The following is a 230,686-nucleotide window of genomic DNA, read 5'->3' as shown; positions in this document are numbered from 1 at the left end:
ACTCGCGCTCACCTTGAAGAATATGAATATCGACGGATGTTTGCCCGTCAACATAGGTGGTAAACATTTCTTTGGCACTCGTGGGAATCGTGGTGTTTCGACGAATCAACGCACTCATGACGCCGCCCATTGTTTCGATTCCTAACGACAAGGGCGTGACATCCAACAGAAGCATGTCTTTCTTGTTTCCGCTGAGAATATCGGCTTGGACCGCTGCCCCAAGGGCCACGACCTCATCAGGATTTAATTCACAATGAGGTTCTTTGCCGAATAATTCCTGCACGCGCCGACGGACTAAAGGCATCCTCGTGCTTCCACCAACTAAGACCACTTCATCGATTTGAGCCGTGTGAAGCCCCGCATCTTTCAAGGCAAGTCGACAAGGTTCTAACGTCTGTTCAATTAAATTATTGACTAACGACTCCAGCTCATCCCTGGTCCATTCTCGTTGATACATTCCTAGTTGATCAGGCAACTCCATGTTGACCATTGCCGTCTCATCAGTTGAAAGCTGCACTTTCAGTCGCTCGGCTTCTAGTCTGATCACTTGCATGAAATCTTCATGTTTGTGAGGATCGATGGAAAACTTTTCCTGTATTTCCTGTATGAACACATCTGATACCTGCCGATCAATATCATCTCCCCCCAAATGCGTATTGCCATTTGTCGCGAGTACTTCAAAAATTCCATCTTTGAGTTGCAAAATGGAAATATCAAATGTCCCTCCACCTAAGTCATAGACCGCAATGCATCCTTGGGTCTTTTTTTGGAGGCCATAGGCAAGCGCCGCAGCAGTTGGCTCGTTGATGATTCGCAAGACTTCCAGCCCAGCGATCAACCCAGCATCCTTCGTGGCTTGTCGTTGACTATCGTTAAAGTATGCGGGAACCGTAATGACCGCCTTCGTAATACTTTCCTTCAACTGCGTTTCAGCTCGACTTTTCAGCTCTTTTAAGATCATCGCGGAAACTTGTGGTGGCGAGTACGTTTTTTCACCAATCACAATTCGAATGACTCCGTTTTTTTCCTGTAAGGCGTACGGGAAATAGGTGAGTTCGTCGGTTACATCTTCCAAACTTTTTCCCATAAACCGTTTGACGGAGTAAATCGTACGGGATGGATCTTTCAGCAAATGTTCTTTCGCGGCCTCTCCCACAATCAGACCATTATCAGTCATCCCAACAATGGAAGGGACCTTGGCTTGTCCATGCTGCCCATGAATCACTTGAGGCTGACCATCAGTCATATATGCAACCAATGAATTGGTTGTGCCTAAATCTATACCAACTATACGAGACATAGTGTTCTTTCGTCGTCTTTCTTTATTCCGCTCGGTTCTGAAATGAAAATATTCCCGTCCGGGCTCAGGAACATAATCTGTGTTTCACAATAGCCACAAGCCAGTAACAACACGTTTCTCATAAAAGCATTATGATTCATGACCCTACCCTGCGGTTTCAATGAGATCGTTGACAATATTACGAACATACGTTTTATCTGAAAGAATTTCCTGCATACATTTTAATAGGGCATCTTTTTCTTCTCTCGCATCCGTCGAGTTCGGTGATCGGCGTTGAATCGCATCCCATTCACTGAACTTCTCTTTTAGGGAAGACTCCATTTGAGCTTGACGTTGCTCAAGGGCTTCACGATTTCCCTGCAACTTCTGACGTAACTCAGCCATCCGTGCCTGATCGGTATCAGGAGAAAGTGAACGATATTCATCCAAATCTTCCTGGAGTTCTAAAATTTCGTCAAACAAGTCGGCTGGAGGATTTGACCGGATTTCTTTCACCGATCCTGCCTCTAATCGAATTAAATATTCAGCACGTTGAATAGGGTCCTTTAATGTTCGATACGCCGTATTGAGCAGTGCTGAATTGCCAAGACTAATGACTTGCTCCTGATCATCCTTGTTCGAATAAAAGTCTGGATGAAATGTTCGGCTGAGGTCATAAAATGTTTCTTGGAGCTTTGCCTGGTCGATATCTAACAATCGAGGCAGTCTCATGCAAGTGAAGTAATCTAAATCTTTTGACAGTGGCTGGACTTTGACGCACTGGCCACAGAGATATTCACCTTTCACCTCTGATTGGCAATGCCAGCACATACTCCGTGCCATTGGCAATTCTCGAGATGATGTATGTGTACCGTGATGGTGTCCCATAGTTTCTACGCTTCTCGCACAACGGGCACGGCGAACTCTGCCATGCCCGTCAACGTCCAAGACAAAAACCGTTATTGACAATGTATCTGTACTAGGTCACGCGGAAAACGACTCCCCGCACCCACATGTTTTACTCGCATTGGGATTGATGAATTTAAAGGCACCACTCACCATATCTTTTTCATAATCGAGCGTCATGCCAGATAAATAAATTTCACTTTTGGCATCAATGATGACTTTTACGCCATCGACTTCAGAGACTGAATCGAACTCACCAATTTTTTCATCAAAATTGGTGGTGTAGCTGAGACCTGAACATCCACCGCCTTTAACCCCAAGGCGAAGCCCACCCTCTGTAATACCTTGGAGATCAAGCAGACGTTTCACCTCTTTTAAGGCAGCCTCTGTCAAATTCACGATTGGTTTTTCTGTGGTATCCGTTGTTTCCATTATCCACTCCTCTCTTTTACGCAAGTCCACACGTATCGTTATCTACGATGACGAGGCTGCGCTCTCAACCTTCGGGCTTTCCTCAGCCTTTTTCTTATAGTCAGTCAAAGCTGACTTAATGGCATCTTCTGCCAACACGGAACAGTGAATTTTGACTGGAGGCAAATTCAACTCTTGCACAATTTCCGTATTCTTAATTTTCCCTGCCTCTTCAACGGTTTTTCCCTTTAACCATTCCGTCGCTAAACTTGAACTCGCAATCGCGGAACCACACCCAAAGGTTTTAAACTTGGCATCCACAATTGTATCGTTCTCGACTTTAATTTGCAGTTTCATAACATCGCCACATTCAGGAGCTCCGACAATCCCAGTTCCCACACCATCCTCTTCTTTTTTGAAGCTTCCCATATTGCGAGGATTGTTGTAGTGGTCAATTACCTTTTCGCTATAGGCCATGATGTAAACCTCCTTATATTGACAAAAAACAGTGAAATCAATTTTATTAATGAGCAGCCCATTGCACGGTCTTCAGATCGACACCTTCTTTCGCCATTTCGTAAAGCGGTGACATCGCGCGCAAGTGGTTGACGGCTTTAACCATACGATCAATCGTATACTCCACTTCTTCTGCTGTATTAAACCGCCCAAGACCAAAACGGATGGATGAATGAGCGAGATCCGATCCAACGCCTAAGGCTCGTAAAACATATGACGGCTCAAGGGTCGCTGAAGTACAGGCCGATCCAGACGACAAAGCAATCTCTTTTACACCCATCAGCAAGGCCTCACCTTCGACGTAGGCAAAACTGAGGTTAAGGTTCCCTGGCAAACGCTCGGTACGATGCCCATTCAAATAGACTTCTTCAAGTTCCTTGGTAATACCTTCCTCCAAACGATCACGTAGCTTAATAAGCCGTTCGGCCTCGCTGGCCATTTCCTGTTCACAGAGTTCACAGGCTTTACCAAATCCAACGACAAGAGGAACAGGAAGTGTTCCGGACCGCATCCCTCGCTCATGCCCACCACCATGAATCATGGGTTCAAGACGAACTCGTGGCCCCTTGCGACGTACATAAAGTGCCCCAATGCCCTTGGGTCCATAAATTTTATGGCTGGAAAAAGCCAGTAAATCAACACCTAACTCTTGAACATCAACTGGAATTTTTCCAACGCCTTGCGTGGCATCGCAGTGAAAAATGATACCCTTTTCTTTAGCAATTTTCCCAATTTCCGCAATTGGATTAATTGTCCCAATCTCGTTATTCGCCAACATAATAGAGATGAGAATGGTTTTGTCAGTAATGGCATTTCGGACATCTTCAGGATTTACCATTCCGTCCTTACCAACATCCAGGTAGGTTACCTTCACACCTTTTTTCTCTAAAGCTTTTGCGGTATCGATGACGGCTCGATGTTCGGTGGAACTGGTGATGATATGATCACCTTTTTCACGATACATCTCCACCACACCCTTCAGAGATAAATTGTCAGACTCCGTCGCACCACTGGTGAATACGATTTCTTTTGGATCAGCATGAATTAACTGCGCAATTTGCTTTCGAGCTTTATCGACGCCTTCTTCACCCTCCCACCCAAAACTATGGTTTCGGCTCGCAGAATTCCCAAACTTCTCGGTAAAGTACGGAAGCATCACTTCCACGACTCTTGGGTCACATGGGGTCGTGGAATGATTATCTAAATATATCGGCAACTTCATAATTGCACTCCTTCTGCATTACGCGACTCAACAATAATTAATGGAGAACCCACCATCATGTCTTCGATGGACATACTATTCAATAACTGAGCAATACTTTCTTGAACACGTAAAAGCGGGGTACGAATATTACAACGATCCATTTGATCACATGATGAATCCTCTTTTTCGTGATAACAATCAGCAATACCAAGCGGACCTTCAATCGCCTCTAACACTTGCGCAATGGTAATGAATTTTGGTTCACGTGCTAAGATATACCCGCCCTTGGGTCCATTATGGCTTTCAATAATATCTTGCTTCGCTAATGTTTGAAGCACCTTAGCCAGAAGTTCAACAGGAATATGATATTCTTCTGCAACCTCCTTGGTATTGACGACACGCGCCTCTGTCAGGTCGGCAAATTGGATAGACGCCATGTAGTGTAAGGCCATCAACGCATAATCAGCTTTTTTGGAGAGTTTTAACATAATAAACTTTTGAAATAGCTACTAAACCCGACTATTGTACTCGTACTTATGCTAGCATTGACCTCCGCACCTAGTCAAGACTAAAATGGTCGGAGATTCAAATCGTCGGAGTTAAATGAGTCTATGTTCTAACTTCAAGGAAAGCTAAGCACTTAGACAATTTTTCCACAAATAGCCAAGCAAGTTATTAAAATTAACGAAACTATAAAGGAGAATTCATGGGAGGTAGTAATCCGTATATCGAAAAAATTGAGGCACAACCTGCAACAAAATCATTCACCATTACCTTTAAGGCACCTGACGATACGAGAGAAATCAAGGTTGATCCGGAGAAAATACCCTACGGTGATACTGGCTTGCCAGGTAGCGTCTTAGATATTGCCCTTAGCGCCGGCATTGACTTGGAACATGCCTGCGGAGGAGTCTGCGCCTGCTCCACCTGCCATGTGATCGTCAAAGAAGGACTCGATACCTGCCCAGAACCAACCGAGGACGAAGACGACCAGCTTGAGGAGGCACCAGGGCTGTCGCTTCAATCACGATTGGCCTGTCAATGTGTACCGAATGGGGAGAAAAATTTAGTGATCGAAATTCCCGAGTGGAATAAGAATCTCGTAAAAGAAGCACATTAACCCGTAGGCGAGACAAGTAGGTAAGGCAGACAAATGATAAAGAAAAGGCTAGCGAATATGTTCGCTAGCCTTTTATATGGCTCCCCGGGCAGGACTCGAACCTGCGACCATTCGGTTAACAGCCGAACGCTCTACCAGCTGAGCTACCGAGGAATACACTTAGGATCAATGTATGGACAAGAAAAACGATGAAACTATACCATACTCACTATAATGGTCAATACTGAATTATCCATTTCATTCACAACGCCTACCATAAACAAACCCTCAACTCACAGATCCATAAATAAGACTGTTCAATTTTACATATTACAGGCACCTTAAGGATGCAGACGAGACCTGGATAGTTTCACAAGCAATTAAAATTGGAAGTCTGCGGAATCTTCTTCACCCTCCTCAGCTTCAGAAGCCCCACCATCAGAAAGTGCCACAAAGTGCCGCGCCCAAGACAAGTAAATATTCGCACTATCTTTCATCGCATCAGCACCATTTATCAGCTTCGTGACCACTTCTGGATCACCGCCTGATGTCTCCATTTCTACCGCTCTGGATTGGAGCATACTGTGGAATTGCTGCATTTCAGCTCCAATTCCCGCCACCTTTTCTCGCAATTCATCACTCATGATCTTACCTTTCCTGTCGATTGAAAACTGCGACAGGTTATAGATGTTGATAGCCACCTATCATTCATCAAAACAAGACAGAAAACGTAAAAAAGCCTCGCGATACTCAAGATAAAATCGCGAGGCCTTCTTAAGACAACGTTTCGTTAGCCCTGATAAGCTTGGCCAAGTTCAGCAGCTTCACCCGCTTGGTCCATCAATTTCCCATCCGAACTCACAGCGACCATATCAATTGCTTGATGTTTTGCTGCATCGCACACAACTTTACACAGCTCACAGCCCTTACACCGATCGATAGCTACCTCGGCAACCATTTTTTCAGAATTTAAATCAAGGCAATTGGCTTCAGGACAATACATAATGCAAAGCCGACAGCCTTTTTTCGCTACACACTTCTCATCTGTCACTAGGGCAACATTATACATCTATCTCTTTCCTTCACTGAGAGAGGTTCTCGATATTATGCGGCAGCAGCGGGCTCTCCAACTATTAACTCCACATTATTTTTCTCCGCCCATTCCGCAGCCATTTCATACGACCTGGCAACCGTATCAAGATTTTTTTTCAACAACATTTCTTTTTTGGCAAACTTCTTCTTAATGGCCTCGTCTAAAGTCGCTGTACCACCGGATGCAACGAATTTCTTCCCAAATCGTTCTTGTAAGGCCAAGTCCAAACCATTCATGCTTACGCACTTGGTGATCCCAGCCACAGAACCAATCATGGTCATGTTCGTGGCTAACTCAGTGCCCGCGACGTCAAGAGCAATATTTGTCCCGGCAATATTAAACACCGACACATTCAAATCTTTGAGACGCTTCACATCTTCATCCGTTAAGAGTGGCATATCCGTATTGATAATTACCAACCCACCCTCTTTGATCCCTGAATAAAATGGCATCGTGTAACTCTTCCCCATAGTGATGACCTGAGGATGAAACACTTGAATAACGTCTGGGAACACAAGTTCGCCACGGTCAAAGATCTTTCTTATTCCAATTCGACAATAGCTCTCAGCAGGTGCCATGCGTTTTTCGGCCCCAAAAAATGGATTCGAAATAGCAAACTTTCCATCCTTCGATGCAGCCATGGCCATGACATGAGCCGCCGTCACGGCCCCTTGCCCTCCAAGCCCAGACATTCGTATATTGATTCGACGTAAAATCATGGGATATCTCCTCTCACATGTCCTATCAGCTTATACCGTTTGGCTAGCGAGTTGCCTTTTAGCCTCAGCTTTTCGCTCTTTTTCCTTAGCTGCCATCTCAGTCAACAATTCCTTCGCCGGTTCACTCACGTATTCTTTGTAAGCAAATCGTTCGGTTGGCTTTTCAGAGTCACGCATTTCCTGCAAGCCTTCCATACTATTCTTCCCAATTTCTAAAATACACGGCGTATACAACTGCAAGTAGGTTGGCCCAATCTCTCTAGCCACATGAATAGCATTTTTAATAACTTTTTCAACTAAATTTGGTTTACTCACCGTGCAATTCACAACATAGTGACATCCAGATTCTCTTGCAATTTCAGGAAGACGAACTTTTTCGAAGGTCTTTCCAACTGGAGCCATTTTCGCCACAAATCCCTTCTGCATCAGACCGCTCTCTTGCCCACCAGTATTGGCATACAATTCGTTGTCAAAACAAATAGTCGTAAACTTTTCCTGACGGAACCACGCCTGCAAAGTCATGTCCAATCCAATATCGACAGTTGCTCCGTCTCCGGCCAATACCACCACATCTTTGTGTTGATCCGGGAAACGAACGCTAAGCGCTCGCTTAAGCCCAGAGGCGATTGCATTTTGGTTCCCAAACAAGGAATGGATATTGTGAACAGCCACATGCGGAAAGACTAAGCTTGTACATCCCGTCGATCCAACCATGACGGTATCCTCAGGGTTTGGCAATGACGCAAGGATATACCGAAAAGCCATGGACTCTGGACAACCAGCACAAAGAGAATGCTCTTCAATAAGCTCCTTTGCATTACCAATGTCTTTCCATCCTCGTTGCTCATTCCCGTATGTGGCCCTTTGAACTAAGTCCTGATATTCAGGAGGCATAATTTCAAACAATTCTTCTGCAATCTTTATTCGTTCTTTGCTCATAAATAGCTCCTTTATTCGTTATCTGTTTGAGAGAAATGCCCTCATAAAATACTCACAAGGCTTCTCAGCCTCCTCGTCCGGCGAGCGAAGGTGCCTTCACACCCAATACCGTCTTGATCTCTGCAGCGATAATTTCTGGAGGCATGGTCATGCCGCCACAGACATGGGGACCAGCATGGACCCGTTCATTATTTTGAATTGTGGATTTCACTTCACGGGCAAGCCAACCAGTGACATTAAATTCAGGAACAATAATATGCTTCGCATGTTTTGTGGCTTCTTTAATTTCCTCTCCTGGCCATGGCCGCAAGGTCTTGACCTTCACCAGCCCAACTTTGATGCCTTCATCTTCTAAAATCGCAATAGCTTCTCGGCTTTGAGAAACTGCAGTCCCAGATGCAACCACAACAACATCCGCATCAGTATTCTCTGTATCAATCAATCCATTCATCCAACCGATTGTGTGCTTTCTAGACCGTTCAACAGCTGCCCACACTTCTTGCTGCCAACTTGCATGAGTTGCATAGCTAATATAGTTACTTTTCATCACAAACGGATCTCTCATCATGCGGACTGGTGGGCATTCCATATCCATGCATGGAACCGGTGACCGGTAGGGGTCATACGGTGGAAGACACATATCAACTGGGGTAAGATCGACCATATCTTTTGTATGGGTCACGAAAAATCCGTCACAGCATAAGGCCAACGGCAAATGAACGTCTGGCTCTTCTGAAACCATGTACCCCAACAGAATCCAGTCATAGAAATCTTGAGCAGTTTCTGCATGCCATACGAGCATTCCCGTTTGCATTAAGTAGGAAATTTCCAAAGTATCAGGTTGAATTGAAAGCGGCGAGTTAATACCTCGACAGGTCACAATCATCTGAATGGGAAGCCTAGCTCCTGCCCACATCGGAAAATTTTCCATGGCGCGCATAGTCCCTGGCCCCGCGGTGGTGGTAAACACGCGAGCTCCACCAAAAGCCGCACCTGCACATTGTGACATGACGGCAAATTCACTTTCCCCTCTGAAGTAATCGCCAATGTATCCTTCGGCAAAAAGTTCACCGCATAACGCAGCTGCTTCACTTTGTGGCGTAATAGGGTAGGCGACCATGATATCGCAAGAAGCTCGACGTACAGCCTCCTTGATGACTTCACTGCCAGTGAAAAATGAAGGCGTCCTTGGCGCCTCATGCATCATGTGCCTGGGATCGGTAAACGTTTGCCCTTTATTGTTTTTTTGACCGATGACTGATTGAGTCGCCATGAGTACGGCCTCCTTTATATGATTTAGTTCACATTAGGGGCGTAACCCGAAGTCATTTAAGACGAAAGTCACGCGACTAATTAGGGTAGATACTCGAAAAATATTTACGTTCAGATAGTCAATACGCCTCTTGCTACTTTGGTGGCTCGACCGTTCCCTTTAATTTTTTCACCCAATCCGCCAGTCTCAATATCTTATCAGCGGTCGTATCCCGAACAGAAAGCATGGCATCCTCATGCCCAGCCTGCGCACACATGGCGATCGTATAACAATCCGTTCCACCACGAATGATCTTTAGTGATAAATTCGCTTGGTGACAATGCACCCCGACAAAAATACACGCGTCAATCTTATTATGCCAAATGGTCAAGTTTGGATGATTAGGATTGATCTCAATCTCTGGGTTTATTTTAGGATATTTCGGTCTATAATCTGGCATGGGGATAAGCATTGGCGTTTGAGTGGAGGCCACAGAATCCTTCAAGGTCTCAAACAGATGCCGAATCGCTTTGGCTTTTTTCGCCGCTTTTTCATTCCATGCCCAGAGCACGAGCGGGCCAGGGAAAATGGTGGGAACCTTCGCAGAAAGAAATTGCGTAGCGGCTTCTTCCATCGCTTGTTCCTCTGGCACAATCGATCCATGAATATGTCCCTGCCCAGGATCCGGCAAACTATTCCCCATACTCGCAGCTGAAGGAGGAAGAAAGTGTTCAGGTCCCGGCATTACCTTATAACGTGTGGTCATTTTCTTTAAAATCTCCAATGAGTTATAAAATTAGCCTCTTGTTGTAATGACATCCATAGTATTCTTCACTCTATGGGAAACAGGGAATATTCGCAACCTCGAAAAAGGCCCAAGCGTTTATTTAATTAGACTAACGAGAAGCGCAAACATGAGTCTTTCGCCCTACCTAACAGAGAGGTAACGCTCAGTATAGGGACACATTTTACACCTTGTCAAATGCCAAGGATGGAGGATCTCATCAAAACTCAACAGTCGTTATAGGCACATTACGACCTACGGCCAACTCATCGATCATTCACATCGATGACCTGATAGGCCCACTCCGCCTCCCCTTGCACCTGAACGGAAGAAGAAAACGGAATGGAAATTTGAAAATCTCTGGCCTGCCCAGGAGGAACTTCCTTCGAAACACGCCCTTGCTCTTGAGCAATAACTTGGCAAACATCACGCTCGCAATCGTTCACGGTGACTTCAACGATCACTTGATGCAAGGGATTCACTGGAGATTGATTGAGAATCCGTCCACTCACCACATAGGATTTAGCATTTAACCCTGGCTTCGCCTGCATACGTTCAAGTACAACGTGCGAAAGCGGGAAATTCGAATGAGCAAGTTCTCGTTCACGGTTATCAAGCCAAATAATGAGAGCGACGACACTGATCACTCCCGCCAACGTTATCCAGAGCGCACGTCGAAATTGAGGGAGAAAAAACGCAGCCAAGAGCAAAACAAGAATAGCAATAAGGATAATGACACGAAGCATCTAAGTTTCCGTTATATTAATGTAGATTATGGCCATCCATTTCAGTGCCGACACCGTACAAGGCCTTTGGCTACGCACATTCATGGCACGACAACCCACCTCTCACCACGACAAGGAGCATAGTGAATGATCGATCTCTCGTCAGAATTAACAACAGCCTCTCGCCTTGCTCGGGAAGCGGGCACGCACATTATGAAAATCTACGAAAAAGACTTCTCGGTATCATACAAAGGACCGTCCGACCCCGTCACTGAAGCCGACCAACAAGCCAATACCATCATTGTTGATGGACTCAAGCAACACTTCCCACAAGATGTCATCGTGGCTGAAGAAAGTCCTGCACCAATCAATCTTTCAGCAACAGGCAGGGTTTGGTATGTAGACCCACTCGACGGCACCAAAGAATTCATCAATAAAAATGGAGAGTTTTCGGTTATGATCGGACTGGCCATTGATGGCCACGCCCAACTCGGGGTCGTCTATCAACCAGCTCAAGACATTCTCTATACCGGACTGACTGACCGGGAAGCTTCCATGGAAACGACTTCTGGACGGACACCACTCAAAGCCTCCACAAATCAACAACCAGAATCGCTCATCCTTATTGTCTCCCGCTCCCATCGAAACCCGAAGATCGATACCATCAAACACCACGTTGGCATAACCAAAGAGTTCCCGTGCGGGAGTGTCGGGTTGAAAATTGGGGCCATCGCGAAACACGATGCCGATGCCTACATTGAGCCCGGCCCATTTACCAGCTTATGGGATGCCTGCGCACCAGAAGCTATCATACGAGGCGCAGGCGGACGATTTACCAACATTTATGGTGAGGCAATCCTTTACGGGTATGATACCCTAAAAAATACGAAAGGTCTTGTGGCGACAAATGGAGCCTGTCACGACCACGTCATTCAATCAATCAGCCCAATCACCGAACAAATCCGCGGTTGACAGATTTTTCGTAAGGCTCTTAGAATTCGTTTTCTTTTTATGTATCACGTTGCTCAACCTTCATTCGAATTTATGAAAAACATGCGAGACGATATTGTCATCATCGGAGGTGGATTAGCCGGGTCGGAAGCCGCCTGGCAGGCCGCCAATCAGGGGGCCAAAGTGACCCTCTATGAAATGCGCCCGAAAGAAGAGACCGCAGCCCACAAAACGGACTATCTTGCAGAAATTGTATGCTCAAACTCTCTCGGGTCAAATGACGCATTAAGCGCCCCAGGTATCTTGAAAGCTGAGATGCGGCGGCTAAACTCCTTAATCATTCGCATAGCCGATGAAGTGCGAGTTCCAGCAGGATCAGCGCTAGCCGTCGATCGCGACCGATTTGCGTTAGGCGTGACTCAGGCCCTTGAAGCTCATCCCAACGTACGAATTCTAAGAGAAGAAATAAAAGAGATTCCTGATGATGCGGTGAGTATCGTGTCAACCGGACCACTGACCTCCAACAGCTTATCCAACTCGATGAGTGAACTGACGCATTCCAAGAACCTGTACTTCTTTGATGCTATCGCACCCATCATTGATACTGATTCCATCGACATGACCAAAGTCTTTCTCGCATCTCGATACGACAAAGGTACCGCCGATTACCTCAATTGCCCCATGGATCGTGAAACTTACGACCGTTTTTACGATGCCTTAACCGAAGCTGATCGAGTGCAATCCAAAGAATTTGAAAAAATCCCTTACTTTGAAGGCTGCCTCCCCGTTGAAGTCATGGCAGAACGTGGAAGACAAACGCTCCTGTTTGGTCCGCTGAAACCTGTCGGGCTTATTGACCCGCAAACGGGAAAACGACCGTACGCCGTACTCCAGCTTCGCCCAGAAAATATCCATGCCTCTTGCTATAATATGGTAGGCTTTCAAACAAAGCTCACGTATCCAGAGCAAAAAAAGGTCTTTCGAATGATCCCAGGCCTTGAAGAGGCGGAATTTCTTCGGTGTGGGAGCATCCATCGAAATACATTCATGAATTCTCCGGACCTCATAAAAGATACGCTTCAGCTCAAAACACAAGAGCACACATTCTTTGCTGGGCAACTCATCGGCGTCGAAGGGTACGTTGAAGCGGCTGCGAGCGGAGGCCTGGCGGGAATAAATGCAGCCAAAGCTTTGGCCGGTCAACCGATTATCTCTCCACCGGAGACGACCGCACATGGAGCCTTACTCAATTACATCACCACAAGCGATGCAAAATTCTTTCAACCCATTAACACCAACTTCGGGCTATTCCCACCTTTTCCTGCGCCGATTCGGGACAAGCAGGAAAAGCGAAAGAGGATTCAACAACGAGCTGAAGAAGAGTTCACCAAATGGATGACGCGATCAGGGCTTTCGTGACGTTTCTCGACGTTGAACAACACGCGTCACCTGAAACCATTCGCAGCTACCGTTCCGACTTGCGACAATTTGCAAGTTTCGTGAAAACCACGTCCGCTCATCCGGAGGCCACATCAGTTCCGGCATCAGTTGACAACCTAACGATTCGGAACTATCTACGGTGGCTAGATACAAAAAATGAAAAAAAGTCTACCTTGGCAAGAAAACTTGCGACACTCAAAAGCTTTTATCGTTTCTTAACGCATGAAGGATGGGCAGACATCAATCCTGCGGCACAGGTTCGAACGCCGCGACAAGGCCAACACTTACCCAAGGTTCTCACGAAAGATGAAGCCGCAACACTTATGGAAGCCCCCGAAGGGGCAAGCTTTATGGCCACAAGAGATCGGGCCATCCTTGAAACGCTCTATTCAACGGGAATACGAGTCAGCGAACTTGTCGGGTTAGATTGGGATGATGTGAATCTCCAATCTGGCATTGCCCGGGTTCAAGGGAAAGGGAAAAAGCGACGTATCGTCCCGGTCGGCGATGTGGCAATCCAAGCCCTACAAGACTATCGAGAGCAATGCAGACAAAAGGGAAAGAACGAGCAAGCTGGTGGAGAACAGAAAACTACGGCCCATGTGGACCACCAACTTTTTAAAAATGTTCGAGGAGGCCGTCTCACCAGTCGAAGCGTGGCACGCATCGTGAAGAAATTTTCACAACAGCTTCCTCATGGTGCCGTCGCCCCGCATACGCTGCGGCATTCGTTCGCCACTCATCTTCTTGATGAAGGAGCGGACTTGCGCGCCATACAAGAACTCCTCGGCCATAGCTCATTAGCCACCACACAAAAATATACTCACGTCGCAACCGATCGCCTCATGGAAGTTTATGATCGCGCTCACCCTCGGGCAGGCGGATAAACCTATTCATTAACTCCCGATACAGTCAGGGCTATGTATGATTATACGTTCAACCACGATTCTCTGTGTTCGAAAATCTAACGGCGTTGCGATGGGATGTGACGGTCAAGTCACAGTCGGAACGACGATTATGAAAAGCAATGCGAAGAAGTTACGAAAAATGCATAACAACGAAGTCCTGGCAGGATTTGCCGGAGCAACAGCTGACGCCTTCACCCTATTTGAGAAATTTGATGCGAAGCTGGAAGAATACCGAGGAAATCTCACACGCGCCGCCGTGGAATTAGCCAAAGACTGGAGAACCGATCGTGTTCTCCGACGATTGGAAGCCCTCCTCACGGTTGCGAACCGTGAGCATTCCTTTATAATTTCAGGCACCGGTGATGTAGTCGAACCGGAAGATGGGGTTATGGCCATTGGCTCCGGTGGCTCCTATGCACTTGCTGCCGCACGTGCACTGGTTGCCCATACGGCTCTCGAACCTAAACACATTGTCGAGCATGCCATGGGCATTGCCGCAGCAATTGATATCTATACGAACCACAATATTATTATTGAGGAGTTGACGATCTAATACTATGGACCACGAAACAACACAGCGCCCAAGCCAACTCGAGGGCCTCACACCAAGGCAGATCGTAGACGAACTTGATCGATACGTGATCGGACAACGTGACGCCAAGCGGATGGTTGCCATCGCGCTCAGAAATCGATGGCGTCGACAACAATTGAGCCCAGAGCTTCGCGAAGAAATTTACCCAAAAAACATTATCATGATTGGGCCAACTGGCGTTGGAAAAACCGAAATTTCACGTCGCCTGGCAAAGCTTGATGATGCACCGTTCATCAAAATTGAAGCGTCGAAATTTACGGAAGTCGGATACGTAGGGCGAGACGTCGAGTCACTCATCCGTGATTTAACGGAACTATCCGTGAACATGGTCAAAACTCGATACCTGGAACAAGTGGAAAAGAAGGCTGAAGATTTAGCCGAAGATCGAATTCTGGACCTCCTTCTTCCACCAACGTCATCACCCGCGCAACAACCCAAAGACTCGACTCAAGATCAAGCGGGCAAATATGATACAGCTGACGACACTCGTCAAAAACTCCGGAAACAATTACGAGAAGGCAAACTCGACAATCGACATGTCGAGCTTGAAGTAAAAGAACGAGGCTTGCCAGTCGGCATCATCTCCAATGTCGGAGGTATGGAAGACTTAGAAAATAATTTACGAGATATGTTGGGTGGACTCATGCCCGGGAAAAGTAAAAACCGCCGGATGAAAGTACCCGAAGCGCAAAAGGTCTTAGCGCAAGAAGAAGCTCAAAAACTCATTGATATGGACGAAGTCACGAAGGAAGCCATCGATAAGACGGAACAGTCCGGCATTGTGTTCTTAGATGAGATTGACAAAATTGCTGGGCGGGAAAAAGGAACAGGACCCGACATTTCACGGGAAGGCGTCCAGCGTGACCTACTCCCAATCGTGGAGGGCTCAACGGTCAACACCAAGTATGGGCCTGTCCGCACAGACCATATTCTCTTTGTTGCAGCCGGTGCGTTCCATGTGTCCAAACCAGCTGATCTCATTCCAGAACTTCAAGGACGATTTCCCATTCGAGTTGAATTAGAAGCCTTGACTCAAGAAGACTTAATACGCATTTTGACTGAACCGAAAAATGCACTCGTCAAACAATATCAAGCGCTATTGGAAACCGAAGGAGTTATCCTCGACTTTACGCATGACGGTATTCAAGAGATCGCGGCCACGGCCGTAGAGGTCAATGACCGAACTGAAAATATTGGTGCGCGAAGACTTTTCACGATCGTAGAACGGTTATTGGAAGAAGTCTCATTTGAAGCTCAAGAGCTCACCGATAAAAAGGTCGTCGTGGATGCTCCCTATGTCAAAAAACATCTTGGTGACATCGTGAAAGATCAAGACCTGAGTCGATTTATTCTCTAGAGTCCACGTATCGCCGAGATCACTCACACGACCCAAGCCTATTTACCCGTACATTCCCTACTCACATGGAAAAATTGATTAAAAAAGCTGACATTCTGATCGAAGCCCTTCCCTATATTCGAACCTTTGCCGGCAAAACCATTGTGATTAAATATGGAGGAAAGGCCATGACTGACGACAATCTCAAGGAGGGATTTGCTGAAGATGTCGTCCTGTTAAAGTATGTCGGCTTGAATCCAGTAGTCATTCATGGAGGTGGACCGCAAATCAATACGATGCTCGACAGGCTCGGCATTAAGCCAAAGTTCCTGAATGGGGTGAGGATCACAGACCAAGCCACCATGGACGTCGTCGAGATGGTACTCGGAGGAAAAATTAATAAAGAAATCGTGAGTATGCTCAATCAACATGGCGGAAAAGCCGTCGGCCTCACAGGAAAAGATGGACGCTTGTTTTTAACCAAACCGTTTAACGCCAAAGCCTTGGTCCACAGTCTTTCCGGCGGAACAGATACCCCTGAAGATCATGATTACGGATTAGTCGGCGAGGTCGACAAAGTCGATGACCACATTCTTGTCAAACTCCTAGAAGAAAATTTCATTCCGGTCATAGCCCCCATAGGTGTCGATAAAAAAGGCAAAACCCACAATATCAATGCCGATCTCGTGGCGGGAAGTGTCGCTGGCGCGCTGCATGCTGAAAAACTACTCGTACTCAGCGACGTGAAAGGGATTCGTGATGCCGACAACCATCACGTCCCGACGTTGTCACGAAAAGACACAGAACGTATGGTCAAAAAAAAGATCATCAGCGAAGGCATGTTACCGAAAGTCCATGCCTGCTTGGCCGCGCTGCACGGAGGAGTCCATAAGGCTCATATTATTGATGGACGAATTCCTCATGCCATCTTGCTGGAAATTTTTACGGACAAAGGGATTGGCACCGAAATCGTGGCATAAACGTCATGAAACTTGCCAAGAAATCCACTAAGCCCCAGACGGCCACTCCAGCACAATTGCAGCCGGATCACACATGCGCACTCCTTCTCATCCATCTGCAAAATGACTTTTTCCCTGGTGGTGCGTTGGCTGTCACACACAGTGATCAGATTCTCCCACCCATCAATCAATACATTGCGTACTTTCAACATCACGGGGCTACCATTATGGCTACACGCGATTGGCATCCTCCCAACCATTGTTCATTTCAAGAACAAGGCGGGCCAAATCCAGTTCATTGCATTCAAGGGTCACGAGGCGCGCAATTCCATGCAGACCTGCATCTCCCAACGGGAAGCCTCATTATTTCAGGAGCGACCAATCCTAAAAAAGAAGTCTATTCAGGGTTTGACGGAACGTCCCTCGCAGATTACCTCGAAGACCAAGGAGCCAAAACCATTTATGTCGTTGGCCTTGCGACGGAGTATTGGGTTAAACACACCGTATTGGATGGCATCAAACTTGGGTTACACGCCGTCGTGCTTGAGGATGGCATACGCGGAATGAACAGCAAGCCAGACGACTCCGAACAGGCACTTCAGGAAATGACTGCTGCAGGAGCTATTCGAGCAACAGCACCAAACCTAGGCATGGAACTTCCTCCGCAGTAAATCCCGTCCTTCAATTTCTTCACAACATCTCTCTCTTCTCACAAACTTTTAGAACTGTCACCTCATTGACTTCTTTGTCTATTTCACCACCTGCACCACCTGAATACTTCATATTCATCATACATCGGACAGCATAAAGTTACATCGATGTAACATGGCTGACCCTTTACTGTAATCCCCTCACTTTATGCTTCATACAAGCATGAAGGAGAATTAAGTATGTTTAGAGATTTTCAAAAAGTGCGTCGATGTATGCAATGGGTTTTCCTAATTACCCTGCTGGGAAGCCACCTTGGGTGTACAGGGATACATGCAAAAGACGACATGTCAGCCGTCTCCTCGTCCACCCTTGCTGAAAGCGAACAATTATTTCACACTGGAAAATTCAGTGAAGCAGAACACAGACTTTCAGAGGCTCTTGAAGCGAACCCAACGCAGCACATGCTTCTCAATGCTCGAGGGTTTGTGTATGCCAAGCAAAAACATTGGCAACATGCTATTAAAGACTTTACCCAAGCGATCAGACTCGCGCCTCAGCATCACCAATATAGAGAAAACCTTGGAATCGTGTATTTAGAAGCAGGATATCCAGATATGGCTCTCCAGCAGTTTTCACATATTCTTCAACATTCTCCAGATTCCGTGAACACATTGAATAAACGTGGATTAGCCTTTAATCGATTGGGACAATATCAGAGTGCTATCCGTGACTTCTCAAGAGCTCTCGCGCTCGATCATTCGCAAGCTGACATCTATCTCAACCGAGCCGTGGCCTATTTGCAAATTGGAGACACGGCGGAAGGCAGGAAAAACTTGGAACAAGCGATCAGCCGCAATCAGACACTCCCTCAAGCCTATGAAAGCCTAGGGCTCTTGGAGCTGTTGAATGGCGAGACAACGTTAGCGATCAAAGATTTCACAAAAGCTATTCGTCTTGGAGCCGACGGCGGATTGGTTCATTACAACCGAGGCATTGCGCTCACAATGGTAGGAGACCATGAGGAAGCCAAAGAAGAATATGAATTGGCGTGTGAAAGGAACATCTTTCAAGCGTGTAATACATCCGTCACACTCACTCATGCATATCATCGACTCTAACGTGACGTACACACCGCATAGCAAAAGTCCCTGCCAAGCCTAGAACTTCAGGCCTGAGCAGGGACTGCTCTTACACAAACACCGTCGTTAAATATCAGAACAATAGGTCTCTTCAGCAGGATAGGAATACTCAGTGTACGATTCCGTTTCAATGTCAGCATTCCCTGTTTTCCAAACATGGAGGCAGCGAGCCGCGATATACGGGAGCGACTGGGATGTTCCCCTGACTGCCGTCATAGCTTGAGAGCCTCCCTTTTCTCCAACCACAAGAAATTTATTCCCGTATAACTTTCCCTCAGCATCGAGTTGACCAGGATAGAAAAGAACAAATTGCCCAGGTGATTCCACTCCAGCACTCACGGGCCCCATATATTCAGCATCAGGATAGGGCAACCATTCTGCCGTCACCATGGTTCCTTCAGCTGTCGTCTCAACGCCAATAATTCGTCCAGCCAGTTTAATAGCTCGACCTTGAAAGGCATCAGGTTGTGCGGTTAACACGCCAAACTCCGATTCTGATTTCAGAGCCTGACTACCATTCATGGGAAATGGAGATGACGAGACACAGCCTGAGATGAATAGTAATAGGACAAGCACCAGGAGAATCGTTTTATTTTTCATAATGCACCTCCTCAATGTATCGTCAATCCGTCTTAATTGTGATTTTACTTAACTTACCCGTAACCCGCAATTAACATTGGTGTAACATGGTAAAATTTCACAATCGTCACAGTTTCCCCACATTCATATTTGAATAGACTTTTCTACTTTCGTAATGTCGGAAAATTTATATACGTCACAGTGGTAAGCGACCGTAGATGGGCTCATAGGCGTTCGCGAATCATGTACACGATATATTCAGCGAATGTTCGAACTTTTGAACTCAACGAGATCAATCAGACACACGCATGGATTCGCGAAGCCTGAGAAAAGAAGGGTGAATACTGCCAAACATCTAACATCGATATATTGGCGACCTTACGATGTCAGCTCCCTCAGATAAAAGTGTTGACATTGTGCGCACATAGTAGGATAATAAGTAAAAAGACAAGGGACCTTTATGAATAAACAATCCGTTAAACCGCACAGAAAAAGTCACCCGAAAAATATTAATCTTCGAGTAAAACCCCATACACGTTCGTTAATAGACCGCGCATGCGCCATCACTGATAAGACGGTGACGGAATTTGTTCTGGATGTAGTGTGTCGTGAAGCCGAAGATGTTCTCCTTGACCGCCGCCTGTTTAATCTTGGCAAAAAAGACTATCAGGCATTCATCAATGCATTAGATGCACCGACACAACCTAACCCTAAACTCAAAGAATTACTCAACCGGAAACCGATTTGGGAAAGCTAAGCGCAGACCAGCCCACCACACCGCGCCCGCCTGAAGCTCTTGACGCAAAACACATTCTTGATGACTTTGCTTGTGGGAATGATACTCTCAACAGCTGGCTGAAACGTCGTGCAATGAAAAATGAGGCTTCTGGTGCATCGCGAACATATGTTGTCTGCCATCAGAACCACGTCATCGCGTATTACACACTAGCCACCGGTGCGGTTCAATGTGCGGACTCTCCAGGCCGCATCCGACGCAACATGCCAGACCCGATTCCGGTCATGATTCTTGGCCGCCTGGGCGTTCATCTGAATTGGCAAAAGAAAGGCCTAGGTGGCGATCTTCTTGCCGACGCGGTGAAGCGCACGCTACAAGCCGCGAATATTGCCGGAATTCGAGCCATTGTCGTCCATGCTCTCTCTGAAGAAGCCAAACAGTTTTATGCACGGTTTGGTTTTCAATCTTCTTCCACAGATCTGATGGACCTAATGATTACTTTGAACGACGCTCAGGCGAATTTACTATAATCCTTATAAACAGAGCCGACGATAACAGATGCAAAGCATTTTGATGATAATAATGAATAATGAAATACCAACACCTCAATCATCTCTATTTGGAGTTAATCAATGTCCAATGGATCTATCCCTAAGTTTTCCAATGCTCCTATGTTCTTCCAGGTTGCCCAAGATTCTATAAGCTCAATTGAATTGGGACATGAAACTCAAGCCCTGATTCCTATTATCTTTTCAATAATGAGCCTGGAATGCTTTGTTAATGAAATCGAGATGCTTGACAGAGCATTTGATGACGCAGATAACCCAGGAATACCAGATTCGCTAGGGGAGTCAAATAGCAAAATCAAGAAACCTGAATTTGATCGGGATTACCTCGAAGAAAAACTATTGAATGTAAAAAGAAAATTGACAAATATTGAATTTGACAAAGGGAAGAAACCATTTCAGGACTTGAAACTTTTATGCGATCTTAGGAATGCCCTCGTTCACTTCAAGGGGGAAAAGTTTTTGGAACTGGATTCTAGCGGATATCCGAAATTTACTTTAGACTCTACTACTCATCAAAAAAAGGTTATTGATGGCCTAAGATCAAGAAAACTTCTAAAATTCAATGAACCGTCGACCCAACTACCCACCGATCGTCCGGTGGGATTGATTGAATTGGTTGGAACTCCAGAAGTCGCAAAATGGGCCTGCAACACTGTTGCAGAAATTGTACATAGCATCACAAACTTCACTGAGTATTCTAACCAAACCTTCTTAATTAAAGGGTATTCATGCCTTTATAAAAAAATCACTTAAGAATCTTCGAAGTCATGTCCCCCACAGGTCGGAAGATTGAATAAGATTACCCCGTACTCAAAAAGATACATATAAAAACCTATTCCTCACAACTGAGTCATTACAACATTCGCAATCTTAAGATTCAGAAATTCCACCTGGCGACTCATATTTAATTCGAAAACACAACCCGTGGACTCAACATTTTTTAATGGACTACAGTGAACTCATGAATGCATGTCTAATTCACGAGAACTACTCCCCTAAAACCCTGAGCCTCGTCTCTCAATTTTTGCAGGCTTAAAAGTCATCACAGACATGTTGGTCTTTACCCATTTCTTGAATTTTCTGATAGGGCATTTTCGGCATCATGCCGGCTGCCAGCTTACTGCATTCCTGCATTTTCTTCATTTCAGGCCGGCTCATCATTTCTTTGGCGAAGGTTAGCGCTTTAGCCTGAGCTTCGTCGCGCTTTCCAGCTCGGCAAAGGACATCAATTTCTGCTTTCATTTTTTGGCCGACCTGCTCCAACTCCTCAAATGCAGAGGGATCTAGACGTTCCATGCATGCCGCGGCCTTCTGCATTTGTTCCATGTTCATTTGCAAGTTCGGGGGCATCCCTTCCGGACTCTGCGCATACACAACCAGAGGAACGAAGATAAGCATATAAATCAATTTGCCCATAACCACATTTCCTTTCGGGTACAAGACCTCAATCATCCGTAACATATGCGAGACAACATGGCATGCTAGATCATTCCCGACAAGGCCTTTGTGAATCCATCCACAACCTCCCGACTCAGCGATTCAACGTGCCGGTTCATTTCTGAAACGAGAGAGCCGTAGTCTTCGGGAATGCCGATACTGGTAAATCGTGAAGTTTTAATCAGCAACGGTTCTTGACTATCTTTTTCTGAAAGTATCCAGCGAGCGCCGAGAGAGACACTTCCAGTCTTCGTAAAATCAAATTGCAGAACTTCAATACGAACACGATAGTCTAGCGACAGAGCATCATCCCATCGCACAACGGTGGTCCCACCATCAGACAAGAGTTGCGAAACGTTCGCGATCAACACTCTTGTCAAATTCTTCTCCAAGGGTTCGGCCCAACGATCAAACTCTAGCAGCTCAACCTCACTTTCACCTGCGTGGATAACCATTTGATCGCGATCCACATAAGAGGGAATTTCCACAGGCCCTACACCGATAATTATTCTTGCCGAATCCTGGTTTTTCTGAGAATCGACCTCTTGATTTGAGATCGATTGTAGTTGGTAATATCGCGTGGATGGCGTTGAACCACAGCCGCTGAATAGTGTCAGCGTGGTTAGAACGACGATGAATCGAACACCACTGGAGACGTACGGATTCATTGACCATCCTTTCCTCGGAGAAGCGCCTCTGGATGCTGCTCCAAATAATCCGCTAATACTCGAATTGATCGAGCTGCGGCCTTAAGTTCTTTCAGCGTACTCGCGAGTTGATACGGTAATGCAGAATCTTTCCCTGCGACGCGACGGATAGCCGACAAGGTTTCTTGTGTTTGCTTGAGACTCATGCGTGCGGACTCAGCTACTTCCTGGAAGCTTCCGGTTAACGGCTGAACCTGCGAATTGATATTGCCAACCAGGTCTTCCGTCTCGCGAATGGTATCGTCAAGCCCCGCCATCACCGGCATCAGTTCTCGATTCATCACATGCGTCAGGTCACGCAGGTCTTTCACCAAAATTCGACTCTCCGTAACCAGCCCTTTGACATCAGGAGAATTGAGGAGCTGGTCTAACCCTTGAATGGCGCGAAGTGCAGTTGCGGCTAGGGCCTGAATCGGAAGATCTTCAAGTTTGTGGGTCAATTGGCTGAGACTCGACGATATGGTAGGAAACTCCGGGTACGGATCATCCAAGCCAGTGTGTAATTTGACCGGACTGCTTGGAAAGAAATCAAGCTGAACCAAGAGTTTTCCTGTCACTAAACTTTGCATTTGCAATTGTGCGCGCAATCCACGCTCTTCAATCATTTTCCCAAGAAACGCCCGATCTTTTTCTTCGACAATTTGAGGCATGATTGTATCAGGTCCGATATTCACCACCTCGACGGCCCCCTCTTCTAGTGCCATAAAAACAGGGGTTCGAATGGACTCACCTTGCGCATCGATCACCACCTTAATATCTGCAATCGCCCCAATCCTCGTACCCCGAAATGCCACAGGAGCGCCGACGCTTAACCCTTTTAAATTGTCATCAAAATACAGAACATAGATGAGTTTATCTTTAAAGAATTTTCCACTACCAAAAACCACGACACCAATCACGACTAGTACCACGGCACCGATCACAAACGCTCCGATGAGTGTTGAGTTTGCTCGTTTACTCACAGTTCATCACCTGTCATGGCATGCGAAACGATAAAGTCGTGCATCTGGTATCGTATCTCATCTTTCGCTTCACGCTTCACGCTTCACGCCTTCCGTTTCTCCCCGCGTCAGAAACCTGTGAATTTGGGGATTGGGTGATTCCTCTAACAGCGTACGTGGTGGACCAACAGCCAACATGGTTTTTGTTTCGACATCGAGAAAAACCGAGTTCGTTCCAACAGCAAAAATACTCGGCAGTTCGTGTGTCACCATGACTACAGTCGCACCAAGACTATCACGAAGCTCAAGAATCAAGTCATCGAGATGCCGCGAGCTGATCGGATCGAGCCCTGCAGATGGTTCATCAAAAAACAGAATTTCCGGATCGAGCGCCATCGCTCGAGCTAAACCCGCTCGTTTCTGCATCCCGCCACTTATCTCATGAGGGTAATACGCTTCAAATCCTGCCAATCCTACCAATGCGAGTTTGAGTGCCACGATTTCTCGTATGTCATGCCGAGTCAAATGTGTATATTCAGTCAGGGGCAACCCAATATTTTCAGCTAATGTCATAGAACTCCAGAGTGCCCCGCTTTGAAATAAGACACCAAATCGCCGCATCATCTGTTCACGACGCATGGCATCTGCATTCCAAAAACTCTTTCCCCTATACAAAACATCACCCGTAGCTGGGGGCTTTAATCCTATGAGATGCCGTAAGAGCGTACTTTTTCCGCACCCGCTCGCACCCATGATAATAAAGATGTCGCCACGTTGAATCACAAAGTCTAGATCGCGTTGAATCACAAAGTCACCATATGCCATCGTCAGGTTTTGAATGGCGATATGAGATTTGGCTTCCAGCATTATTTCTGTTAAACCCAAGCAAGGCCAAATTCATGAAACGTCGTTCGTCTCAGAATGCGTCGCTCGTTGCTCGTGAAGAAAAGACCGAAAACTCTTCACACGAAATACGAGATACGAACGACGAGATACGTTTTTCCTCTACAGGCGACGAGTCTACAGATGGCGGACTTTTTCAACATCCTGCTAGACGCCAAGCACATCATAAAGAATTGTCAGAATTGAATCTGACACGACGATGAAGACAATGCTGGTGACAACAGCAGACGTGGCGGCAATCCCAACTGCAGCAGAACTATTTCCAGATTGCATACCTCGTAAACATCCAGCAATGGCCACAAGAATACCAAAAACAACACTTTTGACCAGACCTAAGAAGAAGTCCATCAAACTTAACGTCGCCTGCGTTTGGTTGAAATACTCAATGAAACCCAGGTCCAACATGGTCACTCCCACAACCATGCCACCGAGGATGCCAAGCACATCGGCATAGAGACAGAGTAACGGCATCATGAGCGAAAGAGCGAGCATGCGGGGGAGAACCAAGAATTCCATGGGCGAGAGCCCCAGCGTGGTCATGGCGTCAATTTCTTGATTCACCCGCATCGTTCCGAGTTGAGCGGCAAACGATGCGCCAGTCCGCCCACCCATAATAATACCCGTCATCATGGCTCCCATTTCTCTCGCCATCCCCAACCCGACCAAATTCGCCACGTAGATTTGCGCGCCAAATTGCTGCAATTGAACGGCACCCACAAAAGCCAGAATGAGTCCAACGAGAAAACTAATGAGTGAGACGATCGGAAGCGCCTGGGCTCCACATTCTTGAATGATCAGGAAAAAATCCGATCGACGAAAGTGAGCCTTCCCCGTAAGAAACGACAGAAAGGCTTGGGCCGCCTCTCCAATAAAGGCGACCATCGCCTTCCCCCCTTCGACAGTCGCCACGGCGTTCTTGCCAACACGAGCCAACCAGGCCTCATGAATGACCATTCGTCTCGCATCATCTCGCTCAGGAACTGACGTCGCAAGATTCAGAAGACGTTGAACGCCCTCTGGAAGATGTGTGCGATCAACCTCAATATGACGAGATGAACCGTAGGCAAGAATCCTGAGGACAAATGTCACGAGACTACTATCCCAATGCGTCACCTGCTGCGTATCGAAAGTCAATTTTTTAATATTTGGAGGCGAACTTATGGCTTTTTCTGTTTCTGAAAAGTTCAGCAATCCATCACGCAAACTCCATGCTCCGGTTAATGTAAGAAGCAAGGTATCCGAGGTTGGATAACTATACTGAATGTGGCTCTGAAGAGGACTGGACATGAGCAGGGTAGTATTTTAGATTCCGTTCATTCACTTGAATCTCAAATGTTTAAAAGTCTCGACACATTTTCTCTAGAGAAACCTTAATCTTGTGAATCCAGCACATCTATCTTATAGAACGATGAAACCTTAAACCAGTAAGAGGGGACACAATCACCAACTACGTTGTAACACTTGACCAGATTGTCAGACTGTTCTTTCCAGAACTTACAATGATTTATGCTGCACTGGGAAAAAACAATGTCAAGGTGAATCCATACTCGAATACTGTTATTCAAAAAATTAAAAATATTCAACGGTTATTCCGACTATAGAGTAAGGACGGAATAATGGGGTTATGAAGATTCAATCATCCACAATCCATTCAGACAAACATTCTATTTATGACTGCCACCTCTCTAGCTATATGCACAACCCAGGAAAGTCTTCCACATTCAGAATACTCTCCATCGTCTTTCTTGCTACCTCTGTGTTTCTTATGAACTCAAAGGGACTGTTGTGGGCACAGACTATTGATACCACGGGCCTTGGCATTCGTGGTGGCATGAATTTTCAGGAAGCTGGACTGCCGCCAGGCGAAAAAGAAGACTTTGAACAATTTGACGTATTTGGATTTATTAACGTACCGGTAGGGTGGGAAAGTCCGTCGGGTTGGAACACCCATTGGCGACTCAATGGTTCGGCAGGGATATTGCGCGGAGCTGGTGACTTAGGGTTTATTACAGAGCTCACCCCGGGCCTCGCGTTCACAAAAAATGCCTGGAACATGACATTAGATATTGGAGCCGGTGGAGCACTCATCAGTGATTGGGAATTTGGCCGTCAAGATATTGGAGGTCCGTTCCAATTCATTGCACATGGGGGAGTCAGTTTTCATCTTCCTGGAAACGTGGCAGTCGGATATCGATTTCACCACATGTCCGATGCCACAATCTACGGGCCAAGTCGAGGCGTCGATTTTCACATGATTGAATTCAGCTACCACTTCGGGCCTCGCTAGTCGAGGGCCATGCGCTCCACCGATGGAGAAACACACGTGAAGACATTGTCTGCTACAACAATACCCACGCTCGCCATTGGAGGAATAGCGTTCGCGTGCCTGTTTCTGTTGGGTCTCTCCAACACACCATCCGAAGAATTTGACTTTTCAAACAACAGCATACCCCTCGATCAGATATTCTCAGGCGGCCCTTCAAAAGACGGAATTCCGGCCATCCTCGATCCAGTGTTTATTCAAGCAACAAAAGCCACGTTTCTGAATGACCAAGACCGATTTCTCGGCTTGCTCGAAGGCAACAAGACAAAGGCCTATCCCATCAAGATTCTCAATTGGCACGAAATCGTCAATAATTTGCTATCAGGAAAACCTGTCGTGGTGACCTATTGCCCGTTGTGTGCGACTGGCATCGGATTTGACCCTGTGGTTGGCAAACGGCATTTGACATTTGGGGGGCTCTGGTCTTTTGTACCAGAGTGACATGGTGATGTATGACCACCAAACCGAAAGTCTCTAGTCTCAAATTTCCATGGAGGCCATCGCCGGCCCCATGACTGGGGCCAACGTCAACGCAGGAAAACTCTACTAATGAATTGTCCGCTTGACGGGGAAGCTTACAAGGGTTCGTAAAACAAAAAATCCAACAAAGCAAAGATCGTAGATGATGCCCTAAAACGGGTCGGCTTTAGGGTATAGGGTATTACACGTATTCTTGTGCAATTGTATGTTTACGATGTTATTCTTTTATTATGTCTTTGTAGGGGACATACCATAGCCGAAATAGGCAAAATCAAATTTGGTTAGGATTTAAGAAATGCTCGAAATTAACCCACAAAATCTTTCTGGTAATTGGAGTATAGGCGTTGCGCTTGACGCACACAGCTTAGGTAGTGTTCCTATCGGCGAATCTCAAGGCAGTCATATGCAATTTGATACGACGTACACCGAAGTAGGGAAACGGATAAAACAATTAAAGTACCATCAACAAAAATCAGGAGTGAGCGAATTAGTAGAAACAGCAGCTACCTTTATAAAAGAACAGAACTGGGATATTGATATTATTATTCCGGTTCCTCCGTCGAAGCAGAGGAGGGAACAGCCTGTAATGCTTTTGGTGAATGAAATTGGAGCGGCATTAAATATACCTGTATCGACGACAGCAATTAAAAAGGTTAAAGAGACATCAACATTAAAAAATATCCCTATCCACCAGCGATCCCAATATCTAGATGGGGCGTATGAGGTTTTGGTTGAGGAAGTCATCGAACAAAGAGTATAATTGTTTGATGACATCTACGACTCAGGTGCAACGCTGCGAACGATCTGTGATTGTCTAATCGAAGGGCAACCGGAAAAGGTTTTTGTTTTGACATTTACGAAGACTGGAAAGCGCCAATAATGGAAGTAGTATTTTTCGGTGGATCAAGAAAAACCCGTGTTTTGAACGAAGTTATTCGCGCTCAGATTGAAAATGTGATGGAAAAAGAGCTGTCTATTTTGATAGGCGATGCGAATGGTGCAGATAAAGCCATGCAAACCTATTTAGCCGACCGTGGCTATAGGAGTGTCACGATATTTTGTGCTGGCTCGGAATGTCGAAACAACATTGGTCAATGGGAAACGCGCAACATTCAGATGAATGGGAAGGAAAAGAATTTTGCGTTCTACGCTGCTAAAGATAAGGCTATGAGCGAGGAAGCTGATTATGGTTTGATGTTATGGGATGGCATAAGCAACGGGACGCTGAATAATGTATTGAATCTTGTCGAACGCGGGAAACAAGTTGCGTTGTACTTTTCACCAAAAAAAGAATTCCTCACCATCCAATCATTGGATGACATCAAGTCACTTCTTTCAAAATGCCTTCCAGAAAACATTCGTAGTTTTGATAATAAGATTGGTCTTTCGAAAAGGGTTGATGCTCCCCCAAGTCAGTTAAGCCTTATCTAACCTCTAAATAATCTCAAATAGAGTGTAACCAAATCAGCATAAATGATGGCATTTGTTTTTGATACGGCCATCGACACCCAAATACAAAGGCGTGCTTACTATACTTTTATGGCCGAGCAATTGCTCACCATGCGGCCATAACTTCGGCGCGGACTTCTTCGCCCACCAAGTCCATATAAATAGCCGTTGTTTCAAGGTTGGTATACCCCAACAATTTTTGCACAAGACGTGGGTTGCGTGTTTGTGTGGCCATCCGAACACCAAAACCATGTCGTAACCCTTTCAGCGTGGCGTGATCGCCGTGAATATCAGCCTCGGCCATAATCTCCCCAATATGCTTCGTCGCTTGTGTTCGCCCCCATGTCCATAACGGCATCGTCTTACTTTTGATTTTTTGGCTTTCCTGATTCCGTGAACCAGCTCTAACGCATCGAGCAAATTCAGAAGGCAGGGAACAGAACGAAATTTAACCTTCTCCCGCTGTTTCAATATCCTGAACATAATAGCCTTGACCGAAAGGGCAATGCGTTCTGGGAAGTTCTAAGGCTTCGGAAACTCTGCACCCTGTATAAGCCAATGTAAGAGCAAACGCGCGAACCTCGGCACGTTCCTGCTGGCTAGCCGTTAGAATAAATTGCTCTTGTTCCTTGGCCGTTAAATATTTACGTTTTCCGTGAGAAGTGAACAATTCGCTAGCCATCTGTTCACTTTTATACAAAAATTCTTCCAAAATAAGATGAATGTTTCCTTACCTAGATTACTAGAATATAGTAATGGAAAGGCAGGTATTCCCATGGCAAAAACAACAAGTTTCAATCTCGGCGAACACTTCGAGCAGTTTATCTCTACCCAAATCAATAGCGGCAGATTCGGCAACGCGAGTGAAGTGTTCCGCGCTTCATTGCGACTCATGGAACAAGAAGAACAAAAGCTCGAAGCCCTACGGCAATCCCTCATTGATGGTGAAAACAGTGGGAAAAGTACGTCGCTTGATATACAAAAAATTATCCGTAAAGCTAGGCGAGAAGCGGGTTTACATGTATGAAGTGGTCAATAGCCCTCTTGCAGAAGATGACTTAACGGACATTTGGCACTATAGCTTCAAAAAATTGGGCGAAGAGAAAGCCTTTGAATATTTACTCTAACTCGATGCGGGGAATGTGGAGGCTTGGCAACAACCCTCTTGGAGGAAAATCTCAGGACAAAGTGCGGAAGGGCTATCGTTCCATTCACATCAATCGCCACGTCATTTATTACCGGCTGATCGGGGAAACCATCGACATTGTACGTATGCTGCATGAACGCATGATTCCTGAAACGCATTTATAATTTTAGAAGGAAGGTAAATACTTTTCCCAATAAAGTGTTCACCAGCCTCACACTAAACAGTGCCTTTTTGAGTCTCTTTTGGCTTTTCATAGAGTAAAGGATGAATGTTGTAATTAAGCAATTCAAAATCTCCCCAAAATGCTAAACACAGTGAGCTGTGCAAATGTTTCTGCGCCCGTTCTCTCTGTTTCTCGACGGGCGGCATGTCAATATCGGTCACAAGGTACATGGTGGTTCCGCCATATGCTTGATGCCGTCTTAGAAGTGGCGTGCTCTAGTGCGGCTCCAACAGGAGAAGCTCGATCGTTCCTTACAAGATATGTAATATGGCATCTATGTTTTTTAATGAAGACAAGAAATGTGCACCTTAATTGAGGGTATTCAAAGCCATTCGTCTCTATCCTGTCGGCCTAAAATATTCATAATTTCGACCGTCTCACCAACTACACGATAATAAATGGTATCCACACCACACAAGCTTTTTCTGTATCCCTCACGGATATGATTAACGGCAGGATATAAATATGGCTGCTCTGCTAGTTGTTCAAAACGCTCAAAGAAAGCTAAATAATATTCATCAGCGGCAGCCTCGCCATGTTTACGACAACCCCATTGATAAATTCGATATAAATCTTCTTCTGCCTCCGGCGAAAGCCTATAATTCCCCATCAGCACGCAATCTGTCTTTAATCCCTGCAAGGATTTGATCTTTATCTTTATCGACCCATCCGGACTTTTGAACAGATTTTTCAGAGGCAATTAATCTGGCCCGAATATATTCAATTTCATCTTGCTCTTTGCGAGCTTTCCGGATCAGATCATTTACTGCCTCACTATTACTTTTATATTCGCCGTCTGTTCCGACTTTTTGTTTAAGCCATTTGTCGTTTGGCTCAGTAAAAGATATGCTTTGTCTCGACATAATATTGTCCTCCCATAGTAACCAGCATTGGTGCAATATTACACCGTAAGTACACCACTGGCAAGCAAAAGCCCTATGCCCTACCCAATCTTTTTTCGCTCAAATTTGCCTTCTAAGTGCTAAGAAAAAATTGGCTTCCGTAGGCAAAATATTTTTAAACGAACACAGACCTCCTACAGATCGAAAATAAACGTACTTCCTAGTAGCTTTTTACCTTAAAAGCTGACCTAGTAGATAAAGGCCGTTTCTGGGCGAAGTGACGCACAACGGAACGGAGGGTAGGGCCTAATCCAACAGAAGGACGAAAAGTTGCCTATGATTTTGTCTAACACATGGAAATCATTAACGAATTGGTGTTTTTACCTCACGTTTTTACACCTGCGTTAGGCGATGAGTTTCGGGGGCTTGATGCCGACCGAATCTTGCAGCCGTTCTTCTGAGAAAGCATATTCTCCAAGCAGATTAATATGTTGCCAACACACGACGGCCCCATGCCGAATGGCGTGGAGTAAGGTACGCAGCGCCACATAGCTCGGCGGAGCGATTTTGATATTGCTCAACACATCCACGACACGATAGAAGATTTGCTGGGGAGAGAGGTAGGCCTGGACCAGGGGACGTCATTCAGCCTTGAGGACCTTTTGAGCGTCAGCATCAAACAGGGTGAAGCCATAGAAGGCTCGAATGCGTTGCTGATGGCGAATACGGGTGTACTTACTCTCACGCCGCAGATCAACCGATTGAGCGCTCAATCCCAGCGCTGGGCAATAAACTCGATGTCGTGCCGATGAAAGAGCTGGATGGAGAAGAAGCGTTTCGTCGCATCGAAAATAGGCACAGCTGAGCAGAAAGCCCACGCGATTGGTTGATGAGCGAAGGGTGTGAGCGACGACTAGCAAACTGGCGGGACAGTCGCAGAACCATTTCCGTTCGACGTGCGAAAAATCGTGGAGGATGGGTGTAGGCTTCTTGTTCTAACGGGGTTAAAATGGACAGACCTGGCAAAAGGTGGGCAATCTGGTTCAGAGCAAAACTCAACGCGGCCTGAAAAGTATGGCTGCAGAGAATTAGAAGATAAACCTTAAGTAGCTAGGCAACTTTTCGTCCCTTTGTTGGGTTAGACCCGTGGCACTGCGAATTTTACGTAACGCGAATGGCGACCCTTAACAACCACAACATTTTCTGCACGAGACGAGTGGAAACCCCTTGACCATCCCGTGTTTCATACGCAGCATGTTTGTTCTCTTTTTTCAGATAACGATGTTATCTGGATGTGTTGCAGGACCAGCCCCGTATCTACCCCAAGACTGGATAACACAGCCTTCTCAAATAATTGATGGGCGCAAGCAGTCCACTCACGCCAGACTGCAAGTATTCATTACCTACAGCGGGTTGGAAACAAGTCATTCAGCGTTACGAATAGTGACACAAAAAGGTCATGTCATTTTTTGGGATCCTGGAGGTAATTATGGACGTTTCGATGACGACTGGAATGCCGAACATGGATCATTTCCCATGGGAATTCAACGTAGGAACGACCTCATTCTCTCCAATCCTCCGGATGTCGACACGTTCGCAAAATGGCGTTGGACCTTGCATGATACGAGCCTCGAAGTCTTCGAATGGGACGTACCCAACACGCAGGCTCAGCAATTACAGCAAATCCTCCTTCATGGAACTGATGCCTCACATCCAGCAGGCAGTTTTTCAACCTGGACCTTCCCCATGTTCTGCACGATGGCAACCAGTGATTTCTTAAAACGGTTTACCGCTCCAATGATTCAACTTTCACAACAATATTTCTTCCCCGATAAGTTGGCCCAGGCACTCTACTCACAAACACCCTCGCGCGTGCATGTATACCGACGCAATGGGGTACAAACCGTCTATGCTCCGCCAGGGCCAACTTCGGTACGTCAATAAATTTAACAGCACAGTTACTCACGTCACCGTCACACGTTTGTCGATACAGCAAACCCTCAATATGGGGAGATGCTTTTCCACCCATCATTGTAGTAGGCTATTTTATACCTACCGCATTTATCGGGAAGCATGAATATTGAGGCAAAGATGAGCGGGTCAGAAGGCGAGCACCAATTACAGGAAGAATTCCGCAGTCAAGAGCGGGCCAAGCGATTTTATCTTCGACAGATGCACGATCACTTGACCGACGACATGCAGGCGTTTATTCAAAGGCAGGAAATGGTGTTCATCGCTACCGCTGACGCCAAGGGCAATTGCGATTGTTCGCCACGATTCGGTAAGCCCGGAATCGTCCACGTCATTAACGACCACATAGTTGCGTTCCCGGAATTTCGTGGAAACGGTGTGTTTGCAAGCTTAGGAAATATCTTCGAAAATCCCCATATCGGTCTGGTGTTCGTCGATTTTTTCGACACGACCGTTGGACTGCATGTCAACGGACAGGCACGTATCTGTCAGATTGATCAAATTCCGGCCTCGCTCTCGTTCCTAGAAGACACCTATGAAATAGGCGGGACCGTGCGTTTAATTGAACGATGGGTAATGGTCGACATTGAAGAAGCCTATATTCATTGCTCGAAACATATCCCACGCCTCCAAAAACTCGACAAGTCCATTTCCTGGGGAACAGACGATCCCAAAGCCAAAGTTGATAACTTTTTTTGTCCATCAAAGGCTCAGGGCATCTGAACAGTCTTATCTTTCATTTTCTTCCATTTGTACCAAATAATTTCATTACTTCCATGCGGATACAGCAGCCGCTTTACGCGCAAATATGGTCGTGCAATATACCGAGCGTATCGTTCATTCAGCTGAGAACGTGTTGCAAAACCTAACTCCTCAGCAGTCATTTTATGAGGATGAAAAGCTTTTTTGTGTTTATAGAGATGGTAACGATCTTCCTGAATAAGCCGCTTGAAGGTTCGCGTCCATACATGTGCCCACCATCCACCCCCAGTCGGAAACGCGAGAGAGATTTGAAAGTCTATTAAATAGGGGTGTCCATCATGTGAACAAATCACATTACCTTGTTTATTTAAATCAACATAGAACACTCTCTGGTCATGGACCTTTGCGAGTAACTCTTTTAGCCGGGCGAAAAAGTCTTCCGGCAGATCTCCATGAGGAGTTACTTCATGCAACGTCTTTCCTTCAATATAGCGATGGAAGTATCCTCGCCATCCCCACCGTGGACCCAAGGCCGGAATGCCTTCAATCGCCGCCACACGCCGATACACACGATACTCGTGACGTGAGATCAGGCCGGCAAGCGGACGAAAGACAAAACCACCCACAAATCGAAAATCGCTGATTTTTAACACATACCCTTGGCCGTGTTCGTTTCGATACAACAAATTTATCGAAAAGAAATCGTCTTTTAATACGCGCTCATAGCGATACAGGGCGCTATCAATCTTGACTTCCTGGGGATAGGTTCGTGACTCAGCCATCACGCTCCTTGCCGAGCAAACACGATTTGAGAAATGGAAAATGATCAGTAATCAGTCTACAAGACAGATCAGAAAGGAACAAGCAACCTGCCGCACGACACGCCTCGTCCCATACGTTCCCTTATCAACGTTGCACTTTTAAAACACTGTGATATAGTTATGTTATAGATACGACCATATTTTATCCCGCCTTTATTCTTCCTGATATTTCTCTGGCAGTGCGGTACCGGACAAGACATTGCAGGCACAGTCCTGAACCCGGAGATGCCTTTTGCTCTTGACGGTTTGAAACGTCTCTACGAAAGTCTTTTCTTATGAGGGCGTACGGGAACCGTTTCTGAACCTGCTGAATGCTCAGGTCTTTTCCATAGACCTGGGGTTCAAAATCATGAGCCACGACATTTCCTCACGCTACTCGAATCGCATGCCCAGCCTTTTGCTCGATTGTGAGTCTCGTAGACGCACGAACACGACCGTCATTTTTTCGTACAGTGCGTTTTCACACACTACGTCTTTTGATGAACTAACGGAGTTGCTTCAAGGACATGGACGCAGAGGCTCTAGACTCAAAGGAGCATCGTGTCACTCGACGTGTATGACGAACTCGTGGATTCACCACGGTGACTTAACCGTCACCTCCTAGAATCTAAGCATTAACTTTGCATTAACCAGAGAAAGTGGAGGGTTTTTCCATGGAAGTTGAGACACCTGTTTCGGCTCAACATCACGAATCCGGGACGTCCACCCCAGTCGGAACCCGCCGTTCATTTTTCACACGAGTGACCGCAATCATTGCGTCCTTTATCGGACTTTCGATGACGATACCCATACTGGGATACGTTGTCGCTCCTGCGTTTCAGCGTCGCAAGAAGGAATGGGTCCCCGTTAGCGCCATTGAAGATTTACCGCTTCATGAGCCCAAAGCTCTCGATTACACCGTCACCATAAAAGACGGATGGCATGAAACAAAGTCAACAAAAGGCGTCTGGGCCATCAAACATTCCCAGGATAAAGTCACCGTGTTTTCTCCCATTTGTCCACATTTAGGTTGCGGATTTCGATGGGACGGACAAGACCGTCTGTTTAAATGCCCTTGCCATGGAAGCATTTATGACCTGAAGGGTACCGTCCAGGCGGGGCCAGCGCCTCGTCCGTTGGACTCGTTACCCATGAAAGTTGAAAACGGTCAACTTATGGTCATCTATAAAGAATTTAAATCGGGGTTATCCGAACAGGTGGAGTTATAAGCTATGGGATTTTCTCTCTACCAGTGGGCTGATGATCGTCTCAAACTCAAACCGATTGAGCAAACACTGTTGGACGAACCCATTCCTGGCGGAGCGAGTTGGAACTATGTGTTTGGCTCCGCCACCCTTTTTCTGTTTGTACTCCAAGCCATTACCGGTATGTGCCTCTCGATCTATTACGTCCCGTCTCCTGACCATGCCTATGACACCGTTCAATATATACAGAATGACGTCTGGTTCGGATGGTTCATTCGAGGGCTACACCATTGGGGAGCATCGGCCGTGATGTTAGCCGTTGGCCTGCACATGCTCCAAGTCTTCTTTGATGGTGCCTATAAACGTCCACGTGAAATGATGTGGATGGTGGGTGTGGTGTTGCTCTTACTCATGCTGGGCTTTGGATTCACGGGCTATCTCCTTCCATGGGATCAAAATGCCTATTGGGCCACGCAGGTTGGCATTAATATGGCTGGAACCACGCCCGTCATCGGCGATTTTCTTGTTCGTGTCATGCGTGGGGGCGAAACGCTCGGAGCACTCACGCTTTCCCGCTTTTTTGCCATTCACGTCATGATTCTTCCGGCCATCATCATGGTCGGCATTATGCTCCACCTCTTTATCTTGCGACGAGTCGGCCCTGCCGGACCACACGATGAAGCGCGAGCCACACAACACAGCGAAACATTTTATCCGCGTCAAGTGTATATGGATGCGGTGGTCATGCTCATCGTATTTCTCACTGTTGCGACACTCGCCTATGCCGTGGAGTTTCCACTCGCAGACAAGGCGGACCCGTCAGACCATTCGTTCATCCCGGTACCGGAATGGTACTTTCTCTTTCATTACCAATTACTGAAGTATGCCCCTGGCCCTTTGGTGCCCTATGCCTCATGGGCCTTGCCAGCTCTCTTCATTCTCTGCCTATTTGCGTTACCGTTTCTTGATCGTAACCCAGAGCGCGTCCCCTCAACCCGTCCACGGATTTTGGGAGGCGGGTTAGCATTCTTAGTCGCGGTGTTCGCGTTACTCGGTATCTCCTTACGTGATCTCTATGCGATTCCAAAAACCGACCCTGCAATAGCCAATGGCCAGGCGATCGTTGAAAAATTCGCCTGCAAAACCTGTCACCGTATCCATGGCGATGGAGCCAACATTGCTCCCGACCTTTCCTATGTCGCAGATCGACGACCAGATCGAGAGTGGCATATCCGTCACTTCAAAGATCCACAATCCGTGTCTCCTGGCTCGTTTATGCCTAAATTTCCGTTGACCGACTCACAATTACATGACCTCACAAGTTATGTTTTAACTCTTAAGAGTGGGCATACATAACATGCGCTCACGCTTCTTTCTTCAAGGAAATGTTGTCAGATTCATAATAGACGCACGGTGCATTATAGCGAAACCAAATAACTTCCAACCGAATGTACATCATGTCCACGGCGCAAACATAGAGGAAAGTTATGCCCACCTAGATGCCCTGTATACAATTGACGGTTCAATAACGAAGGGTTATAGCGAATCCAAATACGTTCCAAACAGGAAAATACAACGAACTCAGCGCGGTACAACGTTTCCACCAACGGAAGTTATTTGAAACGGCTATAACCAGTATTCAGTGGATCGACATTTATAGCGAAACCAAATAACTTCCAGCCGAATGTACATCATGTACACAGCGCAAAAACACACGTCGTACAGACGGAGTATATCGGAACGGCTATAACTGATTCGGCATAACTGGAACGGCTATAACGCATACGAGAACGAGGAATACCACCATATGATCCAACGCATGCCATTCCTTTTTTTTCACCATATGAAATTTCCCCTTAAGCTTTAGCCGATCGGTACCGAAAAAATGAATATGCGCCCGAAAGGAAGTCCAGCAAAACTTGAAGCCCGAAGACGCCTTGCCGCCAAAATGTTGGCGAAAGGAAAAGGCATTCGTGAAGTAGCCCGTCATATCGGCGCAGCTCCATCCTCCGTCAAACGTTGGAAGGATGCGCTGGAAGAGGGAGGGTCCGAGGCCTTAAAGTCTAAGCCCCACACCGGCCGACCTTCACGCCTGACCCGGCAGCAACGTCAACAATTGGAAAAAATCTTACGGAAGGGGCCACGAGCGGCGAAACTGCGCGCAGACTATTGGACGTGCAGCCATGTGAGAAAAGTCATTCGAAAAATCTTTGGCATTCGATATCACCCAGATCATATCAGCCGCATTCTACGAGCTCTCGGTTGGCGATATCGCAAGACAAAAGCCAACAAGAAGTCGAGCACCACACAAGCACGCACCCTACGTCGTCAATGGATCAAGCCGTAATCTGCTCTTGAATTCGCCTCACGCTCGTTCCTCAATCACCAATGTGCCACCACCTGAGGTCTGTGTCTCAATGAACGGCATGCGACAGAGAGCCGGTTGCCGATCACATCACTTCCTACACTTGAGACTATGACACAGGGCTCATCATGTTTCCTTGAATATGAGGAACATGTACGATAGTAAGGAATTGTCCGAGACGCGCAATCGCATTCATGAATACTTCAGGCTCAGTCGGCTTGGTGATATAATAACTACATCCCAAGGTATGGCATTGGGCGACCTCGTGAGGGTCGTCCGTCGTTGAAAGCATCGTGACAGGCATCTTCCGGAGTTCGGCATGACTTTTCACTTGCCTCAACACCTCCAGGCCACTGACTTTGGGAAGATTAATATCTAGAAGCAAAATATACGGGCGGTTCTGAGTTCGTATAGCGCCCTCCCCTCTCTGAAATAAAAAATCCAGCGCTTCTTGCCCATCCCGTAACCGGGTGCACGCGTGACTCACACCGGAACGTTGGAGATTTCGCTCAATCAGCGCTGCGTGACCGTCATCATCTTCGGCAATAAGGATCATCGGAACTTGACTCACACATACCCCTTCTGTTGAACCGTAGTCGCAGAGGGGAAACTGACCATAAACTTCGTTCCCAAACCAAATTCCGACTCCACCCACACGTCGCCTTGGTGACGCTCGACGATCCTTCGTACAATCGTCAGTCCAAGCCCTTCGCCGGATCCTTCTTTGGGGTCCAGTCTATGAAACATTTCGAAAATCTTTCCCTGATGATCCTCCAGAATACCAACTCCGTTATCCTCAACCGTATACAGCGATTTTTCGTCTTTGATTTCTCCGGTAATCCGGATCACGCCCGGCCTGGCTGGATCAAGATATTTATACGCATTCTCAATGAGATTTGAAAAAACCTGACTCAATAAGGTTTCATCGCCCATACAATCTGGAAGATCATCAATTTGAAGCATCACGCCTTTTTCCTTCATTTGATACTCCATGACTGTCGCAATGTCATGCACAATCGCGTTCACATTAAGTGGGTTACAGGTAAGCGAGAGCCTCCCCAATCGCGAAAATTGCAAAATACCGGAGAGGACGCTCGTAATTTTATCCGCGCCAGCACGAATATATTGCAAGGCCTCTGGAATCTCTTCATCCAGCAAATGCGCCACGTCGGATGCATTCACGTTCTTGTTCGCTCCAATCGACGCGCGAAGACGATCGCAAGAATCAGACAATTCTTTACTAAACCCCTGAATCGTCACAAGTGGAGATCGTAAATCGTGAGACACGACATTAATGAGGGTTTCCAATTCATAGTTTTTCTGCAAGAGCGCTTGATTGAGTTGCGCAAGGTCGTCACCATATTCTTGAGGAGCACGTGCTGTCTCCGCGAAAGGTTCGGACGTCGTCACTTCGGCATGCAGGGTTGAAGTAGACGAAGGCCGTTGCTTGGAGTGCCGGCCTTGCTCCTGCACCAGAGGTGCATCCCACAGCATCGACAGAAATGCTGCAACCCAGATAGCCAATAAAATCAACAGGCGATCCGTTACATCACTCCATCCAACCAGGTCAACGTCAACAAAGGAAAGACCAGAGAGCGAGAGAAGGGAACAGACCGTTGCCGCAACATACACGGCATATGCAAACGAAAGGCGAGAGGCAAATACCACACACAAGGCATACATCACGCCAACGATCATGCCGACATTGACTGTTTGATCCAAAGAGAAGGCCACACCCCCTAATGTCAGCACGAGAATGCTCCACAGAAATTCTCGTTTGGAACGATACGGACGACTCGTCAACACAATCGAGTCAGTCCGGTGTTGTTCTTTTGGAACTTGATGAACATCAACTGGACCCTGAGGAGGATGTATCAGCATACGTTTCACGGAAACACCGTTCTCCTTACACTCAGAATAGGCAGTGCAACAGAACCCTACACGTTCAGATCCAGACACCTTTGTAATTCTCAAGGCAGCGAAAACTACCTAAGACTACAGGGTCAAAACCTGAATTTCTTAATTTTATGGAATTGGTATAAAGACAAGAGAAAGAGGGGAAGAGGAAACAAAGAACGAGAAATATATAAGATAATTCAATTCTATGTTATTTCTGAACGATGGGCAAGACCACGAGAAAAAATATCTAGAATTTCCAATATTTATAAAACTGTCATACTTACAATAATATAAGCATGCTCATTATCGAAATTTGTAGCCAATCCAGCGGGGAACAACCCTACTCAAAAAAGAGCCCAACGGCAACTATCGCCGCCATGATACGAGAGAGTTACGGACATCCGCATCTCTCGTCAAATTGAGTGACCGTTTTCTCTGAGTGCGTGGAACGTATTACTGCGTCAGCAACCCACCATACTGCACGAAAAATGGGACAAAGACGAGTGATAGGATAGCCGACAGTTTAATGAGAATATTGAGCGATGGCCCAGAAGTATCCTTAAGTGGATCGCCGACCGTATCCCCCACGACCGCAGCTTTGTGAGTCTCAGTACCCTTGCCACCAAGGTTCCCTTTCTCAATGTATTTTTTGGCATTGTCCCAAGCTCCGCCGCTATTGGAAGAAGAAATGGCAATAACCCCACCGGCTACAAGAGATCCAGCAAGAATTCCTGCAACGGCTTGAATGCCAAAGAGGAACCCGGTGATGAGTGGCGTGCCCATGATTAAAATGCCCGGTGCAATCATTTCCTTGAGTGCGGCTTTCGTTGAAATGGCAACACATTGCTCATAATCCGCCTCAGCTTTGCCCTCCATGAGACCAGGAATCGTTCGGAATTGACGACGAACTTCTTCAATCATCTCATAGGCGGCAGACCCAACGGACTTCATCGTCATAGCAGAGAAATATGACGGTAGCACGGCACCAATAAACAAACTAGTAAAGACCAATGGATCTAGCAAGTTAATACTACCCAAGAGGTCGTAGTCTGGTCCATGCTGCTCCTTGAGCAATAAATCGGCTCGCGTGAGAAACGCGGCAAACAGAGCTAACGACGTCAAAATCGCGGCACCAATGGCAAAACCTTTTCCAATGGCTGCCGTGGTGTTCCCTGCCGCATCCAACACATCGGTCCGATTACGAACATGTTCGGGCATACCAGCCATTTCAGCAATACCGCCAGCATTATCAGAAACAGGACCGTATGCGTCGATTGTGAGCGCAATGACCAGCGTTCCCAGCATTCCAAGGGAGGCAATGGCTACCCCATACATGCCTGCCAACATCCACGGGATATAAATGGCTAGACCAATCGCAAGGTAGGGGCCCACGGCGCTCTGATAACCAAGCGCTAAACCAAAGATAATGTTTGTGGCCGAACCCGTTTCACACGATTTGGCGACTTCACGCACCGGCGCATAATCATGCGACGTGTAATACTCTGTCATGAGACCGACAACGAGTCCTGCAACTAATCCCGTCAAAAAGCAAAAATACACGCCTAAATCCGTGTATGCCTCTCCACCAATTTCAAACGTATCGGGAAGCATCATCTTCGTAACGAACAACATGACCACCGCCATCAACGCGCTGGAGATGATCAACATTTTCTTGAGCGCTGGACCAACTTGATCTTCCGAATCAACTTTGATCATCATCATTGTCAGGAAACTCACCGGAATCCCAATAGCCGAGATAAGGATGGGATATAAGAGCGCATCAACCATTCCGGAAAACGCCACAGCACTAATGACCATCGCGGCACAGGTACTTTCGGCACAGGAGCCAAAGAGGTCAGCCCCCATTCCAGCCACATCACCAACGTTATCACCCACGTTATCGGCAATCACCGCAGGATTTCGTGGATCATCTTCAGGAATTCCCGCTTCAACTTTTCCAACTAAATCAGCTCCGACATCAGCCGCTTTTGTAAATATGCCGCCGCCGACGCGCGCGAATAACGCAATCGATGAACCGCCAAGACCAAATCCAGCAATCACTTCCATGAGAATATGCGTTGGAAGCTGAGCCGGCATAATCGCAGCCAACCCAAGGTACACCATCAGAAGCCCGAGGGAGGCTAAACTGACCAACGCAAAACCCATCACGGAACCAGAATGCAGTGCCACATTAAATGCCGTTGAAAGGGATTGATTCGCTGAGACCGTCGTCCGCACATTACCTTGCGTGGCAATCTTCATACCAATGAAACCCGAGGCAATAGAAATGATTGCGCCAAAGATAAATGCAAGAGCCGTGTAGATGCCTTCGTTCACATAGTCCGTATGATGGTCATCGATGAGAATCGCAATAATCGCGGCAAAGACCACCATGAAGATGGCCATAATTTTATATTCTTGCTTCAGAAAGGCCATAGCCCCACTGGAAATAGCCGCATGGATTTTCGCAAGACGTTGCCTGGTATCCGCATCATCGACACCCATGTCAATGGGAATTTTGTTGACTGACGAAGAATAGTAAAACGCCACGGCTAGTCCAAGAAGGGACAACACAAGAATAATCGTTACCGCCATGTTAGATATGTCTCCTACGCATTGAATAGAAAATTATCGATGTGCCGACGCATGGGGATCATGCAGAAGGGTAAACGTCATTGTTATTCGAATCGCACAGCACTCCTCTTGACGTATACTGAAAGTCTTTCATGAGAACGTGGGTGGCCAAACAACTGGCGTGTCGTTATTCGCTCGTCAACGCTTCCTGCCCAGTAGAGAAGAGCGAACAACGGAAGTGTGCAAGAACAGACTCATGACATGATACGAATTTGACGAAAAAGCGACTTATTGTACCGGTAGAGAACAAAATGATCAAGTAATTTGAGAGTAACATTCCGCTCGACACCTCTCTCTTTAGCTAAATCTCCCCAAATACCCACCAATATTACCTCGAACTCAGGAGGACAAACTCCCTTCAGGCATTGAGGGTCATGGAGAAAGCCTTAAGGATAGGCGGCCTTAAGGATAGGCGGCCTTAAGGATAGGCGGCCTCAAGGCTTGCGACATCACCCTTCGTAAGTTCACGCCACTCGCCTGGTTGGAGACCACCAAGGGTGATAGGACCAATACCAACGCGAATTAAACGGAGTGTTGGATGGCCTACCCCTGCCGTCATCCTTCGAATTTGCCGATTCATCCCTTCTTGTATGCGTATGCGAAGCCAGGTAGTCGGAATGTGTTTTCGAAATCGAATGGGAACAGCTCGAGACCACACCTGTGGCTCAGACATCATCATCGAGACTTCAGCCGGCCGTGTGCGCTTCCCTTTCACCAACACCCCTCGACGCAAGGACGCCAACGCTTCGTTAGAAGGCATCTGTTCGACTTGAGCCCAGTACTCCTTCCACAACTTATAACGAGGGTCAGTAATGTGATGAAGCAGTGACGCATCAGAAGTTAACAACAAAAGCCCTTCACTGTCTCGATCCAATCGACCAGCCGAATACACCGATGGAACCTGAATGTAGTCAGCTAATGTCTGTCGACCATCAGGATCAGTAAACGAGGAAAGTACCCCATAGGGTTTATTAAAAACCAGATAGCGATACGAATACGCACGAGACATGCTCATCTCCTTTGTCCGTACGCTGTGGCTCGACCATACATGCTCCATGATACATCATGAAACGGTTGCTTCCTGCTTGTATTTATAAGGGATTTACGGCATCAACACCACAACCCTTCAACGTCAGTACACGACTCAAATGATTATTGCCCACTCGCTAGATTTCTGATAACGTGCAAGGCAGGTTCGGATTATTCGTCAATGTCGCAGCTTTTCTCTATAAAGTAAGGAGTCGTGCATGGCTTGGGAACCCAAAGACCCTTGGGGACGAGGTGGAGAAGATCCACTCGATGAAGCATTAAAAAAAGCTCAGGAACAAATGAAGCGGTTTACGCCGAGTGGCGGTGGATTTAAATCCGTCATTCTCATCGTCGCCGCCGTATTCGTGCTTTCGCAAGGCGTGTTTATTGTCGCGCCTGACGAACAAGGGCTTGTGAAACGATTTGGGGATGTGGTGCGAACAGAGGAACCCGGCCCGCACTTTAAAATCCCCATCATGGAAACCGTGCAGACTCCCAAAGTGGAAAAACTCCATCGAGTCGAAGTGGGGTTTCGTACGGATCCACGCGGACGGGCACGTTCCATCCCTCGTGAATCCCTCATGCTCACGGGTGACATGAATATTTTATCAGTTGAATTCATCGTGCAATATAAAATTAGTGACGCCCGCAACTATTTATACCAAGTAACGAATGTCGAGGCGACCATTCACAACGCCGCTGAAGCCTCAATGCGCGAGATCATCGGCAAAAATAAAATTGATGAGGCCCTGACCGTTGGAAAAGCCGAAATTCAGCAGACCACTCAGGACTTATTACAAGGCATTCTTGATCAGTATCAAGCTGGAGTCCAAATCGCGACAGTCCAATTACAGGATGTCAATCCGCCAGAAGCCGTGGCTGCCGCGTTTAAAGATGTGGCGAGCGCCAAAGAGGATCGCGAAAAACTGATCAACCAGGCTCATGGATATCGAAATGATTTGCTCCCAAGAGCCAAGGGTGAAGCCGCTCAAGAAGTGAATAAAGCCAAAGCCTACGCCCAAGCACGAATCACTAGGGCTGAAGGAGAAGCCAATCACTTCTTGAAAACATTTAAAGAATATAAACTATCCAAAGACATCATCAGTAAACGCATTTACATTGAAACAATGGAAAAAATTCTCGCCAACACGGAAAAAGTCATCCTGGACTCCAATGCCGGGAATAATGTACTGCCCTATCTTCCACTCAACCGACTTCCGAAATCGCAATCTAGGGAAGGAGGAGCAGGATCATGAACAAGCAAAACATCCTATTTGGATTAGTAGGTGTGTTGGTCTTACTGGTTGTCCTTGGTGCCTCACCGTTTTTCATCGTCGACCTGACGGAAACCGCCATCGTCGTGCAGTTAGGAAAACCAGTTCGAACCGTGACCGACCCTGGCCTGAAACTTAAAGTCCCTTTCGTCCAAGAAGTCACATACTTTGACAAGCGACTGCTTGACTATGACGCACCGGCACGCGATGTCATTACCGAAGACAAAAAGACCATTGTGATCGACAACTTTGCCAAATGGCGTATTATTGATCCCCTTCGCGTCTATCAGGCATTTCAAAATCAACGGGGAGCGCTGCAGCGACTAGATGATATCATTTACTCAGAGCTGCGGGTGGAACTCGGGCGTCATGAGCTTACAGAAATTGTCTCGGCCAATCGCGCGCTCATCATGAAAGTTGTGTCGGAACGGTCTAACAAAATTGCCTCGGCATATGGGCTAGAAGTTTCAGATGTTCGAATCAAACGGGCGGATCTTCCTGAACAAAATGAAAAGGCCATTTTCCAACGCATGCAAGCTGAACGAGAACGGCAGGCGAAACAGTATCGAGCGGAAGGAGAAGAAGAAGCTCAAAAAATTCGCTCTGAAGCAGAAAAAGACAAAGAAATCATTTTGGCCGACGCATATAAAACTGGGAAAGAGCTTAAGGGAGACGGCGACGCAAAAGCCTATAAGGCATACGCGACAGCTTATGGAGAAGGCCCTAAATTCTTTGAATTTTTTCGCACTATGGAAGCCTATAAAAAAACGTTTAAAGATAATAATACAACAATGGTGTTGAGTCCTGACTCAGAATTCCTCAAATACTTAAAGAAACGATAGTCCCCAGCCAAATGAATCTCTTGTCTGCGCCTTACTGAGGCTTCCTCAGCACTGTCTCTGCATATGATCAGCCATGGCTAATCCCGAGCACCTGACATTACTTCTCAATGGCGGAGTTGAGGCGTGGAATAAGTTTAGACGAACGAATCCCGATGCTCAGCCTGACTTTCGTGACGCGGACTTGTCAGGGTATGACCTCACACGTGTTGATTTGAGTCATGCGGATCTGACCGGGGCGGATTTGTCAGATGCCTATTTAATGAGAGCAGATTTTACTGAAGCCATTTTACATGAAGCCAACTTGGCCGAGGCAGACATTATTGAATCCAACTTCATCAAAGCTTCGCTGACTAAGGCCAACATGGTCATGGTCGATCTGAGCGGGTCAGGACTGATTCGAGCGGACATGTCTGATGTAGACCTTACCGATTCGAATTTAACGCGCTCATCATTGCCCTGGGCCAACCTTACCAATGCAAAGCTCATTCGTACCACATTGCATTTCGCCGACCTTCGAGAAGCAAGTCTGATCAATGCCGATCTGCGAGAAGCCAACCTTCGAGACACATCCCTCACCGGAGCTAACCTGTACGAAGCAGACTTACACGGTGTACAGAATGTGTCCCTCGATCTTCTCGTGAAAGCCAAAACCCTCTATCAGGCAAAATTGGACCCCAGCCTTCACGAACAACTACAAGCACACTCGTCGCATTTGCTGACAGAGCAGCAGCCCTAGAACATCCTGCTTTACGGAACAGGGGATATCATCAGATAGTTTAAAATCGTCTTCTTATTTCCCGACTCTCGACGTAACACGACCGTTAACTTGCCATCCGTCACCCTCACCGACGCATTGGTGATCGTGTTAAATTCCTTAGGCCTCGTTGAAACCCGGTTCAACACCGTCTGGCCTTCCACCGTAATATGATGCGGACCTTGCGGATAACTCGGATCACCGCTAGCCAACGAGACGTGATACGTCCCATTCGGCAGATCATAGTTCCACGTTGCCGTGGTGCCCTGATCGAAATGGATAAACGTATCCAACCGCTGATCGCTCACCGCCCGTCGCTCCCGCGTGTTGACCCGTGTCGACCAGCCATAGCCACGGCTGCCCGTATACGGAGCCCCGCTATCCGCCCGATACCCTACAGGCGTACTGGCATTCGCCGGCTGAAAGTTAATCAACACGTCGCCATTCGGCGGTGGTGACGGGGGAGCCGGCGGAGGTGGGGGGGGAGGAGGAGGCGATGTAGAGCCTGACGGGGCAATCATCAGATAGTTTAAAATCGTCTTCTTATTTCCCGACTCTCGACGCAACACGACCGTTAACTTGCCATCCGTCACCCTCACCGACGCATTGGTAATCGTCTTAAATTCTTTGGGCGCCGTCGACACTCGATTCAATACCGTCTGGCCTTCCACCGTAATATGATGCGGACCTTGCGGATAACTCGGATCACCGCTGACTAACGTGACACGATACGTGCCGTTCGGCAAATCATAATTCCACGTTGCGGTGGTGCCCTGATCGAAATGGATAAACGTATCCAACCGCTGATCACTCACCGCCCGTCGCTCCCGCGTGTTGACCCGCGTCGACCAGCCATAGCCACGGCTGCCCGCATACGGAGCCCCGCTATCCGCCCGATATCCTACAGGCGTACTGGCATTCGCCGGCTGAAAGTTAATCAACACATCGCCATTCGGCGGTGGTGACGGGGGAGCCGGCGGAGGTGGAGGGTTAGGAGGAGGAGGCGATGTAGAGCCTGACGGGGCAATCATCAGATAGTTTAAAATCGTCTTCTTATTTCCCGACTCTCGACGTAACACGACCGTTAACTTGCCATCCGTCACCCTCACCGACGCATTGGTAATCGTCTTAAATTCTTTGGGCGCCGTCGACACTCGATTCAATACCGTCTGGCCTTCCACCGTAATATGATGCGGACCTTGCGGATAACTCGGATCACCGCTGACTAACGTGACACGATACGTGCCGTTCGGCAAATCATAATTCCACGTTGCGGTGGTGCCCTGATCGAAATGGATAAACGTATCCAACCGCTGATCACTCACCGCCTGACGTTCCCGCGTATTCACGCGAGTCGACCAGCCATACCCACGACTACTCGTATAGGGAGCGCCGGTATCCGACTGATATCCTGGAGGCGTACTGGCATTCGTCGGCTGGAAGTTCATAAAGACTCCAGCACTAGGGGGAGGTGATGGAGCGGCTCCTATTCGAATATTTGCGACATCAACATTGTTTGCTGTATGTGGATCATTGTTTGACGCAACTTCCACACGGCCAACAAACATTCCAATAGCTTGGCCTTGCACCGTGAGGGTCATGGTTCGATTTCCTCCATTAGGGATGTTCCCAACACCACAACTCACCTGACGTCCTCCTGCTATTGAGCAACTCCCGGAACTGCTTGTCGCACCTTGCACTCGTACTTGCGCGGGGAAGGTGACGTTCGCTGTGACCGCGTCGGCCCGAGCAGGTCCATCATTATGAATTCGAACGGCAACGGAGAAGGCATTGCCTAAGACCGATTCAAACGGGTCGCCAAGCACATCCACACGCAGATCACTTTGATCGAAGTTAAGCACGGAAATACATGACGCACGGTTAATTTCCGGCTGCATTTCCGCGACACTGCATTGGGAGAATTGATCGCTTCCATTAATAATCGGGTTCATCAGGAACGTGTTCGGCGCGCTCGCACAAGCCGATCCCGACTCCGCATCGTGAGGAGCTCCAAAATTATGTCCGAGTTCATGCGCCACGACGAGCGCACGGGCTGTCCCTCCTCCGGTCACCTCATTAACCCCGACACCAAAGCGTGAATGACACAATGCACTGATATACGCAATGCCGATAGTACTGCCGTTTAAATTTCTCCCGGTAAAGAGGTGTGCCACGCCAGGATGAGTAAATGAAGGTGCATTGGTGAAGTTTCCGAATTGATCAATGAGAGTTCGAGGATCTGTAGAGGTTAACGATCCGTTATTCGTCAACTCCTGAATTTCGACAAGATTAATCTGGACCCCAACCTGCTCTGAAAAAATACCATCGACCACATTGATGCGCGCAATGACCGCCGCATTCGTCGACGTTCCATAGACATTCCGCTGCATGTTAGAAAACTCCACGTCTGCCACAACGGCCATGTCAAGGTTAAGGCTCGCCCCTTCAGCATTGGCCGTGACTCGATCCTGCAGCTCTTGCACAAGCGCGTTGTAATCATTGATCGAATTGGCATGCATGGCGCCATGGCCGACCCCACATGTTTGCGATTCCAATTCCTTTGTGTCCGACAATCGATACATACCAAGAGCGGAAGGTCGCGCTAATGAAGGCCCAGGAAGCGCAGGCTCAATGACTGACATCGGGTCAATGACATACACCTCATGCCCATCCCACATCATCCCATACCAATCATCCTTGATCCGTGTGAGTCGCACCCAGGATTTGTCGATGCCGGCAATCTTCCCTTTATAGAGTTGATGCGCATCATCCACTTTTTGACGTTGCGCTGTTGCTAATTTGGCGATCAAGCGATCGTTCGACTCAAGATGCAGGATAAATGACCGGCCAAAGCTTTCAAACGACCATGTCCACCTCGACGTATCACTCTCCTGTCGAGTTTCATCATCTTTTCGACTCTCCAGAATCATGGGCGGGAGAACTTCATGATAGAGAATCTCGAACTTTTCCTGTTCCCTGGAGGGTTTTGACAACTCATTTTTGGCATACACCATGGGGTGGACACAGAGACCCCATAGGCAAAGAACGAGTAATGTTCGAGATCCGAAGATCCTCATAAGCACCTCCATCGCATGTGGCTTTAGGTTTGTAGGCAGGGGTACATAAAATAATAGGATGACTGAGGAATTATAGCAATACGATAGCGAATCCTAATGCACACCAGTAAGGTTGAACACGATCGTTGAGCGAGCCAGATAAGCATGACGGGCATCTTTCGTTGCGATCTTACTGCAACCCATGTGTCTACTACAGGTGTTCTTGAACACGATCGTTGAGCGAGCCAGATGAGCATGACGGGCGTCTTTTGTTGCGATCTTACTGCAACTCATGTGTCTACTACAGGTGTTCAAGGCCAGGTTATAGCCGTTCTTTTCATTTTTGCTTGTACGATATATCTTGTTGCGCTGCGTACGTGATGTACATGCGGTTTCGCCATAATTGGTCGGCTATACACACAGCGAACATAGTCAGGAATAGAAATATGGTTTAAGTTTTGTAAAGACACAGTGCCATACCCTGTGCTCTCGCATGACAATGTTTATTGAACGAGAATTGGCGACTTGGAGCAGAGAAACTTTGACGAGAAAGAGAATGCGACTGTTACGCTCGATGAATCACAACAATTTGGCCAATGAGATGAGGGGGGAGCGTCGCAGGAGGATCGACGAAATCAATCCGAGGTCCAACGCCTTGAACAACGCGCAGCCCCGATGCCGTACGAACAACCCCCTTCACACGCAACGCCGTCAGTGCGGAGAGCCGTTCTCTCAGGACACTTTCCTCTAATCCATCATCAATAGATAAGACATAACTAGAAAATTGTTCATGAACATGGTCGGAGCCACACGTGTGCGGATCAACACGCCGCTTCATGATATCCTGAGGATTGGGAGGAAACAGGATTTCGGGGTTCACCTTTGCATTTTCACTCTGCACAATTGGCGTACCTGGCGCAAACTCCTGAATCGTCGCTTCCAATTGACAAATCTGGCTGTGAGAAATCAAGTCCATCTTATTCAAGACAAGAATATCAGCAGAGGACACCTGCTGCTCAAATGTGCCTTCCAAGTCACGGCCCTGGACCACTTGTTCAGCATTCACCACAACCACAGCCAAGCTCTCGCCAGCCCATGCACACACAGGCTCTCGCCAAAATGTCGTGAGCGTATCAAATGGCAACGCCACACCAGATGTCTCAACAATGACACGGTCTGGCCGAACCCGTTCATACAGATCCTGAAGAGTCGTCAATAACTCGTTTGACAACTGGCAACAGACGCATCCGCCCTCTAACTCGACATATCCCCCAGGATTGTCACCGCTCAAGAGCGCTTCATCGATTCCAAGCTCTCCAAACTCATTGGAAACCACAGCAAGACGCTGTCCAGAGGCTTGCGCTTCTTGCAACAGTCCACGAACCAATGTGGTTTTTCCAGCCCCGAGAAACCCTGAGACGACAAGTGCGGGAATCTTATCTGTACTCTTGCTCACATCACCCTATGTATTGCGAAAAAATGAATGCCAAACGTTCTTCTGACAAACGAACTGCCGATGATGCCATATGAGGCATATATTTCCAGAAACATTGATCATTGGAATGATGCATACTCATATGCACATCCTTACTCTTGACTAATTTCATAGACTAAGGTTACCGACGCACGAACGGTAAGTTCTCCTGGTGAGACAGGAGTCGATCCAGCATCTTCCATCGCCATACTCATCATTGCCCGCCCTCTCGTCGCTCGTCGTGGAAGAAAAGAAGATCCTCCTTCTGTCACGGCCAACAGCTGAATTAATTTCACATTGAGCGTCTGAGCCAGAGCACGGGCTTTTTCACGAGCTTTTTGGGCGGCGCGTTCAAGAGCTTCCAATTCAGACGGGCTCTTATCCCGTAATGCCCAGGTAATATGTGAAAAACGATTCGCCCCTGCCTGTAGCGCACTGTCCACAACACGCCCGACGATTGCAAGATCCCACACCTCAATCGTTAACGTATTCGTCACGGTATATCCAATAATTTTTGGTATGTGAGGCCCCGTTGACTGATGAGATTGCTGCCGAGACCTTGGAGGGTATTGAGGCGTAATTGATAAAGAAGAGGTTTGCATACGCTCCGGTTTGATACCCAACTTCTGCAAACGATCCAGCACTCGCTTCATCCTCTTACTATTGTCATCTTGCACCCCTTCTAAGGCCTCACCCGCCGTTTCGACTGAGAGCGTCACGACAGCTTTGTCAGGAGCTACCTGCACACTCCCCTCTTCAGATACCGTAAGGGTTCGTGGCTCTTGGTACGTTTCTGAACCCCAGACTCGGTCAATTCCCAGAATAGAGAAGACAACAAGGACAAAACTAAGAAAAAACTGTCTTTGTCTAGAGTGAATCATTGACAAACCCCTTAGAAGTTCATAAGAATGCAGCAATGAGTTCAACGTCCGCGACTTCACCACAGTTGTCTCCGGCTCTGCCAGACCGTCAATGCCGATGGTGCCAAACCAAGATGCGAAAACGGCTTGTCGGAGAAGGGCGCTTCATACACTATACCTGCCCAAAATGTATCTTCCAACATACGTCTAAGCGAGCAATCACTGATTCATAACGAGGGCACCGGCGATTCACGTGGCAAGAGTTTGCCACGATTGAACCCTCAACGCTTAGGAACAGTCTTTCAATACAGCTTAAAAGAGATTCGACACGATCTTGGCTCCCCCAACATACGTCCCAATAATGCTGCCGATTGTGGGGAGAATAAAGGCTAAGAATACTCGCAACAGACGGCTATGCCACCATTGCCTCGGGATGGCAATATCTTCTGCCACACTTTGAAACTCACGTACCAGTGGAGGTTGCACATAGGACTGAACAAATGCCGTGACATACCCGACACCAATCACTGGCGTCAAACTTGTAAAGGGTGCTGAGGCGAACGCTGTCGCGATCGTCAATGGATGAGCAAAAGCCAGAATAGCGCCAATGGCACTTGGAATTCCATTGGCTAAAATCCAAAAGAGTGCATTTTCACCTGCAGCTATTGCACCCTTTTCAAAGCCAATGTAGATGATCGACCCGACAATGATCGCAGGAATGCTCCACCCGACCCATTTCCACGCGCCTGAAACAGGTGGTATCACATCCAGCTCTTCTACATTCACTGGCTGTTGCTCTTTTAATGTGCGTTGGATTCCCGGCATATGGCCGGCACCAACGACAGCCACAATTCGATCACCTTTTGCATCTCGTATTTTTTTGGCCAAATAGAGATCACGCTCATCAATCAACACTTTTTTAAGAGTTGGAACTTCTTTGCCCAGCTCTTCCATCATGTCCGAAAGCGCATCTTGTTTTTTGAGGTCGCGAATCTCCTGCTCTGAAACTTGTGTGGTATCAAAGACACTAAACAGAAGCGATGACATCAACAAACTTTTGCGCCAAAACGGCGTGGTTCTCCAAGCGCGTCGCATGGTAACCCGCACATCACGATCACATAACTCCACAGGTATGCGGTACTGCTCAGCGGCCTTGGTCGCTTCTAACATTTCGGTACCAGGCATAACCCCCAATTGATCGCCAAGACGTTTTTGGTACGACGCCAACACGAGGTTCACCATTAATGTACTGAGCTGGTTCTTTCGAATAATCTCTTTAAGATCAAGCGATTCCCAGCGCTTTGGTTGGGCAAGCACCTCAAATCGTCTGGAATCCAATTCCACACACACGCAGTCAGGCTGCTCTTGCTCAATAACGGTTCGAACAAGATCAGCAGACTCCTGGGAGACATGCGCCGTTCCAATCAGGATAATCGACTTCCCTGGTAACGTGACAACCTGAACATCATCAGAATATTCCGCCTGAAGCCCGTGTGCGAGAGGAGGTTGCGAAGCAGGTTCATTCATTGGCACATCCATGAGCACACCTTTGCATATCGGAATGGCAACTTGTCAAGTCTAGAATTAAATAAGAGCAAACTCACATGAATTCATGGTAGAATAAGCATCACGAAAAAATTGATTTATTACGAGAGATACAAGAGTATTGAGGAATGGTACAGATGAGTCAACGAACACAAGCACTTCGAGTTTGGATATGGTTCAGCGGCGATGGAACCCGCTGGCAAGTCGCCAAAACGAAGGATGGATACTGGCATTGTGCACTTGGATTATTAGGTGGCAAGCGGTTGTCTAGCTGGGAACCTGGGTTTCCGCCAGGGCTTGGCCCCCTCCCCGAAGGATTTGAGACCCGCTAACGGATTACGCCAGCACCAGAGGGATATATAGCTATGGCTCATCTCAACACCTTTTGTTCACGACGGCACTATCCCTAGTAAAACTCCTCTCGATTACAAGTCATAGAGAAAGTTGACGTTATCTCCTCCCCAATCTTTGACCTTTCCTTCAATCATTTTCTCTTTTCCGCAAAATACCCAGACCGTCACATCTGTTGATTCAGTCAGCCGTTTCATCGATTGCATGAGCGTCAACACAATTTTCCTCCCTCGTTCACGATCATTGGCTAGTCGATTATAGAGAGATTCGGTAATGTGGAGTTGCAGCAACTGTCCTTTTACCACCACAGACTCAACCTCTGGGTTATTTTTTAATTGGCCTTGAATCTGCTCAGCAATTTCTCCATCCGTCATATCAACACTCACAGTATCTCCAATCATCAGTATCGTTTAACAAGGATCACAGAGGATAGGTCGCATCTCGCAACCATCGAACAGTCTCATCATCCACCAACGAACACACGACCTCACATACGCGAGCATGATACGCATTGACCCAAGCGATTTCCTCTTCGCTCAGTAATGACGGCTCTATGAGCCTTCGGTCAAATGGGGCAAGCGTCAGTGTTTCGAAAGCATAAAGCTCTCGTTCAGCCCCTGCCAGATTTGAACATGGAGTCACGAGGACAAGGCTTTCCAGCCGAATCCCATAGGCTCCAGCTTTGTAGTACCCCGGTTCATTTGAAACAATCATCCCAGGGTGCAAGGCAACCGATCCACCCGCCTTTGATATTCGTTGCGGACCTTCATGAACCCCCAGATAACTTCCCACACCATGCCCAGTTCCATGATCATAATCCAAGCCCACTTCCCAGAGAGATCTTCGAGCCAGCACATCAAGCTGCGAACCTGTCGTCCCCTTAGGAAAACACACAGAGGCCAAGGCGATATGCCCTTTTAAGACACGGGTATACCGATCACGATGTTCATCAGTCGGCATTCCAATTGCGACAGTCCTAGTGACATCGGTGGTCCCGTCTAAGTACTGCGCCCCGGAATCCACCAAATACAGCGTACCAGGAGCAAGTCGAGCATTAGACTCAGGAGTCGAACGGTAATGAATAATCGCCCCATTTTCTCCAGCCCCTGAAATGGTTGGAAAACTCATATCCTTCCAGAGATCATTTTTTCGTCGGCACTCATCCAAATAGGTCGCAGCGTCCAACTCCGTTACCTTGCCACTGACACTTTCTCGATCCAGCCAGGCAAGGAATCGACACAGCGCTGCGCCATCCCGTATGTGAGCGTTTCGAGCTCCCTGCGCTTCTACCTCGTTTTTACACGCTTTAGGGAGGACGCAAGGATCATTACCGTGGCGAATCATCACATTATGCTGTCGAAGACAATCGACAATCCAGGAAGGAGTTTTTTTCGGATCACATAATACGCGAATGCTTTGTTGTCCTAATTTCTTCAATTCATCTTCAAACGTATCAGGTGAACACGGAAAGACGGACGGTCCCAAATGTTCAAGAGTCTGAGGCGTGAGTTTTTGTTGGGGAATAAACAATCGCACCGAACCATCATGAAAGACTATTCCCATGCACAACGATAACGGTGTATACGCAAGATCATCCCCTCGAATATTCAACAACCATGCGAGAGAATCCGGAGCGGTGATCACTGCAGCTCCAATTCGGTCCTCTCTCAGCTTCTTCCCAAGCTCTTCACGCTTTTCCCGTGAATCTTTTCCGGTAAAAGGTAAGGGATGAGGCACCATTGGAGTCAGCGGAACAGCCGGACGATCCATCCAAATAGCATCTATCGGATTCGGAGTCGTAGCAACGAGTTCCGCCTTGGCCTGCTCACAAATGACTCGCAATCGCTCGACATCATCGGATGTATGCAACCACGGGTCATACCCGAGTCTTGATCCCGGTTGCAATAGAGAAGATAACCAGTCCGTAACCGATAATTCCGCGGTATGGTATGGGACAAAGCACGATGGATGCACTTCAGTCTTCACTTGCAACACATACCGGCCATCAACAAAAATTGCTCCGGTATCTTGCCATGCCACAGCAACCCCCGCAGAGCCGCTAAAACCAGTCACCCACCGTAAGCGCTCGGCAGAGTCAGGGGTATATTCATTCTGATATTCATCGGCATGCGGAATCATAAACCCAGACAAATTTCTCCTGGAAAGTTCATCGCGCAAGGCCGAAACTCGACTGACGTACTCAGACTGCTCGTTCATCGACAATCCTTCATAACCCACACGGGAATTGTTGTAAGACGATACATCAGGCTAATTGTAGCAAAACACTGCTTGGAAATGGCAGAAGATTTTTTGGGGGAAGGTGAAGGCTTATGCTTGCGTGGACAGGGGAAATATGCGGCTCAAGGCGAGGTCAATAGGAGGAGATGGACGGAAGGTTACGTCGTGCTCCCAAGCACAAACGCACGTTCGGCTAACACTTGCCTTTCCGTTTCATAGGTTGGAATCATTGTTGAAAAATTCGCATCGACTAATATTTTTTTGATATGCGTTGGTGGGGACACAAGACTCATCCCGACATGCTTATCCATCAGGGTCAGATGTGCCAATGCAAAAAACCCTAGGGCCGCGCTATCCATCGCCGTCACCTCGCGCATATTCACAATGATATGATGCACGTTGGTCGTTTCGGCATTTCTAATCACAGCTTGAAAGACTTTCCGTGAGTAAAAACTCAGACGACCAGAGATCATGAGCACCAACACACCGTCTTGTAATCGTTCCATTACTTGCATCATCAGACCTTTACACTGTTCTTCATCGGTCGTTTCGTGAAATACTTACGTAAAATTTTCATACGACACCAATTCCCTCCCCTCATCTATTACGAATACCCAAGAACATGCAGGTAACAAGACAGGACTAGCAGTATCCATGCAAGTACTCACAACACACAATACACAGCCCTAATCATCACTACATCATACATATGAACTCACAAAATATAAGATTGACAAACACTATGAGAACAGTACTATACGACTGATCACGATACCTCCACCACATCACGCCTTAAGAGAAGGAGCCAATACCGTGAAACCTTTACTGTGTGCTATTGGAATACTGATACTTGGAGCGTCCACCTTTGCGGATTCAGCATTCTCCAACCCGAATACGAGCTGGATATTATCCGATGACCAACGAAGAAGTTTTCTTCACTATTACTCACCGATCATCTTGAAACGAGCCGATGAGAACAAGATTAAAGGGAAGACTCGAGGTCATGACTGGATCACAAGTTTCAATTTTGATCAAGATGGGAATTTTAGTACTAATCGAAAAAACTGGGAGAAAGAAAAAAGCAAATTTATAGATCGCAAGGGTCACGCAAACTGGAAGATTCAGCCGACTTTGTACACTGCGGCAATTGAGTTTATGCAGAACGATCAAAAAAGTTTAATTCTGCTCTATCACGTCTACCATGCGATGCAAGGTTGCCAAAAACTCGAACAAATCATCTGTAAAAACGAAGACATTCATGATTGGGAACGCATTGAAATTCGCCTTAATCATGTCACGGATACAGGGCCTGGGCAGGGAGAAACCATCGGCTATTATGTGCTCACCGCTCACTCCAAGCACACCGGTCGGCTCGGGGGGCATCCTGACCTTCATTACCTTGACAACATGAATACTCCGCAATCGCTTACCGGAAAACATCTGTTTGTTTGGCAAGCCAAGTGGCGTGGCTCGACTGGACCACGAAAAGGCGAACTACGGTTTGTTGAAGATGAATTGAATGAATTTCTGGATGGCCGAGCGAAAGTCGACATTAGTGGTCATGATGACAAACCGTTTCATTACGTCTTCGTCGATCGAGACGCCAAGGACGCCACGGCCTTCTGGAACGCCCAAAGCATCAACGCTGAGAATGCCGCCAACCTGGCATCAGGAAAAGATGATGACAAAGTCATCAAGACAAAAAAAACCAAGCGAATCACGTATGAACTTCAGGACCTGGCTGACGTCTTCCCAACCCATTGGATTCATGCCAACGGCACAGAGTCCAACATCCATTGGACGGGAACACCCGTTCATATTCAACTGGCCGAACCCATTCAGTCATCAATCACTGGACAAACGATCAACATCCCGGCAGGCCTTCAAGACTTTCATCAACGTTCACTCGATGGCAGCGAAGAAGGCAAACGGACTGGATATCCTAGAAAACACTGGTTTTGGGGGACGTACTTCTGGGGGAACGAAGGAAAGTGGACGCGGGACGCGTATGAAGCGCGTGGCGAAGTTTGGAATCAACACGACTACTTTGCACACGAAGGCAGTGACAATCTTAGAAGCAAACCTTCGCCAGAACAGGAAGCCGGAGAATGGTTACCGGAGGGCTGGCATAAAGCTGAGAATGGAGGATTTGACGGACGGTGGGTTCCATTGTTTTCTGAATAACGAGCCTTGACTCATCGGGCAAGCTAAGAAAGACAGCTATCCGCCCAATGCCGTCTTTACTGCTTGACCAATCTCTGCTGGATTTTTGATGACATGTACGCCGGCGGCTTCGAGGGTCGCCATCTTTTCGGCGGCCGTGCCTTTTCCGCCTGTGATGATTGCCCCGGCATGGCCCATACGACGACCGGGGGGAGCCGTAATTCCGGCGATAAAACTCACGACCGGTTTGGTGACATGCTCCTTGATATACGCCGCAGCCTTATCTTCGGCATCACCACCAATTTCACCAATCATCACAACCGCCTCGGTTTCGTCATCCTCTTCAAACATATGTAAAAGGTCGATATAACCCGTACCAATAATTGGATCGCCTCCGATCCCCACACACGTCGTCTCTCCAAGACCCAGTTGCGTTAACTGATTCACGGCTTCATACGTCAGCGTCCCACTCCTGGAGATCACGCCCACTTTCCCTTTTTTATGAATGAAGCCAGGCATGATGCCGATCTTACATTCGTCCGCAGTAATAATTCCCGGACAATTTGGCCCAATAAGTCTCGTGGCGTGACCTTCAAGCGCTCGCTTGACCTTTACCATGTCGTTCACGGGAATACCTTCAGAAATACAGATAATCAACCACACGCCCGCCTCGATGGCTTCTAAAATCGCGTCAGCCGCAAAGGGTGGCGGCACAAAAATCAACGAGGTCGTGGCATCAGTTTTCTTCACGGCATCGCGTACGGTATTAAAAACCGGAATGCCTTCAACTTCTTGACCAGCCTTGCCAGGCGTAACGCCTGCGACTACTTTGGTCCCGTAAGCTTGACATTGCGTGGCGTGAAATGACCCTTCTTTTCCGGTAATTCCTTGTACGACAACACGCGTGTTTTTATCGACCAGTATGCTCATTCGTAGAACCTTTCGATGATGGCAACTCGGTTATAGCCGTTTCGTTATGCCGAATCCGTTACATGTCGATCCACTGAATGCTGACCGACCCTTCGTTCGTGAACCGTCAATCGGTGGATTCGTCATACATTTCAAGATTTCTTTTTCTTGCTGCACAATGCGACAATTTTCTGAGCGGCTTCCCAAAGATCGGTGGCCACGTCAACTTTCAGTCCAGACTCCGCAAGAAGCTTTCGGCCCTCTTCCGCGTTCGTCCCTTGCAGTCGCACAACAACTGGCAATTTAATACCGACTTCTTTGGCAGCATCGATCACGCCATGGGCAATTCGCTCGCATCGAACAATTCCACCAAAAATATTAATAAATATGCCTTTAACCTTCTTATCTTTTAAAAGAATTCTGAAACCAGCCGCGACGGTTTCCTTCGTGGCCCCGCCTCCGACATCCAGAAAATTTGCCGGCTCTGAGCCTGCTAATTTAATGACATCCATTGTCGCCATTGCCAGTCCGGCTCCGTTGACCATACATCCAATATTTCCATCAAGCTTGACATAATTGAGGTTATGCTTGCCCGCCTCAATTTCCATGGGCTCTTCTTCATGCAAATCACGAAACTTGAGAATAGCTGGATGCTTATACAAGGCATTGTCATCAAATGAAACTTTGCCATCTAAGGCAATTAGTTGCTTATCTGTGGTGATCACCAATGGATTAATTTCCACAAGAGCGGCATTTTTTTCCATGAATAAACGATAAAGATTTTCCAACATTTGAAAAAACGGCTTGACCACCGCTGGTTCAAGTGTAGGTAACCCCAGACCAAATGCTAAATTTCTTCCATTGTGGGATTGAAATCCGACTGCAGGGTCTATGGCTTCTTTCAAGACTTTTTCCGGCGTGTTTTCGGCAACCTCTTCGATTTCCATTCCACCTTCGGTGCTCGCAATAAATGTCGGACGACCAGTATCACGATCCACCAGCAGGCTGAGATACAGTTCCTTATCGATTCCCGCCCCTTCTTCAATGAGCAACCGTCTGACCTTTCGACCCTTAGGACCCGTTTGATGTGTCACAAGGGTTTTCCCGATCAATTCCGTGGCGAGACCTGGCACTTCATCTTTATTCTTGGTAATTTTGACGCCCCCGGCTTTTCCACGTCCACCGGCATGAATTTGCGCCTTAACCACATAGACAGGCGTATCCAAGGCCGCAGCCCACTTCTCTGCCGCGCGCGCATTCTTGATTTCTTTTCCCTTCGGCACTGGCACACCGTATTGGGCAAAGAGTTGTTTCGCTTGAAATTCATGAATGTTCATGTCTGATCCTTTTTGCTATGCGACGAACACCGTACACACTCGTGACGCATTGAACGCCGAGTTAGGATTTTCGTGTATAGGCTGGCAACACCATCGGAGATGTGACCTGGTTCGTCACACCATGTTTTGTGGCTTCGGCTCGAAATCGCGTCAAATGGTCGAGGGTTAATGGACCTTGCGCATCTGACTGTGCTCGTGCAGAGGCGGTTAAGCCTGCGCGCTTTCCAAAGACCATAAGATCTAACAGCGAGTTTCCCATCAATCGGTTACGTCCATGAAGTCCACCAGAGGCTTCGCCGGCAACAAATAGATTCTTCACAGGCGTTTCACTGTTTTCGTCAATTTTCACACCACCGTTCTGATAATGAAGAGTTGGATAAATCAACACAGGATCCTTACGAATATCAACTTGGTATCGCTCATATTGGCGGACCATCGCCGGAAAATGCTTATCCAATGTTCCTTCACCATGCTCGACTTCAAGAAGCGGTGTATCCAACCAGACGCCAACCTTTCCAGAGTCGGATTTGACTCCACGTCCTTCCTCACATTCACGAATGATCGACGACGAGACTACATCGCGAGTATCAAGTTCATTGACAAATCGCTCACCGTTTGCGTTCACAAGATGCCCACCCTCAGACCGGATGCCTTCTGTAACCAACGCTCCGACTAATTGTTCTGGATACACACCTCCCGAAGGATGATATTGAAAGGTATCAATCTGAACTAAAGGGGCCCCCATTCTATAAGACATCGCTAATCCATCACCCGTCGCGCCATAATGATTGCTTGTCGGAAATCCTTGAATATGCAACCGGCCAATTCCGCCCGTTGCAAGGATGACCGTTTTCGCCGCGACGACAATAAGCCGTTTGTTGTCCAAATCCTGCAACACCGCTCCAGTGCACGCTCCTTGCGGATCACTGAGCAGCTCTAACGCCGCAGCAAATTCTAGAAGCGGAATTTTTTGGTTGAGGACTTCATCCTTTAGCACTCGCATGATTTCCAGACCCGTGTAGTCAGAACAGGTCAGCAGACGTTCTTTAGAACTTCCTCCACCTTTTTTGACGTGAAGATTGCCATCGGCATCTCGGTCAAACAAGACCCCTAACCCAAGTAACCACTTGGCGATAGTTGGCCCCTCTTCAACCATAACTTTCAAGAGGGCATGGTCGTTCTTCATATGACCACCCTTGAGGGTGTCAAGAAAATGTTGAACGGGAGAATCGTCAGGAGCCACAGCAATTTGCATCCCACCCTGTGCCATCACCGAGTTAGAGTCAACAAGCCGCAGCTTGGTTGCTAACAGCACATTGGCTCCGGCCTCATGGGCATGCAAAGCAGCCGCACACCCCGCACCCCCGCCACCCACGACAAGCACATCGACGGAATAGTCCGGAATCAGAGGCAGGTCTGGCGGGATAGGGCTTTCACCTTCTAAAATAGACGCGAGCTCTCTGACAGTCTGATCGCCAGCATTCGGACCAAACGTAATCGGCCTGTACGCCTGCTCACGATGATCAGGATGATATTTTTTTATCAGCGTATCGCGCTCAGCGGGAGTGAACTTCGGGATGGATTGCGCTCGACGCTTATCGCGAGACTTATGAACAACGTCATGGAGAGTAGGAAGATCCACTCGGGTACCTTTAAGTAATGTAATATTTCGAATAGCCTAACAAAAACAGCAAACAGAATATGACCACAACGACTTTCTATCTACCATCTATCGTGCCTGAGAACACCTGTAATAAAAACCATCTTGAGCAGGAACCTGACGCATTAAAAAATGAAAATATAGATGGCTATTTACAATATTCGACTATCGTGTTCTAGAGTTACCGAGGCAAGAACAAGTGAAATTCTAGTGAAAAATGTAAAGCGAAGAGAACGTTCTCTTAATCCCGTTCGCAATTTTCATTATATATTTTCGACTTTTCACGTTGAATTCTTTTACGGAATCTTCGCAGATGCCTGCTGCAATTCCTCATCAGACATCTTCAGGACTCTTGCCCAGTCGGCCTGATAGCGACCTTCTTCAATCGCTTGAATTCGTGTATCTAGGCCTTCAGGCTTATCCGTAAAATGCACCCCTTGAGCACGACTTGCATATACGGCCACGAGATTGGGCGCAATGTCAGCAATGCAGACCGGAGCGCACATTCCGCACATGACGCAATCCATAAACATTTCCGAAACAGCCTGAAAGTCACCAAACACCGCCTTCCAGACTCCTTCACGCACATCAATAGACTGTGGACAGGCCTCGGTACAAGCATTGCAGTTCCGACAGAGAGGAGCTTCTGGATACAACGTAAAAAGATCTTGTTTAGGATCCTTGAGCTCCGTCAAGTCATACGTGGCTTTTCTCGCAGGGAAGGCCGGCATGAATGAAAACGACATGCCGTCTTCCACTGCAAACGAACAGGCCAAACATGTTTTGACTTTCGGATCATCTTTGGTTCGATAGTACGTCGCACACGCTCCACAAAATCCGCCAAGACACCCGACACCACGAATCACTTCTTGGCCGGTATACCAGAGAGCCTTGATCAGCGTAATGCCAGCTGGAACTTGGAAGGGTTTTCCCTCAATCTCAACCGTGACCATTTGAGGTTGAAGACCTTCCTCTTGATCTAACGTACGTTCTTTATTAAATGCATCAGCAGTCATGATGATCCGTCGGGAAATGGAAATGTTAATTTAAGGCGTTCAACGCCGACCCAGCTCTAAACCACACAATCTGCTGTTCGGTCATGCTGTGGTTGGCTTTAATGTTCACTTCTTTCCCATCTTTCTTGTGAATCGTGATATCGATGGGTTGCCCAGGAGTCAAATTGTTCAGTCCGTGTACAGAAAACCGGTCTTCCTGCTCAATCTGATCATAATCACTCGGATTCGCGAATGTCATGGGAAGCACACCTTGTTTTTTCAAGTTCGTCTCATGGATCCGTGCAAAGCTCTTCGTCAGAACAGCTAACACGCCCAAGAATCGAGGAGACATGGCCGCATGTTCCCGACTGCTTCCTTCGCCGTAGTTTTCATCACCGACCACAAATGACCCAACGCCTTTTGCTTTAAAGTCACGAGCAATTTGCGCAATGTTCAGCCCTGATTCGCCGGTAAGAACATTGGTGCCTTTTCCAGGCTCGGGTGAAAATGTATTCGTGGCACCCAAGAACATGTTATCGCTAATTTTGTCGAGATGCCCACGAAACTTGAGCCATGGTCCAGCTGGAGAAATATGATCGGTTGTGGTCTTACCCTTTGTTTTTAACAGAAGTGGAAGTTTGTCAAAGTCCTTCCCATCCCATTTGGGAAATGGTTGCAACAACTGTAAGCGTTCGCTTGTCGGTGGAAGGTCAACTTCAAGTCCTTCTCCATTCTCTGCCGGAGGAACAAATCCTTCTTCACCCTTTGCGAAACCATTAGCTGGCAGTTCTTCGCCTTGCGGAGGATCAAATTTGAGATCTTTCCCATCAGCGGTTTTAATCGTCTGATTCACAGGATCGAATCCTAAATCACCGGAAAACGCATACGCCGTCACTACTTCCGGGCTCGCCAAAAAGGAGAGCGTTTCGGCAATGCCATCGTTTCGACCTGGGAAATTCCGGTTAAAGGTGCTCACGATCGAGTCTGCCTTACCTTTCACTCCGTCCGCACGTTTCCATTGTCCAATACACGGACCACAGGCATTGGCTAAGACCGTTGCCCCCATATCCTCAAATGTTTTCATGAATCCATCACGCTTCATCGTGTGATAAATTCGTTCAGACCCAGGACTCACAAGAAACGCGGTTTTGGCTTTGAGGCCAGCCTTGAGACCCTGTTGAGCAATATGTGCGGCACGTCCGATGTCTTCGTACGACGAGTTCGTACAGCTACCGACCAAGGTCGCCTTCAATTCAACTGGATACCCTTTCTCCTTGGCTTCTGCCGCCAACTTGGAGATTGGCCTAGCCAAATCCGGCGAATGCGGACCAACGACATGCGGCTCAAGCGTTGACAGATCGATTTCCACAATCTCGTCATAATATTTTTCCGGTGACGCATAGACTTCAGGGTCGGCAACCAGCAGTTCACGATTGGCTTCAGCCAATTTCGCAATATCTTCCCGCTCCGTGATGTTCAGATACGCAACCATTTTTTGATCAAATGGGAACACCGATGTGGTTGCGCCCAGTTCAGCCCCCATATTCGTGATCGTGCCTTTTCCTGTGGCACTGATAGTTTCTGCGCCAGGGCCAAAGTATTCGACAATCTTATTGGTTCCGCCCTTCACCGTTAGCTTCCCACAGATATAGAGGATGACATCTTTGGGTGACGCCCACCCGTTCAGCTTCCCAGTCAACTTCACACCAATCAATTTTGGATGTAAGACTTCCCAGGGCAGCCCAGCCATGACTTCGCCGGCATCTGCACCACCGACGCCGATGGCAAGCATCCCTAATCCACCCCCGTTTGGCGTGTGAGAATCGGTTCCAATAATCAGTCCACCTGGAAAGGCGTAATTTTCAAGAACCACCTGATGAATGATCCCGGCCCCTGGCTTCCAAAACCCAATGCCATATTTTTTCCCAGCAGAGGCAAGAAAGTTATAGACTTCTCGATTTTCATCATTGGCGATCATCAGATCTTTTTCAGAACCCATTTCAGCACGTATGAGGTGATCGCAATGAATCGTGCTGGGAACCGCGGCTTGCTTCTTTCCCGCTTGAATAAACTGCAACATCGCCATTTGCGCAGTGGCATCCTGCATGGCCACTCGATCTGGACGAAGCGCCAACATGGCCTTCCCACGATCCCAGACTTGTGAATCAAAATTATCCGCATGGGAAACTAAAATTTTTTCAGCCAACGTGAGGGGACGACCAAACTTCTTCCGTGCTTTTTCCACCACGCTTGGCATTGAGGCATACAGCTTTTGTACGAGTTCTAGGGACATGGCATTCTCTCCGTCTCTTTCCGATTGCCAGCTGTCGGTTTCGACCCTTGCAATCAGAGGACAATAAAAATTGCGTTATTGTAAAGGTGGAACTTCGCGACGCTTTGGCGACGCATAATTCACCAAATAGTCAAACAAACGAATCAGTCGGCTCCCTTGACGTTTTTGATCGGTCCAATGGCCAATCATGCCAATCGTTCGAGCCAGAATAAAGAAACCATTCAAACTATCAACTGGGAATTTCAAGTCAACCAACACCGCTGCCATCGTACCGTCGACATTCAAAATCAAATTATCTTTTTTCGTCGCGGTGATTTTTTCAACTTCGAGCGCAAAGTCCAAATGCGGAGTCTCGATATCAAGACTCTTGACATATCCAACGAGTTCCTTCACTCGCTTATCAGGATTCCGTAAACTTTTCACACGATGACCGATTCCAGGAACCGGCCCAACATTCTTCTTCATATAGCCCAGAAAATCATCAACAGACAATTTATTGTCGATGGCATACTTAAACCACTTACCGGCATCGGTCACCGCTCCACCGAAACGAGGCCCAATCATGATCATTCCAGCGGCTACGGCCTGGGATAGGCCAATGCCAGCGCAAGCCGCGATGACAGTCGTTAACGCACCGCTGACACAGGGCCCATGATCGGCTGACAACATAATAATTCGCTTGATGATTTCGGCTTCCTGCTTTGTCACCAAACGATTATCCCACAACAAACCGATGATATGCGGAATATCGTACCCATTATTAATGAGTTCTGAAGCTGGATACCCTTGATACAGCGGCTCATCTCCACGATCATCACTAATGGTGGACCGAATCAATGGGGCGACGAGAACTTCACCATCATTCTTGGCCTCGGCAACAGTTTTGGGAAGCCGCGGCACATCCGCAGGAGCAAGCTCAGGGATGGCTTTCACTTCGCCACTCTTCAAGAGTTCTTGATGCGTCGCTTTAATCGCAGGCCCCAACGCGCCAAAGGTTTCCGGGACCAATGCTCCGGCCTTTTTCAATGCTTCCGATTTCGCCCGAGCTGACCCTTCTCCTTTTAACCCTTCTTTCGCACCGGCATGCCCGAACTTCATGCCTTTCGGAAGACTTTCTTGACAGAAACCCGATACTACAGCAAGCAATTTAATACGACGTTTCTTCGCGCCATACCACTCGGCGGCACGCTCCTCCAAGTCGCCTCCCATTTCACCAACAATAACCACCGCTTTCGTCTGAGGATCGTTTTCAAACATTTCCAAGTAACTGACATAGTCGGTTCCTGGGTAGGCGTCACCCCCAATACCGATTGCGGTCGTAATGCCGTCAGCGAATTGCGAGCAGATCCAAATAATTTCGTTCGATAGCCCGCCAGACTTGGTGATCACGCCAAATGAACCAGGGCGATAGAGCTTACAGGAAACCAAATTATCGAAGGCTCCTCCAATCACGCCCAAACGACATTCGCCGGCCGAAACCACTCCAATTGAGGAAGGGCCATTGAACGTTTTCTTTAACCCACGGGCATGCTTCCCGAGTAATTTGGCATCTTTTTCAGGCAAGCCTTCGGTGATCATTGAAACGGTTTGGATATGTGCATCATCCAATGCTTCCTTCGCCGCGGCATAGGCGCGATCGGCACCGACATAGACAAGACTGGTGTTAATCTCGGGATGATTTTGGGTTGCTTCAGCCACTGACTTATAAATTGGAATCGCCACCAACTCCGTTCCGCAAATAATCTCATTGGTCTTTCCAGCATCAGGCGGATAGACAAACGCTGAAACGTTCAACGGCTGCTTATTCATGTACCGAAACTCGGCCATGCGACGAGCCGCATTCACGCCTGCGACCCCTCCTTGAATAACCACATGTGTGTCTTTGGTTGCGAGAATACTCATCGAAAGTGTCTCCTAAGCCTCAAATTCAAATTTATGATTTCGCCGCCATCGCCATATCGACAATATCTGTCAACGGCGTCGTGCGATCAAATACATGAATATCAAAACCTTCATCTTGGAGGGCGCGCATGGACGCGAGTCCTTGCTTCTCGTTCGGACCTCCCCGTCGCACCCAAATTTTCACACCATCCAACTTCCCTTCGGCTTTGGCTTTTCGGAAAGCATTTATGATTCCACCAAAGGTCTTTTTTACATCGGTGAAATTGGCAATCGCTCCCCCAACAATAATGTGCTTGAGCTTTGGGAGTGAACAGACTTTTTCGGTGAGAACTTCAACAGCCCAATCCGGAGGATCGCCTGAGTATTCCGCATAATTCGCCAGCTTTCCCCCTCGAGCAACGACAGCATCGGAGTAATAGACACTTGCACCGCCGCCCGCTGGTAACATCGCGATATTTCCGCCAGGAATTTCGATCAACTTGACGGAACCTTTGACTTTCGCATCAACGGCCATGACTTCTTCTTCATTTTTGGTATAGGCCCGACCAAATTCAGCGGCAAACGGAAAGTTCCAATCCTTGTGACGGAACTTTGCATCACCATCCAAAAGCGTCACCGCATCCAGTGCGACAAGATCGCCATTTCCGTCTTTCACAACGGGATTAATTTCTAAATATTGCGCATCTTCATTATCAAAGCAGATGTAGAGTTTTTTCAGGAACTCAGCCATCTTCGAGGCGGTATCACCAGTAAACCCAGCATCTTTCGAAAGAGCCGAAAGCTCTGAATCAGTTGGAGCCCCTCCGATGTCTACAAGAATACGTTTCACCTTTTCCCAATTGGCCTCAACCTCTACGCCACCATAAGTTGTGGCCATAATTTCCACGCCTTCACGGGTGGACTTTGCTGAAACGTAGTATTCTTCCTTGTGATCGATAGCTTCGGACACGATCACTTCTTTAATCGTGACCGACTCAACTTGCTTTCCTAACATTTCGCGAACGGCAGATTTGGCCTTCGCAAGATCCAACCCTACCTTCACAAGACCGAGTTTGAACCGAGACCCCAAAGCCTCATGAGCCTTCACAACAAGCTTACTTTTAGTCAGCCAGTCATTGGCGTTCGCTAATTGATCAAACTCATCACCAGAACTCACCACAACATAATTCGGGGTTTTCAACCCCCACTTTTGAAGGAGACCCATTCCAGGGCCTTCAAGAACTTTAGCCATAGTTTTGCCCTACCTTAAAATAAAGACAAGTCTAGAGTGAACCACAACGCGTGGAGATTGTGGATTGTACGGAGATGCAGCACCCTTCGCAACCAATCAAAAGACCCAACTTTGCACCCTGAAGCCCTAGAAGAAAGGCCGGAGCCAGACAAGGAAACCAAGAGGGAATCAGTGCATTTTTACGTCTAAATGATCAAATAAATCAAACTCTTATGAAATATAACCTTATAGCCTAAGAACACAAACAATTTCCCGTACAACAATGATACGGTTTCTGAAAACAGTAATTACCAAAACAGACATTAATACCAAGATTCATGTTGCTCCAATCACCAGGAGCATTCGACGACAATAGTATCGCGCCAGACAACTCGCCCATCCATACTGAGTCGAATTCCCTGCGTCGAGGAACACTCCGTAAACAGATGACTCGTAAACTAACTGCCCTGATTCATACTCATGAAGCCTGGGATTTTATAACCGTCGAGGATAACCTCACGCAATTAAGGAAGAATTGGACATCCAGCGTGATTAACCGACGCCTGGCCAGCACACGGCGTACATACCAATCGCCCCCCGAGACTAGAGATACAAAGCCTTTGGCCAGATAGACATATCCGCAGTCGATGGTAGGGCGATTCCAGACCCATTCGTCGCATAAGCATCCCCACATATGTCCGACCCACCATGACGTTTTCTTGGCACAAGAGGTACCGAAGATCTGGCCGGCCGCAAACGGGAACTTCAGATGCAACTGATTTCCGGAGGCTACTCGCCCTCAGAGATCGGTTGGGGCCGATACTAGAGGCAGTCGCAACGAACCCTTAAGACCGTCGCCTGTTGGCTCAGCGAGAGCTGATGCAGGCAGGCATCATTGCCTTCCGCTCAGCACGTCCGCTTTGGTCTCCACGACGACGTCGATGCACCTGCCAAGCCTGTTCTGTCGGTGCCCAGCGAGCGTTCACCAAGGGAAATTCCGCCATGCATAACAGCCCCTTCGACCGAGACCAAAAGTCTGACTGACCACGGTGAGGGGATTGTTTTTCTGTACTTATTTCATTAACGCAAATCGAACGGCGTGGGGCAGGCTAAGAGTTGGGCTGCTTTGTCTTAAATCGCTTTCTCCGTTTTCACGCGCTTCACCTAGGCTTCCAATGCTTGGACACATTGCGGTTCACTGAGATGAGGACCTTGTGTGTTGCGAGCATCGTCCGTCCCAGCTTAGTCCCGCATCCCTCACCTTAATGAATGCCCACGCATATTAGACCACTTCAGACACTGCATCATTTTTTCCTGCAAGAGCACTTAATAAATCGAAGTCGAACCATAATGATCAAGAATACTATTTCAATATGCCAAGATTCCTTATACAAACACTGCTCTTTAACTCCTCCTTGCTCCTGCCTCCGAACCTTTAAAGATCGTGCTCCAAAATTAGATTCTCCTCTATGATCTCTTGAGCCATAGATTCTGCCATGGTCAATTCGTCGGCATAGATATTTGTCTCATACTCATGAGTGGAAGTCGTGGCTAGCGAGACATCTAATGGTTGTCCTGCCTCGCTCACGTTAATGTAGGTTTTCGTCGATAATCCAGGACGGATCGGGTGCTCCAAGACCTCTTCTTTCAGCAAGGAAATGCGCACAGGCACGCGCTCGACAATATGAATAAAATTACCGGTCGCATTTTCAGGCGGAAGCAAGGCAAAAACACTTCCAGTGCCAGGAACCAGTCCTTCGACCGTCCCATGATAGGTGTGTTGCTTCCCATAGACATCGACATGCACCAGTGCCGATTGTCCTGGCCGAACTTGACGCATTTCGGTTTCTCTCAAGTTTACTTCTACCCATAAATGGTCCAAAGGCACGATGGTCATTAATGGCACTCCTGGATGAACCTGATCTCCAACCTGAGCACTGCGTCTGGCGACATAGCCTGAAGCCGGTGCTCGGATACGCTGCCTGCTATATTCCAGATAGGCTCCAATAAATTCATGTTTAGTAGCTTCAACAGCCGGATGATGAATGATATCCACACCGCCAACCTCTGCTGTGAGTGCTTGAAATTCCTCACGCACTTCCATGACCTCAGCCTGAAGTGCTCGCATCTGATCAAGGGCATTCTGAAGAACCTGCTTAGAGACCGCACCGCTGGGGAGCGCCTCACGGAAACGGACGACATCGTGTCGAATCAAATTGAGTCGCGCCATTCGTGAAGCAAATTTTTGCTGGACCCTCCGTCTTTGGGCTCGTAACGATGAAATTCTGCGAACTTCCTCACCCAATAAGCCGCGTGTTCGCCCTAATCTGGCCTGAGCCTGATGTTCATCGAGACGAACAAGGAGATCCCCCTTTTGCACATGCTGAGTTTCCTCAACAAGAACCTGAGTGATAATGCCGGTTGCCTGCGCCTCCAATTTGACAAGGTTCCCGGCAATAAAGGCATTATCAGTCCACACCCAAAAACGAGCGTAGTACCACCAATACCCGCCGTACGCCAATGTAGCAGCAAAGAGTAGCAGGGCAACCACCGCAAGGCGACGGTTACGTCTATTACGAATTTCTTTCGGACGAATTTTTACGGTTGGTGTACTCATCATTTCAATCTATAGTTGGAGGAGATTCTGGAATGGGGTAGCCACCGCCTAAGGCTTCGATCAAATCCACCATCGCAACAAGTTGATCACTTTCCAGAGCCTCTAATGCGAATTCCTGATCCAGCACGGCAAGATACTGCGTTAACACCTCACGACGATCATCTAACCCACTGTGAAAACGCACTTCAACGAGGCGCCAGTCGTCACTCACCGAAGTCAGCAAACGACGGTGCGCCTCAAGCATGGAGCGAGTCTCATGCCAGACACTCAGACTATCAGCTACCTCACGCATGGCCTCCAGCAAAGTCTCGTTGTACAGCTCGACGGCCATGTCGTATTCTCTCCGTTGCGCCTCCAATTCCCCGCGAAGACGGCCGCCTTCGAACCAAGGAAGCCGAAGACCTGGCCCCCCACCGTAGGCGAGGCTGGAACTTGAAAACAGAAAATTCCCCAGGGCCCCGGTCCCGCTCGCCAATGTCAGAGCCCTCAAGCCAACAAAACCGTTTAAATCGATCGTAGGGAGGAATCGAGTTTTTGCCACCTTGATGAGCATGGCAGCAGCCTCGGCTCGATATTTGGCCGAAGCCAGATCCGGACGATGCGCCAACAACCCGATCGGCAGTTCTGGGGGCAAGGGAATTCGTCGCGGGAGAGTCGCCGTGTCGGTGAACAGATCCTGCCCCCAATCAGGACCGTGGCCGCTCAATTTGGCCAACAAGTACCGTTGAAAATCAAACTGCTCACGAGTACCGGCTTCACGCTTGATCACGGCTTCTAAGTCTGCGGTAGCCTGCAGAACTGAAGTGCCATCATCCAGGCCGGCTTGAAACCGGATCTTTGCCAGATTCACTAACTCCTGTCGACTCTCCACCATTCCCTCGATGACCTCAAGCTGTCGACGCAACGCTCCACCACGGAAATAGGACCGCGCGATGGCAGTCGTCAACAACAGCCGCACCTCCGCTCGCTCCGCATCTTCGGCCATTTCCCGGCCTATAGCGGATTCCATCATGGCGCGATTCTTTCCCCAAAAATCCAGCTCCCAACGAAAACTCAACGGATTGATCAGACCCTGAAGGATACTAATCCCAGCCACCTCAGGATTGAGGGCGGCAAATACGCCATGTTCTGAAATGCGCTCTGCAGTCAGCTCGGCATCTGCCTCCAGGAACGGAAGGAGCCTCGCGCCTTCGACACGAACGAGGGCGTGTGCCTCGCGCAAACGAGCCGTTGCGACCTTGAGACCAGGATTATCGACGAGAGCCGTATCGATCACGTGATCGAGTTCAGAACTTGCAAACTCTTTCCACCAACAGTCCTTTGGCCATTGTGGAATCGGACCATCCGGTTCATGGTGGGTCGCATGGGAGAGTGTATGCTCCATAGAAGACGGCTCTAAGTATTTCGCCTGTTCTTTGTCAGGTGGAATCCAGGCACAACCGACGCCCAGCAACAGACATCCCAGACCACCCATAAACATCCGACATCGTCTCAACACAGCTTGAGCACTCATAACGGTTCTTCCATGAGCTCTTCAGCCCTCATTTCCAGCAACTCTTCTTCTTGACCTGGCTGTAAAGGCAGTTGCGTAGGATAAGCCAACCAGACAAGTACGGCCAATCCCGCAAACAGGTAGCTGGCAAGCAGAAATGCGTCGCTCATAGCCAGGATGCCGGCATACTGTTTGACAAGTTCGAGTAGTTTGCCCTTCACCATGCCGGAATCGAGGCCGGCACCCTCTAGCTTGGACGAGAATCCTCCCAGCACATCGAAGGAGGAAAATTGCCTTCCCCCAAAATGGTTCGATAAATGAAGCTGATGGAAGGGGGTGCGTCGAAAGTGCACGATCTCTTGGTACGTAATGCCAAACGCCCCGGCGGCGATACGCAACAGATTGGCTGTTTCCGCTGCACGCATCACTTGTACGCCAGACAATCTGTGAAGGGTGAGCACGGTCAGCGGGGTGAAAAATGAACCTAGAAAAAAACCTTCGAGTAGCATAGGCCAAAAAATTTGATCAAAGGAGTGAGGATCGTCGTACAGGCCAATCCAGTACAAAGTGAAAGCAAATCCAATAAAGTTAAGGCTCGCGAGCATACGAACATCAACCCGTTTGGAGAGTTCGTGCATCACGACGATCATCGGGGCCCCCAACAACATCAGAGGAAGAAGTGCCAAACCGGCAAGGAGTGAAGAATAGCCCAACAATAATTGAATCTGGACAATCAGTAGCGTGAGGAGTCCTTGGATCGAAAAGAACCCTACCACCAAACAGATCACGCCAATTGTAAAATTGCGATCGGCGAATAAGCGTACATCTAAGACCGGATGGCGTTCGCCTAGCTCCCAAATAACGAAACAGGGAAAAGCCACAATGACGACAACCAGCACACCACGAAGAAAGGGCGAATCAAACCAGTCGAAATCGTTCCCCATGTTGAGGATGGTTTGGATACCACCTAAAATCAAAGCCAGAAGGAGAAAGCCAATAAAATCGAACCGAATGCGCTGGGGATAAAATCCACGCCGAAACAGTAAGGCACCCATGAAACCTGAAATGACTAAGGAGAGTACGATGTCCAAATAAAATAAATAACGCCATCCGAGATCATCCGCGATCCATCCACCCACAGGAAGACCAATGGTAAATGGCGCAATAGTGAGCAGACTCCAAATCGCTAATCCCAACGACTTGAGTCGGTCTGGATACTCGCTTAACAACATGTCTTGAGAAAGAAAAATCGTAAGGCCGCCTGCAAACCCTTGAATGATGCGGGCATTCAGAAACTCCCAATGCGTCTGACTGACAGCGCCCAGATACGAAGCAACGGCGTACAGAATAAACGAGACAATGAACATTCGGTATTGGCCAAACCGTCCAGACAAGGTTCGGCCAATGGGAATGCCCAACGCCAACGCAATCATGAAGTCCGTCTGTGCCCAGGTCAGGAAACTCGGCAGCACTCCCTCCAGATCACCAGCCACATGAGGCAACAATGCTACATAGGACCCGGCATTGAACATCACCAGGATGTGCGCGAGACCGAGCGTGAAGTTGAACAGAATAAAGTGCCAGCCTCGCAACCGCTTGGGAAACACCACTGGCCGGGCTCTCCCCCAACTCACAAGGAAAAACCTTCATTTGAATGAGATGGATACACACGATGCCCCACGATTTGTGGGTAGACCCGAGTGAGGTATTGTGAAAACGGACTCTTATGCGGAGTAAAAACCCACGTCAACAAAGAATACTTCACCAACTAATTTCCTGACCTGGACCTGAGAGCAAAGCGACCAGCTCAACACTCCACATCCTGCTTCCAGTAATTTGCAGATTGGAAATGACAAACATACTCAACAGAGCACGCCCAGACTTCTGAGAGAAAAAGAGAACGGTAGGTCTTCCAAATTGCAAAAAACTTCTTATGAAAATAGAAAAACCACGACTTATCCCACCAGCCAGTTACACACCATGTGATCGACAACATGGTAAGGCGTGACATGATTCACAATGTTTCTCTCTTTAGAATATTGCTAAGAATTATTATTGGATCAAATCCTGACAAGAGCGGAGAAAGCAATCATCATGCCTTAGATAAGGGTTCTATTGTACGTTCTAGAAATCGAAACCCAAATATCCTGTGAATACTGGCAACTTCTAGCCTTGGCACGAGAAGAATTCCGCGAATGCACTAAGGCAAGGTAATCCGTCTACGAAAATGCATTCAGCATGGGGGGGGCGAATTCAGGTTCTTCCCAACAAATAACTTGAGAATAAAATTTTTGTTGAGTTTTGCAGTTTTCACACTGGGTGTGCGGATTAGCATTGAGCGCCCTGTTCGATTTCGAAATTACGAAGAAATACCATTTGACTATAGTGTCTCTATTGTCCTTTCCCGAATAGGATCACCGATTGAGCTTGTGATAGCGTATTGATACAGCGTGTAGTGCGCAAGTCTTTGTAGCCCCTGCGTTGGGGGATTGCTAAAGTTGCCTCTGTTTCTCTTGCCATTAGATAGTCGTTCTAGCAATGCGGTCGTTCCTCTTGGCAATCTCCCATCAAACACGCAGTCAGATCCTGCTGTCTTTCTTCGAATATTCGATAACCGTCGGGCAGGTCCACTCAGGTTTCAGACTTCGGAATATCCATTCCACCGACGCGCTATCCCAGCAATTGCCTTTCCGACTCATACGTTGCCGCATCTGCCGCTGTCGAAAGCTAGTGACGATAGATCACACTACAATATTGTAGGCCTTACTCCGACTTGTTTGAGCTGTAGGCTATCACCTAAACGAGCGTCCACGTTTATTAGCCCACTTCACATTATATTACTCAATAACCATGGATCATACTTTGACACTCATCTCAAAAAATATACTAAACAGTTGATTTTCAATGGTTTTTATTTTTTACATAGACAGATGACATGCCCTTCAAGGTCTATTCTGGGTCTTTAGTCTCCCTACTTCTCATGGGCCCTTCGGTTGATTGCTCATCTGAAAAAATCCATTTAAAATTCTCAGTTCTGAAAATGTGAGCAAGAAATTACCAAACAACCTATTTCTCACCAAAATTATTTAAGGGGTATCCATCATGTCATCACAACCAGATATCATTTACACAAAAGTTGATGAAGCACCGGAACTCGCGAGCGGATCGTTTCTCCCAATCATTCAAGCCTTCGCGAGCACGGCTGGCGTGAACGTTGGCACAAAAGATATTTCGTTAGCCGGCAGAATCATTGCGCAATTTCCTGAAAAACTGAAGCCGGAACAACAACAACCCGATGATCTCGCCTTACTTGGTGAAATGGTCGAGACGCCAGATGCGAATGTCATCAAGCTTCCGAACATCAGTGCTTCGATCCCTCAAATCCAAGCATGCGTCAAAGAATTGCAAGAACAAGGTTATGCCATTCCCGATTATCCTGAAGATCCTAAGAATGATGAAGAAAAAGCTATTCAAGCCAAGTACGATAAAGTAAAAGGAAGCGCGGTGAACCCGGTGTTACGGCAAGGCAATTCCGATCGTCGCGCCTCGACATCGGTAAAACAATACGCGCAAAAGAATCCGCACAGAATGGGGAAGTGGACGAAAGATTCAAAAACCCATGTCTCCAGCATGTCTGGCGGAGACTTCTTTGATAACGAAAAATCAGCCACGATTACCGAACAATCCGCTGGAAACGGTCGCATTGAATTTGTTGGTGCTGATGGCAGCACGAAAGTGCTGAAAGATAAAGTCGCCCTCGACAAGGGTGATGTGGTTGATGCGACGAAGATGAGTGTCAGTGCGTTGCGAAAATTTTTCAAGGAACAAGTTGCCGAAGCAAAGAAAACTCCAGACGTGTTGCTTTCATTACATATGAAAGCCACGATGATGAAGGTTTCTGACCCAATAATTTTTGGTCATGGCGTGACCGTCTATTTTGAAGACGTGTTTACGAAACATGGAAAGGTCTTTCAAGAATTAGGCGTCAATCCAAATAATGGGTTGGGTGATGTCTATGCCAAAATTGGCAAATTACCGGCGGCTCAGCAAGAGGAAATCAAAGCGGATATCGAGGCCGCGATGAAGAACGGGCCAGACTTAGCCATGGTGGACTCAGACAAAGGCATAACCAACCTTCATGTCCCGAGTGACGTCATTATTGATGCGTCAATGGCCGCAGCCCTTCGTACTTCCGGTAAGATGTGGGGTTCGGATGGGAAAGAACATGACATGAAGGCCATGATCCCCGATCGCAGTTATGCGGGCATCTATCAAGCCGTCGTAGACTTTTGTCGAGAGAATGGCGAATTCGATCCTGCAACCATGGGAAGCGTACCCAATGTCGGCCTGATGGCTCAAAAAGCGCAAGAGTACGGCTCACACGACAAAACCTTCGAAGCCGCTGACAATGGAACCATTCGCCTCATTGATGGAGCAGGGAAGGTCTTACATGAAATCCCAGTCGAAAAAGGTGATATCTTCCGTGCGTGTACAGTCAAAGATATTCCGATTCAAGATTGGGTCAAGCTGGCCGTGAAACGGGCCAGAGCCTCTTCTACACCCGTCGTGTTCTGGTTAAACAAAGACCGGGCTCACGATGCGCAACTCATTGAAAAACTAAACCGGTATCTGAAAGATCACGACACAACCGGTCTCGACATTCAAATCTTGCCTCCAGTTGATGCCATGAAACTTTCCTTGAAGCGCGCCAAGGAAGGGAAAGACACAATATCTGCCACAGGGAATGTGCTTCGAGATTATCTCACTGATCTTTTCCCGATTTTGGAATTAGGAACCAGCGCCAAAATGTTATCCATCGTCCCTCTTATTAATGGCGGTGGCTTATTTGAAACCGGGGCGGGAGGATCCGCACCGAAACATGTGCAACAGTTTGTGAAAGAAGGGCACTTGCGTTGGGATTCACTCGGAGAATTTTTAGCACTCGCCGAATCCTTTGCCCATCTCAGTCAGAGTAAGAATAATAAGAAAGCTCAGGTGCTGGCCGATACCCTTGACCGGGCAACCGGGAAACTCATGGACAATCGAAAGGCCCCAGGCCGGGTACTTGGTGAGTTAGATAACGCCGGAACCCATGTGTGGGAAGCGCTGTATTGGGCTCAAGAACTCGCTGCACAAAACGACGATCCAGAGTTAAAGGAGAAGTTTACTCCGATCGCCAAAGAACTTGATAGCAATATCGATAAAATTCTGGATGAACTGAAAGCCAGTAAAGGTAAGCCTGTCGATATCGGCGGCTACTATCATCCTTGCCCGGACAAGGTCAGGGACGGGATGCGTCCGAGCGCTACGCTCAACAAAATAGTGGCCAGTTTGGGATAACCGCACACAATCAGGCTGTCCCTCACGTGTAAAAAAATCGAGCCGGGTTTCTTAGGAAGCCCGGCTCGATTGCGTGAGAGACTGACGGACAATTCTTTCACTCCCCTTACTCAAACGTTGTAGGCTCGGGCGTCTTATTCAACACCTTTTCAAGGACAACACTCAAATCATGGATCAAGACGGGTTTGCTCAAAAATGCTCGGATCCCAAGTTGCATCGCTTTCTCTTGATTGATCGTGTGACTAAACCCCGTACAGAGAATAATTGGCAAATCCGGTCGGATGGCCAGAAGATGACTTGCTAACCGTTCCCCCGTTAAATGTGGCATTGTTTGATCTGTAATCACGACATCATACCGTGAAGGGTCATCCTGAAATACCTTCAGCGCTTGCCGACTCTCCTGCTGCATTTCCACCTCATAGCCCAATTGCATGAGAAGCTTTTGGACGGCCTCGCCGAGAATCTCTTCATCTTCAACCAGCAACACATAGCCTTTTCCCGATCGAATTGATTTTTTCACAGGAACGTCAGGTAACGACTCTTCAACCCGCGGAAGATACATGGCAAAAGTCGTCCCTTGCCCCACGGCACTCTCGACAAGTATAGAACCACCGCAACTGGTAATGATGCCGTGGACAACAGATAAGCCCATCCCTGTTCCTTCACCAACCACCTTTGTTGTAAAGAATGGCTCAAAAATTCGCTTGATGACATGGGCGGGTATGCCACGACCCGTATCTCGTATGGTAAGTTTCACATGAGGCCCCGGCTGAATAATGGGATGCAAGGTCGCAAACTCTTGAGTGATGTCAACTGGACCAAGCTTTACCTCAAGAATCCCACCTTTTTCTCTCATTGCATGTTCGGCATTCGTACAGAGATTCACTAATACCTGATGTATCTGTGTCGTGTTCGCCAAAATGGTATCCGACTCAGTTGCGAGATAGGAACGGATCTGAATGGTTTTCGGAAGGGTTGCCCGCAACAGTTGAAGCGTTTCTTTCACCACGACATGTAGATGAATCGCGTGACGTTCCGGTGCTTTCTGCCGGCTAAATTCCAATATTTGCTGAACCAGTTCCTTGGCCCGCCAGGCCGCAGTCGAAACTTTTTCCAAATACGCTCGCTCTTCAGCATGCGCAGGTAACTTAATCAGGGCCAAATCTGTATAGCCGAATATCGACCCAAGAATATTGTTAAAGTCGTGAGCGATCCCCCCTGCCAGCGTTCCAATCGCCTCCATTTTTTGCATGTGCAGCACCTTCAATTCACTCTGCCGAAGGGCCTCCTCCGCTCGGTGACGCTCGGTGACATCAAAAGCCACGCCAGTAACACGACGTGGATGACCGTGTTCGTCTGTCAACACTTGCCCTCGTCCAGCGATTCGAACTTCATACTGTGTCCTCTGCTTTCGGATACGAAATTCGAAGTCAGAAGATCCTCCCTTGGCAATAGACTCCTGTATGGTACGTCTGACACTGCTTACATCCTCTGGGTGAATAAACTGCATAAATGACTCAAACGTGCCACCAAACGTGCCTGGAGTCAGACCAAAAATTACTTCAAGCTCTGGAGACAGGAAAACGACATTGGCATGAATATCGTAATCGAATGTACCCATTCGGCCAGCTTTGAGTGCGAGCCTGAACCGCTCCTCGCTTTCCCGAAGTGACGCTTCAGCTTTTTTTCGTTCGATGGTATCGCGGAGAAGCTCATCGTTCACCCGCGTCAATTCCAACGTTCGTTCTTGTACTCGGGTCTCCAATATTTCTTTACTCCGGCGCAATTCTTGAGCTGTTCGCTTGAGTTCAGAAATATCGTCAGCTACATACACGACCCCCAAGGTTGTTCGCGTCACATCAGCAACGGTAGCAGCCGACATACTGACCGTAATGGCTTTACCCGTCTTGCTAAACCAACAAGTTTCTTCATCTTGAACCGTCCAATTCCCAGAGGGCGCGTACACTTGCAACTCAAGAAGAGGAGGTGAGGGGTAAATCACTGAAATAGCTTTCCCCAAAAGTTCGGATTCTTGATATCCCAGCAACGAACAAGTGGCTCTATTGGTAAGCCGGATAACACCTGCAAGGTCAACCACCAGAACGGCCCCTCGCATAGTGTCAAGAATCCGTTCAGCGGTGAACGCTGGGGTCAAATCCACCAATCGATATCGCCAGATTGTCATGGCAGACGTAAGGGTAAACGTCAAAATCGGCAGATACCCAAAAGGGTAAACCGCAACCCCCAACTTTGGAAGAAAATCAACACAAGAAAAATAGGCAATACCAAACCCAATCAAGAACCACTTGGCCCTTTGTTTTTGGGGATCCAAATGCAGTTGTGTATACTTAAACCGAAAGTACAACAATCCGCTAATCATCATGCCGGAAACATAGATCATAAACGGCACGCCCAACCATCCATATTTGGGGTAAAATCCCCACCAATATTGATATAGTCCAGCAATCATGGCATCCGACATCAATGTCACCCCAAAAAACGCCGAAGAAAGCAACCAATTAAACCAGACAATCTTTTTCCAATGTCCTTTGAGTTTGAGAATCTCCACCATAAAGTGGTAGATCGCCGCGGGTATCCAGGGAACTCCAATATATGCGAACTCGACCCACCAGAGCGCAACCGATTCCAAACGTGCGCAATACATCCACGTAAACCCAAAGAACCAGAGTGAAAATGGCGTAACCATAGCCACAAACAACCAGCTGACAACCGAGCCTCGTTCTCGAATGAAGACGGTAAGACCGACCAAGAACACGACGACGGCAGTCACAATTGTAGGGAGAGCATAAATACTGAATACGTAACTCGCCGGATTGAAGACTTGCTCGATCATGAAATATTTGAGAAACAACTCAGGAATGGTAACAGGTTATAGCGAAACATAAGGCTCAAAGCCCTCGTGCTCTATGATGCCATGGTCCAACGCATGATCCCGTTCATCAAAAAACACGAGCGTAGAGACGGGATGCATGGTGTGGAACGTCCACAATATACAGTATCGATCACCACACACATTGAGAACCTCATGTGGAAGAAACGCCACACAGCATTCTCAAATAGTGAGTTCTTGGGGTTGTTGTGATTCAAGCTTACCAGAGCGATGGCTTTAAATCTTTGCATATGACAGAGAAGACTGGATAGGCTACAAGGGATTGAGACTCAATATTAGCACTATCTTCATATTTTAATGCAAAAAAAGTGGAACACAACTTTGTCGGAATCCACAGAGCATTCAGAAGTGACCATAGCAACGATTTTTGGGAAACGTCGAAAATTCGAATAGAAGCAGGGCTGGGATCGTCCCTCACGTGAAGTGTCGACAAGCAGTAGCCAAGACAGCGAAATCACACACGTCTTCCACACGGGAATGTATGGGAACGGCTATAGTCGACATCCTCGCTTTTTGAACCTGAAACCCCTCCATTATTCTCAAAGAATTCTTTCACCTCTTGTATGGAGTCGCATGAATACAAGCTCATACTGCAAACCCGATCTCAATGACCATGAACAAGGATGAATCCTCTCATTTGTGAGTAGACTTCAGTTACAAAACTGGCTACAGTGGAAGTGAGCGTTGCAGATCTTCAATCAGACTGGGTAAACATCATGAAACAATTGATTCAAACAAGCCTTTGGATCCTGCTTGGAATCATTTTTCTTTTTGCCGGAGGTTCAAAGTTATGGGATCCAACGGCTCATGCAGAAGAATTTGCCCATTGGGGCTATCCCCTATGGTTTGTCTATGTCACGGGAACGATTGAGGTGCTAGGAGCGATTGGACTCTTCATTCCGGCAGGAAGATTATATGGCGTTCTTCTCTTGAGTCTGACGATGATCGGAGCTTCCATTACCCACCTTCGCGCAGGAGAAATGGGAGCCTTTCCTGTCCCAGTCGTACTCCTGCTAGCGTTATTGACTCTCGCCTGGACCATGCGACACCCGAAAAGAAACGCTTATAGCGAAACCAAATAACTTCCAGCCGAATGTACATCATGTACACAGCGCAAAAATACACGTCATACAGACGGAAGTATATTGGAACGGCTATAACCAGAAAATTACGGCCAGCGCGCTGGATAAAAAAATATACATGTTCGATCAGAGTGAGGAGAGGTTGAAGTGAATAACGATATGTATCGTTGTCTAGAAATCCCTGCCCCGCTTTTTACTATGTCTTACAGAAGTTGTTTCCACTTCTTAACAATCAGTGGTTGACTGAGAACGGCAGTCTTGATGGCACAACTATCGTACGCCACACTGAATGAGCCGCCCAGATCAACAAGCTTATTCGTCCAGACTGCTCCCTCAATTCGTATTGACCCGGTCGCTCCATTCACACGGATGGTTCCTGTACCGAGTAGTAGTCCCTGCCAGTGCACTGGCCCTTCAAGAATAACATCACCAACGATGAGAAGAATTCCAACTCCTTGCATATGTCTTATTGAGATACCACCAGGCATTGACGATGCATCCACTAACACCGTTTGCGAGGATGACATATTCCCCCAGTTGACTCCAGACTGATGGGTCGTCACGAGGTTAGCCCCAGACTTTAACGAATCAATCACGTGCAACAAAGATATCTCTAGCACGCCTTGCTGCGGAGACGGTGGAACCCCAGAAAACGAAGCTGGACCTGTTGCTGGCTTTGCACTGCTGGTATATATCGGTGGCTTGGAAGACGCTATGCGACATTGATCATTTCCGCTCAAGACATTCAACGGACCCACGAAGGATGCGCCCTCCTTTGCGTAAATTGCTGCAAGGACATGGGGGATTGGAGGATGAACGACATCGACCTCAATCGTCGCCGCCCCACCTATTCCACCGGCTGATGATACAATTCGTTCAACAGGATACGATCCCTCTATCGGGGCATGGCTTGTGAATTCCAGTGGCCTTACGGTGTTTGCCGTTGGATAGCCATACAGTATGACATGGCCAGCATTCGCTCGCGTATGCGTTTTGAGACTTCCATCACTATCGACATAATGAGGAGCGTCAGATCGATGTCCATCTCGCTCAGCATCATATTCAGTTTTGTGCTTCACCTTTACCCAGTAGGATAAAGATCGTTGAAGGCTATTCTGTAACACAATGGAATTATGTTGATTACCAACGACGGGAAAATAGTTTGTATGACCTTTGTAAAACGTCGAATCGTGTGATGAGCTCCAGTTGGCGGAGGTGAGGATATACGCAGTCCACCGAGGGTCGTAGGCTTTCGTAGAATCCTCAATCAGTTGTGGATTGCTACGCACATCTCCACGCAACCGTGCTCTCCCCTCAGCAATCCCCGCTTCGGCATGATAGAAACGTTCGACTCCCCGCCGATAGTTTCCACTGATCGTAATTTCTGTTGACGTCGCGGTCAGCACGGTTGCTCCCATGACACTTAAGACGGCCATGAGAATGAGCGCGGCAATTAACGCAACACCTTGCGTATGCTTTCGTGAGCAATTGCCGATGTTGAGTACGTCCATCATACGCGTATTCGCTCTATGACAATCCAATATTCCTGAGCGTAATTCGTGAGTGCAACGTGAATGTCCTATACCCTTGATTGAGGGAATAACGCTGATCAGGTCTTGCGGTTCTGGCTTTGACGGTAACGGCCACCTGCCGAATCTGTCGTGCGTCGATTGTTGGAACGCCGTTTCGATTAAAATATTGAATGGAAAAACTTTCAATATGTTCAGCCAACGGCTGCCGCCCACCACCTGTATCACGACGTAAGGTCAACGTCTCCTGATCATGTGAATAGCGAATGAATTCATGCGAATCCGTCGGGCTTCCATTGCCATTGAGGTCGGCTTTGATGTGAAGTTGTGTGGGATGATAGACAATCCCGTCAAAGTCATTGACGGGATTGGTGTCTTGATTGACATGACGTGGATCATATCCAGCCATTTTTAGCTCACGGACAACGACATCCATGGCTGCTCGAGCATGTTGTTGCATGTCGAGCGTATCGTCTCTTGCAACTTGAGCTCTGACTTGACTGGAATACACCGTATAAATCGTGCCTACAGTCACGACGCTTAAGGCAAGAGTGATGACGACCTCTATCAGCGTAAATCCTTGATCTTTTTTCACCTTTTCCACCATTCTCTACTCCGTTAATAGAGTGGAGAGCGACGTCGCATGTGCATCAGCATCCCAGGCCACAGTCACAGTGACTGTCTGCATGCCCGACGCCGGAATCTCGGCTTCAACAACAACAGTTCGTTTGAATAACGGGGCGTCACTCATTGCACCGTACGGTTCCGTACTGGTGACCACTCCGGTTATTGACCGTTGATACCCAACACGATGGACCTCTTCCATTTGATCCTGCGCCAAGGTGGCAGCAATCGTCATTTTCTGACTCAATGACATCCCAGTGATTGACACGGTGGAGAAGCCAGAAATCCCTACGATCACAATAGAGACCAGCACCATAGCCATCAAGACTTCCAACAAGCTACTTCCGCGATTCGTGGTCACTCGCGAGAACACATTAAGTGCGTCCAGAATGAACATGTTCGTATTCATGATTGAATCTTCACTCGGCCTGTAATGCCAACTGTGACACGCTTCATTCCCGCTGCATTGGAAAGGGTCACGGTTGCAAGATTCGAAGCGGTACCACGCGGATGAAAAATTGGATGATTCGTACTGACAAGCATGACATCTTCATAGTCCAAATGAATATCACGAATGCTCAGAAGCTCCATTGGGTCTGGCTTCCCATTATTGTTGTCGTCATCCAGCATTGAATAACGATGCGCATCAAGAAATGTAATACGTTGTTTGTTGCCTTGCGTCACAGCCTTCGTCTTTGCTGCCATGAAGTCTGACACCACCTGCCGCACGGCGCCATTCAATCGCCATTTTGGCAACTGAGATGCAAGCCAGGATTGACTGAACAGAAAGACGATGGCCAGCAATCCTAATACCGTCACCAGCTCAATGAGGCTATACCCACCTCGAGCTTGCAATGACGTCACATTCAGTTTCATCAAAATCGTCCAAAGTACCAATTCATCAGGTCTGTTCCGAAGAACATGGTCAAAGTCGCTCCAAGGGCCAAATACGGACCAAATGGAATATACTGTCCTCTTTGTATAATCTTAACAACCAGGAGAATCACACCGATCACTGCACCAACAATCGAGGCTAACATGAGTGTCAGCAAGGCCGCCTTCCAGCCAAGAAACGCCCCAACCATTGCTAGCAGTTTGATATCACCTCCACCAATGCCTTCCTTGCCGAATACGTAGGGGCTGATCCAGGCCATGCCTAACAAGACCCCTCCACCCACCAGCACCCCGATCATGGAATTCACAAACCCAGTTGGCAGCACCGTTGACGCCGCAAGCACTCCGAGCACAATCCCCGGCAACGAAATGACATCTGGAATAATTTGATGATCCCAATCAATCCACGTAATCACTAAGAGCGCAGAAAACAATATGGCATAAATCACCGACTCCCACTCCCACCCGAAGCGCCAAAGAATGGCCACGTACCCTAGCCCATTCGATAATTCGATTAGTGGGTAACGTGGAAGAATCGATGCGTGGCAATGTCGGCATTGCCCACGCAGAATAAGAAAACTCACGACAGGTATGTTGTCATACCAGGATATCGTCTGCTGACAATGTACGCAGGCAGAACGAGGAAACACAATGGAGAGATCTTGAGGAATGCGGTGTATACAGACGGTCAAAAAACTTCCGATAATTAACCCAAAGAAACATACCGATCCATACTCTAGCAGCAACGGTATCATGGACATCTCCCACTCACGTTGATATTAGTCGAATCTACGTAAAATCATGAGTTTACTTTCAGAAAGTGGCCTGCTACGATCCCCTACTTAGTTTAACGGTTGTCATACTTTGATGCATGCATGCTAGGAATTCCACCAGTGAAAAAACGTGACCTTCCTCCAGTCAAGCGTAAGCGACCAGAAGCCTTAACGGATCGAGAGCAAGAAATTTTGCAGCTCATTTGGTCTGGACTCAAGAACAAAGAAATCGCCCAACGGCTCAAGATTAGCGTGAAGACCGTCGAAGCCCATCGGGCGAATATGATGAAGAAAGTTCGTGTGTCGAATGCCGCCCAACTCCTAAATGCCGCCATTCAGGAAGGTCTTATCCAGGTGAAGTAGGACTCCCCTTCAATCCTTCAGCCAGACGTCTCTGCCGCATTGCTTCAAACAATACAATCGCAACGCTCACTGATAGATTCAGTGAATCAATTCGTCCCAGCATCGGGATAGATACACGTTGATCGCACTTTTTTAAGACACCAGGGCGAATCCCCTGTCCCTCCGCGCCAAACACCAATGCCGTTGGTCCCGTGAGATCTACGTCAGTGTACGGTACATCAGCCAATGGATCGAGGCCATAGGTCATCACATCGGCAGATTGGAGCTTTTCTAACAGCCGGTTGGTATTGCCAGCTCGAGCGACCTGCATATATTCAATGGCGCCGGCAGAGGCTCGAGCGACTCCACTCGTCAACCCCACCGAGCGATGCTTAGGAATAAAGATACCTTGGACTCCAGCAGCGTCCGCCGTCCGGAGAATGGCTCCAAGGTTTTGAGGATCCTGTACGTTATCTAAGACAATGACAAATGCTGGCAGGTGCTGCTGTGTGACCTGGTCAAGCAACTCATCTTCATCAACATACGACTTAGCGGCAACAAGACCAACAATTCCCTGATGGTTACCTTGTGATACAAGCCGATTGATTCGGTCACGAGGCTCGACTGAAATTGGAACACCTTGCGAACGAGCAAGCCGTACAATTTCAGTATACTGCGCATCTTCACGAATCACGTGAAGACGTAGCAAGGAACGAGTACCGGCCCGGAGAACTTCTCGAAGTGCATGAAGACCGTAGACGAACTCTTGCCCGTTATCGTTTCCAGCGGGTTGTGCCGTCCGGTCGGTCTTCGAGGATGATGTCTTGGGACGCCAAGTCTTGGCGAATTTTGTCGGCCGTGGCAAAGTCTTTCCTTTTCCGGGCTTGTAATCGGTTTTCGATTTGTTGTTCAATCCACTCATTAGTGGCAGGTGCATTAATGATAGTAGGATCTGCAGATGCACTAAACGACCATCTAGATGTACCACTTATTTGAACTTGGCTAAATTTCCAGTCTTGTACCGGAAGCTGAAAAAGACCAAGCGGAGCACCAAATTTCTGAAAACACTCGAGAGCTTGAGTTTTCGCTTGATTCGTCAATCCTCCCGATGCCAACCATTTATTTATATCTCCACGAAGCCGCTGAAACTCGGCCAAGGTCTTGGGGGTATTGAGGTCATCATCCATGACATGCTCAAATTGTTGTGAAAATTCGGTAAGGATTTTTTCTAGAAGCTGGCTGTTTTCAATTTGATCTTCTTGTCTAGACTCTTCCAGTCGCTCAAATAGACCATAGATATTATCCAAAGCCGACTTGGCTTCAGATAGAGCTTTATCGGAAAAATTCAGATCGCTTCGATAGTGGGTCGAAAGCAGGAAATATCTCAAGACCTCCGCCGTCACGTCATCTTCTTTTCCAGGCTCTTCTTTCTTCCAAGGAGACTTCTCAAATATTTCTCGAATCGTGAAAAAATTCCCCAAAGATTTTGACATTTTCTCTTGGTCGATTGTGACAAATCCGTTGTGGACCCAATACCGCGCAAATTCTTCTCCCGTATACGCACATGATTGCGCCATTTCGTTTTCATGATGAGGGAAAACCAAATCTTTCCCCCCCCCATGAATGTCTAAGGTCTTCCCAAGGTGCTTGATTGACATGGCTGAACATTCGATATGCCACCCTGGTCTTCCAGGCCCCCATGGACTCTCCCAGCCAGGCTCACCTGTCTTGGCGCCTTTCCATAAGGCAAAGTCCATGGGATCCTTTTTGCGTACATCCACGTCAACGCGTGCCCCGGCCAACAGTTCTTCCTTCTTACGACCAGAGAGACGCCCATAGGCTTCATAGGCACCCACCTCGTAATACACATCGCCCTCGACCTGATAGGCAAAACCTTTCTGAATTAATACCGCTATCATGTCAATAATTTCAGGCATATGTTCGGTTGCACGAGGTTCGACATCAGGAATCCTGACTCGTAGACGATTCATATCACGATAATACGCTGCAATATACTTTTTGACGATATCCGTCCAAGGCACATTGTCTTCCTGTGCTCTCTTCAAAATCTTGTCATCCACATCCGTGAAATTCCGTACATATGTCACGGAATATCCTTTGTGCTGGAGATATCGATACAGCAGATCAAACGCCACCGCACTTCGAGCATGTCCCAAGTGACAGTCGTCATAAACCGTCACGCCGCACACATACATACGAACATGACTATCCTCAAGCGCGACGAATCGTTCTTTTTTTCGAGTCAACGTATTAAAAATATTCATGGTGTCACTAACAAGATCATGGAGATTCTACGTAAATAGACATACACTCAACAACTCAAAGGCACAAAAGACTCCTCACGTGCCTCGCAGAGACGTCACCGCCCATTGCACGCGGTCATGCATGAGCAGGTATTGCTATAACAGGAATTTAACAAGAGCAAACCCTCCAATTAATAAGACGAGGAATACAATGGAAAGTAGGTCAAAGTACTTTTCTAGGATTTGCCTCACTGACGGACCAAATATTCGCAAGGCCCCCGCAACGATGAAAAACCTCAGGCCGCGACCAAAAATTGAAGCGACGACAAATGTCATGAAGTCAATGTGCGATGCTCCAGCTGCAAGGGTAAACACTTTATACGGTATAGGCGAAAACCCCGCTGCGAAGACCGCCCAAAATGCATTATCGCTATACAACGTTGAGACTTTGTCAAATACTTCAGGCGTAAATCCCGGCACATACGCATAAAACCACCCCGAAATAACGGCCCACATCCCCATTCCAATCGCATACCCGACCATACCTCCAACAACAGAGCCGAGCAAACAAATCCCAGCAAAACTCAAGGCGCGAGAAGGCGCACTCACTCCCATCGCTATCAGGAGAACATCAGGTGGAATAGGGAAAAAAGATGATTCCGCAAATGCAATCAAGAACAACGCAACTTTTGCATAGGGTGTGTCTGCCCATTGAATGACCCAATCATAGAGAGCTCGGATAATCGTTGCCGGATGATATTGGGATCGTGAAGAAGGTGACGTAAAGGGATTCATCGGCATTGAGCGTTGAGTCTCTTCTTATAGCCGTTCCAATTGACTTCCGTCTGTACGACGTGTGTTTTGCGCTGTGTACATGATGTACATTCGGTTGGAAGTTATTTGGTTTCGCTATAATATAAAAAGTAACTCATAGAGACTGATAAGGCGTTCACGATACTCAAGATTGAAATCTTACACAGGCACAGGGGCATCTAATGAACACACATAAAAAAACCCGCCTCAGATTGAGACGGGTTTTTAAAATTTCCTAAATGCGAGAACGTCGAAAATGTCTAAATATTTTGCATGAAATGCGCAACGGCATCAGGATCAACCGAACCCATAATTGCAGAGGACGGAACGGTACTGGATTTCTTTCCTGAAAGCCCACAGACCACTTCATCAACTATCATTTCAACAGGCATTGACATTCCACCATAGACATGCGGACCAGCAACGATTTTAGCATTGGAATATCCATAAATTGCTGCGGCCACATCCTTAGAAAGCCATCCAACAAAGTTAAACTCTGGAATCACAATTAATTTGGCTTTTGAACAAAGCTTGCGAAGTTCTGCAGTCGGGAATGGTCGTAAAGATTTAATTTTAATCAATCCAGCTTTTATGCCTTTTTCTGTACACTCACGAACGGCTTCCCGGCATTGAGCAGCGGCACTTCCAGAGGCAACGAGCAACACGTCTGCCTCTTCTACATTTTGAGTTTCCAGCAACCCATCCATGTATTGGTCAATATATTTCCGAGATCGTTCAACTGCCGCCCACACCTCTTGCTGCCAAACAGCATGAATGTTATAGGCCATAAAATTTGACTTTTGCACTGGAGCATCTCGTGACAATCGAGCTGGAGGATTTTCTGCGTCTAATACGGGAACGGCGCCTCGCCATGCTTCACGTTCTGGAAGTTTCAAACTCTTATCTTGCATCGAACAGTACCCACGGGCATGCGTCACAAAGAATCCATCACAACAGACTCCGACAGGCAGCGTCACATCATTTTTTTCACTAATAATAAACGCCTTCATAATGTAGTCAAAGAGATCTTGTTGGTTCTCAGCATGAAAGACAATCATCCCGCAATGCAAAAGATAAGCAATTTCAATATTGTCTGGCTGAATGGCTAATGGAGCATTCACAACTCGACACGTAAACATGGACACGGCAGGCAGACGATGACCAGGCCACGATGCGATGGGCTCAAGGCCGCGAAGAGTTCCAGGACCGGCAGTTGCCGTAAAACACCTGACTCCTGCACGAGAACCACCAGCGATGGCTGACATGACACCGTATTCTTCTTCACCGCGATAATATTCTTTAACATACCCTTCCCCGTAGAGTACGCCGATGAGCTGCATTGTTTCACTTTGAGGGGTAATGGGATACGCAATGGAAAGGTCTACATTGGAACGACGCACGGCTTCTTTGGCAGCTTCACTCCCAGTAATAAATTCTCTTTCCCGTGGAGCCTCATTAAACATATATTCTGGAGTAACAACTTTTTGCCTTTTGGCTTCAGCATGCGGGTCTTTTTTCCCAGCCTGGGATGGAGGAGGCGCAGGAGCTGCTGTGATAGGGTCGCCTTGCGGATTTGTTTTGACTTCAGGTTCCAGTGCTTCACTCATGGGTTCACCCCTCTATGACAGTTGATGACTCTAATTATCATAAATGCTATGGTTGATTCGTGAAAAAATTACAATTTTACCTTGCTAATAGCTTTTCTTATCCTTCACTTTGCATATTCTCAGGTCGATGACCGAAAGCTGCAGCACTAGCCCCACCAGATTCACCAAGTGAAATGTTTAATGGATTGGTGTGCGTCTTTCCAGCATGAACTTGAGATTGAAGCCCGGTATATCGGACGTTTTCTCCATTGTCCGGAACGGAAATACCCATTTCCTCACGAACTCGCTTAAAGACTTGAGCAATACGTCGAATTTTTTCAGCATCTGAATCTCTCACAGTAAACATCGCATCTTCATGACCTTGCTCAGCGCAAATTGCAGAGGTCCAACAGTTCGTTCCAGCTCGAATCATTTTCAACGTAAGATTGGCATAATGACAATGCACACCAATAAAAATACAGGCTTCAATCTTATTACCCCAAATTGTAAGATTTGGATGATTGGGGTTAATCATTTCTTCTGGTTCGATTTTTGGGTATTTCGGTCGATAATCAGGCATCGGGATGATCATGACTTCCGGCAATTGAGCAGCCAGCTCTAATACAGCTTTGGCCTTATCTGCAGCATGATCATTCCAGTTCCACAGAACGAGAGGGCCAGGAAAAATAGTCGCGTTCTTCCTGGTCAGCATGGACCTCGCCATCTCTTCCATCGCTTTTTCTTCCTGAACGACATTCCCAAACTTTAGGCCGTACCCTGTCTTAGGAGGAAGAACTCCCAATTCGGCTGCTGACGGAGGATGGAATCCTGCTGGGCCTGGTTCTACAATTCTTTCTTCTGCATCTTGAGTTGCTTCCAATTGATCACCCCATAATTTTTCATTTTTTCTTGATCAAGAAAACTATCGAACTTCCGCGTTGCTACCCTCGTACAGGATTAGCCAACTTTACGGTCGTATTCTTATCCCCATACGTAATATTCTCAGTCAACGCTGAATCACCAACTTGATCGATCATTTCCATTTTAATGGCGTTATGCTTTGCCATATTGTCACACACCCAGACACACTGCGCACACCCCTTGCACCGGTCGACTGCAACATAGGCCGAACCATACTTCAGCCCTTTGTCTTTACCAGCCTCATTATTATAGAGGATAGTGTTCGCCTCTGGGCAATACTGCGTACACAACTTACAACTGGTGGCCGCACAAATTTCAGTATCGATATAAGCAATTAAATACATTGAATCCTCATATTCTTATATAAATATTTATGCCGTAGCCGCTGCCCTAGCCTCGGCGGCTTTTATGTCCCAGCCATGCTCGACAGCATAATCCCATGCCGCCTTCACGACTGCCAGGTTTTTGCCAATCAGTTCTGATTTTTTCTTAAATTTTCTCTCCACCACACTATCTAATGCTGCCGTTCCCCCGGACACCACGAATCCTTTCCCAAGGAATCGGTCTTTTACGGCTTGTTCTAGTGCTTCCATATTGGTCAAACCTGTAATGGCACCAATTGCTCCACACATAGCCATATTAGTGGCAAGGTCAATTCCCGCCACGTCAAGCGATAACGTTGTTGCAGGGATATAGTAAATCTTCGCGTTAAGTTCTTCTAATTCTCGTTTTTGGTCTGGTTCCAACTTCATTGGAGTGTCATGATTGATTAATGCAACTCCGTTCTTCTTCAATCCAAAATAGAACGGATTTGTATAGCTCTTTCCATGGGTAATCACTTGAGGGTGAAAAATCATAATAATATGCGGAAACGTGATTTCCCCGATTTCATAGATCGGCTCATCTGAAATCCTGACATAGCTTTCTACTGGCGCCATACGTTTCTCTGAACCATAAAAGGGGACAATAGTACTTTCCCCTCCAGCATTAATCACGGCTGTACTAAAAATATGAGAGGCCGTTACTACGCCTTGCCCCCCAACACCAGCCATACGAATGTTGTACCGAATAGCCATCTTATTGCCTCCTTAATCCTTCCGTAGGTCCAATCAAGAAACGTACAAATTCTAGAAGTACATGAATAACGATCTTCCCAACCTTAACCTGCAGTTACAGCTTTGGCAGCCTTTGGAAGATATTCTTTGTACCCATATAATTCACCAAGAGCTTGCTTGGCATCGTCAGTCAGATACTCGGAGAATTTATAACGATCGTTTTCAACGTCCTTGGCATCTTCCATCACTTTGTCAGTGGGAATTGCGTATTCAATATTACAAGAGGTATAGGCCTGAATATATGTTGGCCCAACTTCTCTGGCAATTAACACGGCTTTCTTGATTACGCTCTCAACTCGGCGAGGATTATTCGGAACGACAGTCGCGACATATGCACAACCCGCCACCTTCGCCATCCCTAACATATCCATTTTTTCAAACTTCTTGCCTACAGGAGCCATCTTCAACACTTGGCCCTTATTCGTCATACCACTTTCCTGTCCACCGGTGTTTCCATAGACTTCATTGTCCAACATGATAGTGGTGAACTTCTCTTTTCTAAACCATGAGTGAAGAGTTTGAGCAAAACCAATGTCTGCCATACCACCATCACCCGCCATCACAACAACGTCTTTTGGCTTATCGCCAAATCTGAGTTTAAGACCTCGCGTCAACCCACTTGCCACACCGTTTTGATCTCCGTAATTACCATAGACAAATGGAATAGCAGCTTGTGAGATCGCAAGGCGACCACATCCGGCCGTCCCTACAGTTATGGTGTCTTCAGGGTTCGGGAATGCAATCATGGCTAAGCGAATGAATAATGTCATCGCACATCCTGCGCACATTGGGTGTTCTTCAAGAATTTCCTTGAAAGTCCCAACTTGTGAAACAGAGGTCTTTTTTCCAAAAGGACCATGGTCAACCATATCCCGATATTCTTTTGGCATCCATCGATCAAAACCTGGAGTAAATTTCACATAATCGAGGCTCATATTTAACTCCTCCTTCTTCGTGTTTTAAATGATAACCATTGGGAAAATTTAAAGACTTTTCTAGAAACTCTAATTTTTACGACAGACAAAATTAGGTAGATTCACCCATATCAGTGAAGAAACCTAGCAAAGAGATTCAAATGATGTCAAATAATTAGTCATTTACAGACATTCCTTTCTGTAACATTAAACTCATGATAAACCTGTCACGCATCCGATTCAACTCCAAAGAAGACCCACCAGGCCAAAAAGAAGGCCTACCTAAGCCATAAAACCTTTAGGCCTTTGGGGGCAGAACGAATTATTCGATGAACAACTAGCAAAACGTCACGATCATGCACACATGACCTGACCGGAGAATGTTGGGTAAATCCAGGGGGCAATCCACCGGAAAAACCATACAACGAAAAGGGAAGCGGTAGGACCTTTAGGTGGGACTCTAGAAAGAATTAAGTATGCAGTAGCAAAACTAAAAACATCGGTCTAGTCGAGGATGTATTGGACCGGATCAACAACGCGGTCATTTACAGCAACTTGATAGTGTAAGTGCGGACCTGTTGAAAACTTACCGGTACTGCCTACAAGGCCAATTAACACCCCTCGCTTGACTTTTTGTCCATACTTCACATTCATTTTGGAGAGATGACCATAGGTGGTTTCAATGCCAAAACCGTGATCAATGCGGATAAATTTCCCCATTCTGGCATCATAGGCAGCGACAACAACCTTCCCTGCAGAAGGCGCTCGAACCTCAGTACCTCGAGGCGACCCAATATCAATGCCGGCATGTAAGGCTTTTTTTCCTGTAAACGGAGAAACACGCGGCCCAAACTTTGAGGTAATTGGCCCCTTGACCGGCCAAATGGACGGAGTGGAAGCCCAACGTTCAGCCCGAAGATTTGCGGTGTTCAGCAGGGTATCAAGAATATTTTTCTCCACCTTTGACTGTGTATCAATCCAGCGAAGCCCGACTTCAATGTCTCGAATTCTTTCATGCTCCGTTGGTTCCTTTCCCGTGGAAGTCAAATAGACATTCGCATCAGAAACCTGATCATCTTTCTCCGAACTCATGGCCTGACTATCGTATGGAAATTCTTCGCCACCCTGTCCTGGCACAGAGCTAGGGACTCCCTCAATTTCATCAGGCTCTAAGCCAAACATTGTCTGAAGCTTGCGATTGAGGTGTTCTAAAGACACCATTCGTTTTTTCATGCTATCAACCTCAACACCAAATACTCCCGTCCGCTCACGTGAGGTTGCCAGCTCCTGCCGAAGCCCATCCAACTCAGCCAATTGACTTCGTTGAAATATGTAATGCGTCAAAATTCCACTTTGAAGGACAAGGAGACAGAGTCCGGCGATAAGCGAATACCGTACGGTGGACTTCCGCAATTTGATCCGCAATGGATTCGAACGCGCCCCGCGAAAAACAATGATTGAGTAGCTTTCTTCAGAACCTTTCATTGTTTACCTTTTTATGCTTTTCATGTAAATGAGCCACGAGAAGTGTTGTGTTTGACCACATTCTAGCCTAACAATATGGTGACAAAAAATTCTACCCTTTTGAAAAAAAATTGACGGCCTTCATTACTCTTGCGTGATCGCAGGTTTCACTGCTTGCCCGAGCCATTCCAAGTAGTCCGCAGCCCCCACCTGAATGGGAAGTGCGATAATTTCTGGAACACTATAACTATGTTGTGCCTTGATGACTGATTCCAACATATCAAATATCTCGGCCTTTGTCTTAATGATGAGGAGAGATTCCTGCTCTTCCAATACCTTTCCTTCCCACTCAAACACAGACTGTATCGTTGGAACAATATTCACGCATGCAGCAAGCCTGTCCTGCACAATTCGTCTGGCAATGGCCTTTGCCTCAGACTCGGACCCAGCAGTGACGAAGACAACTATTTCTCCAGACATAACTCCATTCTTTTATTTACCTAAGCACTACTACGAAAGAACTTCAAATCGCAGCTTTCCCACATAGAATGTATCGGTTGATTCTTGCGATTCCTAAAGCCATATACACTCAAGAATGCCTAACAACCGCGCTGAACAGCATGGCAATCAATCAAAATCTATTCACGCAAATAGTCAAAAATACACTGACTTTCCTTTAAACAAACATTTCGTACATACAAGCATACCAATTTGTACTTAATTTCCAGCGTACAGACGACTGGGGTCTTCATCCACAAGTTGGACCAAATCAATAATTGCTGGACGCAACGCCTCTTGCAAAGCGCCAGGATAACTCTGGACAGCATCTTGAAGGTTATAATACGGGCTGTCGTACTTTTCGCCTTCATACTCCATTGCCATACTCCATAACACCTTAGAAGGATCAGACGCTGGCGTTAACCGTAAATCCAACTCAACAGCCGTTTCCGTTTCTCCCATTGGCGCCCCCAAAAACCAAAACACAACACCAATCGGCCCTAAAAAATAGGTATCGAGACGACGCTTCCACTCCGTAGATTGTAAACGCCCCCGAAACACTAAATCTGCTGGAACCGCCGTGTCATTTTCAGCAAACGCAACCGACGAAAAAATTCCAGCTTCTTGGAGTTCTGCGACCGTAGCCTTTGCAAAGTCATTGGGCGGATCAAAGTTTACAACATCCACCTCTTCAGGGTTGGCCGCTTCTTCAGGTCGATCATATGTTGTTTCGCCATAACGAACTAACGGGATCGACGCCTTCCAATATTCTTCCTTCATATCTTTCCCTCGAAGATCTTCAAAGGGCAACACCACAGCCTTCGCCGAAAGCGGCATTTTGGCTTTTGTATCCAGGAATGCTCCAGTTGAAGATGGAGGATACTCCCAATTGCGATTGCCTAAACACCCTGCAAGCAAACCTAGACTCAGCACAATAATCAAACCACGACCCATTCTTGCGAGAGAAGAGCTCATTCACATTCTCCTTTCTAAAAACTGACCAAGGAACAGTAGGATCTCATGATACGACAGCCCCTTCAGCTACTTTTTGACCTGAAATTTGTTAATGATATGAATACGCGTGACTGAGTGAGGGAGAGGAAATACACGACTTATCAGCCTCAAGGAATTGATGCTCACGTGGGCATCATCATGAATTGACAGGTGCCAAGGAGCCTTCCCAAAGGCCAAAACTACGCATTGAGCAGATGAGCCTGCAAGCCAGATTCAGTACAGAGAGAGGAAAGAATACGGCTTCAGACTCGCTTGCTAGCCTTCAGAGAGCTTCCTTTACTCTCCTTCGGAACGTGTGCAAGCTAAGCACTGCACACCGACATTAACACATTCAGTGCACAAGAATATTCACATTGCAAAGCCACCGGCACGCGCGAGATGGGATTGAAACTCCTCGTATGTCCGCGTGACGGGAAATTGTGGAAACTCATCTTTGATCGTCTCAGGAGGACAGAAAAAGATTCCCGCATCCGCTTCTTTTAACATCGATATATCGTTATACGAGTCGCCGGCTGCGATAACCCGAAATCCAATATTTTTTAATGCCTGAACGGCATGCCGTTTTTGATCAGGCATACGAAGATGATACTGACTGATAAACCCCTGCTCATCAACTTCCAACGAATGGCAGAAAATTGTCGGGTAGTTCAACTGCTTCATTAAGGGCGACACGAATTCATAGTAGGTGTCAGAAAGGATAATGACCTGACAACGCTCCCGGAGCCAAGCCAGAAACGGTACGGCGCCCTCTAACGGCATGAGCCCCTCAACAATGCTCTTAATATTCTCCAAGGTAATCCCATGCTTTCGCAAAACATGTAATCGCTTCTGCATGAGTTCATCATAATCAGGAATATCCCGGGTCGTCATCCTCAGATCTTGCGCATCAAAATGATCAGCCACGGCAAGCCAAATTTCTGGAGCCACCACACCTTCCATATCAAGACATGTTACAAGCGGATTTGTCATAGAGCTTCCTTTGATTTTCACTGATAGCGGTTATACACCCGATAAATTTCTGGCCATCATAAAGAAAAGCGCCCCATGTTACAACAGGGAAACCCCTCTCCCATCGCAACCAAGAGCCGAATCCTTCGCTGCTATAGGGAATCCACACATACATCAGTATGCATGGACACGGTCGTTGAACGAACCGGCTGTACCTAAGGGCAATTGTTGTCGCGATCTTGCTGAAGCTCCCGTCTCTACTACAGGCGTCCAAGTGAGGACTGTCAACGCGGTCGTACACGCTTCAAGGGCACGAAAGTTCATTAAATCGGCTATAACCTAGTGATTGGGTCCATCCGCACGAAGGGGAAAACTGTGCTGGCAAGGCAAAGCCAACATCGAGGGGAAAAGGCGTTTTACCGCCCGGCGATCATCGTCAACAAATCCTCAGGAGTATCACAGTAAAAGTCTGGACGTAAGGCCGTCACTTTGTCCCGGTTTCCATAGCCATACCCCACCGCACACACTTTTACGCTAATGGCTTGAGCGGCCCGGACATCATTCGTACTATCGCCGATCATCAGCGTTCTCTCAGCGGACACGTCAAGCGCCTCAAGGACTCTGAGAAGCATGCCAGGGTCAGGCTTTAACTCAGAACTATCCCGCGGACTTTCAATGGCGGCAAAGGTACCTGCCGCGCCGAGCCCTTGAATAATTTGCAACGTATATTCCAGCGTTTTATTCGTCACAACGGCACAGTGCCGCCCATTCAGACTGGAAAGCACATCCTTAACTTTTGGATAGAATTCCGTGTTATCCATACAATGTGCGAGATAATGCAGACGAAAGATACGCAAAGCCTCTTCATATCGACTCACATTCCCCTCGCCGACAGAAAGCCGCAACAGCTGCTTGACCCCATCACCTACAAAACTGAATATTTCCTCAAGCGTTCGTTGCGGCAACCCTAAATCTCCAAGCGTGAAATTCACAGAGTTGGCGATATCCACCTTCGAGTCGATCAACGTCCCATCCAAATCAAAAAGAACTAACTCCACCTGCTGGCGATCAAACCCTTGCCCCATCATCATGGTGCCTGCGTTAGCTGCTCACGAAGTTGTTGAAATTTCTTTTTTCGCATGTCATCACGTTCCTCTAATTGTGCTAAACGAATGAATTTCACTAACCGGTTCTTTCCCACATGGGGCGGCAGCAGTGGACCAACGATTCGCCAACGCTCATGAATGGCCTTGACATGATAGTACTCCAGATACTTCTGCGGCTCAGACAGAAAGGTCGCCGTTTCCCAATACATGGTCCCGACAACATCGAATGTCACGGGAATGAGCATCTCCGTACTGGTCAGGATTTCCCATTGATCGACATCTTCGATAACGTGAAATTCTGAAATAACGACAATTCGACCCCATGCCGGCTCCTCGGTCCACGAAACAAAAGGGGCCAACACTTCCTGGGAATCAACCTCAAGGCGAGCTCCGCGCTTATCCAACGACAAGTACTTTTCGAGGAATTGACTCGGATCGTTCTTAATATCCCCGGAAAAGGCAGACGTCTCGATGGGACACCACAGCGCCACCATCCCAACGATCACGAATTGGTACCATCGAAGAAACCATTTCATGGGAAATCTGGCGGATGAATGCCACGACAGGCTAACACACACGGGAAGGGGGTCATTATCCTTTCAAAAGAATGACTAGGATAATGCCAAGGAGAAGCCATAATGGAATGGACAGCATGAGACCCCACACCAGCCCCTGCGAGGTCTTTAATCGACCCTTCAACTTCCGCTTTTCAACAGCCTTGGCGACTCGCGTCTTCACCTCCTCAAGATGAAACGGCTTCGTGATGTAGTCATCGGCGCCAAGACTAATGGAACCCACTGCCGTACTAATGGATGGGTGGCCGGTAATCATCAGAAAAATAATGTCGTCATTGACTTCGCGAATCCGTTTTAATAACTCCATGCCGTCCATATCCGGCATAATCAAATCAGCTAAAATAATATCGACTTCATCTTGCTGATATTGCTTGAGTGCTTCCACGCCATTTTCGGCCATCGCCACTGAATACTCAAGCGTGGCAAGATATTCGGCCAGAGCCTCTCGGACACCTCGATCATCATCAACCACTAAGACTCGCTCAGACATGGTCAATCATCTTCCCCCGCACAGGGCATTGCGTCCATGATTACATAGTTGGTGCGTCTACGACGACGACATCATCAGGCATCGTTAATCGTAACACGTTCGTATCAAGTCCTTGATTCGTGCGGATGTTTGAGAACTGTAAGGTCGAGATATTCCCCGTTTTCTCATACAAGACAATCTGACGGATGAGGTGAGACGTGGGCTCGATGGTTAACTCGATACGCGTCACGGTTGAAGTCGGTTGATCTTCAAGCTTCGGTACGAGAACAACAATAGGAAGCTTACCATTGTCGGGGTTGTCATCAGAGGAAGTCGTAATATCAAATTGCTCACCAAGCTTCCCAACTCCCTGCAGCAATGTCAGTGGAGCTTTTGAAGCCGACATTTGCGTGAGATTCCCTTTGACTACCTGTTGATGCTCAGGCACATACCACATCACGTGATCGCCATCGACAAGTATTTGTTCAACATTAGGCTTCTGGTAATCCCAGCGAAGCAACCCCGGCTTTTTCAATAACACTCGGCCCGACGAAGACAGTCGACTGTCAAACCCTTCGATTTGCGTTTCTTGCGAAAACTCTGCTTGCAAATCCTGAGTCTTGAGATAGCGGGCATCGACCTTTTTGACTAAAGCCTGAACCTCTGCAAGCGATGCAAGGACTATCGCATGGTCACTCCAGAGAAACATGAGAAAGACAAGCAAGACGACACGTTTCATCCGGCTTCTCCAATTACAGCCTGACGAGCTAACAATTCTCGACGCCCATCCCGCCCAGGCGCGCTCACCAAACCTTCCTCTTCCATTTGTTCAATCATCCGAGCCGCCCTCGGATAGCCAACTCGAAGACGTCGTTGAATAAACGATGCAGAGGCGTGCCCAGACTCCATCACAACCTCTCGTGCTCGCTCATAGGTTTCATCGCGCTCTTCATTATCTTGCGAAGTCTCCTGATTCGAGAAAAATTCTTCATCTTCATACACCGGTGCGGCCTGCTGCTTTACCCATTCGACCACTTCTCGCACTTCGTCATCGGAAACAAACGGACCATGCAAGCGAGTGATGCGACCAGAACCAGAGGCCATGTACAGCATGTCGCCTTTCCCAAGCAGCGTCTCAGCTCCATTGGCATCCAGAATCGTGCGTGAATCGATTTTGGAAGACACTTGATACGCAATTCTCACCGGAAAGTTCGCCTTGATCAGCCCAGTTACCACATCAACCGAAGGCCGTTGCGTCGCCAAAATAAGGTGAATACCTGAAGCTCTCGCCATTTGAGCCAAGCGCGCGATACGGTCTTCAACTTCCTTGGGGGCGACCATCATCAGGTCAGCAAATTCATCAATGACGACCACGATGTATGGAAGATGCGTCAACGGCTCATCCGTAGCATCATCAGACGTTAATTCACTATCTTCCGTGTTGGAGGATTTCACTTTCTTCTTCGCAGACTTTGACGAACGTGATGCCTGCAGCTCGTCAGCAACCTTCCGATTATAGGCATCAATACTTCTCACACCATGCTCAGCCAACATGCGGTAGCGGCGTTCCATCTCCTGCACCACCCACGTCAATCCTCGCGCCGCTGATTTTGGATCTGTAATCACAGGACGAATGAGATGCGGAACCCCATCATACACTTGAAGCTCAAGCACCTTGGGATCTATCAGTAGCAATTTGACTTCATCCGGATGTGCCGTAAAGAGAATATTGAGCAACATACAATTCAGGCCAACACTCTTTCCAGCGCCAGTAGCCCCAGCGACGAGGAGATGCGGCATGGTTCGCAGATCAGCGACCACAGGATGCCCATAGATATCCTTACCCAACGCAAGAGCGAGCCTTGCCTGCGACCGCACAAAGACGGAACTGGTTAACATGTCCTTCAACGACACGGTCTCTCTGATCGGATTGGGCACCTCGATGCCAACTGTCGATTTTCCAGGAAGCGGTGCAACCACCCGAACTTTCAATGCTTTGAGTGCCATGGCTAAATCATCAGCCAAATTGACAATCCGAGAAACCTTAATGCCCGGCCCTGGAGCAAACTCATACATGGTAATAACTGGACCTGGGTGCACTTCAGTCACTTTTCCTTCGATGCCAAAATTCTCCAACGTCTGAGTCAAGACTTGAGATTGCGTTTCCAACACTTGATCAGTCTGACGGGAAGAACGCCCCGGCACAGTCGTGAGCAGATCTTCAGGAGACGGTGGTCGATAGGTTTTTGAAACTGAGCCGTACACGGGAACGGCTGGGCGTCGGGGAGAAGAACTCAGCGCATCATCGGAGTCATGAACGATCGGAGCATCTTCAGGTTTCGCTGAAAGTTCACCGGATGATTTTTCAGTCTTTTTAAAGCTAAGTAACCCACCGATCCCTCCACGGATCGGCGTAGAACGATTAATTTTTACAGCTTTATTGGGTTTCACAGCCTTGTTCTGCTCTCGCTCAATGGCTCGGCGTGCCATTCGTTCCTGTACTGCGTCTTTCGCGGAGCCGCTCCATTCCGTCAGGCGACGAGCAGTTCCTGGAATAGAGGTCGGCGCGAGCAAAACCAGCGAGACGACGAGTGCGGCCGCCAGTAAAATATGACTCCCGAGATAGGCAAAGTTTTGTTCTAAAATGAACGTAAGCCAATACCCGCTGATCCCTCCAGCCATGCCCGGCCCCACAGCCACATCACTGAACGTGGGAACAGAAGGAAACCGAAGCTGAAAGAGCGCACTCAGTGAGAGAATGGCCAGAACGGCGCCTAATACATGATGGACTTTTAATTGAACATCCTGTTTCACCCAGGCACCAAGCCCTAAAATGACTAATAAAACAGGAGCCAGATACGCCGCCCCACCAATCACGCTAATGAGGGCAAAGGCCAACGTGGATCCAACCTTTCCAATCCAATTATGGAACCCGGCACTATCTGGAGCATAACTAAAGGGATCTTGCTGAACGAAAAGGTTGGGATCATGGGGATGAAACGAGGCAACCCCCAGGAATGACAAGACCCCAAACGTCGTCAAGAGAATCCCGATGATTTGCGCCATTAACGGCGAATTTCCAGGCTTTCGGCCCTTCTTGCCAGAACGGGCGGTACTAGGGAAGATACTCATACAATAAATCCTAGCATAGGTGTTTCTCTTTAGCAAACAAACCATAGACCGAAAGGCGTTCCAACTTTTCCAAGCCCCTATCCTTCGCGGCACAAATCGACCGGATGAAAGAGTTCAGGGAAAGGGGAACGATTATGGAAGTGAGAGCATGTGAGCCAGTCGCTGAAAGTCTTGAACCGTTAACGTTTCTGCACGACGGCCTCCGTGAATCCCCGTCCGCTCAAACACCGACTTCAGGACATCGGAGACCATTCCCGCATCACGCATCGCATTCAATAACGTTTTTCGTCGATGACTGAATGCCGCTTTCACGACTCGCACAAACTGCTGAATGTCCTCTGGACGATCCATCTCGCACGCCGGTTTCAGACGTAACTCCACAATGGCCGACTCTACATCTGGTCTTGGACGAAAACAGGTTCTTGAGACTTTAAAGGCTAACTCAACATCAGCAAAATACTGAGCCAGGACTGAAAGCACACCATAGTCACGCGTTCCCGTTTTTCCGACTAGCCGCTTCGCCACTTCGAGTTGAACCATCAGAATCATACGGTCAATCGAAGCACGCGCGTCAAACAGCTTAAATAACAGTGGCGTGGAAATATTATATGGAAGATTGGCGACAACCACCGTGTCAGGTGGAAGCGTCTCAAACGGGTAGGCTAAGGCATCACCTAACGACATCTCAAGATTGGTATGCGACGTCAGATCGTCTTGGAGATACCGAAAAAGTTCCGTGTCAATTTCAACGGTCAACACACGCGAGGCGACTTGGCACAGAACCCTAGTCAATGCGCCTCGGCCTGGACCAATTTCCAAGACCGTCTCTCCAGGACAAATCGCTGCACGAGCCACAATTTTCTTGACAATATTTTGATCGACAAGAAAATTTTGACCAAATCGCTTTCGAGGGTAAGGAGGAACAGATGAAGACATGAGAAAAACACTTCTTGCGAAAAAGTAGCGACGCCTTTTGAACAGCGCTACGAGTTGAATCGCACTCAGCACCGCACACTTGAAGGCACATCCATTTCTATAAAGTCATGGATTCCATGTTGAACCAGGAGGTACCTAGCGACATCAGCAGAGGGATTGACCACCCGGTGTTCGACCATTGCCTTGACGTCATAACGCTCACCAGGCGCTAAATAAACTCGAGAGTCAGGAATTTCCACAATGAACCTCAATGTGGCCATGCAAGCAAAACACAAACTCAGTCAATTGGGTGTGATAATGCCACGGAGACTGTTCATGACCTTGAAGTATGATTTCCGCAACTCTCGCATTTTGAGTGGCAATTAAATCTTCACGTTGACTCATAGCGTTTCGAGTCCTTCGCACGCCAGAATCGACTGTCTGCTGCCCGACTTACTCCTCATGAGGCAATCCATGCACTTGAATGTCTTTGAGTAATTTATTGAGATGTCGGCGACACATATCGACATCATCGGATAACTCATCAAACAAATCTCCAACGATATACGACGTTTCAAGCCAATCTTTCGCTAATTGCCGTTCAACCGCTTCACTAATTTTCCCCTTCAGTGAATCTAAGGCCTCTTTTTTCCACTTCACTACCTGGTCTCGACCTTGAACCGCGTTCAACGCCTCCAACGCTTTCGCGTGAATCTGCTCAAGCTCTTTGAGTTTAAGTTGAATAGAGTCAATCGCTGCCTGTTCACGCTCAGTCATCATCACACTCCTTACCAGAAAAGCCCAGGACACCTAGAGGTAATCAAATTCTTCTCACCATAAAAAAGGGAACGCAACGACACTTCATCGACTTCAGTTCTCGGGATGCGCAGTGAAACGCATGCCAGGCGTTAACGGATAGCCAGCTAAGAATTGCGAAACATTCATACGCTTTCGATTGGCCATTTGCAGTTCCGTAATCCCAAGCACACCTCTTCCAGCCTTTACGAGGATCTCGTGTTTTCCCACGCTGACAATAGTTCCAGGCTGCTCTGAAGACGTTGTCACCTCTGGATCATCGTCATATGGGACAGTCTTCCAGATGGACAGCCGGTCTTGCCGACAAAAGGTATATCCCCCTGGCCATGGCGAAAGTCCTCGAATCCGATTATGGATCGTGGTAGCTGGTTGAGTCCATGCAATCGCACCATCCTCTTTTCGCAACATTGGAGCCATGGTGGCCTTGGTGCCATCTTGGACAGTCGGAGTTATATCGTTGGATTCCCATACACGAAGAGTTTTTAGCAAAAGCTGCCCCCCAACCTGAGCTAACCGGTCAGAAAGTTCCGTTGCCGTATCGTCAGATTCAATCGGCACCGTTTCTTGCAACAAAATCGGTCCGGTATCCATGCCTTCATCCATCAACATCGTCGTGATACCAGTCTCCGTTTCACCATTGATCAAGGCCCACTGAATCGGTCCCGCGCCACGATACTTCGGCAATAACGAAGAGTGAACATTCAGGCAGCCGCGTGGAGGAAGATCCAGAATGACCTTTGGTAAAATTCTGCCGAACGCCGCAACCACCATGACATCGGGTTGCCAGGCTTGCAAGGCAGACAAGAATTCAGGATGCTTCATTTTTTCCGGTTGAAGAATTGGAACATTGTGCGTCATCGCCAATTGCTTCACCGGTGAAGGGCTCACGGTTTTCCCACGGCCTCGCGGGCGGTCAGGCTGGGTCACAACCCCCACGACCGAATACTCGGAATCAATGAGCGTAGCCAAGGTTGGCACGGAAAAATCCGGTGTCCCCATAAAAATTACGCGCATGGGCATTCCTTAACAGTTCCATTTCCATGAATCAATGAACGGCGTCTTCCATGCCTGAATTCCAACGTCTTCCAGAGCAACATCGACAAACCACGCCTCAGAGACTCCCTGGCAAGAAAGCTATGTATTTACACTTATCATTCACATTGACTCCTTCTTCAACCCTATGATACAAATTTTTTCCTAGATACGAGTACTTCAGCGCAGATGACCAACGGTACACGGCTTTCACTGACAGGGCTTCCGTTTCGAGATTAAGGCAAAACATTATGGGTGGTCATAGTCATTGGTCGACAATCAAGCGTCACAAAGGTGCACAAGACGCCAAGCGTGGCAAAATTTTTACGCGCGTCATTCGAGAAATCTCAATCGCCGCTCGAAGTGGAGGAGATCCCGATGGGAATCCCGCCCTCCGGCAAGCCATTGCCAAATCCAAAGAAGTGAACATGCCAGCCGATACGGTCAAACGTGCCATTCAGCGCGGCACAGGTGAACTCCCCGGCATGGAGGTCGAAGAATTTATGCTGGAAGGATACGGGCCTGGCGGGACGGCGATTCTCCTGGAAGTGATGACGGATAATCGAAATCGCACCGTGGCCGAAATCCGCAGCATGTTTACCAAAAACAACGGCAACATGGCCGAAGCCGGCGCCGTCGCCTGGCAGTTTGAAAAAAAGGGCTTGCTGATTGTCGAACAGGATAAGGTGGATGAAGATCGGCTCTTCACTCTCGCCGTGGAAGCTGGAGCAGAAGACGTGAAACAGAGCCCATCATCTTTTGAAGTCATCACCGCACCAACTGAATTTGAAGCGGTGAAAGCCGCGCTGACAAATGCTGAAATACCTGCGACCTTTGCGGAAGTCACCTTCTTGCCACAGAACCACATTCAACTCGACGAAAAAGCCGCAGAACAAGCCTTGAAACTTGTCGAAATCATGGACGACCATGACGACATTCAAAAAGTTCATGCCAATTTCGATATCTCAGATGAAATTATGGAAAAGCTTGCTTCCGCCGTATAGTTTGAAATTCTTCCTCCTCTCGCTTCAGTTTGACCAATCCAACTCTGATGCTCCCAAGTCACGCTGCGTAGACTTTTTCCGCCTTCAACGATAAGCTAAACACGCCTTGCCATGCAGATATCTTGGAAACGGATAAATTATGATTGCACAACTCACCGGCCAACTTTTTTCGAAATCACCGTCAACGGTTATCCTTGATGTCAAAGGCGTGGGCTATGAAATCTCCATCGCCCTCAGTACCTACTTTGCCCTTCCTCACCTGAAAGACTCAGTCACACTCGCTATCTCTACCCACATACGAAATGACACCATTCAACTTTTTGGATTTTTGACGCCGGCGGAAAAAGAAACCTTTTCCTTACTGACCGGCATTAGTGGAATTGGCCCTAAATTAGCGCTCAGTGCGCTATCAACCTTGAGCGTGAAAGACATTCTTGCGGCGATTCAAAACAACGACGTAGAGAAGTTATCCTCCACACCGGGAATCGGGAAGAAATCCGCAAGTCGTATAGTGCTCGAGCTCAAAGACAAAGTCGCCAAATATATTTCCGCTGATGCATTACCCGGAGAACAACTCCCCGCCGAAGATTCCTTACAAACCGATGCCGAATCGGCATTGACCAACCTCGGCTATCGCACAGCCGATGTTCAGAAAGCCATCAAACAAAGTCGAGAAAAACTGGGTGATAACCCAAGCCTCGAACTCATCATTCGCGAATCCCTCAAAGAACTACTCATCCGCTAATCGATAATAGGCCCGTCCAATAGCTCGATCGGCCTCAACCAGGGACCCGCGCTCAAGGACAACAGCCACATGATTTTTCTGCCCAAAAAAGCGACCAGAACTCATGCCAAGATGGTCATAAAACTCAATAGCAAGGCTAAACCCAGGGAAATGAGAACTCTCATTTAACAGCGGAGGAGGAGCCAAAGGTTAACCTACCCTCAATCACACAATAAGGGTAGGGGCCATAATCATGGGGGGTAGGAACCATCACGAAAAGCATATGATCGGTCTCAGCGATCAACCTCAGGCAAAAAATCTGAAAGCAACCTGTCGATTTACCAGATATTGTTGGAAGAAGCATCGATTTGGTGATATGAATGGAAGAGAATACATTGCAATCGAAAGGACATAATCATGACTGAGGATACCGGAAATGTCACGGTGCGCATGCCCGTCAAAACACAAAAAAAGCTGGAGCAAATTGCCGCAGACTTCGAGCGATCAAGAAACTGGCTGATTAGCGAGGCGATTGAGAATTATCTTGATGTGTATCAGTGGCAGGAACAACGAATTCGACAGCGGCTCAAAACCGCCGACAAGGGCGGAAAGTTCTATTCCCGCTCAAAGGTCAGTGATATGGTTGAATCGTTCAAATCATGATGGAGTTGGTGTGGCTCAAGGAAGCAGTTGACGACCGACAAGAGATCGGACACACCATTGCCGCAGATGATCCCGCCGCCTACCGGGTCTTGACCAAAATCGAAACCTCAGCCAATTCGCTTGAACACCATCCCGAATTAGGCCGAACCGGACGGGTCCCCAAAACACGAGAACTGATTATTCCCAGCCTGCCCTATATCTTGGCGTATTCCATTAAGAAAAATACCATCCGTATTTAGCGGTGCTACACACCTCCCGAAAATGGCCTGATACCTTTAGAAATCTGTAATAGGATGACGTGAGCCAGTTCCAAGATATCGGGATAGGAAGCACTAACCGGAATCGCTTGCCATAAAATTTTCTCGCATTTTTTAAGCAAACGGATTATGATCGCTTTTTCTGAGAGATCAACTTTGGAGGGCTGCAAGACTAAGGCTTTGGGAATCCGTACTCCCTTATCATGTAGCGTATAGCAGAAGGTGCGGATAATGCGGTCTTCTTCAAGGGAGGCGTCGAAGTAAGCGCAGCGTTCCTCTTCCATCAGATAGAACCATCGGCCTTCAATATGGTCAGTGATTGAGGTTTATCCGGCTCAACCCATTTCGCATTTCCCCAAGATTCCATATCCAATTTGGGAGTATCATTGAAGTCAATCCGCTCATTTGAGATGGCCTCGAGTGTATCAGTCCGCTTCTTCGACATCGGCAATAGATCGTCTCATTTCTTTTGTCCAGTAGGCATAAAATGAATGGCGCGGTTCTTATACAATTTAACAATTGTCGCACAACCTTTGCTTAGCAAGCGGGTGTTTCAGGCAAAACAATCTGGCAAGAACCTTGTGGGCTCCTCTACTCCAAAAGCATCTCGTTTTCTTGAAAAACGTAGCCATTACCTGTCTTTTCAATCTAGATATTCAGTTAGAACAGCAATTCGAAGTAGAGCTAGGAAGGCACAAACTGTTGTTGAGCGTTTATGGTTTAGGCCTCTCATGGTAACTCATTGAATTCGCTATCGTGTTGAGATTTCCTGAATTAATTCAGAACAACAACTTGCAATAGTACGGTTCTACAGTACATCTATAGATAGAGGATTATCACCGATGAAAAAAGCTGGGCCAAAGAATGTCGCAAATCCGGTGCATCCGGGAGCGTTCATCAAAACGGAAGTTATTGTTGAACACGGTTTGAGTGTAACGAAAGCTGCTGTTATTTTGGGCGTGCGGCGTGCAACCTTGTCAGATTTGCTCAATGAAAAATCCACACTGTCACCGGAGATGGCTCTACGATTAGAAATGGCTTTTCATCTGGATATGGACGAATTACTCACAATGCAAGCATGGCATGACACCATTGAGATGCGAAAACGGGCAAGAAAAATGAAAATTTCTCCTTATGCCCGGTCATAAAAATTGCTCGCATGTGCCGAATAGGGCTTGTTTGAGAATGTCTAGACGACAATTATTCAAAACACTGTAGCGCACACCATGTCTTACTAACCATGGAATTCAATGACTGAACATGCTCAGACATGGAGGGTCAGACCAGATACGCACGCAAATACTCAAGATACACGACCTATCTGTGTATTGAGTCGGCAAGATTCTGAGGACCAAGAATCCCGCAACCCATTTCTACAAGCCCGCCTCATGATACTACCGTTATTCTACAGACCGCTCTGGCCGCTCTTGCTCGTTTTCGCAATACTGCTCGGGCACCTGAACGTCAGCTGGGCGGATGAGGTCCAGTTTGTCAACGGTGACCGCATCACCGGCACCATCGTGAGGATGGAAGAAGGCTATCTGATCTTTCGAACAACGTACGGAGGTGAGTTTAGCCTTGACTGGAGTGTTATTGAAGGGTTGTCTTCTGCCAATCCATTAACGATTGAACTTGTGGATGGTTCGCGATTGCGGGGAAGCGTGGTTACGTCAGACCCGGAAGAAGTCATTATGGTCGCCCCAGAAGAAATCGTCACCCCCAAAGAAGAGAAGGTCCAGCTTCGAAAGATATCGATGGCAATGATCTCCTCGATTAATCCGCTGCCCGTATTTCGGTATAGTGGCAATACATCGCTCGGCGGAAACCGAACGGCCGGAAACTCTTCTACGCAAGCGGTAAATGCGTCTGCCGATTGGACCTTTCGCTTTCGCAAAACTCACCGTGCCGGGTTTGGAGGTCAATATAACTACGGCGAGGCAAACGACATCGTCACGGCCAGAAATTCCAGAGGGAACCTCAATTACGATTACTTTGTCTCAGAAAAAATCTTTTTGAATATTGATGAACTCTTCGAACAAGACTCATTCCAAGATTTAACGGTGAGAAGTTCAACCACCGTCGGCTTAGGCTATCAATTCTTCGATGACGAAGAGCATTCATTGTCTGCCGTTGTCGGACCAGGGTATGTACTTCAGGATTTCAAATCCAGGAAAACCATACAGAATCCAACGGGACTGTGGGCTGTCGACTGGAAATACTGGCTTATCTCCAATGGAGTAGAAGTATTCTTAAACCATCAAGGCTTTCAAGACTTCGGGAAACAAAGTACCGCAATTCGTATCAACTCAAGGCAAGGGTTGCGGGTAAAATTGAATAAATATATGTATGTCACCTTCGAATATGATATTCGATTCAACAGCCGTCCCTTATTTAACAACAAAAAACTGGATGAAGCATTAATTTTTGGAATTGGATTTGATGTCGGAAATTAACTCCACGAACACGTACGGGAACGTTTCAATGCACCTATTGTTATGCCACAAACTAATTTTCTTCCTTTGGCTTCTCCTCGTCATTCCACTTCACTCAATCAGCTCAGCCGCAGTTTCGGAAGACGAGCCTCGGTTGCCACTATCCATGACGGTTGTTGTAAAGAAGCCCAAGCCACAACAGTATGACCTGCATATCCATTTGACGAATATCAGTCAAAATCCCATCACAGTCGACGTTCATGATCTGCCCTGGAATCCCCCAAATGACTCGAAGTGGCTCAAAGCTCTTCGGCTAGATGCGGACAACAGCCCAATCACACAACGCACGGTTTTCTGGGATGTCGGCTCACAAGAAGTTCGGCTTCTTCCCGGTGAATCAATCCAGGACACCATCGCCTTAAACCCTCGGATACCTTCTCTGCTGTCCGACATTCAAACATTCGGGGTACAATTGAATTGGGACTGCCCTCCACCTTCATTAAAGTTTGTCTGTGACGCCCATGCACCCAACAGCATCACGATACCCAAAAGGGATGCAGGAGAACCCGATCACACACCCATCGACAAGACGGCATGCCGTGCACGCGCACGCAGCATCCACCTTATTCGCGTTTCCCCAGATCATGATGTCCTGTTCCTTCGAACCACTGAAGCGATAATGGCCAATGTTCAACAAGTTCAAGCGCTCCTCGATCAAGTCGATGACTATGTCCAACACTGTCAACCGATGTGGACAAACAGTTGGGCCGTGAGTTTTTTTACCGATGAGAAATACGCAGGATTTCTCAATGATGCAGACAATGAACACTACTATGAACAAGGTCTTTGGCAACAAGCCAACATTGGACAATATTCCAGCCAGATTCGAACCCTCTATCGATTTCCTTGGGACAAGAAAAAATCAGACACCGTGTACCTTTCGGTGTATCATTGACTCAACAACACCTGAATCGAACACACAATGCTGCTTGGCAGGTTTTGCAGAAGAGTGTCATGACACTTCGAAGAAGTTTTTTGTGAGTTATCTAGGCAAGAACAAATACTGAGGAATGACGTATTGTGGGGAAACATAATGCCAGATTCAATACGTTATGGGTGATATGCTTGCACAATGGAACACCATTGCTTCCCATAATCTCACAACAGTATTCCAAAGAACATGAGACGTGAATACTCTAATGTATACACATCGTCCAGGTTCTTCACCCTTCTCTAAACACACAGAGACGAGCTCGATGTCATATCCGGAAACGCCTTGAGTCTCTCATAGACAAACAAGCTCTTGTGAGATCGTAACCGTTGCTTCAGGCATAGTCACAACTCCTTCCTCAAACCATAATCCTTCCTCGAATTTTTGATTGTTTATGTTGGGACTTCGTATGATCCAGCTAAAGATTTCTCTCGTTTTGGGATTCACCTTTAACTCGACCTGTGCCCCTTGTGGATCATAGGCATTAACCGCATACCAGTGATCTTCACATTCAATGGCATACACATGATAATGCTGTCGCTGTAACCCCTCAACAATTTCCCCTGGAGAATGCCAAGGTTGCCTTCCCCATTCATGAAATTCCGTTCTCATAGTTCCCCCTTGGTTGAAAAGAGTGACGATATTCATGAATACACCATACTCCACAGTGCTTTAAGGCACGCTGAAGTGATCTTTCAGCTTGGCTTAAGGTTCTCTCTGATAAGGTCTAAAATATAATGAGACCTTATGGTATGGAGGAACATATGAGAACATATCAACAAAATCCTAGCGCACACTCAAACAGATCCTTTGTGACATGGGTAATTATCTTGACGCTCATAACATGGACAATTGTGCTAACGGTGGGACTCGGATGGTCCGTTCTTCCTGCTTACGCAGAAGACAAGACATTACCCTACGAGCAATTAAAAACGGAGTTTGCGCCAATTCAGCAACTCTTGACCAGAATCAATCAAGAGTTCGATGGCATCATCCTTGAAATTGAGTTAGAAGACGACGACGCCCATTGGATCTATGAAGTCAAACTTCTCACACCTCAAGGGAACGTACTTGAGGTGGAGTATGATGCCAAAAGCATGGACCTTCTGAATGTCAAAGGACGACGAGACAGCCCGAATGCTTCCTAAAAGAGTCTTCTAACATGAGAGTGCTTGTCGTCGAAGACGATCACCACGTCGCAAGACAATTGGCAAAAGCCCTGAGTAAAATGGCCTATGCCGTGGATATTGCTCATAATGGTGAGGATGGAGAATATTTCGGCCAGACCGAATCGTATGATGCCGTCATACTTGATCTTGGTCTTCCCAAAAAGGAAGGATTAACCATCTTACAACACTGGCGGAAAGAAGGTCGGATGATGCCGATTCTTGTGTTGACCGCACGAGATACCTGGCGGGAAAAAGTAACCGGCTTGAGAGCAGGAGCAGACGATTATCTAACCAAGCCCTTTGAAATGGAAGAGGTGGTCGCACGAGTGGAAGCCTTAATCCGACGCGCAACGGGACAGGTGAATCCTGTCATCACATGGGGGTCGGTCAAACTCGACACAAGCAGCCAACAGGTGTTCCTTGACAACATTCCTCTTGAGTTGACGGCACTAGAATTCAGAACATTATCCTATTTTCTCCACCATCCAAATGCCATCATCTCCAAAACACGATTGACCGAACATATTTACAACCAAGACTTTGACCTCGATTCCAATGTCATTGAGGTCCTCGTGAACCGATTACGAAAAAAACTCGGCACGTCATTTATTACCACACACCGAGGAAAAGGGTATCAGCTCACAACTTTTGATGAACACACGTAACACCCTCACACTCCGCCTTCTTCTCACCTCGAGCATTTGGGTTATCTTAACCCTTGTTGCTACCGATATCCTCCTCGTCCAATTATTTCGCTCACACCTCGAACAGCGCTTTGATGCATTTCTCTTTGATCAACTTCAAGGGAATATAGCCGCCAGTGAAATATCCCCACAAGACGGACGCTTACGGATGACATGGAGCCCCTCCAATCTTCGTTTTCATCGCCCACTCTCTGGTTGGTATTGGCAAATTCTCAAAGATGGAAAACTGGAAGCGAAATCGCGCTCGCTCTGGGATAAGCGTATTCAAACCAACGATCCAGCTATAGGAAGCGGCTTACAGTATCAGTACAGCATTGGGCCTGCAGGAGGTCAATTACGCGCGTTGAGCGAGAAAGTGACACTTCCGGACTCCAATGCCTACTTTACCTTTGTTGTGGCAGGTCCCATATCGAATATTGATCTAGATGTTCAGCAATTTTCTAAAATGTTACTGATTACACTGACCGCCTTAGGCATCGGGTTACTTGGTGCCGTCCTACTGCAAATTCGATTTGGACTACGACCATTGCGACAGTTAAAAGTTGCGTTAACGGAAACCCGGTCAGGGCACACAGCTCGGCTACCCGAGAGTTTTCCTCGTGAAATCCAACCAGTGGTATCCGAGCTGAATGCCCTGCTTGATCACAATGCCGCACTCCTGGAGCGGGCACGCACACAGACAGCCAATCTGGCTCACGCACTGAAGAACCCGTTGACAGTCCTCAATAATGAAACACGAGAAATTCAAGGGGAAAGTCGGCAAATTCTCCAAGACCAGATCTCAAGTATGACGGACTCCATCCATCGATACTTGTCCAAAGCCAGAGCGGCCGGAGCTGGGGGACTGCTACGAACTCGCATCAACGTGGCACCATTGGCAGAAGACTTGCGTTTTTCCATGAATCATCTCTACAAAGACAAAAACCTCCATATTCACTTTAGCGGATTAGAAGACTGTTCGTTTCAAGGAGATCGACATGACTTGGAGGAAATGCTCGGCAATTTACTAGACAACGCATGTAAATGGGCTCAAACGCGTGTTGAAGTTCATGGTGAACGAAACAATGGTCAGTGGAAGTTGATTGTAGAAGATGATGGCGTTGGGATCTCTGAAGAACAGTTGGCGTTAGCACTGCAGCGTGGACGCCGCCTTGACGAAACGACACCTGGACATGGGTTAGGCCTCAATATCGTACATGATATCGTCGCCCTATACGGTGGAACACTGCAATTACACCACTCTCCGCTAGGCGGTGTGAGGGCCAGCCTTGAATGGCCGGCTGTCGATGAACCCGATTCATGAATATAGAGGGGGCAAGCGATTCTTCTAATAGAAACAATCTGAAATTTCCTAAGTATACGTCGCACTTGAACATTACTCTCGCCTAGGACGTACAGTTCATTTCTGAAAAAATTTGATTTCATGCCCTTCACCACATTGATGAAGGACATGAAACCTTAAACATTGTTTCCTCTTTGAGGTTATTGGGTTTGACTGGGACCTTGACCTGAGGCATTGACCACCTCGACTGTTTCCACTTCCAATTCGGTCGTCGTCCACTCTTTGTCGATTTCGCCTGAAATGTGCAATGTCGTTTGCGGATTCGCTTGCACATTTCCCCACTTCTCATGATCGATCTCAACAATCATCGTCCCAGTGGCATCCTGGAAAAGATATCGCTCTGCGGATACTTGGCGAACAATCGTCCCTGTGAGTGAAACCCAAGAATCATCGATAGCCTCCTGAGCAGCTGACACAGTTCGAACATCGGCACTCCCGGCTCCCCGAAATTGCGCCGAAACAGTAAGCGCACTCAATACAATACATCCAACAACTAAAAACATCATGCGTGTAGTCATGAGAATTCTCCTTGATTGAATTGAAATGAACATCTGGACGACCCAGCAAATAATCAGGTTTGTCTGTCACTGGGCCTTAGCTCTTAGACTGCATGGTAATAATTCGATACGACCAGTGTTACCATCCACGAATCATTGACCTACGGCATACCGCAAAGGGCACGTCCTGATAATGCGTGAATCATTCATGATGCCTCCGTAGTGGTTAAAGATTGTTGACTCTGTCGGCATCATACTTATTGCAGCATGAGACCACGCTGAAAATGAATTTCAGCCTGTATTAAGGTTCGCGATCCAAACTTGGATTCACAACACGGCAGCATTGATGGGAAAGGCAATTGGCAGGAAGAATAGAAGGTACGAATTGCAAGAGATAAGTCGTCTCGTGTTCAGGGAATACTAAGGTACAATTATTATGTCTTGTTGCACTGCAACCTTTTCTCACTCATTGCTTCCGGCTTTTCCTCTTCAATCCATCCGCTCTTGGGTTTCATGTGTAGGGTTTCTTTTAATAGGCAGAATAAAGTGTCTGAAAAATCCTCCACTCTCAACAAGGCTATGCTCAAGCCACTTGTCGACGATGACGTGTAAGCCCTTGAATATACAACCGAATTAAAAATTGCCTGAGAAAGGCATAACCCTTGCTCACTTTTGGTCACGTTTCTTCATACATTCCTACAATAATCATTCAAGTATTTTTCATCATTCACCCAAAAGGAGGCCCCCCATGCCTGACAGGCTTCACAGCAATGCGCAACACGCAATTTTGGATCAAGTCCGTACAGTTCACAAGCACCCGCCTCACCCCAAAAATGTAGAGGGCTAATAACTAACCTCGACATCTATCTTTTGTGGAGTCAATTCTCCACAGACACCACATAGCTGAAATACATTCAACCGGACAATACTGCGACGGACAACTGCGTCTTGATGAATACTCGTCTTATAGTGTTCCGTAAATTATGTTGTTTAATGTTACAAAACACAGATACAGATAGCCATGACACAACAGCGAATCCAAAGAATGTCCACTCAATCATTCCGATTCACAAAGCGAAATAACTGCTGAAAGTGATGTGAAACGGCTATTGCATTTTTCCCCATTTATACTTTTATGAGGAGGCAGACGTTATGCAAAGAGGAATGTTACGCGCTGGAATTACCCTAGGACTTGGGTTGACCCTACTTACTGGGCTCAACACATCGCCAACAGTTCATGCCATGGAAGCGCTTGAAGCGGAGGCGAGGATGGAGTTTGGCTATGAGTCTCCGGATGTGACTCCTGATCAGTGGAATACACTTGCTCCCCTCTGCGGGAACGGGAAAGAACAATCGCCAGTTGATCTCAGCCAGTCAAAACTCACTCCCCGTCAAGAACGAGTCAGACTGCGAGATCAGAGAAACCTGAAGTTCTCATACCATGAAACACCTCTTGAAATTCTCAACAACGGACATACGGTAGAGGTTGAGTATGAAATAGGAAGTACATTACGACTCGCGAAATTCGGATCGGTATTTGATGTACGGCAATTTCACTTTCATAGTCCTTCTGAACATTCGTTTGAACACGGCGCGCTCTTTGATGTGGAAATTCACATCGTGCACAGCCGGCAAGACGATCCATCGCAACTTGCAGTGGTCGCATTACTAGTCAAAGAAGGCCAAGAAAATGTCGCCCTCAAGCCAGTCTTCGATCACTTGGATGCCGTCATGAACAAAGGAGATCATTTTGTTGGAGCCGAAGAAGTCAACATTGCTGATCTTCTCCCCAAAGATCAACGATACTTTGGCTACATGGGCTCACTCACAACCCCTCCATGTACCGAACAAGTAAAATGGCATGTCCTTCGAACCCCCATCGAACTATCGCGCGAACAGATTAATCAGCTCATTGCGGTCTTTGACAATTCCTGTTGTCCCATCCACGGGAACAATCGACCAACCCAATCGATAAACGCCAGAGCACTCGTACTGGACAAGAATACGTTTTCAGATTCAAATGACGAAGAGGATGACGACTAAAAGTCGAATGGTTGATTATAGCCGTTCCAGTTATGCCGAATCAGTTATAGCCGTTCCAATATACTCCGTCTGTACGACGTGTGTTTTTTCGCTGTGTGGATGATGTAAATTCGGCTGGAATGTTATTTGGGTTCGCTATAAATGTCGATCCACTGAATACTGGTTATAGCCGTTTCAATTATAGCGAAATCATGAAACATTTAGCCGAATTGACAGCACATACCAGACGCAACTACACACGTCATATAAGCGAACGAGAACCGGACCGGCTATAACTTCCGCTGGTGGAAACGTTGTACCGCGCTGAGTTCGTTGTATTTTCCTGTTTGGAACGTATTTGGATTCGCTATAACCCTTCGTTATTGAACCGTCAATCGTATACAGGGCATCCAGGCGGGCATAACTTTCCTCTATGTTTGCGCTGTGTCCATGATATAAATTCGGTTGGAAGTTACTTGGTTTCGCTATAATCGTTATTCATTGCTCGCAACGACACATATGTACCCTGGTTGGAGACTCACAACCAACTGGGGTCTATGTGAAGATTGGGACTATAAAGGAAGGAGAGAATACAACAGGAGGAGTCAACCAGGCCCCACGAACAGAAAGAGAGGCGGGGCTTCCCTGCTAGCAACTTTCATACACAGACAAAGGCTTCTAACAGGCATTCACCACATGTCCGTCAACGACGAAGGATACACCGATAATCAATCAAAAGAGTGTACAGGAGAAATTCATACCGCAATCTTTTTAGTATCTGAAGCCTCTCCCATCGAATTGCGACTCTGTTGATTCAGCACCCAAGCCGGGACTGGCCGAACGTCCCAAATCAACCCACACTTTTCAAACACCAGCAGTAGGTAGTAGGTGATATCAATTTCCCACCATCGAAACCCCTGCCTGGCTGAGCTGGCATACCAATGATGATTATTATGCCACCCTTCGCCCAACGTGATGATCGCGAGGAAAGGATTATTTCGGCTATTGTCTGTCGTGGGATAGCGTCGAGTGCCAAAGCGATGGGAAAGGGAGTTGATCGTGAAGGTCCCGTGGTACAAGGCAAGAGTCGAAATAACAAATCCCCACACCAACATCTGCCATCCATTAGTTTCGAGACCTGGAGAAATAGCGCCTAGCCATTCTCCAAAGAAAAATAAACCGACCGCCAATATAAATGGGACAAGCACATCAAAGCGATCGAGAAAGCGTAATTCAGGGAACCGGGCAAAGTCTTTGATCCGCTGATGCTGGGCAGAAAGCTGTTGATACGATAAAAACCAACCCAGGTGACTCCACCACAGGCCATGCTGGACGGGCGAGTGAACATCAGACGGTTGATCAGACCGAGCATGGTGAATGCGATGATTTGACGCCCACCACAATGGCCCACGTTGCGCCGCACTCGATCCGACGATAGCAAAGACAAACTGCATAAACCGGGACGTGCGATATGATCGATGCGAAAAGTAACGATGATAAAACCCTGTAATCGCAAACATACGAATCCCATATAACAACACGGCCACCAGCACAGCCACAGGACTCCAGCCCACCCAAAATACTGTCAGGACAGAAACATGGAGCGCAATGAAGGGAAGCGCGCGCATCAGATCCATGGCACGACTATCTTGATCAGAGGTTACCCCGACATCAGACTGAGTGTCGAACCAACATATCACAGTCCTCAAACATTTCGTTACGATTTCTCGTATTTCAAGCATACGTGCATAGATCCTTTCTCAGCCGTAGGAATCTCGAGTCCTCAGGAGATAACAATCCAGGAGAAGTTACTTGATTCGTTTCCAAATGATTTTAGTAGTCAGACATCCTTAGATTGTTTGGGGGGATTGAAAAACCATATAAGGTATACCAGATGGGTACCATCATGCAATAAAAATTATCAAAAATATAGCTCGCGGCATTCAATAAATAGTGTTTGAGAAATTACAACCCCTCCCTCGCGCACACTTTTTTCTTTTCGCAACGGCATTATGTAAAGATAACATTCCATTCGCTAATAGATAGCTCAGCAGATGAAATTTCCTCTTGTTCAACCGATTTATAATGAAATAGTGCAAACATTTTCTGTGGTTAAGTGAGAGGGCCAGAGGCTATAGCCGTTTCAGTTATGCCGAATCAGTTACATGTCGATCCACTGAATGCTGCTTGACCCTTCGTTATTGAACCGTCAATTGTATCCAGAGCATCCAGGCGGGCATAACTTTCCTCTATGTTTGCGCTGTGTACATGATGTACATTCGGCTGGAAGTTATTTGGTTTCGCTATAATTCCGCAGGGAAAGCCATGGTGGCTCGACTGAAATGTATGAGGATTCGCTATAGTTCGGAATCTTCACATTTTCTAAGCTGGGTGGAAAAAGGTGAAAGTTTCAACCCCAAAGAGGGATCGCGATAGAAGCCATTTTTGGTCTTAAATATGTATAAAAACTCTCAATGTCAGAATGAAAAGAGGTCGCGATACACCACGCAAGACTATCCAATAGTTGAATCGCTTCATTGCCATGGATGACCCTAGCCAATAATTTCCCTTATCCTTTTTAGCTTATATGACCAAGTACGTCATCATTTTCGTGCAATTTCGCACAACCAATAGCGTGCGAAAATGCACGAAAAGTACCTCGCAAAAAATATCACTCCCATTAAATTAAATTAAATATTAGTAAATTCAACATGTTATTAAATTAGTAACACAAAAAGCATATTGGACTGTTTTTTGCTTATTCTATTGTTCGTTCGGATAAATAAGAATGTATTTTTCAAAACAGCACACGAAAGCAAGCGAGAGGTCAACAACATGGAACCATTACTAGACTTAGCTGTTATTGGGATCGTCTCAGTCCTTGTCATGTTTAACATTTACGGCTAATACAGCCTGTAAAGCTACAGATATCCGACGCTATACTGCACCTAGCTTTCCATCCACCACATGTTTTCGCTGATTTTTCGCGCAGGGCATGCCTCTACTGTACAGCCCCTAAACTCTTTGGTATAACTTAACAGGACTTGGTGTTTCCGGGAAGTCATCTGACTAACCGTTTCAGGCTTGACGGTACTTACGCGAGCGCCATCTTAACCAGATACGTGCAAGGTTACCCAAAAGCACGAATCGTTCGCAGCCAAGCAACCGTATCATGACCAGTCATATGTTCAAGTGATGTCTATCATGAACCTGACTGGTTTTTTTGACACATTTCAAAACAGACGATGCACATGACTCGTACGGTTCTCCGTAACGTTAGAATGCCTACAAACGAGTCGACCACCGCTGCACACATGACAGCTATCTAAGATTTGACCAATTTCATCAGTTGAATACCGTAATATCATAGGGTTATCGCCAGACCCTGCCAGGATATGACAACGCGAAAGCATTCAATTAATAATGATGCTTCTGCCAAAAACTTGAAATGGGTATGAGCAAACAGTCAACACTCAACTCGTTCAGCTTCTTGAGCACCCTCTCTCGTCACACAACTTCATCAAATCGCTCACTACCTAAACAAGATCCTAGCGTAAAGCCGAACATCAGCAAAATACAGCGATCCAAGACCATCTTTCCAGGCAAGAATCCTCTGAACATCACAAGGATCGAGTATTCATGACTTCAGGAACAACGATAATTCCAAGAGGTGTACTGTCCGAGCTTCCCAAGAACTGGAAAGCTGACCTAATTTCAGGCTTTCTCGTCTTCCTCATTGCCCTGCCTCTGTGCTTAGGCATTGCGCTGGCATGCGGGTACCCTGCCATCGCCGGCATCTTTACTGCAATTGTCGGGGGAGCGATTGCAACGTTCTTTAGCAATTCAGAGCTTACGATCAAAGGTCCTGCGGCTGGCCTCATTGTCATCGCCATTGGATGCGTCACCGAATTTGGCTTCACCGGCGGGAAAGATCCAGCCCTTGACTATCAAGCCTACAGACTGGCGCTAGGTGTCGGTGTCGCCGCCGGAGTGTTTCAAATTTTCTTTGGAATGTTTCGCACTGGAATTTTGGGAGAATTTTTTCCATCATCGGCAATCCACGGTCTTCTCGCAGCCATAGGCATCATCATTATGGCTAAACAATTCCCTATCGCACTGGGAGTGAGCCCGGAGGGCAATCCACTGGAGTTAATCGCAAAAATCCCTCAATGTGTCATGGAAATGAATCCGCTTGTCGGACTCATTGGGCTCATCAGCCTGATCATTATGTTTAGCTACCTGTTTATTAACAATCCCAAGCTGAAAATGATTCCAGCCCCCATGATGGTCCTGTTCGTCACGGTCCCGCTTGCCATTTTCTTTGATTTCAGCCAGGAACAGACTTACACATTCAATGGGCAAGACTACCCCCTGGGCAAAAACTTTCTCGTCGCCGTTCCAGAGAGTATGTTCAGCGCAATCACGTTTCCCGACTTTTCAGGACTAATGACCCCGACCGGGTGGAAATACGTGTTCATGTTTGCGCTGATTGGGAGCATTGAATCCTTGTTGAGCGCCAAGGCTATCGATAGCGTAGACCCATGGAAACGAAAGACCAACCACGATCAAGACATGTTAGCCGTCGGCGTTGGCAATACCATTGCCGCGTTCATTGGCGGACTTCCAATGATTTCAGAAATTGTGAGGAGCAAGGCCAATATCGACAATGGCGCACGCACTCGATTTTCAAACGCATTTCATGGGTTATTTCTGCTCTTCTTTGTGGCATTGCTACCAGGCGTGATTAATCAAATCCCCCTTGCCGCTCTTGGGGCGATGTTGGTCTTTACCGGATTTCGCCTCGCGTCTCCTCAAGAATTCATTCACACGTATCACGTGGGGAAAGAACAATTTATTATTTTTGTGTCAACAGTCATTGGCGTGTTGGCCACAGATTTATTAATGGGTATTGCCATTGGCATTTTCATCAATATTCTTTTGCATTTAAAAAATGGCGCACCGGCTTCCTCCCTGTTCAAACCACAAATCAGCGTCCAACGAAACGAGAAAACCGGCGTCACCGTCAAAGTCAAAGGCTCGGCTATTTTCAGTACATGGATTGCGTTAAAGAAAACTCTGGAGCAATTGACAGAAGAACCACGCGTAACCTTGGATTTGTCGGAAACATATCTTGTCGACCATACAACGATGGGCAAACTCCATGAAATGGAAAAAAACTTTAAGGAGCGAGATGCCGCCCTGATCGTTACAGGATTAGAAGACCATCAACCTCTGTCAAACCATCCAGAGGCGGGACGAAAGAAAGCACAGATATAGCTAAGCCTTGCGATGAAACCCGATGACTCACGTTCAAGCGTAGACCATTGGGTGCCCCTAGAGTGACAGGACCGATGATTCAGGCACAACAACACATAAGCCAGGAATCTCCCGCAACACGCTCCACACCTAACGTTTCCCGAAAAGGCACAACGAGAGACGGCGTCCATTCAATGTCGAATTGGAGCACGGCATGACGAATCGCCATTTCAGCTTCGCCTTTTGTTCGTCCATTTTTCATAACGACTGGAATCCTTTGTCTTAAGCCAGGAACGCGTTGATGATTGGATCATACAAGGCATCACTTTTCGTGAACAATGTAAAACAGCCAAGTCACGATGCTATCTGAAACGACAAGAGACCACGCGAGGACACTCTCTCCAGAAACACGCGAGCATCTACGTCAGATCATTCGAGAAGCCAGTGAACCCATCGCCCCATTTTGGCCGATGAAGACCATGGTCGCTCAAAATCCCATTCATGGCTTGGAATATCTTCCCTTTGATGAAGCCGTTAGAAAAGGGCACCAACTTCTAGGCGGCAATGGGTATCTACCGAATCACGAGTATCGCCAGCTCTATCACAAAGGACGTATTACACCGGAAAGTCTCACGCAAGCCTTCACACGAGTCGGACCTCGACAAGGCCAACAGGCCACTCTCAACATAGGAAGTCGTCAAATTACCGCCAAAGACGTTTGGCGATTCCATATCGTATTTGGATTTGAGGTATTAGATCCCACGCTCCAGCAATGGGAATTCAGCAGCGGTGAAGCGACTAAACGATTTCGCCAGGACCTTCCAGATGCATCCCAAAAACGGATTGTCGAGCAAACAATCACAGAATGTGAACATTGTCGAGAGTATCCTGAAGAGGCATACCTCACGAATCTCTGGAAAAGCACATTAGCCTCATTGGCGCTGTATGACTCTCTTTCTGACAATCATCATTCAGCTGAAGCCAAGGCTCAAGAATCTGACAGCCCAGTACCATCCATAGATATTTCCATTCCAGAGCAACGAACAATCAGCGACTGGGTCGATAGCCTAGCTGGAAGTTGCCTCGTTGAGCAGATCAACAATCAACTGATTAAATGGATTTCAACATTTGTGGATGAAGGGTTAGCGTCATGGGACATGCCGCAACGGCAGGAAGGTTTTTATCGCGCGTGGCGTGAACTGGCCCAACACGATTATTCGGCAAAATTTCTTGGCATTCAAGGATTCAGACAAAAAATTCTTGATCTTCCATCTCATCCTGAAGACGCACTTGCCTTCAATTTACATCGCCTTGGAATTCCACAGGAACGCTGGCGTGACTACCTCTCACGCCAGTTATCGCAATTACCCGGCTGGGCCAGATATGTGCGTTGGCTTGGAGAACATCCCGCATATCATGCGCAGCAACAACATCCCATCGATACCATTCAATATCTCGCCGTACGTCTGTTCTACGAAGTGGAATTCACACACGTCACCTGTCAGCAAGAATGGAGCATAGACGGAACACTGTCAGCCTTACGTTCGTACTGGCACAAGCACGCGGATGACTATCAGGCCAGAATGTTAACAGACGTTCATGCCGTTAACCCCATAGAACATGCAACCTGCCATGATGCATGGCGATTATTTCATCTAGCTCAATTCTTGGAACTATCGCCCATTGATGTCCACAACCTTGCATCCTCCGATTCACGGTTATTGCTCGATTGGCTTGACGCCTTTCCTTCAGATCGGCATGGACCTGTATGGCTCGAAGCCTACGAAGAAAGCTTTCGAAGAGAGATCCTCCAAAAAATTGTCGATCATCGAGGAGTGGCCACGTTAGACGACACGAGACCGCGGGCACAATTGGTGTTCTGCATTGATGTACGATCGGAGTCGTTCCGCCGCCACATCGAAGTCCAAGGGCCATATGACACGTTCGGGTTTGCAGGTTTTTTTGGCATTCCAATTAGTCATCAAGCCTTTGACAGTGAGGAGTGGGCAATTCTCTGTCCGGTATTACTCTCTCCCAACCACGCTGTTTCAGAACAGCCTCGACCAGGAGAACAGGAATCATTGCAGAAATATTCTTCTGGCACTCGATGGCAGCAACTAGGCGATCACCTGTTTCATGATCTCAAACATAATCCTATCGGGTCATTGATGCTCATTGATCTCTTAGGAATATTCTTTAGCATCGGATTGGTTGGCAAAACTCTCGTTCACAAACCGTTTCATGCGTTCACCTCATCCATTCAACGTTGGTTACAGTCCTCAGTTCCGACCGAAATGTCCATCTCTTCCACGACTGACACGCAAGAGCCACGACAAAAAGATGAAGAGGTCGAAGACGTTCCCTCTGGACTGGCTCACGGATTCACGCTGACGGAGCAAGCCACGTTTATCGAAAACGGACTTCGCGCGATGGGGCTGACACACAATTATGGTCGCTTCGTCGTGCTCTGCGGACACGGAAGCGAGACAGATAATAATCCGTATTATGGCGCATTAGACTGTGGAGCATGCGGAGGCAATCCTGGAGATCCGAATGCGCGAGTGTTTGCCGCCATGGCGAATAATCCAGATGTCCGGACCATCCTGCGCAGCAACGGTCTCGCGATTCCTCATGACACCTGGTTCCTACCTGGAAAACATAATACGACAACAGATCGAGTGACATTTTATGATCTAGACGATTTGCCCGTGAGCCATGCAACAGATTTACGAGTATTACAGAAAGATCTTGAACTTGCTGGCAAGAACCAGGCGCTGGAACGCTGTCATCGCATCCCCAAAGCACCAACAGAGATGTCTTCCGAACAAGCGTTTACCCATGTCGATGGACGAAGTTTCGACTGGGCGAACCCTCGACCAGAATGGGGACTAGCCGGAAATGCGGTCTTCTTAATAGGGAGACGAACGCTCACGAAAGGACTTGATCTAGGAGGTCGAGTCTTTTTGCATTCCTACGACCCTCAGCCAGACAACGAAGGCGCCATCCTCGAAAAAATCATGACCGCGCCATTGATTGTGGGAGAATGGATTAATACAGGCTATTACTTTTCCGGCGTTGACCCGTGGCACTACGGAAGTGGAAGCAAAGTCCTTCATAATGTGGTTTCAGGCGTGGGCGTGATGTTGGGAAGCCAAAGTGATTTACAAATGGGATTTCCCTTGCAGACCGTGAATGATGGCGAAACCCATTACCACGAACCCATGCGATTGCTATCCATTATTGAAGCGTCGCCTCACATCATCGCGTCGATTATTCAGAAGCATGTCCTTTTGCAGCAGCTTTATCATAACCAATGGATGAACCTTGTTGCCCTAGACCCGAAAACATGTGAACTTCATCGGTATAATCCAGATGCGACGTGGGAAGTCATTCATAGCAGGCCATTGGCATGAGAATTCTTCATTCAGTACACGTTCATCTGTTGAGCAAGGAATGGATCACTGGTATAAGACCATGACGACATTCAAGAAAGTTTCCCTGAACCATTTTGGCTTGCCCACATTCTACGTCGGAAGTTTATTGGAACAACTATGAGAAATTTTCCGTGAATGCTGCCAGGATCTTTGTCAAATTCTGACTGAGTTTATGGGAGCCACGATTCATTCGTGTACACATACGTATAGCAGATAGAGCTGATAGCTAACTGTTAGTCGGCGGGAACAGTACAAGCCAATCTGAGGCTTTTCGAATATACAAATCGAAGGGTATCCGATTGGCTTTTTTTATGACAATGCACGCACGGAGTTCGCGTGTCCAAGAGGGCCAACGAGTTTACTCTCCTGGAACAGGTGCGAATAGCAGCATCAAGGAGATCGTATGAGACCCATATCCTCTCAATTTTTATTGCTCAAGACAACGGCACTGTTCGTGTTATGGGTCATGTTATCCGGCAGTTTTGATTGGATTCATCTGAGCTTGGGGCTCGCGGCGTCATTCACAGTCGCCTGGATCAATTCTGGACATTCACCCTTTGTCCCAAATTTTCGCATCTGGGGAAAGACGATCCTATTTCTTCCCTGGCTGTTTTTCCGAATCGTCCAAAGCAGTCTCCACGTGACAAAACTGATTCTCGACCCCAACCTCCCCATTGCTCCCAAGTTACTCCGCGTGAAGACGAATTTGAGCAATCGAGCAGGCGTGGTCCTCCTGGGAAATTCTATCACCTTGACACCAGGAACGATCACCGCCGAAGTTGATGATTCGACACTCATCGTTCATACCCTGGATGACGTGTCAAGCGAAGACGTCAGAAGTGGTCGGTTAGAGTCAAAAATTGCTTCGGTGTTTGGGAATGGAGGCACAAGTCCATGAATACCTTCTTCCTCTTTGTGTTGCTTATCCTCGCGATATTAATTGGAGCCTATTTATATCGCGTCCTTCAGGGGCCGACCATTTTTGACCGTGTACTGGGTCTCAATGGCATATCCACGAAAGCAATAATTCTACTCATACTGATTGGCAGCGTACATGAGCGCGTTGAGATGTTCATCGACATCTCAACTGGCTATGCACTCTTGAATCTTGTCGGAGCCTTGGCTGTCGCCAAATATCTCGAACAAAAGGGACTCCCCTAAGATGGACGTACTCGCCATTATCTTCATTCTCGCCGGACTCTTTTTTCTGATTGTGGCAGCAATTGGAGTGATACGTCTCCCTGATGTGTTTACGCGTTCGCACGCGGTCTCGATCACTGATTCCCTTGGAGCCTTTTTGATGCTGGTGGGGATAGCCGTTCATGAAGGCTTCAGCTTAAACGTGCTCAAAATTTTGGCCGTCTTGATTTTACTATACCTTCAAAACCCCGTGATCGCTCATGCCACCATTCGCGCAGCCCTTCGTGCAGGATTGAAACCCTGGCAAAGAGAATCAACATGATCTATTCATTTGAAATTCCTCTCCTCATTCTCCTGCTAGTGACAGCCGCTGGGGCCATTTTAGTCAAAGACCTCATGAGCGCCATTTTACTGCTCGGCTGCTACAGCTTTTTCTTATCGCTCGTCTGGGCGTGGCTGGGGGCGGTGGATGTGGCCTTCGTGGAAGCCGTCGTTGGAGCAGGCTTAGCGACGGTGTTATTTCTGTTGACACTGTTTGGAACAGCCCCCAAGGACAGTCGAATTCGTCGTCCCCCTCCGCCGATGGCTGCACTGATCGGACTGCCGCTACTGGGAATTTTACTACTGTATGCGGCAAAGGATCTTCCTCAATTTGGTGACCCAAATTCTCCGGCGAACGCTCATGTTTCGCCAACCTATATTGAACAGAGCATTCACGATACACACACTCCGAATATCGTCACGTCTGTGCTGATGGATTACCGATCGCTTGATACGATGGTCGAAACTGTCGTGATTTTTACCGCTGGCATTGCTTGCGTTTTATTGTTGCGGAGAAAAGTTTCATGATTCGACAACATGATAGCATCATCGTTCAATCGTTAGGACGATTCCTCATACCCGTCATTCAACTCTTTGGCCTCTATGTCCTGTTTTTTGGGCAATATGGACCTGGAGGAGGGTTTGTGGGGGGGGTCATTCTAGGCACCAGCATGGTCCTGGCCATTCTCGTCTTCGGACATGATGCCTCACGAAGTCAATTATCAAAGAAAGTCTTGCATGGCGATGGTCTCGGCATGCTGATTTTTGCCGGTGTTGGCGGACTATGTTTGATCGGAGGGGGAGAATTTCTCAATTATGCATATTTACAAATTCCAGGCCTTGAAACAGCGGCACGTCGGTCACTCGGCATTGTTCTGACGCAAATTGGCGTCGCCGTCGATGTCGCCGTGACGGCCATATCCATCGTCTTTAGCTTATCCGCCGAAGAAATCATTGAGGATTCAACCAATGGCTGATGTCATCGCGGCTCTCTTTCAACGCCCCAATTTTCTCATTTTTGTCATCATATTTCTTTGGGGATTTTACATCATGGTCACGCGCTACAATCTTGTCAAAAAACTTATAGGCATGTATCTCGTGCAAACCAGCGTCATTTTTTTCCTCGTAACCATCAGTGCCAAGAAAGGTGCGACGGTTCCAGTCTTACTGTCAACAACGGCCCCTGTCCAAGCCATCGACTATAGCAACCCGTTACCGCATGTCCTGACATTAACGGCCATTGTGGTGGGGGTGGCAACTCTTGGAGTCGCCTTAGCCTTGTGTTCGGCCATCTACCGAACATACGGAAGTCTTGACGAAGAAGAAATTTTGAAAAGGTTGGAATGAGTCGACACGTACCAGCTCTCCTATTCTTGCTTCCATTGTTTGCAGCCATTTCAATGCCAATGGCATGCCTGAAACACCGAGAATGGAGCCGCCTGATCTCCGTGGGCGTGCTTGGCGCTATGATTGTGCTTTCGCTACTCAATCTGCATTTCGTGTTGAAACACGGCACCATTCGCTATGCCTTTAGTGGCTGGACAGCCCCTCTCGGCATTGAGTGGGTCGCCGACCCTTTAGCCAGCATCATTCTCGTGATGTTAAGCTTTTTAGGGTTCCTCGCATTGGTATTCGCCGGAGCCACCGCACCCCAAAATCTTGGTGGTCGAATCGTTCATTTCTATACATTAATCTTACTGCTTATTTCGGCCCTCACCGGGATTGCCTTTGCCGGAGACTTATTCAATCTTTTCGTCTTTCTTGAAGTCGCGGCTCTCGCCAGTTATGCCCTGGTGGGTGTCGCCGGCGGTCGGGCCTTGTTTGCCGCCTTTCGCTATCTCATATTAGGAACCTTGGGAGCGTCCCTCTATTTATTGGGCGTCAGTTACTTCTATGCAGCAAGTGGCACACTCAATATGGCAGATATGGCCGATAAGCTTCCTCACTTACTCACATCGAGAGCGGTTGTCGGTGGTCTCCTGTTTATGTTTATCGGATTGGGGATCAAGATGGCTCTCGTACCATTTCATGCATGGCTTCCAGATGCCTACTCCAGTGCACCGGAATCCGTTTCACCAATCTTAGCGGCACTTGTCACAAAGGTCGCCCTCCTTGGGTGGGTCAGAATTATCTTTTGGGTCTTGGGGGCTCAAACGGTAATTCAAGATATTCCCGTCCTGTTGCTCGTTGGAGTCCTGGGCTCACTTGCCACCGTCATTGGGGCCGTGCTTGCATACACACAGCATGAAATTAAAAGAATGTTTGCCTATGGAGGAATCTCCCATATCGGGATTATCCTCATAGGCGTGAGTCAGGGAAATCAAACAGGATTTGCAGGCGGCATCTTCTACTTATTAAATGATGCCGTCATGCAAGCCGCATTGTTTTTCTTTATCGGGATCGTCATTTCACAATATGGCATCCGCCATGTCGAGGATCTCGGACACATTCGCAAGCAGGCTCCGTGGTTGATCGGAGCACTCGTCATCATGGCCATGGGCATGATTGGCCTTCCTCCCACAGGTGGGTTTTTTGGCAAGTGGTACATCATTTTGGGCGCGCTCGAAGCGAATAACTATGTCGCCGTTGGCGCCATCCTACTGTCCACATTGCTCACATTGGCCTATTTCGTCAAAATTTTCGAACATCTGTTTCGAGCCCCATCGATCCCCTCGGATACACAGGTCACTGAAACGCCCATAGCATTACAATTCAGTGTATTAGCGACCTCTGCGGCAATCATCATCCTCGGCGTTGGGAGCGACCCAATCGTTGGGCTCATACTTCACCATGCTCTCCCGCCAGGCCTTTGAGTCACACCATGTCTATTTTTACGTTGATCCCACTTCTCCCTCTGTTCGCATCGCTAGCACTTGTGCTCGGCGGTTCACGATGGGGAGAGAACGGTCACCGTGTCGGAATTCCTGCAATTGGCCTTTCCTTCGCTCTGTCTGTGTGGGCATTTGTCGAGGTTGTCCAACATGGTCCCATCTCAATTTCTCTGTACCGCCTCTTTCAATCCGGGTCGCTCATCATTGACTTAGGGATGTACGTTGATCAACTCACCGTACTTCTCCTGTTGTTAGTGACAGGCGTGAGCGGTGTGGTGCATGTCTACTCATCCAACTATATGATTGGAGATCCGCGGTATAACCGGTTTTTTGCCGTCATCGCGTTATTTACTTTTTCCATGTTGATGTTAGTCAGTAGCAGCAACCTGCTGATGCTGTTTATCTGTTGGGAGATCATGGGAATGTGCTCGTATCTCTTGATCTCCCACTGGTCGGAAAGACCATCTGCATGCCGGGCAGCCACGAAGGCGTTTCTCGTCAACGCCGTGGCTGATGTCGGATTAGGATTCGGCATCATCGTGACCTTCTTCACATTTGGAACGCTCGACATTCAACACATTGTGTCTCAGGCTCACAGCATGCAGGAGCACACGATTAATATGTTGGGGTGGATGGGGCTAGATTTCCCTGTGCACTCTCTCACCATCATTCCGATGTGTTTATTCATTGGGGCGATGGGAAAATCCGCACAAATGCCGTTTCATGTCTGGTTGCCATTTGCCATGGAAGCCCCTACGCCCGTCTCCGCATTGATTCACGCGGCAACCATGGTGAATGCCGGCCCATTTCTTCTGATTCGATTAAGTCCGTTGATCATCCTTTCGCCATTTGCGATGACGCTCATCGCCGTGGTTGGAGCCGTCACTGCACTATTTGCCGCCATTGTGTCTCTCACCCAAAGTGACATCAAGAAGGCCTTGGCCTATTCGACCATCAGCCAAATCGGATTTATGATCATGACCTGCGGAATTGGCGCATTTGTGGCGGCCACATTTCATTTACTTGCCCATGGATTTTTAAAGGCATTTTTATTTTTGTCGACTGGCAATTCCCTTCGTACAGCACACGCACACCATCATATCCCCTCTCAGCATGGTGCCCCTTCGCAACCCCCGTGGACACTCTATGTTGGCGCATTAATCTTAGCCTGCCTTCCACCTTTTGTTATTTTTTCTGGTCCCTACGAGTCTGTGTGGATTGCTCAGAGTTTTGTTTCCGCCAAGATCGGGTTTTGGGTAATTGGGCTCACAACAGTATTTTTCACAGCGATATATCTTTTTCGTGGAATCGTCTCGCTCTTTCAACATGGCCCTGTCAAACATGACACGAAGAACCCATTATCAGTGGCTGCACGGCCTCAAATATTTTCACCTTCTCACCTGATAGGCCTCGGTGTTGGCGGCGGACTCATGGTGATGATACTCATGGCCTTATGGTCTTGGTTTACACAATTTCTCACCCCAGCCCTTTCCGTAACTGTTTCGCCTCCTCCAATTGATGCCTTTGACCAATCTTCTCTGGGTTTAGGGCCATGGATCATTCTTCCACTCCTCGTCGCAATCGGAGGGTGGGCCTATGCCTTATTGATTCACCGACGTGCGGAAAGCCCCTTTGCCAGACAATCACCATTCATGAAAACCCTGTATGTCATGTTTTTAAACAAAGGGTATTTTGACGAACTGTACGAATTGTATATTGTTCAACCAACGCTTCGATTTGCCAACTGGCTCTGGCGGATTGTTGATATTCGTGGGATAGATGCAGCCATTCATATGATCGCCACATTGTCTCTTCACTTTGCTCAATGGCTCTGGAGAGTCATCGATGTAAAAGGTATTGATCGCGCCGTGATCGGTATCGGACAGCAAAGCATTGGAGTCAGTCGTTGGCTGTGGCGTGTCGTGGACATTCGTTTATTGGATCAAAATATTAGAGGGATGGGGAAACGGAGCGATGCAGCCGGGCAATTGTTGCAAGAAGTTGAATCGCGCACCATTCAACATCAATTACTCGTCATGGTGTTTTGGTTGGTCCTCGCAACCGGCCTATTGTATGTCTTAATGTAATTCGTTTGTAACACGTTGCTGATGATTCGAGAAGAAGGCTTTACGAATATGTGTAGTCGAAAAAACCTAAGTGGGAAGCGATACGATTGGGTGCACGATAAACGATACAATTCACGCACATGACCATATTTGCAGATCATATGATTAGCTGGATGGTAGCGATTCCTTTCTTAGGAATTGCTCTACTCGCGTTCGTTCAGGATCAAGAGTGGATTCGGCGAGTGGCGTTGGGAACGACAATCGTAGAATCTGGATTGGGCATCCTCTTGTGTCTCAATTTTGACTTCACACAACAGGACATGCAGTTTGTCGAGCGGATGGCATGGATGCCCACGTTTAACATTCAATATGCCGTTGGAGTTGATGGGATCAGCATTCTCTTGGTGCTCCTCACAACGCTGCTATGTCCACTGTGCGTCCTCTGCTCTTGGAATGCCATCACAACTCGTGTCCGCGCGTTTATGTCCCTCATTCTATTGGTTGAAGGGGCCATGATCGTCGTCTTCACGGCCCTAGACCTCTTTCTCTTTTTCATGTTGTGGGAACTCACAATGATTCCCATGTATTTCATGATTATTCTCTGGGGAGGTCCCAATCAAAGCGCCGCCGGAATTAAATTTGTCCTGTACAGCCTAACAGGAAGTTTACTATTACTCGTCGGCATATTGGGTCTGTATCTCGAAGGAGGCCACACCTATGATCTGCTTGTATTGAGCAAACAAACCTACTCGCCTACCGTGCAATTTTGGTTGTTTGTAGCGCTGTTCCTCTCATTTGCCATCAAAATGCCAATGGTTCCATTCCATACGTGGTTGCCTGATGCCCATTCCGAGGCTCCAACCGCTGGGAGCGTCATTCTCGCAGGCATACTCTTAAAAATGGGCGGTTATGGATTTTTGCGCTTTTGCCTGCCAATGTTTCCCGAAGCCTCAGCGATGTTTGCGCCCTACATTCTCTGGTTATCCGTCTTTGCCATTGTCTACGGCGGATATATGGCACTGGCGCAATCGGATCTTAAAAAATTAATCGCGTACTCCTCCGTCTCCCATATGGGCTTCGTGACCCTGGGAATTTTTGTCTTCAACAGTCAGGGCATTCAAGGCGCCATCTTGCAAATGTTCAATCACGGACTCACGACAGGAGCGTTATTTATTTCTGTTGGACAATTGTATGACCGAACTCATAGCCGAGCCATCGGTGACTATGGCGGGTTGCATACACCCATGCCAAGATTTGTCGCGTTTTTCTTTCTGTTTTCGGTTGCCGCATTCGGTCTTCCAGGCACGTGTAACTTTATCGGAGAATTTCTAGTCCTTGTCGGGGCCTCCTCGACAAGTTTCGCTATGGTTCTCCTGTCCATGGGCGGCATCGTCCTGGCGGCAGCCTACATGCTATGGATGTTACAAAAGGTTGCATTGGGCGAACCCAATACTAAAGCCGCAGCCGCACTACCCGACTTATCAAATCGTGAATTGGCGACAGTCATTCCATTAGCAATTCTTGTATTATGGATTGGGCTGTATCCTGGACCCTTAATGGAAATGATGGATGCGAGTGTGACGAATCTCGTGAATCATATGGCCAAAATTTCAGTACCGATCGCTTTGATTTCAGGTCAGTCCTGAAATATCTGAGAGAATTATGCTATACTAATCAGTAGAAAACACTTACTTTTTGTTTTTCAAAACTTGACAACTAGCGGAAGAGTGATTAACTGTAAAGCATGACACAACCTCGGCCCCTCACACATGATGAAAAGAAGGCTTCAGAAGCCGCCTTTCGTGGGTTGCCATTTAATCCCAAATGGTCCCAGTCGGCGAAAGCCGTATATGACGGGATTCTGGCTACATTGGACAAATCATCAACCACTTCCGTCGATTCGCCTCTCCATGCTGAAGCACCTGAAGAATCAAGAGAACTGGTTCCTGTTCCAATGAATGAAGTTGATGTAGCAACCGACGAACAGGGTAAGACTGAGATTGAACTCATCGATGAACAGTCCGTACAACAAATTCATTCGCGTCGCGAGGCCATAGAAGCTGGATATTTGATGGATGTCTCTGAAGAAGCGAAAAATATTGGTCTTGAGCTAGCCGTAGGGATGACGAAACCCCTATGGACTCGAGGAATCTGTCCTTCTACTGATTTATCAGACGAAGAATTACACAATCGTATCCGTGATGTCTTAATTGCCGTTCGGTTGCGACTTGCCGGACTTGAGACGCCGGCGGCCTTTGTCGAAGTCCCGGTGCTGCTTGCATTTCCCCCTGAAGAAACTCCACAGTTGTTTCTCATCTATGCGCTCTTTCATAAGGATCCGCTCGAAGCCGATTCACTGCTCTTGCTCCATCCCGGAGAAGTCTCTCTCGCCAAGCAATCCTTTTCCGAAAACTAATCGGATCAGACGTTTCGGTCACAACCACGCCTCGTTCATCGAACAACCATCATCTAAAGATTACTCCCTCGCCTGACATGTGGTATCGTACCGCGTTGCCTTCCTAAATCATTTTTAAATTTATGGCGAAACCAAATAACTTCCAGCCAATGTACATCATGTCCACAGCGCAAACATAGAGGAAAGTTATGCCCGCCTGGATGCCCTGTATACAATTGACGGTTCAATAACGAAGGGTTATAGCGAATCCAAATACGTTCCAAACAGGAAAATACAACGAACTCAGCGCGGTACAACGTTTCCACCAGCGGAAGTTATTTGAAACGGCTATAACCAGTATTCAGTGGATCGACATGTAACTGATTCGGCATAACTGGAACGGCTACAACCTTCATGTGTGAGCGATTTTTTGGATAAAAATATTTTTGTCAATCTTAACGCCGTCCTCGGAAGCTTGGTTGTGACCATTGGGCTCTGGGTACTTCTTGGCGAATTATCCCTTCCTCTTGGATTCGCTATCTCGTTAAGCGTGGCGGGACTTCTCGCATGGCGATTTCAATCGATTGCCCATATATGGACAGCCACAACTTTGATCTTAGGGGTAGAAAGTTTAGCGTGGCCCGTTATCCAGATGATGGACCTTCAGGCTTTGGGACCTGAGCCCCCACTAGAAGATCTTCAACGAATCTTTACGGCAGTCTTGTTTGGCATTTTTTCTGGCGTCTTTTGGATGACCTTTGCCTATGGCATTTACAAACGAAGTCGAGGCGAACCACCACTTCCTGAATCACCGGAACCACCACCTGACTCAAAAAATAGAAGAAAACGAAAGCGACGCCAGTAACCTTCACAAATTTTAGACTTGTCGTTCTTGTACATCTCCTCTACCTTTTCACACGTGACACAATTCAATAACGTTGGGGTTATAGCGAATCTCAATTCGGTCCAGTTATAGCCGTTCCAATTTACTTCCGTCTGCACGACGTGTGTTGTTGCGCTGTGGACATGATGTACATTCGGCTGGAAGTTATTTGGTTTCGCTATAATGCCAAAAGACTTTCAACGCGGTGTCACACGCTCCAAACATCGGAAGGTTATACCCGCCTGGATGTTCTACAGGCGATTGACGGTTCAATAACGAAGGGTTATAGCGAATCCAAATACGTTCCAAACAGGAAAATACAACGAACTCAGCGCGGTACAACGTTTCCACCAGCGGAAGTTATTTGAAACGGCTATAACCAGTATTCAGTTGGTCGACGTGTAACGGATTCGGCATAACTGGAACGGCTATAAGTCTTTTGGTTCAAGTCATTGAATATTGACAGGATTCACTTTGATCTCCAGCGTGACTCGTTCTTGCCTGAGTTTAATGGCCAGATCTTTCTGTAGACGTTTTACCAGCTCCTGAGAACAGATAGGATCTGTCTCTTTTATGATCAAGACATAGCGAGTCAAACCAGGACTTTTTGCATGAGGCGAAAGCAAAGGGCCTAAGATATTCTCCGACCTTACAGTAGAAGATTGCGTAGCTGGCCGAGACTTTGCGTGGCTCGCACTATTCGTCGACGAAAGTCGCTCTCGACAGTACAGAGCAATTCGTTCCACAGCTTGAGGACGTGCCCCGGATACAACAACATGAATAAGCAGAGAATATGGTGGATAGTTCAAGGCAAGACGGGTGCTGAGCTCTTCCTGATAAAAAATAGAGGGATTTTGCTGAGTCACGGATTGAATCACATAATGGGTAGGAAGCAAAGTCTGAAGGACGATAGCAGATGAAGCATCCGCTTCATCAAGTAATCCCACGGCATCCTGCAGTCGATGATAGGTTCGCTCAGCCGATCGAAAATCCGGAAAGTGCAGTCCGGCATCGGCATTGGGAATCCCGACAAATTGCACGGGTGGAAATGTATCAACATGAAACAACAGCTCCGTCCCAATAAGGATAGAGATGTTTCTGTTTTGAAAATCCTCAAGAATCGTTTTCTCTTGCAAGGAAGTTTTGATTGTTTCTCGATCAAACCGGGCGACACAGGCATCGGGAAATTTTTTCTGAATCATAGCCTCAAGTTGTTCAGTTCCATATCCCGCAGCCTCAATCCGCACTGACTGACACTTCGGACACACCATTGGCGGAACATGAACCGCCCCACAGTACGAACATCGCAGACGGGCCGGCTTTTGATAGAGGATCAACACCACGCCACACTTTGTACATTGCGGCACATGCCCACAGTCTTTACATGTCAGTGAACGAGAAAACCCTTTGCGGTTCAAAAACACGACAACTCGCCCCTTACCTTCCAATGCCTGTTGTATACCGCCCGCCATTTTCTTGGACAAGATGGTTCCATAATCAACGTCACGCAAATTCACGACTTCAATATTGACCGGTTTTCGAAGATTCTGCTCCTGAAACCTATCCGCCTCACCTGCCTGCCCCAATTGGTGAAACGTTTCTAACGAAGGGTGAGAAGAGCCTAGCACAAGCGTGGCTGACTCCAATTGAGCACGCATTCTGGCAACATCTCGTGCATGATAATACGGACTGTGTTCATCTTGAAATGAGGCATCTTCTTCTTGATCCACCCAAATAATCCCGACGGACTGAAGCGGTAAAAAAATGGCCAGTCGCGTCCCAACGACAACGTCAAATCGACCACTATGAATATCCTCCCAGGTCTGAGAACGGACCCGTGCAGAAAGGTCGCCATGGTACTCGGCAACACGTGCTCCCCATACGGTTCGCAACCCATCAACCAAACGAGACACCTGTTGCACTTCTGGACAAAGCACCAATACTGTGCGGTGGCGATCAAGCGTTTCTCGAATAACATTGATGAGATAACGTTCTCGAATAGATCGAGAGGCATCCAGAAGAATTTCATCATACTGTTGAGCGGAAAGCGCTTTACATATACGCGTCAACCAGGGAGTCTCAGCCTCAAGATTTGTGTCATGAAGAAAAGACGATACTTCCACTAACTCCTTTCGAGAATCGGATAAGGAATGGGAAACAGTAGAATGAACAATCGGAGTCGCCGCGGTTTGCTCTGGTGCGTCCCGTACCCATTCAATTTCCTGAATCAACCTCCGACGCTTAAGCCCCGCAATAGCGGAACTGTTCCCATCGATTGACTTAAGAAGAGTTGCGAGCGTTAATCCTTTTGGTGTCTTTGCTAAACGAGTAAGAACGGTAGATTGATCAGGTGAAAGCCGTGATCCGTCCTTCGCCTCCTTGCCTGCTTCCGTAAGAACTATGCGCTTCGCTACGCGATTCGAGGCTACTGGCGGGAGAATGAGTCGAAGTCCAGCACCTGGAGGTGCGAAATAATACGTCTCAACGTGATTCGCTAATTGCAGCAACACCGGGCTCAGGGATGAATCTGAGGGTGCATCGACTATCGCGATAATTTCGCGAAGGTCATGGTGAGAAAATCCTTCTCGAATCGACGGGGCTAAAAACTCGTCAGATAGTTTGAACACGAGTCCTTGTGTGGAGGAACGCCCAAGCGGAACCAGCACTCGACTCCCCACCTGAACCCGACCTGTCAGGCGCGCAGGAATGCGGTAGGTAAAGACTCGATAGCGACGTTGAGGAAAGACAATATCGGCAAACATTGAATAGATAGGTGGGGAGAAGACATTCTAGCAACGCGAGTAGCAACAGACAACGAAGAAGATCATGCCAAGTTTGACCGTTGAAAATTTCCAGTGATATGGTGTAGTCATGCCCTATCACTTTCATCATGTTTCACATCGCAACCAATTCTACGTGCGTTCCTCAGCACTATCTCTAACCCTCGTCGCTATCATGGGATTCGTTAGTGTTTTGGGAATAGACTCTCTCGGGGCAGAAACCTTATCAAAAATCAAAAAGCCATCAACACGTCATCTTATCCCAGTCGTCACACCATCTCCTTTTCCACATATGCAACCGGACAGGAAACCGGAAACCCAACTGCCGGAAGAGCCCGATGAATTCGACAAACGAGAAATAGAAGCGTTTTACGACTGGCGGAATGATATGTTTTTCCGTCGCTTTGATATGACCGGGACAGGAGCCGTGAATTACATGACAGCCAGACGCACATATAAAGTGTGGCTGGATGATTTCGGAACACCCTCCGTCATTACCGTAGCCGATCCCTTGTTCTATTGGATCGACCTGAATAACAATGGACGATTTGAACAAGAGTTAGGTGAAATATGGGTCGACTCCTATGAAGATGGGCTGACGGGCAATGAAAAACCATACGACAATAGCGATCTGCAGCAAGCTCCGACAGAGGTTCCTTTATGGTCGGCCCCGACACCTGATGCTGGTCAATAGGACGCGACATGAACGACCAAGAAAAATCTGACAACTCCAAATCCTCTGGCTCTTCTGAACCGAAAAAACGGATTAACACGCAAATCCACCGGCGCAGTAAAGCTAAAGCCGTCTATCCCCTCTCTGATGAATGGGAGGACTCCTCATCGTCAGTCCCACCCAAACAACTTCGCATGCCATCATCGAACATGAATAAAACTGGCCACGCTCCCTCCCAAGAAACAGAAGAATCTTAAAAGCTCTCATACGCAAACATCCCTAAATTTCTCATGAAATGAACTGCGACTGTGGAAGAAGCATGTCTGGTCGGACTATTAAAACATTGAATTGTCGTGAGCTGATTTCTCGGGGACGATTTGCAAGACATCCCAATGTTCAACCACTTTCCCGCGTTCATCAAAACGGAATATATCGATACTTGCATAATCATTATCCCCTGGCCATTCCTGATGACAATGCAGAACGACATACTCACCTTCAGCGATTACGCGCTTAAAATGAACGTGCTTGCCGGGGTACTCTTCTGCAATTTTTTCGAAAAACTCAATGAATGCCTTCTTTCCATCACCGACGAGCGGGTTATGCTGAATATATACGTCGCCAACATATCGCTTCATGGCTTCAGCTGGCTTACATTGATTAAACATTAGATCATAGAAACTCATAGCGTTCTTTTTATTCCGTTCAAGTTGCTCATTCATGGCAGCGATCCTCCATCTGTCCAGAAAAATTATGGGAACACTCCAAGCAGGAGTCTTCCACAATAACGGAGTGTAAGAAGACTCCTCAATTGACGCAGACCAACGACATAGCTCGAGTCTCTCGAAAGAGATACAGGCCTGTATCTCTTTCGATAACATTCCCACCTTCCTTGCATTCTACATTTTAGAAAATTCAATAATATTAACGTGTTCGACTCCGCTTTATTGCAGGATCATTTCTTGCGAGGGATTGTCTTCATGTAAGACGCCCGTATCAGCATGCTAACGGCACAATACGATGCCTCACAAAGAGTGAACATCACAAGGAGACTGCAATGTTACGAGTGGCCACATTCAATATTGAAAACCTCGATGACAAAACAGATGAGAGGAACCCATCATTGGAGGTTCGGACTCCGATACTTCAAGCCACACTTCGCCGCATCAATGCGGATATCCTGTGCTTGCAAGAAGTTCATGGACAAGAACTCCCGGACCATACGAGCAATAATCCAAAGAGAGCCTTAACCGCATTGGAGACGGTACTGCAAGGTACCGAATACGAAACGTTTCACCGGGTTCATACCATGACCGCTGCGGGAGAGGCCTACAACGAACGAAACCTGGTCATCTTGTCGCGGTATCCCATTACCGCATCAGCTCAATATCGAAATACGCGCATCGATGAGCTGCTCTATCGCCGGGTCACCGCCATTCCTCACGAGGCAGAGGCAAAAAAGGTTGGCTGGGAACGTCCAATCTTGCATGCCGAGATTCAACATCCTCAGCTTGGCAAGATCCACATGCTTAATCTGCACCTCAAGTCCAGAATCGGGACACCCATTCCTGGACAAAAAGACGGGTTTTCCTGGAATAGTGCAGGCGGCTGGGCAGAAGGCAGTTTTCTTTCATCGATTAAACGGGTCGGACAGGCCCTAGAAACGCGTGTGGTGATTGACGATCTGCTTGATAGCGATCCTGAGGCAAAAATCATCGTGTGCGGAGATTTCAATGGCGAGCCTGGGGAAGTCCCGGTCGAAGCCATCTGTGGAAAAGTCGAAAACACCGACAACCCCGATCTACGAGGAAAAGTTTTAATTCCCTGTAGCCTCTCAATCCCTGACTCTGTTCGTTTTAGCCATTATCACCATGGACAGGGTAACCTTTTGGATCATATGGTGATCTCACAGTCGCTGCTACCATTCTTTACGCGAGCAATGATCTATAATGAGAACCTTCATGACGAAAGCTTGCCATTCAGGTTCGATACGAAATATCCCGAAGCCGACCACGCCCCATTCGTGTCTGAGTTCACTGAATAACAAGGAGAGACAATTGCCCATATTTCTAGATTCTCACTGCTTCACATAATGACACGACAGCCTTCCCATCTCGCGACACATACAATCTGATACTCTTTCAAATCTCTGTGACCTGAAAAATTCTTTCGAATCAGTTATATTGGGCCTTTCTTGCTAGTCTTAGGTCTTTTGTTCCATTGATTAGCAAAATTTTTAGGTGCTACGATGCACGATTCGTGAGAAAATACTGACTTTTTGCTTTCGGAGGTCCTTGTTTTGGCTGGCTTTGACCTATTCATCGAATATTTAGACAGTTATTCTGCGGTTCTAATTTTCATTGTCATTGCCCTTGGCTTTGGTGTCGTGACCCTCGTCTTGTCCTATTTGGTCCAACCCAAATACCCGGAAACGGAAAAACTCAGCACCTATGAATGCGGCAGCGAACCATTTTCTGACTCTCGTATGCCGTTTCCTGTTCGATACTATGTCATTGCCATGCTCTTCGTGATTTTTGACATCGAGGTTATTTTCCTCTATCCCTGGGCAATTACATTTAACCAAACTGGGTTAATTGGGTTTATTGAAATGATGATTTTCATTGGGCTATTTGTCGTGGCCTACGTATATGCCTGGAGAAAAGGGGCGCTGGAATGGGATTAGTACAAATAGGAAAACCTGACAAAGATGGTGATCTCGGCATCGTCACCTTAACATTAGAAAAAGCCGTGAATTGGGCTCGAAAAGGCTCCTTGTGGCCCATGACCTTTGGCCTTGCCTGCTGTGCAATCGAGATGATCGCAGCCGTATCCGCGCGATACGATATCGACCGGTATGGAGCCGGCGTTTTTCGTGGCTCACCACGACAGTCTGACCTGATGATTGTCTCAGGCACCGTCTGCCGCCGCATGGCACCGGTGATCCGGAAGGTCTATGACCAAATGCCCGAACCCAAATATGTCATTTCCATGGGATCATGCGCCACTTCCGGCAATATTTACGACAGTTATAGTGTGGTGCAAGGCGTTGATCGCTTTGTGCCTGTGGACATCTATGTTCCAGGCTGTCCGCCAACTCCAGAAGCATTATTTGATGGCATTTTGAAACTTCAAGACCGCATCATGCAAAAACGCGTGTTCACCAAACAGCCGGATCAGGTCAAAGTCTAGGAGTATAGTGAAAAAGGCAAAATGAAAAGTGCAAAACATCAAAATATAAGAATGACGTCCAGCATTCGTGCCTTCGGAACAGTATACGCGCAACGTTAGGCCACATGAGATTGTCATGCACGCGATAGCCGAACACATACAAGCGAAATTCCCGAATGGTTTTGTCAAAGCTGACGAGTGGCGGGGAGACTTGGCTATTACAGTTAAACGCGAAGCGCTACACGACGTCTGCCAGTTTCTTCGTGAAGATCCAGCCATGGATTGCGATTACATGGTTCATGTCAGTTCCGTGGACTGGCCCGACGAAGACGAACGATTTGAAGTCGTCTATGAAGTCCAATCTATTCGAAAGCGGCACCGCGTTCGAATTAAAGCGAGAGTCCCTGAACACGACTGCATCGTCGACTCAATGGTAGATTTATGGAAAGGCGCTGAGTTTATGGAACGGGAAGTCTTCGATATGATGGGCATTCGTTTCGCAAACCACCCTGATCTTCGTCGAATTCTCATGCCCGACGACTATCCGGAAGGCTACCCGCTTCGCAAGGATTTCCCTCTCCAAGGAAAAGGCTGGCGAGATACCTTTGATTTCCTGGATGATCCGGCGTAAGGAGAAATGTAAATTTAAAAATGCAAAGTAAAAAATTAAAAGGCATGAGGATTTTTTCGGCTTCAATTTTACATTTTGCAATTGACACTTTGCATTAGGCTGTAACTATGGCACACCGCATGGAAGACCAACGGGAAACGATCTATAAGGTCGATCCCGAACATCCTGAAACAGAGTCGCTCCCGACCCTTCGGACCGAAGAGCTTCTTCTGAATATGGGCCCTCAACACCCGAGCACACATGGCGTGTTGAAGGTCATCTTGGAGCTTGAAGGTGAGCGTATCGTCAAATCCACCCCGGTGATGGGCTATTTGCATCGTGGCGTGGAAAAGCTGGCGGAAGCTGGAACTTACCATCAATTCATCCCGCATACGGATCGGCTGGATTATGTCTGCGCCATGTACAACAACTTCGCGTATTGCCGAGCGGTTGAGAAATTGATGGACATGACCATTCCCGACCGTGCGGAATATCTTCGAACGATCGTCGCCGAGATCCAACGAATCATTGGGCACTTATTTTGGTTAGGGACACAGGCTCTCGATATTGGAGCCATGACCGTCTTCTTTTATACCTTTCGTGACCGAGAGATTTTACTCGACTGGTTTGACGAACTCTGTGGAGCGAGGTTGACCACGAGTTGGTACCGAATTGGAGGCGTGGAACGGGACTTTAACGATTCATTGATCAAAAAGGTTCGTGACTTCTTGGACTACTTCCCTCCAAAGATTGATGAATACGTCGTATTTCTCGACAAAAATCGCATTTGGCTAGCCAGAACCGTGGGCGTCGCAACCATTTCAGCTGAAGATGCCCTGAGTTTTGGGCTTAGCGGCCCCTCGCTTCGTGGATCTGGGGTGGATTATGATCTACGAAAATATGAGCAGTATGGGGCATATCCCAAATGTGAGTTTAGTGTCCCCGTTGGGAAAAATGGCGACACGTACGATCGCTATTGGATTCGAATTGAAGAAATGCGGGAAAGCATCAAGATTATTCAACAATGTATGGATCAAATGGAACCAGGTCCCGTGATGGCCGATGTCCCAAGTGTGACATTGCCTCCGAAAGATCGTGTATTTAAAAATCTCGAATCCATGATTCAGCAGTTTAAGCTCTTTTCCCAGGGATTTGATGCACCAGTCGGAGAAATCTACTGTGGAACCGAAGCCCATAAAGGCGAACTCGGGTTTTATATTGTGAGTACCGGTGGCGGCCAACCCTACCGGATGAAAATTCGCTCACCATCGTTTATTCATATGGGTGCTTTCGATTATATGGCCCGCGGCTATATGATCTCTGATGCCATCACCATTTTTGGAACCTATGATATTGTGATGGGGGAATGTGATCGGTGAAAGATATAATGCAAAATAGATAATACAAAATTCAGAACTTTGTATTTTGACACTGTACGTTTTGCATGCATGTTAAGAGGATAGAATATGGGATTAAAGCCAGTTACATCACCAGATACAGAAGCCACAACGATTGAGCTTACGCTCGACGGGGAGGTTGTCACCGCCAAAGAGGGCGTTTCGCTCTACGATGTCATTTCGAGCACCGGGAAAATCGTCCCAGCCATGTGCTATCACTATACATTTGACCCTTTCGGATCGTGCGGAATGTGCCTGGTCATGCAAGAAGGGAAAAAAGCGCCTGTTCGTTCTTGTACAGCAAAGGCAACGGCCGGCATGGTGATTCGAACGGAAGGTGACGACTTATTTGCTGCTCGAAAGAAAGGCGTAGAAAAGCATTTATCGGTCCATCCTCTTGATTGCCCGGTATGTGATGCCGATGGCCACTGCGAACTCCAAGACATGGCGTTTGAACACGGCGTCACTGACCTCGCAAACGCGAAGCAGAAAAATATCCCTGAAGACACACGCAGTCTCGTCCTCGACTTCAATATGAACCGCTGCATTGCCTGCGGCGAATGCATCAATATTTGCAAAGACGTCCAACGCATCGATGCCTTGCAATTTATGAAAAAAGGTGGATTTACCCAGGTTGTTGCCAAAGGCGATCAAGCCCTGGATTGCGAGTTTTGCGGAGATTGCCTGGCCGTCTGCCCAGTTGGCGCGATTACAAACAAATATTCCAAATACGCCTACAAGCCCTGGCAACTGAAAAAAACCACAACCACCTGTAATTACTGTGGTGACGGATGCCAAATGTATGTCGAAACAAAAGACACGGAAGTCACACGTGTCACCTCTCCCTTATCCTGGAAAAATAAATGGGGGGATCGTGGCGATACGGTGAATGGGCACGGTGGATTGTGTGTCCGCGGTCGATTTGGGTTTCAGTTTATCGACAGCAAAACCCGCTTGAAGTCTCCCCTGGTACGCACCGAAGCCGGATTAACAGAAACGCCTTGGATCGACGCCCTTGATATTGCTGCCGGTCGTTTGGCGTATGTCAAAAAGACCTATGGAGAACAAGCCATCGCCGGACTCATTACCGCTCGATGCACGAATGAAGACCTGTATGTCTTTCAAAAGTTCATGCGTACGGTCATCGGGACAAACCACATCGATAGTAGTGCACGGTACGGACATGTCAATTTTGTTCGCGCGGCACAGCATGCACTCGGCGCCACACGCATGACCAATACTTCTGAAGAAATTACACGGGCTCAAGCGATTCTGCTCATTGGATCCAATATTACGGAAACCAATCCCGTCGCGAGTCTCCGGGTCAAAGCGGCGTTAGGTGTCTATAAAGCCCACGTGATCGTTGTGGATTCTGCACAAACGAACATGGCAACCTTGGCGTCACATCCGACAATCGTAAAACCGGGAACCGAAGGCTTGTTTGTGCAAGGGCTGGTCAAATCAGCAATCCAGCAAGATCTCGTTGATGAAGATGTGGTCAAACAATCCCCAGAAGCCTATGCGGCATTACGGCAAGCGATTGACTCTCTCACGCTCGACCAGATCGCTGAACAGACCGGAACATCGGTATCGCACATCAACGAAGTCACAAAAATTTTCGCAGAGGCGTCTCGCTCGATTATTCTCTGTGGCGAAGGCATCGTTCGACAGACCAAGGGCTATCATCACGTCCTCAATTTGATTGATCTGTTATGGGTGACTGGCAAAATCGGAAGACCTGGTTGCGGGATTAACACCTTAACCGAAGAAGCCAATGAACAAGGGGCATTAGACATGGGAGTCGGCCCTGAATTTCTCCCTGGCGGACTCGCCTATGATAACCCTGAGGCACGGGAAAAGTTCTCGAATGCATGGCTGACGGAGCTTCCGCCAGCTGGACAAGGCGATTCTCTCCTGGATATCCTCAAACGATGTCAAAGCGGTGAAATCAAAGCACTCTACGTGGTTGGAGAAAACCCGTTGGGAACACTTCCAGCATCATGTGACGTTGAAGCCGCACTCAAGAATCTTGAAGTGTTGATCTGCCAAGATCCTTTTATGACTGAAACCAGCGCGCTGGCTCATGTCGTATTTCCCGCTACAACCTTTGCAGAAAAAGATGGCACCGTCACCAATCAAGAAGGTAAAGTGCAATTTCTTCGACCCGTCTTCGATCCTCTAGATGAAAGCGCCATTGATTGGCATATTATGGCAGGGATTGCGAACGGGCTCGGGGCTTCACTCGACTTTGAGACGACCAACGATATTCAACGAGAAATCATGAAGATCCTGCCAGGATATTACAATCTTGGCCAACCATCAAAAGTAGCGGTCAATCCTGAAGCCTACTTGCACAATGGATATTCTACCGAAGTCGGCTCTCGCTATGAGCAATCGCCTCCTACGACTCAAACGCCACGACCGTTTGCGTTAAAAATGATTCAATTGCTGTATCATTCTGGAAAACTTTCGACTCAAGCCTCTGGACTCCTGGCGATTGCCCCGAATACGAAAAAACTGCATATGCATCCACAAGATATCGAGCAACTCGGCCTTTCTACTCACGACCACATTCGTGTCACATCTGATGCCATGAGTGTTGAACTCGGCGTTAAGCCAGATTTGTCTATCATGCCTGGAAGCTGTGGCTTCCCAGAGCATTTCAATGATCCTCCCGTGAAAGATTTGATGTCGGTCCAGATTGATCCGCACACACATGTGCCCTATTTCAAGCTCGCACACGTGACTATTGAAAAAACGTGACCTGACGAAGGAACAATTGATGGCAACTCAGTCTAATAATTGGTCTAAAAAAATACTCGATGCGGTCTTTTTTCGCGAAATTTGGGATGCGATGAAAGTCACGTTTAAGCACATGTTTCATCGTCCCATGACCTTTGAATATCCAAGAGAAAAACGAACGATTCCTGATGCCCACCGCGGCGCACTTGGTTTATTACGTTACGATGATGGGAAAGAACGCTGCGTCGGCTGCGACCTCTGCGAAGCCGCCTGTCCGTCCCGATGCATCAAGGTGATTAGCGAAGAAGATAAGTCGCTTCCCCTTCAACGGTATGCAACTGAATTCTATATCGATATCACTAAGTGCGTGTTTTGCGGGTATTGCGTTGAAGCCTGTCCGGTCAATGCGCTGGCCATGACGAAATTGTATGAATTCTCCACACACGATAAACGGACTCTCCTCTTCGACAAAGAGCGGCTGTACGATATTGGCGAACGATACTTAGACGACGCCAAAAAATATCTCTATGCGCATAACCAAGAAAAAGAGGGGGAAGAGAGTATCGCCTACCGTTACCATTTCCCTGTTCCTGTTGAAAAATCTCAGGATTCGTAAGACTTCACGATGATGTGGTTGCTTTTTGCGTACTTTTCCACGATTAGTATCGTGGCCGGGGTCATGACTGTGGCCTTCAGAAATCCCGTGCACTGTGGCCTCGCGCTGCTGACGCTCCTGCTCCATGTTGCCGGGCTGTTTGTTCTCCTGAATTCCGAATTTCTTTTTGCCGTTCAAATCATCGTCTACGCAGGGGCCATTCTCGTTCTCTACCTCTTTGTCTTGATGTTGCTTAACCTCAAAACCGAAGAGCAGCATCTGCATCGCAAATATGCGCTTGTCCTCTTTGCGTCTGTCGGAATATTCTGTGAACTCTTATTCCTCCTGCTGCAGTCACCGTATGGTGGGGTCAAAGGCACCGCCTCTCCGCAAGTACTGCTCGCAACAGGACCAAGTCAGGCCATCGGCATTACGATGTTCAGTGACTATTTACTCTTATTTGAAATCGTTGGAGTATTTTTGCTTGGCGCCATTATCGGCGCTATTGTGCTGGCGAAAACACCGTCGACTATCGAGGCAAAACCTGAGTGAGTAAGAAAAGAACCGTCATTTCATAGGTTTTTATAATGATACCTCTTGAAGCCTATGTAGCCGTCAGCGCCATCCTGTTTATGACAGGACTGGTTGGCGTATTGGTTCGACGTAATTTTATCGTCGTTCTCATGTGTGTTGAAATCATGCTGAATGCCGCCAATATTAATCTAGTGGCGTTCTCTCATTATCTCGAATCGATGGCTGGTCAAATGGCCGCCTTGTTTATCATTGCCATTGCTGCTGGCGAAGCGGCGATCGGGCTTGCCATTATTATCGTCGTCTTCCGTGGCAAGATTGCCACCAATGTCGACGAAATTAATATTTTAAAGTGGTAACGTGTTTGATCTTTTAGTTCTGCTCATTCCCATCTTTCCGCTTCTGGCCGTTATCGCAAACGGACTATTTGGGTCTCGGTATCCCACCGAACTGGCTGGGCGGTTAGCGTTTGGCTCTGTGGGCCTGTCGTTTCTGTGTACGCTCGGTGTCTTGGGCCATGTCATCTCCGATCCCACTCCACGAGAAGTCGTGGCCTACTCTTGGATTTTTGGAGGCGACCTTTCCATCGACCTGGCCTTCCTGATTGATCCGCTCACCACAGTCTTTTTGATGGTCATTACGGGCGTTGGGCTCCTGATTCACATCTATTCCATCGGATACATGCACGGAGAAGAGGGCTTTACCCGCTTCTTCACCTATATGAATTTGTTCATGGTCTCCATGCTGCTCTTGGTCATGGGGAACAATTACCTGGTCTTGTTTATCGGCTGGGAAGGCGTCGGCCTCTGTTCCTATCTGCTGATTGGATACTACTACGAAAAAATATCCGCTGGAAAAGCCGCCACCAAAGCCTTTGTGGTCAACCGCATTGGAGACGCTGGATTTCTGCTTGCGGTCTTTTTAATTTTCGTCGAATTCCGAACCCTTGATTATCTAAAGGTCCTTGAACAAGCCCCCCAGCTCTCCACGGGAATGGCTACTGCCATCGCCTTGTGCTTGCTTGTCGGCGCAGTTGGGAAATCCGCTCAGCTTCCCCTCTACACATGGCTCCCTGACGCGATGGAGGGACCGACTCCGGTCAGCGCGTTGATTCATGCGGCGACTATGGTAACCGCCGGGGTCTACATGATTGTTCGAAATCACGCTATTTTCGACATGGCACCAATCGCACTGACCACCGTTGGCATTGTCGGCGGCGTCACCGCCTTATTTGCCGCTACCATCGGACTCGTACAAAACGACATCAAGCGCGTTCTGGCCTACTCCACCGTCAGTCAATTGGGGTACATGTTCCTAGCCTGTGGTATTGGTGCGTACACGGCAGCAATCTTTCACGTGGTAACACATGCGTTTTTCAAAGCCCTCTTGTTCCTTTCCGCCGGTGCGGTCATTCACTCACTGGAAGGCGAACAGGACATCCGGAAAATGGGCGACCTGCATAATAAAATACCCATCACCTATAAGGTCTTTCTGATCGGGACCATCGCTATCGCAGGTATTCCACCGTTAGCCGGATTCTGGAGTAAGGATGAAATCATGGCGCATGCCTTCATCCATCACCATTATTTCTTATATGTGCTTGCAGCCATTGGAGCATTTCTCACCAGTTTTTATATGTTCCGATTGACGAATTTGACATTCTATGGATCTTCACGAGTCGATCCAAAAGTCGAATCGCACATTCACGAATCACCAAACATCATGACAGTACCCCTCATGGTCCTTGCCGGCCTCTCAGTCGTCGGAGGGTTACTACTGGGATTTCCGCCTGAACATGGACTACTTCACGGATTTCTTCATGATGTCGCCACACCGCTCGGTGCAGCAGCCCATGAAGTCAATGTAGGCCTGCTGATTGGGTTAGCGACGTTTGCAACCCTTATTGCCGTGTCTGGATGGGCGCTAGCCCGTCACATGTATATCACCAAACCTGGCCTCGCTGACGAATGGATGCACAAAGCTTCCGGGGCATATACGACCTTACTCAACAAATATTATGTCGACGAATTCTATGACAAGATCATTGTCGAGCCGTGCAAGCGGCTTGGAGAAATATGGGATTGGATTGATCGACACATTATCGATCGCTTTATCATTGGCATCGGCAACATGACCGATGTGAGTGCCGCAGGGATTACCTGGACCGAAAAACATGTGATGTACGCTGGGCTCAATGTCATTGGGTATGGACATCACATAGCAGCTTGGGCCTGGAGAAAACTCCAAAGCGGCATGGTTCATCATTACGCCGCTATTATTATTATCGGGTTAGCCATACTGGTCCATGTGGCGTTCTTGTGGTTTACCAGTGCCACAGCATTTGGACAATAATTTATAGCGAATCCAAAGAAGGCCCAGATAACCATTTTCATTCACTTTGCGCAGTTACACATGTTAAGCATTAAAGGTTCATTGAAACGGCTATAAAGTACTACGAAACGATGCAAGAAGAATTACAAGCCGGGTTTCCCATCCTGACGTTTCTCACGTTCTTTCCGCTTCTTGGCGCCATAATCATCTGGGCCATGAAGGATCAGGATTTGATCAAGAAGTCTGCCCTGGGCATTGTCGTTCTGGAATTTTTCGTCTCGGCTTGGTTGTTGATGGGCTTCGTCCCGGATACGGCTGCCATGCAATTTTCCGAGCGCTATAGTTGGATTCCGCAACTTGGTATCAGCTATCACATGGCGGTTGATGGCATCAGCATTCTCTTCGTTGGGCTCACCGCATTCCTAAGCGTGCTCTTAGTGCTCTACGCCTGGGATACCGTCAAGATTCATCCTAAAGCTTTCTTCATGAGTCTCTTGGCGCTTGAAGCCACCATTATGGGCATTTTTGTCTCCATCGACCTCATTTTGTTCTTTGTGTTCTGGGAACTCATGCTCATTCCCAGTTACTTCATGATCAAGTTATGGGGTCTTGGGTCTCAGTGCCAATATGCCGCCTTAAAGTACGTCCTGTACACCCTATTAGGCAGCGTCTTCATGTTAGTCGGCTTCTGCCTGCTTGATTTGAATTATTACTCCGTAAAACAGACCTATAGCTTTGACCTCGTGGACCTCCTGTCGGTTCCCATTCCAGTCGGCCAGCAAATATTGATTTTCTGGCTTATTTTTATGGGATTCGCGTTTAAAGCGCCGGTCTTTCCGTTTCATAGCTGGCTTCCCGATGCCTTGACGCAGGGTCCCATCCCAACATCTGTTCTGCTGGCCGGCATTAAAATGGGCACCTATGGCTTTCTGCGATTTAGTTTTCCTCTGCTTCCCGATGCCTCACGCGATGAGACCGTCGTCGCCATCGTGATGACACTTGGACTCATTGCCATTGTCTATGGCGCAATCGTCGCGATTATTCAACCGGACTTCCGGCGCCTGTTGGTCTTCAGCAGTATCAGCCATTTAGGGTTTGTCGTCATTGGTCTGTTTGCATTGAACTTTCAAGGCATTCAAGGCAGCCTCTTAACGATGATCAACCTTGGATTCAGTACCGCAGGCTTGTTCTTTCTTGCTGGATTTGTCTATGAACGGCTGGGACACACCAATGTCCATGAATGTAGTGGGCTCGCCAAAAAGATGCCTCTACTGGCGACCTTCTTCCTCATCATCGGCATGGCCTCAATTGGCCTTCCCGGAACCAACGGATTCGTGGGTGAATTTCTGATTTTGCTCGGCGCCTTTCAAGCCTATTGGGTCTACGGAGCAATTGCCGTCACAGGAGTTATCTTTGCCGCCGCGTACTTCTTATGGTTTTACGAGCGAGCGATTTTCGGCCCACTGCATAAATCCATTCCTGCGGGTCTCAAGGATCTCAATACACGGGAATGGGGAATTGGTATTGCGCTATGCGTGATGATTTTTTGGATCGGTCTTTACCCATCTCCATTTTTACGCATGATGAACGGGTCGGTACAAGAAGTGGTGGATCGACTGAATCACGGTAGTGCGGCGATGACGACACCAGCTTCTCACGTGCTTAGCCAAGTGGTACAGGATTAAGACTATGGGTGAATATTCTCTACTGATTATCCTATTTGCTCCATTTCTTGGGGCAATCGGATTGATCTTTGTCCCCAGAAAAGAAGAACTGCTTACACGCATGATCGCGGCCGTCTCATCCGGCATTTGCCTGCTTGCCTCGTTTTATATTTTCTTCGCCTATGACACGGAAAAGGCCGGCTATCAATTTGTGCAACGATTTCCCTGGTCCGAAGAACTGGGCATCGCCTTTTATGTCGGCGTGGATGGCATCGGCGGCCCACTCGTCTTTGCTTCGGCCATACTGTTGTTCGCCGGTGTCTTTGTCTCCTGGCACATTCAAGACCGGATCAAAGAATTCTATATCTTCCTGTTGATCCTGGCCGCAGCGACTATTGGCGTCTTCATGTCGCTGGACCTGTTCTTCCTGTACTTCTTCTATGAGATGTCCGTGTTGCCCATGTATGTCCTGTTAGGCATGTGGGGGAGCCACACCAAAGGCTATCTCTCCATGACCGATCCCGAAGGACTTAAGCTCCGCGATTCTGTCGGGTTTATTTTCAATTTTGGGTCGAACAGCAAAGAGTACGCGGCCATGAAGCTCACCCTCTTTCTCTCCGCGGGAGCTGTCGTCGCATTAATGGGCATTTTGCTGATCTACCATTTTTCCGGCTTGCATACCTTTGATATCGTGGCCCTCAGAGAACAGACGGGCATCCAGGAAAACAGTACACTCGCAATCATTATCTGGTTTCTGGTGTTTTTCGGGTTTGCCTCGATCGCACCGATTTGGCCATTACATTCCTGGTCCCCAGTCGGACATGCTGCAGCACCGGCTGCCACCAGTATGCTACATGCTGGCGTATTGATGAAGCTTGGACATTTCTCGATTATTCGAGTTGGCTATGAAATTCTTCCCGAGACCACACGAGAATGGATTTGGATCGCCGCCGTGCTCTGCGTATTCAGCATTATCTATGGTGGGCTGGTCTCATACTTTGCAAAAGACACCAAGTATATTATCGGGTATTCCAGTTCTTCGCATATGGGGTATATCTTTTTAGGTATGGCAGCGCTGGACTACATCAGCTTGACTGGCGCCGTCATTTATATGTTTGCCCATGCTTTAGCCACCAGCATGTTGTTTGCGATGGCCGGGTGGGTCTATGACCAAACTCATACCAGAGACATTCCTTCGCTTGGAGGACTGATGAAGAAGATGCCCTTCATCTCAGGAGCGTTTATTGTTGCCTGTATGGCCTCCATAGGTATGCCAGGAACCGTCAACTTTATTGCTGAAATTATGATTATTGTGGGGAGTTGGGAGAAGTATCCCTTCCAGGTCATCGTGGCGGTACTCGGCATTGTGCTGACACTCGCCTACTTATTTAAGATGATGCGTGGGCTGTTCTATGGAGAACTCTCACCCGAATATGGCCATGCGCAAGATGCCAGAACATTTGTTGATCGCATGCCACTGATTCTGCTGATCGTCTGCAGTGTCTCGCTAGGAATTTTCCCAGGGCATTTCTATGACGTGGTCCGCTCAACGGTAGAACCCATGCTCGACCGGATCAATCAGGTCGCTCCCGTTGTCAATCAAGTCAGCCAACATTCACAAGGATTGTTGCCGTAAGCATATGTTACAGACCTCTCATGCTGCGCATAACACGTTATGATGATATTTGACCTTACACTTACAGGCTCAGATCTCCTTCTGGTCCTGCCGGAAATTTTCCTGACCCTTTGGCTGTGCACCGTGTTATCGGTCGACTTTTCCATGCGCAAGGTTCAACACGAGACCTTGGCCTATCTCAGTATTGGTGGACTCCTTGCCACCGTCCTCATCCTCATTTGGTTTGACCAGGCCGGAATAATCGGCACCCTTTTTAAAAACATGTATGTGGTCGACCACCTCTCTATCTTTTTTAAGATTCTGATATTGCTTGCCACCGCGATGGTTATCTTTATCTCCATTGATTACGTCAAAGGCTTTCGATTTTTCAAAGGTGAATACTACTTCATGGTCATGATGTCAGGTCTCGGCATGATGTTCATGTCTTCGGCAAATGATTTAATTTCCGTCTTTGTCACGCTTGAGTTTTCAACGTTCGGGTTCTACGTACTTGTGGCCTATCTCCGAGACGACATCCGCTCGAGTGAAGCTGGATTGAAGTTTTTCATTTTGGGTGTTTTTGCGGCAGGACTCTTAGCTTACGGGATCAGCCTGGTCTATGGGGAAACTGGAACACTCATATTCTCGGAAATGGCTGGAAACCCTGGAAGCTACGGACTCGCAATAGGGTTTCTGCTCATTTTTGCCGCACTCGGGTTTAAAATCGGCGCCGTACCATTTCACTCGTGGATTCCCGACACCTATCAAGGGGCCCCGACTCCCGTCACCGCTTTTCTCTCCATTGCTCCCAAAGCCGCAGCCATCGCTATTTTAATCCGCATGTTCTATGTCGGCCTGGCATCGTTCAAACCCATGTGGATCTTGATGTTTGTCTGCGCCTCAATTATCTCGATGACGTATGGAAACGTTGTTGCCATTGCGCAAAAGAATATCAAACGCCTCTTGGCCTATTCCGGCATAGCCCAAATCGGAACCATCATGGTCGGGCTAGCCGCTGGAACCAAACAAGGCAGCGACGCCATCTTGTTTTATCTGCTCACCTATCTATTTGCTAACATCGGCGCGTTTGCGGTGATCATCGCCGTGAGTAATTTCATTAAAAGCGATGAAATTGAAGACTACAATGGCCTCAATCGCCGCTCGCCGTTTCTAGCCGCAGCCATGTTCTTATTTTTACTTTCGTTAGCTGGGGTGCCGCCGCTTGCAGGATTTATTGGAAAGCTCTACTTATTCGTAGCCGCCATCGAAGAAGAACTCTATACGCTGTTGATCGTCGGGCTCATTAACATCGTCATTTCCATGTATTACTACCTGATCGTCGTCAAAAAGATGTATATCAATGAACCGGTTGACTCAACTCCAGTCACCGTATCGTTACCGATTAAAACCGTCGTCTACGTCTGCGTCGCCGGGACCTTACTCTTAGGAATTTTTCCTGGAGCGTTCATTGACTGGGCCGTTTCAGCAACGTTAATGTTCTCCAAGATTGCCCCACCCGCAACAGCCGCCCTGTCTATCCTCCCAGGCGGCTAACACTCCTCGTATTGCCCTTTCCCCTATCCTAGTCTAGCCGTCTATCGATTCCAAACTTCCACGCTACACACTTGCAGCAGTTTGACTTAATCCATTCCAAACTAGTCAAAGAGATACTTATAGCCGATTCAATGAACTTCTGTATCCTGAAGCGTTTATACCACGTTGAATGTTCTCCTGGTTCAACTGGACTTGGGGCACCTGTAATCGAGACAGAAGGTGCCGCAAGGCACAACGATGTATAGCCGTCAGGCCCATGTAGTTTGCCCAACGACCGTGTCCAAGCACACTGATGTGTATTTAGATTCGCTATAACGTATCTCTTTCGATACACATGTCTCAATGAAGAACTATTTCCAGCATCATGAGAATGATGTTTCCCTCTATTTTCCGGTATCTTCAGAGATTATCCAGTAGCCCCATCGAGATCATATCCTGGTCTTTTTTTTGCACTACTCAAAAAGAAAGGAGAGTGTTCGACTATGCCTAGCTTTCGATATGGAGGGAAGAAGGGGAAGAAATGTTCATTAACTGAGAGTGCCCGGCATGTCATTCTTCGGACGGAAGATCGAGGAAGGCTAGACCCGAACATGCTATCAAAAAAAGCCTGGAGCCTATTAGACAAACTTGAGCTGAATTTTCAACTTTCTGGATCGGGAGTTGAAGTGCATCACATTCGTGCAAAACGAGGAGTCAAGAAACTCTGTGCCCAAGTGAGGAATGCGTTTAAGACTCAAACCGATATCGAATTTGCGGGACGCGTCTTAGTGGATCGAAAGTCTAAAGTGCCCGTTATCTACACAGAAAATCTTTTCGTGACATTTCAAACCAATCAAAGCCAGCGATCGTGCACACGACTGTTACATGACTATGGACTCTCCATCAAACGAAAAGTTTCCTATACCGACAATGGCTATTTTGTCTCTGCACCGAAGGGTTGTGGGCAACAGGTTTTCTCCATTGCCGAAGAACTCTTACGGGAAGACGCTGTGGAGTACTGTCACCCAGAGTTAATTCGACAAGTTCAACGTCGTAGTGCGTTTCCAGAACAATGGCACCTGAAACCAACAACCATCGGCGGACACCGCATCAGCGCCCATGCGCACATTGAAAAAGCCTGGCAGATCACGGAAGGAAAAGACATCACCATTGCCGTGATTGACGACGGCTTTGATCTCACACATGAAGAATTCTCCGGTCGACATAAAATTGTCCATCCTTGGGATGCGACGAGAAAGGTTGAAGATCCGAGGCCTGGATCACGAGACAACCATGGGACACCATGCGCTGGAGTCGCCTGCGCCAATGGCCAGCATGGAGCCTCCGGTGTCGCGCCTCAAGCGAGACTTATGCCGATTCGACTCGATTCCGGTTCAGGGTCTCAAGACGAAGCTGAGGCCTTAGTCTGGGCTGCTGATCACGGAGCCGATATCATTTCGTGTAGCTGGGGTCCGGGAGACGCCGATTGGAGAAATGCGGAAGATCCAAAGCGAAAAACCGAACATCTACTCCCCGACTCCACTCGACTTGCTCTTGAATATGTCACCGAAAAGGGTCGAGGTGGCAAGGGATGTGTCGTCACATGGGCCGCCGGCAACGGGAACGAAAGCGTGGATAAAGACGGCTATGCCAGTAACGAACGTGTCATGGCCATTGCTGCGTGCAATGATCACAGTACACGCAGTGTCTACAGCGATTTTGGCAAGGCGATTTGGTGTTGCTTTCCAAGCAAGGACTACGCATCGACAGCACAGACACGAGGAATCTGGACGACGGATCGCTCAGGAGCTGCTGGCTATAATCCAGGTCGGAGTCGATTAGGGGATCGACAGGGATCCTATACCAACCGCTTCGGAGGAACATCAAGTTCATGTCCAGGCGTGGCAGGAATCGCGGCGTTGGTGTTATCGGTGAATCCAGATCTTACATGGAAAGACGTGAAGGATGTAATCAAAGATTCGAGCGACAAAATTGACCAGGCCAATGGGCACTATGATGCCTCCGGCCATAGCCAATTGTATGGCTATGGCAGAGTCAATGCACGGAAAGCTGTCAAGCTTGCACAGAAACGTTGAGGATGTATCACCTTGAGCTTGTCTGACGAGACGACAACCATAGAGGCTTATGTATTATTTTGACAAAGGCATGAAACAGGTCAGGCCTTTGTGCTTTTTTTCACCTGTAAAAAGGACACCATAGTATGAAACGCATGAATACCTTTTCTAAATGTACGTCACTGGCCGCAGCTATCGGATTAGTCATCTCATGTATGACCGTAGGCACTGAGCGGTTAGGCTGGACTGCTGAACCATCGATTGAAGGTCTGACTCAAGACGACACACAGCGCATCCAACGCATTCGTGAGCGAGCAAAGGCGTTCCAACGTCAACTAGGCGCACCCAAACCCAGAACAGGACTTCAACCCAGAATCGTGGGTGGGGAACCGGCAGAGCGTGGAGATTATCCATGGGCAGCTTCGATTGCCCTAGTACGACAAAATGGTTCGTTGTTCAGTTTTTGCGGTGGATCATTCATTACCCCTGAATGGGTCCTAACCGCCGCTCACTGTACCGTGCAGGTCGGCCACAAAGTCATCCTGGGACGTCTGAATCTTCAAGAAAGCGGTGGAGAAGTGCATGATGTGATTCAAGTGATTAATCATGCAGATTATGATTCAAATACCAGTGATTCCGACATTGCCTTAGTTAAACTTGCTAACCCTTCTGCACAACCGCCGATTTCGTTGATTGGTGAAAACGGCGACCTAGCAGCACCTGGAAAGCCTTACACGGTTGTCGGATGGGGCCTGCTCGAAGAGGGAGGCATGGCGTCTGATGACCTCATGGAAGTCACGTTGCCTATCGTGTCCAATACAAATTGCCAAGCCCAATATGATGGCACAGGTGTCACGATTACGGAAAATATGTTGTGCGCCGCCGAGCTCAACAAAGATTCCTGCCAAGGCGATAGCGGAGGACCGGGCATGGTTGTGGACAGCGCGGAAGATACGGATCGCTTAGCCGGCGTGGTGAGTTTCGGCATTGGATGTGCTAGACCTGAGTTTCCCGGTGTCTATACGCGCGTGTCGAATTTCATTCGTTGGATTGATGGCCATATCGGCAATGGGACCATGCCGGAACCAGATTCAAACACGATTCCTATCAGTCCTCCGTTAACACAAGGATCTATCGCGACCCCAGGAACCGAGAACATGTTTGATTTCACTGTTGAGAAGGCCGGGTCCTATACTATAGAAACACGAGGAGAGACCGCATCGGTCGATACCGTCATGTCCCTATTTGGACCGGATAGTCAGACGACCCTCGTCCAAGAGAACGACGATATTGATGCGAACACGCGCGATTCAAGGATCACGACCGATCTCGTACCAGGCACCTATCATGTTCGAATCAAGCTCTATCACGATACACAAGTCGGTAACTACAAGATTTTTGTGCAAACCAACGAATAACGATCTTGTTGATTTCGACTCATGACCGATCATGACCTCCGAGAGAAGTCTCTCGGAGGTCATGGCCGTCTTAGCACATGCCTCATCATTTGAAATTGAGTCAGAGAAATGAAAGGGGCAATGCCATGCAGAAATGGCAAAAATTTTCTCTTCTCTTGCTCATAACCACATGTCTCTTAGGAACGCCTTCTCTGACCGAAGCCAGGCAAACGAAAGCACTCCAAGACATGACGACAATGCATAACACGTTTGCAATGAAACTCTTTAATACGCTTGCAGATCAGCAATTAGACAATATCATTCTTACCCCCTATAGCACCTCAGCTGCACTGTCCATGGCGTATATTGGCTCCAGAGGCAAAACACGCGCACAAATATCACAGGTTTTTGGATGGCCGCTTGATCCAAGGGAAACGCCACACGACATGCTTGAACTTCGAAAAGTCCTCAATACTGTAAACATAATTGAAGGGATTGATCTGAATATCGCGAGCGGGATATGGGTTGATCATTCCCTTAACCTTCTTCAAGACTTTATCAAACAGTCGCAAGAACTTTACCAGGCTTCCCCCAATTCCGTAGATTTCCAGAAGAGTACGGACATCTCACGGCAAACCATTAATCAATGGGTGGAACACAAAACCAATGAGCGAATACCCGATCTCATTCCCCCAGGAAACTTAGACGCCCTGACCCGTTTGCTACTTGTCACGGCAACTCATTACCAAGGACTCTGGACAAGTCCATTTAAAAAAAATAAGACGCAACAATCTCAATTCTGGCTTTCTCCTACGCTGTCAACCAATGTTCCCCTTATGACCCAACAACATCGCTTTCCATACGCTGACACAAACTCGATGCAAATCCTTGAACTCCCCTACGTTGGGAATCGTCTTTCAATGATCTTCTTCCTCCCAAAGCAGGGTGAAGGACTGACAGAACAAAAAAATCCTTTCAAAAACCCTAATCTTGGAAAACTGCTTGCATCACTGAAACCACGAAACGTCAAAGCGTCTATTCCTCGATTTCACCTGAGCGTTGGGCTTGATCTTCGTCAAACGCTCGCCTCACTAGGTATGCCACTCGCCTTCGACCAGCAAGCGGACTTTTCTGGACTGAGCGATTCTGAGGATTTACATCTTGCGGCCGTGTTTCATCAAAGCTTCCTAGAAGTCAACGAAGAAGGTACCGAAGCCGCAGGATCAACCGGAGTCGCGATGGAAGGCCGAAGTCTCCAAGTCCCTCAGCCGGTGGTGTTCCGAGCCGATCATCCATTCTTCTTCGTAATCCGAGAGAATCAAACAGGCATCATCCTGTTTTTAGGAAAAGTGAGTAACCCAACCGCTTCGCTCTCCTCACTAGAGTAATATGCCCACCCTACACGTTCGAACAATGAGCCCATTAATCAGACTCTGTTCGCCACATCTGCAAAATACACACAATTTCTAACGTACGGTACGACTTTCAATGTATCGAAATGGATACACTTTGTATCTATTTCGATACGTACCGTTTGAGGTATATAGCCGTTTCAAATAACTTCCACATGCTTGAAGTGAGTAATCGCGCGGGGTTAGTTGATCGACCTCAGCTGGAACGTATTTGGATTCGCTATACTCTTTGGACTCTTCAATACCACACCCAGATACGTCACACCTTTATTAACACGTTCGAAGAATCTTCCTTACTGCTCACGACAGAATTCTGCGGTCTCATACTTGCTTTTACCTTTTGATATCAACCAAGGAAGGTGATGAGTGCGTACCCCCCAAGCAGAAACCTATGGCCAACCGAACCCTCAGTTGCTTATCCTGGAACAGAACAAACAACTTCATCGACATCTAAAACACGAGTCGCAGCGCTACAATATCACAATTGCTCATAACCTCCACCAGGCAGTACGTAACGGTATGCTCCATAATGGAAGTCGTCCTGATTTGGTCGTTATTGATGTCTCACATACACGTGCATTGCGTGGGCTTGCACTCGGGAAAGAACTCCGCGCATACGACCAGACTATTCCACTTCTGCTCATCACACGAGAAAGTTCCGAAGACCTTGCACTGGCTGCACTACGAACAGGCATCAACGATTACATCAAAGAGCCCTTCACCCATGAAGAATTTTCAGAGCGTGTCACATACTGGCTTAATCAAGGTTCTATTCAATATCTTGTGAAGCAAGAAAAAAAACCACAGGATATCGATGTGCTAGCCCACATTCTCGTCGGAACATCAGCAGCCATTCAAGCTGTCCGTGCCGACATTGCAAGGATTGCATGGACACAGAGCAATGTCCTGATCACTGGAGAGACCGGAACCGGTAAAGAAGTCGTTGCGCGAGCCATTCATCGGAACAGCGATCGCCACAATGGAGCTTTTGTGAGCATAAATTGCGCTGCCATTCCAGAAACATTGCTGGAAAGCGAACTGTTTGGCCATGAACAAGGCGCTTTTACGGGAGCGACTCGCAGTAATCAAGGGAAACTGGAACAAGCACAAGATGGGACAATTCTGTTTGATGAAATCGGAGATATGGAGCTCTCGGCACAAGCCAAGGTCCTACGAGCCATAGAAGAGCGGCAAGTGCAACGACTCGGTGGCCGGGATACGCATCAACTCAATATCCGCGTGCTCGCTGCAACCAATCAGGACTTAGAGCAGGCTATGAGTCAAAAGCAGTTTCGATCTGATCTATTCTATCGGTTGAATGTTGCGAGAATTCACTTGCCACCTCTGTGTGAACGGAAAGAAGACATCCCTGCTCTGGCCGAACACTTCATTCGAGAATTCAATCAAAAATTTCATAGAGAAGTCCAAGGGTTTACAGAAGAAGCGCTCAATACGCTACTGCAGTATTCATGGCCCGGCAACATCAGAGAACTGAGAAACCTTATAGAAGCATCATTCATTCATCTGCCAACGCCAACCACAAGACGCATGGACCTTCCGCCTCAGTTTCAAACGAAAGCCAAAGAATGCGAATCACTCCCCCAGAATGAACGTGATCTCATTTTATCTACGCTACTCAGCACAAAATGGAGCCGAACCAAAGCTGCCAAGAAACTCCAATGGTCCCGCATGACGCTTTATAGAAAAATGCTCAAGTACAAGGTCACGAATCGATGCGGCAAAGACTTGAAAACTTATAGCAATTAGGCATTCGTGATCATTGGGTTACGTACAAACGGCACACCAGACTAACAGTAGCATTTCCTCTTCACCGTTCATCTCCAGGAAGCGGACGACGATCTGGAACCTGAGCCAGGATTCTTTTGAAATCTTTTCTCTTCCCTCGTGTTGCCCGGCTCTTTAAATAATCGTCGGTCATGATTGCAGATATTTTCTCAGTGACAGCCGAAGAAATAAACTGATTGATCGACACACCTTCTTTTTTTGCTACCTCTTTGATATGCCTATGAATTGAATCGGGTAAGCGTAGGTTTAACGCGCTCATGCAAGTTCCTCCATTAATGTTTTCGGAGTAATGGCTCTTACTCCAAAACGACGAATATCTCGAAAGTCTTTCATATTGTGAGTCACAATCGTTTCTGTCTGAGAAGACACCGCCAACTCTAAGATATGATCATCTTTCGGATCTTTCAAATACGGACGCCATAAGAAAAATATTTTGTGGTGCTCACTCACATGGCAAAAATAGTCGAGTAATTGTTCAATTTCCCGAACCGTTAACTTCAATGTTGCCCTACTTCTCTTTAAGATTTCTTCATATTCAAACAGGAGTGCCGTTGAAAGACTAATAGTGACTATCCCTTGTTCAATATATCGGAGAATTTGATAGGAGGCTCCGCGTGAAGAATACAATCCAGCATAAACAACATTGGTGTCCAAAACTATTTTCATTTTAAAATGGTACTACATATAGCACCGTTAGTCAATTATTACAGTAGCCCAAGAAAGACCCATGGCAAGCTCTGGGCGCTGAGGAATTCAGCCCATTAGTGCATCCCCCTCTGTAACATTTCGTAACAATATGACAGAATTCTGTCACAAATTTTGTTACACATCTTTACCCATTCAGAACAACTATTTCACAACCCACCTCTTCAACCACTTGAAGGCTCAAAAGCACCATGGATAGCGCGATTGAAATAGTCGTCGATGGTTTTCTAAACATACTGAGCCACAAGCCCAGCGCACGTTTCGTATACCAGAACACTAAAGACTCGTCACAACTCCTGTTACATATTCCCTATATCTTTCCGAGCAACTTAGGTCAAAAACTCTCTGAACCTGAATCCTTTCAAGCACTTCTATCTAAAGAAGGCTCGCTCGTTCTTTTGCACATCAATCTTGCACCATCTGTTTCATTAGAAATACCACATTAATAAAAAGATACGAGGGCCATGCGATAACGCACGATGGATGGTTATGCCCAATAACGAAGAAGAATCTGTCCAAAGAAATGACATACCGGTCATCTACGTGGATGCCTTTCGAATCGGGTACGACGCATACAAATTTATCTTGGATTTAGGCGCTTACTGTCCAACCATTAAACAGTCGATGTATCAGGTACGCGTCAGCATGGCCCCAGCCACCTTCAAACTATTTCTCAAAGAAGCTACTCAAGCACGAGAGAATTACAAAACGACATGAGCCGATTCACATTACGAATAAATCATGACAACACGACAATATTTCAACTTGAATCATTTTCGTTCAAGGATGACCAATGAATAATCGACAAACACAAACCCACATGCCCCGACAAAACACAAAGGAGGATTGCATGATAAAAATGGCCTTAATTTCCTGTTGTGCACTGACACTCATCTTTATGTCTAGTCCATCATCAGCATCCTCAACACATGATTTTTCAGTGCCAGATATTGAAAATTACCTCCAACTCATCAAGGACCTCAAAACCCCTACAACAAAGCTAGATGAATACCTCAAGGAAAAATCTAAACAGATCGACAGCGTAGCCCCAGGCGGTGGAGGAACGGTTAAACTCAATGTGAAGATCGATGGCTTTACCCCACCAAGCGGAGCCACCGTCGATGAACTCAAAAGTGATATCGTTCAGCTGTTAAATCAAGCGCTAGACCCTGCCGTTCCCCTCTGGGAAGAGGTTACCATCACGCCTGCACCCGCAGGAGGAAAGCCCAACAAATTTTCGCTTACTCCTTCAGACGGGACCTTAGCGTATAAGCTTTGGAAAACCTACACGACGCCTGGGGCTAAAGCTCCGTCTAACGAAGAAAAAACTCATCTGAATAGATTACTCATCGAAGGAGAGAAACACATTGTCCTTAAAACCCAGGAAACGGACATCTGCGTGTCGTACAGAAAAAATCCAGACAAGGAAGGGGAAAACATCGGCGATAGTATTTTGGGATTAGATCAAGCTTCGGCGGGCAACATCACCACCTATTCGTTGTTGCGATACAACTTGGCCGACAAGAAGTCTTCCTTTAACGATCAAGCCGCAGGCTTCGGCCTTGCGCTACGATGGTACACGGAAGCTCAACTGGCAAAAGCAAATACCACGAAAATTTCTGATGTCCCAACCGCATGCCGCGCGACGACCAGAGATATCGTTGACTACTTCAATCCGGAAAAAGGGTTGCCCAAGATCGCCCCCCTCTTTTCGGTGGCTCCAACCATCTTCGTCTCACAGGACAAAGACGATAGTATGTTGACGGTCCAACCCGCCCTTACGATTGGGATCTTGAATGATTTTATCTCCATGGGAGTGGGGTACAACTTATCAGGGCCCGATGCGGGTGAATGGTTTATTCTCGCCGGCCCAAGCATCGGCTTTAGTTTTTAATGCAACGCGTATTGTCAAAATTTTTGACGCCAAGGAGATCAAGAAATGGGCAGCTTTAGGCACGGGCCGTTCAACACCATCACCATCCCGGCATTGAACCTCACGAAAGATCGGTTATTAACCGTATTGCTCTTATTCCTGATTTTTCAAATGACTGCCTGCAGTGAAACGCTCCGTCACTCTGGAATCCTCGAACAGCACGCTATTATCGTGGATAAAGCGGGGACGCCATTTCTGCCCATCGAACCCTCCACTTGCCGGCCTATCGCATCGACCTCTTGCGAGGATGCCAGAAACTGGTCCACACATGAAGACGAGACCTACTTGACCAATGCCTATGATCAATATACCGATCAGCTCATCAAATCAATGAAAGTTCATTTTTCGCACAAGACAACACGCAAGATCCTATTATATATCCATGGTGGACTCAACAAATGGGAAGACAGTAATGAAAGAGCTGGTAAGCTTGCAGAGCAAATCAAAGCAGATTCAAATGATGACTATTATCCAATATTTGTCAATTGGGATTCGGCCCTCTTCAGTAGCTATGGAGAACATCTCACGAGTGTTCGGCAGGGGAAAACCGACCGCTGGGCCTGGCTCTCCTCCCCAACCTACCTTGCCACAGATCTAGGACGAGGAATTCTTCGTGCACCCATGGTTTGGTGGTCGCTCATCGCCAACGACTTAACATCCTGGCCATCCGACAAAGACAACTGGTTTTTTAATTTTTTCGATCTAGCTAAAGCCGAACGTGACGCAAATACAATTGCTAAAACGCTAACAACTGAGAAATTCCCATTCTGGCTCGGGCGCCAAGTGGATTCACTATTTTGGAAAGACCGCATATGGGGGTCATTTACCACTGCCGCAACCTATCCCTTCAAGTTTTTTTCTTCTCCCTGGATTGATGCGTTGGGGAAAAGCGCATGGGAAAACATGCTTCGCCGGACCGATCTTCTTTTACACACTGAAAATGAATTTCAGACCGACCCAGCTCATTCAAAAATGATTCAAGCTGCACTCTCCTCAAGTCCAAACGCTCTAACCATTTCCCATTCTCATCCCGCAGAATTTTCCACGAGAATTCAGGCTTGTAAAGCCATTGCCGAACAGAAGCAAGGATTAACTCAAGTCAAACAGGGTGGAGCTCTTTCGATATTCTTGAGAAAACTCGCTGAAAGCATTCTTCAAGAAAATTATTCTAAATGGTCGATCACCTTGGTTGGGCATAGTATGGGAGCAATCATTGTCAACCATATTCTTCGTGATTTTGGATCCTGTCTTCCAATTGACAACATCGTTTTTATGGCGGCCGCATCAACCACCAATAATTATAAGGACAGCATATTCCCGTTTATGGAACAACGTCAAAAAGAAAATCTAAAACAAGGAACTACCATGCCGAGAGTATATCATCTCATGCTACATGAGCTTGCTGAAACGAGTGAGACGAATTTTGGGAATCTTCCACCAACTGGCTCCCTGCTTGTATGGATTGACAACTTTCTCTCAACTCCCAATACGCCTATGGATCGGACTTCTGGACGTTTCACGAACTTCATGCTCTCTCTCCACACAACCCCTGATGCAATCAGACCTTACATTTCAATCAAACGTTTTCCGGGAGGAGGCAGCAGTATGGGAGGGCCACGCGACGGCATACCCCAAAATCACAGTGACTTTTCAGGAAGATTTCGATTTTGGAACGAACAATGTTGGAAAGTACCTACAGGTAGTACACCAGACAAGAAACTCGAGAATGAGAGAAAGAAAAACTGTTTTTATTGAAATATTTGGTCAGCACATCTCAGCAATATCGAACTAATTCCTTTTAAAATAAGTCTGCAAAGTTGGTCATATTACTCAAACAATCTAAGATAGTAAAGGTGTACTTCTATTGAGAAACACGTCATATTTCCTGAGTTTTTTACGAAATTTCTGCTTCACATCGACACTTCTGATTTTGGTGCTCTCTTATACCAATGTTCAAGCAGAAATTACTCCGAAAATACAAGAAGGATTAGCGCAAGCAAGACTAATAGTTGGGCATAATGAAACACTGATTCAAGAAAAAAGCCATTTATTAAAGCTAATGCAAAGTTCAGCAAAGTCAAAAAGAAATATCTTCATACAAAAGCGTAAAGTTCAAGAAGCACAGGAAAGTCTAGAAAATGCAGTCCGTTTATTTTCGTTCACCGGAGATGTTAAGACAGCTGTAGTAAATGCCAAAACTCTTCTCTATTGGAAACAAAGATATGATGAATCTTCTGGAGATTCGTCTTTTCAAGACTTCATAACTAAAGAAATGAAGCAAACTCTTCAACAAATCAAGAAGCTCTCAATAAAGGAACAGTTAGAAAACGAAGCTGACGCAAGGTTTAGTGGATTTGGTTTTGGAGTGGCTATTGGGGTTACCATCAAAGCTGGCGCAAGAGATCGAATTCAATCTGCAGCTTTGGATGCGAACGGTATCGTACGCGTGGATAGAGATAATAATACAACTGCCAATTTCCTTCTAGAGTCACACTATTTTTTTACACCCAAAATGGAGTTCTGTTGTGGATTAGGTCAAGGAGATTGGGGAGTTGGACCCTTTGTAGGCGTGCGGCCAGGAACTGACAACATTATTGAGGCCGTAGGAGCGGGAATAATGGTGGGATTCAAACGAGCCAATATTGTAGCCTCTGACATTGCTACTCAGCGAGGGGATAGTTTTAACTTGGGTCTTGGTGTGATGGTCAACCCTAATGCCAAGGTTCTTGGCGATGGCATTCGAAAAGATCAGCCTTTGCCTACCGGTGAAAGTGATGTTCGTTTCAAGACTACAACGGAATTAGGCTGGCTTGCGGTTTTTTCATATTCTTTTTGACTCATAGGCCACGCATAGTAAATTCCAAAAAACTGGAATTAAGAAAGGCTTATCATTCCTCTGAGCAATAATTTTATTTTTTTCACTTGTATAAGAGACGGCAACTTACAGATTATAGGATCAGACATGAAATTTGATATTTTAGAGCAACAATGGGGTCTGGCATGAGAACAGACTGTTTGCCCACACCTTCTGGATAAACAGGAAGTAGTCTGAAGAACTAAGGTACCTGCTTAATACGATGCCTGTCAAAAATACTCTCGAGCGTTGAGTGCCATACGCATGCCTAATAAACCCAGCCCTTAAACCCAACGTGTTTCCTTTGTCACAAAAAAAATATCTGTTTGAAACATTGACTTGGCCATAAATGACCAGTCAGTTACACTATTCACATGAGAGAAATTCAGGCTTCTGAGCTTAAAGCCAAATGTCTGGCTATTTTAGATGAGGTGGCCCAACAGGGTGAGTCCATCACCATTCTGAAACGGGGAAAACCCGTTGCCCAATTGATCCCTCCCACTCCTCGCCTTCATCAATTTTCTCAGCACGCACTCATGGGCACAGTCTCGATTCTCGATGATGTTATTTCCCCAACCCTTCCCTCCCACGAATGGGAAGCGGAGGCGGATCTTTCCTAATGAAAGTCATTTTGGACATGCATTAGACTTTAGGGTCAGACATGAATATTGACAATTTACACAATATCAAAAATAAGTACTATTATTACATGGTTATCCACCAAATCTCACAAAAGAACAAACCGTGCTATAATGATTTTGTATATAGAGGTAGCATATTGAATGAACCCTAGCCTGGATGTTCATGCATAAAGAGAAAGTAGATAACGTAATCATGACGAGTTTTTTGCTATTTGCACTCCTTACAGGACATATCGATCTGACCATCGGCCAAACTACCAATACGACCAAACACCCCACCATTCCGCACATGATGGAAGTTAACAATTCCAGCGCACCCCCTAAATCTTCAGACTCCCAAGCACCTCCGACAATCAAAGGATCTGAACAACCAACAACTGAAGTTCCGTATGGCGAAATATTCAATAAGCAAAGTGAAAAGTTACCGTTCTATCTAAGTCCTGAATTTGGTGGTTTGGATGGAAGCGATCATCGGCGCGAGATTCAACCCAATGCCGCTGGCCAACGGCTGGACATGGATCAATATAACAGGCAGGTTCGTCCACCAGTTGGACAATGAATAAATCCAAATAAGGCTACTGTAGAAACAAGAATTATGAGCCGAATAATATGGTTATTCGGCTCATTTTTTTATTGATTGTGAGCCAATTACATGATTTAATCATCTCATGTCATATAACTGGGAACAAAAGGACTGGCCTGAGTTTCAGTATGACCTTACAGGCATTGAGGACGTACTGCTCGCTTTTGCCGAAAAAACTGGCCTGGCCAGTGGCATTCTGAAAGCTCTGCCGGAGGATATGCGAACGGAGGCAGTCATTGAAATGATGGCGTCCGAAGCCGTCAAGACATCAGAGATTGAAGGTGAAATTCTGAGCCGCAAGGATGTGATGTCTTCCATCCGCAAGAATCTGGGCTTGGGCGATTCTGTGGGTCAGGTTCCCGATAAACGGGCGGAAGGTGCTGCCCGTCTCATGATCGATGTGCGGGATAGCTTTGCGGAACCGTTGACGAAGGAAAAACTTTTTTCCTGGCACTGGATGGTTATGACGAGTAGCCGCGGGATTATGGCTGGTGCATGGCGCACTCATTCCGAACGCATGCAGGTTATATCCGGTCCTATCGGAAAAGAGAAAGTGCATTTTGAAGCCCCGCCTTCCAACCGGGTACCGAAAGAAATGACGCGGTTTATTCGGTGGTTTAATACCACAGGTCCAGGGGGAAAAGCGGACCTTAAAAATCCTTTAGTGCGGGCGGCCATATGTCATCTGTATTTCGAATCGATTCATCCGTTCGAAGATGGGAACGGAAGAATAGGGAGGGCCCTGTCCGAAAAAGCATTATCTCAGGGGGTCGGCCGACCTGTCGTGTTAAGCTTATCACGGGTGATCGAAGCTCACCGCAAGCAGTATTATGCCGCTTTACAAAAGGGCCAACTGGGTAATGAGATTACGGAATGGGTAAACTGGTTCGCCAATGTCGTATTTGAGGCGCAGAACCAGGCAGAAGAACACATCGAATTTACATTGAAAAAGACCAAACTTTTTGACCGGTTTAAGACTCAACTCAATGAACGACAATTAAAAGTTTTGCGGCGGATGCTCGAAGAAGGGCCGAACGGATTTGAAGGTGGGATGAATGCAAAAAAATACATGGCGATTACGGATACGTCGAAAGCAACAGCAACGCGTGATCTTCAGGATCTCGTAGACAAAGATGTTTTTAATCCCATTGGCGGAGGACGGAGTACACGATATGCGGTCAAGCTATGACCGTTTACGGAATGTACTTTTAACGGTGCATGAATTTCCGTGTTCGTCTCGCGCGCTGGGATAGGGAGCAGAAATCGAAGTACCGTCTTTTAAGACATCAATGACCTGTTGAAGCAACTTCTTTTTCATTCGTAAAAGATGGGTACGTTCTGTGGCTGATAGCCGTTTCTTATATGCGTAATTGATATTCTCTAAGAGTTGTTGACTTTCCATTCAAACCAAAAATTTTTATTGCAGTAGAAAATAAAGATTCTATATATGAAATACCCATCTATATGAGATCCTCAATGCGAATACGCCGCCCCTAAGTTAAGGCCTACTTGATACTTTAGCTGAAATCACCTTCCACAACATGGTTCCCATTTCTTTTCGATATATGTCGCTGTGCGCGAGGCCGCCTGATCCATAGGCATTGTATTTAATGAGGTCATCTGCGTCGATATACGTTTTGTGTTTCTGGCTCGCAGTTGGCAGATTCACGGTCCCGTCACTTGAAGTTTTAACGCAGTCAAATTCTGACTTTTCTTTCTTGCTACAGTAATCGGCATACGTGGTGTCGTTTCCGACAAACGGCACGTACGATTTATTATCCATGGCTTCATCATATTTCGAAGCCGTCAACACGACATGCTGCGCGTTCTTACAGCTTTCCGGGTAGAAGATTCCCTCTCTCCCTTTATCCTCATAATAGCGATTCATGGAATAGGCCCCTTGCAGACTGATCAAGAGTGGGATCGTGTTGCGAGGCAATAACGCATCTCCCAGCTTTTTAACAATTGCCGGCCCCATGCAGACTCCCATACTGGAGACACGTGCGCCAAAGCTATGGCCAAGTACGACAACAGGAATATCCTTCGGTAACTCCTGCAAGGTATCGTGCAACAGGACGCCAAGCCACCCGAACCCGATTTCATCGGCATCATCGGCTTTGTTCCCATAGCTAAACAGCGTGACAATCGGCGTAATCCAATCGGCGGCCCATTTACTCGGCCACGTAATCCCGATGAACATTGGCTTGAAGTCCTCGGCTCCCGCAGCATCCGCCGCCAATCGTACATTTTTCGCAACCGAATTAAAATTCCGAACAGCTTCTTCTTGATCCGTATTCCATCCCATCATACCAACGACGATATGCGTATATGGATAGTCTTGGATCTTGTTGTGAATATCCTGTTTGAGTAGATCAAGAGCATTCCAACTTTCGGCATAGGCCTTCTTGGGAGCAACCTCTCGCGCTTCGTGTGGTTGGCAAAATTGGATATGCGTGTCTGGATCATCGACTCGATAGTAGGCGTTATAATGGACGCAAGACTTCAACCCATGCTGATCACCAAAGTTTTCGAGAATATGGGAGATATACAACAACTTGTCATCTTCGCCAATCCTGGCAATATGCTTTCCAATCTTTTTTCCTGCATTGGGAATGACCACCGTATTCACATCCCCATCTGTTGAGATTAATTCCTTGGGACTCTTTTCTATGCCGATGATGTATCCAGGGAAATTAAGGCTAATTTCCGATGGATAGTAGAGGGCTGAATGAAACCAAATGGGAGTACGTTCCCACGTGCCAAGATCATTCTCACCTTTTCCTAATGTGCGGATGTTGTTTGACGCACAAGCCGATAAGGCCAACAAGAGGATAACCGTAATCATTCGAATCGCCAATTTCATATATTCCTCACTTTGGTAACGAGAATAATTTGCACGTCTTCTACACACACGAACATGGTATATCTACGATTATCGAGCACATCCAATGCTGCAGTCGCACAAACTATTCATGATATATCACTCACCGAAATAATAGTGAAGCAGCAGTGTGAAAACCACGCAAGCCTCATATACGGGAACGCGCCTTCATAGTCTGTATCTTTTTCGATACCATTTATTATCCCATCCGATACATGATCAACCGAAAGATTTATGCACTGGACACGTTAGTCGTTCACCTATTGACGGAAACCTATCAAAAATGATCAGATTTCGCATCAAAAAATCTCAAAAAGCTCACGACCACTAATAGATTGATTGGTGTAACATCTATTTTGCATCCCCATCTGACAGAAGATCCAAACGAGCATTGGATGTGTTAATGCCTGATTCTCTCTCATCTTCATGTTTGAATGTGTTCACCCCCCTCTACACCATGGAGTCTCTATGCCTAATTACAAACGACTGAAGAATGTTCTGCAGGATGTTCCCGATGCCCGAGACTGGCTCTATCAACCCGCGTTAATCCCACTCAAACAGTCAGTTGATGCGCCTAAGGGGCTCTATATTCTGGATCAGAAAAGCGAAGGGGCTTGCACAGGATTTGCCATTGCCGCCGCGATTAACTATTTGAACCCTCTCGAAAACCGGAATTACCGCGTCAGCCCCCGCATGCTCTATGAAATGGCCAAACGGCATGATGAATGGCCTGGAGAGTTATACGATGGTTCAAGTATCCGTGGAGCGATTCAGGGCTGGAAACACATGGGAGTTTGCTCGGAAGAATTCTGGCCGTACCGCGTCGGAAAGAAACACCGAGGAGACCTCACCATCGAACGCGCCAAAGACGCGCGCAACAACACGGTTGGGGCCTACTACCGCGTCCAGCCAAAAATCTCACATTTTCATGCCGCGCTCAATGAAACAGGCATCATTGCCGTATCGGCCAAGGTTCATCGCGGATGGGATAATCCCAAAACCGGAATCATTGCGCACCATGAAAAGCCTGAGGGCGGACATGCCTTTGTTATCGTTGGCTACAACGACCAAGGCTTCTGGGTTCAAAACTCGTGGGGAACGAAGTGGGGACAAGACGGCATTGCGCTCTGGACCTACGAAGACTGGATTACGAACATCATGGACGCGTGGGTTTTCCGTCTAGCCCTTCCAACACCCCAAATATTTGACCTTAAGCCGGAAACCGCAATATTAACGGCTAAGCAAGAGCAAAAGGTCGAAGCCTCACCCACGCCGCGTTCACACATTGCCGGCCATTTTGTTCATGTCGATGACGGGCACTACAGCACATCAGGACGCTATTGGAGTACCCCTGAAGACGTCGAACAAACGGCCGAATTGGTGGGAAAGAGCACGAAATACCAACATCTGCTGTTTTATATGCATGGTGGCCTTAATTCACCAAAGGCTTCAGCCAATCGCATTGCCGCCTTAAAAGAACGGTTTAAAAGTAATGGGGTTTACCCGTTTCACATTATGTATGACACCGGTCTGGTGGAGGAACTCAAAGACTTAATTCTCCGAAAGGAGAATGAAGCCTCCGACCGGGTCGGCGGCTTGAGTGATTGGACCGATCGCTTCATCGAAGGCGTGGTTCGGCGACCGGGCACTCTCTTATGGGAAGAAATGAAACAAGACGCACATGATGCCTTCGCTCCCCACGGTGCAGGAACCGACGCCGTGAATCGATTCACCAAACATATCAAGCGATCAACAAGAACCAAAAAAATCCATCTTATTGGGCACAGCACAGGAGCAATCGTGATTGCCCATCTGCTTCACACACTCAGACGCTATCAGCTCAAAGTTGAAACCTGCACATTACTTGCTCCGGCTTGCTCCGTCGATTTATATCACTCGCATTACTTGCCCGTCATTGAAGGCAAAACCACATTACAAATCAAAGATCTCACGATCTACAACTTAAAGGACGAACTAGAGCAAGACGACCAAGTGGCCAGAATCTACCGAAAGTCCCTTCTCTATCTCGTGTCGAATGCGCTCGAACGCCGGCCCAACCCTCCTCTACCGGACCTCAAGGCAAAGCCACTACTCGGCATGCAAATTTTTAAGAAACTGGTCAAGACCGTGAGATCGAAACCCCAGTTCATCTATTCGAATGGAGTGGATGGCAGGAGGACCCGAAGTACGACACATGGAGGATTTGATAACGACATCTATACCATGAACCACGTCCTAGAACGCATGTTAGGCAAAAAACCATCAGACCCCTTCACATCGGAGGATTTGGATTACTAGGGCGCTTGTGATCCAAAATTCAATTTGCCTTCATCTACTCACAACCATGTGGCATTTCAATGACCATGGAACTCTCAACTATCGCGCCCTAGGCTAGAACACGTGTAATCCACATTCCAAGAACGTAACTGACTGGCAACAAAGGCTCCATGTCAGTAGCTATGGAATTCACAACTACCGTGCTCTAGAACACTTATAATGGAGACATCAGATAGCGCCAGACATCAACGTAGATTGTGCCTATGAGCTTTGCGTGACCATGCAGAACTATCGCGCCCTAGGCTAGAACACATGTAATCCGCATGCTGGAAACGTTGTAAAGTCGCAATGAAAATTGAACCTCAGTAATGAGAGGAACCAGAACCTTGTGTAGATATAAGGAAAGTCAAACGCAGGCGAACAGTAAGACTACATCTGCAAATACACGAGAGCTTCAAGCGGATTGAGGCCTTTCAGCCCTAAAAAGGCAAATGACACAACACAGACGAGAAGGACGGCTAGAATGACAAGAAAAGTGAGACTCCACTTTTTTCGTGGTCGAGGATACTGCGACTCTTCTTCATACATGGCTTTCGCCTCTTCCCAGAGAGGACTTCGTTTTCGTTCTTTCCGAAGAATCATCGCATCAACGGCGGATCGTCCATCCAACCCTTGTAACTCTTCGTCCTGAAAATCCTGTTGACGCGCATTCGTTGAAGGAAGCTTGGCCATCGGAGAATCTGAGCCTTCACGTCCTCCCTTTGCTCCCTTGATGCGACGTGTATAGGGCACTCCGCAATTCGGGCAAAGCCATGTTTGTTCTTCTGCTGCAACCGACACTTCGGGTACAGACTCGGAAGCCACTGGACTCCCGTCCTTGACTTGATGATTGGCCGTCGGAGCGCCACAATGAGGACACGCATAGGCAAACTTGGATATGGGATTCCCACAATCTTGACAAGCAAGGAGCGTCTCATTGGATTTTCCGTTCAAACGGTCCTTTTTCCCCGGATAGGGAAAGGCACATTGCGGACATGAGAGAGCTTCTGAAGATACTTCTTTCTGGCATTCGGGACATTGGACAAGCGGCATGAGTATAGTCCTCGCAATCCTCTCTAGAAATTGTATGGGCGTACGGCTTGAAACACGTACCTAATTATATAGCAAAGTCAGTACCTATATGAGAACTAGAAAAAAACATAGAGAAATTCAATATGTTATACTTATTTCATCTTCAGATTCTGGTCGATAACAGGATAAAAGTGGATGGAATCCCCTTCACCTTTGATGCCTGAAAGCTCATCATGAAATCGAATATCACTTCACCTAAAGAGTAATACAGAGTAGCAAAAGGCCTAAAACACTATCGCATCCAAGCCCACGGACACCTGTAATCTACACACAAAGTTGGAAACCCTATGCTCCCGATAATAGGCCCAACAATTCCTGTGAATCCGACAACTACCGTGGCCGTGGACACCTGTAATCTATACACAAAGTTGGAAACCCCTTGCTCCCGATAATAGGCCCCTCAATTCCTGTGAATCCGACAACTACCGTGGCCGTGGACACCTGTACTCTATACACAAAGCTGGAAATCCCTTGCTCCCGATAATAGGCCGCTCAATTCCGGTGAATCCGACAACCACCGTGGCCGTGGACTCCTCTTGTGTGCTGACTAGCCACCTCTTAGCAAGACGGATTCATACATAATTATGTTCCTGGGGTAACACAAACGCTTACAAAAAACCCTCAACTGGATACCAAACAAGAGAAATTTTGTAACATTTCTGGTAATTTCTAGACTCCACACACAGCCGATGACTCGGAGAGGAGAGCCGTGCATGTAGAAAAACGTCTGTCGCCCAGACTTCATTGCTAATTTTCAATAGACGAGGAACTATGCAGAACGAAACCATAACACAAGCGGTCAGTGAACGGTACGCCAAAGCCGTAACAACCGGTGAAGAGATGTGCTGTCCAACTGGGTATAACCATGAAGAATTAGGGAAATTCATTCCAGAGGCGGTTCTAAAAGTCTCCTACGGATGCGGAACGCCCGTAGGCCTCACCACCGTCAAACCCGGCGAAACCGTTCTGGACATTGGGTCAGGCGGTGGGATTGATTGCTTTGATGCATCACGACGCGTTGGAGCAGAAGGCAAGGTCATTGGCATTGATATGACCGATGAAATGCTCGCGCTGGCTCGCAGCCAAGCTCCTATTGTCGCTACCAATCTGGGCTACCCTGCATCCAATGTCGACTTCCGCAAAGGGTTTGCCGATGCCATGCCTGTTGAAGATCACTGCATTGATCTTATCGTATCCAACTGCGTCATTAACCTTGCCCCGGATAAATTAAAAGTCTTCGCGGAAATGTATCGCGTGCTTAAACCCGGCGGCCGCTTTTCCATTTCTGATATTGTGGCGGACCAGCCAATTCCCAATTATATGATTCACGACAAAGAAAAATGGGGAGACTGCCTCTCCGGCGCCTTGACGCTCAGTGATTACTGGGGTGGATTGCGGCAGGCAGGATTTGGAGGAATTCACCAGGTTGGCTTCATTCCCTGGCGCATCATTGATGGCATTCACTTTCTATCGTTAACATTGACCGGGTACAAACTGCCCCCGGCATCAGCCCAATCGTCAGTGCACTATGCAACCTTTACCGGACCATTCAGTCGTGTCACGGACGAACAAGGCCACAGGTTTACTCGTGGGATCCCACAAGCCATTGATGCCTCGACAGAACAATTGCTGCTGAGTGCCCCCTACCATGATTACTTTGTACTGACGGACAGCCCCATTGCACTGACGCGTGAAGACCCCAGATGGAGATCTGTGCTACCCGAAAATGTTCCTTGCAAATGGGAGGGACATTTTGCCCTCCTGACAGGGCCATTTCTTGAAGCGTCTGACGATGATGACCACAACTTTACATGTGGCCATCCGATGGAAATATGTTCAAAAACACTTGATGTGTTGGAAAACGATGCCTATCGTCAATACTTTGCGATCATTAACCGCGCAGGCGAAACTGTCACACCGCAAACAACAACATCCTGTGGCCCGACTGACGGATGCTGTTAACCATGAACAGGATATTACGGAAACACTCTATGCCTGTTCTCTGCTTCGGCGCATCAACACGACAGGAGCTCTTGCTATGATACGGGAGATTCCTCTTTCGCAACCCACGACCGTGCCGTTACAGAATACTCACATGGCTTCCTTTGACGAGACGATTGCCAGCCATGGGATTCCATGCCTGACGGCCAGCACCATAACGAGCTTACAAGTCAATATAGGAAAGGTCTGCAACCAAACCTGCCACCATTGCCACGTTGATGCCGGTCCACAACGCACGGAAATAATGACGGTAGACACCATGGATATGGTGTTATCCGCCCTCAAACGGTACCCGCAAATCACGATGGTTGATATTACCGGCGGGGCTCCGGAGATGAACCCGCATTTTGAATATTTCGTCACGGAATGCCGAAAGCTCGACCGAAAGGTCATCGACCGTTGCAACTTGACAGTATTCTTTGTCAAAGGCAAAGGACACCTTCCTCAATTCCTCGCAGAACACCACGTTGAAATTATCGCATCCTTGCCATGCTACATAGAAGATAATGTGGACGAACAGCGAGGGAAAGGCGTGTTCGATCGCAGCATTACCGCGCTGCAACAACTCAACACGTTGGGCTATGGCAGAGAGGGAAGCAACCTTCATCTACATCTGGTCTACAACCCTCTTGGACCAAATCTTCCCCCTTCACAGACGGAACTCGAAGTTGATTATAAAAAAGAGCTGATGTCACGTTTTGGGATTGCATTTAACAACCTCTATACCATCACCAATATGCCGATTCGTCGGTTTCTCGATGAACTAGAGGCCAATGGACAAACAGACCAATATCTTGAACTGCTAGTCAACAGCTTTAACCCGACGTCCATACCTGGTCTCATGTGCCGATCCTTGATCAGCATCGGATGGGATGGGATACTCTATGACTGTGACTTTAATCAAATGCTCAACCTCACCACTCACCCCTCCTCGCCTACCACGATCGCCAACTTTGACATTCGTACGCTCGAACATCGCCCAATCATGACAGGAACTCACTGCTATGGATGTACGGCAGGCTCGGGATCATCGTGCGGGGGCTCACTCACTGGAGAAAAAAACGTATCTCGTGACTCGTATCTCGTGTGAAGATAAAGAACGTATCTTGTATCTCGTCGTTCGTATTTCGTAAAAAGAATCTTCTGGCTTTTCTCTTACGCTTCACCCTTTACAAACGACGCTTCACGGTCTTTCTCCAAGCTTCAGGAGGGATGATTCTGAAGAAAACTGTTTGCGCAATCGTGACTACAGAAATAATACGTTCGGTCTTCGACTTTTCTCGTAATGGCAGAGTCAGCCGTAATATAGACCTTACACACCGGGTCCTGGATCATCGCATCCTTGGCCAATAGCCCCTGAGTCTCCTCAGTTTTATTCCAATCGCGAAAGGCACGCCGCACCATGTAAAATAAGATAATCAGCAGGAGGAGAATAATAATAATTCGATACATGCGTTTCCCATTTTGGAGTATACGATTCTGCCCGTTGGCCTCGTTCAGGAACGGTCAAGAGAGCGTCCCACCCTTAGAAGTATAGCTGGGCGCCTCGCTTGAGTCCAAGCTAACCTAGAAACACGTGTTAGCCAGATCCGGCTCCATTCAGAAAGTCTTTCGTTTCGTTATAATGTGCAGTCCACGGTCACCATTGAGAAGCAATGACCATCAGACGTGTTGACTTTTGACCACTCAGAGTCGGATAACTCTGAGTAAATGGCATCTGCCACTGAAGAGGTAGTCGAAGAACCGTCAGCATAATGTTGCGACGGGACTTCTTTGGGACTTGAGCAGTTTTATTATCTGAACAGGAGCGCATTATGGTAACCATTGCACTGATGGGAGAGTTACAGACCACGGAAGGTGAGCGGACAATTGGGTGTGAAATAGCAGAACCAACTTCAGTCAAACAACTGATTCGAAATCAGGGTAAGCCCCTTCGAGACGTCTTTCAATTATTGAAAGAGAAAAAGCTAATGGTGACGGTGAACAGGCGAATTGCTAGTGAAGATACGAAGGTCAACGAAGGGGATTTTGTGAATCTTGTCGCACACGATGGAATGGGAAGAAGTGGACTCACGCCATCACTCTATTGACTATAGCGAAACCAAATAACTTCCAGCCGAATGTACATCATGTACACAGCGCAAAACACACGTCATATAGACGGAAGCATATAGGAACGGCTATAGCACATCACCGTCAGCCTTCAACTAGGAAACAGCTCCAAACTCAACAGACACAAAACCAGACAGCAAAAGGGGCAACGCGTTTAGCTGGCGTTGCCCCTTTTGAGCATCGTACAAATATGATGTGCGCCCTAAAAGAACTATCGACAGGAGACAGGCCATTAGGAGGGGGAAAGTCTAATGGGCCGTAAACTTACTTCTTGACGCCTAGAATTTTATCTTTGGCGGCTTTCGCGACCCTGAATTTCAAAACCTTCTTGGCCGGAATCTTAATGGCTGCGCCCGTTTGCGGATTTCGACCAATTCTAGCCTTACGATGGGCAAGAACCAGTTTCCCAATTCCTGGTAACGTAAATGAATTTTTGGCTTCCTTGTAGGACAATTCAGCCAAATCATCAAGAATTTGCGTAGCGACCTTCTTCGTAATGTCTGCCTTCTTCGCTACATGATCGGCAATCTGAGACTTAGTCATCGCTTTTCCCATATACAGACCTCCTCCTCAGAGTAGATGTTAATTAACAGTGACCCGCCAGCTTTTGTCTTTGTAAAGATATTACCAATGGAAGGAAAGCCCCTTTCCCCTACGAATAAAGAGGCGAAAGTCACACATGCATGTTCTATGAAGCACGCGTGTACCCTTTAGACAGGTAACGGGGCGGAAGTGTACCGGATGCACAATACCCTGTCAACACAGTCGAAATCATATTTTGAGTGGTCATAATCATTGCATTGTGTGACGTAAAACTGATGTAGAATCTTTCGTTGATCTGAGGCTTCTCTTGCAGGCTGCCCTCATTGCACTATACAGTAGAGAACTGTTAAAGAAAGTTATAATTTATTATCATCTAATTGTAAAGATAAGATATCTATTATGGCTAAAGAGCTTCCCATAATCGCATCTCCACAAAGTGGCGACGAACCAGCGAAACAAGACATTGCATACTCTCGAGTCTTCTGCCAACGTGCGGACACTCCGCCGCTGAAATTACTCTTAGATTTCCTCAAAGCCAAGAATCAAACGCCACTCATCCCGACCCTAGACCCTGAGGCTCTTGATGACTGGGACTGGACGCATATCTCGCTCGGATATCATCGAGAACGAAAACCACTACAACTCTTTTGCGTGCGAAACAAGGGGACGTATAAAGAGGTGTACGACGAAGAGCAAATAACCTTTTTAAATCGTCTCTCCCCATTCGATCATATGGAAGGACAAATTGCTCGAGAGTTTGTGACTCGAGCACAATTTATCGCCACCATTCAAATGATCAAGAATGACATTACGGACGAAGGCTATGATTTTAATGGGTGGATCCTTGAATTCTTCCAGGAAAACTGCGATGGCATAGTCCAGATCGATGGCCAGGGGTTTTTCTCGCCTAAAGGTGATTTAGTGGTTGATATGCAAGAGTCAAGCGAAGACATAACCGACGGTTCACCAACACAACAGGCCGCAGAAGCGTAACCGCTTCGCAGGCACAGATTTTCTCCACATTAGCCTTCACTCTTCACCTTCAAGGCTTCGCTCACACATTCTTCAAAAGTTTTGTTCGGAAAATTTGGCAACCCCTGGCGGTAGGCCACGCCATCCTTAATCACTTCAAATAACGCACCAGTCTCAAAGCGTTGTGGATCATCAACCACATTGGCTTGGCATACCAAAAGATCCGCAGGAAAACCCGCAGCCACTTTTCCTGCTCCTCCCTCACAGACAAGTTCTCCAGCCAATCCGGTCATGCCATGCCATGCCGATAACGCTGGGACGCCATCATTCATCAACGAGACCAATTCCATATAATTGCGACCATGCATGCCAGGAAGAATAGGATCGGTACCGCCAAGCATCTTCAGACCAGTCTTAAACGCAGCTTGAACCGCCTGAGCATGAACTTCTGTGACTTGTTGAACCTTTTGCCTCACAAAAGGCGTGAGATCCTCGGCCTGGGTCAGCGCTTGGCCAATCCATGAGGTTGGGGTCACGGTACAGCCTTTCACATACGCCCGTTCAGCAAGCGCCTCATCCATAAACGAGATATGTTGAATGTCCTTGACTCCATGCTCGATGGCTAAGGCAATGCCATTTTGACTATGAGCATGGGCTGCGACATACATGCCTCGCGCCGCAGCTTCTTCGCAAATCGCACCAATTTCAGCAGCCGTGAAATCCCGATCCTCAAGTTTATCCGACGGCGACACCACACCTGGGCTTGCGCAAATCTTGACAAGATCCCCTCCGCAAGCGGCAATTTCTCGGACACGCTTTCGACAAGCCCAGGGGCCATCTACAATGCTGGAGGGTCTGCCGGGGCCTGGTGGCCACAAGGCCGAGACCTGTCCACAACAACGATCCGGCCCCAGAAAGTCCGCATGTCCTCCAGTCGTGGATAGCATGCAAATGGCAATCTTCAGTCGTGGACCAATAATCACGCCCTGATCGACGAGACGCTTGAGCACATGGGTCGCACCTCCTACATCACGCATCGTCGTGACCCCGCCATTCACGAGCGTTGTATACAAAATACGTTCTGAATAGACCAAGCCTTCCGGCCCACCCATGCGTTCAAGGTCTTCTCGACCCACGCCAAACAATGTCACATGGCCATGACAATCGATGAGGCCAGGCGTAACCGTATAGCCAGTACAATCAATGCGCGTCACTGCTGTACCCTTAGGACGCTTCACATTATGAGGCTGAACGGCTTCGATTTTCCCCTCATCAATCCACACGTCGACATGTTCGTGAACCGCATCTCTAGTCGCTGATGTGCCGTCATATAATGTCTGAATGTTTGAGAGTACAATCATAAAAAGGCCTCATGAAGATGAAGAAAGTCGAACGTTGCTTTGACTTCAATGTCTCTCCTCTACCGTAAATGCGTGACGCTTGGCAACCTTCATTTGGCTCGGATTCGTTCGCACTGAGCTACCCCTTTCCGCATAGCCTCATACATTTCGCCATCTCTTCCCTGTCACGGATTCCTTTGCAGAAGCCTGGAGATCATGATACCCTGTGAGCAATAGAACCTAGCACGACCATCTACAGGCATCTCAGGGATGGTCATGTATTTCGTGTCAGTGCAACGCGCACTACTGATGATTAACGATTCGGCAACCGTCTTCTTGTTTTCAGATACACACACCTCGATTTCAGATTGAACCATGCTCTGAATCTCAACTTTATCGGGAAAAACCCTGGGTTGCGAACCAAACATTCCCTTGCTTTTCAACATTTTCACGTAGGTCAATTAGGCAACCATGTCACATAGTCACAACCAGCACAACTTAGCCTTACTCGATACATTTCCCCGTCGACACATAGGGCCGACGGATTCCGATATCCAAGAAATGCTTGGGACCGTCGGGGTATCTTCCCTCGATGCCTTGGTGAAAAGCACCGTTCCGGAAGACATTGGATTAAAACAACCGCTTGGGCTTCATGCACATCGCAGCGAGCAAGACGTACTTGAAGAATTACGTCGTATCGCCAACCACAATCATGTCAACCGGTCATTTATCGGGATGGGCTACTACGACTGTATTACCCCTCCCGTCATTCTCAGAAATATCCTTGAGAATCCTGCCTGGTATACCCAATACACGCCGTATCAGGCCGAAATTTCCCAGGGCAGATTAGAGGCCCTGCTGAACTTCCAAACCATGGTCACCGACCTCACAGGGTTGCCACTCGCTAATGCCTCATTATTAGATGAAGCAACAGCTGCCGCAGAAGCCATGACCATGTGCCGGGCAATTAGCAAATCCGATCGCATGGCGTTTTTCGTATCGGAAGATTGCCACCCACAAACGATTGGGGTCATTGAGACACGAGCCAAGCCGCTCGGCATTACGATTCATACTGGAAACCCGGAACAGATTCATTGGCAGGACACGCAATATTTTGGAGTGCTACTGCACTATCCAACTACGAAGGGATTTGTTCGAGATTATCAATCTCTCGCACAAAGCGCGCATGAAGCTGGCGCCCTCGTCGTCGTTGCGACAGACCTTCTTGCACTCACACTTCTTCGATCACCTGGAGAATTCGGAGCGGATATTGCGGTAGGGTCAAGTCAACGATTTGGCGTTCCCCTCGGATTCGGCGGCCCCCATGCTGCCTTTCTCTCGACAAAAGAAGAATACAAGCGGCAGATGCCCGGTCGGATGGTTGGCGTGTCACGGGATACGCATGGTCACGTGGCCTATCGACTTGCGCTCCAAACACGCGAACAGCATATTCGACGCGACCGTGCCACCAGCAATATCTGCACGGCTCAAGCGCTGCTTGCCAATGTCGCCAGCATGTATGCCGTATACCATGGGCCGGCCGGCTTGAGACAGATGGCTCAACGCATTCGTGTGCTCACGCTCTGTGTGGCGGAAGGACTCCGAAAACTTGGCTGTCAGGTGGAGAACGAATTATTCTTTGACACGCTTCATATCAAGTCAACGGCACTTTCCCATGATCAGATTCTGGAGAATTGCCAGAAACAACGAATCAATCTTCGAATGTTTACGGATGGGACCTATGGGCTATCGCTTGATGAACCCACAACTCCTGCTGAAGTCGAGCGGCTGTTCCAGGTATTTTCACAAACAGAACAGCGTCCATTTACGCTGGATGAACTTTCACAGACTATCGACTCTGCCATCCCAATGCCTCATGCACGGACCACATCTTTTCTCACCCATGAGGTCTTTAATCAGTACCACGCAGAACATGAATTGCTTCGATACATGTATCACCTTCAGAATCGGGACCTTTCACTGGTTCACTCTATGATTCCGTTAGGGTCCTGCACAATGAAATTGAATGCCACGGCGGAAATGATTCCCGTGACTTGGCCAGAATTTGGGCGACTCCACCCCTTTGCGCCGCAAGACCAAACGAAGGGCTATCAAACAGTGTTCCACCAGCTAGAAGAATGGTTAGCCGAGATTTCTGGGTTTGCCGCGGTCTCGCTTCAACCCAACGCTGGCTCTCAAGGGGAATATGCTGGCCTCATGGTGATCCAGGCCTACCATGAACATCGTGGGGAAACGCAACGAAACGTCTGCCTCATTCCTGTATCCGCACATGGCACCAATCCAGCCAGTGCAGTCATTGCTGGACTAAAGGTGATCCCTGTGGCCTGTGATGAACGAGGCAATATTGACGTGACTGACCTCAAAGCTAAATCTGAGCAACACAAGGACACTCTGGCGGCCCTGATGGTGACCTATCCGTCAACTCATGGCGTCTTTGAAGAAACTATTCGTGAAGTCTGTCAGGTTGTGCATGACCATGGAGGACAGGTGTACATGGACGGGGCCAACATGAATGCCATGGTTGGACTTTGCCGGCCTGGAGATATTGGAGCTGACGTCTGCCATCTCAACTTGCATAAAACTTTTTGTATTCCACATGGAGGCGGCGGTCCCGGAATGGGGCCGATTGGCTCAGCAACCCATCTTGCGCCATTTTTACCAGGTCACCCCGTGCATAATCCTAGTGGAGATCAGGCTATTGGTCCCATCGCCGCTGCGCCATATGGCAGCCCGAGCATCCTCCCAATCTCCTGGGCCTTCATCGCACTCATGGGCGCAGACGGTCTCACCAAAGCCACACAAATTGCGATTCTGAATGCGAACTACATGGCCAAGCGATTAGAGAAGCATTACTCCGTGCTCTATACCGGGAAAAATGGATTGTCGGCACACGAGTTTATTCTGGATTTACGGCCGTTTAAAAAAAGTGCAGAGGTCGAAGTCGAAGATATTGCTAAACGGCTCATGGATTTCGGCTTTCATGCACCGACAATTTCATGGCCGGTCCCGGGAACCATGATGGTTGAGCCGACAGAAAGTGAATCGAAAGCGGAATTAGATCGTTACTGCGAAGCCCTCATCACCATCAGAAAAGAAATTGCTGAGATTGAAGAAGGCCGCCTTCCTCGGGATAACAATCCGCTAAAGCATGCTCCTCATACTATTGATCACATAGCCTCTTCGGAATGGGATCATCCCTACACACGAGAACAGGCCGCGTTTCCACTCCCCTGGCTACGCACCAGGAAATTTTGGCCTGCGGTCTCGCGAATTGATAACGTGTATGGTGATCGGAACCTCGTCTGTACCTGCCCACCCATGGAAAGTTTTCAATCCTAAGTCCTGAGCAGAGATGGATTTGCCTTCTTCAGGCCCCAACGGACAACCACAAGCTCTCTCAACGTATTTGAGAGCACGACGTTGCTGACTATCGCCTCACTAAGCACTGCACCAGTGTAAGATTTCCTTAAATTCATGGCTTCAAACTCCTCAAACCGTCTTCTGCTACTGATCATCCTCGGAATCCTCAGCGGGATTCTTCTTGGTGGGTTCCTTCCTGAAGCCGGAAGAACTGTGGCCTTTCTTGGAGAACTATTCCTTCGTGCACTGTTTGTCATGGTTGTGCCATTGGTGATGAGTTCCATGATCGTGGGTGTCAGTAGCCTTGGCGACGTGAGACAGTTAGGTCAATTAGGCGGGAGAACCATCCTGTTTTTTATGACAACGACAGCCATCGCCGTCGCTATTGGACTGATTCTGGTGCTCGCGATCCATCCTGGCGCACCGCTTGAAAATCAAGCCATGGAACCAACAAGCGAATCGGTGCAGGATGTTTCGAAACGCATGGAAGATAAGCCCACGACACTTGGAGATTTATTGAAAACAATCCTCACAAGCATGGTGCCGCAAAACCTGTTTGCCGCAATGGCGAATACAGATGTGCTTCCACTAATTGTCTTTTCCTTGATGTTTGGAGGAATCCTGACCACAATCGGAGAAAAGGGCCATATTGTCATTCGACTGTTTGAAGGCATCAACGAAGCCATTATGGGCATCGTGCACGTATTGATGTGGGTTGCCCCCATTGGGATTGGCGCACTCATTGCTGGCCGGTTGGGAGAAGCTGGAGGATTTGCGGGATTCTGGCCACAACTCCAGACATTGGGGGCGTATGCCGGAACCGTCATTCTTGCACTTCTTCTGCACGGGCTCATCATCTTGCCCATAGCGCTTCGATTTCTGGGAAAACAATCGATAGGGGCCTACGCTAAGGTCATGAGTGCTCCACTCATGACAGCCTTTTCCACCAGCTCAAGTTCGGCCACCATGCCATTGACCATTGAAAGCCTTATTGAGAAGGGCAATATCTCTCGACGAACGGTGAGCTTCGTGATTCCACTTGGGGCCACGATTAATATGAATGGCACGGCGTTGTATGAAGCCGTCGCCGCCGTCTTTATCGCGCAAAGCTATGGGATTGAATTGGGGCTGGGAGAAACGATTATCGTGCTGCTCACAGCGACGCTTTCGGCCATTGGCGCAGCAGGTATTCCTGAAGCCGGGCTCGTCACGATGGTCATTGTCTTAAAAGCCGTCGACCTTCCCATCGAAGGCGTCTCGCTGATCTTAGTGATCGACTGGTTTCTAGACCGATGCCGAACCACGGTCAATGTCTGGAGTGATGCCGTCGGAGCAGCCGTCATTGATCGATTGGAAGGTGGACAGAAAGAACCCTAACGCCTATAACCCGCTTCGATCTTCACGAGAAATGGTGAGTTTCGCCTCGATGAATTCTTGATGACCAAGTTCTAAGCCTTTAGAAATTGCGCGAATTTCTTCGATTTCCTCACTTGAGGTTTTGCCGGCAGCATTCGCAATAGCAAAAAGCCCCTTGAGAAAGGCTCGACGCTCGTCGACCGTCGTCCGCGCACAAAATCCTTTGGTCAACTGCACAAAATCCAGGCCCTTCATGATGCGCTGATGACTAACTTCCATGATCAACTGCGCCTGGTCTTCAGGCAGTTGCCAACCGTCAGCTAAGGCTCGGCTAATAGAATTCTGCTCCTGTTCACAAAAGGCTTTATCGACCCAAGCCACCCGCGCCATGATGCCCGCGGCCAAGCAGACTTTTCGAATTTCTCCATCGGGCAATGAGAACGTGAGACCCCGCGCTGTCATTTCTGCGGCAAGCTGGTAATACACGGTATTTTTTATGTAGTCCTCAAGTCGGCTCTCCCGACCACCATCATTTCCATACGAACCTGTTCGAGAGCTGATCGCTCTCCGAAGAGGATTCCCAAGATGGGCCAATAGTCCCGTACTCTTTGAATCAATGTCTTGCCGCAACGTTTCCACCACAGCCGATTCGGCTTCTTTTTTCTCCCCATCGATATGGACGAGTTTTTCTAATGTCGAAAGAGCCAATGCCTTCTCTTCTTTCGTGGTGATGCCGTTCAAGACACGCGTCAACAATTCCTGACGCTCTTCCTCACTCACAGGTGATTCCATATATAACTCTAACTTCATCCATTCTTCCCCGGAAATCTCCGGCAGGAGAAATAACAACTCTTTCAACGCATTGATTTCTTTTGCCTCTAGCTTTCCATCAGCCCATGCCGCCGCAACCATTAATTTTCCGAGATTCAATACAAATTCTTTGTCAGCCATTGTTCTGTTTACCTTGTCTTAGAAGTTCTCTAAAGAATCTACATCAGCTAAACCTTTTGGCCTTCCTGTAGCCTTTTTATTCATAAGAAGATCATTTTTCCCAATACAAAAGACTGTGAGGTCTTCAATTGTGATTGGAATTTTGCGTTTCCACGCCTCATCGAAGACCACACCAGTAATCGAAGTGAGCACATCAATTCGCGAAGGAGCAACCCCAATTTGAAATACAATATTTGGCTGGGAAAGATCTTTCGTAGAGATTGGCCAGGGGTGCACCAAATTGCTTCAGAGCGTTGAAAACCCGATCGGCATTATCTGCCGTAGACCGCACCCAGATGTCCAAATCACCCGTGGCACGAGGCTCGCCGTGAGCGGCCACCGCATGCGCTCCGACGATCATAAAATCAGCACCAGTTTCGTTGAATGCGAACAACATCTCGACGAAGTCGCGGTTCATCCCACGTTCCATTCTTAAACGCCCATGCTTGGACGGTTAATGGCCAAACAAGTGCAACACGCTCACTCGGAGTCAGGTTGGCGAAATCGGAATTTCGTCCTTCTTCTCCAAGACTCATCTTTCGAACTTTATAATTTGAACGATCTATTGGAACGCTCATAAATGAGATTATACCAGAAAACTAGGTGTTTTTCCGAATACCCTTCTATAGAGATAACATCCTGATCCTGGTGAAAAGAAGGGAATGAACCGAAATGAAGCTCACCAAAACTATTAGAATCAAAAAGGCTCGAAGAGTATGGAGGAATTAAGTGCGACAGATGGAGGGCCGTTCTATGAGAACAACGTTGGGTGAGAATGGTCTGGTACAGACATAAAGACACTCCCTCTATGCAGTACCGTTATATATAGGGTCCCATCTTCCTACCACTTGTGAGCGTAAGAAAGACAGTGTGAAAAAATCAATCCTTTAATCATGGACATGAAATGCTAAAAATCTTTGTCGTCGGTATCGTCGTATTTTTCTACCTACGGTGTAAATATATGCCTTCCAGTTCATGCGTCAGGCTCCTTCTTTGTCCCTCTGATTCGAGAGGTAAGTGTTGAGCGTGGATGATAGACCCACCATGTGACGTGAATGTGTAGCCTGTTAAAGGTTTTCCGTTCCTATTCGTTCGTGGTATTCAGTTGTGAAAGTTTTCCTAATTTGGATGTTTGTCCTTCTCAGACCCAGGTAAGTCGGCGCGAATGATGGCGCAAAAGATATCATTCAAAATATGCTTGAGTGGGCATCTGAAAACATCCTGAAACGAAACCCTGGCCTGCTGGATAGTTCATTCCATCCGTTTCCGAACAGATGCACCAGGAACCGTCACTGCAGTTCCGAATGATTCTACCCAGCCCAGGATTTGACAATTCATACATCACAAACATGTAGTTGAGCAAAAAGTATTCCACATAACACATCTCAGTTGTTTCAAATAGATGGTTCACAAGAATTACGCGTCTTCGAGTACGAAAAAGTCCAATTCTCTTCCCTTATGCCGCTTTTTTGTAATCAACTTCTTTCGATTTTGACTCAGGATCTTTGGTATCTTCATTCGAGATTGGACATTGAGACCTTGTCAGAGTCATCACAAACACCGTCAAGACACCCAACAGATACAACCCAGCTCCGATGAATTCCCATGCCATACGCCACCCCTCCTTGAGCATTCGATTGAACAATAAAGACGATCACTTGAAGAACTACCGACCCCTATTTGTCCTTAGGTAGAGACGCTTGCCTCCCTCAATCTTTCTTGCATCACGATGGAGATATTGAGCAAAGTCCGCACCAATTTGAATGATGGGTTTCCGAAGAAGTCGATGCGCTCTACTATCAATGAAAGATGAACAGGTTACGTTCGTGAAGCGGATTCGCAACAAACATGGCAGGCAGGCATGAATAGGAAGACGTATGACTTTGGATATACAACGTATGAGAAGTGATACGCACTCTCACAGTTACTCCGACAAGAAATGGAACTCTGTGTAGATAATTGCTTAATGCGATGACTGCTGAAGAAAGGCTCGAAAGATATCTTTCCAGGTAACAATGCCTTCGATCATTCCACTTTGCGTCACGACTGGCAGACAAGAAATATCTTTATCGAGCAGGAGATGCGCCGCGTCTTCAATCGTTGTTTCATGTGACACCGTTGGATGATGTCTTCGCATGACCTGATGCGCACGCTTCTGTAAGGTCGCTAAATCACGGTCGGTCTCGGACAACGTTCCAACGTAGGGACTCAGGGCTTGCCAAAGATCTTTTTCAGTAATCACCCCTTCCAATTGGTTGTCACTACAGACTAAGAGATGATGAAACCTGGCTTTCAGAAAAATGGACCGCACATACTCAAGGCTGTCATCCATATCCACAGTAACAACCTTTGTAATCATCACGGAATCGACTGTCATCCAGACTTCTCCTCATCGATCATATTAGCGCATCGTATGGGCCGAGAATGCAAAAAGTCCCATCGTCCTTGATATCGCAATTTGAAGAACGCCACCAGAATAGACGATTTTTTCCTCGTAGTAGTCTTTTTCGGTATAATTAAGTAAATGGTTAACAAAGGAAACAAGCCCATGTCTGAAACGATCGGCTCGCTCCTGCTCAAACGGCTGCACAACCTTGGCCTGCATCATATCTTTGGCATTCCAGGCGATTATGTGTTGACCCTCTATAAGTTGATCGAAGAATCGCCAGTTCAGCATATCGGGACCACTCGTGAAGATTGTGCGGGGTTTGCTGCCGACGCCTATGCCAGGATTCATGGGATTGGTGGGGTCTGCGTCACCTATTGTGTGGGGGGGTTAAATATTGTGAATGCCACGGCCTGTGCCTACGCCGAGCGTTCACCGGTCGTGGTGCTTTCAGGATCTCCCGGAAAGGCGGAACGCATTCAAAATCCCTTCCTCCATCATATGGTTCGGGACCACACCACTCAACGTGAAGTATTTGACAAAGTCACGGTCGCTTCAGTGATTCTTGATGACCCCGCAATGGCAGAACAGGATATTGATCGAGCCCTCGCGGCCTTACGACGCTATAAACGACCGATTTATTTGGAAATTCCTCGTGATATGGTACTGACGCCTGTCGATATCCAATCAAGCACGGCTCCTAAAGAAACAGAATGTTCAAGCGATCCGGTCGCACTGAAGGAAGCCGTGGGCGAAGTCCAGGAAATATTAGCCGACTCAGAACGTCCAGTTCTGTTAGCTGGTGCAGAAATCTATCGATTTGGACTCCAGGAAGATCTACGTCAATTAGTTGAACGCATGCATGTGCCAATCGCCACAACACTCTTGGGTAAATCGGTTATTCAAGAAGATCACCCGTTGTATATTGGAGTCTATGGGGAACTGGTAGGTCGAGAGGACGTGCTGGCGTTTGTCGATGAGGCAGACTGCCTTCTGACAATGGGCACGGTTCTGACAGATATTGACGATATCAAGGTACATACAAAGTTGTTAGCCTCGGGCAGAACAATTAATGCAACTGCTGATGCCATTACCATCAAACATCATCGCTATGACGATGTCCGATTTGAAGACTTTGTGCGAGCACTGTCTTCTGCCCCCTTACCTTCATTCCCAACACGACCATTACCTAAACAGGACCCGCGCCTCTTTGAAGAGCCATCTTCTTCAACACCAGTCACCCTCCACAGCCTTTTTGGGCATATCGATAGTCAATTAACAGAAAACCACTTGGTAATCGCCGATGTGGGAGAATCGCTCTTTGCCTCTGCCGATCTTCACGTCCATCAAAGTGCTGAATTTCTTTCTCCGGCCTATTACACCTCCATGGGGTTCAGCATGCCTGCGGCATTAGGCGCTGGCTTTGCCGATCCCTCGAAACGAATCGTCGTCCTTGTCGGAGACGGCGCCTTTCAAATGACCGGAACAGAGTTGAGCACATGCCTTCGTCACGGACAAGCTCCCATCGTCATCGTACTCAATAACCATGGGTACACCACCGAACGAGAAATTCTCGAAGGTCCCTTCAATGATCTGCAAGAATGGCATTATGAAAAAATTTGCGACCTGATCGGAGGGGGAATTGGACTGCTCATCCGTACCTACGATGAGTTAGTCAAAGGCTTGAATCGTGCGATGGGCGATGAAAAAAACATCTACATCTTAAATGTATTTCTTGATCCCGCCGATCGCTCCACCGCCATGACCCGCGTGGCACAACGTTTAGCTAAGAGGCTTACCTAAGCAGCTTTCTTGAAGTTGCCCGTTTTGTTTTGCACCTCTTCTCTATCTAAGGTTGGAATCAAGTCATTTGTATTTTGATGGCTGACTTTTGTCGTGTTTACATATCCAGCTTTCGAGAGGCTCCTCTTTTTTTCAAGCTCACCGATCTTAGCTATTTTCTTTGCACGCTTTTCATGATTGAACTGCAAACTGTCATCGAGTGCTTGCGCTGCTCTATATATTTCAATTGCTGCCGTAACATGGCCTGCTTTGGCCATGTCGTCCCCACGGGCAACGAGTAGTATTGGTTCACAGTGATCAAAAAGAATGGTTTTGTATTTTCCACACTCCTTTTCCGTTAACTTTGAGCGTGTCTTGCGAGCATTCGCCAGCTCCTTTAACCTGTTCGAGTCAAGCGTAATTAAGCGGACAGTATGATCCAAACTCGCTGTAGCCAATACATGACTATCAGGGCTAAATGCTAGGCTTGTGATGCGATCAGCATGGCCAGTGAAAGTGCCTAATAATTTATAACTTTTCTTATTTAAGTCATAACCTTCACTTTTAATGTCTCGTTCCCATACCTTCGCTTCTCCATTGCTCATTGCCGTTGCTAGACGAGAACCGTCACCATTGAAAACAACATCTCTAACTTCAAAGTCCTGCTTGTCATCGAGCGGCATTGTATTTTCAGTCTCAGCATCCCAGATTAAAGTTGTGCCGTCGTCACTGGCTATGGCCACATAAAGACCATGCTGAACAGGACTGAATGTTACAGCATTGATATCAGTATTATGTTCAAATAATTTGTGTTTATGACATGAAGACGTATCCCATTTCCATATGACCGCTTTATCATCTTTTCCTCCAGTCACAAGAAACTTGCCATCAGGACTAAAAGCAACTGCATTTAGTCTTTTATCATGCTCGCCTACACATTCAACCGTCATATCTCCCGAGCTGACCTCCCAGATTTTCGCCGTCGCATCACTGCTTGCAGTAGCCAAATAATTTCCATCTGAACTAAATGCCAGCATGTTTACTGATCCAGTACCGTCTGTAACCTCATGACTCACACTAATTGTCCGTTCTCCCGAAGACATATCCCAGACTTTCGCAGTCGCATCACTACTGCCCGTAGCCAATAACCGGCCATCTGGACTAAACGCGAGCGCATTGACCGATTTCGTATGTGTCTGACCGTCATTATCACCTTCATCAAGAGTATATTTCACGTTTCCCGATTCCACTTCCCACACTTTTGCAGTCGTATCCGTACTAGCTGTAGCCATATACTTCTCATTAGGACTAAATATAACCCTATTGACTTCGTCGACGTGACCATCAATCGTCAATAGATCTTCATTAAATCGCGTGGACCAGATTTTGGCCGAGTTGTCCCAACTTGCCGTCGAAACATGTGTTCCGTCCGGAGAGAAAGCTACCCCCCGCACTCGATCAAGGTGCCCGGAAAATGTGCCAAGTAGAGTACAGGATTCTGTATCCCATAATTTCGCAGTTCCATCAAAGCTTCCGCTTATAAGGCGTTCATCAGGACCAAAATCCACGCTATAGACTCGACCGCGATGGCCGGCAAGCTTTCTAAGAAGTGTGAAATTTCCCTCCAAACCCTCTTTCCATATGCTGATCATCCCGTCCTTCCCTGCCGTTGCGAGTCGAGAACTATCCTCCTTAAAGGCAACATCGTATATCCAGTTCATGGAAGAACTATCAGGATCCTTAAGTGTGTGCAAGAGGCTTCCTGACTCAACGTCCCACACCTTTATCGTTGCATCGTGACTGGCAGTAGCCAACCACTTCTTGTCGGTGGTCGGACTAAACGCGACCGCATTAACCCTATCAGTATGACCGTCATACTCTTCATCATCAAAGGAATACTTCAGCTCTAATTGTTCTAACTGTGACTTTGGTACCTCCGCGTCAAACTCCCAGACTTTCACAGTGTTATCTTTACTAGCGGTGGCCAATAGACTGCCATCTGCGTTAAATTCGACGTCAGTCACACTATTTTTATGGCCATCTTCTCCCTGTCCTGTGGTATATCTCAGGTCTTTCGAAGCAAGTTTCCACACCTTGGCCTCCCCATCACCGCAAGCGATTGCCAACCAATGTCCATCTGGACTAAATGCGACGGCGTTAACCCTATCAGTATGGGCAAAGGTAGCTATCCGCTTTAACTCTAATGCCGGTGTCTCCGAGACAATCTCCCAGACATTCACAGAATTGTCGTAACTGCCAGTGGCCAATAACTTCCCCTTTTCATCTCGACCCCAAGCGACAGTAAGCATCCACTCATCCGCCTTAGGAAGCGTGTAACGGACTTGTGAAGACTGTATCGCTAGACGCAACGCATCGCTCGCTTTTCTCTTGATTATGTCGTATGGTTCTCTTAGCTCTGTGAGCTTAACTGCTTCCTGGGCAAGCAAGATACTTAGCTCCGGATCAACATCGATATTCACCCTCGTTTCTGCCACCACATCACTGACGATAGCCTCTTGCTTTGCTTCAATTGCTTTCTGCTTTGCATTCAAGGCTATGACGAACATCACGCAAGCCGCAAGAAAAAGAGCAAGCATTCCCACGGCAGCCACTATCGCCATTTTCTTGTGCTGTCGCAGTAACTCTGCCCGATCACCTTCTTTCTTCGCATCTTCTTCAGCTTGATCTAGCTTCTTTTTCTCTATCCGTTCTCGTCGTTCTTGATCCTTTCGCCTTATCCAGGGAACTAAAAATTCGCTTGAGATTTCCCAGAATTGTTTCTCGCCACGAACTTCTCTTCTAATCAATTTCAGATCATGATCGAGACTTTTCAATGTTAACTCAAGCAATTCACGTGAAATTGCCTTAGGCCCGTTTTCCAGGTCGCTATCAACGTGTTTCAACAAGGTTTCATGTTCAACAACGTTTCGCGTCCCATCCGGCGTCAGTAAATCCATAAGAAGGTAGACCGCTGGTGTCTGTTGATGGATTTCCAGTGACGCCAACGCCTGCTCTAAATGCTGTTCTAATATTCCTTTAACTTCGCCTTCTTCTTGAAAGATTTGTTCAAAATCATTACAAGTTTTTCCTTTCTCATATAAATTACTACACACTATTTGTACTTCTGGAAGGCGAACATCCCCTCCTTCACTCCGTTCCTGAAATTGTGACTGAATTTTTTTAGCCAGGGATTGGCTGAATTCCGCTCGATAAGGACGACCTTTCAGTTCAAACGGCCCCCGTATTGCTTGATAAATCTGTGAACTCTTTAAATGTTCCAACCGCAGGTAATGGTCTGGGAGATCAGGACATTGCTTCAAGAGCGGTGTCAATTGGGCAAGATAGTCCTCTCTAAAAGCAAAAAGTAACTTAAATGGACATTCCCGATTGTTCAGAAGTGTCCCGATGGCCATGAGTACTCTCGCGTAGGGAGCAGTGGCCTGACCCACTTCTTTGTCAGTTGAGTGTTTTTTGAACAGAGTGGACCATTCTTCGAACTGGTCAAAGATGATAAGTGGTGGAGTGTGTGAAGATTCCTGAAGAAGCGTCTTGACAAAGTCATCAACAGACAACACAACCTTCGGAAACTCTTCTGTGGTAAATATGGAAGGACGAAACGGCGGTCGCCCCTCTTCTTCTATAGCGATCCGCGAAATGACAATTTCTTCGTTGAATCTTGGTTGCACCCGAACGCGTTCCGGTTGGAATCCTTCTTCGATGGCACGGGGGATCAACCCTGCATTGATCAAGGAGGATTTCCCTGTACCCGATGCCGAATACAACAATACCGCACGGTACATAACGATGAGGCGAATAAGTTTTTTTGACTCGTCTTCTCTCGAAAAAAAGACATGCCGACTTGCGTAGCTAAATGGTGCAATTCCGGGGAAGGGATTTTCCGGAAAGGTTAAAGCGGTGTCGAGCGTTTGATCGCTCATGATGTAAACTCGTTTCCTGTTACTTCCTTGTATAACCAAGGAACAAAATCCCATAAATCTTCAGAAATAAACGATATAATTCGCCGCTCATTCTGCCAAACATTGAGCAGAAGTGGGTCTGGGCTTCGATCAACAGAGAACGAATTAGGAAACTTTGATGAGTCCAGCCGCCATCGTAGGGTTTTAAAGAGGAGCCGTAGGTTGTAATCCTTGAGGCTATACCCAATAAACAGGGTTGGCCATTTTCGAAGCCGATACTTTATCGTTTCAGGCAGGGGATGAATGGAATCCTTATCCGACATTCGTTGAATGAAATGGATATAGTTCTCATCAGTCAATACAAGAGATTCCTCTTTTTCTAAATCACCATGCATCTTAAATAGGATTGGGCGCACCACCGAAGGATCGTCATTGGGATCCTCTGTGGGCTTATCCCCGTCGCAATCATAGACAAGAACGTTTGGACTTTTCTCTTGTCCATTGACCTCCACCTTTCGAAGAGAAGATTCCATAAAAGAATCGAAGTTAGTGGTCATGATAATCTTAAAGGGCAGTTCCGCTAACATTCGTAAAGCAGGTGAAGGTCTTTTCCCATCTCTCAACCGTGTTTTCACAGAATCAACGAGTACCTTACGACCTGCTTTTTGTTCGATAAACAGTGATACTCGCTGGAGATCATGAGGGGAGTCGTCAGGAAATTCAGTCTTAAACTCAAATTCTTCCGCCAGCTCACTTGCGAGTGTTCCGCCAAGCGGAACTCGTTCAGATTCTGGATACGAATAGCGTGAATCACTTGGGGGAGCGTGAACACCTGCACCAAGAAAAAGAATGCAATTTCCATCTTTGACTTGCTTAACCAGTTCTCTCTGTCCCTGAGATCCATTGCCATTCATGACTGGACACCTTTCACTCTACTCTCTAGCAACTGCCCGCTGGCCATTCCTTTAACTCTTACTGTTTGTTAGTCAAATTGCACACTCATAATTGAGAGACCGTAGACATCTCTGCTGATAAACCAACATCCGCACTCTCAATGGCTCGCATATGCTCTATTGAAATTTCTAACAATTCTGTCTAGGTCAAAAATTAACAGACATTTCAGGTTATACTTTGGCTGACTTCTTTCGTGTTAACGAAATTTTCTTACGAACTTTCTCGCTCCGTAGGGGAGCCAAGGTTCCATTTGTTTTCAAAGAGTCAAATGTCGCAATCTGTTCTTCGTGCATGACCTGCTCCACACTCATCAAGACCTTTTGGCAGACTTCAAGTTCATTTTTACTCCACGTCAAAAAGTACACTCGATCAATCGCACAGCTTGGATGAGACTCGAGATAAGCGATCGCAGCATGAAAGAGCCTTTCAGCGGTATTTGACAAATTACCCATCCCTGTTCCTGCACCAATAATCGGAAACAAGAGGGATCGCAGGTTCAAGCTCGAATATTCTGTACTGTTGGCTTTTTGCAGTACTGTCGTCACACAAGCCTCAACATTTCGAATGGGACAATATCCCTGCCCAAGAACTCCTTCGACTGAAGCGACGTGAAAGACTTTCTTTACACCATGCGTCGCCTCGAGTTCTCCAGCTTCCGTTGCAATAACCGTTGTGGGTGGAACATGCGTATAGTGCTCCATGATCCTTGATAATTCATCCGCGATCGTATCTTCCACTACATGACCAGTTTGATGTTTTTTTGCTCCCAAGTACCTGATCACACTAGAAATGGATCGATCAAAAAATCGAGCCATCTGCATATTCGTATTTTCCGAATTGACCCACCCATCGATTCCTCTAATGTTTTGAATATCCCCTGTAATGAGACCAAGACGTTTTTGGGAAATCGCTCGCAATGGATATTCATACACCTCACATTTGTGAATTGGCTTTGGATCTGTGCTTATCCGGATATTCAGAACTTTATGCACCGGGCTGTCTGTATGGTTCGATTTCATCCCATTGTCAATAAACGATTGTATGGACTTTCTTGTGACTTGAATATTTTTGAGATCATCGGGGTCGTAACTGATCACTCGCAATCCTTTGATGTTAAAAGGTGCATGTGTTCCTTTTTGGCGAACCAATACGGTGACAGCATTTTTTAGGGTGTGCCGAATTCCTAATTCATAAAACACGTTGGCGTTGAGAGTGGTAATGTCAACGAGGACAACACCTGACTCCAAAATATATTCAAACATGTCTCCATGAATAGAACCCGCTTTTTCTATTTCATCACATCGAATACACTGAAGACCGAGTTCTTCAATGGCCTCCTTAAAGATTCGTAAATAAACTTCGTCAAAATTCACTTCTTTCTTATTTACGTCAAGTTTCTTCCCAAACGGCATAATTACAAAACATGTTTTCGGCAATGTCATGAGGGGTTGTCCCATGAGTTTTCTCAGCTCATCATGCGATCATTGATTCACTTTTTTGTAGTCGGCTGATTTATCACTTTCAGAAAGCAAGCCTGATGCCAACGTTCAAATCATGTGACAAAATAATTTCCTAGGTCATATGACACATAATCGATGCCGCGAATAGCTTCTTCTACAAATACAACTATAGCCGTTCCAATTTCCTTCCATCTGTACGACGTGTGTTTTGCGCTGTGTACATGATGTAAATTCGGTTGGAAGGTATTTGGCTTCGCTATAGTGCATCAGATCCGGTTGCGACATATAAAAAGATACAGTGATGTATCCTATTCGATAACAAGGTCACCTTTTATTATGACTAGGAAACAATTCAGCAGCATCCGATTCAAACATTCAATTCGACTCGGAGAACATCATCCTGAACTTCCGCCAAACCAGATGACAGTCCTATACTTGAATGTAAAGCATGGAAGGGAAGGCCGGTCATGTCCAAGAGGCGACATGCAGATGAATTGAAAAAAGAAGTGGTCAAGCAGGTCATCGAGCGAGGATACGCCGTGAGCGATGTCGTAAGGCGATTAGGGATTTCCGTGCAAAGCTTGGACAAGTGGGGGAAGGTGTATAACCCTACCCTATAAGACAGAACTCAAAAATGTTTGGTGCGAGAATTTGACGTTAAAATTTGTGACCCTATGCTTGAAACAATCTTGCCCGCGATGGAGGTCGATTCGAGCTAGCATTAGTAGTGCTCTGGATGAGTTTCTAGTCGGCCCTAGTGAGTATCCACTACATCTACCAATAGCAAAGGGCTTTCAGCTCCATCTAACGCTGGGAAACCAAAACTGAAGACACAGTATTCTGTATAGGTCAGCCCACTGACAAGGATACCTCAGGGTTACGTCGTCTCAGAAATCATACGAAACATGGAAGCATACATTGACGAGAACCCTTAGAAAATTGAGCGAGTCAGGCGAAAATATTCGACATGGTGACTCATATTCATCGATCGCATTGGCTATGGAACCAAGCAAGAAGAAGTTCGAAAGTACATTAAGAAGCCTGTCGTCTGGGATAAATTTTTTGTGGTCAGCCCTATGAATGATGCCGTCTACGAAATCTAACACCGCCGCAGCATTTCCTTTCAAACTTGACGAATTCAATGGTATGACGTATTGTCATACTTAAAGGAGACAGATGCCCAGATCGAAAATTGCCATATCTCTTGATGAGTCGACGTTGAAACGCTTGGATCAACTCGTTGATAAGGCCTCCTTTCCTAACAGGAGCCAGGCCATTCAGGAGGCCGTAGACGAAAAACTTGCAAGGTTGGAACGAAGCCGATTGGCTCAGGAATGCGCTAAGCTTGACCCAAGGTTTGAAAAATCGTTGGCTGAGGAAGGCTTATCTGAGGACACTTCAGAGTGGCCAGAATACTAAGGGGAGAAATTCGGTGGGCAGAGCTCAACCCTGTTCGTGGCAATGAACAAGCGGGGCGTCGTCCGGTTCTCATCTTGAGCCATGACGTTTTTAATGAACGCTCCGGTACGGTGATAGCAGTGGCCCTCACAAGCCAACCACAGCGGGCTGCCTTCCCACTCACTCTTGAAATTGAATCGAAGGGACTTCCTAAGAAATCATGGGTGAAGATCAGTCAAATTCGAACCCTGGCAATAGAACGTATTGGGCAACGACTTGGGAAATTGAGTCAAGAAGAACTTACGCTGGTCATCGAAGGATTGAATGAAATTATTGGTTCCTAATCAACTTTAATACCTGACACTTCTCAACCCTTCATTTGCAAATACACCATCTGCAGCCCCACCATCGTTTTCGCATCACGAATCGTGCCTTTTTTGATTTCGGCAATGGCTTGTTCAAGCGGCCATTCGAGAATCTCCAGCACTTCGTCCGTATCAAGATGCTGTTGACCTTTCACCAACCCGGTTCCTTTGTATACATGGATCACCTCATCGGTGAATCCTGGTGCGGTAAAGAGACTCGTAAGCAATTCTAGGTTCTCAGCTCGATACCCAATTTCTTCTTCTAATTCACGACCCGCGCAATCACGTGGATCTTCGCCAGGATTCAACTTTCCCGCTGGAATTTCATAGATAAACCCACCCGCCGCATGACGGAATTGACGAATCAAGATGACCGTTCCGTCGTCCTTCACCGGCACAATGGCAGACGCGCCGGGGTGCCGAATCATTTCCAATTCAGCCGTGGCTCCATTGGGGAGCGTCACGGTATCAATGTTGTACGTGAGAAATTTGCCGGAATAGATGTGTTTGACGTTCATAAAGTAAAGGAAAGATGGAAAGAAAGGTTAAGACGAGGTTTTTCGTCTATAGAATGGAGGTTTCACCACGACAGCTGGCACTTTCTTGCCACGTACTTGAATCTCAAGCGATGTCCCTTCGCTTGAATATTGTGGCGCTACATAGCCCAAGCCTATGCCCTTTTGGAGAATAGGCGATAAATTCCCACTACTAACTTGTCCAACCTGTTCGTCTTTTGAATAAATCGCCATGTCATGTCGGGGAACGGCCTTTTGGAGCAACTCGAAAGCCACAAGCCGTCGCTTAGGTCCATCCTGCTTTTGTTTTTTCAGAACTGCAGACCCAATGAACTCCGGCTTTTGAAATCCCACAACCCATTCTGCTCCAGCTTCGACTGGTGTGGTTTCTTCGGTAAGATCATTCCCATAAAGAAAATACCCCATATCAAGACGCAGCAGGTCACGTGCTCCCAGGCCGGCAGGTTTTAAGCCATGCGGCGTTCCAGCCTCGATTAGGCGTTGCCACAGCTCAGGCACGCGTTCAGCCGAGAGATAGAGCTCGTACCCCAGTTCTCCGGTATAGCCTGTTCGTGTAATAAGAACATGGTCACCTGATACCGTTGTATTCAGACACCAACGCGGCTTGAGTTCATCAAGTGAAGAATCTTTCAGGATTTCGCATAAGATGTTTTTAGACAAGGGACCTTGAAGAGCGAGTTGCGCCATCTGAGTTGAAACATCTTCAAGCGTAAAACCATTCGGCCGTTTAACTTGTTGCTCAGATAGCCATAGACTGATTTTCTCTCGGTTTGAGGCATTTACGCACAGAAGATAGTCGTCTAAGCCGGTACGATACACAAAGACATCGTCCTTAATCCCGCCTTCAGGATTGCACACCATCGAATACTGCGCCTGCCCCAACGATAATTTGGCAACATCGTTCGTGGTAACCCATTGCAAAAAATCGAGAGCCCCCTTCCCTGAAAACATAAGACGACCCATGTGACTCACATCGAACAAACCAGCGTGTTGCCGGACTGCATGATATTCATCGATGACACCAGAATACTGCAGTGGCATCGACCAGCCTGCAAAATCCACAAGCTTGGCACCATGCCCCTGATGGGCTTCATAGAGTGGCGTTTTATTCATTTGTCAGATGGCTTTTCAACATTTATCTTCTTCACAACCTTATCGGACCTCGAGTAATTCCACATCAAATTTCAACGTCGCGTTCGGAGGAATAACTCCCCCTGCTCCTCGTGCGCCATAACCCAAGTCTGGCGGAATAATTAGTTGGCGCGTCCCACCGACCTTCATGCCTGCGACGCCTTCATCCCATCCTTTGATAACTTGCCCTGCGCCAAGAGGAAAGGAAAACGGATCATTTCGATCTTTAGAACTGTCGAATTTCGTTCCATCAGTTAACGTGCCGGTATAGTGCACAACCACATGGTCACCTTTTTTTGCTTCTTGGCCATCACCAGGAACAACATCCACATATTGCAACCCAGAATCGGTCGTCACAACGCTTCCATCATCTGCCTGAACTATTGTGCTAAGACCACACAACAATAGACTCATTACACACATCATGATGCCACTCTTACTCAAGGTTCTACTCATGGGCTTTCTCCTTTGCTTCTTACGCAACGTGAAAGATTGGAATGATTAGGAACTCGCGATAGAGGGATCACAAAACAGGGCAACACTCGCAGTATAACCATGCAGATAGTTTTTCCCACCGACCGGCCCGATTTCTCCTCCGGCAAAAAACCCGGCAGTGGGCACATTCCCGAGTTGATCCCGCAAGACAGTGATATCATGATGAGGCTCGGAGAACAATCGTGTCCCGCGACAATTACAACTAAAGAGCAAGGCCCCTTGCGCTGGACGATTACGATGGATTCGATGGTCTTCCTCTAAAAGCGTTCGCAGTTCTTCGTCAGCCGCCTTGCCATCTCGCAGATGAAATTGCAGTGTTTGCCCTTCATGAACGATATCCGAGATGGCTACACCGCCAGATTTTTCGTCGGCCCCCATCAGGTCTCGAATAAGAAAATCTCTTCGTCCAAATTTCCCACGATATTCATTCATGGCGAGACCAACTTGAATGGATTGTGTCGCATGCTGACTCGTCTCACGTACACCCTGTATCGTAGCCTTTAATCGGTCTAACATGGGCTGACCACCTAATTCATAGATGATGTTTCGATCAGACTTTGTCACCACATACGGCTCACCAATTGGCTGACACCCCTGAGAAACGACGGTTCGAACCTCGATTCGTCCACTTACGGCCACTCCCACAACTCCACTGTCATAGAGATCTCGATTGAGCACCAGTCGATTTTCACCACTATCGGTCCCACCACTGGCAATCCCTCCTATGGCTACAGAGCCTGGAGAGTCTTGATCGATTGAGGCAAAAACTTCATCAATGGGAGTCGTAAAAGGATCGGCAAAAAGAAAAAAGTATGGGTGTTGAGAATGGGTATGAAAATCTTGCGGCCATCCTTTTAGAGAAAGACGTCCATCACGTTCGTGTGCCGTCAAACGTATTGGTGTCATCGTCACATCTGGAAGCACAGCAGACCACAAGATGATGGCTGGCTGCTCTTCAAATTCTTCCGTATCACCAATCACCCCATGATTCATGCAGCCCACCAAATTCTGTGGAGAAATCTTTTCCTGAACGTATGCATGTAAGGCATGGGCTTCTTCAGAAAAGAAAGACGAAAAGAAGAGGAATGCTAAATCAGGAGACGTCTGCCCTAACGACCGAATGGTCGATTTCTGCAGAGCGTCGACGGCTTTCTCGACATCGGCTTCTTTAGAAACGGCAACATGATATTGCATGGCACACACTCGAATATTTGGCTATTCATAATGGGAATTGCGCTTGGATCGTGAAAAGCACCTATCAACCCATTGGGCTTTTTCACATAGTAGCAACGAGAAGCCTAACAAGCACACAGCTAGCTTGTCCATGAAGGACTGGTGAGAGTAGTTCGCTACGGAACATGTTGCGAGTCTCCAAGCTTTGGAGGTGGCATAAAATCACGTTCCAACATTCGATACGGCGTGAGCTCTAAGCCAACCTTGGCATACACTGATCGCGCAGTGGCATTATCTTGCTCAACATATAATCTCACTCCGCACACGTCTCGACGCACCTTCACTTGCTCATAGACATGTTGGTACAGCGCACGAAACACTCCCCGCTGTCGCCAATCTTGATGGACATACACGCTTTGTATCCACCAGAAATTTGCATTTCGCCAGTCACTCCACTCATAGGTGATCAAAAGCTGGCCGGCAACGACAGGTTTCGATTTTTCTGTTTGAACCTCTGCGATCAAATAAAATCCGCGTGAAGGCTGTTCAAATATGGCCTGAACACCGGCTCGCAACACGGTTTGGTCGAGACTTCGTCCTTCAGTTTCTAAGGCCATTGCCGTATTAAATTTCACGAGATAATCTATGTCCGACAACACGGCATCCCGAATCACGATTTTTTCTTGTCGTTGGTCAGTCATGGCAAAGGCACCAAAATTGAATGAAAATTAAGCCGAACTAGAGGGTGGATTGAGCCACCCGGGCGAGGGACGGTAGAGCCCTGCTGAGAACTCCAACTTCATCGCCTCTTCAGGACGTAATCGTATGAGATGAATTTTATATTCGGGAATAAAGGCTAAATAGCCGGTAAAAGGATGAATGGCCGTTGGCACAAAGACCATGACCAGCGCATCATCATGAGAAACCTGCAGCCATCGTGGGGCATAGCCCATGATAAACCCGACTGCCCACAGCCCATCTCGCGGAAAGGGAAACACGGCCACCTTGCTTTGGCCAAAACGTTCTTTAAAATTAATAACATCCGCCATGCTTTTGAGCGTGTTATAGATACTTCGAACCAATGGAACTTTCTCAACGGATTCCTCAATGTTGGTATGAATTCGATGACCAACAAAATGCGTCATCCCCATGCCAACGAGCAACACGAGAATGGCAAAAGAGGCAATGCCGGACCCTGGAACCTTGACATGAAACGCTGCTTGAAACACATCCACCGTCATGTGATCAAGCGCATCAAACAATGTGTATAAGATTAAAAATGTTCCCCAGGCGGGAATGATAATGATTAACCCTGTCCAAAAATACCGTTGAATTTGTGATAAAAATTTTTGAAACATGGTGCTATAGTTTTTTAACTTTTCATTAAGACCTATTTGTCTGGAAAGTGCTATAGTCGTTTCACTGAATTTCCCTACCCTTGAAGCCGACACCGCGTTGAAAGTCCTTAGATATTAACCGGACCAAATTGAGATTCGCTATAGTGCAGAGGAGCTTTTGCTTAAGAACATGGCCCTTCTCATTCCCTCATTAATCGTATGCCTTTTTTATCGTCCTAGGTTTTTGCTCTCTGCCGGGGTTCGTCCCGGCGACCGAGGCCCTTTTGTTTCGGCAAAAGGACCCAAAACCATGAACGCCCAGGCCAGGTTTATCTGATGAGATGAACACCATTTGGTGGTGCGGGCTAACTCGCTTCTCTCAAACAAGCCCGCCCAGTATGAGAGGCGTTCACTCAACGGACTCTAACGAAACCTCATCCTTTCTTACGGAATGCACATGCCTAATCGAACGCAAGCATACACGTCAACTGCATGAAAGAGTCGTGGCACGGCTAGAGCCAGCAGGCGTCAGAGCATAGGTACTGAGAAAAAGTTAAAAAGCTATAGCTCTCATGCACCCTGTACTGTATCAGATTAACTTGATTCGTTCATCAATTCTCACCGAAATCGTGATGGGGTGAGGAAAGTTACCGGCTGACGTTACGAGATATGAGTTACATGAATACTCAACACTCTCAAGGGACCTACCGGGATTACACCTCACTGAATGCTTGTGTCTTGTCAAAGAGAGTGATACATTTTGTTGGGCTCGTTAATGTGACACGATTCGATAAAGGAGTACGCCATGGCAGAACCAGTGGACAACGCCAATAAAGGAACCATAGACCCTGGACTCTTAGCAATCCTCTGTTGCCCAGAAACAAAGTTAAACGTCTTAATGGCTGATGCCCAACTGATTGAACGGGTAAATACTGCAATCGAACGCGGAGAGACTCTGAACAAGGCAGGGCAACCGGTCAAGGAAAAATTGGATGGCGGTCTGATTCGCCAAGACAAGAAAATCCTCTACCCGATTCGAGACCAAATTCCTATTATGCTAATCGAAGAAGGGATTATGCTAGAAAGTGAACCGTGAGATAAGCACTCTTGCCTCGGAACACAGATGTGTGTCCTTTCGGGTTGACGAGAGCCATTGCATCAATCGAAATGCTCTTCCGTTGACTCGCCTTTCACAATCCACCAAATAGACCGCACAACTTGCACCATCACATAAATGGCCAAGCTGATGAGGAGGCCATACATTCCGGAAGCTTGCGGCTTCCAATTTTCGGCATCATGTATCACCAATCCTAAGGTGACATGTGCCCCAAGGCCAAGACACAACGCAAAGATAATCCACTCTCGGACGGCCTTTTTATTTTTTGCGTCATCCATACAGACATTTTTTTCATATATGCAATGCTTGGAATACGAGGAAGAAGATGAAACTTCAACCCTGTATGTATAGCTTTTTAGACCGGACTCTTACTAGATTCAATCCCAGTGGCGGTGATAAGGCTGGTGAGATAGTCACTGACAAAAATAAGCGCTTCTTCCCGTCCATCAGCTCGTCTACCCTTTTCACGTCGTTGAATTGAGAGTTCATGTTCAAGGTCTGACTTCACATCGCCTAGAAGTTTTTGGAGCGATGCGGTCGTTAAATTCACATCAACATCTTCTATTTCTTGGCAACGATCAAGGACCCAGTTCAGGCCTTCGACACGTCCAAAATATCGTTCCTGATCGGCAGCATCTATTCTACCCATGCTACTCGCAAATGCCTGGCCCTCATAAATAAGATTATAAAAACTTGAAACGGCCTTGTGTAAAGTTGAATTCATTCCTGTTCTCCCACCTTAAAGCTCTCAAATTTATTTCTTCACATTTCCTTTGAATTGTTTCGACCTTGCGGTCAGCGTCCCAACCAGGCGGATGCTGTATCTCCTATAAAAAATAATACAATTTATGAAATAGGCTTTCTGAAAACTTACAGTTTCTCTCCCTCATGTAAACAACAAAGGATGAAACTCAGCCATAAATCCATAATATAATGGCGCAAAATGCTTCAAACTATTGGGGCTTGTTTCCTTAAGTCGCTTAAAGAAAAACACTTGATTGGTTGGATCAAGCTGTTCTAACAATGCCGCAAGTTGAGGCATTGTATAGCTTGTTCCAGGAACACTTAAAACGTAATGCACCAAGCGTTCAACCCATTGCTGCGCGATATAGTCGCTGACAAGATATTCCTTAGGAATCGTGCCAGTTTTGAGTATCTCGTCAAAGCGAACGGCCTGAGCTGCAAAAGGAATGTCAGCGTTAACAGACACCTCCACCACAGTCTTTATATATAAGTTTGAATGAAGCCAACCCTGTTTTCAAATTAACATTGATTCCTAAAAATATCTACCTGTATTTTCCGTTTTTCAGAAAACTTAGCGAGTAATATTTCGACTAATCACTACACATATTCACTTTCCCCGTATTTCTCAAATATTCATTGCCTAGCGAAAGATAGTTCAAATCTGACAACAACCCAAACTCACCAAATTTCGTATAAGAGAGAAATATACAATTTACCTAGTCATATTTATTAAGAAAACATTACCATTAAATATAAATATATATACCTACGAAAAGTAGCTAGAATCCTCAGAGCTTCCAACACTTGAAGCATCGTTGAAATATTCAGCACCGTATCTTGCAGATGCATACATAATAGATGGCGAAACCCAATAGTCCTGAATTCACATCACTCCTACAACACAATCCGTACACGTCGTACAGACGGAAGTGCATTCAGAGTTGGCTTAAACTTCTTAAGTAGACGTTAGATATATAATGATACGTGCATGAAGAATCAACACACCCTTCTCTTAAAACACACCAGGCCTGAAGGGGAACTTCCCCTCCAGGCCTGGTGTTGTCTCTCTGGTGTGTCGTCAGAACGACTTACAGCCAGTTCACCCGTTCCGCCGGGCGGACATAGATGGGCTCTTCCACCTGCTGCCGCACCGCCTCTTTGCCCGACTTGTTAAAGCCCAACACGGTATCGTTATACATCTCAAACTTCTTCCCGTGAATCTGGGTCTCAAACACTTTCGGACCAGGGATCACATCATACCGGAACAGAATCTGCTGGCTCGCCCGCCACAACTGCAGCACCGCCAACAACTCCCGACTCGGCACCAGATACTTCTCAATCGCGTTATCCACGCCCGGCCCAAACATCTGCCGCGTATACCCCCGCGGCGCTTGCCGGGGCGGAATGTAGTACCCATTCGGCTCCGTCCCCCATTGCGGGTACAACGGCAACGCCACCTGCTCCACCCGGATCGTGTAGTATAACGGGTTCCAGCGGTCTTCCGCCCATAACCCATCTTCCCCCACCTTCACCAGGCTCTGCAAGCGAATCTTCCCCACACACGCCGACATACACCGCGTTTCCATCGGCTCGCCCCCCGTCAACGGGTCCTTGCCTTCCACTCGGGGATAACAGGCAATACACTTCTCCGTCACCCGCGTCGTCCCCCGATACATCGGCTTCTTAAACGGGCACTGCTCCACACACTTCTTGTATCCCCGGCACCGGTTCTGGTCGATCAACACAATCCCATCTTCCGGCCGCTTGTAGATGGCCTTCCGCGGGCACGCCGCCAAACACCCTGGGTACGTACAGTGGTTACAGATCCGTTGCAGATAGAAGAAGTACGTCTCATGCTCCGGCAAACTACTTCCACTCATTCTCCACGGCTCTTCTTTCGTGAACCCCGTCTTATCGACGCCTTCGACCAGCGCCCGCATCGACGTCGCCGTATCTTCATAGATATTCACAAACCGCCACTCTTGGTCCGTGGGGATATACCCGATCGCCGCTTGCCCGATCTTCGCCCCCGCGTCAAAAATCGTCATCCCTTCGAACACCCCGTACGGCGCATGGTGCTTCCGCCCCACCCGCACGTTCCAGACCTGCCCCCCGGGATTGACTTGCTCAATCAACTGCGTGATCTTCACGTCGTAGAACTGCGGATACCCCCCATAGGGCTTCGTCTCCACGTTGTTCCACCACATGTACTCCTGCCCCTTCGAGAACAACCACGTCGACTTATCCGCCATCGAACACGTCTGACAGGCTAAGCACCGGTTGATATTGAACACAAATGCAAACTGCCATTTCGGATGCCGCTCTTCATACGGATACAGCATCTTCCGGCCTAATTGCCAATTATACACCTCTGGCATGATTTCCTCCGTTTCGTCTGGTTATACCACCATACAATAATAGTCGATTGTCACATGAGGCCCGTGGCTCCTGGGGGGCCCGACGCCACGCTGGACGTCGCGTGGCCCCCCAGCAAGCCGGGTTACACTTTGATCTTAATATGGTCACCCTTGAGCCATTTAATCATGAACTCATTTTCCTGACCCGGCGTAAACCCGGTCCGAACCGGCTCCCATGGCCCCCGTCCGCCGATGCCGCCGTCTTCCGCTTTCGTAATCCGCATCAGACATTCTTTCGGCGTCGTATTGACCGCATGGTGATCAATCTCAAAGCCCCATTTGAACTTCCACTTACCACCACTCTTGCCCGGTAACGAGTCCGTTTGATGCATCGGCATCAACCAACTCCGCGTAAACGACTGCTGCGCCCCATACCGGAAGTTCGATTGATACCCCGTATCCATGGCAATCGCGCGCCCATCCGGCCGCGTTTCATGCCCTTTCACCGACTTGGCCGTCGACACATACGGCGCATGCTTGGCCATCGTCACGTGATACGGGAACGCCGGGTTATACTTCGCCCGAATCATCAACCGCGCCACCTTGTAGTACGGGTCACTGGGCTTCCAGCCCCGATACGGCCGATCCACTGGGTTCCCATCGACGTAGACATAGTCCCCGTCATTGATCCCCCGATCTTTCGCCGCCGCCGGGTTAATGTGCAACTGATGCTCCCCGACCCCCGGCGTCCGTTTATCCATCCGGTACGCATCGCCGAAGTTCGACTCATACATCTGCACCCAGTCGTTCACCGACCATTGACTGTGCACCCGGTGCCGCGTCTTGGGCGTCACACAATAGAACTGATACCCTTTCTCCCATAACGGATTCGAGTACCGTTTGATTTCCTGCCACGGCAGCTTGATATTCCGCACCGTCTTATCGTCGTGATGCTGCGCGGTGATCGGAATCCCGTAGTCATCTGGCCGAATGTACGGATTCGACGACATAATGGCATTCGGCAGATACGGCGTCGCTTCCGTCCCTTCCCGATGCACAATGAAGTTTTCCCCGTACTCAATGGCTTCCGGCTCCACCCGATAAGTCTCCAACCGTCCACTGCGCGTCCAATGCGGCTTGCTCTCGTTCGTCTCTTCCCAGAACGGATGGCGCGGATAGGTCCGACACATCACCATCCAGCCCTTCTCGCTCTTGAGCATCGTATCGATGTTATACCCGTACGACGTCGTCCCGGCATCCATGAGCCGTTGCGCATACACATCCACCCGGTTCTCATAGACGAACTTGAAGTAATCCCGGAACCGCCCATCGCCCGTCATCTGCGTGAGCTTCGCGGCCACCCCGGCCGTCGTATCCAAGTCATTCCGCGTGTCATAGAGCGGCCGAATCCCACCCTTCCACACTTGGAACCAAGGATTCGACACCGTTGCCGTCATTTCCGGATAGGTAAACTCCATCCAGGTATTGACCGCAAACGAGACGTCCGCATGATTGACGTCCGAAGTCATCTCCACTTCTTGATGCACAATGGTCTCAATGTGGGAGTCCACATTCTTGACCATGTCATAGTGATGCTTGGCATTATTTAACACGTTGACGTTGGCCACCCACCGGAATTTACTCGGTGTGGGCATATGCGTCTTCCCGGTAAACACCCGACGGCCATACTTCGGCGTATTCACGATCAACGCCGTATCCCCGTGGTTCCAATACCCCACTTCTTCGCCATAATAGTAAGACTTGACGATGATTTCCTTCCCATGCGCATTGGCATCCGTCGTGATATTGAACGGATCTTCTCCGGTATGCACCCCTAAACCACCACCGGACCATGGCGTGGCCGCCCACACCCCGGCCTTATAGTTCCCCGACCAGGTATGACAGCCCGACCCAAACTTCCCGATATTCCCTGTCACAATCAGGTTAAAGGCCGCCGCTCGCCCGTTTTGCGTCATATGGAAGTAGTGACACACCCCTTCCCCGTTATGAATCGCCGCCGGTTTAATCGTCCCGATATCCCGGCCCCACCGCACGATGAGGTCCTTCGGCGACCGACAGATCTGATGCACCGTATCCAAGTCGTAATCCTGTAAATGCGCTTGATACATCTGGAAGATCGGCATCACATCCACTTCCCGGCCATTCAAGAGCTTCACCCGGAACGTCCCCATCAAGGCTGGATCGATTCCGCTTTGCTTAAAGTGCCAGCCCACCAATTCCCGATGAATCGGCACCGCTTGCTCTTTGTTCAAATCCCACACCATCAACCCGCCTAAGCGCGCCACATACTGCGGGCTCAACGTTTGGACTTTGCCGGAATAGGCGTTCGAGAAGTCCGGAAGCTTGTAATCTTTGACGCACTCCCGCGGATCCAGATACTGCAAGGTATCCGTCCGCACCAACAGCGGCATATCCGTAGCCGTTTTACAGAAATCATGATCGTACATGTTTTCATCCAGCAGGATCTTGGCCGCCCCTAAGAAGAACGACGCATCCGATTCCGGCCGAATGGGAATCCAGTAGTCCGCCCGATACGCCGTCGGGTTATATTCCGGCGTGATCACCACCACCCGGGCCCCCCGCTCTATGCTCTCGAGCTTCCAGTGGGCTTCCGGCATCTTGTTTTCCACAAAGTTCTTGCCCCAACTGGTGTTCATCTTCGAAAACCGCATGTCGTTCAAGTCACAATCGGAGTTCTGCGTCCCGTTCCACCAGGGTTGCGAGGGATCTTGGTCCCCGTGCCAGGTATAGTTGTTCCAATACCGGCCACCTTGCGCTTGGTTTGGCTTGACCTTCCGGATATAGGTATCGAGTAAGGCCCCACAGCCTCCGTTCATCCGGGTCACGCTCATTTTTCCAATGATGCCCAATACTGGCATCCCGGCCCGGAACTTCATGGTCCGTACGCCTGACCCCTTCATCATCTCGATCTGCTCGGGGGCATAGCCCTGCTCACGCAAGCGGCGGGCTCCGGACTCCCCACTATACCGATTGGCGATAATCATCATGGCTTTGGCGAGGTAGGTAAACGATGTGTCCCAGGACACCCGCAGCATGTCATCGAGATAGCGCGCGTTGAACTTATACTTGTTGCGCACATCCGGCGTGAATTCCGGACTGCCATCATCCATCCATTGCTTCCAGCCGCGACGGATGAGCGGCCCCTTCAACCGATAGGGTCCATACACCCGGCGATGCATCGTATAGCCCTTCAAACACATCCGCGGATTATGCGCAAACGTCCCCCGATTGCCGTAGAGATCTTCATACGTTTGATGGTCGTAGTTCTGCTCCACTCGCATCACGATCCCGTTGCGCACAAAGGCCCGAATCCGACACGCATGCGTATCGTTCGGCGAACAACACCACGTAAACGAGGAATCATAGCGATACTGGTCGTGATACACCCGCTCCCACGACCGGTCGGGATACTCGCCCAGGGGGTTGCCCACTTCAATGACCGGTTGCAAGGCTGTTAAGGCTAACGCCTTATCCGCCAACGCCACCGCGGCCACCGTGCCCGCTGAGACTTTTAAAAATTGCCGTCTAGAAAGAAACATTGCATGCACCTCCTAAATTAACGACCGAAAATTCGGCCCAGTGATACTGCACCTCTCACAATAAAGCTGAAATGGGTTATCACCTCCTTTTTAATTTTTATTACCTTCATATAAATAAGCATCGAATTATCGAGACCTCGATATTCCTGCCTAATACTGAGCAATATTTGGTCCATCAGGAAATTACCTCAATGAAAATTCATAAATATTTGAAAATAATGAATTTATTGTAATTTATCTTAATAAAATTCTAATAAATGCCAATAAATAAAATGTGTTGTTTTGGTAATAAAAATATGCTCATTTTATAATTTCAATAAAACTCATGTAAAATCAACACTTTAAAGAAAATGCAAGCGATACGAAAAGGTAACATAAAAAATGACCTGTAACTTCAAACTCGCAAGTTACGCGTTGCTTCGTATTTCGTCTATTGAGAAAAAGCGAAGGGGATTACGCTATCGAAAAGAGGTTACGCCAACCCTGGCGCAATACTTCTTAGAGAGAAGACAGCTACGACAATGGGGAGAAAGCGGCCTGCAGAGATTTTGGCCAAATGTCACAAGGAGGTCATTGAAGTGTATCCAGTAACGGCGAGGAAGTTTTTTCCGTAATACTGATTCTGTTTCGCATGGATTTTTGGTCTTGACGTATCCCCATCGGTTACAAATCCGATGAACATGCACATCTACGCAAATGCCAGGTTGACCAAATCCAATTGTCACAACAAGGTTTGCTGTTTTTCGGCCAACTCCATTGAGCGTAAGTAACTCTTCAATGGAATGTGGAACATTTCCATGGTAAACAGTAGTAAGCCTTTGACAAATATTAAGAATTTGCCTGGCCTTCGTACGATAAAACCCTACAGGGTAAATGGCCTGCTCAAGCGTTTCACGCTTCAGTTGACTCATCTGAAAAGGATTAGCAGCGAGAGAGAATAGTCGACGAGCGGCCTCTGCAGTTACGTCATCTTTTGTCCTAAGACTCAGTATACATGAAATCAGTATTTGAAACGGGGAAGAAGACTCTGCAGCCAAAACGCCGAGAAGTGCAGCAGGCCACTGTCGCACCTCTTCCTTAACAATGCGTAGGACAGCATGAACATCCTGATCCCTCATTATTGGTGAAGATTATGAAGACGTATCGTAGAAAATACCAGGAAGGGAAGAAGAGGTGTAGCCTTAGGTATAAATACGTTGAATATAGGACTAGAACTTAAAAGACACGGTGCTTTGAGAGCCACTTTTGTCGACGTCTCGCAGCTTCACGTTCCTTGGCTTTTCGTTTGACACTAGGCTTTTGATAAAATCGGCGGGCTTTTAATTCTCTAAATAGACCATCGGCGGCTAGCTTTTTCTTGGCGACTTTGAGAGCTTTCTCTACGTTGTTGTTAATGACTCTGACTTCCATGATTTCAGCCTTAATTTTTCTTAAAGTTTAATAACCAAGGACCTTACTTTACCACGCCTTCATGCCCCTCGCAATAGTTGAATCCCAATTAAAAAATATTAAAATAACTCTTTATTTTCAATATTTTATGAAACATTAACCGAACTCAACTATCTTTTAATGCGGCAACCATATCTAAAACCATTTTTTTCCCGTCCCCGAACATCATCAGGGAATTATCAAGGGCAAAAAGTGGGTTAGGGATACCAGCAAAACCTGGACTGAGACTTCGCTTAATCACGACCACCGTCTTGGCTTTATCGACATCAATGATAGGCATTCCAGCAATAGGACTAGAAGGGTCGGTGCGTGCAACGGGGTTGACGACATCATTTGCCCCAATGACCAGGGCCACATCGACCTGATCAAAGGTTTCATTAATTTCATCCATATCTTTTAACGCTTCATACGGCACATCTGCTTCGGCAAGAAGCACATTCATATGACCAGGCATTCGGCCAGCTACTGGATGAATCGCATACTCAACCGTCACCCCACGACTTTCGAGAAGAGCCGCCAAACTTGCGACAGGATGTTGAGCCTGAGAAACAGCCATTCCGTACCCTGGAACAATCACTACACGACGAGCCGCATCAAACAGCAATGCCACTTCTTCTGGTGAAGCAGACTTCACTTTGCCTGCATACACATCATCGGCACTTGGACCGCCTCCGACTGGAGCCAGCACTCCGAATAAGACATTCGTCAATGACCGGTTCATGGCTTTACACATGATCTGCGTTAAAATCAGACCAGATGCTCCAACCAATGACCCAGTAATAATCAACACGTTATTAGACAAAACAAAGCCATTTGCGGCCGCAGCTAAACCGGAATAGGAATTCAACAACGCCACCACAACAGGCATATCCGCACCACCAATCGGCATGACTAACAAAACGCCGAGAATTGAGGCAGTACCAACAAGCCCCCAGTAGGCCACAACACTTGTTGGGTCGATTACCACCCACACTGCAAATGACAATGTAACAATGGCGAGCCCAGCATTGATGACTTGCTGCCCGGAAAACAAAAAGGCATTTTCATTCACCAGACCCTTTAATTTTCCAAATGCAACAAGACTGCCCCAAAAGGTAACGGCTCCAATAAGGCCCGAAGCCGCGATGGCAATAGTCAACTGTATTATAGGAACATCTGTTCCTTGAGCACTTTCAAATAAGGCGGCTCCCGCCACCAACACAGATGCAATGCCACCAAATCCATTAAACAGTGCCACCAATTCAGGCATTTCGGTCATCTGAATTTTTACAGCAAGCACGGCCCCGATTGCTCCACCAATCACAATTCCAAGCAAAATCATTTCAAAACTGATGATTCGCTGATTAGCAAGCGTTAAGACGACGGCAACGAACATCCCCGTTGCGCCAAGAAGATTTCCACGGACAGCCGTACGAGGATGAGTGAGTCCCTTTAGTCCTAAAATAAAGAGAACCGAAGCAATCAAATATCCAATATTAATGAGGACGCCAGACATGAGATTTAGATTATTCCTTGTTATTCCACAAAAACATTTCGGGTACTATTTCTTCTTAAACATCGAAAGCATGCGATTCGTGACCATAAAACCACCAACGACATTAATGGTCGCAAAAATAACCGCCAACACGCCTAAAACCGTTGTGAGAGTGGTGACTTGCTCTCCAGCCGATAACACGGCTCCAACAAGCGTAATTCCAGAAATCGCATTTGATCCGGACATCAGAGGCGTATGAAGAGTCGGAGGGATTTTTGTAATAATTTCGAATCCCACAAAAATGGCGAGCACGAAAATTGTGAAAGCCATGATGAACATTTCCATCGTACGAAACCCCTTGCCTAAGATTGCGAGCTAGCTGAAAGCCCTAATGCTTCTCGAACTTGTGGATGTATGACTTCCCCATCACGGGTCAGTAGCGTTCCCTTGGTGATCTCATCATCGAGATCAATTTTCAGTTCACCTTTTTTCACCAGATGCTGTAAAAATGTGGCAATATTTTTGGAATACATCTGACTGGCATGAAAAGGCACCGTACTTGGCAGGTTTTCCGGACCATGGATGGTCACACCATTCGACACAATAACCTGGCCGGGTTTGGTCAACTCACAGTTTCCGCCTCGTTCAGCCGCTAAGTCCACAATGACGGATCCTGGGTTCATACCTGCCACCATATCAGCCGTGACAAGGACCGGAGCTTTTTTCCCAGGTACAGCAGCCGTAGAGATCACGACATCGCTCGAAGCGATAACTCGAGCCAGCAGTTCTCGTTGCTTTTGATAAAATGCCTCATCCTGGACTTTGGCGTATCCCCCCTTGTCCTCAGCATCCTTCGTTTCAATAGGCAATTCAACAAATTTCGCCCCAAGGCTAAGGATCTGCTCTTTGACCGCGGGTCTTATGTCATAGGCTTCAACCGCTGCCCCCAACCGACGCGCCATAGAAATGGCCTGTAGCCCCGCAACGCCAGCACCAATGATGAGAACTCGCGCAGGAGTGACAGTGCCGGCAGCCGTCATCAGCATGGGAAACATTTTCGGAAGAGAATTTGCGGCTAAGATCACGGCCTTATAGCCTGCCACCGTACCCATAGCTGACAACACATCCATGCTTTGCGCTCGAGTAATTCGAGGCATCAGTTCCATGGCAAAGACCAAAGCGCCTCGATCACCAAGCGTTTTCACGGACTGCGGCTCGGTTAAGGCTTCAGCCATCCCAATTAAAATTTGCCCAGTTCGAAGGAACGCAAGATCCGCTTGCCCCTGATCGAGGTTGGCTCCTAATAACCGCATTTGGACGATAAAATCGGAAGCTTCGAACACTTGAGCTCGAGTCTCGGCGATTTTGGCCCCCTTGTCGGTAAAAGCCGAATCAGGATATCCAGCTTCCTCGCCAGCTCCTTTTTCAACCAAGACTTCGAGGTCAGTTTTCTTCAGAGATTCAAGAACACCAGGGACTAAGGCTACTCGGTGTTCACCTGGATAAGATTCTTTTGGAACGCCAACAATCATAAGAAATGCACCATATCGTTCAAGCTAATGAGTGAGCTGGTCAAACAAAGACCGTAGGGATACCATAGGATTTTCGTAAGAATCAATGTGCCTTTAAGACTATATCTTTACTAGTCCGAACGGGCAATTCAATGTAAGTAATTGTTTTCATTTATATATTTTTCATTTTACGACTTCATTATATTTGAATAAATAAATTCCACCTAGCGACGGCTAGCTATCAACACCAGAGATAATCGACGCTCATCTAGTACAAGCGATTCACTAACTCCGTCGTGTTAAATAACATTGCCCGCTTTTCTGTATAGCAGGCATGTCCAAACAAATGGGTTCGCGGTGAAGACTCTCCATCGACATGATAATCCACCAATAGACAACTCCCATCATTTTGGCAGCGGGTCCCACGACGAGCACATTCAAGCCATCGCTCGAATCCATCGTACGGCTCAACGATTTCACACAATTCCTGGATAACAAGCTCATCTTGCTGCAACGCCGGAACAACATCAGTTCCTGCCAAGGCTAACTGCTGAACATAATCTCCCCCAGAGACTATCGGAAGCTCCCAGGCAATCTGCGGCAACTCCATTTTTGCTAACCACTGCTTGCCGTCACCTCTCACAGGCCTATGATTCACAAAATGAAGCAAATGCCCCAGACCGTCCGTTTCCCATCCACCTCGAACAGGCGTACCATAAGTCACCACATCTAATGCGGCCCCGCCGAGAAACGGCTGTTCCGTCAGCTTACGATAGAGCGTCTCAAGTCGGTCAGTTGTGACCTCAGCATCATGTGTGCGTTCATAATGAGCGGCAAGTACCTGGAATAATATTTGACGATTCGATGACTCTCCGCGAGCAATTAAATTCGACATGAGGCTCAGCACCTGCCCCGCATGACCATGAACGTGGACCACAAGCCGCTCGTTGGCAGACAACGACAGCTCTTGGGCCCATTGCTCCAGAAACTCAATGAGGTCAAACGCCGCTTTCACTCGACCCAAATGATGATTCAGGCTAGACCAGACGAAACGACCAAGTCGCAAAGGTCTTTCTCTTTGATCATGCTGATCAATGGCTCGCTGAAACATGGCCATAGATTCTGATGAAAAGTTCCCGGCATCGTTCGCCAACACATCGAGTTGCCTCTGAACCTCAGGAGCATTGGCCAGAGGAGGCTTCAGAGTATCACTCTCGCTCAGAATTTGATTGGAAGCTGGGCGGAGCAGGGTGAGCAACGATTCTATTCCGGGGATTCCTCTGGAGTACCCTCGCTTAAGTCCTCCCACCTCATCAAGGCGACCAACACCAAATAAGTCGCCATACGGAAGCCCACTGACAAACACCATGCCCCGAACACCAGCATCACTCAATCGCTTCGCGTTTTGCCCCATAGAGGCAAACCATCCAGGACTTTCATAGCGTTCACCTTCCTGAAAGACCGGGTATGCCACTCGATCTCCGGGGTTGGAACGAGAATATTTGGCATGTTGAAAGTTATTATCTTGCGGCATAGGCCTCTACCTTCACGATAAAAATCTTGAGTATCAGCGTTCTCTCTTAACCTGAACGGATGTTTCTACGCAATGGGGCAACGACGATTTTTTAGTTCGGGATCGGAACACTCACCTCACAATAGCAGGGGGCTTTGTCGACCATTTCATCAGTTGACCGCTTGAAAATTCACATGCTAAGGTTGAGGGTTTTCCATCATTATTCCATACATAATTTTCTTTCTGGATGAATGAGACATGAACTTCACTACATTCCTGACGCGTTCCGCTCGATATGGTTCTCTCCTCACGAAGCTTACTTGGGCATTGCTCGCTTTCATTCTTACAAGCACAACATTTCTAGGGCCATCAGAAGCTAAGCAACCCGATCATATCATCTTGGTCGTACTAGAAGGCATTGGCAAAGATGCCGTGCTGTCAGGCGACATGCCGACGCTCAACTCGCTTGCAAAAGAGGGAGCCGTCACATGGTCAGCTGAGTCATTGACACCACCGTTGACCGTTCCAACGATGGCGTCGCTGCTCACTGGACTTCCCATCAGCAAACATCGCATAACGTCAGCATGGGAAGAATATGACTTTGCACGCTCCTTCCTACGATCTCCAACGGTGTTTGATTATATGGACCTCGCCGGCGGACGGGACAGTGCCGTGTTCTTTATGGATGAACGTTTTTACCAACTTTCGCGACCAGAAATTTATGTAGACTCACAAACCTGCGGCATCGCGAAACCCCTTTGCAATCCCGATACGATTTCGGTTTATATTCGCGACTACCTGAAAAAAGTGACAAGCGACAAAGGACATGGCTTTCGGCTAATTGCCGTTCCCAACTTGCTATTGGTTCATATGCCCACAGCATCCAGAAGTGGCCAAAAGCATGGGTGGGATTCGGATGCCTACAAAACATCAATTCGCGAAATTGACTCGGCTATTGGAAAGATTCAAGAAAACTACCAAGAACTTCAGGTGTTAGATAAAACCATGTTTTTGGTTACAAGTTTAAATGCTAGAGCCTTGCCAACCCCAGGAAAGAATGGCAATTCAGATAAAACAAGCTCAACCAAGCCTCTCAACCACACCGTTCCATGGATCGTTTCCGGTGTGAATGTGAAAAAAGGATACGCCATTCAACGTCCCGTCTCACTGTTGGACACTGGAGCCACAATTTTGTATGCCCTTGGGCTTAAGACTCATACCGAATGGGAAAGTCATGCTGTTGAAGACATTTTTGAAACCATACCCGAACATCGAACAACGGAAAATGACCTTGAAGGCTTGTACTAAACCCTCATTGTCGTATCGATTGCGATATCGAAACCTGATGAGAGTGTCCTGCGTACTCCTGATGAGTTGCATCTTCGTACACGCGATGGCATTCGCATCTGAACCAACAAACCCATTGCTCCGAACATTCACTATAACCGTTGATCCAAGCACACTGCATCCACCCACGAAGTGGCAGGTCCCCGGGATTACCCCGCTCATTTCAATTATGGATCCGGCAAGCAACCACGCGTATTCAACAGAAGAAATCAAATCTCTTGAACTCAAGCCTGGGAAATACCAATTTGGAACCTATACGTTTAGCTTTTTCTTCAATGTCACATTATCGGGCACCTTGAATTACGACAAGTCACTAGACCAATGCGTACAAGGCCGAGAAACCCAAAAACTCACGGTGACATGCAGTCACACTCAACCGTACCCGCAAGACCCTGATTATTATTGACGAATCGCTGTGACGATATAGAAGGAATAACGATGACACAAACCGCGCAAGATTGGCTTGAAGCCCTAGAAGACGTTGATGATGTCACTCGCGAAGAAGCGGCTAAGTCATTGGCTGAGTTGGGTGATCCCACGACCCTTGAGCCACTCTTGGCAGCCATTGAAGATGACTATTGGGCGGTTCGAGTCCAAATAGGATGGGCACTCGCAAAAATTGGTGGAGACAAAGCCATCGAAGGGCTTATCGTCCTGTTTAATGACAATATGATGGAAGTCCAGAGTGAAGCTGTCCAAGCCATGGCTTCAATTGGTCTGTCGGTTTCACCGCACTTGCTCACGTGCCTGAAAGACACGCGATGGAGAGTGCGAGAACAGGCAGCAAAAGTACTCGGAGAAATCAAAGATGTTCAAGCCGTAAAAGGCCTTACCCTCGCCTGCCGAGATCGTGACGGTGCCGTAAAGAGTGCGGCCGCAGAAGCGTTAGGAAAAATTGGTGACCCTCAAGGCATTCCTCCACTCATTAAACTCTTTAAAGATACATCGAAGATTGTTCGAGAAACTGCCGGAACAGCGTTGGTCACTATTGGCGCACCATCCGTTGGTGCCTTAATTGAAACGCTCAAAGACCCACATTTTGTCGTACGATGCCATGGAGTACGAGCACTAGGCGGCATGACAACCGACTATCAGATCGGTCGGGCCTGGGTCAAAGAAACCCGTGTTGTTGAAGCCTTAATTGAACTTCTAAAAGATCCAGATCGAGCTGTTCGAGAAGATGCCACCATAGCATTAGGTAATATTGGCGACACTACTGCAGTCGACGGCTTACTTGAAGCAATGAAAGACGGGTCGGTCAAACGTCATGCTATTGCATCACTCGGCATGATTGGCGATCCACGAGCGCTCCCTGCCGTACTTGATGCGCTTAAAGGTAAAGGCATTCATCAGCAAGGCACTCCAACACCCGGATGTATCATCAGCGAAGACCAGCTCATCAAAGAAGCCGCGGCAACAGCCTTGGGGCACTTCCGACATCCAAGGGTTATTCCCGACCTTATCTTGCTGCTTAAAGATATTGTCTTACGCGACTATGCCGCAGCATCTCTCGTCCTCATTGGGGATAACGCCATTGAACCTCTCCTTTCGTTTTTACATGACCCTGATCTTTCAAAGGTTGGAAGGGAAAGCGAACGAGTCTTAGCGTTTGCCTCCACACGAATGACAGCATCCAGCGCACTCAAAAGCGTCATACTCGATACACTGGACAAATTAGGGTGGGAACCTGAAGTCGAAGAAAAAGAGTCTCAGCAAAACCCTGAATATACAGACACATCAAACGTTTTAGGATTAGAGGGCCGTTTTGGAACTTCTGGGGATTTTGCGAAACCCGCTAAGGATCTTAAAATAGAACGATGATGTTTGATCGCCTGCTTTCGTACTTGTAGGCATTATCTCCGAATAATAAAAAAGCCCACTCACATGTTGTGAGTGGGCTTTTCCTCTTTTTTACACTTCTAATAATTTTATACTTTCTGAAAGTGGAGTATTCCCCAGGTAAGGTGACCAGCATTCCCACCATCAATCCAATGCTGCAACCCTTCCTTCATTTTCTCGACATATCCTTCACTACAAACTTGGATGAGCGTATTGCGATGTGCGTTGATTTCTTTGAGGACTCGTCCATAATGATTTGCCAATTGCTCTGAGAGATCTAGCGCTTGAACTTCTTTTAGACCGAGCTCAGTTGCAATCTTACGATAATAAGGAATCGAACCAAGAGAATCGAGATGAATGCGGTCTAAAATTGGCTTCAGCGACGACGCAGGACAGTCCTCACTTTGCATCGGGTCGGTAAAGATAAATTGGCCACCCTTGGCTAAGACCCGAACCGCTTCTTCTATGACACGCTTCCGGTTCCCACTATGCAGAATTGCATCCTGAGACCAGACGATATCAACAGATCCGTCAGGCAGTGGAATATCCTCAAAACTCCCATCAACAACATTAATGGAAAGGCTCATTCCCTGCACAGTATTGAGCTCACGGTTTCGTTTATTTTGTATTTCACTTAAGTTCAGACATCCAACGTGACAGCCAAAGGTTTTGGCTAAGAAACGCGCAGACCCACCGTATCCAGAACCAATATCAAGTACGCGACTCTTTTGATCTATCCCCATGACTAACGAAGCCATTTTTTCAACCGTCCGCCGACTCGCTTCTGAGATAGTATCACTCTCTTTTTCATAGAGTCCGACGTGAATATCCTCTCCACCCCAAATCGTGGCATAAAACCGATCAGCATCTGAGCTGTTATAGTAATCTCTTGCCGTATCGACGGCTTGCGAGTAAGTCGTTGATTGGACCGGAGTATGTGCCCGCTCTTCATTCCTATAACGCTTTTCAGCAACATGGACAAAAAAGTCTGGATCTTCAACTTTATGTGTTTCTTGAAAATCACCGTACGTTTTAATTTGCTGGAATCCCACTTCATGCATGAGACGACGAGTATATTCTTTTCGAAGCGGATACATATTGAGGTGATACTGCGAACCATCCGGGAATTGGTATTCAAATCGTGCAAGGCCTTCGTCAACGTACTCAGGCTTGGCACTCACATTATCGCCGCAATAATAGTACACATGCTTGGATGTAAAACCGTTATCCAAAATGCCGTCGTAGTTTCGCTGATCAAGAATAAGGACGCCATCATGCGTGAGAGCCGTATAAAACTCGGCTAGGGCCTTACGCCGATCCTGCTCGGAGAAGAGATGCGTCAGCGAGTTGCCTAAACAAATCACTGCATCAAACTTATTGTGTATATCCCGGCTTAGCCATCGCCAATCCGCATGGACGGTCCGCATGATAAACCCGGCCTGATTCGCATTTTCAAAGGCTTGAGCCAGCATTTCTGGACTGCCATCAGCACTGGTGACATCGAATCCTGCGCGAAGAAGCCGAATGGAATGAAATCCGGTCCCTGTCGCAACGTCCAAAACACGTTTGACTCCTCGCTCTTGAAGGATTCGTATGAAAAAATCACCTTCACTGGAGGCGCGAGCATCCCAATCAATCAGAGCATCCCACTTCTGGACGAATCCTTGGACGTACTCCTTTTTATACTGATCCGTTTTCCGCTGAGCGATTGGATTGTCGCCGTATTGCTGTTCTTTGGCCATAGGTTGCTCCTGCTAGCTTTTGCCCAAACGAATTAGGCAGAGTAATAAGGGATCGAGGCAAAATAGCAAAGGGCCACCATGCGCTCCTACGAGTCGCAGGAAGCCCCAAAAATCTCCCGACAGTCTAACGAGTTCGAAGACCTCCTGCAACCCTTCCGGCCTTCACCGATCGAATTCCTGCAAAAAATGTAAGAAAAAAACACAATGAAAATATATATTTACATTTAAAATTCTCAGCAGGAAGCGAGGACTCTAGGCTATGGATGGCTCTAAGCGTACACGTAGATGACTCAACGCTATAGCGAAACCAAATAACTTCCAACCGAATTGACATCATGTACACAGCGCAAAAACACACGTCGGACAGACGGAAGTCAATTGGAACGGCTATAGCAGTATTGTTCGCGTGATTGCCCACTAACTATTTCTCATATTTTTGCTTGTTCACGGTTAGAATTTGTGCTATCCCCAAGGCAAGCTGCATGAATATTCAATCAACGACCCCCGTCTTTAAAATCTCCCTACTCCTCGCGGTCTCCTTCCTCAGCTGGGGAACTTTCGCTCCAAGCCATCTCGCTGAGGTGACCGGTGCGGCTCAAAAATCTCTCCTAAACTCCTTTGGGTGGTTCTATGTCCTTTCGGCCTCAACGTTCCTGCTCGCGGCATTTTCTCTCATTTTCTCCCGATATGGGAACATCCCCCTTGGCCCTGATGGAGCCAAACCTGAATTTCCGCTGCTCACGTGGTTTGCCATGCTTTTCTGCGCCGGAATGGGTATTGGCCTGGTCTTCTGGGGTGTGGCAGAACCCAATTCCCACCTTCACAATCCTCCTACGGGGCAACCAAATACACCTGAAGCCGCACGAATGGCCATACGATACAGCTTCTTTCATTGGGGGCTTCACCCATGGGGTATCTACACCATAGTGGCCTTAGTCTTGGCCTATTTTCAATTTCGGAAAGGCATTCCAGGACTCATCAGCCTCAGTTGCAAACCCATTATTGGCAAACATGCTGATGGAATGTTGGGGGCTGCCATCGACACAATCGCCGTATTTGCCACAGTTTTCGGCGTGGCAACATCGTTAGGGTTCGGAGCTGTGCAAATCAGCGGAGGACTTTCCTACTTATTTGGGATACCAAATACACTGGTAACTCAGCTGACATTAATTGGAATTGTGACCGTCCTCTATATGCTTTCAGCCCAGACAGGCTTGCAACGAGGTATCAGATACTTAAGCAATCTGAACATGATACTGGCTTCAACCCTTCTGTGCTTCCTCCTGTTTTTAGGACCAACAAAGTTTATTATGGAGATCTTCTCCTCTGGGCTCGGGAACTATCTGCAAAACTTACCGACTATGAGTCTCAACTTAGCCCCGCTGACTGATTCGACTTGGATTCACGACTGGACCCTGTTTTATTGGGCCTGGTGGATTGCCTGGGCGCCGTTTGTCGGAACGTTTATCGCCCGTATTTCCAAGGGCCGCACCGTTCGTGAGTTTATCCTCGGAACTCTTCTCGTCCCTACACTGTTCTGTGCCTTTTGGTTTTCAGTCTTTGGAGGCACAACCATCTCACTCGAATTGTTCAATCACGTGCCGATCGGAGAAACAATCGACAAAAACGGTATCGAAGTCGCCTTGTTTACAGTTTTAGAACAATTCCCCTTTGGAACCTTTATGTCAATGATTGCCATTTTCCTGATCAGCACATTTTTCATCACCTCTGCGGACTCAGCCACGTTTGTCCTCGGCACCTTAACGACCCATGGCAGCTTAAATCCTCCTAACCACATTAAGTTCACGTGGGGAGTCATCCAGTCAGTTTCCGCTGCCGTCCTCCTGTGGTCTGGAGGCCTCGAAGCGCTTCAAACAGGATCCATTATTGCGGCCTTTCCGTTTGCCTTCATCATTGTCCTGATGATTCTCTCCCTCTTAAAATCCTTCAAGCAAGAAGTCTTACCACCCCACTAACCCACACGATCCCAAGCCTACCTATTCAGTTGACCCCCCAAAAAACGCTGTGCTAACGTGAGACGTCAATTTGACTATAGCCGTTCCAATTTATCTCTGTCTGTACGACGTGTGTTTTGCGCTGTGTACATGATGTAAATTCGGTTGGAAGTTTTTTGGTTTCGCTGTAGTCATGGCATTTCCACGGTTCGTGAAAGACGTGGGGCATATTCTGACTTTGCCTAAATATTACTTAGGAATATATTATTATGGCAGACAGTGTAGCCGAACATATTTCTGCTCTCAACGACCGCGATTGGGGAATCCGTGAAGACGCGGCCTCAGCACTTGGAAGCTTTCAGGACCCTCGAAGTGTCCAACCTCTTATTCGAGCACTCAAAGATTCTGATCGAGCAGTTCGCATGGCTGCCACAACCTCGCTTACAACAATTGGTGAACCGGCAGTCACACCCCTAGGACACGCGCTTCAAGATCTGGACCTCAATGTTCAAGAAATAGCCGCCTCCATACTCGCTACCATTGGTGATGATCGCGTCGTGGACCCACTCATCGCCGCACTCCTGAATCCCAATTGGATTGTGCGCAGTCATGCCGCGAAAGCACTTGGCAAGATTGGCGACCCACGAGCCATCGAGACACTCATTTTATTACTCCAAGACAAGGTTCCCGCTGTGCGAGATGATGCGGGAACAGCCATTGCCGCATTGGGTGAGGCTTCTCTCCCTCCTCTGTTGCAGCTGTTAAAAGATAAAGACTGGAAGGTTCGCCTCCACGCGGTAGAAGCCTTAGCGTTATTAAAACATCAAGCAGCCGTCGAACCACTGCTTACACTTATGACAGAGGACCCTGACACAGCTGTCAAGCAGGACGCGATTCGTGCGCTTGGTGAAATTGGCGACGTACGAGCAGTAAAACCTCTTCTATCAATTCTCGACCAGCCTACGTTGAAAACTCAGGCGATTATGTCACTCGGAAAGATCGGTGCCCCAGAAGCGTTACCCACGCTGACAAAGATTATTAAGAATTTGGTAACCAAAGCCTATGAAGGACGCATGGCGGCGTGCGAAGATGGCTTGTATCAGGAAGACTTGCCCCCCGTAGAAGCGGCAGTCAAAGCTCTGGCGCAAATCGGTGACGCACGTGCCATTCCAACCCTTCAGCAAGGTCTGAAAAGCACGCTTATTCGAGTCGAAGCCGCCGAAGCGTTGACCAAATTTGGAAAACCAGCCGTATCACCACTTGTGGCTATGTACAAAGCTGAAACTGATGACAATATTCGGTTCCACGTGAAAGAGACGCTTGCTCGCTTAGGCTGGAGGCCTGGACAAATTCGGCTATAGGAAACATCTCTATACACTTGCGATATTTAGAATGCCAAAAGAAACATTAGAAACGCTCATTTCCGAGTTGAATCACGAAGAAGACTGGCGACGCATGCGATCGACCGTTGCATGCCTCAAGGGTGGTCCCCCAGCTGTTGCCGGCTTGATCGAGGCCATGGCTAAGAGCACACCTGAATACAAAGTTGAAGCGGTCAGGATGCTCGCACGCATTCGAGATCCTCATGCCGGCATTCCCGTCGTCAAAATGATAGCTGATGAGAATGAGGCTGTGAGCAAGGCTGCTTTGGCCTCGCTCGAACAAATGGCAGGCATTTTGGACGAACCCACTGCCGCGGAACTGGTGAAACTGCTTAAAGATGAGCAACACAGAGAATCGGTGACCGCATTGCTTGGCTCTATTCCCACATCCATCGGGCCATTAACAGAGATGCTCCATGACCCAGAAGAATCTGCACGAGTTACCGCCGCTACGATTCTCGACCATCTTTTAGATCCACGCTCTGCCGATGCGTTGGTCGATGCCATGGGCGATCCTGCGATTAGCCATATCACAATGGAGACACTGCGAAAACTCAGTGCGATTCGAGATCGTATTAATGAAGTGATGAACGAACTCGCCAATGTTGAAGAATCCGAACTCCGAGAAGGCGCAAGACAAGAAGCCGTGATTAAACTTCATCCCATTGGTCGCCCAGCGGTTGAAATCTTGATTGAATATCTTGAAGACGATGATTGGGTCGTCCGAGAAGCAGCAGCCGACGTCTTGGGAAAAATTTCAGATGTACGCGCCGTCGAACCGTTAATGGAGCGACTTCGCGTCGATGGAGACACAGGCGTGAAAGAACTGGCCACGAAATCATTAGGGCTGCTTGGTGACGCGCGCCCCGTGGACTTACTGATTGAAGTTATTCCTATTCGTCCTCTTCGCGTCTTGGCCGTTGAGGCTTTGGAAAAAATCAAAGATGTCGAAGTGCTCCGACCACATGTGGAACTCTTTAAACAACTGAAAACTGATCGAGACGGATTGATCTCATATAATTCAGGAATCATCCTTGACAAATTAGCTGCCCTTGACGCTCAATTGGATGAAGAAGCTTGGGCAGGAAAGGAATAGAAACGATGGAGGAATCCAATCGCGTTGAACAACTACTCGCATCACTTCGTGATGATAACGAAGCCCTTCGGAATCATGCGGCCACGAATCTGAGTCAAATTGGAGAAGTGGCCGTTCCCAAGTTAATTAATCTCTTCTTGGAAGATGACTTGGTTGTTCGAGAAGCCGCGGCTAGTGCGGTCGCGCAAATTGGGGAACCGGCGATCGAGCCATTGATCGAGGCGTTAGCCGAGGACGAAGAATGGATGGTCCGAGAGCAAGCCGCCTCGGCTCTGGGGAAAATTAAATCACCTCGTGGCGTTGCCCCCCTGATGAAAGCCCTCCAAGGGGATAAAGATGGTGCGGTGCGCAATGCAGCCGTGTGGGCGTTAGAACGGATTGGCGACCCCGAAGCGGTCCCGGCACTCGTTGAGGCTCTGATGGATGCGACGCTACGCGAAGATGCCGCCCGTGTTTTGAAAAAAATTGGTGACTCTCGAGCAACAGACGCCTTGATTCAAGAACTGCAAGGACCGAATTGGATCGTCCGTCGACATGCGGCAGAAGCCTTGGGGAAAATTGGTGATCCACGCGGCGTCGATCCATTAGTTCAATCGCTAGCCGATGAGGATTGGTTAGTTCGACGAAACGCGGTAGAATCACTGGCACGATTAGGTGACAAGCGGGTCGTCACCTCGCTCGTGCCGTTACTTGAAGACGAAAACGAAATGGTCAGAGACACAGTCGAAGGGGCCCTTAGTAGTTTCGGGTGGACCCCGGACTCTGCAAAATCATAAACATTGAATAGACTTCATCTCTTTGTAAGAAGGTGAAAGGAGCAATAATGGCAGACGAATCTCCAGCACAACTTGTCCAGATCGGTCCCAAAAGTGGGACAAAGAAGGATGGGTTTAATCTCGTCACTGAGAATGTGACCGCAATCAATATTGAAGCCAAACAGATCGAAGTTGAGCTCTTGGCGTATGACGGTAAAACAGTCTTGTTAGACGTCTCAGATGAAGCACTCGAAGATCTTCAAAAAATTAACATCGGAGATGGCGCGACACTTCGAGTCATGGAAGCTGACGGGAAGCGACTCGTCAAACAATTCCGGATTCGCGCCAAAGACCCCAATGTGCAAAAAGCTGAAGCTGCGTTATTGGACCTTACAGACACACATTGGTTGAATAGAAAATATGCAGCTGAAATTCTTGGAGAACTGAAGGCCGAAGAATCAGTCAAACCATTAGTCGAAGCCCTGAACGATGAAGTAGGAGACGTTCGGCACCGAGCCTATGAAGCCCTCATTAAAATCGGCGCACCCTCAGTGACGCAAATCATTCCTCTCCTGATTTCGGAAGAGGATGACATGCGGCAATCTGCAACAGAGATCTTGCGAAAGATTGGAAAACCAGCGGTGGCACCGTTGGCTGATGCGCTTGGTGAAGCAGATCCGAAACTCACCAAACGCATCATGAAAGTGCTGGATCGTATGGGCTACAAACCCAAAGTTTAATTCGTGAAACGTCGTTCGTAAAAGAAAAAAACGTATTTCGTCGTTCGTGAAGCGTATTTCGTAAGAAGGGTTTTCTGGCTTTTCTTTCACGCTTCACACAGGACACTTCACGCTCTTTCTCCAAACTTCACGAGCGACCGGCGGGCACAACAACGCTGTTGGTGGCGTTGTTCAACATTGGATCAAGAAGGGCGGCTTCCGGCAGGTGGCCGTCCAACTGACACATAATAAAATCCCTGCTCCGCCACCCGGTCTGGCTCATAGACATTTCTCAAATCAATGAGACATGGAGATTTGACAAGCGTTTTCAGTTGCTCAAAATCAAGGCTCCGGAACTGATTCCATTCAGTCACCAAGATAAGCGCATGCGCACCCTCTGCGGCATGATAGGCATCCTGACACGCCACTAAGCCATTCACCGCTTTCAACGACTCTTCCATCGCTTCCGGGTCGTACGCACGCACCGTGCATCCTTCTTTCAGTAATTGTTCAGCAATCATTAACGCTGGCGAATCCCGAATATCATCGGTATTTGGCTTAAACGACAAGCCTAATATCGCCACAGTTTTGCCCTGAACGCTCCCTAATGTGTCGCGAATCTTATCAAGCATACGGACTCGCTGCATTTCATTTACCCGCTTCGTGGCCTTGGCAACCTGCATCTCATAGCCTGCCGTCTCACCAATGTGAATAAGCGCAGCAGTGTCTTTGCCAAAACACGATCCACCGTACCCAGGCCCCGCATGCAGGAACTTCGAGCCAACGCGATGATCGAGTCCCATGCCTTTTGAGACGACTTGGACATCCGCTCCGACTTTTTCGCAGAGATTCGCCATTTCATTAATAAATGATATTTTTGTGGCTAAAAACACGTTAGAGGCATATTTGATCATTTCTGCAGTAGGCACATCGGTAATGACAATAGGCGTTTCAATAAGATAGAGCGGCCGATAGAGGTCTTTCATGATCGCGACAGACGCCTGACTATCCGCTCCAATGACAACCCGGTTGGGGCGCATAAAGTCTTCAATCGCTGACCCTTCGCGTAAAAACTCAGGATTTGAACATACTCCAAACTTTTGAGGCGTTGTTTGATT

Annotated in this window: 216 protein-coding genes, 1 tRNA gene and 1 pseudogene (2 of these 218 running past the window's edge); 101 read left to right on the top strand and 117 right to left on the bottom strand. The window is 47.5% G+C overall.

What is annotated here, in order from left to right:
- From hscA to ACWHX8_RS02250, 6 genes are all read right to left on the bottom strand, one after another.
- Positions 1-1,300: the 5' portion of a Fe-S protein assembly chaperone HscA gene (hscA, locus tag ACWHX8_RS02275; RefSeq protein WP_447970355.1), read on the bottom strand. It extends 527 nt beyond the left edge of the window; 1,300 of the gene's 1,827 nt are visible here — the first part of the coding sequence; the start codon lies at positions 1,298-1,300; its stop codon lies off the left edge, out of view.
- Between the two features lie 144 nt (positions 1,301-1,444).
- On the bottom strand, positions 1,445-2,122 hold the full coding sequence (gene hscB / locus ACWHX8_RS02270; RefSeq protein WP_447970354.1) for a Fe-S protein assembly co-chaperone HscB: 678 nt from the start codon (positions 2,120-2,122) through the stop codon (positions 1,445-1,447).
- A 141-nt stretch (positions 2,123-2,263) separates the two neighbouring features.
- Positions 2,264-2,617, bottom strand: coding sequence for a HesB/IscA family protein (locus ACWHX8_RS02265; RefSeq protein WP_447970353.1), 354 nt, complete (start codon positions 2,615-2,617; stop codon positions 2,264-2,266).
- 42 nt (positions 2,618-2,659) lie between these two features.
- A complete protein-coding gene (gene iscU / locus ACWHX8_RS02260; RefSeq protein WP_447970352.1) occupies positions 2,660-3,073 on the bottom strand; it encodes a Fe-S cluster assembly scaffold IscU in 414 nt (137 codons plus the stop codon).
- 46 nt (positions 3,074-3,119) lie between these two features.
- The gene (locus ACWHX8_RS02255; RefSeq protein WP_447970351.1) at positions 3,120-4,334 is read right to left on the bottom strand and encodes an IscS subfamily cysteine desulfurase; all 1,215 of its coding nucleotides are present in this window, start codon (positions 4,332-4,334) and stop codon (positions 3,120-3,122) included.
- Positions 4,331-4,804 carry an RrF2 family transcriptional regulator gene (locus ACWHX8_RS02250; RefSeq protein WP_447970350.1) on the bottom strand — a complete coding sequence of 158 codons (474 nt, stop codon included), beginning with the start codon at positions 4,802-4,804 and terminating at the stop codon, positions 4,331-4,333. The genes ACWHX8_RS02255 and ACWHX8_RS02250 overlap by 4 nt, the downstream gene beginning before the upstream one ends.
- A gap of 218 nt (positions 4,805-5,022) precedes the next feature.
- On the opposite strand from ACWHX8_RS02250, the gene ACWHX8_RS02245 reads away from it, so the two are divergent.
- Positions 5,023-5,436 (top strand): 2Fe-2S iron-sulfur cluster-binding protein, encoded by a 414-nt coding sequence (locus tag ACWHX8_RS02245; RefSeq protein ID WP_447970349.1) that lies wholly within the window; start codon positions 5,023-5,025, stop codon positions 5,434-5,436.
- 77 nt (positions 5,437-5,513) lie between these two features.
- Here ACWHX8_RS02245 and ACWHX8_RS02240 read toward each other — a convergent pair.
- The 8 genes from ACWHX8_RS02240 to ACWHX8_RS02205 form a co-directional block, all read right to left on the bottom strand.
- A tRNA-Asn gene (locus ACWHX8_RS02240) sits at positions 5,514-5,589 on the bottom strand.
- Positions 5,590-5,795: 206 nt separating this feature from the next.
- Positions 5,796-6,059 (bottom strand): hypothetical protein, encoded by a 264-nt coding sequence (locus tag ACWHX8_RS02235; RefSeq protein ID WP_447970348.1) that lies wholly within the window; start codon positions 6,057-6,059, stop codon positions 5,796-5,798.
- Between the two features lie 146 nt (positions 6,060-6,205).
- The gene (locus tag ACWHX8_RS02230; RefSeq protein WP_447970347.1) at positions 6,206-6,484 is read right to left on the bottom strand and encodes a pyruvate ferredoxin oxidoreductase; all 279 of its coding nucleotides are present in this window, start codon (positions 6,482-6,484) and stop codon (positions 6,206-6,208) included.
- A 35-nt stretch (positions 6,485-6,519) separates the two neighbouring features.
- Positions 6,520-7,227, bottom strand: a complete 708-nt coding sequence (locus ACWHX8_RS02225; RefSeq protein ID WP_447970346.1) for a 2-oxoacid:acceptor oxidoreductase family protein — start codon at positions 7,225-7,227, stop codon at positions 6,520-6,522.
- Between the two features lie 30 nt (positions 7,228-7,257).
- Positions 7,258-8,166, bottom strand: coding sequence for a thiamine pyrophosphate-dependent enzyme (locus tag ACWHX8_RS02220; RefSeq protein WP_447970345.1), 909 nt, complete (start codon positions 8,164-8,166; stop codon positions 7,258-7,260).
- A 64-nt stretch (positions 8,167-8,230) separates the two neighbouring features.
- Positions 8,231-9,439: a transketolase C-terminal domain-containing protein gene (locus ACWHX8_RS02215; RefSeq protein WP_447970344.1), complete on the bottom strand. Its 1,209-nt coding sequence runs from the start codon at positions 9,437-9,439 to the stop codon at positions 8,231-8,233.
- Between the two features lie 133 nt (positions 9,440-9,572).
- On the bottom strand, positions 9,573-10,184 hold the full coding sequence (locus tag ACWHX8_RS02210) for a carbon monoxide dehydrogenase beta subunit family protein (protein WP_447970343.1): 612 nt from the start codon (positions 10,182-10,184) through the stop codon (positions 9,573-9,575).
- A gap of 284 nt (positions 10,185-10,468) precedes the next feature.
- Positions 10,469-10,948, bottom strand: a complete 480-nt coding sequence (locus ACWHX8_RS02205) for a hypothetical protein (protein ID WP_447970342.1) — start codon at positions 10,946-10,948, stop codon at positions 10,469-10,471.
- Between the two features lie 126 nt (positions 10,949-11,074).
- Between ACWHX8_RS02205 and ACWHX8_RS02200 the strand changes: the two genes are divergently transcribed.
- The 8 genes from ACWHX8_RS02200 to ACWHX8_RS02165 all read left to right on the top strand — a co-directional run bounded on the left by ACWHX8_RS02200 (position 11,075) and on the right by ACWHX8_RS02165 (position 18,882).
- Positions 11,075-11,899 carry a 3'(2'),5'-bisphosphate nucleotidase CysQ family protein gene (locus ACWHX8_RS02200; protein ID WP_447970341.1) on the top strand — a complete coding sequence of 275 codons (825 nt, stop codon included), beginning with the start codon at positions 11,075-11,077 and terminating at the stop codon, positions 11,897-11,899.
- An 81-nt stretch (positions 11,900-11,980) separates the two neighbouring features.
- Positions 11,981-13,297, top strand: coding sequence for a methylenetetrahydrofolate--tRNA-(uracil(54)-C(5))-methyltransferase (FADH(2)-oxidizing) TrmFO (trmFO, locus tag ACWHX8_RS02195; protein WP_447970340.1), 1,317 nt, complete (start codon positions 11,981-11,983; stop codon positions 13,295-13,297).
- Entirely contained in the window at positions 13,270-14,205 is a 936-nt protein-coding gene (gene xerC / locus ACWHX8_RS02190) for a tyrosine recombinase XerC (protein ID WP_447970339.1), read from the top strand. The genes trmFO and xerC overlap by 28 nt, the downstream gene beginning before the upstream one ends.
- Before the next feature lie 37 nt (positions 14,206-14,242).
- Entirely contained in the window at positions 14,243-14,779 is a 537-nt protein-coding gene (gene hslV / locus ACWHX8_RS02185; protein ID WP_447970338.1) for an ATP-dependent protease subunit HslV, read from the top strand.
- Positions 14,780-14,783: 4 nt separating this feature from the next.
- Positions 14,784-16,175 carry an ATP-dependent protease ATPase subunit HslU gene (gene hslU / locus ACWHX8_RS02180; RefSeq protein ID WP_447970337.1) on the top strand — a complete coding sequence of 464 codons (1,392 nt, stop codon included), beginning with the start codon at positions 14,784-14,786 and terminating at the stop codon, positions 16,173-16,175.
- Positions 16,176-16,240: 65 nt separating this feature from the next.
- Positions 16,241-17,134, top strand: a complete 894-nt coding sequence (argB, locus tag ACWHX8_RS02175; RefSeq protein WP_447970336.1) for an acetylglutamate kinase — start codon at positions 16,241-16,243, stop codon at positions 17,132-17,134.
- A 5-nt stretch (positions 17,135-17,139) separates the two neighbouring features.
- Positions 17,140-17,784: an isochorismatase family protein gene (locus tag ACWHX8_RS02170; RefSeq protein ID WP_447970335.1), complete on the top strand. Its 645-nt coding sequence runs from the start codon at positions 17,140-17,142 to the stop codon at positions 17,782-17,784.
- 219 nt (positions 17,785-18,003) lie between these two features.
- On the top strand, positions 18,004-18,882 hold the full coding sequence (locus tag ACWHX8_RS02165; protein ID WP_447970334.1) for a tetratricopeptide repeat protein: 879 nt from the start codon (positions 18,004-18,006) through the stop codon (positions 18,880-18,882).
- Between the two features lie 87 nt (positions 18,883-18,969).
- On the opposite strand, the gene ACWHX8_RS02160 is transcribed toward ACWHX8_RS02165, so the two are convergent.
- A complete protein-coding gene (locus tag ACWHX8_RS02160; protein ID WP_447970333.1) occupies positions 18,970-19,503 on the bottom strand; it encodes a Slp family lipoprotein in 534 nt (177 codons plus the stop codon).
- A 439-nt stretch (positions 19,504-19,942) separates the two neighbouring features.
- Here ACWHX8_RS02160 and ACWHX8_RS02155 point away from each other — a divergent pair, with 439 nt between their 5' ends.
- From ACWHX8_RS02155 to ACWHX8_RS02145, 3 genes are all read left to right on the top strand, one after another.
- Complete coding sequence (locus ACWHX8_RS02155) at positions 19,943-20,239, top strand: type II toxin-antitoxin system TacA family antitoxin (protein ID WP_447970332.1); 297 nt, start codon at positions 19,943-19,945, stop codon at positions 20,237-20,239.
- On the top strand, positions 20,227-20,748 hold the full coding sequence (locus ACWHX8_RS02150; protein WP_447970331.1) for a GNAT family N-acetyltransferase: 522 nt from the start codon (positions 20,227-20,229) through the stop codon (positions 20,746-20,748). The genes ACWHX8_RS02155 and ACWHX8_RS02150 overlap by 13 nt, the downstream gene beginning before the upstream one ends.
- Positions 20,749-20,850: 102 nt before the next feature.
- Positions 20,851-21,540, top strand: coding sequence for a hypothetical protein (locus ACWHX8_RS02145; protein ID WP_447970330.1), 690 nt, complete (start codon positions 20,851-20,853; stop codon positions 21,538-21,540).
- A gap of 279 nt (positions 21,541-21,819) precedes the next feature.
- On the opposite strand, the gene ACWHX8_RS02140 is transcribed toward ACWHX8_RS02145, so the two are convergent.
- The 5 genes from ACWHX8_RS02140 to ACWHX8_RS02120 form a co-directional block, all read right to left on the bottom strand.
- Entirely contained in the window at positions 21,820-22,203 is a 384-nt protein-coding gene (locus ACWHX8_RS02140; RefSeq protein ID WP_447970329.1) for a hypothetical protein, read from the bottom strand.
- 65 nt (positions 22,204-22,268) lie between these two features.
- Positions 22,269-22,892, bottom strand: coding sequence for a PqiC family protein (locus tag ACWHX8_RS02135; protein WP_447970328.1), 624 nt, complete (start codon positions 22,890-22,892; stop codon positions 22,269-22,271).
- Positions 22,889-23,893: an MlaD family protein gene (locus tag ACWHX8_RS02130; RefSeq protein WP_447970327.1), complete on the bottom strand. Its 1,005-nt coding sequence runs from the start codon at positions 23,891-23,893 to the stop codon at positions 22,889-22,891. Before ACWHX8_RS02130 ends, ACWHX8_RS02135 begins: the two co-directional genes overlap by 4 nt.
- A 69-nt stretch (positions 23,894-23,962) precedes the next feature.
- Positions 23,963-24,739 (bottom strand): ABC transporter ATP-binding protein, encoded by a 777-nt coding sequence (locus tag ACWHX8_RS02125; RefSeq protein WP_447971845.1) that lies wholly within the window; start codon positions 24,737-24,739, stop codon positions 23,963-23,965.
- Between the two features lie 183 nt (positions 24,740-24,922).
- Positions 24,923-26,062: an MlaE family lipid ABC transporter permease subunit gene (locus ACWHX8_RS02120; RefSeq protein WP_447970326.1), complete on the bottom strand. Its 1,140-nt coding sequence runs from the start codon at positions 26,060-26,062 to the stop codon at positions 24,923-24,925.
- A 478-nt stretch (positions 26,063-26,540) separates the two neighbouring features.
- On the opposite strand from ACWHX8_RS02120, the gene ACWHX8_RS02115 reads away from it, so the two are divergent.
- From ACWHX8_RS02115 to ACWHX8_RS02100, 4 genes are all read left to right on the top strand, one after another.
- Positions 26,541-27,062, top strand: coding sequence for an acyloxyacyl hydrolase (locus ACWHX8_RS02115; protein WP_447970325.1), 522 nt, complete (start codon positions 26,541-26,543; stop codon positions 27,060-27,062).
- Positions 27,063-27,098: 36 nt separating this feature from the next.
- Positions 27,099-27,539, top strand: coding sequence for a DUF3179 domain-containing (seleno)protein (locus ACWHX8_RS02110; RefSeq protein ID WP_447970324.1), 441 nt, complete (start codon positions 27,099-27,101; stop codon positions 27,537-27,539).
- 334 nt (positions 27,540-27,873) lie between these two features.
- Positions 27,874-28,338, top strand: coding sequence for a ComF family protein (locus ACWHX8_RS02105; RefSeq protein ID WP_447970323.1), 465 nt, complete (start codon positions 27,874-27,876; stop codon positions 28,336-28,338).
- Between the two features lie 119 nt (positions 28,339-28,457).
- Positions 28,458-29,009 carry a hypothetical protein gene (locus ACWHX8_RS02100; protein ID WP_447970322.1) on the top strand — a complete coding sequence of 184 codons (552 nt, stop codon included), beginning with the start codon at positions 28,458-28,460 and terminating at the stop codon, positions 29,007-29,009.
- A gap of 124 nt (positions 29,010-29,133) precedes the next feature.
- Here the strand turns inward: ACWHX8_RS02100 and ACWHX8_RS02095 are convergent, their stop codons facing one another.
- Both ACWHX8_RS02095 and ACWHX8_RS02090 read right to left on the bottom strand, forming a co-directional pair.
- Positions 29,134-29,385, bottom strand: coding sequence for a tyrosine-type recombinase/integrase (locus ACWHX8_RS02095; protein ID WP_447970321.1), 252 nt, complete (start codon positions 29,383-29,385; stop codon positions 29,134-29,136).
- Positions 29,386-29,475: 90 nt separating this feature from the next.
- Positions 29,476-29,739, bottom strand: coding sequence for a hypothetical protein (locus tag ACWHX8_RS02090; RefSeq protein WP_447970320.1), 264 nt, complete (start codon positions 29,737-29,739; stop codon positions 29,476-29,478).
- Between the two features lie 63 nt (positions 29,740-29,802).
- Between ACWHX8_RS02090 and ACWHX8_RS02085 the strand changes: the two genes are divergently transcribed.
- Together ACWHX8_RS02085 and ACWHX8_RS02080 are read left to right on the top strand one after the other, a co-directional pair.
- Entirely contained in the window at positions 29,803-30,054 is a 252-nt protein-coding gene (locus tag ACWHX8_RS02085) for a type II toxin-antitoxin system ParD family antitoxin (protein WP_447970319.1), read from the top strand.
- Between the two features lie 83 nt (positions 30,055-30,137).
- Positions 30,138-30,338, top strand: a complete 201-nt coding sequence (locus ACWHX8_RS02080) for a type II toxin-antitoxin system RelE/ParE family toxin (protein WP_447970318.1) — start codon at positions 30,138-30,140, stop codon at positions 30,336-30,338.
- Between the two features lie 381 nt (positions 30,339-30,719).
- Here ACWHX8_RS02080 and ACWHX8_RS02075 read toward each other — a convergent pair whose 3' ends face one another.
- From ACWHX8_RS02075 to ACWHX8_RS02060, 4 genes are all read right to left on the bottom strand, one after another.
- On the bottom strand, positions 30,720-31,007 hold the full coding sequence (locus ACWHX8_RS02075; protein WP_447971844.1) for a type II toxin-antitoxin system RelE/ParE family toxin: 288 nt from the start codon (positions 31,005-31,007) through the stop codon (positions 30,720-30,722).
- A complete protein-coding gene (locus ACWHX8_RS02070; RefSeq protein WP_447970317.1) occupies positions 30,994-31,260 on the bottom strand; it encodes a ribbon-helix-helix domain-containing protein in 267 nt (88 codons plus the stop codon). The genes ACWHX8_RS02075 and ACWHX8_RS02070 overlap by 14 nt, the downstream gene beginning before the upstream one ends.
- A 383-nt stretch (positions 31,261-31,643) precedes the next feature.
- Positions 31,644-31,820 (bottom strand): hypothetical protein, encoded by a 177-nt coding sequence (locus tag ACWHX8_RS02065; protein WP_447970316.1) that lies wholly within the window; start codon positions 31,818-31,820, stop codon positions 31,644-31,646.
- A gap of 60 nt (positions 31,821-31,880) precedes the next feature.
- Complete coding sequence (locus tag ACWHX8_RS02060) at positions 31,881-32,159, bottom strand: DUF4158 domain-containing protein (protein ID WP_447970315.1); 279 nt, start codon at positions 32,157-32,159, stop codon at positions 31,881-31,883.
- Between the two features lie 334 nt (positions 32,160-32,493).
- Between ACWHX8_RS02060 and ACWHX8_RS02055 the strand changes: the two genes are divergently transcribed.
- Both ACWHX8_RS02055 and ACWHX8_RS02050 read left to right on the top strand, forming a co-directional pair.
- A complete protein-coding gene (locus ACWHX8_RS02055; RefSeq protein WP_447970314.1) occupies positions 32,494-33,183 on the top strand; it encodes a hypothetical protein in 690 nt (229 codons plus the stop codon).
- 147 nt (positions 33,184-33,330) lie between these two features.
- Positions 33,331-33,933 (top strand): pyridoxamine 5'-phosphate oxidase family protein, encoded by a 603-nt coding sequence (locus ACWHX8_RS02050; protein ID WP_447970313.1) that lies wholly within the window; start codon positions 33,331-33,333, stop codon positions 33,931-33,933.
- Here ACWHX8_RS02050 and ACWHX8_RS02045 read toward each other — a convergent pair.
- Positions 33,921-34,694, bottom strand: coding sequence for a hypothetical protein (locus ACWHX8_RS02045; RefSeq protein WP_447970312.1), 774 nt, complete (start codon positions 34,692-34,694; stop codon positions 33,921-33,923). The two genes, ACWHX8_RS02050 and ACWHX8_RS02045, sit on opposite strands and share 13 nt — an antisense overlap.
- Positions 34,695-35,386: 692 nt before the next feature.
- Here ACWHX8_RS02045 and ACWHX8_RS02040 point away from each other — a divergent pair.
- From ACWHX8_RS02040 to ACWHX8_RS02030, 3 genes are all read left to right on the top strand, one after another.
- A complete protein-coding gene (locus ACWHX8_RS02040; protein ID WP_447970311.1) occupies positions 35,387-35,941 on the top strand; it encodes a QcrA and Rieske domain-containing protein in 555 nt (184 codons plus the stop codon).
- A gap of 3 nt (positions 35,942-35,944) precedes the next feature.
- Entirely contained in the window at positions 35,945-37,273 is a 1,329-nt protein-coding gene (locus ACWHX8_RS02035) for a cytochrome b N-terminal domain-containing protein (RefSeq protein ID WP_447970310.1), read from the top strand.
- Between the two features lie 535 nt (positions 37,274-37,808).
- Entirely contained in the window at positions 37,809-38,264 is a 456-nt protein-coding gene (locus ACWHX8_RS02030) for a helix-turn-helix domain-containing protein (RefSeq protein WP_447970309.1), read from the top strand.
- Between the two features lie 127 nt (positions 38,265-38,391).
- Here ACWHX8_RS02030 and ACWHX8_RS02025 read toward each other — a convergent pair whose 3' ends face one another.
- The 4 genes from ACWHX8_RS02025 to ACWHX8_RS02010 form a co-directional block, all read right to left on the bottom strand.
- A complete protein-coding gene (locus tag ACWHX8_RS02025) occupies positions 38,392-38,853 on the bottom strand; it encodes a response regulator (RefSeq protein WP_447970308.1) in 462 nt (153 codons plus the stop codon).
- Positions 38,850-40,163: a sensor histidine kinase gene (locus tag ACWHX8_RS02020; RefSeq protein ID WP_447971843.1), complete on the bottom strand. Its 1,314-nt coding sequence runs from the start codon at positions 40,161-40,163 to the stop codon at positions 38,850-38,852. The genes ACWHX8_RS02025 and ACWHX8_RS02020 overlap by 4 nt, the downstream gene beginning before the upstream one ends.
- A gap of 471 nt (positions 40,164-40,634) precedes the next feature.
- Positions 40,635-42,776 carry a V-type H(+)-translocating pyrophosphatase gene (locus ACWHX8_RS02015; RefSeq protein WP_447970307.1) on the bottom strand — a complete coding sequence of 714 codons (2,142 nt, stop codon included), beginning with the start codon at positions 42,774-42,776 and terminating at the stop codon, positions 40,635-40,637.
- Positions 42,777-43,233: 457 nt separating this feature from the next.
- On the bottom strand, positions 43,234-43,824 hold the full coding sequence (locus ACWHX8_RS02010) for a pseudouridine synthase (RefSeq protein WP_447970306.1): 591 nt from the start codon (positions 43,822-43,824) through the stop codon (positions 43,234-43,236).
- Between the two features lie 238 nt (positions 43,825-44,062).
- Between ACWHX8_RS02010 and hflK the strand changes: the two genes are divergently transcribed.
- From hflK to ACWHX8_RS01995, 3 genes are all read left to right on the top strand, one after another.
- The gene (hflK, locus tag ACWHX8_RS02005; RefSeq protein ID WP_447970305.1) at positions 44,063-45,100 is read left to right on the top strand and encodes an FtsH protease activity modulator HflK; all 1,038 of its coding nucleotides are present in this window, start codon (positions 44,063-44,065) and stop codon (positions 45,098-45,100) included.
- Positions 45,097-45,960 carry a protease modulator HflC gene (hflC, locus tag ACWHX8_RS02000; protein ID WP_447970304.1) on the top strand — a complete coding sequence of 288 codons (864 nt, stop codon included), beginning with the start codon at positions 45,097-45,099 and terminating at the stop codon, positions 45,958-45,960. The genes hflK and hflC overlap by 4 nt, the downstream gene beginning before the upstream one ends.
- 73 nt (positions 45,961-46,033) lie before the next feature.
- Positions 46,034-46,696 (top strand): pentapeptide repeat-containing protein, encoded by a 663-nt coding sequence (locus ACWHX8_RS01995; RefSeq protein ID WP_447970303.1) that lies wholly within the window; start codon positions 46,034-46,036, stop codon positions 46,694-46,696.
- An 11-nt stretch (positions 46,697-46,707) separates the two neighbouring features.
- On the opposite strand, the gene ACWHX8_RS01990 is transcribed toward ACWHX8_RS01995, so the two are convergent.
- The 4 genes from ACWHX8_RS01990 to ACWHX8_RS01975 form a co-directional block, all read right to left on the bottom strand.
- Complete coding sequence (locus ACWHX8_RS01990) at positions 46,708-49,791, bottom strand: M12 family metallo-peptidase (protein ID WP_447970302.1); 3,084 nt, start codon at positions 49,789-49,791, stop codon at positions 46,708-46,710.
- Positions 49,792-50,335: 544 nt separating this feature from the next.
- Complete coding sequence (locus ACWHX8_RS01985) at positions 50,336-51,226, bottom strand: CobW family GTP-binding protein (protein ID WP_447970301.1); 891 nt, start codon at positions 51,224-51,226, stop codon at positions 50,336-50,338.
- 131 nt (positions 51,227-51,357) lie between these two features.
- Positions 51,358-52,125 (bottom strand): SIMPL domain-containing protein, encoded by a 768-nt coding sequence (locus ACWHX8_RS01980; protein ID WP_447970300.1) that lies wholly within the window; start codon positions 52,123-52,125, stop codon positions 51,358-51,360.
- Between the two features lie 291 nt (positions 52,126-52,416).
- On the bottom strand, positions 52,417-53,631 hold the full coding sequence (locus tag ACWHX8_RS01975; protein ID WP_447970299.1) for a TraB/GumN family protein: 1,215 nt from the start codon (positions 53,629-53,631) through the stop codon (positions 52,417-52,419).
- 155 nt (positions 53,632-53,786) lie between these two features.
- On the opposite strand from ACWHX8_RS01975, the gene ACWHX8_RS01970 reads away from it, so the two are divergent.
- Complete coding sequence (locus ACWHX8_RS01970) at positions 53,787-53,981, top strand: hypothetical protein (RefSeq protein WP_447970298.1); 195 nt, start codon at positions 53,787-53,789, stop codon at positions 53,979-53,981.
- A gap of 93 nt (positions 53,982-54,074) precedes the next feature.
- Here the strand turns inward: ACWHX8_RS01970 and ACWHX8_RS01965 are convergent, their stop codons facing one another.
- From ACWHX8_RS01965 to ACWHX8_RS01955, 3 genes are all read right to left on the bottom strand, one after another.
- Positions 54,075-54,401, bottom strand: a complete 327-nt coding sequence (locus tag ACWHX8_RS01965; RefSeq protein ID WP_447970297.1) for a hypothetical protein — start codon at positions 54,399-54,401, stop codon at positions 54,075-54,077.
- 19 nt (positions 54,402-54,420) lie between these two features.
- Positions 54,421-56,217, bottom strand: coding sequence for an aminopeptidase P family protein (locus ACWHX8_RS01960; protein WP_447970296.1), 1,797 nt, complete (start codon positions 56,215-56,217; stop codon positions 54,421-54,423).
- 179 nt (positions 56,218-56,396) lie between these two features.
- Complete coding sequence (locus ACWHX8_RS01955; protein ID WP_447970295.1) at positions 56,397-56,744, bottom strand: STAS domain-containing protein; 348 nt, start codon at positions 56,742-56,744, stop codon at positions 56,397-56,399.
- Between the two features lie 307 nt (positions 56,745-57,051).
- Here ACWHX8_RS01955 and ACWHX8_RS01950 point away from each other — a divergent pair, with 307 nt between their 5' ends.
- Entirely contained in the window at positions 57,052-58,422 is a 1,371-nt protein-coding gene (locus tag ACWHX8_RS01950) for a hypothetical protein (protein ID WP_447970294.1), read from the top strand.
- Positions 58,423-58,458: 36 nt separating this feature from the next.
- On the opposite strand, the gene sucD is transcribed toward ACWHX8_RS01950, so the two are convergent.
- The 11 genes from sucD to ACWHX8_RS01895 all read right to left on the bottom strand — a co-directional run bounded on the left by sucD (position 58,459) and on the right by ACWHX8_RS01895 (position 74,450).
- Complete coding sequence (sucD, locus tag ACWHX8_RS01945; RefSeq protein WP_447970293.1) at positions 58,459-59,331, bottom strand: succinate--CoA ligase subunit alpha; 873 nt, start codon at positions 59,329-59,331, stop codon at positions 58,459-58,461.
- Between the two features lie 131 nt (positions 59,332-59,462).
- Complete coding sequence (gene sucC / locus ACWHX8_RS01940; protein ID WP_447970292.1) at positions 59,463-60,647, bottom strand: ADP-forming succinate--CoA ligase subunit beta; 1,185 nt, start codon at positions 60,645-60,647, stop codon at positions 59,463-59,465.
- A 61-nt stretch (positions 60,648-60,708) separates the two neighbouring features.
- Positions 60,709-62,289: an FAD-binding protein gene (locus tag ACWHX8_RS01935; protein WP_447970291.1), complete on the bottom strand. Its 1,581-nt coding sequence runs from the start codon at positions 62,287-62,289 to the stop codon at positions 60,709-60,711.
- Between the two features lie 314 nt (positions 62,290-62,603).
- Positions 62,604-63,323: a 2Fe-2S iron-sulfur cluster-binding protein gene (locus ACWHX8_RS01930; protein ID WP_447970290.1), complete on the bottom strand. Its 720-nt coding sequence runs from the start codon at positions 63,321-63,323 to the stop codon at positions 62,604-62,606.
- Positions 63,324-63,348: 25 nt separating this feature from the next.
- Positions 63,349-65,595 (bottom strand): aconitate hydratase, encoded by a 2,247-nt coding sequence (locus ACWHX8_RS01925; RefSeq protein WP_447970289.1) that lies wholly within the window; start codon positions 65,593-65,595, stop codon positions 63,349-63,351.
- 75 nt (positions 65,596-65,670) lie between these two features.
- Positions 65,671-67,497: a citrate/2-methylcitrate synthase gene (locus ACWHX8_RS01920; RefSeq protein WP_447970288.1), complete on the bottom strand. Its 1,827-nt coding sequence runs from the start codon at positions 67,495-67,497 to the stop codon at positions 65,671-65,673.
- Positions 67,498-67,528: 31 nt separating this feature from the next.
- The gene (locus ACWHX8_RS01915; protein WP_447970287.1) at positions 67,529-68,728 is read right to left on the bottom strand and encodes an ATP citrate lyase citrate-binding domain-containing protein; all 1,200 of its coding nucleotides are present in this window, start codon (positions 68,726-68,728) and stop codon (positions 67,529-67,531) included.
- Between the two features lie 845 nt (positions 68,729-69,573).
- Positions 69,574-69,711, bottom strand: coding sequence for a hypothetical protein (locus ACWHX8_RS01910; RefSeq protein WP_447970286.1), 138 nt, complete (start codon positions 69,709-69,711; stop codon positions 69,574-69,576).
- A gap of 431 nt (positions 69,712-70,142) precedes the next feature.
- A complete protein-coding gene (locus ACWHX8_RS01905) occupies positions 70,143-71,327 on the bottom strand; it encodes an HlyD family efflux transporter periplasmic adaptor subunit (RefSeq protein WP_447970285.1) in 1,185 nt (394 codons plus the stop codon).
- Between the two features lies 1 nt (position 71,328).
- Positions 71,329-72,837 (bottom strand): efflux transporter outer membrane subunit, encoded by a 1,509-nt coding sequence (locus ACWHX8_RS01900; protein WP_447970284.1) that lies wholly within the window; start codon positions 72,835-72,837, stop codon positions 71,329-71,331.
- Positions 72,834-74,450 carry a DHA2 family efflux MFS transporter permease subunit gene (locus ACWHX8_RS01895; protein WP_447970283.1) on the bottom strand — a complete coding sequence of 539 codons (1,617 nt, stop codon included), beginning with the start codon at positions 74,448-74,450 and terminating at the stop codon, positions 72,834-72,836. The genes ACWHX8_RS01900 and ACWHX8_RS01895 overlap by 4 nt, the downstream gene beginning before the upstream one ends.
- Before the next feature lie 1,468 nt (positions 74,451-75,918).
- Between ACWHX8_RS01895 and ACWHX8_RS01890 the strand changes: the two genes are divergently transcribed.
- Positions 75,919-78,156: an NADP-dependent isocitrate dehydrogenase gene (locus ACWHX8_RS01890; RefSeq protein ID WP_447970282.1), complete on the top strand. Its 2,238-nt coding sequence runs from the start codon at positions 75,919-75,921 to the stop codon at positions 78,154-78,156.
- Positions 78,157-78,262: 106 nt separating this feature from the next.
- On the opposite strand, the gene ACWHX8_RS01885 is transcribed toward ACWHX8_RS01890, so the two are convergent.
- Entirely contained in the window at positions 78,263-81,010 is a 2,748-nt protein-coding gene (locus ACWHX8_RS01885; RefSeq protein WP_447970281.1) for a PAS domain S-box protein, read from the bottom strand.
- Between the two features lie 773 nt (positions 81,011-81,783).
- Here ACWHX8_RS01885 and ACWHX8_RS01880 point away from each other — a divergent pair.
- Positions 81,784-82,149 carry a DoxX family protein gene (locus ACWHX8_RS01880; RefSeq protein ID WP_447970280.1) on the top strand — a complete coding sequence of 122 codons (366 nt, stop codon included), beginning with the start codon at positions 81,784-81,786 and terminating at the stop codon, positions 82,147-82,149.
- A gap of 203 nt (positions 82,150-82,352) precedes the next feature.
- Here the strand turns inward: ACWHX8_RS01880 and ACWHX8_RS01875 are convergent, their stop codons facing one another.
- The 5 genes from ACWHX8_RS01875 to ACWHX8_RS01855 are packed head-to-tail and all read right to left on the bottom strand — an operon-like array spanning position 82,353 to position 85,951.
- Positions 82,353-83,663 carry a PilX N-terminal domain-containing pilus assembly protein gene (locus tag ACWHX8_RS01875; protein ID WP_447970279.1) on the bottom strand — a complete coding sequence of 437 codons (1,311 nt, stop codon included), beginning with the start codon at positions 83,661-83,663 and terminating at the stop codon, positions 82,353-82,355.
- Between the two features lie 13 nt (positions 83,664-83,676).
- Positions 83,677-84,285 (bottom strand): PilW family protein, encoded by a 609-nt coding sequence (locus ACWHX8_RS01870; protein ID WP_447970278.1) that lies wholly within the window; start codon positions 84,283-84,285, stop codon positions 83,677-83,679.
- Between the two features lie 3 nt (positions 84,286-84,288).
- On the bottom strand, positions 84,289-84,711 hold the full coding sequence (locus ACWHX8_RS01865) for a type IV pilus modification PilV family protein (RefSeq protein WP_447970277.1): 423 nt from the start codon (positions 84,709-84,711) through the stop codon (positions 84,289-84,291).
- Positions 84,708-85,178, bottom strand: coding sequence for a GspH/FimT family pseudopilin (locus ACWHX8_RS01860; RefSeq protein ID WP_447970276.1), 471 nt, complete (start codon positions 85,176-85,178; stop codon positions 84,708-84,710). The genes ACWHX8_RS01865 and ACWHX8_RS01860 overlap by 4 nt, the downstream gene beginning before the upstream one ends.
- Positions 85,178-85,951 carry a prepilin peptidase gene (locus ACWHX8_RS01855; protein ID WP_447970275.1) on the bottom strand — a complete coding sequence of 258 codons (774 nt, stop codon included), beginning with the start codon at positions 85,949-85,951 and terminating at the stop codon, positions 85,178-85,180. Before ACWHX8_RS01855 ends, ACWHX8_RS01860 begins: the two co-directional genes overlap by 1 nt.
- Positions 85,952-86,089: 138 nt before the next feature.
- Here ACWHX8_RS01855 and ACWHX8_RS01850 point away from each other — a divergent pair, with 138 nt between their 5' ends.
- Positions 86,090-86,332: a response regulator transcription factor gene (locus tag ACWHX8_RS01850; protein ID WP_447970274.1), complete on the top strand. Its 243-nt coding sequence runs from the start codon at positions 86,090-86,092 to the stop codon at positions 86,330-86,332.
- Here the strand turns inward: ACWHX8_RS01850 and rlmB are convergent.
- The 20 genes from rlmB to fmt form a co-directional block, all read right to left on the bottom strand.
- Complete coding sequence (rlmB, locus tag ACWHX8_RS01845) at positions 86,316-87,176, bottom strand: 23S rRNA (guanosine(2251)-2'-O)-methyltransferase RlmB (RefSeq protein WP_447970273.1); 861 nt, start codon at positions 87,174-87,176, stop codon at positions 86,316-86,318. The two genes, ACWHX8_RS01850 and rlmB, sit on opposite strands and share 17 nt — an antisense overlap.
- Positions 87,085-88,596 carry a cysteine--tRNA ligase gene (gene cysS, locus ACWHX8_RS01840; RefSeq protein WP_447970272.1) on the bottom strand — a complete coding sequence of 504 codons (1,512 nt, stop codon included), beginning with the start codon at positions 88,594-88,596 and terminating at the stop codon, positions 87,085-87,087. The genes rlmB and cysS overlap by 92 nt, the downstream gene beginning before the upstream one ends.
- Before the next feature lie 135 nt (positions 88,597-88,731).
- Positions 88,732-89,376 carry a YqaA family protein gene (locus ACWHX8_RS01835; protein WP_447970271.1) on the bottom strand — a complete coding sequence of 215 codons (645 nt, stop codon included), beginning with the start codon at positions 89,374-89,376 and terminating at the stop codon, positions 88,732-88,734.
- Between the two features lie 272 nt (positions 89,377-89,648).
- Positions 89,649-90,995: a transketolase C-terminal domain-containing protein gene (locus ACWHX8_RS01830; RefSeq protein WP_447970270.1), complete on the bottom strand. Its 1,347-nt coding sequence runs from the start codon at positions 90,993-90,995 to the stop codon at positions 89,649-89,651.
- A 97-nt stretch (positions 90,996-91,092) separates the two neighbouring features.
- Positions 91,093-91,854, bottom strand: coding sequence for a carbon monoxide dehydrogenase beta subunit family protein (locus ACWHX8_RS01825; RefSeq protein WP_447970269.1), 762 nt, complete (start codon positions 91,852-91,854; stop codon positions 91,093-91,095).
- Between the two features lie 61 nt (positions 91,855-91,915).
- Complete coding sequence (locus tag ACWHX8_RS01820; protein ID WP_447970268.1) at positions 91,916-92,239, bottom strand: pyruvate ferredoxin oxidoreductase; 324 nt, start codon at positions 92,237-92,239, stop codon at positions 91,916-91,918.
- A gap of 27 nt (positions 92,240-92,266) precedes the next feature.
- Positions 92,267-92,971: a 2-oxoacid:acceptor oxidoreductase family protein gene (locus tag ACWHX8_RS01815; protein ID WP_447970267.1), complete on the bottom strand. Its 705-nt coding sequence runs from the start codon at positions 92,969-92,971 to the stop codon at positions 92,267-92,269.
- An 83-nt stretch (positions 92,972-93,054) separates the two neighbouring features.
- Positions 93,055-93,945 (bottom strand): thiamine pyrophosphate-dependent enzyme, encoded by an 891-nt coding sequence (locus ACWHX8_RS01810; RefSeq protein WP_447970266.1) that lies wholly within the window; start codon positions 93,943-93,945, stop codon positions 93,055-93,057.
- Positions 93,946-94,428: 483 nt separating this feature from the next.
- Positions 94,429-95,409 carry a M23 family metallopeptidase gene (locus ACWHX8_RS01805; protein WP_447970265.1) on the bottom strand — a complete coding sequence of 327 codons (981 nt, stop codon included), beginning with the start codon at positions 95,407-95,409 and terminating at the stop codon, positions 94,429-94,431.
- A gap of 123 nt (positions 95,410-95,532) precedes the next feature.
- Entirely contained in the window at positions 95,533-95,868 is a 336-nt protein-coding gene (cutA, locus tag ACWHX8_RS01800) for a divalent-cation tolerance protein CutA (protein ID WP_447970264.1), read from the bottom strand.
- A gap of 237 nt (positions 95,869-96,105) precedes the next feature.
- Entirely contained in the window at positions 96,106-96,861 is a 756-nt protein-coding gene (locus ACWHX8_RS01795) for a hypothetical protein (protein ID WP_447970263.1), read from the bottom strand.
- Positions 96,862-97,248: 387 nt separating this feature from the next.
- Positions 97,249-97,869 (bottom strand): bifunctional phosphoserine phosphatase/homoserine phosphotransferase ThrH, encoded by a 621-nt coding sequence (thrH, locus tag ACWHX8_RS01790; RefSeq protein ID WP_447970262.1) that lies wholly within the window; start codon positions 97,867-97,869, stop codon positions 97,249-97,251.
- Between the two features lie 395 nt (positions 97,870-98,264).
- Positions 98,265-98,939, bottom strand: a complete 675-nt coding sequence (locus tag ACWHX8_RS01785; RefSeq protein WP_447970261.1) for an HAD family hydrolase — start codon at positions 98,937-98,939, stop codon at positions 98,265-98,267.
- Positions 98,936-99,490, bottom strand: coding sequence for a hypothetical protein (locus ACWHX8_RS01780; RefSeq protein WP_447970260.1), 555 nt, complete (start codon positions 99,488-99,490; stop codon positions 98,936-98,938). Before ACWHX8_RS01780 ends, ACWHX8_RS01785 begins: the two co-directional genes overlap by 4 nt.
- A gap of 55 nt (positions 99,491-99,545) precedes the next feature.
- Entirely contained in the window at positions 99,546-100,019 is a 474-nt protein-coding gene (locus ACWHX8_RS01775) for a sigma-54-dependent transcriptional regulator (RefSeq protein WP_447970259.1), read from the bottom strand.
- Positions 100,020-100,059: 40 nt separating this feature from the next.
- Complete coding sequence (locus tag ACWHX8_RS01770; RefSeq protein ID WP_447970258.1) at positions 100,060-100,737, bottom strand: LolA family protein; 678 nt, start codon at positions 100,735-100,737, stop codon at positions 100,060-100,062.
- Positions 100,734-103,130 (bottom strand): DNA translocase FtsK, encoded by a 2,397-nt coding sequence (locus ACWHX8_RS01765; protein ID WP_447970257.1) that lies wholly within the window; start codon positions 103,128-103,130, stop codon positions 100,734-100,736. The genes ACWHX8_RS01770 and ACWHX8_RS01765 overlap by 4 nt, the downstream gene beginning before the upstream one ends.
- Before the next feature lie 132 nt (positions 103,131-103,262).
- The gene (gene rsmA, locus ACWHX8_RS01760; RefSeq protein WP_447970256.1) at positions 103,263-104,066 is read right to left on the bottom strand and encodes a 16S rRNA (adenine(1518)-N(6)/adenine(1519)-N(6))-dimethyltransferase RsmA; all 804 of its coding nucleotides are present in this window, start codon (positions 104,064-104,066) and stop codon (positions 103,263-103,265) included.
- A gap of 432 nt (positions 104,067-104,498) precedes the next feature.
- Positions 104,499-104,825 (bottom strand): hypothetical protein, encoded by a 327-nt coding sequence (locus tag ACWHX8_RS01755; RefSeq protein WP_447970255.1) that lies wholly within the window; start codon positions 104,823-104,825, stop codon positions 104,499-104,501.
- A 90-nt stretch (positions 104,826-104,915) separates the two neighbouring features.
- A complete protein-coding gene (gene fmt, locus ACWHX8_RS01750) occupies positions 104,916-105,875 on the bottom strand; it encodes a methionyl-tRNA formyltransferase (RefSeq protein ID WP_447970254.1) in 960 nt (319 codons plus the stop codon).
- A 269-nt stretch (positions 105,876-106,144) separates the two neighbouring features.
- Here fmt and ACWHX8_RS01745 point away from each other — a divergent pair, with 269 nt between their 5' ends.
- On the top strand, positions 106,145-106,897 hold the full coding sequence (locus ACWHX8_RS01745; protein WP_447970253.1) for a YebC/PmpR family DNA-binding transcriptional regulator: 753 nt from the start codon (positions 106,145-106,147) through the stop codon (positions 106,895-106,897).
- A gap of 139 nt (positions 106,898-107,036) precedes the next feature.
- Positions 107,037-107,642, top strand: coding sequence for a Holliday junction branch migration protein RuvA (gene ruvA, locus ACWHX8_RS01740; protein ID WP_447970252.1), 606 nt, complete (start codon positions 107,037-107,039; stop codon positions 107,640-107,642).
- On the opposite strand, the gene ACWHX8_RS01735 is transcribed toward ruvA, so the two are convergent.
- On the bottom strand, positions 107,628-107,828 hold the full coding sequence (locus tag ACWHX8_RS01735; protein ID WP_447970251.1) for a hypothetical protein: 201 nt from the start codon (positions 107,826-107,828) through the stop codon (positions 107,628-107,630). The two genes, ruvA and ACWHX8_RS01735, sit on opposite strands and share 15 nt — an antisense overlap.
- 210 nt (positions 107,829-108,038) lie before the next feature.
- On the opposite strand from ACWHX8_RS01735, the gene ACWHX8_RS01730 reads away from it, so the two are divergent.
- Positions 108,039-108,284, top strand: coding sequence for a CopG family ribbon-helix-helix protein (locus tag ACWHX8_RS01730; RefSeq protein ID WP_447970250.1), 246 nt, complete (start codon positions 108,039-108,041; stop codon positions 108,282-108,284).
- On the top strand, positions 108,281-108,523 hold the full coding sequence (locus ACWHX8_RS01725; RefSeq protein WP_447970249.1) for a type II toxin-antitoxin system RelE/ParE family toxin: 243 nt from the start codon (positions 108,281-108,283) through the stop codon (positions 108,521-108,523). The genes ACWHX8_RS01730 and ACWHX8_RS01725 overlap by 4 nt, the downstream gene beginning before the upstream one ends.
- A gap of 5 nt (positions 108,524-108,528) precedes the next feature.
- Here the strand turns inward: ACWHX8_RS01725 and ACWHX8_RS01720 are convergent, their stop codons facing one another.
- Entirely contained in the window at positions 108,529-108,825 is a 297-nt protein-coding gene (locus ACWHX8_RS01720; RefSeq protein ID WP_447970248.1) for a hypothetical protein, read from the bottom strand.
- A complete protein-coding gene (locus ACWHX8_RS01715; protein WP_447970247.1) occupies positions 108,825-108,986 on the bottom strand; it encodes a hypothetical protein in 162 nt (53 codons plus the stop codon). Before ACWHX8_RS01715 ends, ACWHX8_RS01720 begins: the two co-directional genes overlap by 1 nt.
- Positions 108,987-109,383: 397 nt before the next feature.
- On the opposite strand from ACWHX8_RS01715, the gene ACWHX8_RS01710 reads away from it, so the two are divergent.
- The 3 genes from ACWHX8_RS01710 to ACWHX8_RS01700 all read left to right on the top strand — a co-directional run bounded on the left by ACWHX8_RS01710 (position 109,384) and on the right by ACWHX8_RS01700 (position 111,928).
- On the top strand, positions 109,384-109,689 hold the full coding sequence (locus ACWHX8_RS01710; RefSeq protein ID WP_447970246.1) for a HigA family addiction module antitoxin: 306 nt from the start codon (positions 109,384-109,386) through the stop codon (positions 109,687-109,689).
- Between the two features lie 240 nt (positions 109,690-109,929).
- On the top strand, positions 109,930-110,994 hold the full coding sequence (locus ACWHX8_RS01705; RefSeq protein ID WP_447970245.1) for a DUF481 domain-containing protein: 1,065 nt from the start codon (positions 109,930-109,932) through the stop codon (positions 110,992-110,994).
- A 145-nt stretch (positions 110,995-111,139) separates the two neighbouring features.
- Positions 111,140-111,928 (top strand): hypothetical protein, encoded by a 789-nt coding sequence (locus tag ACWHX8_RS01700; RefSeq protein WP_447970244.1) that lies wholly within the window; start codon positions 111,140-111,142, stop codon positions 111,926-111,928.
- A 330-nt stretch (positions 111,929-112,258) separates the two neighbouring features.
- Here ACWHX8_RS01700 and ACWHX8_RS01695 read toward each other — a convergent pair whose 3' ends face one another.
- Complete coding sequence (locus ACWHX8_RS01695; RefSeq protein ID WP_447970243.1) at positions 112,259-112,576, bottom strand: PepSY domain-containing protein; 318 nt, start codon at positions 112,574-112,576, stop codon at positions 112,259-112,261.
- A gap of 152 nt (positions 112,577-112,728) precedes the next feature.
- On the opposite strand from ACWHX8_RS01695, the gene ACWHX8_RS01690 reads away from it, so the two are divergent.
- From ACWHX8_RS01690 to ACWHX8_RS01680, 3 genes are read left to right on the top strand one after another with little or no spacing between them, the layout of a single operon-like run.
- Entirely contained in the window at positions 112,729-113,112 is a 384-nt protein-coding gene (locus ACWHX8_RS01690; RefSeq protein WP_447970242.1) for a PepSY domain-containing protein, read from the top strand.
- A gap of 14 nt (positions 113,113-113,126) precedes the next feature.
- Positions 113,127-113,798, top strand: coding sequence for a response regulator transcription factor (locus tag ACWHX8_RS01685; RefSeq protein ID WP_447970241.1), 672 nt, complete (start codon positions 113,127-113,129; stop codon positions 113,796-113,798).
- Complete coding sequence (locus ACWHX8_RS01680; RefSeq protein ID WP_447970240.1) at positions 113,785-115,140, top strand: sensor histidine kinase; 1,356 nt, start codon at positions 113,785-113,787, stop codon at positions 115,138-115,140. The genes ACWHX8_RS01685 and ACWHX8_RS01680 overlap by 14 nt, the downstream gene beginning before the upstream one ends.
- A gap of 179 nt (positions 115,141-115,319) precedes the next feature.
- Here the strand turns inward: ACWHX8_RS01680 and ACWHX8_RS01675 are convergent, their stop codons facing one another.
- Positions 115,320-115,697, bottom strand: a complete 378-nt coding sequence (locus tag ACWHX8_RS01675; protein ID WP_447970239.1) for a NirD/YgiW/YdeI family stress tolerance protein — start codon at positions 115,695-115,697, stop codon at positions 115,320-115,322.
- A 1,131-nt stretch (positions 115,698-116,828) separates the two neighbouring features.
- Between ACWHX8_RS01675 and ACWHX8_RS01670 the strand changes: the two genes are divergently transcribed.
- Positions 116,829-117,719, top strand: coding sequence for a carbonic anhydrase (locus tag ACWHX8_RS01670; protein ID WP_447970238.1), 891 nt, complete (start codon positions 116,829-116,831; stop codon positions 117,717-117,719).
- A 734-nt stretch (positions 117,720-118,453) separates the two neighbouring features.
- Here ACWHX8_RS01670 and ACWHX8_RS01665 read toward each other — a convergent pair.
- Positions 118,454-119,440, bottom strand: a complete 987-nt coding sequence (locus ACWHX8_RS01665; RefSeq protein ID WP_447970237.1) for an acyl-CoA desaturase — start codon at positions 119,438-119,440, stop codon at positions 118,454-118,456.
- Between the two features lie 1,897 nt (positions 119,441-121,337).
- On the opposite strand from ACWHX8_RS01665, the gene ACWHX8_RS01660 reads away from it, so the two are divergent.
- Positions 121,338-122,975 carry a SulP family inorganic anion transporter gene (locus ACWHX8_RS01660; RefSeq protein ID WP_447970236.1) on the top strand — a complete coding sequence of 546 codons (1,638 nt, stop codon included), beginning with the start codon at positions 121,338-121,340 and terminating at the stop codon, positions 122,973-122,975.
- A gap of 79 nt (positions 122,976-123,054) precedes the next feature.
- On the opposite strand, the gene ACWHX8_RS01655 is transcribed toward ACWHX8_RS01660, so the two are convergent.
- Positions 123,055-123,216 carry a hypothetical protein gene (locus tag ACWHX8_RS01655; RefSeq protein WP_447970235.1) on the bottom strand — a complete coding sequence of 54 codons (162 nt, stop codon included), beginning with the start codon at positions 123,214-123,216 and terminating at the stop codon, positions 123,055-123,057.
- Positions 123,217-123,313: 97 nt separating this feature from the next.
- Here ACWHX8_RS01655 and ACWHX8_RS01650 point away from each other — a divergent pair, with 97 nt between their 5' ends.
- The 12 genes from ACWHX8_RS01650 to ACWHX8_RS01595 all read left to right on the top strand — a co-directional run bounded on the left by ACWHX8_RS01650 (position 123,314) and on the right by ACWHX8_RS01595 (position 136,006).
- Entirely contained in the window at positions 123,314-126,367 is a 3,054-nt protein-coding gene (locus ACWHX8_RS01650; protein WP_447970234.1) for a DUF2309 domain-containing protein, read from the top strand.
- Between the two features lie 424 nt (positions 126,368-126,791).
- The gene (locus ACWHX8_RS01645) at positions 126,792-127,286 is read left to right on the top strand and encodes a Na+/H+ antiporter subunit E (RefSeq protein ID WP_447970233.1); all 495 of its coding nucleotides are present in this window, start codon (positions 126,792-126,794) and stop codon (positions 127,284-127,286) included.
- Positions 127,283-127,549, top strand: coding sequence for a monovalent cation/H+ antiporter complex subunit F (locus ACWHX8_RS01640; protein ID WP_447970232.1), 267 nt, complete (start codon positions 127,283-127,285; stop codon positions 127,547-127,549). The genes ACWHX8_RS01645 and ACWHX8_RS01640 overlap by 4 nt, the downstream gene beginning before the upstream one ends.
- Position 127,550: 1 nt before the next feature.
- Entirely contained in the window at positions 127,551-127,850 is a 300-nt protein-coding gene (gene mnhG / locus ACWHX8_RS01635; RefSeq protein WP_447970231.1) for a monovalent cation/H(+) antiporter subunit G, read from the top strand.
- Positions 127,847-128,377 carry a DUF4040 domain-containing protein gene (locus tag ACWHX8_RS01630; RefSeq protein ID WP_447970230.1) on the top strand — a complete coding sequence of 177 codons (531 nt, stop codon included), beginning with the start codon at positions 127,847-127,849 and terminating at the stop codon, positions 128,375-128,377. Before mnhG ends, ACWHX8_RS01630 begins: the two co-directional genes overlap by 4 nt.
- On the top strand, positions 128,374-128,826 hold the full coding sequence (locus tag ACWHX8_RS01625; RefSeq protein WP_447970229.1) for an MnhB domain-containing protein: 453 nt from the start codon (positions 128,374-128,376) through the stop codon (positions 128,824-128,826). The genes ACWHX8_RS01630 and ACWHX8_RS01625 overlap by 4 nt, the downstream gene beginning before the upstream one ends.
- A complete protein-coding gene (locus ACWHX8_RS01620) occupies positions 128,819-129,196 on the top strand; it encodes a cation:proton antiporter subunit C (RefSeq protein WP_447970228.1) in 378 nt (125 codons plus the stop codon). Before ACWHX8_RS01625 ends, ACWHX8_RS01620 begins: the two co-directional genes overlap by 8 nt.
- Positions 129,193-130,662 carry a complex I subunit 5 family protein gene (locus ACWHX8_RS01615; protein WP_447970227.1) on the top strand — a complete coding sequence of 490 codons (1,470 nt, stop codon included), beginning with the start codon at positions 129,193-129,195 and terminating at the stop codon, positions 130,660-130,662. Before ACWHX8_RS01620 ends, ACWHX8_RS01615 begins: the two co-directional genes overlap by 4 nt.
- Before the next feature lie 8 nt (positions 130,663-130,670).
- The gene (locus ACWHX8_RS01610; RefSeq protein ID WP_447970226.1) at positions 130,671-132,767 is read left to right on the top strand and encodes an NADH-quinone oxidoreductase subunit L; all 2,097 of its coding nucleotides are present in this window, start codon (positions 130,671-130,673) and stop codon (positions 132,765-132,767) included.
- A 119-nt stretch (positions 132,768-132,886) separates the two neighbouring features.
- The gene (locus ACWHX8_RS01605; RefSeq protein ID WP_447970225.1) at positions 132,887-134,392 is read left to right on the top strand and encodes a complex I subunit 4 family protein; all 1,506 of its coding nucleotides are present in this window, start codon (positions 132,887-132,889) and stop codon (positions 134,390-134,392) included.
- Between the two features lie 98 nt (positions 134,393-134,490).
- The gene (locus tag ACWHX8_RS01600) at positions 134,491-135,162 is read left to right on the top strand and encodes a hypothetical protein (RefSeq protein WP_447970224.1); all 672 of its coding nucleotides are present in this window, start codon (positions 134,491-134,493) and stop codon (positions 135,160-135,162) included.
- 409 nt (positions 135,163-135,571) lie between these two features.
- The gene (locus ACWHX8_RS01595; protein WP_447970223.1) at positions 135,572-136,006 is read left to right on the top strand and encodes a hypothetical protein; all 435 of its coding nucleotides are present in this window, start codon (positions 135,572-135,574) and stop codon (positions 136,004-136,006) included.
- Positions 136,007-136,473: 467 nt separating this feature from the next.
- Here ACWHX8_RS01595 and priA read toward each other — a convergent pair whose 3' ends face one another.
- On the bottom strand, positions 136,474-138,786 hold the full coding sequence (gene priA, locus ACWHX8_RS01590; protein ID WP_447970222.1) for a replication restart helicase PriA: 2,313 nt from the start codon (positions 138,784-138,786) through the stop codon (positions 136,474-136,476).
- Positions 138,787-138,895: 109 nt separating this feature from the next.
- Between priA and ACWHX8_RS01585 the strand changes: the two genes are divergently transcribed.
- Both ACWHX8_RS01585 and ACWHX8_RS01580 read left to right on the top strand, forming a co-directional pair.
- On the top strand, positions 138,896-139,498 hold the full coding sequence (locus ACWHX8_RS01585; RefSeq protein WP_447970221.1) for a hypothetical protein: 603 nt from the start codon (positions 138,896-138,898) through the stop codon (positions 139,496-139,498).
- 8 nt (positions 139,499-139,506) lie between these two features.
- Positions 139,507-139,734 (top strand): hypothetical protein, encoded by a 228-nt coding sequence (locus ACWHX8_RS01580; protein WP_447970220.1) that lies wholly within the window; start codon positions 139,507-139,509, stop codon positions 139,732-139,734.
- Positions 139,735-139,812: 78 nt separating this feature from the next.
- Here the strand turns inward: ACWHX8_RS01580 and ACWHX8_RS01575 are convergent, their stop codons facing one another.
- Positions 139,813-140,199, bottom strand: a complete 387-nt coding sequence (locus ACWHX8_RS01575; protein WP_447970219.1) for a nuclear transport factor 2 family protein — start codon at positions 140,197-140,199, stop codon at positions 139,813-139,815.
- Between the two features lie 335 nt (positions 140,200-140,534).
- Between ACWHX8_RS01575 and ACWHX8_RS01570 the strand changes: the two genes are divergently transcribed.
- From ACWHX8_RS01570 to ACWHX8_RS01490, 17 genes are all read left to right on the top strand, one after another.
- Complete coding sequence (locus tag ACWHX8_RS01570; protein ID WP_447970218.1) at positions 140,535-141,521, top strand: endonuclease/exonuclease/phosphatase family protein; 987 nt, start codon at positions 140,535-140,537, stop codon at positions 141,519-141,521.
- Positions 141,522-141,776: 255 nt separating this feature from the next.
- On the top strand, positions 141,777-142,160 hold the full coding sequence (locus ACWHX8_RS01565) for an NADH-quinone oxidoreductase subunit A (RefSeq protein WP_447970217.1): 384 nt from the start codon (positions 141,777-141,779) through the stop codon (positions 142,158-142,160).
- Positions 142,151-142,666, top strand: a complete 516-nt coding sequence (locus tag ACWHX8_RS01560) for an NADH-quinone oxidoreductase subunit B (RefSeq protein ID WP_447970216.1) — start codon at positions 142,151-142,153, stop codon at positions 142,664-142,666. Before ACWHX8_RS01565 ends, ACWHX8_RS01560 begins: the two co-directional genes overlap by 10 nt.
- A 115-nt stretch (positions 142,667-142,781) precedes the next feature.
- Complete coding sequence (locus ACWHX8_RS01555; protein WP_447970215.1) at positions 142,782-143,276, top strand: NADH-quinone oxidoreductase subunit C; 495 nt, start codon at positions 142,782-142,784, stop codon at positions 143,274-143,276.
- A gap of 215 nt (positions 143,277-143,491) precedes the next feature.
- Positions 143,492-144,634, top strand: a complete 1,143-nt coding sequence (gene nuoD, locus ACWHX8_RS01550) for an NADH dehydrogenase (quinone) subunit D (protein ID WP_447971842.1) — start codon at positions 143,492-143,494, stop codon at positions 144,632-144,634.
- Positions 144,635-144,721: 87 nt separating this feature from the next.
- A complete protein-coding gene (locus ACWHX8_RS01545; RefSeq protein WP_447970214.1) occupies positions 144,722-147,415 on the top strand; it encodes a molybdopterin-dependent oxidoreductase in 2,694 nt (897 codons plus the stop codon).
- 19 nt (positions 147,416-147,434) lie between these two features.
- Entirely contained in the window at positions 147,435-148,010 is a 576-nt protein-coding gene (nuoI, locus tag ACWHX8_RS01540) for an NADH-quinone oxidoreductase subunit NuoI (RefSeq protein ID WP_447970213.1), read from the top strand.
- 9 nt (positions 148,011-148,019) lie between these two features.
- Positions 148,020-148,541, top strand: a complete 522-nt coding sequence (locus ACWHX8_RS01535; protein ID WP_447970212.1) for an NADH-quinone oxidoreductase subunit J family protein — start codon at positions 148,020-148,022, stop codon at positions 148,539-148,541.
- A 35-nt stretch (positions 148,542-148,576) separates the two neighbouring features.
- The gene (gene nuoK / locus ACWHX8_RS01530) at positions 148,577-148,879 is read left to right on the top strand and encodes an NADH-quinone oxidoreductase subunit NuoK (RefSeq protein WP_447970211.1); all 303 of its coding nucleotides are present in this window, start codon (positions 148,577-148,579) and stop codon (positions 148,877-148,879) included.
- 1 nt (position 148,880) lies between these two features.
- The gene (nuoL, locus tag ACWHX8_RS01525; protein WP_447970210.1) at positions 148,881-150,872 is read left to right on the top strand and encodes an NADH-quinone oxidoreductase subunit L; all 1,992 of its coding nucleotides are present in this window, start codon (positions 148,881-148,883) and stop codon (positions 150,870-150,872) included.
- A 110-nt stretch (positions 150,873-150,982) separates the two neighbouring features.
- Positions 150,983-152,536, top strand: a complete 1,554-nt coding sequence (locus tag ACWHX8_RS01520; protein WP_447970209.1) for a complex I subunit 4 family protein — start codon at positions 150,983-150,985, stop codon at positions 152,534-152,536.
- Positions 152,537-152,540: 4 nt separating this feature from the next.
- A complete protein-coding gene (locus ACWHX8_RS01515; protein ID WP_447970208.1) occupies positions 152,541-154,151 on the top strand; it encodes a complex I subunit 4 family protein in 1,611 nt (536 codons plus the stop codon).
- A 39-nt stretch (positions 154,152-154,190) separates the two neighbouring features.
- Positions 154,191-155,684: an NADH-quinone oxidoreductase subunit N gene (locus ACWHX8_RS01510; RefSeq protein WP_447970207.1), complete on the top strand. Its 1,494-nt coding sequence runs from the start codon at positions 154,191-154,193 to the stop codon at positions 155,682-155,684.
- 482 nt (positions 155,685-156,166) lie between these two features.
- Positions 156,167-157,759 (top strand): S8 family peptidase, encoded by a 1,593-nt coding sequence (locus ACWHX8_RS01505; protein WP_447970206.1) that lies wholly within the window; start codon positions 156,167-156,169, stop codon positions 157,757-157,759.
- A 125-nt stretch (positions 157,760-157,884) separates the two neighbouring features.
- The gene (locus ACWHX8_RS01500; RefSeq protein ID WP_447970205.1) at positions 157,885-159,156 is read left to right on the top strand and encodes a serine protease; all 1,272 of its coding nucleotides are present in this window, start codon (positions 157,885-157,887) and stop codon (positions 159,154-159,156) included.
- A 125-nt stretch (positions 159,157-159,281) separates the two neighbouring features.
- Positions 159,282-160,523, top strand: a complete 1,242-nt coding sequence (locus tag ACWHX8_RS01495; protein WP_447970204.1) for a serpin family protein — start codon at positions 159,282-159,284, stop codon at positions 160,521-160,523.
- A 390-nt stretch (positions 160,524-160,913) separates the two neighbouring features.
- Positions 160,914-162,314, top strand: coding sequence for a sigma-54-dependent transcriptional regulator (locus ACWHX8_RS01490; RefSeq protein WP_447970203.1), 1,401 nt, complete (start codon positions 160,914-160,916; stop codon positions 162,312-162,314).
- Between the two features lie 61 nt (positions 162,315-162,375).
- On the opposite strand, the gene ACWHX8_RS01485 is transcribed toward ACWHX8_RS01490, so the two are convergent.
- Together ACWHX8_RS01485 and ACWHX8_RS01480 are read right to left on the bottom strand one after the other, a co-directional pair.
- Positions 162,376-162,612, bottom strand: coding sequence for a toxin-antitoxin system HicB family antitoxin (locus ACWHX8_RS01485; protein ID WP_447970202.1), 237 nt, complete (start codon positions 162,610-162,612; stop codon positions 162,376-162,378).
- Positions 162,609-163,019, bottom strand: a complete 411-nt coding sequence (locus ACWHX8_RS01480; RefSeq protein ID WP_447970201.1) for a putative toxin-antitoxin system toxin component, PIN family — start codon at positions 163,017-163,019, stop codon at positions 162,609-162,611. The genes ACWHX8_RS01485 and ACWHX8_RS01480 overlap by 4 nt, the downstream gene beginning before the upstream one ends.
- A 528-nt stretch (positions 163,020-163,547) precedes the next feature.
- On the opposite strand from ACWHX8_RS01480, the gene ACWHX8_RS01475 reads away from it, so the two are divergent.
- From ACWHX8_RS01475 to ACWHX8_RS01445, 7 genes are all read left to right on the top strand, one after another.
- The gene (locus ACWHX8_RS01475; RefSeq protein WP_447970200.1) at positions 163,548-163,775 is read left to right on the top strand and encodes a hypothetical protein; all 228 of its coding nucleotides are present in this window, start codon (positions 163,548-163,550) and stop codon (positions 163,773-163,775) included.
- A 133-nt stretch (positions 163,776-163,908) separates the two neighbouring features.
- Positions 163,909-164,952 (top strand): hypothetical protein, encoded by a 1,044-nt coding sequence (locus ACWHX8_RS01470; protein WP_447970199.1) that lies wholly within the window; start codon positions 163,909-163,911, stop codon positions 164,950-164,952.
- Positions 164,953-164,997: 45 nt separating this feature from the next.
- Positions 164,998-166,746 (top strand): hypothetical protein, encoded by a 1,749-nt coding sequence (locus ACWHX8_RS01465; protein ID WP_447970198.1) that lies wholly within the window; start codon positions 164,998-165,000, stop codon positions 166,744-166,746.
- A 109-nt stretch (positions 166,747-166,855) separates the two neighbouring features.
- Positions 166,856-167,827, top strand: a complete 972-nt coding sequence (locus tag ACWHX8_RS01460) for a hypothetical protein (protein ID WP_447970197.1) — start codon at positions 166,856-166,858, stop codon at positions 167,825-167,827.
- A 392-nt stretch (positions 167,828-168,219) separates the two neighbouring features.
- Entirely contained in the window at positions 168,220-168,465 is a 246-nt protein-coding gene (locus tag ACWHX8_RS01455) for a type II toxin-antitoxin system Phd/YefM family antitoxin (protein WP_447970196.1), read from the top strand.
- Between the two features lie 214 nt (positions 168,466-168,679).
- Positions 168,680-169,045, top strand: a complete 366-nt coding sequence (locus tag ACWHX8_RS01450) for a hypothetical protein (protein ID WP_447970195.1) — start codon at positions 168,680-168,682, stop codon at positions 169,043-169,045.
- Between the two features lie 109 nt (positions 169,046-169,154).
- Positions 169,155-170,258, top strand: coding sequence for a Fic family protein (locus ACWHX8_RS01445; RefSeq protein ID WP_447970194.1), 1,104 nt, complete (start codon positions 169,155-169,157; stop codon positions 170,256-170,258).
- Between the two features lie 309 nt (positions 170,259-170,567).
- Here the strand turns inward: ACWHX8_RS01445 and ACWHX8_RS01440 are convergent, their stop codons facing one another.
- Positions 170,568-171,932, bottom strand: coding sequence for an alpha/beta hydrolase (locus ACWHX8_RS01440; RefSeq protein WP_447970193.1), 1,365 nt, complete (start codon positions 171,930-171,932; stop codon positions 170,568-170,570).
- A gap of 486 nt (positions 171,933-172,418) precedes the next feature.
- On the opposite strand from ACWHX8_RS01440, the gene ACWHX8_RS01435 reads away from it, so the two are divergent.
- The gene (locus ACWHX8_RS01435) at positions 172,419-174,248 is read left to right on the top strand and encodes a C1 family peptidase (RefSeq protein ID WP_447970192.1); all 1,830 of its coding nucleotides are present in this window, start codon (positions 172,419-172,421) and stop codon (positions 174,246-174,248) included.
- A 408-nt stretch (positions 174,249-174,656) separates the two neighbouring features.
- Here the strand turns inward: ACWHX8_RS01435 and ACWHX8_RS01430 are convergent, their stop codons facing one another.
- Complete coding sequence (locus ACWHX8_RS01430) at positions 174,657-175,319, bottom strand: hypothetical protein (RefSeq protein ID WP_447970191.1); 663 nt, start codon at positions 175,317-175,319, stop codon at positions 174,657-174,659.
- A gap of 810 nt (positions 175,320-176,129) precedes the next feature.
- Between ACWHX8_RS01430 and ACWHX8_RS01425 the strand changes: the two genes are divergently transcribed.
- Together ACWHX8_RS01425 and arsS are read left to right on the top strand one after the other, a co-directional pair.
- Complete coding sequence (locus ACWHX8_RS01425) at positions 176,130-177,320, top strand: methyltransferase domain-containing protein (protein WP_447970190.1); 1,191 nt, start codon at positions 176,130-176,132, stop codon at positions 177,318-177,320.
- Positions 177,321-177,396: 76 nt separating this feature from the next.
- Complete coding sequence (gene arsS / locus ACWHX8_RS01420; protein WP_447971841.1) at positions 177,397-178,449, top strand: arsenosugar biosynthesis radical SAM (seleno)protein ArsS; 1,053 nt, start codon at positions 177,397-177,399, stop codon at positions 178,447-178,449.
- A gap of 113 nt (positions 178,450-178,562) precedes the next feature.
- Here arsS and ACWHX8_RS01415 read toward each other — a convergent pair whose 3' ends face one another.
- Positions 178,563-178,811, bottom strand: a complete 249-nt coding sequence (locus ACWHX8_RS01415; protein WP_447970189.1) for a hypothetical protein — start codon at positions 178,809-178,811, stop codon at positions 178,563-178,565.
- Between the two features lie 362 nt (positions 178,812-179,173).
- Here ACWHX8_RS01415 and ACWHX8_RS01410 point away from each other — a divergent pair, with 362 nt between their 5' ends.
- The gene (locus ACWHX8_RS01410) at positions 179,174-179,449 is read left to right on the top strand and encodes a MoaD/ThiS family protein (RefSeq protein WP_447970188.1); all 276 of its coding nucleotides are present in this window, start codon (positions 179,174-179,176) and stop codon (positions 179,447-179,449) included.
- 286 nt (positions 179,450-179,735) lie between these two features.
- Here ACWHX8_RS01410 and ACWHX8_RS01405 read toward each other — a convergent pair whose 3' ends face one another.
- Positions 179,736-180,026 carry an HU family DNA-binding protein gene (locus ACWHX8_RS01405; RefSeq protein ID WP_447970187.1) on the bottom strand — a complete coding sequence of 97 codons (291 nt, stop codon included), beginning with the start codon at positions 180,024-180,026 and terminating at the stop codon, positions 179,736-179,738.
- 387 nt (positions 180,027-180,413) lie between these two features.
- Between ACWHX8_RS01405 and ACWHX8_RS01400 the strand changes: the two genes are divergently transcribed.
- Complete coding sequence (locus tag ACWHX8_RS01400; protein WP_447970186.1) at positions 180,414-181,007, top strand: hypothetical protein; 594 nt, start codon at positions 180,414-180,416, stop codon at positions 181,005-181,007.
- Between the two features lie 29 nt (positions 181,008-181,036).
- Here the strand turns inward: ACWHX8_RS01400 and ACWHX8_RS01395 are convergent, their stop codons facing one another.
- Positions 181,037-182,347, bottom strand: a complete 1,311-nt coding sequence (locus ACWHX8_RS01395; RefSeq protein WP_447970185.1) for an amidohydrolase family protein — start codon at positions 182,345-182,347, stop codon at positions 181,037-181,039.
- Positions 182,348-182,797: 450 nt separating this feature from the next.
- Here ACWHX8_RS01395 and gcvP point away from each other — a divergent pair, with 450 nt between their 5' ends.
- On the top strand, positions 182,798-185,686 hold the full coding sequence (gcvP, locus tag ACWHX8_RS01390; RefSeq protein WP_447970184.1) for an aminomethyl-transferring glycine dehydrogenase: 2,889 nt from the start codon (positions 182,798-182,800) through the stop codon (positions 185,684-185,686).
- A 135-nt stretch (positions 185,687-185,821) separates the two neighbouring features.
- A complete protein-coding gene (locus tag ACWHX8_RS01385; RefSeq protein ID WP_447970183.1) occupies positions 185,822-187,084 on the top strand; it encodes a dicarboxylate/amino acid:cation symporter in 1,263 nt (420 codons plus the stop codon).
- Between the two features lie 3 nt (positions 187,085-187,087).
- On the opposite strand, the gene ACWHX8_RS01380 is transcribed toward ACWHX8_RS01385, so the two are convergent.
- The 4 genes from ACWHX8_RS01380 to ACWHX8_RS01365 form a co-directional block, all read right to left on the bottom strand.
- Positions 187,088-188,014, bottom strand: a complete 927-nt coding sequence (locus ACWHX8_RS01380) for a tellurite resistance TerB family protein (RefSeq protein WP_447970182.1) — start codon at positions 188,012-188,014, stop codon at positions 187,088-187,090.
- Positions 188,015-188,207: 193 nt separating this feature from the next.
- Positions 188,208-188,471, bottom strand: a complete 264-nt coding sequence (locus tag ACWHX8_RS01375) for a hypothetical protein (protein ID WP_447970181.1) — start codon at positions 188,469-188,471, stop codon at positions 188,208-188,210.
- A gap of 1,038 nt (positions 188,472-189,509) precedes the next feature.
- Positions 189,510-189,665 (bottom strand): hypothetical protein, encoded by a 156-nt coding sequence (locus ACWHX8_RS01370; protein ID WP_447970180.1) that lies wholly within the window; start codon positions 189,663-189,665, stop codon positions 189,510-189,512.
- A 351-nt stretch (positions 189,666-190,016) separates the two neighbouring features.
- On the bottom strand, positions 190,017-190,430 hold the full coding sequence (locus ACWHX8_RS01365) for a CBS domain-containing protein (protein ID WP_447970179.1): 414 nt from the start codon (positions 190,428-190,430) through the stop codon (positions 190,017-190,019).
- A gap of 171 nt (positions 190,431-190,601) precedes the next feature.
- Here ACWHX8_RS01365 and ACWHX8_RS01360 point away from each other — a divergent pair, with 171 nt between their 5' ends.
- Positions 190,602-192,242 (top strand): alpha-keto acid decarboxylase family protein, encoded by a 1,641-nt coding sequence (locus ACWHX8_RS01360; protein WP_447970178.1) that lies wholly within the window; start codon positions 190,602-190,604, stop codon positions 192,240-192,242.
- Here ACWHX8_RS01360 and ACWHX8_RS01355 read toward each other — a convergent pair.
- The 3 genes from ACWHX8_RS01355 to ACWHX8_RS01345 form a co-directional block, all read right to left on the bottom strand.
- Complete coding sequence (locus ACWHX8_RS01355; RefSeq protein ID WP_447970177.1) at positions 192,239-196,159, bottom strand: nSTAND1 domain-containing NTPase; 3,921 nt, start codon at positions 196,157-196,159, stop codon at positions 192,239-192,241. The two genes, ACWHX8_RS01360 and ACWHX8_RS01355, sit on opposite strands and share 4 nt — an antisense overlap.
- Positions 196,156-197,052, bottom strand: a complete 897-nt coding sequence (locus tag ACWHX8_RS01350) for an SIR2 family NAD-dependent protein deacylase (protein WP_447970176.1) — start codon at positions 197,050-197,052, stop codon at positions 196,156-196,158. The genes ACWHX8_RS01355 and ACWHX8_RS01350 overlap by 4 nt, the downstream gene beginning before the upstream one ends.
- Positions 197,053-197,262: 210 nt before the next feature.
- Positions 197,263-198,549: a macro domain-containing protein gene (locus ACWHX8_RS01345; protein WP_447970175.1), complete on the bottom strand. Its 1,287-nt coding sequence runs from the start codon at positions 198,547-198,549 to the stop codon at positions 197,263-197,265.
- A gap of 470 nt (positions 198,550-199,019) precedes the next feature.
- On the opposite strand from ACWHX8_RS01345, the pseudogene ACWHX8_RS01340 reads away from it, so the two are divergent.
- The 3 genes and pseudogenes from ACWHX8_RS01340 to ACWHX8_RS01330 all read left to right on the top strand — a co-directional run.
- A pseudogene (locus ACWHX8_RS01340) lies at positions 199,020-199,145 on the top strand (transposase); the annotation flags it as partial.
- 583 nt (positions 199,146-199,728) lie between these two features.
- Entirely contained in the window at positions 199,729-199,971 is a 243-nt protein-coding gene (locus ACWHX8_RS01335) for a CopG family ribbon-helix-helix protein (protein WP_447970174.1), read from the top strand.
- On the top strand, positions 199,956-200,294 hold the full coding sequence (locus ACWHX8_RS01330; protein WP_447970173.1) for a type II toxin-antitoxin system PemK/MazF family toxin: 339 nt from the start codon (positions 199,956-199,958) through the stop codon (positions 200,292-200,294). Before ACWHX8_RS01335 ends, ACWHX8_RS01330 begins: the two co-directional genes overlap by 16 nt.
- 23 nt (positions 200,295-200,317) lie before the next feature.
- Here the strand turns inward: ACWHX8_RS01330 and ACWHX8_RS01325 are convergent, their stop codons facing one another.
- From ACWHX8_RS01325 to ACWHX8_RS01300, 6 genes are all read right to left on the bottom strand, one after another.
- Positions 200,318-200,833: an NUDIX hydrolase gene (locus ACWHX8_RS01325; RefSeq protein ID WP_447970172.1), complete on the bottom strand. Its 516-nt coding sequence runs from the start codon at positions 200,831-200,833 to the stop codon at positions 200,318-200,320.
- A 27-nt stretch (positions 200,834-200,860) separates the two neighbouring features.
- The gene (gene gcvT / locus ACWHX8_RS01320; protein WP_447970171.1) at positions 200,861-201,964 is read right to left on the bottom strand and encodes a glycine cleavage system aminomethyltransferase GcvT; all 1,104 of its coding nucleotides are present in this window, start codon (positions 201,962-201,964) and stop codon (positions 200,861-200,863) included.
- A gap of 39 nt (positions 201,965-202,003) precedes the next feature.
- Positions 202,004-202,465 (bottom strand): FKBP-type peptidyl-prolyl cis-trans isomerase, encoded by a 462-nt coding sequence (locus ACWHX8_RS01315; protein ID WP_447970170.1) that lies wholly within the window; start codon positions 202,463-202,465, stop codon positions 202,004-202,006.
- 18 nt (positions 202,466-202,483) lie between these two features.
- On the bottom strand, positions 202,484-203,671 hold the full coding sequence (locus ACWHX8_RS01310; protein ID WP_447970169.1) for an FIST signal transduction protein: 1,188 nt from the start codon (positions 203,669-203,671) through the stop codon (positions 202,484-202,486).
- Positions 203,672-203,826: 155 nt separating this feature from the next.
- A complete protein-coding gene (locus tag ACWHX8_RS01305) occupies positions 203,827-204,351 on the bottom strand; it encodes a GNAT family N-acetyltransferase (protein WP_447970168.1) in 525 nt (174 codons plus the stop codon).
- 27 nt (positions 204,352-204,378) lie between these two features.
- Positions 204,379-205,008, bottom strand: coding sequence for a DUF502 domain-containing protein (locus ACWHX8_RS01300; RefSeq protein WP_447970167.1), 630 nt, complete (start codon positions 205,006-205,008; stop codon positions 204,379-204,381).
- A gap of 784 nt (positions 205,009-205,792) precedes the next feature.
- On the opposite strand from ACWHX8_RS01300, the gene ACWHX8_RS01295 reads away from it, so the two are divergent.
- Complete coding sequence (locus tag ACWHX8_RS01295; protein WP_447970166.1) at positions 205,793-206,083, top strand: Trm112 family protein; 291 nt, start codon at positions 205,793-205,795, stop codon at positions 206,081-206,083.
- 62 nt (positions 206,084-206,145) lie between these two features.
- Here the strand turns inward: ACWHX8_RS01295 and ACWHX8_RS01290 are convergent, their stop codons facing one another.
- The 11 genes from ACWHX8_RS01290 to ACWHX8_RS01240 all read right to left on the bottom strand — a co-directional run bounded on the left by ACWHX8_RS01290 (position 206,146) and on the right by ACWHX8_RS01240 (position 218,754).
- Positions 206,146-206,382 (bottom strand): hypothetical protein, encoded by a 237-nt coding sequence (locus tag ACWHX8_RS01290; RefSeq protein WP_447970165.1) that lies wholly within the window; start codon positions 206,380-206,382, stop codon positions 206,146-206,148.
- Positions 206,383-206,459: 77 nt separating this feature from the next.
- A complete protein-coding gene (locus ACWHX8_RS01285) occupies positions 206,460-206,828 on the bottom strand; it encodes a hypothetical protein (RefSeq protein WP_447970164.1) in 369 nt (122 codons plus the stop codon).
- Between the two features lie 162 nt (positions 206,829-206,990).
- Positions 206,991-207,314 carry a hypothetical protein gene (locus tag ACWHX8_RS01280; protein WP_447970163.1) on the bottom strand — a complete coding sequence of 108 codons (324 nt, stop codon included), beginning with the start codon at positions 207,312-207,314 and terminating at the stop codon, positions 206,991-206,993.
- A gap of 622 nt (positions 207,315-207,936) precedes the next feature.
- Positions 207,937-209,226, bottom strand: a complete 1,290-nt coding sequence (locus tag ACWHX8_RS01275; protein WP_447970162.1) for a 4Fe-4S dicluster domain-containing protein — start codon at positions 209,224-209,226, stop codon at positions 207,937-207,939.
- A 122-nt stretch (positions 209,227-209,348) separates the two neighbouring features.
- A complete protein-coding gene (locus ACWHX8_RS01270) occupies positions 209,349-212,786 on the bottom strand; it encodes a molybdopterin-dependent oxidoreductase (protein ID WP_447970161.1) in 3,438 nt (1,145 codons plus the stop codon).
- Positions 212,787-213,244: 458 nt separating this feature from the next.
- A complete protein-coding gene (locus ACWHX8_RS01265; RefSeq protein ID WP_447970160.1) occupies positions 213,245-213,856 on the bottom strand; it encodes an endonuclease III domain-containing protein in 612 nt (203 codons plus the stop codon).
- A 145-nt stretch (positions 213,857-214,001) separates the two neighbouring features.
- A complete protein-coding gene (gene rpsU / locus ACWHX8_RS01260; protein ID WP_447970159.1) occupies positions 214,002-214,196 on the bottom strand; it encodes a 30S ribosomal protein S21 in 195 nt (64 codons plus the stop codon).
- A gap of 145 nt (positions 214,197-214,341) precedes the next feature.
- Positions 214,342-215,730 carry an NAD(P)(+) transhydrogenase (Re/Si-specific) subunit beta gene (locus tag ACWHX8_RS01255; protein ID WP_447970158.1) on the bottom strand — a complete coding sequence of 463 codons (1,389 nt, stop codon included), beginning with the start codon at positions 215,728-215,730 and terminating at the stop codon, positions 214,342-214,344.
- Between the two features lie 45 nt (positions 215,731-215,775).
- A complete protein-coding gene (locus ACWHX8_RS01250; protein ID WP_447970157.1) occupies positions 215,776-216,054 on the bottom strand; it encodes an NAD(P) transhydrogenase subunit alpha in 279 nt (92 codons plus the stop codon).
- Positions 216,055-216,071: 17 nt separating this feature from the next.
- Complete coding sequence (locus tag ACWHX8_RS01245; RefSeq protein ID WP_447970156.1) at positions 216,072-217,241, bottom strand: Re/Si-specific NAD(P)(+) transhydrogenase subunit alpha; 1,170 nt, start codon at positions 217,239-217,241, stop codon at positions 216,072-216,074.
- Between the two features lie 247 nt (positions 217,242-217,488).
- Positions 217,489-218,754, bottom strand: coding sequence for a hypothetical protein (locus tag ACWHX8_RS01240; protein ID WP_447970155.1), 1,266 nt, complete (start codon positions 218,752-218,754; stop codon positions 217,489-217,491).
- Between the two features lie 237 nt (positions 218,755-218,991).
- On the opposite strand from ACWHX8_RS01240, the gene ACWHX8_RS01235 reads away from it, so the two are divergent.
- From ACWHX8_RS01235 to ACWHX8_RS01225, 3 genes are all read left to right on the top strand, one after another.
- Positions 218,992-220,041, top strand: a complete 1,050-nt coding sequence (locus ACWHX8_RS01235) for an alkaline phosphatase family protein (RefSeq protein WP_447970154.1) — start codon at positions 218,992-218,994, stop codon at positions 220,039-220,041.
- Between the two features lie 85 nt (positions 220,042-220,126).
- Positions 220,127-220,486: a hypothetical protein gene (locus tag ACWHX8_RS01230; RefSeq protein WP_447970153.1), complete on the top strand. Its 360-nt coding sequence runs from the start codon at positions 220,127-220,129 to the stop codon at positions 220,484-220,486.
- 32 nt (positions 220,487-220,518) lie between these two features.
- Positions 220,519-221,901 carry a HEAT repeat domain-containing protein gene (locus ACWHX8_RS01225; RefSeq protein ID WP_447970152.1) on the top strand — a complete coding sequence of 461 codons (1,383 nt, stop codon included), beginning with the start codon at positions 220,519-220,521 and terminating at the stop codon, positions 221,899-221,901.
- A 107-nt stretch (positions 221,902-222,008) separates the two neighbouring features.
- On the opposite strand, the gene ACWHX8_RS01220 is transcribed toward ACWHX8_RS01225, so the two are convergent.
- Complete coding sequence (locus ACWHX8_RS01220; RefSeq protein WP_447970151.1) at positions 222,009-223,661, bottom strand: glycine/sarcosine N-methyltransferase; 1,653 nt, start codon at positions 223,659-223,661, stop codon at positions 222,009-222,011.
- A gap of 488 nt (positions 223,662-224,149) precedes the next feature.
- Here ACWHX8_RS01220 and ACWHX8_RS01215 point away from each other — a divergent pair, with 488 nt between their 5' ends.
- The 5 genes from ACWHX8_RS01215 (at position 224,150) to ACWHX8_RS01195 (ending at position 229,589) form a co-directional block, all read left to right on the top strand.
- Positions 224,150-225,637, top strand: a complete 1,488-nt coding sequence (locus ACWHX8_RS01215; RefSeq protein WP_447971840.1) for a glycine betaine uptake BCCT transporter — start codon at positions 224,150-224,152, stop codon at positions 225,635-225,637.
- 248 nt (positions 225,638-225,885) lie between these two features.
- A complete protein-coding gene (locus tag ACWHX8_RS01210; RefSeq protein ID WP_447970150.1) occupies positions 225,886-226,977 on the top strand; it encodes a HEAT repeat domain-containing protein in 1,092 nt (363 codons plus the stop codon).
- A gap of 31 nt (positions 226,978-227,008) precedes the next feature.
- The gene (locus tag ACWHX8_RS01205) at positions 227,009-228,094 is read left to right on the top strand and encodes a HEAT repeat domain-containing protein (protein WP_447970149.1); all 1,086 of its coding nucleotides are present in this window, start codon (positions 227,009-227,011) and stop codon (positions 228,092-228,094) included.
- A gap of 5 nt (positions 228,095-228,099) precedes the next feature.
- Complete coding sequence (locus tag ACWHX8_RS01200) at positions 228,100-228,870, top strand: HEAT repeat domain-containing protein (protein ID WP_447970148.1); 771 nt, start codon at positions 228,100-228,102, stop codon at positions 228,868-228,870.
- A gap of 47 nt (positions 228,871-228,917) precedes the next feature.
- Positions 228,918-229,589 (top strand): HEAT repeat domain-containing protein, encoded by a 672-nt coding sequence (locus ACWHX8_RS01195; RefSeq protein ID WP_447970147.1) that lies wholly within the window; start codon positions 228,918-228,920, stop codon positions 229,587-229,589.
- Positions 229,590-229,771: 182 nt separating this feature from the next.
- Here ACWHX8_RS01195 and ACWHX8_RS01190 read toward each other — a convergent pair whose 3' ends face one another.
- Positions 229,772-230,686, bottom strand: partial view of a UDP-glucose dehydrogenase family protein gene (locus tag ACWHX8_RS01190; RefSeq protein WP_447970146.1) — the 3' portion only. 408 nt of this gene lie beyond the right edge of the window; the window shows 915 of its 1,323 coding nt (coding positions 409-1,323); its start codon lies beyond the right edge, outside the window; it ends in the stop codon at positions 229,772-229,774.

The sequence above is a fragment of the Nitrospira sp. M1 genome (genome assembly GCF_965152605.1).
Note: the sequence above shows the minus strand (reverse complement) of the source record. Positions and strands in the feature narration are given on the sequence as shown.

Bases quoted from the DNA above. Each gene is read 5' to 3' on its own strand.
- ACWHX8_RS02105 (WP_447970323.1), top strand. From the start codon at position 27,874: ATGCTCGAAATTAACCCACAAAATCTTTCTGGTAATTGGAGTATAGGC.
- ACWHX8_RS01455 (WP_447970196.1), top strand. From the start codon at position 168,220: ATGAGAGAAATTCAGGCTTCTGAGCTTAAAGCCAAATGTCTGGCTATT.
- ACWHX8_RS01775 (WP_447970259.1), bottom strand. From the start codon at position 100,019: ATGTCTGAGCGAGTCTTAGTGGTTGATGATGATCGAGGTGTCCGAGAG.
- ACWHX8_RS02170 (WP_447970335.1), top strand. From the start codon at position 17,140: ATGAAACTTGCCAAGAAATCCACTAAGCCCCAGACGGCCACTCCAGCA.
- ACWHX8_RS02050 (WP_447970313.1), top strand. From the start codon at position 33,331: ATGAGCGGGTCAGAAGGCGAGCACCAATTACAGGAAGAATTCCGCAGT.
- ACWHX8_RS01375 (WP_447970181.1), bottom strand. From the start codon at position 188,471: ATGAACCGCGACTTCGTCGAGATGTTGTTCGCATTCAACGAAACTGGT.
- ACWHX8_RS01645 (WP_447970233.1), top strand. From the start codon at position 126,792: ATGAGACCCATATCCTCTCAATTTTTATTGCTCAAGACAACGGCACTG.
- nuoD (WP_447971842.1), top strand. From the start codon at position 143,492: ATGGGCCCTCAACACCCGAGCACACATGGCGTGTTGAAGGTCATCTTG.
- ACWHX8_RS01730 (WP_447970250.1), top strand. From the start codon at position 108,039: ATGACTGAGGATACCGGAAATGTCACGGTGCGCATGCCCGTCAAAACA.
- ACWHX8_RS02215 (WP_447970344.1), bottom strand. From the start codon at position 9,439: ATGGCGACTCAATCAGTCATCGGTCAAAAAAACAATAAAGGGCAAACG.
- ACWHX8_RS02145 (WP_447970330.1), top strand. From the start codon at position 20,851: ATGTCCAATGGATCTATCCCTAAGTTTTCCAATGCTCCTATGTTCTTC.
- ACWHX8_RS01930 (WP_447970290.1), bottom strand. From the start codon at position 63,323: ATGACTGCTGATGCATTTAATAAAGAACGTACGTTAGATCAAGAGGAA.
- argB (WP_447970336.1), top strand. From the start codon at position 16,241: ATGGAAAAATTGATTAAAAAAGCTGACATTCTGATCGAAGCCCTTCCC.
- ACWHX8_RS01860 (WP_447970276.1), bottom strand. From the start codon at position 85,178: ATGAAACTGAATGTGACGTCATTGCAAGCTCGAGGTGGGTATAGCCTC.
- sucC (WP_447970292.1), bottom strand. From the start codon at position 60,647: ATGAACATTCATGAATTTCAAGCGAAACAACTCTTTGCCCAATACGGT.
- ACWHX8_RS02160 (WP_447970333.1), bottom strand. From the start codon at position 19,503: ATGAAAAATAAAACGATTCTCCTGGTGCTTGTCCTATTACTATTCATC.
- ACWHX8_RS01650 (WP_447970234.1), top strand. From the start codon at position 123,314: ATGCTATCTGAAACGACAAGAGACCACGCGAGGACACTCTCTCCAGAA.
- ACWHX8_RS01270 (WP_447970161.1), bottom strand. From the start codon at position 212,786: ATGTTTCTTTCTAGACGGCAATTTTTAAAAGTCTCAGCGGGCACGGTG.
- ACWHX8_RS01310 (WP_447970169.1), bottom strand. From the start codon at position 203,671: ATGCAATATCATGTTGCCGTTTCTAAAGAAGCCGATGTCGAGAAAGCC.
- ACWHX8_RS01690 (WP_447970242.1), top strand. From the start codon at position 112,729: ATGAGAACATATCAACAAAATCCTAGCGCACACTCAAACAGATCCTTT.
- ACWHX8_RS01385 (WP_447970183.1), top strand. From the start codon at position 185,822: ATGGCTTCAAACTCCTCAAACCGTCTTCTGCTACTGATCATCCTCGGA.
- ACWHX8_RS01405 (WP_447970187.1), bottom strand. From the start codon at position 180,026: ATGGGAAAAGCGATGACTAAGTCTCAGATTGCCGATCATGTAGCGAAG.
- ACWHX8_RS02075 (WP_447971844.1), bottom strand. From the start codon at position 31,007: ATGGGGAATTATAGGCTTTCGCCGGAGGCAGAAGAAGATTTATATCGA.
- ACWHX8_RS02070 (WP_447970317.1), bottom strand. From the start codon at position 31,260: ATGTCGAGACAAAGCATATCTTTTACTGAGCCAAACGACAAATGGCTT.
- ACWHX8_RS02235 (WP_447970348.1), bottom strand. From the start codon at position 6,059: ATGAGTGATGAATTGCGAGAAAAGGTGGCGGGAATTGGAGCTGAAATG.
- ACWHX8_RS01875 (WP_447970279.1), bottom strand. From the start codon at position 83,663: ATGATGGACGTACTCAACATCGGCAATTGCTCACGAAAGCATACGCAA.
- ACWHX8_RS01955 (WP_447970295.1), bottom strand. From the start codon at position 56,744: ATGGAACGATTACAAGACGGTGTGTTGGTGCTCATGATCTCTGGTCGT.
- ACWHX8_RS01810 (WP_447970266.1), bottom strand. From the start codon at position 93,945: ATGAGCCTCGATTATGTGAAATTTACTCCAGGTTTTGATCGATGGATG.
- ACWHX8_RS01675 (WP_447970239.1), bottom strand. From the start codon at position 115,697: ATGACTACACGCATGATGTTTTTAGTTGTTGGATGTATTGTATTGAGT.
- ACWHX8_RS02100 (WP_447970322.1), top strand. From the start codon at position 28,458: ATGGAAGTAGTATTTTTCGGTGGATCAAGAAAAACCCGTGTTTTGAAC.
- ACWHX8_RS01835 (WP_447970271.1), bottom strand. From the start codon at position 89,376: ATGCCGATGAATCCCTTTACGTCACCTTCTTCACGATCCCAATATCAT.
- ACWHX8_RS01880 (WP_447970280.1), top strand. From the start codon at position 81,784: ATGAAACAATTGATTCAAACAAGCCTTTGGATCCTGCTTGGAATCATT.
- ACWHX8_RS01920 (WP_447970288.1), bottom strand. From the start codon at position 67,497: ATGAGTATTCTCGCAACCAAAGACACACATGTGGTTATTCAAGGAGGG.
- ACWHX8_RS01905 (WP_447970285.1), bottom strand. From the start codon at position 71,327: ATGATGAGTACACCAACCGTAAAAATTCGTCCGAAAGAAATTCGTAAT.
- ACWHX8_RS01995 (WP_447970303.1), top strand. From the start codon at position 46,034: ATGGCTAATCCCGAGCACCTGACATTACTTCTCAATGGCGGAGTTGAG.
- ruvA (WP_447970252.1), top strand. From the start codon at position 107,037: ATGATTGCACAACTCACCGGCCAACTTTTTTCGAAATCACCGTCAACG.
- ACWHX8_RS01600 (WP_447970224.1), top strand. From the start codon at position 134,491: ATGACACAACCTCGGCCCCTCACACATGATGAAAAGAAGGCTTCAGAA.
- ACWHX8_RS01345 (WP_447970175.1), bottom strand. From the start codon at position 198,549: ATGGGACAACCCCTCATGACATTGCCGAAAACATGTTTTGTAATTATG.
- ACWHX8_RS01415 (WP_447970189.1), bottom strand. From the start codon at position 178,811: ATGTATCGAATTATTATTATTCTCCTCCTGCTGATTATCTTATTTTAC.
- ACWHX8_RS01710 (WP_447970246.1), top strand. From the start codon at position 109,384: ATGAAAAAAGCTGGGCCAAAGAATGTCGCAAATCCGGTGCATCCGGGA.
- ACWHX8_RS02225 (WP_447970346.1), bottom strand. From the start codon at position 7,227: ATGATTTTACGTCGAATCAATATACGAATGTCTGGGCTTGGAGGGCAA.
- ACWHX8_RS02055 (WP_447970314.1), top strand. From the start codon at position 32,494: ATGTTTGTTCTCTTTTTTCAGATAACGATGTTATCTGGATGTGTTGCA.
- ACWHX8_RS01625 (WP_447970229.1), top strand. From the start codon at position 128,374: ATGATTCGACAACATGATAGCATCATCGTTCAATCGTTAGGACGATTC.
- ACWHX8_RS01200 (WP_447970148.1), top strand. From the start codon at position 228,100: ATGGAGGAATCCAATCGCGTTGAACAACTACTCGCATCACTTCGTGAT.
- ACWHX8_RS01655 (WP_447970235.1), bottom strand. From the start codon at position 123,216: ATGAAAAATGGACGAACAAAAGGCGAAGCTGAAATGGCGATTCGTCAT.
- ACWHX8_RS01770 (WP_447970258.1), bottom strand. From the start codon at position 100,737: ATGAAACGTGTCGTCTTGCTTGTCTTTCTCATGTTTCTCTGGAGTGAC.
- ACWHX8_RS01640 (WP_447970232.1), top strand. From the start codon at position 127,283: ATGAATACCTTCTTCCTCTTTGTGTTGCTTATCCTCGCGATATTAATT.
- ACWHX8_RS02135 (WP_447970328.1), bottom strand. From the start codon at position 22,892: ATGAATCCGTACGTCTCCAGTGGTGTTCGATTCATCGTCGTTCTAACC.
- ACWHX8_RS02230 (WP_447970347.1), bottom strand. From the start codon at position 6,484: ATGTATAATGTTGCCCTAGTGACAGATGAGAAGTGTGTAGCGAAAAAA.
- ACWHX8_RS01410 (WP_447970188.1), top strand. From the start codon at position 179,174: ATGGTAACCATTGCACTGATGGGAGAGTTACAGACCACGGAAGGTGAG.
- ACWHX8_RS01325 (WP_447970172.1), bottom strand. From the start codon at position 200,833: ATGAACGTCAAACACATCTATTCCGGCAAATTTCTCACGTACAACATT.
- ACWHX8_RS01805 (WP_447970265.1), bottom strand. From the start codon at position 95,409: ATGAAAGGTTCTGAAGAAAGCTACTCAATCATTGTTTTTCGCGGGGCG.
- ACWHX8_RS01925 (WP_447970289.1), bottom strand. From the start codon at position 65,595: ATGTCCCTAGAACTCGTACAAAAGCTGTATGCCTCAATGCCAAGCGTG.
- ACWHX8_RS01720 (WP_447970248.1), bottom strand. From the start codon at position 108,825: ATGGAAGAGGAACGCTGCGCTTACTTCGACGCCTCCCTTGAAGAAGAC.
- ACWHX8_RS01495 (WP_447970204.1), top strand. From the start codon at position 159,282: ATGCAGAAATGGCAAAAATTTTCTCTTCTCTTGCTCATAACCACATGT.
- rsmA (WP_447970256.1), bottom strand. From the start codon at position 104,066: ATGTCTTCATCTGTTCCTCCTTACCCTCGAAAGCGATTTGGTCAAAAT.
- ACWHX8_RS01900 (WP_447970284.1), bottom strand. From the start codon at position 72,837: ATGAGTGCTCAAGCTGTGTTGAGACGATGTCGGATGTTTATGGGTGGT.
- ACWHX8_RS01970 (WP_447970298.1), top strand. From the start codon at position 53,787: ATGAGTCAACGAACACAAGCACTTCGAGTTTGGATATGGTTCAGCGGC.
- cutA (WP_447970264.1), bottom strand. From the start codon at position 95,868: ATGTCTGGAGAAATAGTTGTCTTCGTCACTGCTGGGTCCGAGTCTGAG.
- ACWHX8_RS02220 (WP_447970345.1), bottom strand. From the start codon at position 8,166: ATGAGCAAAGAACGAATAAAGATTGCAGAAGAATTGTTTGAAATTATG.
- ACWHX8_RS01250 (WP_447970157.1), bottom strand. From the start codon at position 216,054: ATGGAAATGTTCATCATGGCTTTCACAATTTTCGTGCTCGCCATTTTT.
- ACWHX8_RS02245 (WP_447970349.1), top strand. From the start codon at position 5,023: ATGGGAGGTAGTAATCCGTATATCGAAAAAATTGAGGCACAACCTGCA.
- ACWHX8_RS01715 (WP_447970247.1), bottom strand. From the start codon at position 108,986: ATGTCGAAGAAGCGGACTGATACACTCGAGGCCATCTCAAATGAGCGG.
- ACWHX8_RS01355 (WP_447970177.1), bottom strand. From the start codon at position 196,159: ATGAGCGATCAAACGCTCGACACCGCTTTAACCTTTCCGGAAAATCCC.
- ACWHX8_RS02045 (WP_447970312.1), bottom strand. From the start codon at position 34,694: ATGGCTGAGTCACGAACCTATCCCCAGGAAGTCAAGATTGATAGCGCC.
- nuoI (WP_447970213.1), top strand. From the start codon at position 147,435: ATGGCAACTCAGTCTAATAATTGGTCTAAAAAAATACTCGATGCGGTC.
- ACWHX8_RS01515 (WP_447970208.1), top strand. From the start codon at position 152,541: ATGGGTGAATATTCTCTACTGATTATCCTATTTGCTCCATTTCTTGGG.
- ACWHX8_RS02165 (WP_447970334.1), top strand. From the start codon at position 18,004: ATGTTTAGAGATTTTCAAAAAGTGCGTCGATGTATGCAATGGGTTTTC.
- ACWHX8_RS01360 (WP_447970178.1), top strand. From the start codon at position 190,602: ATGTCTGAAACGATCGGCTCGCTCCTGCTCAAACGGCTGCACAACCTT.
- ACWHX8_RS01220 (WP_447970151.1), bottom strand. From the start codon at position 223,661: ATGGCCAAAGAACAGCAATACGGCGACAATCCAATCGCTCAGCGGAAA.
- ACWHX8_RS01475 (WP_447970200.1), top strand. From the start codon at position 163,548: ATGCCCAATAACGAAGAAGAATCTGTCCAAAGAAATGACATACCGGTC.
- trmFO (WP_447970340.1), top strand. From the start codon at position 11,981: ATGCGAGACGATATTGTCATCATCGGAGGTGGATTAGCCGGGTCGGAA.
- ACWHX8_RS01510 (WP_447970207.1), top strand. From the start codon at position 154,191: ATGATGATATTTGACCTTACACTTACAGGCTCAGATCTCCTTCTGGTC.
- ACWHX8_RS01370 (WP_447970180.1), bottom strand. From the start codon at position 189,665: ATGGCATGGGAATTCATCGGAGCTGGGTTGTATCTGTTGGGTGTCTTG.
- ACWHX8_RS01225 (WP_447970152.1), top strand. From the start codon at position 220,519: ATGACACAAACCGCGCAAGATTGGCTTGAAGCCCTAGAAGACGTTGAT.
- ACWHX8_RS01450 (WP_447970195.1), top strand. From the start codon at position 168,680: ATGACGAGTTTTTTGCTATTTGCACTCCTTACAGGACATATCGATCTG.
- ACWHX8_RS01960 (WP_447970296.1), bottom strand. From the start codon at position 56,217: ATGAACGAGCAGTCTGAGTACGTCAGTCGAGTTTCGGCCTTGCGCGAT.
- ACWHX8_RS01890 (WP_447970282.1), top strand. From the start codon at position 75,919: ATGTCATCACAACCAGATATCATTTACACAAAAGTTGATGAAGCACCG.
- ACWHX8_RS01855 (WP_447970275.1), bottom strand. From the start codon at position 85,951: ATGATACCGTTGCTGCTAGAGTATGGATCGGTATGTTTCTTTGGGTTA.
- cysS (WP_447970272.1), bottom strand. From the start codon at position 88,596: ATGAATATTTTTAATACGTTGACTCGAAAAAAAGAACGATTCGTCGCG.
- ACWHX8_RS01815 (WP_447970267.1), bottom strand. From the start codon at position 92,971: ATGGCTATTCGGTACAACATTCGTATGGCTGGTGTTGGGGGGCAAGGC.
- ACWHX8_RS01285 (WP_447970164.1), bottom strand. From the start codon at position 206,828: ATGAATTCAACTTTACACAAGGCCGTTTCAAGTTTTTATAATCTTATT.
- ACWHX8_RS01975 (WP_447970299.1), bottom strand. From the start codon at position 53,631: ATGAATGAACCTGCTTCGCAACCTCCTCTCGCACACGGGCTTCAGGCG.
- ACWHX8_RS01230 (WP_447970153.1), top strand. From the start codon at position 220,127: ATGGCATTCGCATCTGAACCAACAAACCCATTGCTCCGAACATTCACT.
- ACWHX8_RS01915 (WP_447970287.1), bottom strand. From the start codon at position 68,728: ATGGCTAAAGTTCTTGAAGGCCCTGGAATGGGTCTCCTTCAAAAGTGG.
- hslU (WP_447970337.1), top strand. From the start codon at position 14,784: ATGGACCACGAAACAACACAGCGCCCAAGCCAACTCGAGGGCCTCACA.
- ACWHX8_RS01255 (WP_447970158.1), bottom strand. From the start codon at position 215,730: ATGTCTGGCGTCCTCATTAATATTGGATATTTGATTGCTTCGGTTCTC.
- mnhG (WP_447970231.1), top strand. From the start codon at position 127,551: ATGGACGTACTCGCCATTATCTTCATTCTCGCCGGACTCTTTTTTCTG.
- ACWHX8_RS01695 (WP_447970243.1), bottom strand. From the start codon at position 112,576: ATGAGAACGGAATTTCATGAATGGGGAAGGCAACCTTGGCATTCTCCA.
- ACWHX8_RS01785 (WP_447970261.1), bottom strand. From the start codon at position 98,939: ATGATGATGGGGCAAGGGTTTGATCGCCAGCAGGTGGAGTTAGTTCTT.
- ACWHX8_RS01395 (WP_447970185.1), bottom strand. From the start codon at position 182,347: ATGATTGTACTCTCAAACATTCAGACATTATATGACGGCACATCAGCG.
- ACWHX8_RS01725 (WP_447970249.1), top strand. From the start codon at position 108,281: ATGATGGAGTTGGTGTGGCTCAAGGAAGCAGTTGACGACCGACAAGAG.
- ACWHX8_RS01630 (WP_447970230.1), top strand. From the start codon at position 127,847: ATGATCTATTCATTTGAAATTCCTCTCCTCATTCTCCTGCTAGTGACA.
- ACWHX8_RS02120 (WP_447970326.1), bottom strand. From the start codon at position 26,062: ATGTCCAGTCCTCTTCAGAGCCACATTCAGTATAGTTATCCAACCTCG.
- ACWHX8_RS01680 (WP_447970240.1), top strand. From the start codon at position 113,785: ATGAACACACGTAACACCCTCACACTCCGCCTTCTTCTCACCTCGAGC.
- ACWHX8_RS01700 (WP_447970244.1), top strand. From the start codon at position 111,140: ATGACGGTTGTTGTAAAGAAGCCCAAGCCACAACAGTATGACCTGCAT.
- priA (WP_447970222.1), bottom strand. From the start codon at position 138,786: ATGTTTGCCGATATTGTCTTTCCTCAACGTCGCTATCGAGTCTTTACC.
- ACWHX8_RS01780 (WP_447970260.1), bottom strand. From the start codon at position 99,490: ATGAAATGGTTTCTTCGATGGTACCAATTCGTGATCGTTGGGATGGTG.
- ACWHX8_RS01435 (WP_447970192.1), top strand. From the start codon at position 172,419: ATGCCTAATTACAAACGACTGAAGAATGTTCTGCAGGATGTTCCCGAT.
- ACWHX8_RS01745 (WP_447970253.1), top strand. From the start codon at position 106,145: ATGGGTGGTCATAGTCATTGGTCGACAATCAAGCGTCACAAAGGTGCA.
- ACWHX8_RS01535 (WP_447970212.1), top strand. From the start codon at position 148,020: ATGATGTGGTTGCTTTTTGCGTACTTTTCCACGATTAGTATCGTGGCC.
- ACWHX8_RS02010 (WP_447970306.1), bottom strand. From the start codon at position 43,824: ATGTCTCGTGCGTATTCGTATCGCTATCTGGTTTTTAATAAACCCTAT.
- xerC (WP_447970339.1), top strand. From the start codon at position 13,270: ATGGATGACGCGATCAGGGCTTTCGTGACGTTTCTCGACGTTGAACAA.
- ACWHX8_RS01865 (WP_447970277.1), bottom strand. From the start codon at position 84,711: ATGAATACGAACATGTTCATTCTGGACGCACTTAATGTGTTCTCGCGA.
- ACWHX8_RS01980 (WP_447970300.1), bottom strand. From the start codon at position 52,125: ATGATTCACTCTAGACAAAGACAGTTTTTTCTTAGTTTTGTCCTTGTT.
- ACWHX8_RS01580 (WP_447970220.1), top strand. From the start codon at position 139,507: ATGAACGACCAAGAAAAATCTGACAACTCCAAATCCTCTGGCTCTTCT.
- ACWHX8_RS01465 (WP_447970198.1), top strand. From the start codon at position 164,998: ATGGGCAGCTTTAGGCACGGGCCGTTCAACACCATCACCATCCCGGCA.
- ACWHX8_RS01910 (WP_447970286.1), bottom strand. From the start codon at position 69,711: ATGGCGGAATTTCCCTTGGTGAACGCTCGCTGGGCACCGACAGAACAG.
- ACWHX8_RS02155 (WP_447970332.1), top strand. From the start codon at position 19,943: ATGAATAAACAATCCGTTAAACCGCACAGAAAAAGTCACCCGAAAAAT.
- ACWHX8_RS01765 (WP_447970257.1), bottom strand. From the start codon at position 103,130: ATGAGTATCTTCCCTAGTACCGCCCGTTCTGGCAAGAAGGGCCGAAAG.
- ACWHX8_RS01615 (WP_447970227.1), top strand. From the start codon at position 129,193: ATGAGTCGACACGTACCAGCTCTCCTATTCTTGCTTCCATTGTTTGCA.
- ACWHX8_RS01430 (WP_447970191.1), bottom strand. From the start codon at position 175,319: ATGCCGCTTGTCCAATGTCCCGAATGCCAGAAAGAAGTATCTTCAGAA.
- thrH (WP_447970262.1), bottom strand. From the start codon at position 97,869: ATGACAAATCCGCTTGTAACATGTCTTGATATGGAAGGTGTGGTGGCT.
- gcvP (WP_447970184.1), top strand. From the start codon at position 182,798: ATGTCACATAGTCACAACCAGCACAACTTAGCCTTACTCGATACATTT.
- hflC (WP_447970304.1), top strand. From the start codon at position 45,097: ATGAACAAGCAAAACATCCTATTTGGATTAGTAGGTGTGTTGGTCTTA.
- ACWHX8_RS01795 (WP_447970263.1), bottom strand. From the start codon at position 96,861: ATGAGCTCTTCTCTCGCAAGAATGGGTCGTGGTTTGATTATTGTGCTG.
- ACWHX8_RS01830 (WP_447970270.1), bottom strand. From the start codon at position 90,995: ATGAGTGAAGCACTGGAACCTGAAGTCAAAACAAATCCGCAAGGCGAC.
- ACWHX8_RS01485 (WP_447970202.1), bottom strand. From the start codon at position 162,612: ATGAGCGCGTTAAACCTACGCTTACCCGATTCAATTCATAGGCATATC.
- ACWHX8_RS01555 (WP_447970215.1), top strand. From the start codon at position 142,782: ATGCACGCGATAGCCGAACACATACAAGCGAAATTCCCGAATGGTTTT.
- ACWHX8_RS01380 (WP_447970182.1), bottom strand. From the start codon at position 188,014: ATGGCTGACAAAGAATTTGTATTGAATCTCGGAAAATTAATGGTTGCG.
- ACWHX8_RS02205 (WP_447970342.1), bottom strand. From the start codon at position 10,948: ATGCTTCGTGTCATTATCCTTATTGCTATTCTTGTTTTGCTCTTGGCT.
- ACWHX8_RS01245 (WP_447970156.1), bottom strand. From the start codon at position 217,241: ATGATTGTTGGCGTTCCAAAAGAATCTTATCCAGGTGAACACCGAGTA.
- ACWHX8_RS01440 (WP_447970193.1), bottom strand. From the start codon at position 171,932: ATGAAATTGGCGATTCGAATGATTACGGTTATCCTCTTGTTGGCCTTA.
- ACWHX8_RS01685 (WP_447970241.1), top strand. From the start codon at position 113,127: ATGAGAGTGCTTGTCGTCGAAGACGATCACCACGTCGCAAGACAATTG.
- ACWHX8_RS01240 (WP_447970155.1), bottom strand. From the start codon at position 218,754: ATGCCGCAAGATAATAACTTTCAACATGCCAAATATTCTCGTTCCAAC.
- gcvT (WP_447970171.1), bottom strand. From the start codon at position 201,964: ATGAATAAAACGCCACTCTATGAAGCCCATCAGGGGCATGGTGCCAAG.
- ACWHX8_RS01305 (WP_447970168.1), bottom strand. From the start codon at position 204,351: ATGACTGACCAACGACAAGAAAAAATCGTGATTCGGGATGCCGTGTTG.
- ACWHX8_RS01400 (WP_447970186.1), top strand. From the start codon at position 180,414: ATGGCTAAAGAGCTTCCCATAATCGCATCTCCACAAAGTGGCGACGAA.
- ACWHX8_RS01520 (WP_447970209.1), top strand. From the start codon at position 150,983: ATGCAAGAAGAATTACAAGCCGGGTTTCCCATCCTGACGTTTCTCACG.
- rpsU (WP_447970159.1), bottom strand. From the start codon at position 214,196: ATGGAAGTCAGAGTCATTAACAACAACGTAGAGAAAGCTCTCAAAGTC.
- iscU (WP_447970352.1), bottom strand. From the start codon at position 3,073: ATGGCCTATAGCGAAAAGGTAATTGACCACTACAACAATCCTCGCAAT.
- ACWHX8_RS02255 (WP_447970351.1), bottom strand. From the start codon at position 4,334: ATGAAGTTGCCGATATATTTAGATAATCATTCCACGACCCCATGTGAC.
- hflK (WP_447970305.1), top strand. From the start codon at position 44,063: ATGGCTTGGGAACCCAAAGACCCTTGGGGACGAGGTGGAGAAGATCCA.
- ACWHX8_RS01480 (WP_447970201.1), bottom strand. From the start codon at position 163,019: ATGAAAATAGTTTTGGACACCAATGTTGTTTATGCTGGATTGTATTCT.
- ACWHX8_RS01350 (WP_447970176.1), bottom strand. From the start codon at position 197,052: ATGAATGGCAATGGATCTCAGGGACAGAGAGAACTGGTTAAGCAAGTC.
- ACWHX8_RS02140 (WP_447970329.1), bottom strand. From the start codon at position 22,203: ATGGGCAAATTGATTTATATGCTTATCTTCGTTCCTCTGGTTGTGTAT.
- hslV (WP_447970338.1), top strand. From the start codon at position 14,243: ATGATTATACGTTCAACCACGATTCTCTGTGTTCGAAAATCTAACGGC.
- ACWHX8_RS02085 (WP_447970319.1), top strand. From the start codon at position 29,803: ATGGCAAAAACAACAAGTTTCAATCTCGGCGAACACTTCGAGCAGTTT.
- fmt (WP_447970254.1), bottom strand. From the start codon at position 105,875: ATGCGCGTAATTTTTATGGGGACACCGGATTTTTCCGTGCCAACCTTG.
- ACWHX8_RS01290 (WP_447970165.1), bottom strand. From the start codon at position 206,382: ATGGATGACGCAAAAAATAAAAAGGCCGTCCGAGAGTGGATTATCTTT.
- ACWHX8_RS02095 (WP_447970321.1), bottom strand. From the start codon at position 29,385: ATGCCGTTATGGACATGGGGGCGAACACAAGCGACGAAGCATATTGGG.
- ACWHX8_RS01210 (WP_447970150.1), top strand. From the start codon at position 225,886: ATGGCAGACAGTGTAGCCGAACATATTTCTGCTCTCAACGACCGCGAT.
- ACWHX8_RS01660 (WP_447970236.1), top strand. From the start codon at position 121,338: ATGACTTCAGGAACAACGATAATTCCAAGAGGTGTACTGTCCGAGCTT.
- ACWHX8_RS01505 (WP_447970206.1), top strand. From the start codon at position 156,167: ATGCCTAGCTTTCGATATGGAGGGAAGAAGGGGAAGAAATGTTCATTA.
- hscB (WP_447970354.1), bottom strand. From the start codon at position 2,122: ATGGCACGGAGTATGTGCTGGCATTGCCAATCAGAGGTGAAAGGTGAA.
- ACWHX8_RS01470 (WP_447970199.1), top strand. From the start codon at position 163,909: ATGATAAAAATGGCCTTAATTTCCTGTTGTGCACTGACACTCATCTTT.
- ACWHX8_RS01665 (WP_447970237.1), bottom strand. From the start codon at position 119,440: ATGCTTGAAATACGAGAAATCGTAACGAAATGTTTGAGGACTGTGATA.
- ACWHX8_RS01235 (WP_447970154.1), top strand. From the start codon at position 218,992: ATGAACTTCACTACATTCCTGACGCGTTCCGCTCGATATGGTTCTCTC.
- ACWHX8_RS01870 (WP_447970278.1), bottom strand. From the start codon at position 84,285: ATGGTGGAAAAGGTGAAAAAAGATCAAGGATTTACGCTGATAGAGGTC.
- ACWHX8_RS02250 (WP_447970350.1), bottom strand. From the start codon at position 4,804: ATGTTAAAACTCTCCAAAAAAGCTGATTATGCGTTGATGGCCTTACAC.
- ACWHX8_RS01275 (WP_447970162.1), bottom strand. From the start codon at position 209,226: ATGCCAGAGGTGTATAATTGGCAATTAGGCCGGAAGATGCTGTATCCG.
- ACWHX8_RS01755 (WP_447970255.1), bottom strand. From the start codon at position 104,825: ATGATGACTGAGCGTGAACAGGCAGCGATTGACTCTATTCAACTTAAA.
- ACWHX8_RS01575 (WP_447970219.1), bottom strand. From the start codon at position 140,199: ATGAATGAGCAACTTGAACGGAATAAAAAGAACGCTATGAGTTTCTAT.
- ACWHX8_RS01605 (WP_447970225.1), top strand. From the start codon at position 132,887: ATGACCATATTTGCAGATCATATGATTAGCTGGATGGTAGCGATTCCT.
- ACWHX8_RS01885 (WP_447970281.1), bottom strand. From the start codon at position 81,010: ATGATCGAGCAAGTCTTCAATCCGGCGAGTTACGTATTCAGTATTTAT.
- ACWHX8_RS02040 (WP_447970311.1), top strand. From the start codon at position 35,387: ATGGAAGTTGAGACACCTGTTTCGGCTCAACATCACGAATCCGGGACG.
- ACWHX8_RS01620 (WP_447970228.1), top strand. From the start codon at position 128,819: ATGGCTGATGTCATCGCGGCTCTCTTTCAACGCCCCAATTTTCTCATT.
- ACWHX8_RS01965 (WP_447970297.1), bottom strand. From the start codon at position 54,401: ATGATTGGAGATACTGTGAGTGTTGATATGACGGATGGAGAAATTGCT.
- nuoK (WP_447970211.1), top strand. From the start codon at position 148,577: ATGATACCTCTTGAAGCCTATGTAGCCGTCAGCGCCATCCTGTTTATG.
- sucD (WP_447970293.1), bottom strand. From the start codon at position 59,331: ATGAGCATACTGGTCGATAAAAACACGCGTGTTGTCGTACAAGGAATT.
- ACWHX8_RS01205 (WP_447970149.1), top strand. From the start codon at position 227,009: ATGCCAAAAGAAACATTAGAAACGCTCATTTCCGAGTTGAATCACGAA.
- ACWHX8_RS01545 (WP_447970214.1), top strand. From the start codon at position 144,722: ATGGGATTAAAGCCAGTTACATCACCAGATACAGAAGCCACAACGATT.
- arsS (WP_447971841.1), top strand. From the start codon at position 177,397: ATGATACGGGAGATTCCTCTTTCGCAACCCACGACCGTGCCGTTACAG.
- ACWHX8_RS01295 (WP_447970166.1), top strand. From the start codon at position 205,793: ATGGCAGAACCAGTGGACAACGCCAATAAAGGAACCATAGACCCTGGA.
- ACWHX8_RS02015 (WP_447970307.1), bottom strand. From the start codon at position 42,776: ATGGCGGTAACGATTATTCTTGTGTTGTCCCTTCTTGGACTAGCCGTG.
- ACWHX8_RS01570 (WP_447970218.1), top strand. From the start codon at position 140,535: ATGTTACGAGTGGCCACATTCAATATTGAAAACCTCGATGACAAAACA.
- ACWHX8_RS01670 (WP_447970238.1), top strand. From the start codon at position 116,829: ATGCAAAGAGGAATGTTACGCGCTGGAATTACCCTAGGACTTGGGTTG.
- ACWHX8_RS01705 (WP_447970245.1), top strand. From the start codon at position 109,930: ATGATACTACCGTTATTCTACAGACCGCTCTGGCCGCTCTTGCTCGTT.
- ACWHX8_RS01195 (WP_447970147.1), top strand. From the start codon at position 228,918: ATGGCAGACGAATCTCCAGCACAACTTGTCCAGATCGGTCCCAAAAGT.
- ACWHX8_RS02020 (WP_447971843.1), bottom strand. From the start codon at position 40,163: ATGCTGATACATCCTCCTCAGGGTCCAGTTGATGTTCATCAAGTTCCA.
- ACWHX8_RS02035 (WP_447970310.1), top strand. From the start codon at position 35,945: ATGGGATTTTCTCTCTACCAGTGGGCTGATGATCGTCTCAAACTCAAA.
- ACWHX8_RS01445 (WP_447970194.1), top strand. From the start codon at position 169,155: ATGTCATATAACTGGGAACAAAAGGACTGGCCTGAGTTTCAGTATGAC.
- ACWHX8_RS01365 (WP_447970179.1), bottom strand. From the start codon at position 190,430: ATGACAGTCGATTCCGTGATGATTACAAAGGTTGTTACTGTGGATATG.
- ACWHX8_RS02030 (WP_447970309.1), top strand. From the start codon at position 37,809: ATGCGCCCGAAAGGAAGTCCAGCAAAACTTGAAGCCCGAAGACGCCTT.
- ACWHX8_RS01990 (WP_447970302.1), bottom strand. From the start codon at position 49,791: ATGAGGATCTTCGGATCTCGAACATTACTCGTTCTTTGCCTATGGGGT.
- ACWHX8_RS02210 (WP_447970343.1), bottom strand. From the start codon at position 10,184: ATGACCACACGTTATAAGGTAATGCCGGGACCTGAACACTTTCTTCCT.
- ACWHX8_RS01300 (WP_447970167.1), bottom strand. From the start codon at position 205,008: ATGTTTCAAAAATTTTTATCACAAATTCAACGGTATTTTTGGACAGGG.
- ACWHX8_RS02265 (WP_447970353.1), bottom strand. From the start codon at position 2,617: ATGGAAACAACGGATACCACAGAAAAACCAATCGTGAATTTGACAGAG.
- ACWHX8_RS01335 (WP_447970174.1), top strand. From the start codon at position 199,729: ATGCCCAGATCGAAAATTGCCATATCTCTTGATGAGTCGACGTTGAAA.
- ACWHX8_RS02200 (WP_447970341.1), top strand. From the start codon at position 11,075: ATGATCGATCTCTCGTCAGAATTAACAACAGCCTCTCGCCTTGCTCGG.
- ACWHX8_RS01500 (WP_447970205.1), top strand. From the start codon at position 157,885: ATGAAACGCATGAATACCTTTTCTAAATGTACGTCACTGGCCGCAGCT.
- ACWHX8_RS02115 (WP_447970325.1), top strand. From the start codon at position 26,541: ATGAACTCAAAGGGACTGTTGTGGGCACAGACTATTGATACCACGGGC.
- ACWHX8_RS01610 (WP_447970226.1), top strand. From the start codon at position 130,671: ATGTCTATTTTTACGTTGATCCCACTTCTCCCTCTGTTCGCATCGCTA.
- ACWHX8_RS01425 (WP_447970190.1), top strand. From the start codon at position 176,130: ATGCAGAACGAAACCATAACACAAGCGGTCAGTGAACGGTACGCCAAA.
- ACWHX8_RS01560 (WP_447970216.1), top strand. From the start codon at position 142,151: ATGGGATTAGTACAAATAGGAAAACCTGACAAAGATGGTGATCTCGGC.
- ACWHX8_RS02125 (WP_447971845.1), bottom strand. From the start codon at position 24,739: ATGCTGGAAGCCAAATCTCATATCGCCATTCAAAACCTGACGATGGCA.
- ACWHX8_RS01820 (WP_447970268.1), bottom strand. From the start codon at position 92,239: ATGTATTTAATTGCTTATATCGATACTGAAATTTGTGCGGCCACCAGT.
- ACWHX8_RS01585 (WP_447970221.1), top strand. From the start codon at position 138,896: ATGCCCTATCACTTTCATCATGTTTCACATCGCAACCAATTCTACGTG.